Source organism: Acinetobacter silvestris, from assembly GCF_002135235.1.
GTDB classification, from domain to species: domain Bacteria; phylum Pseudomonadota; class Gammaproteobacteria; order Pseudomonadales; family Moraxellaceae; genus Acinetobacter; species Acinetobacter silvestris.
Window position 1 is genome coordinate 115,343 of record NZ_NEGB01000002.1, and the last position, 230,686, is coordinate 346,028.

Annotated in this window: 188 protein-coding genes, 3 tRNA genes and 8 pseudogenes (2 of these 199 cut by a window edge); 87 read left to right on the plus strand and 112 right to left on the minus strand. The window is 37.0% G+C overall.

Going from position 1 to position 230,686, the window contains the following annotated elements:
* The 4 genes in view from B9T28_RS03950 to B9T28_RS03965 are tightly spaced (at most 60 nt apart) and all read right to left on the minus strand, a layout consistent with a single transcriptional unit that may run on beyond the window.
* A protein-coding gene (locus B9T28_RS03950; RefSeq protein WP_086202662.1) for a type I restriction endonuclease subunit R crosses the window boundary here: on the minus strand, positions 1-2,538 show its 5' portion. It extends 753 nt beyond the left edge of the window; only the first 2,538 of its 3,291 coding nucleotides appear in the window; the start codon lies at positions 2,536-2,538; its stop codon lies off the left edge, out of view.
* Positions 2,539-2,583: 45 nt separating this feature from the next.
* Positions 2,584-3,792, minus strand: coding sequence for a restriction endonuclease subunit S (locus B9T28_RS03955; protein ID WP_086202663.1), 1,209 nt, complete (start codon positions 3,790-3,792; stop codon positions 2,584-2,586).
* Entirely contained in the window at positions 3,785-6,022 is a 2,238-nt protein-coding gene (locus B9T28_RS03960; RefSeq protein WP_086202664.1) for a type I restriction-modification system subunit M, read from the minus strand. The genes B9T28_RS03955 and B9T28_RS03960 overlap by 8 nt, the downstream gene beginning before the upstream one ends.
* Before the next feature lie 60 nt (positions 6,023-6,082).
* Positions 6,083-6,409, minus strand: coding sequence for a helix-turn-helix domain-containing protein (locus B9T28_RS03965; protein WP_086202665.1), 327 nt, complete (start codon positions 6,407-6,409; stop codon positions 6,083-6,085).
* A 300-nt stretch (positions 6,410-6,709) separates the two neighbouring features.
* Between B9T28_RS03965 and B9T28_RS03970 the strand changes: the two genes are divergently transcribed.
* Positions 6,710-7,015: a hypothetical protein gene (locus tag B9T28_RS03970; protein WP_086202666.1), complete on the plus strand. Its 306-nt coding sequence runs from the start codon at positions 6,710-6,712 to the stop codon at positions 7,013-7,015.
* A 172-nt stretch (positions 7,016-7,187) separates the two neighbouring features.
* On the opposite strand, the gene B9T28_RS03975 is transcribed toward B9T28_RS03970, so the two are convergent.
* Positions 7,188-9,215, minus strand: coding sequence for a DUF3987 domain-containing protein (locus tag B9T28_RS03975; protein WP_171263451.1), 2,028 nt, complete (start codon positions 9,213-9,215; stop codon positions 7,188-7,190).
* 160 nt (positions 9,216-9,375) lie between these two features.
* Complete coding sequence (locus tag B9T28_RS03980) at positions 9,376-9,555, minus strand: helix-turn-helix domain-containing protein (protein ID WP_086202668.1); 180 nt, start codon at positions 9,553-9,555, stop codon at positions 9,376-9,378.
* 135 nt (positions 9,556-9,690) lie between these two features.
* On the opposite strand from B9T28_RS03980, the gene B9T28_RS03985 reads away from it, so the two are divergent.
* Positions 9,691-10,527, plus strand: coding sequence for a hypothetical protein (locus tag B9T28_RS03985; RefSeq protein ID WP_086202669.1), 837 nt, complete (start codon positions 9,691-9,693; stop codon positions 10,525-10,527).
* Positions 10,528-10,736: 209 nt separating this feature from the next.
* Here the strand turns inward: B9T28_RS03985 and B9T28_RS03990 are convergent.
* Positions 10,737-10,813: transfer RNA gene (locus B9T28_RS03990), tRNA-Ile, on the minus strand.
* A gap of 1,031 nt (positions 10,814-11,844) precedes the next feature.
* Positions 11,845-12,516, minus strand: a pseudogene (locus tag B9T28_RS04000) (alpha/beta fold hydrolase).
* A gap of 186 nt (positions 12,517-12,702) precedes the next feature.
* Here B9T28_RS04000 and B9T28_RS14795 point away from each other — a divergent pair.
* Positions 12,703-12,909, plus strand: a pseudogene (locus B9T28_RS14795) (transposase); the annotation flags it as partial.
* 255 nt (positions 12,910-13,164) lie between these two features.
* Here B9T28_RS14795 and B9T28_RS04010 read toward each other — a convergent pair.
* A complete protein-coding gene (locus B9T28_RS04010; protein ID WP_086202671.1) occupies positions 13,165-13,524 on the minus strand; it encodes a hypothetical protein in 360 nt (119 codons plus the stop codon).
* A 356-nt stretch (positions 13,525-13,880) separates the two neighbouring features.
* On the opposite strand from B9T28_RS04010, the gene B9T28_RS04015 reads away from it, so the two are divergent.
* The 3 genes from B9T28_RS04015 (at position 13,881) to B9T28_RS04025 (ending at position 15,852) form a co-directional block, all read left to right on the plus strand.
* A complete protein-coding gene (locus tag B9T28_RS04015; protein ID WP_086202672.1) occupies positions 13,881-14,141 on the plus strand; it encodes a hypothetical protein in 261 nt (86 codons plus the stop codon).
* A gap of 288 nt (positions 14,142-14,429) precedes the next feature.
* Positions 14,430-14,993 carry a 1-acyl-sn-glycerol-3-phosphate acyltransferase gene (locus B9T28_RS04020; RefSeq protein WP_086202673.1) on the plus strand — a complete coding sequence of 188 codons (564 nt, stop codon included), beginning with the start codon at positions 14,430-14,432 and terminating at the stop codon, positions 14,991-14,993.
* 109 nt (positions 14,994-15,102) lie between these two features.
* On the plus strand, positions 15,103-15,852 hold the full coding sequence (locus tag B9T28_RS04025) for a YebC/PmpR family DNA-binding transcriptional regulator (protein ID WP_086202674.1): 750 nt from the start codon (positions 15,103-15,105) through the stop codon (positions 15,850-15,852).
* A gap of 218 nt (positions 15,853-16,070) precedes the next feature.
* Here the strand turns inward: B9T28_RS04025 and B9T28_RS04030 are convergent, their stop codons facing one another.
* Entirely contained in the window at positions 16,071-16,541 is a 471-nt protein-coding gene (locus B9T28_RS04030; protein ID WP_086202675.1) for an Lrp/AsnC family transcriptional regulator, read from the minus strand.
* Between the two features lie 444 nt (positions 16,542-16,985).
* On the minus strand, positions 16,986-17,750 hold the full coding sequence (locus tag B9T28_RS04035) for a glutathione S-transferase family protein (protein WP_086202676.1): 765 nt from the start codon (positions 17,748-17,750) through the stop codon (positions 16,986-16,988).
* Between the two features lie 427 nt (positions 17,751-18,177).
* On the opposite strand from B9T28_RS04035, the gene ychF reads away from it, so the two are divergent.
* The gene (gene ychF / locus B9T28_RS04040) at positions 18,178-19,269 is read left to right on the plus strand and encodes a redox-regulated ATPase YchF (protein WP_086202677.1); all 1,092 of its coding nucleotides are present in this window, start codon (positions 18,178-18,180) and stop codon (positions 19,267-19,269) included.
* Positions 19,270-19,333: 64 nt separating this feature from the next.
* Here the strand turns inward: ychF and B9T28_RS04045 are convergent, their stop codons facing one another.
* The gene (locus B9T28_RS04045) at positions 19,334-19,807 is read right to left on the minus strand and encodes a GNAT family N-acetyltransferase (protein ID WP_086202678.1); all 474 of its coding nucleotides are present in this window, start codon (positions 19,805-19,807) and stop codon (positions 19,334-19,336) included.
* Positions 19,808-20,101: 294 nt separating this feature from the next.
* Between B9T28_RS04045 and B9T28_RS04050 the strand changes: the two genes are divergently transcribed.
* Positions 20,102-20,467 (plus strand): hypothetical protein, encoded by a 366-nt coding sequence (locus B9T28_RS04050; protein ID WP_086202679.1) that lies wholly within the window; start codon positions 20,102-20,104, stop codon positions 20,465-20,467.
* Between the two features lie 67 nt (positions 20,468-20,534).
* Here the strand turns inward: B9T28_RS04050 and B9T28_RS04055 are convergent, their stop codons facing one another.
* Positions 20,535-21,017 carry a hypothetical protein gene (locus B9T28_RS04055; protein ID WP_086202680.1) on the minus strand — a complete coding sequence of 161 codons (483 nt, stop codon included), beginning with the start codon at positions 21,015-21,017 and terminating at the stop codon, positions 20,535-20,537.
* Between the two features lie 98 nt (positions 21,018-21,115).
* Between B9T28_RS04055 and B9T28_RS04060 the strand changes: the two genes are divergently transcribed.
* From B9T28_RS04060 to dapC, 5 genes are all read left to right on the plus strand, one after another.
* Entirely contained in the window at positions 21,116-21,883 is a 768-nt protein-coding gene (locus B9T28_RS04060) for an AzlC family ABC transporter permease (protein WP_086202681.1), read from the plus strand.
* On the plus strand, positions 21,873-22,220 hold the full coding sequence (gene ygaH / locus B9T28_RS04065) for an L-valine transporter subunit YgaH (RefSeq protein WP_086202682.1): 348 nt from the start codon (positions 21,873-21,875) through the stop codon (positions 22,218-22,220). Before B9T28_RS04060 ends, ygaH begins: the two co-directional genes overlap by 11 nt.
* A gap of 201 nt (positions 22,221-22,421) precedes the next feature.
* Positions 22,422-23,639 (plus strand): formate-dependent phosphoribosylglycinamide formyltransferase, encoded by a 1,218-nt coding sequence (gene purT / locus B9T28_RS04070; RefSeq protein ID WP_171263452.1) that lies wholly within the window; start codon positions 22,422-22,424, stop codon positions 23,637-23,639.
* A gap of 25 nt (positions 23,640-23,664) precedes the next feature.
* Positions 23,665-26,331: a [protein-PII] uridylyltransferase gene (glnD, locus tag B9T28_RS04075; protein WP_086202684.1), complete on the plus strand. Its 2,667-nt coding sequence runs from the start codon at positions 23,665-23,667 to the stop codon at positions 26,329-26,331.
* Between the two features lie 42 nt (positions 26,332-26,373).
* Positions 26,374-27,543, plus strand: coding sequence for a succinyldiaminopimelate transaminase (dapC, locus tag B9T28_RS04080; protein WP_086202685.1), 1,170 nt, complete (start codon positions 26,374-26,376; stop codon positions 27,541-27,543).
* Between the two features lie 49 nt (positions 27,544-27,592).
* On the opposite strand, the gene B9T28_RS04085 is transcribed toward dapC, so the two are convergent.
* The 4 genes from B9T28_RS04085 to msrB form a co-directional block, all read right to left on the minus strand.
* Positions 27,593-28,210: a LysE family translocator gene (locus B9T28_RS04085; protein ID WP_086202686.1), complete on the minus strand. Its 618-nt coding sequence runs from the start codon at positions 28,208-28,210 to the stop codon at positions 27,593-27,595.
* An 81-nt stretch (positions 28,211-28,291) separates the two neighbouring features.
* Entirely contained in the window at positions 28,292-29,128 is an 837-nt protein-coding gene (locus B9T28_RS04090; RefSeq protein WP_086202687.1) for an AraC family transcriptional regulator, read from the minus strand.
* 33 nt (positions 29,129-29,161) lie between these two features.
* Positions 29,162-29,644, minus strand: coding sequence for a glutathione peroxidase (locus B9T28_RS04095; protein WP_086202688.1), 483 nt, complete (start codon positions 29,642-29,644; stop codon positions 29,162-29,164).
* The gene (gene msrB, locus B9T28_RS04100; RefSeq protein ID WP_086203035.1) at positions 29,641-30,060 is read right to left on the minus strand and encodes a peptide-methionine (R)-S-oxide reductase MsrB; all 420 of its coding nucleotides are present in this window, start codon (positions 30,058-30,060) and stop codon (positions 29,641-29,643) included. The genes B9T28_RS04095 and msrB overlap by 4 nt, the downstream gene beginning before the upstream one ends.
* Positions 30,061-30,211: 151 nt before the next feature.
* Here msrB and B9T28_RS04105 point away from each other — a divergent pair, with 151 nt between their 5' ends.
* The gene (locus tag B9T28_RS04105; RefSeq protein ID WP_086202689.1) at positions 30,212-31,447 is read left to right on the plus strand and encodes a pyridoxal phosphate-dependent aminotransferase; all 1,236 of its coding nucleotides are present in this window, start codon (positions 30,212-30,214) and stop codon (positions 31,445-31,447) included.
* A 235-nt stretch (positions 31,448-31,682) separates the two neighbouring features.
* Positions 31,683-32,741 carry a type II asparaginase gene (locus B9T28_RS04110; RefSeq protein WP_086202690.1) on the plus strand — a complete coding sequence of 353 codons (1,059 nt, stop codon included), beginning with the start codon at positions 31,683-31,685 and terminating at the stop codon, positions 32,739-32,741.
* A 60-nt stretch (positions 32,742-32,801) separates the two neighbouring features.
* Here B9T28_RS04110 and B9T28_RS04115 read toward each other — a convergent pair whose 3' ends face one another.
* Complete coding sequence (locus B9T28_RS04115) at positions 32,802-33,698, minus strand: tetratricopeptide repeat protein (RefSeq protein ID WP_086202691.1); 897 nt, start codon at positions 33,696-33,698, stop codon at positions 32,802-32,804.
* A 180-nt stretch (positions 33,699-33,878) separates the two neighbouring features.
* Between B9T28_RS04115 and dnaE the strand changes: the two genes are divergently transcribed.
* The 6 genes and pseudogenes from dnaE to B9T28_RS04145 all read left to right on the plus strand — a co-directional run bounded on the left by dnaE (position 33,879) and on the right by B9T28_RS04145 (position 44,035).
* Complete coding sequence (gene dnaE / locus B9T28_RS04120; RefSeq protein WP_086202692.1) at positions 33,879-37,445, plus strand: DNA polymerase III subunit alpha; 3,567 nt, start codon at positions 33,879-33,881, stop codon at positions 37,443-37,445.
* A gap of 15 nt (positions 37,446-37,460) precedes the next feature.
* Positions 37,461-38,297: an RNA methyltransferase gene (locus tag B9T28_RS04125; protein WP_086202693.1), complete on the plus strand. Its 837-nt coding sequence runs from the start codon at positions 37,461-37,463 to the stop codon at positions 38,295-38,297.
* Entirely contained in the window at positions 38,297-39,115 is an 819-nt protein-coding gene (cysE, locus tag B9T28_RS04130; RefSeq protein WP_086202694.1) for a serine O-acetyltransferase, read from the plus strand. Before B9T28_RS04125 ends, cysE begins: the two co-directional genes overlap by 1 nt.
* A 110-nt stretch (positions 39,116-39,225) precedes the next feature.
* Positions 39,226-40,152 (plus strand): ABUW_2363 family tetratricopeptide repeat lipoprotein, encoded by a 927-nt coding sequence (locus B9T28_RS04135; protein ID WP_086202695.1) that lies wholly within the window; start codon positions 39,226-39,228, stop codon positions 40,150-40,152.
* 80 nt (positions 40,153-40,232) lie between these two features.
* The gene (locus B9T28_RS04140) at positions 40,233-42,239 is read left to right on the plus strand and encodes a lipase family alpha/beta hydrolase (protein WP_086202696.1); all 2,007 of its coding nucleotides are present in this window, start codon (positions 40,233-40,235) and stop codon (positions 42,237-42,239) included.
* A gap of 528 nt (positions 42,240-42,767) precedes the next feature.
* A pseudogene (locus tag B9T28_RS04145) lies at positions 42,768-44,035 on the plus strand (tyrosine-type recombinase/integrase).
* 243 nt (positions 44,036-44,278) lie between these two features.
* On the opposite strand, the gene B9T28_RS15125 reads toward B9T28_RS04145, so the two are convergent.
* The 5 genes from B9T28_RS15125 to B9T28_RS04170 form a co-directional block, all read right to left on the minus strand.
* Positions 44,279-44,404 (minus strand): acyclic terpene utilization AtuA family protein, encoded by a 126-nt coding sequence (locus tag B9T28_RS15125; RefSeq protein ID WP_086202697.1) that lies wholly within the window; start codon positions 44,402-44,404, stop codon positions 44,279-44,281.
* A gap of 68 nt (positions 44,405-44,472) precedes the next feature.
* Complete coding sequence (locus B9T28_RS04155) at positions 44,473-45,738, minus strand: carbohydrate porin (protein WP_086202698.1); 1,266 nt, start codon at positions 45,736-45,738, stop codon at positions 44,473-44,475.
* Positions 45,739-46,009: 271 nt separating this feature from the next.
* Positions 46,010-46,912 (minus strand): hydroxymethylglutaryl-CoA lyase, encoded by a 903-nt coding sequence (locus B9T28_RS04160; protein ID WP_086202699.1) that lies wholly within the window; start codon positions 46,910-46,912, stop codon positions 46,010-46,012.
* A gap of 2 nt (positions 46,913-46,914) precedes the next feature.
* Positions 46,915-48,201: a tripartite tricarboxylate transporter permease gene (locus tag B9T28_RS04165; RefSeq protein WP_171263453.1), complete on the minus strand. Its 1,287-nt coding sequence runs from the start codon at positions 48,199-48,201 to the stop codon at positions 46,915-46,917.
* A gap of 43 nt (positions 48,202-48,244) precedes the next feature.
* A complete protein-coding gene (locus B9T28_RS04170) occupies positions 48,245-49,522 on the minus strand; it encodes a hydroxymethylglutaryl-CoA reductase, degradative (RefSeq protein ID WP_086202700.1) in 1,278 nt (425 codons plus the stop codon).
* Between the two features lie 110 nt (positions 49,523-49,632).
* On the opposite strand from B9T28_RS04170, the gene B9T28_RS04175 reads away from it, so the two are divergent.
* On the plus strand, positions 49,633-51,015 hold the full coding sequence (locus tag B9T28_RS04175; protein WP_086202701.1) for an aminotransferase-like domain-containing protein: 1,383 nt from the start codon (positions 49,633-49,635) through the stop codon (positions 51,013-51,015).
* Between the two features lie 47 nt (positions 51,016-51,062).
* Here B9T28_RS04175 and B9T28_RS04180 read toward each other — a convergent pair.
* The 4 genes and pseudogenes from B9T28_RS04180 to B9T28_RS04195 form a co-directional block, all read right to left on the minus strand.
* Positions 51,063-51,968, minus strand: a pseudogene (locus tag B9T28_RS04180) (IS5 family transposase).
* 58 nt (positions 51,969-52,026) lie between these two features.
* Positions 52,027-52,551 (minus strand): hypothetical protein, encoded by a 525-nt coding sequence (locus B9T28_RS04185; RefSeq protein ID WP_086202702.1) that lies wholly within the window; start codon positions 52,549-52,551, stop codon positions 52,027-52,029.
* Positions 52,538-64,522 (minus strand): hemagglutinin repeat-containing protein, encoded by an 11,985-nt coding sequence (locus B9T28_RS04190; RefSeq protein WP_086202703.1) that lies wholly within the window; start codon positions 64,520-64,522, stop codon positions 52,538-52,540. Before B9T28_RS04190 ends, B9T28_RS04185 begins: the two co-directional genes overlap by 14 nt.
* Positions 64,523-64,591: 69 nt before the next feature.
* Positions 64,592-66,328 (minus strand): ShlB/FhaC/HecB family hemolysin secretion/activation protein, encoded by a 1,737-nt coding sequence (locus tag B9T28_RS04195; protein WP_086202704.1) that lies wholly within the window; start codon positions 66,326-66,328, stop codon positions 64,592-64,594.
* 269 nt (positions 66,329-66,597) lie between these two features.
* Between B9T28_RS04195 and B9T28_RS04200 the strand changes: the two are divergent.
* A pseudogene (locus B9T28_RS04200) lies at positions 66,598-67,201 on the plus strand (tyrosine-type recombinase/integrase); the annotation flags it as partial.
* Positions 67,202-67,328: 127 nt separating this feature from the next.
* Here the strand turns inward: B9T28_RS04200 and B9T28_RS04205 are convergent.
* From B9T28_RS04205 to B9T28_RS04215, 3 genes and pseudogenes are all read right to left on the minus strand, one after another.
* The gene (locus tag B9T28_RS04205) at positions 67,329-67,790 is read right to left on the minus strand and encodes a hypothetical protein (protein ID WP_086202705.1); all 462 of its coding nucleotides are present in this window, start codon (positions 67,788-67,790) and stop codon (positions 67,329-67,331) included.
* Between the two features lie 113 nt (positions 67,791-67,903).
* Positions 67,904-68,576, minus strand: a pseudogene (locus B9T28_RS04210) (IS3 family transposase); the annotation flags it as partial.
* 300 nt (positions 68,577-68,876) lie between these two features.
* Entirely contained in the window at positions 68,877-70,223 is a 1,347-nt protein-coding gene (locus tag B9T28_RS04215; RefSeq protein WP_086202706.1) for a tyrosine-type recombinase/integrase, read from the minus strand.
* Positions 70,224-70,452: 229 nt separating this feature from the next.
* Between B9T28_RS04215 and mutS the strand changes: the two genes are divergently transcribed.
* The 4 genes from mutS to B9T28_RS04235 all read left to right on the plus strand — a co-directional run bounded on the left by mutS (position 70,453) and on the right by B9T28_RS04235 (position 75,313).
* Entirely contained in the window at positions 70,453-73,095 is a 2,643-nt protein-coding gene (gene mutS / locus B9T28_RS04220; RefSeq protein ID WP_086202707.1) for a DNA mismatch repair protein MutS, read from the plus strand.
* 216 nt (positions 73,096-73,311) lie between these two features.
* Positions 73,312-73,635, plus strand: coding sequence for a ferredoxin FdxA (fdxA, locus tag B9T28_RS04225; RefSeq protein ID WP_086202708.1), 324 nt, complete (start codon positions 73,312-73,314; stop codon positions 73,633-73,635).
* Positions 73,636-73,770: 135 nt separating this feature from the next.
* Positions 73,771-74,490, plus strand: a complete 720-nt coding sequence (locus B9T28_RS04230) for a D-Ala-D-Ala carboxypeptidase family metallohydrolase (RefSeq protein WP_086202709.1) — start codon at positions 73,771-73,773, stop codon at positions 74,488-74,490.
* Between the two features lie 157 nt (positions 74,491-74,647).
* Positions 74,648-75,313 carry an O-methyltransferase gene (locus tag B9T28_RS04235; RefSeq protein WP_086202710.1) on the plus strand — a complete coding sequence of 222 codons (666 nt, stop codon included), beginning with the start codon at positions 74,648-74,650 and terminating at the stop codon, positions 75,311-75,313.
* Positions 75,314-75,672: 359 nt separating this feature from the next.
* Here the strand turns inward: B9T28_RS04235 and B9T28_RS04240 are convergent, their stop codons facing one another.
* The 9 genes from B9T28_RS04240 to B9T28_RS04280 form a co-directional block, all read right to left on the minus strand.
* Positions 75,673-76,515 (minus strand): universal stress protein, encoded by an 843-nt coding sequence (locus B9T28_RS04240; protein WP_086202711.1) that lies wholly within the window; start codon positions 76,513-76,515, stop codon positions 75,673-75,675.
* 130 nt (positions 76,516-76,645) lie between these two features.
* Positions 76,646-77,263 (minus strand): acyltransferase, encoded by a 618-nt coding sequence (locus B9T28_RS04245; RefSeq protein WP_086202712.1) that lies wholly within the window; start codon positions 77,261-77,263, stop codon positions 76,646-76,648.
* The gene (locus tag B9T28_RS04250) at positions 77,256-77,852 is read right to left on the minus strand and encodes an IMPACT family protein (RefSeq protein ID WP_086202713.1); all 597 of its coding nucleotides are present in this window, start codon (positions 77,850-77,852) and stop codon (positions 77,256-77,258) included. The genes B9T28_RS04245 and B9T28_RS04250 overlap by 8 nt, the downstream gene beginning before the upstream one ends.
* Before the next feature lie 122 nt (positions 77,853-77,974).
* Positions 77,975-81,289: a SwmB domain-containing protein gene (locus B9T28_RS04255; protein WP_086202714.1), complete on the minus strand. Its 3,315-nt coding sequence runs from the start codon at positions 81,287-81,289 to the stop codon at positions 77,975-77,977.
* Between the two features lie 799 nt (positions 81,290-82,088).
* On the minus strand, positions 82,089-82,835 hold the full coding sequence (gene lptB, locus B9T28_RS04260; protein WP_086202715.1) for an LPS export ABC transporter ATP-binding protein: 747 nt from the start codon (positions 82,833-82,835) through the stop codon (positions 82,089-82,091).
* Positions 82,835-83,347, minus strand: coding sequence for a lipopolysaccharide transport periplasmic protein LptA (lptA, locus tag B9T28_RS04265; protein WP_252053506.1), 513 nt, complete (start codon positions 83,345-83,347; stop codon positions 82,835-82,837). Before lptA ends, lptB begins: the two co-directional genes overlap by 1 nt.
* 40 nt (positions 83,348-83,387) lie before the next feature.
* Positions 83,388-83,933 (minus strand): LPS export ABC transporter periplasmic protein LptC, encoded by a 546-nt coding sequence (lptC, locus tag B9T28_RS04270; protein WP_086202717.1) that lies wholly within the window; start codon positions 83,931-83,933, stop codon positions 83,388-83,390.
* A gap of 42 nt (positions 83,934-83,975) precedes the next feature.
* Positions 83,976-84,515, minus strand: coding sequence for a KdsC family phosphatase (locus B9T28_RS04275; RefSeq protein WP_086202718.1), 540 nt, complete (start codon positions 84,513-84,515; stop codon positions 83,976-83,978).
* Between the two features lie 3 nt (positions 84,516-84,518).
* Positions 84,519-85,496: a KpsF/GutQ family sugar-phosphate isomerase gene (locus tag B9T28_RS04280; protein WP_086202719.1), complete on the minus strand. Its 978-nt coding sequence runs from the start codon at positions 85,494-85,496 to the stop codon at positions 84,519-84,521.
* A 446-nt stretch (positions 85,497-85,942) separates the two neighbouring features.
* On the opposite strand from B9T28_RS04280, the gene cysS reads away from it, so the two are divergent.
* Positions 85,943-87,364, plus strand: a complete 1,422-nt coding sequence (gene cysS / locus B9T28_RS04285) for a cysteine--tRNA ligase (RefSeq protein WP_086203036.1) — start codon at positions 85,943-85,945, stop codon at positions 87,362-87,364.
* A 64-nt stretch (positions 87,365-87,428) separates the two neighbouring features.
* Positions 87,429-87,504: transfer RNA gene (locus B9T28_RS04290), tRNA-Gly, on the plus strand.
* Positions 87,505-87,604: 100 nt separating this feature from the next.
* Here B9T28_RS04290 and B9T28_RS04295 read toward each other — a convergent pair.
* Complete coding sequence (locus B9T28_RS04295; RefSeq protein WP_171263454.1) at positions 87,605-88,585, minus strand: AraC family transcriptional regulator; 981 nt, start codon at positions 88,583-88,585, stop codon at positions 87,605-87,607.
* Positions 88,586-88,862: 277 nt separating this feature from the next.
* On the opposite strand from B9T28_RS04295, the gene antA reads away from it, so the two are divergent.
* The 3 genes from antA to B9T28_RS04310 all read left to right on the plus strand — a co-directional run bounded on the left by antA (position 88,863) and on the right by B9T28_RS04310 (position 92,254).
* A complete protein-coding gene (gene antA / locus B9T28_RS04300) occupies positions 88,863-90,239 on the plus strand; it encodes an anthranilate 1,2-dioxygenase large subunit (protein ID WP_252053509.1) in 1,377 nt (458 codons plus the stop codon).
* Positions 90,240-90,242: 3 nt separating this feature from the next.
* Positions 90,243-90,740: an aromatic-ring-hydroxylating dioxygenase subunit beta gene (locus B9T28_RS04305; protein ID WP_086202722.1), complete on the plus strand. Its 498-nt coding sequence runs from the start codon at positions 90,243-90,245 to the stop codon at positions 90,738-90,740.
* Positions 90,741-90,871: 131 nt separating this feature from the next.
* Entirely contained in the window at positions 90,872-92,254 is a 1,383-nt protein-coding gene (locus tag B9T28_RS04310; RefSeq protein WP_086202723.1) for an MFS transporter, read from the plus strand.
* A 723-nt stretch (positions 92,255-92,977) separates the two neighbouring features.
* On the opposite strand, the gene B9T28_RS04315 is transcribed toward B9T28_RS04310, so the two are convergent.
* The 3 genes from B9T28_RS04315 to B9T28_RS04325 all read right to left on the minus strand — a co-directional run bounded on the left by B9T28_RS04315 (position 92,978) and on the right by B9T28_RS04325 (position 97,060).
* The gene (locus tag B9T28_RS04315; RefSeq protein WP_086202724.1) at positions 92,978-94,267 is read right to left on the minus strand and encodes a DcaP family trimeric outer membrane transporter; all 1,290 of its coding nucleotides are present in this window, start codon (positions 94,265-94,267) and stop codon (positions 92,978-92,980) included.
* A 92-nt stretch (positions 94,268-94,359) separates the two neighbouring features.
* Entirely contained in the window at positions 94,360-95,739 is a 1,380-nt protein-coding gene (locus B9T28_RS04320) for an MFS transporter (RefSeq protein WP_086202725.1), read from the minus strand.
* 406 nt (positions 95,740-96,145) lie between these two features.
* Complete coding sequence (locus B9T28_RS04325) at positions 96,146-97,060, minus strand: LysR family transcriptional regulator (protein WP_086203037.1); 915 nt, start codon at positions 97,058-97,060, stop codon at positions 96,146-96,148.
* Between the two features lie 114 nt (positions 97,061-97,174).
* Here B9T28_RS04325 and B9T28_RS04330 point away from each other — a divergent pair, with 114 nt between their 5' ends.
* The 13 genes from B9T28_RS04330 to B9T28_RS04395 all read left to right on the plus strand — a co-directional run bounded on the left by B9T28_RS04330 (position 97,175) and on the right by B9T28_RS04395 (position 109,461).
* Positions 97,175-98,281 (plus strand): muconate/chloromuconate family cycloisomerase, encoded by a 1,107-nt coding sequence (locus tag B9T28_RS04330; RefSeq protein ID WP_086202726.1) that lies wholly within the window; start codon positions 97,175-97,177, stop codon positions 98,279-98,281.
* A gap of 34 nt (positions 98,282-98,315) precedes the next feature.
* Positions 98,316-98,606 carry a muconolactone Delta-isomerase gene (gene catC, locus B9T28_RS04335; protein WP_086202727.1) on the plus strand — a complete coding sequence of 97 codons (291 nt, stop codon included), beginning with the start codon at positions 98,316-98,318 and terminating at the stop codon, positions 98,604-98,606.
* A 152-nt stretch (positions 98,607-98,758) separates the two neighbouring features.
* Positions 98,759-99,679, plus strand: coding sequence for a catechol 1,2-dioxygenase (gene catA / locus B9T28_RS04340; protein ID WP_086202728.1), 921 nt, complete (start codon positions 98,759-98,761; stop codon positions 99,677-99,679).
* 82 nt (positions 99,680-99,761) lie between these two features.
* On the plus strand, positions 99,762-101,147 hold the full coding sequence (gene benA, locus B9T28_RS04345) for a benzoate 1,2-dioxygenase large subunit (RefSeq protein ID WP_086202729.1): 1,386 nt from the start codon (positions 99,762-99,764) through the stop codon (positions 101,145-101,147).
* On the plus strand, positions 101,144-101,653 hold the full coding sequence (benB, locus tag B9T28_RS04350) for a benzoate 1,2-dioxygenase small subunit (protein WP_086202730.1): 510 nt from the start codon (positions 101,144-101,146) through the stop codon (positions 101,651-101,653). The genes benA and benB overlap by 4 nt, the downstream gene beginning before the upstream one ends.
* A gap of 70 nt (positions 101,654-101,723) precedes the next feature.
* Positions 101,724-102,740 carry a benzoate 1,2-dioxygenase electron transfer component BenC gene (gene benC / locus B9T28_RS04355; RefSeq protein WP_086202731.1) on the plus strand — a complete coding sequence of 339 codons (1,017 nt, stop codon included), beginning with the start codon at positions 101,724-101,726 and terminating at the stop codon, positions 102,738-102,740.
* Positions 102,741-102,753: 13 nt separating this feature from the next.
* On the plus strand, positions 102,754-103,539 hold the full coding sequence (gene benD, locus B9T28_RS04360; RefSeq protein ID WP_086202732.1) for a benzoate diol dehydrogenase BenD: 786 nt from the start codon (positions 102,754-102,756) through the stop codon (positions 103,537-103,539).
* A gap of 52 nt (positions 103,540-103,591) precedes the next feature.
* Positions 103,592-104,815 carry a benzoate/H(+) symporter BenE gene (gene benE, locus B9T28_RS04365; RefSeq protein WP_086202733.1) on the plus strand — a complete coding sequence of 408 codons (1,224 nt, stop codon included), beginning with the start codon at positions 103,592-103,594 and terminating at the stop codon, positions 104,813-104,815.
* 30 nt (positions 104,816-104,845) lie between these two features.
* The gene (locus B9T28_RS04370) at positions 104,846-105,532 is read left to right on the plus strand and encodes a 3-oxoacid CoA-transferase subunit A (RefSeq protein WP_086202734.1); all 687 of its coding nucleotides are present in this window, start codon (positions 104,846-104,848) and stop codon (positions 105,530-105,532) included.
* A gap of 18 nt (positions 105,533-105,550) precedes the next feature.
* A complete protein-coding gene (locus B9T28_RS04375; protein WP_086202735.1) occupies positions 105,551-106,201 on the plus strand; it encodes a 3-oxoacid CoA-transferase subunit B in 651 nt (216 codons plus the stop codon).
* 138 nt (positions 106,202-106,339) lie between these two features.
* A complete protein-coding gene (gene pcaF / locus B9T28_RS04380; RefSeq protein ID WP_086202736.1) occupies positions 106,340-107,542 on the plus strand; it encodes a 3-oxoadipyl-CoA thiolase in 1,203 nt (400 codons plus the stop codon).
* A 72-nt stretch (positions 107,543-107,614) separates the two neighbouring features.
* Positions 107,615-108,391, plus strand: a complete 777-nt coding sequence (pcaD, locus tag B9T28_RS04385) for a 3-oxoadipate enol-lactonase (RefSeq protein WP_086202737.1) — start codon at positions 107,615-107,617, stop codon at positions 108,389-108,391.
* Positions 108,392-108,843: 452 nt separating this feature from the next.
* The gene (locus tag B9T28_RS04395; protein ID WP_086202739.1) at positions 108,844-109,461 is read left to right on the plus strand and encodes a TetR/AcrR family transcriptional regulator; all 618 of its coding nucleotides are present in this window, start codon (positions 108,844-108,846) and stop codon (positions 109,459-109,461) included.
* Between the two features lie 20 nt (positions 109,462-109,481).
* On the opposite strand, the gene B9T28_RS04400 is transcribed toward B9T28_RS04395, so the two are convergent.
* The 4 genes from B9T28_RS04400 to B9T28_RS04415 all read right to left on the minus strand — a co-directional run bounded on the left by B9T28_RS04400 (position 109,482) and on the right by B9T28_RS04415 (position 114,220).
* Complete coding sequence (locus B9T28_RS04400; RefSeq protein WP_086202740.1) at positions 109,482-110,411, minus strand: LysR family transcriptional regulator; 930 nt, start codon at positions 110,409-110,411, stop codon at positions 109,482-109,484.
* A gap of 209 nt (positions 110,412-110,620) precedes the next feature.
* Positions 110,621-111,448, minus strand: coding sequence for an SDR family oxidoreductase (locus B9T28_RS04405; protein ID WP_086203038.1), 828 nt, complete (start codon positions 111,446-111,448; stop codon positions 110,621-110,623).
* Positions 111,449-111,844: 396 nt separating this feature from the next.
* A complete protein-coding gene (locus B9T28_RS04410) occupies positions 111,845-112,681 on the minus strand; it encodes an SDR family oxidoreductase (protein WP_086202741.1) in 837 nt (278 codons plus the stop codon).
* Between the two features lie 30 nt (positions 112,682-112,711).
* On the minus strand, positions 112,712-114,220 hold the full coding sequence (locus B9T28_RS04415; protein ID WP_086202742.1) for a flavin-containing monooxygenase: 1,509 nt from the start codon (positions 114,218-114,220) through the stop codon (positions 112,712-112,714).
* 109 nt (positions 114,221-114,329) lie between these two features.
* On the opposite strand from B9T28_RS04415, the gene B9T28_RS04420 reads away from it, so the two are divergent.
* Positions 114,330-114,959 (plus strand): TetR/AcrR family transcriptional regulator, encoded by a 630-nt coding sequence (locus B9T28_RS04420; RefSeq protein WP_086202743.1) that lies wholly within the window; start codon positions 114,330-114,332, stop codon positions 114,957-114,959.
* Between the two features lie 45 nt (positions 114,960-115,004).
* Here B9T28_RS04420 and blp2 read toward each other — a convergent pair whose 3' ends face one another.
* The 5 genes from blp2 to hrpA all read right to left on the minus strand — a co-directional run bounded on the left by blp2 (position 115,005) and on the right by hrpA (position 123,842).
* A complete protein-coding gene (gene blp2, locus B9T28_RS04425) occupies positions 115,005-117,278 on the minus strand; it encodes an Ig-like repeat protein Blp2 (RefSeq protein ID WP_086202744.1) in 2,274 nt (757 codons plus the stop codon).
* A 313-nt stretch (positions 117,279-117,591) separates the two neighbouring features.
* Complete coding sequence (locus B9T28_RS04430) at positions 117,592-117,990, minus strand: GFA family protein (protein ID WP_086202745.1); 399 nt, start codon at positions 117,988-117,990, stop codon at positions 117,592-117,594.
* A gap of 19 nt (positions 117,991-118,009) precedes the next feature.
* Positions 118,010-118,798 carry a lysophospholipid acyltransferase family protein gene (locus B9T28_RS04435; protein ID WP_086202746.1) on the minus strand — a complete coding sequence of 263 codons (789 nt, stop codon included), beginning with the start codon at positions 118,796-118,798 and terminating at the stop codon, positions 118,010-118,012.
* 27 nt (positions 118,799-118,825) lie between these two features.
* On the minus strand, positions 118,826-119,941 hold the full coding sequence (locus B9T28_RS04440) for a beta-ketoacyl-ACP synthase III (protein ID WP_086202747.1): 1,116 nt from the start codon (positions 119,939-119,941) through the stop codon (positions 118,826-118,828).
* A 46-nt stretch (positions 119,942-119,987) separates the two neighbouring features.
* Positions 119,988-123,842 carry an ATP-dependent RNA helicase HrpA gene (gene hrpA / locus B9T28_RS04445; protein WP_086202748.1) on the minus strand — a complete coding sequence of 1,285 codons (3,855 nt, stop codon included), beginning with the start codon at positions 123,840-123,842 and terminating at the stop codon, positions 119,988-119,990.
* 375 nt (positions 123,843-124,217) lie between these two features.
* Between hrpA and ahpC the strand changes: the two genes are divergently transcribed.
* The gene (gene ahpC / locus B9T28_RS04450) at positions 124,218-124,781 is read left to right on the plus strand and encodes an alkyl hydroperoxide reductase subunit C (protein ID WP_086202749.1); all 564 of its coding nucleotides are present in this window, start codon (positions 124,218-124,220) and stop codon (positions 124,779-124,781) included.
* Between the two features lie 90 nt (positions 124,782-124,871).
* Here ahpC and B9T28_RS04455 read toward each other — a convergent pair whose 3' ends face one another.
* The gene (locus B9T28_RS04455; protein WP_213032969.1) at positions 124,872-125,642 is read right to left on the minus strand and encodes a glucose 1-dehydrogenase; all 771 of its coding nucleotides are present in this window, start codon (positions 125,640-125,642) and stop codon (positions 124,872-124,874) included.
* Positions 125,643-126,076: 434 nt separating this feature from the next.
* Here B9T28_RS04455 and B9T28_RS04460 point away from each other — a divergent pair, with 434 nt between their 5' ends.
* The gene (locus B9T28_RS04460) at positions 126,077-126,283 is read left to right on the plus strand and encodes a KTSC domain-containing protein (protein WP_086202751.1); all 207 of its coding nucleotides are present in this window, start codon (positions 126,077-126,079) and stop codon (positions 126,281-126,283) included.
* Between the two features lie 37 nt (positions 126,284-126,320).
* On the opposite strand, the gene B9T28_RS04465 is transcribed toward B9T28_RS04460, so the two are convergent.
* From B9T28_RS04465 to dusB, 5 genes are all read right to left on the minus strand, one after another.
* Entirely contained in the window at positions 126,321-126,914 is a 594-nt protein-coding gene (locus B9T28_RS04465) for an O-methyltransferase (protein ID WP_086202752.1), read from the minus strand.
* A 76-nt stretch (positions 126,915-126,990) separates the two neighbouring features.
* Entirely contained in the window at positions 126,991-127,209 is a 219-nt protein-coding gene (locus B9T28_RS04470) for a DUF1653 domain-containing protein (RefSeq protein ID WP_086202753.1), read from the minus strand.
* Positions 127,210-127,316: 107 nt separating this feature from the next.
* Positions 127,317-127,673, minus strand: a complete 357-nt coding sequence (locus B9T28_RS04475) for a roadblock/LC7 domain-containing protein (protein WP_086202754.1) — start codon at positions 127,671-127,673, stop codon at positions 127,317-127,319.
* Between the two features lie 400 nt (positions 127,674-128,073).
* On the minus strand, positions 128,074-128,481 hold the full coding sequence (locus tag B9T28_RS04480; RefSeq protein ID WP_086202755.1) for a roadblock/LC7 domain-containing protein: 408 nt from the start codon (positions 128,479-128,481) through the stop codon (positions 128,074-128,076).
* Positions 128,482-128,830: 349 nt separating this feature from the next.
* A complete protein-coding gene (gene dusB, locus B9T28_RS04485; protein WP_286086810.1) occupies positions 128,831-129,850 on the minus strand; it encodes a tRNA dihydrouridine synthase DusB in 1,020 nt (339 codons plus the stop codon).
* A gap of 115 nt (positions 129,851-129,965) precedes the next feature.
* Between dusB and B9T28_RS15180 the strand changes: the two are divergent.
* Positions 129,966-130,310, plus strand: a pseudogene (locus B9T28_RS15180) (tyrosine-type recombinase/integrase); the annotation flags it as partial.
* A 285-nt stretch (positions 130,311-130,595) separates the two neighbouring features.
* Here the strand turns inward: B9T28_RS15180 and B9T28_RS04495 are convergent.
* Positions 130,596-131,615, minus strand: coding sequence for a hypothetical protein (locus B9T28_RS04495; RefSeq protein WP_086202757.1), 1,020 nt, complete (start codon positions 131,613-131,615; stop codon positions 130,596-130,598).
* Between the two features lie 797 nt (positions 131,616-132,412).
* Between B9T28_RS04495 and B9T28_RS04500 the strand changes: the two genes are divergently transcribed.
* Both B9T28_RS04500 and B9T28_RS04505 read left to right on the plus strand, forming a co-directional pair.
* On the plus strand, positions 132,413-133,711 hold the full coding sequence (locus tag B9T28_RS04500; protein WP_252053482.1) for a hypothetical protein: 1,299 nt from the start codon (positions 132,413-132,415) through the stop codon (positions 133,709-133,711).
* 395 nt (positions 133,712-134,106) lie between these two features.
* Positions 134,107-134,570: pseudogene (locus tag B9T28_RS04505) on the plus strand (hypothetical protein).
* 187 nt (positions 134,571-134,757) lie between these two features.
* Here the strand turns inward: B9T28_RS04505 and B9T28_RS04510 are convergent.
* Positions 134,758-135,909 carry an OmpW/AlkL family protein gene (locus tag B9T28_RS04510; protein WP_086202758.1) on the minus strand — a complete coding sequence of 384 codons (1,152 nt, stop codon included), beginning with the start codon at positions 135,907-135,909 and terminating at the stop codon, positions 134,758-134,760.
* 703 nt (positions 135,910-136,612) lie between these two features.
* On the opposite strand from B9T28_RS04510, the gene B9T28_RS04515 reads away from it, so the two are divergent.
* Both B9T28_RS04515 and B9T28_RS04520 read left to right on the plus strand, forming a co-directional pair.
* Positions 136,613-137,818 carry a DUF1615 family protein gene (locus B9T28_RS04515; RefSeq protein WP_086202759.1) on the plus strand — a complete coding sequence of 402 codons (1,206 nt, stop codon included), beginning with the start codon at positions 136,613-136,615 and terminating at the stop codon, positions 137,816-137,818.
* Positions 137,785-138,432 carry an HAD-IB family phosphatase gene (locus B9T28_RS04520; protein WP_086202760.1) on the plus strand — a complete coding sequence of 216 codons (648 nt, stop codon included), beginning with the start codon at positions 137,785-137,787 and terminating at the stop codon, positions 138,430-138,432. The genes B9T28_RS04515 and B9T28_RS04520 overlap by 34 nt, the downstream gene beginning before the upstream one ends.
* A gap of 29 nt (positions 138,433-138,461) precedes the next feature.
* Here B9T28_RS04520 and proB read toward each other — a convergent pair whose 3' ends face one another.
* From proB to B9T28_RS04535, 3 genes are all read right to left on the minus strand, one after another.
* A complete protein-coding gene (gene proB, locus B9T28_RS04525) occupies positions 138,462-139,595 on the minus strand; it encodes a glutamate 5-kinase (RefSeq protein ID WP_086202761.1) in 1,134 nt (377 codons plus the stop codon).
* Between the two features lie 41 nt (positions 139,596-139,636).
* Positions 139,637-140,851 (minus strand): Obg family GTPase CgtA, encoded by a 1,215-nt coding sequence (cgtA, locus tag B9T28_RS04530; protein WP_086202762.1) that lies wholly within the window; start codon positions 140,849-140,851, stop codon positions 139,637-139,639.
* Positions 140,852-141,168: 317 nt separating this feature from the next.
* Entirely contained in the window at positions 141,169-141,543 is a 375-nt protein-coding gene (locus tag B9T28_RS04535) for a winged helix-turn-helix transcriptional regulator (RefSeq protein WP_086202763.1), read from the minus strand.
* A 116-nt stretch (positions 141,544-141,659) separates the two neighbouring features.
* On the opposite strand from B9T28_RS04535, the gene B9T28_RS04540 reads away from it, so the two are divergent.
* Positions 141,660-142,517: an SDR family oxidoreductase gene (locus B9T28_RS04540; protein ID WP_086202764.1), complete on the plus strand. Its 858-nt coding sequence runs from the start codon at positions 141,660-141,662 to the stop codon at positions 142,515-142,517.
* A gap of 88 nt (positions 142,518-142,605) precedes the next feature.
* Here B9T28_RS04540 and B9T28_RS04545 read toward each other — a convergent pair whose 3' ends face one another.
* The 4 genes from B9T28_RS04545 to uvrB form a co-directional block, all read right to left on the minus strand.
* On the minus strand, positions 142,606-144,063 hold the full coding sequence (locus tag B9T28_RS04545; RefSeq protein ID WP_086202765.1) for a glyceraldehyde-3-phosphate dehydrogenase: 1,458 nt from the start codon (positions 144,061-144,063) through the stop codon (positions 142,606-142,608).
* Positions 144,064-144,296: 233 nt separating this feature from the next.
* The gene (rarD, locus tag B9T28_RS04550) at positions 144,297-145,223 is read right to left on the minus strand and encodes an EamA family transporter RarD (protein WP_086202766.1); all 927 of its coding nucleotides are present in this window, start codon (positions 145,221-145,223) and stop codon (positions 144,297-144,299) included.
* Between the two features lie 306 nt (positions 145,224-145,529).
* Positions 145,530-146,117 carry a lipocalin family protein gene (locus B9T28_RS04555; RefSeq protein WP_086202767.1) on the minus strand — a complete coding sequence of 196 codons (588 nt, stop codon included), beginning with the start codon at positions 146,115-146,117 and terminating at the stop codon, positions 145,530-145,532.
* A 107-nt stretch (positions 146,118-146,224) separates the two neighbouring features.
* On the minus strand, positions 146,225-148,246 hold the full coding sequence (uvrB, locus tag B9T28_RS04560; RefSeq protein ID WP_086202768.1) for an excinuclease ABC subunit UvrB: 2,022 nt from the start codon (positions 148,244-148,246) through the stop codon (positions 146,225-146,227).
* A 265-nt stretch (positions 148,247-148,511) separates the two neighbouring features.
* On the opposite strand from uvrB, the gene B9T28_RS04565 reads away from it, so the two are divergent.
* Positions 148,512-149,291: an A1S_2505 family phage non-structural protein gene (locus B9T28_RS04565; protein WP_086202769.1), complete on the plus strand. Its 780-nt coding sequence runs from the start codon at positions 148,512-148,514 to the stop codon at positions 149,289-149,291.
* Positions 149,292-149,415: 124 nt separating this feature from the next.
* Here B9T28_RS04565 and B9T28_RS04570 read toward each other — a convergent pair whose 3' ends face one another.
* A complete protein-coding gene (locus B9T28_RS04570; RefSeq protein WP_086202770.1) occupies positions 149,416-149,598 on the minus strand; it encodes a hypothetical protein in 183 nt (60 codons plus the stop codon).
* A 218-nt stretch (positions 149,599-149,816) separates the two neighbouring features.
* Here B9T28_RS04570 and B9T28_RS04575 point away from each other — a divergent pair, with 218 nt between their 5' ends.
* On the plus strand, positions 149,817-151,043 hold the full coding sequence (locus B9T28_RS04575; RefSeq protein WP_086202771.1) for a pyridoxal phosphate-dependent aminotransferase: 1,227 nt from the start codon (positions 149,817-149,819) through the stop codon (positions 151,041-151,043).
* Positions 151,044-151,121: 78 nt separating this feature from the next.
* Here B9T28_RS04575 and B9T28_RS04580 read toward each other — a convergent pair whose 3' ends face one another.
* Together B9T28_RS04580 and B9T28_RS04585 are read right to left on the minus strand one after the other, a co-directional pair.
* On the minus strand, positions 151,122-151,964 hold the full coding sequence (locus tag B9T28_RS04580) for a DMT family transporter (protein ID WP_086202772.1): 843 nt from the start codon (positions 151,962-151,964) through the stop codon (positions 151,122-151,124).
* Between the two features lie 62 nt (positions 151,965-152,026).
* Positions 152,027-152,458, minus strand: a complete 432-nt coding sequence (locus B9T28_RS04585) for a GFA family protein (RefSeq protein WP_086202773.1) — start codon at positions 152,456-152,458, stop codon at positions 152,027-152,029.
* 216 nt (positions 152,459-152,674) lie between these two features.
* On the opposite strand from B9T28_RS04585, the gene B9T28_RS04590 reads away from it, so the two are divergent.
* Positions 152,675-152,941: a hypothetical protein gene (locus B9T28_RS04590; protein ID WP_086202774.1), complete on the plus strand. Its 267-nt coding sequence runs from the start codon at positions 152,675-152,677 to the stop codon at positions 152,939-152,941.
* Positions 152,942-153,003: 62 nt separating this feature from the next.
* Complete coding sequence (locus B9T28_RS04595; RefSeq protein WP_086202775.1) at positions 153,004-153,441, plus strand: PaaI family thioesterase; 438 nt, start codon at positions 153,004-153,006, stop codon at positions 153,439-153,441.
* Between the two features lie 96 nt (positions 153,442-153,537).
* Here B9T28_RS04595 and B9T28_RS04600 read toward each other — a convergent pair whose 3' ends face one another.
* Positions 153,538-153,996, minus strand: coding sequence for a hypothetical protein (locus tag B9T28_RS04600; protein WP_086202776.1), 459 nt, complete (start codon positions 153,994-153,996; stop codon positions 153,538-153,540).
* 249 nt (positions 153,997-154,245) lie between these two features.
* On the opposite strand from B9T28_RS04600, the gene B9T28_RS04605 reads away from it, so the two are divergent.
* Positions 154,246-154,321, plus strand: a tRNA-Asn gene (locus tag B9T28_RS04605).
* A 127-nt stretch (positions 154,322-154,448) separates the two neighbouring features.
* Here the strand turns inward: B9T28_RS04605 and B9T28_RS04610 are convergent.
* The 11 genes from B9T28_RS04610 to B9T28_RS04660 all read right to left on the minus strand — a co-directional run bounded on the left by B9T28_RS04610 (position 154,449) and on the right by B9T28_RS04660 (position 163,919).
* The gene (locus B9T28_RS04610; protein WP_086202777.1) at positions 154,449-155,102 is read right to left on the minus strand and encodes a MiaE family protein; all 654 of its coding nucleotides are present in this window, start codon (positions 155,100-155,102) and stop codon (positions 154,449-154,451) included.
* Positions 155,103-155,145: 43 nt separating this feature from the next.
* The gene (pdxJ, locus tag B9T28_RS04615) at positions 155,146-155,871 is read right to left on the minus strand and encodes a pyridoxine 5'-phosphate synthase (protein ID WP_086202778.1); all 726 of its coding nucleotides are present in this window, start codon (positions 155,869-155,871) and stop codon (positions 155,146-155,148) included.
* A 32-nt stretch (positions 155,872-155,903) separates the two neighbouring features.
* Entirely contained in the window at positions 155,904-156,623 is a 720-nt protein-coding gene (gene recO, locus B9T28_RS04620) for a DNA repair protein RecO (protein ID WP_086202779.1), read from the minus strand.
* Positions 156,624-156,634: 11 nt separating this feature from the next.
* A complete protein-coding gene (locus B9T28_RS04625) occupies positions 156,635-156,829 on the minus strand; it encodes an NF038104 family lipoprotein (protein ID WP_086202780.1) in 195 nt (64 codons plus the stop codon).
* A gap of 27 nt (positions 156,830-156,856) precedes the next feature.
* Positions 156,857-157,858 (minus strand): GTPase Era, encoded by a 1,002-nt coding sequence (gene era / locus B9T28_RS04630; protein ID WP_434057119.1) that lies wholly within the window; start codon positions 157,856-157,858, stop codon positions 156,857-156,859.
* A 32-nt stretch (positions 157,859-157,890) separates the two neighbouring features.
* Positions 157,891-158,583 (minus strand): ribonuclease III, encoded by a 693-nt coding sequence (gene rnc, locus B9T28_RS04635; RefSeq protein ID WP_086202782.1) that lies wholly within the window; start codon positions 158,581-158,583, stop codon positions 157,891-157,893.
* Positions 158,555-158,929 (minus strand): DUF4845 domain-containing protein, encoded by a 375-nt coding sequence (locus B9T28_RS04640; protein ID WP_086202783.1) that lies wholly within the window; start codon positions 158,927-158,929, stop codon positions 158,555-158,557. Before B9T28_RS04640 ends, rnc begins: the two co-directional genes overlap by 29 nt.
* A 24-nt stretch (positions 158,930-158,953) precedes the next feature.
* Positions 158,954-159,808 (minus strand): signal peptidase I, encoded by an 855-nt coding sequence (gene lepB, locus B9T28_RS04645; protein ID WP_086202784.1) that lies wholly within the window; start codon positions 159,806-159,808, stop codon positions 158,954-158,956.
* A gap of 22 nt (positions 159,809-159,830) precedes the next feature.
* Positions 159,831-161,648 carry a translation elongation factor 4 gene (gene lepA / locus B9T28_RS04650; RefSeq protein ID WP_086202785.1) on the minus strand — a complete coding sequence of 606 codons (1,818 nt, stop codon included), beginning with the start codon at positions 161,646-161,648 and terminating at the stop codon, positions 159,831-159,833.
* A 297-nt stretch (positions 161,649-161,945) separates the two neighbouring features.
* Positions 161,946-162,392, minus strand: coding sequence for an acyl-CoA thioesterase (locus B9T28_RS04655; RefSeq protein WP_086202786.1), 447 nt, complete (start codon positions 162,390-162,392; stop codon positions 161,946-161,948).
* 135 nt (positions 162,393-162,527) lie between these two features.
* Entirely contained in the window at positions 162,528-163,919 is a 1,392-nt protein-coding gene (locus B9T28_RS04660) for a Do family serine endopeptidase (protein WP_086202787.1), read from the minus strand.
* Between the two features lie 225 nt (positions 163,920-164,144).
* On the opposite strand from B9T28_RS04660, the gene nadB reads away from it, so the two are divergent.
* Positions 164,145-165,788, plus strand: a complete 1,644-nt coding sequence (nadB, locus tag B9T28_RS04665; protein ID WP_086202788.1) for an L-aspartate oxidase — start codon at positions 164,145-164,147, stop codon at positions 165,786-165,788.
* A 68-nt stretch (positions 165,789-165,856) separates the two neighbouring features.
* Here nadB and B9T28_RS04670 read toward each other — a convergent pair whose 3' ends face one another.
* From B9T28_RS04670 to pabC, 4 genes are all read right to left on the minus strand, one after another.
* A complete protein-coding gene (locus B9T28_RS04670; RefSeq protein WP_086202789.1) occupies positions 165,857-166,276 on the minus strand; it encodes a PaaI family thioesterase in 420 nt (139 codons plus the stop codon).
* Between the two features lie 88 nt (positions 166,277-166,364).
* On the minus strand, positions 166,365-166,964 hold the full coding sequence (tmk, locus tag B9T28_RS04675) for a dTMP kinase (RefSeq protein WP_086202790.1): 600 nt from the start codon (positions 166,962-166,964) through the stop codon (positions 166,365-166,367).
* Between the two features lie 9 nt (positions 166,965-166,973).
* The gene (gene mltG / locus B9T28_RS04680; protein WP_086202791.1) at positions 166,974-168,029 is read right to left on the minus strand and encodes an endolytic transglycosylase MltG; all 1,056 of its coding nucleotides are present in this window, start codon (positions 168,027-168,029) and stop codon (positions 166,974-166,976) included.
* Positions 168,022-168,843, minus strand: a complete 822-nt coding sequence (gene pabC / locus B9T28_RS04685) for an aminodeoxychorismate lyase (RefSeq protein WP_086202792.1) — start codon at positions 168,841-168,843, stop codon at positions 168,022-168,024. The genes mltG and pabC overlap by 8 nt, the downstream gene beginning before the upstream one ends.
* Positions 168,844-169,009: 166 nt before the next feature.
* On the opposite strand from pabC, the gene B9T28_RS04690 reads away from it, so the two are divergent.
* The 7 genes from B9T28_RS04690 (at position 169,010) to B9T28_RS04720 (ending at position 175,907) form a co-directional block, all read left to right on the plus strand.
* On the plus strand, positions 169,010-170,017 hold the full coding sequence (locus B9T28_RS04690; protein ID WP_086202793.1) for a sulfate ABC transporter substrate-binding protein: 1,008 nt from the start codon (positions 169,010-169,012) through the stop codon (positions 170,015-170,017).
* A gap of 23 nt (positions 170,018-170,040) precedes the next feature.
* The gene (locus tag B9T28_RS04695) at positions 170,041-170,646 is read left to right on the plus strand and encodes an RBBP9/YdeN family alpha/beta hydrolase (protein ID WP_086202794.1); all 606 of its coding nucleotides are present in this window, start codon (positions 170,041-170,043) and stop codon (positions 170,644-170,646) included.
* Between the two features lie 81 nt (positions 170,647-170,727).
* A complete protein-coding gene (gene cysT, locus B9T28_RS04700) occupies positions 170,728-171,561 on the plus strand; it encodes a sulfate ABC transporter permease subunit CysT (protein WP_086202795.1) in 834 nt (277 codons plus the stop codon).
* The gene (gene cysW, locus B9T28_RS04705) at positions 171,558-172,448 is read left to right on the plus strand and encodes a sulfate ABC transporter permease subunit CysW (RefSeq protein WP_086202796.1); all 891 of its coding nucleotides are present in this window, start codon (positions 171,558-171,560) and stop codon (positions 172,446-172,448) included. The genes cysT and cysW overlap by 4 nt, the downstream gene beginning before the upstream one ends.
* A gap of 11 nt (positions 172,449-172,459) precedes the next feature.
* Complete coding sequence (locus B9T28_RS04710; RefSeq protein WP_086202797.1) at positions 172,460-173,521, plus strand: sulfate/molybdate ABC transporter ATP-binding protein; 1,062 nt, start codon at positions 172,460-172,462, stop codon at positions 173,519-173,521.
* A gap of 54 nt (positions 173,522-173,575) precedes the next feature.
* Positions 173,576-174,505 carry a CysB family HTH-type transcriptional regulator gene (locus B9T28_RS04715; protein WP_086202798.1) on the plus strand — a complete coding sequence of 310 codons (930 nt, stop codon included), beginning with the start codon at positions 173,576-173,578 and terminating at the stop codon, positions 174,503-174,505.
* A gap of 184 nt (positions 174,506-174,689) precedes the next feature.
* Entirely contained in the window at positions 174,690-175,907 is a 1,218-nt protein-coding gene (locus B9T28_RS04720; RefSeq protein ID WP_086202799.1) for an outer membrane protein transport protein, read from the plus strand.
* 56 nt (positions 175,908-175,963) lie between these two features.
* Here the strand turns inward: B9T28_RS04720 and carO are convergent, their stop codons facing one another.
* Entirely contained in the window at positions 175,964-176,713 is a 750-nt protein-coding gene (carO, locus tag B9T28_RS04725) for an ornithine uptake porin CarO (protein WP_086202800.1), read from the minus strand.
* A 302-nt stretch (positions 176,714-177,015) separates the two neighbouring features.
* On the opposite strand from carO, the gene dapD reads away from it, so the two are divergent.
* The 6 genes from dapD (at position 177,016) to B9T28_RS04755 (ending at position 180,984) form a co-directional block, all read left to right on the plus strand.
* Positions 177,016-177,837, plus strand: coding sequence for a 2,3,4,5-tetrahydropyridine-2,6-dicarboxylate N-succinyltransferase (gene dapD / locus B9T28_RS04730; RefSeq protein ID WP_086202801.1), 822 nt, complete (start codon positions 177,016-177,018; stop codon positions 177,835-177,837).
* 78 nt (positions 177,838-177,915) lie between these two features.
* A complete protein-coding gene (gene queE, locus B9T28_RS04735; RefSeq protein WP_086202802.1) occupies positions 177,916-178,626 on the plus strand; it encodes a 7-carboxy-7-deazaguanine synthase QueE in 711 nt (236 codons plus the stop codon).
* A 32-nt stretch (positions 178,627-178,658) separates the two neighbouring features.
* Complete coding sequence (gene queC, locus B9T28_RS04740; protein ID WP_086202803.1) at positions 178,659-179,330, plus strand: 7-cyano-7-deazaguanine synthase QueC; 672 nt, start codon at positions 178,659-178,661, stop codon at positions 179,328-179,330.
* A 12-nt stretch (positions 179,331-179,342) separates the two neighbouring features.
* A complete protein-coding gene (locus B9T28_RS04745; RefSeq protein WP_086202804.1) occupies positions 179,343-179,753 on the plus strand; it encodes a hypothetical protein in 411 nt (136 codons plus the stop codon).
* Positions 179,754-179,815: 62 nt separating this feature from the next.
* On the plus strand, positions 179,816-180,508 hold the full coding sequence (locus tag B9T28_RS04750; protein ID WP_086202805.1) for a Dph6-related ATP pyrophosphatase: 693 nt from the start codon (positions 179,816-179,818) through the stop codon (positions 180,506-180,508).
* Positions 180,509-180,522: 14 nt separating this feature from the next.
* Positions 180,523-180,984 carry a peroxiredoxin gene (locus tag B9T28_RS04755; protein ID WP_086202806.1) on the plus strand — a complete coding sequence of 154 codons (462 nt, stop codon included), beginning with the start codon at positions 180,523-180,525 and terminating at the stop codon, positions 180,982-180,984.
* Positions 180,985-181,038: 54 nt separating this feature from the next.
* On the opposite strand, the gene B9T28_RS04760 is transcribed toward B9T28_RS04755, so the two are convergent.
* The gene (locus B9T28_RS04760) at positions 181,039-181,638 is read right to left on the minus strand and encodes a LysE/ArgO family amino acid transporter (RefSeq protein ID WP_086202807.1); all 600 of its coding nucleotides are present in this window, start codon (positions 181,636-181,638) and stop codon (positions 181,039-181,041) included.
* A gap of 138 nt (positions 181,639-181,776) precedes the next feature.
* Between B9T28_RS04760 and B9T28_RS04765 the strand changes: the two genes are divergently transcribed.
* Positions 181,777-182,667 (plus strand): LysR family transcriptional regulator ArgP, encoded by an 891-nt coding sequence (locus tag B9T28_RS04765; protein ID WP_086202808.1) that lies wholly within the window; start codon positions 181,777-181,779, stop codon positions 182,665-182,667.
* On the opposite strand, the gene B9T28_RS04770 is transcribed toward B9T28_RS04765, so the two are convergent.
* Positions 182,664-183,230, minus strand: coding sequence for a nicotinate-nicotinamide nucleotide adenylyltransferase (locus tag B9T28_RS04770; protein ID WP_086202809.1), 567 nt, complete (start codon positions 183,228-183,230; stop codon positions 182,664-182,666). The two genes, B9T28_RS04765 and B9T28_RS04770, sit on opposite strands and share 4 nt — an antisense overlap.
* Positions 183,231-183,329: 99 nt before the next feature.
* Between B9T28_RS04770 and B9T28_RS04775 the strand changes: the two genes are divergently transcribed.
* Together B9T28_RS04775 and B9T28_RS04780 are read left to right on the plus strand one after the other, a co-directional pair.
* Complete coding sequence (locus B9T28_RS04775; RefSeq protein WP_086202810.1) at positions 183,330-184,130, plus strand: enoyl-CoA hydratase-related protein; 801 nt, start codon at positions 183,330-183,332, stop codon at positions 184,128-184,130.
* A 106-nt stretch (positions 184,131-184,236) separates the two neighbouring features.
* Positions 184,237-184,995, plus strand: a complete 759-nt coding sequence (locus tag B9T28_RS04780; protein WP_086202811.1) for a nitroreductase family protein — start codon at positions 184,237-184,239, stop codon at positions 184,993-184,995.
* A gap of 16 nt (positions 184,996-185,011) precedes the next feature.
* Here the strand turns inward: B9T28_RS04780 and B9T28_RS04785 are convergent, their stop codons facing one another.
* Positions 185,012-185,326 (minus strand): YqfO family protein, encoded by a 315-nt coding sequence (locus B9T28_RS04785; RefSeq protein ID WP_086202812.1) that lies wholly within the window; start codon positions 185,324-185,326, stop codon positions 185,012-185,014.
* Between the two features lie 77 nt (positions 185,327-185,403).
* On the opposite strand from B9T28_RS04785, the gene B9T28_RS04790 reads away from it, so the two are divergent.
* A complete protein-coding gene (locus tag B9T28_RS04790; protein WP_086202813.1) occupies positions 185,404-186,216 on the plus strand; it encodes a hypothetical protein in 813 nt (270 codons plus the stop codon).
* A 327-nt stretch (positions 186,217-186,543) separates the two neighbouring features.
* Here B9T28_RS04790 and purL read toward each other — a convergent pair whose 3' ends face one another.
* Together purL and B9T28_RS04805 are read right to left on the minus strand one after the other, a co-directional pair.
* A complete protein-coding gene (purL, locus tag B9T28_RS04795; protein WP_086202814.1) occupies positions 186,544-190,374 on the minus strand; it encodes a phosphoribosylformylglycinamidine synthase in 3,831 nt (1,276 codons plus the stop codon).
* Positions 190,375-190,767: 393 nt separating this feature from the next.
* A complete protein-coding gene (locus B9T28_RS04805; protein ID WP_086202816.1) occupies positions 190,768-191,154 on the minus strand; it encodes an Mpo1-like protein in 387 nt (128 codons plus the stop codon).
* Positions 191,155-191,418: 264 nt separating this feature from the next.
* Here B9T28_RS04805 and B9T28_RS04810 point away from each other — a divergent pair, with 264 nt between their 5' ends.
* Positions 191,419-192,906: a CYTH domain-containing protein gene (locus B9T28_RS04810; RefSeq protein WP_086202817.1), complete on the plus strand. Its 1,488-nt coding sequence runs from the start codon at positions 191,419-191,421 to the stop codon at positions 192,904-192,906.
* 167 nt (positions 192,907-193,073) lie between these two features.
* Entirely contained in the window at positions 193,074-194,543 is a 1,470-nt protein-coding gene (locus tag B9T28_RS04815) for a CYTH and CHAD domain-containing protein (RefSeq protein ID WP_086202818.1), read from the plus strand.
* Between the two features lie 27 nt (positions 194,544-194,570).
* Here the strand turns inward: B9T28_RS04815 and B9T28_RS04820 are convergent, their stop codons facing one another.
* A complete protein-coding gene (locus tag B9T28_RS04820; RefSeq protein ID WP_086202819.1) occupies positions 194,571-195,203 on the minus strand; it encodes a hypothetical protein in 633 nt (210 codons plus the stop codon).
* 108 nt (positions 195,204-195,311) lie between these two features.
* Here B9T28_RS04820 and B9T28_RS04825 point away from each other — a divergent pair, with 108 nt between their 5' ends.
* A complete protein-coding gene (locus B9T28_RS04825) occupies positions 195,312-195,713 on the plus strand; it encodes a DUF3144 domain-containing protein (RefSeq protein WP_086202820.1) in 402 nt (133 codons plus the stop codon).
* Positions 195,714-195,849: 136 nt separating this feature from the next.
* On the opposite strand, the gene B9T28_RS04830 is transcribed toward B9T28_RS04825, so the two are convergent.
* The 3 genes from B9T28_RS04830 to B9T28_RS04840 form a co-directional block, all read right to left on the minus strand.
* Positions 195,850-198,633, minus strand: coding sequence for a M16 family metallopeptidase (locus tag B9T28_RS04830; RefSeq protein WP_086202821.1), 2,784 nt, complete (start codon positions 198,631-198,633; stop codon positions 195,850-195,852).
* 164 nt (positions 198,634-198,797) lie between these two features.
* Positions 198,798-199,628, minus strand: a complete 831-nt coding sequence (locus B9T28_RS04835; protein ID WP_086202822.1) for a PhzF family phenazine biosynthesis protein — start codon at positions 199,626-199,628, stop codon at positions 198,798-198,800.
* 139 nt (positions 199,629-199,767) lie between these two features.
* Positions 199,768-201,159 (minus strand): L-cystine transporter, encoded by a 1,392-nt coding sequence (locus tag B9T28_RS04840; protein WP_086202823.1) that lies wholly within the window; start codon positions 201,157-201,159, stop codon positions 199,768-199,770.
* Positions 201,160-201,648: 489 nt separating this feature from the next.
* Here B9T28_RS04840 and B9T28_RS04845 point away from each other — a divergent pair, with 489 nt between their 5' ends.
* Entirely contained in the window at positions 201,649-202,833 is a 1,185-nt protein-coding gene (locus tag B9T28_RS04845; RefSeq protein ID WP_086202824.1) for a YbfB/YjiJ family MFS transporter, read from the plus strand.
* A 292-nt stretch (positions 202,834-203,125) separates the two neighbouring features.
* Here the strand turns inward: B9T28_RS04845 and B9T28_RS04850 are convergent, their stop codons facing one another.
* From B9T28_RS04850 to B9T28_RS04875, 7 genes are all read right to left on the minus strand, one after another.
* The gene (locus B9T28_RS04850; protein WP_086202825.1) at positions 203,126-203,446 is read right to left on the minus strand and encodes a DUF4124 domain-containing protein; all 321 of its coding nucleotides are present in this window, start codon (positions 203,444-203,446) and stop codon (positions 203,126-203,128) included.
* A 271-nt stretch (positions 203,447-203,717) separates the two neighbouring features.
* Entirely contained in the window at positions 203,718-204,974 is a 1,257-nt protein-coding gene (icd, locus tag B9T28_RS04855) for an NADP-dependent isocitrate dehydrogenase (protein ID WP_086202826.1), read from the minus strand.
* A gap of 516 nt (positions 204,975-205,490) precedes the next feature.
* On the minus strand, positions 205,491-207,668 hold the full coding sequence (locus B9T28_RS04860; RefSeq protein ID WP_171263464.1) for a TonB-dependent receptor: 2,178 nt from the start codon (positions 207,666-207,668) through the stop codon (positions 205,491-205,493).
* Between the two features lie 684 nt (positions 207,669-208,352).
* On the minus strand, positions 208,353-208,586 hold the full coding sequence (locus B9T28_RS04865; protein WP_086202828.1) for a hypothetical protein: 234 nt from the start codon (positions 208,584-208,586) through the stop codon (positions 208,353-208,355).
* A 336-nt stretch (positions 208,587-208,922) separates the two neighbouring features.
* Positions 208,923-209,222 (minus strand): hypothetical protein, encoded by a 300-nt coding sequence (locus B9T28_RS04870; protein WP_086202829.1) that lies wholly within the window; start codon positions 209,220-209,222, stop codon positions 208,923-208,925.
* 238 nt (positions 209,223-209,460) lie between these two features.
* Complete coding sequence (locus B9T28_RS14850) at positions 209,461-209,610, minus strand: hypothetical protein (RefSeq protein WP_171263457.1); 150 nt, start codon at positions 209,608-209,610, stop codon at positions 209,461-209,463.
* Between the two features lie 353 nt (positions 209,611-209,963).
* Positions 209,964-210,350 carry a GNAT family N-acetyltransferase gene (locus B9T28_RS04875; protein WP_252053485.1) on the minus strand — a complete coding sequence of 129 codons (387 nt, stop codon included), beginning with the start codon at positions 210,348-210,350 and terminating at the stop codon, positions 209,964-209,966.
* Positions 210,351-210,686: 336 nt separating this feature from the next.
* Here B9T28_RS04875 and B9T28_RS04885 point away from each other — a divergent pair, with 336 nt between their 5' ends.
* On the plus strand, positions 210,687-211,508 hold the full coding sequence (locus B9T28_RS04885; protein WP_086202831.1) for an rRNA large subunit pseudouridine synthase E: 822 nt from the start codon (positions 210,687-210,689) through the stop codon (positions 211,506-211,508).
* A gap of 34 nt (positions 211,509-211,542) precedes the next feature.
* Here B9T28_RS04885 and B9T28_RS04890 read toward each other — a convergent pair whose 3' ends face one another.
* From B9T28_RS04890 to B9T28_RS04900, 3 genes are all read right to left on the minus strand, one after another.
* Positions 211,543-213,171: an LA2681 family HEPN domain-containing protein gene (locus tag B9T28_RS04890; protein WP_086202832.1), complete on the minus strand. Its 1,629-nt coding sequence runs from the start codon at positions 213,169-213,171 to the stop codon at positions 211,543-211,545.
* A gap of 178 nt (positions 213,172-213,349) precedes the next feature.
* Positions 213,350-215,581: an NADP-dependent isocitrate dehydrogenase gene (locus B9T28_RS04895; RefSeq protein ID WP_086202833.1), complete on the minus strand. Its 2,232-nt coding sequence runs from the start codon at positions 215,579-215,581 to the stop codon at positions 213,350-213,352.
* 675 nt (positions 215,582-216,256) lie between these two features.
* Positions 216,257-217,960 (minus strand): M61 family metallopeptidase, encoded by a 1,704-nt coding sequence (locus B9T28_RS04900; RefSeq protein WP_086202834.1) that lies wholly within the window; start codon positions 217,958-217,960, stop codon positions 216,257-216,259.
* A 183-nt stretch (positions 217,961-218,143) separates the two neighbouring features.
* On the opposite strand from B9T28_RS04900, the gene B9T28_RS04905 reads away from it, so the two are divergent.
* The 4 genes from B9T28_RS04905 to B9T28_RS04920 all read left to right on the plus strand — a co-directional run bounded on the left by B9T28_RS04905 (position 218,144) and on the right by B9T28_RS04920 (position 223,000).
* On the plus strand, positions 218,144-219,412 hold the full coding sequence (locus B9T28_RS04905; protein WP_252053515.1) for a D-alanyl-D-alanine carboxypeptidase PBP6B: 1,269 nt from the start codon (positions 218,144-218,146) through the stop codon (positions 219,410-219,412).
* 137 nt (positions 219,413-219,549) lie between these two features.
* Positions 219,550-220,836 carry an NAD(P)/FAD-dependent oxidoreductase gene (locus tag B9T28_RS04910; RefSeq protein WP_086202836.1) on the plus strand — a complete coding sequence of 429 codons (1,287 nt, stop codon included), beginning with the start codon at positions 219,550-219,552 and terminating at the stop codon, positions 220,834-220,836.
* Positions 220,837-220,973: 137 nt separating this feature from the next.
* Positions 220,974-221,456 (plus strand): FKBP-type peptidyl-prolyl cis-trans isomerase, encoded by a 483-nt coding sequence (locus B9T28_RS04915; RefSeq protein ID WP_086192000.1) that lies wholly within the window; start codon positions 220,974-220,976, stop codon positions 221,454-221,456.
* 104 nt (positions 221,457-221,560) lie between these two features.
* A complete protein-coding gene (locus B9T28_RS04920) occupies positions 221,561-223,000 on the plus strand; it encodes a cryptochrome/photolyase family protein (protein WP_086202837.1) in 1,440 nt (479 codons plus the stop codon).
* Between the two features lie 159 nt (positions 223,001-223,159).
* Here the strand turns inward: B9T28_RS04920 and B9T28_RS04925 are convergent, their stop codons facing one another.
* Together B9T28_RS04925 and yaaA are read right to left on the minus strand one after the other, a co-directional pair.
* A complete protein-coding gene (locus B9T28_RS04925) occupies positions 223,160-223,810 on the minus strand; it encodes an HD domain-containing protein (RefSeq protein WP_086202838.1) in 651 nt (216 codons plus the stop codon).
* A gap of 27 nt (positions 223,811-223,837) precedes the next feature.
* Positions 223,838-224,617: a peroxide stress protein YaaA gene (gene yaaA, locus B9T28_RS04930; protein ID WP_086202839.1), complete on the minus strand. Its 780-nt coding sequence runs from the start codon at positions 224,615-224,617 to the stop codon at positions 223,838-223,840.
* 124 nt (positions 224,618-224,741) lie between these two features.
* Between yaaA and B9T28_RS04935 the strand changes: the two genes are divergently transcribed.
* A complete protein-coding gene (locus tag B9T28_RS04935; RefSeq protein ID WP_086202840.1) occupies positions 224,742-225,374 on the plus strand; it encodes an alpha/beta hydrolase in 633 nt (210 codons plus the stop codon).
* Positions 225,375-225,499: 125 nt separating this feature from the next.
* On the opposite strand, the gene B9T28_RS04940 is transcribed toward B9T28_RS04935, so the two are convergent.
* From B9T28_RS04940 to B9T28_RS04960, 4 genes are all read right to left on the minus strand, one after another.
* On the minus strand, positions 225,500-225,871 hold the full coding sequence (locus B9T28_RS04940) for a hypothetical protein (RefSeq protein ID WP_086202841.1): 372 nt from the start codon (positions 225,869-225,871) through the stop codon (positions 225,500-225,502).
* Positions 225,872-225,981: 110 nt separating this feature from the next.
* On the minus strand, positions 225,982-228,228 hold the full coding sequence (locus B9T28_RS04945; RefSeq protein ID WP_086202842.1) for a bifunctional prephenate dehydrogenase/3-phosphoshikimate 1-carboxyvinyltransferase: 2,247 nt from the start codon (positions 228,226-228,228) through the stop codon (positions 225,982-225,984).
* 21 nt (positions 228,229-228,249) lie between these two features.
* Entirely contained in the window at positions 228,250-229,359 is a 1,110-nt protein-coding gene (gene pheA / locus B9T28_RS04950) for a prephenate dehydratase (RefSeq protein ID WP_086202843.1), read from the minus strand.
* Between the two features lie 491 nt (positions 229,360-229,850).
* Positions 229,851-230,686, minus strand: partial view of an acyl-CoA dehydrogenase family protein gene (locus tag B9T28_RS04960; protein WP_086202844.1) — the 3' portion only. The gene runs 307 nt beyond the window's last position; only the last 836 of its 1,143 coding nucleotides appear in the window; the start codon falls outside the window, past its right edge; it ends in the stop codon at positions 229,851-229,853.

Here is a 230,686-nt window from a genome sequence, read left to right on the forward strand (position 1 = left end):
CACTGACACAATTGGTCTAGGTTTTACCAATATATTCGGTTTACATGCCTCATATAAAGCTGCGACTGTATTAAAATGAACATTAAAGGTTTTACGATACTCGTCTTTTTCTAATAATTGATCTGCATATTGCTCAAATAAAGCATTCTCTTTAAACGTACCGCCGGTCTCATTACGAGTTTCTAGGATTTGATTCAGATCAATGTCTTTAGACTCGCAATATTCTAGAGTCTTAGTAATCGCTTCATCCAACATTTGGAAAAGCACTGTTTTATCTTGTACTGGAGCATCTATTTCACCATCTTCTCCGGTGCCTTGACCATAATCTTTTAAGGCTGTTTTTAGATTCCTGAATACGTTGTAATAATCAATGACTTCACCATTTCTTTTCTCTACAAGTTCACCCTCTGTATTCTTAATGCGGTAGGAAGTCACTCGGTTGGCACGAGCAATCGTTTGCATCAACGTATGGCCTTTCATAGGCTTATCTAAATACAGGGTTGAAACAGTTGGCGCATCAAAGCCTGTAAGCCACATTGCACACACGAAGACAAGTTGTAATGGATGCTCTGGATTTTTAAAATTATCCTCAATATCAGCCCCATTGACATCGAGTTTACTGAGACGATCAATATGTGGCTGGATGTCTAGACCCTGTTTATCAAAGCGCTCTTTTTCCGAACTTGGATCACTAATCACTACCGCCATTTGTACGGTACTCATATATTTTTGGCGCTGTTTCAAACGGTGTTTTTCAATATCATTTTTAGAGTTATGAATTCGAGTTTGTAGGTTTTTTTGTTCTTCCTTCCAAAGTTTTGAAACCTTGTCGAACATACGTACTGCTGTGAATTGATCCACCGCAACCATCATACCTTTACCCAAATACCCACGGCGTGGGAAATGGTAAACAATATCTTCAGCGATACGATCTAGACGATCATCTCGCTTAATGACTTCTAGCTCAGTTGAAAACTTACGCTCTAGCTTTTCTTTTTGAGCATCATTTAACTCTTCATCTTCTAATATTTCAGCGAGCTCTTCATTGAGATCGTCATTTTGCAATAACACCTCAGGTACTCGCTTTTCATAGAAAAGCGGTAATGTTGCCTTATCTTCAATGGCCTGTTGGAAGGTATATTCAGAAACGTATTCACCAAACCACTGCTTGGTCTTCTTTTGTTTTAGAATGGGTGTACCTGTAAAAGCAAGAAAATGAGCGCCGTCTAAGCCTTTACGCATATTCTCTGCTAATGATTCATATTGGGTACGATGCGCCTCATCAACAATAACAATGACTTCACGTTCAGAAGGATCGAATAGCTGTGGATACTCTTGACCTTTTTCGTATCTAAATTTTTGAATTAAGGTAAATACAATCTTGGTATTTTGACTCAGCAAGGTTCGAAGATGAGTACTATTTTTCGGTTGAGCAGCCTCAACCTCTGTGACGGCTTGTGTATAAATGAAATTTTTATAAATCTGATTATCTAGATCTTCTCGGTCGGTAATCACGACAAAACTAAAATTACCCGTGACTTTACGATAAATCTTTCTGACGTAAAAAATCATTGAGAAACTTTTACCCGAACCTTGTGTATGCCAAAACACCCCAAGGCGACCTTTCAACTCATCACGTTTCAAGAAGTTTTGGAAGGCATGATTTACCCCTAAAAACTGATGGTTTTGGGCAATAATTTTATGTTTTTCATTTTGGAATAAAATAAAATTTTCGACATAATCCAATAATCTTTCAGGACGACATAGACCACGAAGCAAGTATTCAATACTTATGCCTCGTTCTTCGATATCTTCTTTATTGACCTTTTCCTTTTCCTGGTCCACACGTAACCAGTTAAAGAAATGTTCCCACTCAGCCGTAAAACTTCCGAGCTTTGTGTCTGTCGCATTTGAAAGTACGCAGAAGGCATTGGTTAAAAAAAGTTGAGGAATATCATTCTTATAATTTTTTAGATTGTCATCAAAAGCATTCTTGAGCTTCACATTTGAATTTTTAAGCTCTATGAATACCAGTGGTAGACCATTTATATACAGGATTAAATCAGGACGGCGATAGGCACAATACGGTGTGCGTCCTGTAGATTGAATCCATAATTGTGAAACCACTAAAAACTCATTGTTTTCTGGATTTTTAAAATCAATCAATTTTAAAAATTCATTTTCATGTTTTTCGCCGTGGACATCTTCATAAGTAATCGAAGCACCATTACGAATATCAGCATAAAGCTCCATATTGGCTTTAATAGCCGACATAGACCCACGGCGCTCCATTAGTTTTAATACAGCAGTCTCTATAACATCTAAAGAGACTTGGGGATTCAATTGCACACATTTAGCAATCACACGGTCTTTTAAGATAACTTCTTTTTTGTCTTTACGACCTGAACCATCATTTAAGTCACTTGAATCTGTGGTATAGCAATTGAGATGCTGATAATCAAACTCTGTGCTTAAAATCTTAATGGTTGCTTGTTCAATGTCATCTTCACTAATAAAGTTACGTGTTACTTTTGTCACAATTGATCCCCTATATCCCTCTAAATACGTCTATTTTTTTATAATTTACTGTTCTTGCATTGATGATGGAAACTGAATATCTAAGTTTTCCACTGATAGTTTTCCTGAAATTAACCTAGGTAATAGGTTATTTCTCATTATTTCCAATTTCACATTACTTTCTTCCAAAATATTTAACTCAGAATAAATTGGAACAGCTATAGCTTCAAAGCTATCAACTAATTGTTTAGGTGGAATCAGTATTTTTTGCTTGCCAATTTGATTAGGGCTTAAATGTAAAACATTCGCACCATTTGCAAATTCTTTTATATATTCTGAAAATCCAGAATATTTAAAATAACAATAAGTAAAAGTAGATGAATAGATTTTGGGTACTAATTTCACACAATCTAAAGAAATAATCGCAAACTCAAAGTTTAACTTTGGTACTCTAGCAACACGTCCAACTACAGCTCTGTCTTGAGTCATATCCGTTACAGCCATGACGATATCATCTTGATAAGTTTTTTGATTATTCGCATATTTACCATTGTAAAATTTCAATCCATTGCGGCGATAACCGCCACCACGATTAAAGTTTTTCAGATTGACAAAAGGTAGGCTCTCATCAACAAACTCATCATGAATTTCAGGACTTGTATAAGACTTACCTTTTACAACATCAATAAACTCACCAGAATTGATAGTACGCCAATCTTTCGGAATCCCTTTCTCAAACTCTGTATTTTCCCAATTTGGAAAACGAAAACGTACAAACCATTCTTTATATAGCTCTTCAGCCATACTTTCTAAAATATGGATACGCTTTTTATTGTTTTCGATTAAGTCATCATAAGTAGACAGGATGGCAGAGATTTTTTTCTGAATTTCAAATTGAGGAATTTTTATCTTCAATTTTTGAAGATGATTCTGATTCAGTGTAGGTACACCAGCCCCGGCATTAAAATTCTCAAGATGCATTTCCTTCAAATAGTAATAAACATATTTCGGCAAATTATCTCTAAAACTAATAGAGTATAATGTTGTATTTAAAGGCCAAGATTTTTCAGTAATATACTGTACTTCACCTAATGTGCCAGATCGCCCTGTAACAACAATTGGAGGGGTAGCTTTAAAATCATTATGAAAATCTTTAATTCCAGAACTTGCAACAATAGGAAATTTACCATTAATGATATTTTGATTAGGTAAATCATGTCCCCGTTTTAACCTAACTAAATTATCAAAAATATCATCACGCCATAAATTACTCATTACAAACTCCCTTCATATTAGCGTTGATAATATCTTCTAAAATTTTCGCTTCTTTCGTTAAGTTATTAAATAACTCTAAAGACGTGCTCAAATAATCTCTAAACTCTTCCTCTGTACGCCCGTCCTCTTCAATCACGACACCCACATAACGACCAGCATTTAAAGAATAATCCTGCTCTTTCACCTCATCAGGGGTCGCCAACTTACAAAGACCTGTAACATCTTCATATTCAGCATTTGGGAAACGTTCTTGTAACCATGAAATATGATTAAAGAAGTACTCAGCTTCGCCACGGTCAGCTTTGATATCAGCAAGCAATGCTTTAACTTCTTTAATATCTGCTGTTAAAGCATTAAGCTCTTTAAGCTTTGCATCCTTAACTTTAAGCACATCTTTTTTATCAATTACCTTAGCTTCGGCAACTTCAGCACGAGTGAGTTTGACTAACTCATTATGAGCTTTTTCTTTTTCACGAATCGCTTTATCTAAAACTTTAGCTTCATCTGCAATAGCTTTAAAGAACGGCGTAAAACCTGCTCTTAATGTCTTTTGTGTTTTATTCAAAGTAGAAACTAAATCTTTAGTGACTACTTGAGGGAAAGCCTTCACATAAGCATCAAAGCTTTGTTTTAACGGCGTAAGAGCATGCCAATGTTCATTAAGTGCCTCTACACTTTGAACAATAGCTAAATCATCTTTTAATGCTTCTTTAAGTTTATTAAAGCTTGGCTCTACATGTGGCACAGTTGCCTCAAGTTTTGCCATACCTTGTCTAAAGTAATCATCAACCAAACTGATATATTCATGATTACGGCCCTTATGAAGCTTACTAATCATGGCAATGTTTAGTACCTGCTCATCTGTAAAGTCACGGTGCGCACGGTCGATCTGTCTAAAGATGTTACGCGCATCAATAAACAAAATTTTGTCGTCTGTTTTATTTTTATCAAAGAACCATAGCGTTGCAGGAAGCGTTACCGTATAGAACATATTTGATGGCAATGTCAGCATGCCATAAATCAAGTTATTCTCGATCAACGTTTGGCGAACATCTGCTTCTGAGTTACGAGCATCTGAAGCTGAGTTCGGCATAACCAAAGCAGCACGACCACTATTAGATAACTGAGCTTGCTGTGCATTTTTTAATGATGAGGCAAACAAGTTAATCCAAAGATAGTTTGCATTTGGAACAGTTTCTGTCTTGGCTGCATTATCATCAGTTTTTTTCGCTTTAGTTTTATTGCGCGGTAAACCATAGCTATTAAAACGAGGATCTTTTTCAACTGTTGCAAGTGCTACATCATCCACGTTAAATGGCGGGTTAGCCATGATATAGTCAAACTTCTCAAAGCCTTTAAATGGGTCTTCTGCATAGGAGTTTGCTTGCTGAATTTCGCCTTTAAGCCCATTCACGAACAAGTTCATTTTGGCAAGTTTGACCGTATCTAAGGTCTTTTCCTGACCATATACAAACAAACTATTGGTATCTCCGGCTTCACCAAACTTTTTACTTAATTCTTTACGGCGCTCTACAAATTGTAAGGACTGCACAAACATACCGCCTGAACCACAGGCTGGATCATAAACAGAGCCATTATACGGTTCTATCATTTCAACCATTAAACGCACAACAGAAGTTGGTGTAAAGAATTCACCGCCTTTTTGACCTTCAGAAAGTGCAAACTTGCCCAGGAAGTACTCATAGATTTTACCGAATACATCACCAGAAGCATCCGCAGGGATATTTGAAAAGCTGCGTACTAAGCCATGTAATGCCTGTTTACTCTGGGGTAACCGGTTAAAGGCTTGATAATCATCTTTAGGTAATACTCCTTTAAGATTTGTTTTAGTATCATCTTGATGTTCTTCAATAGCCTGCATAGCTTCTTTAATTTTTTTTGCCAAGTCTTCTGTTTCAGGCAATTCTAATAAATACTTATAACGAGCATTATCAGGTAGGTAAAAACCAACCTTACTAATTGCTATTGATTTAATCATGTCCTGAGTTGGGGCTTGGGGAGCACCACTGCGTCCAGACCCGATAGGTTGTTGTATTTCTTTTAAGATTTTTTCTTCTGCTGCACTATATTTATTGTCTGCAAATTTTAAGAAAATGAGGCCAAGCACAGGAGTCGAATACTCATTGGGTTTCAAGTCTGTATTTGCACGTAAGCTGTCTGCTGCAGACCAAAGTTGATCTTCCAACTGTTTTAATTCAATGAGGTTCATAATTTTTCCAAATCAATTTATAAATTAATCTGCTCAATATCTTGAGCAATATTTTTGAAGTTATGCTTTTTGCAACGACGAGATAAACTTTTGAATCATTTCCCTTTCAGACTCTGGTAGACATTGAATTGAGTTTGCGATGGGGTCAGTACCTAAATCTGAATATTGATCAGTGCGTCCAAGTAAGTAATCGGCAGATACATTCAGCACTACAGCAAGTTTAAAAAAGTTCTCTAAAGACGGCTTTCGAGCACCAGCTTCGATATGTGAAATTGACGTTGATGGGATACCTGTTTTGTCAGCTATATCTTGCTGCGTCATTTTTCGTTGTGTTCTTATTTCTTTGAGCCTTGTACAAAACAGCGCAGAATCCATCTCAATCAACATAAAACACCATAAATCGACAATTAAAACTTGACTAAATCGACAAGTTTTCATATATATATTGATAGTATTTTATTGTCTATTTCGACAAAAAGACATCTTTAAAAGAAATTTAAGGAGGAAAATTATATGAATAATATTGTATGTGCATGAGTGCATTATCTCGACAATCCTGTACTCATGCTTTCCATTCCAAATGACTGAAATGAAAGATTGTAAAATTTCGACGTTTTACCTTTGCATTCTTTCATAACAGACGATTTAAGTAAATTTAAAGCACTAATTTAACTTAAGGATTCTCTTATGAGTAACTCACCAAATCAGATCCCTGTTTTTATCCATCCAACGATTAAAAATCTGAATGTACGTCAAATTTCTAAAATTATTGCAACGAAGATTATTGAAGCCACGGCGCTGCAATTACATTTCAATTCATCATTTTGTAACCAGCTTTCTGTATCCAACCATCTTAATACTTATAAGGCAATTACTTACTTTGTTGATAATCAGTTTTTTGAAAAGTTTGGCTTTGGTCAATTTGAGCTAATTAATGTAAGTACCATTTATGATGACTTGTTCAATGATTTTCAAAACATTATTTGGTATTAAAAAAGTTATCTAACTATCTAAATAAAACTATCATATTGAATTATAAAGTTTTTAAAATAGATAAACATTATTTAAGATATCTAGATCATCTAACTTAGATGATCTAGATAATTAGAAAAACAACTTATCTAAATCACCTTAACTATATTTCAATAAGTTACCTTGATTTAGATTAATTAGATAAATTTTCTACAAGTTTAGGATGTAAAACTACATAGTCACTATTATTTAGTATTTCGATTCGAACATGATAGGTCTCAATTAAATATTGCAAAGCAGCATCTCGTAGCTTAGCTGACTTAAATTTTGCATGCTTTTGATTGATACTCGATTTTAAAACCTTTTTATTACCTTTCCGATACTGAGCTTTTAGCCATTCCAGCAAAATTTCACTGTCAGATTTATTATCTTTACCATAATAATCAATCCACTGCTCTAAAGAATACCTACAGATACTTATAGCACCTTTCATCGTTTCAGATGTAATCACACTCTCTTGCTTAAAAAATGCGAAAATTGCGGCGACTCTTAAAACATATTGAACAGTGCGCCGTGCATACGAGTGTATGAAAGCATATCGTCCATTTTTTTCAACTTCACGCAATACAAAGTTTTCATATTCAATATGCAGATCATCCGCCTCTTCAGTTTTCAAAATAACAGTATAAGTATTTGCACAGTCTAAGACTTTTGGAACATCCGATAAGATTTGCTCACATAAACTCCTATATGCTTTCAAATCTGTATCTTGATCCGGCCTTATAAATCGATCCTGTTTCGTGATTTGGACATTCTTCAAAGGTTCTGCAAAAACAATTAAAGCACGCGCTAAAAAACCTTGCTCTCGCAATAGCTCATTTTGCAAAGCTGGGGATGCAATCACATCTTGCACACCAATATTTATTGAAAAACGAATACCATCAACATATTCAATACTACTGCCTTTTAAAACATTACTAATAGATTCACCATCAAGCAAATTATTAATCACACTGAGTGCTTCGCCTACCGTATCACTTTTCATGGTATATCCAGAAAATAGATATGCCCCTTCACCAGTTGTCCATGTAAAACTTTTTTGATCGCTTTTTTTTACTAATGAAATCAATCCTTGTATTGTAAGTTTTGTAAATCTAGCCAAAGGAATTTTTGGCTCAGTTGATTCACCTTTTGATCTAATCCATTCATCGTACTCTTTCTCATATAATGCCATATTGCTTTTTTCCATAGATTTAGAAACATAACAGGCATCATTAATACAATTATCTTTGCCGGCACCACTTGGGAAGATCGTAATGGTAAAAAGGCTACAAGGTTGACCCTTAATCGTTTTATCACTAGGAGCATTGATATGTCTTTGCGACAAAAAAGCCATTTCTCCTAAGTAAGTTTGTCCTGCAACTGAAATTGGGACTTTATGAATATATGCTGTTTTTTTAATTGCATTTGCGATTAATGCTGGAAAAGCCCAAAGCGGATAATTTTGCGGTGAATTGTGATTAACTGCACTTAAAGTTGATAATGCAGGCCAAGCGCTTGATGACTGGACTTTTGACTCACTTTCTACATCTTCATGTTTTAGTGAATCAATATATGAGGCATAAATGGAGTCAATCCGCTCTTGAACATCTGCATACGATAGCCTAGATAAATTTTCTCGGCTGAACTTTATGTGAGGTTGAGAGTCTTCATCATAATTAGCTGTCATGATCAAAACAGATTCAGGTAGCAGGCTTTCTACTTCTTGCAACCCAAATATAAGATCTGGCAAGTAAATTACATATGATTTTGTAAAACAAATTTTAAAAAAAACATCAAATTCATTCGTCAAAACCACTCGTGATAATTTCGTTTTACTCAGCAACCGATTGACTAATAAACCATCACCAATTTGAAGTGCTGCTTTCCGCCGTTCTATGACTTTATAAGGTTCACAAGATATATCATATTCATAACCCATCCCAACAATCAAATAACCAGTCACAAAATTCAGATTAGAATTATTCACAAGTTTAAAAACGTTGCAGCCACCACAATCCAAATCTGGGTAGTGTGGATGTATGTAACTTTCAATTGAAATTTGATCGCCTTTTATAAAGTTTAAGGAAAACTCTTCAAAGGTAGATGAAGAAGTAACTTGCCCAGTTAAAGGATGTGTACTTAATATAGGATGTTCTTCATCTAATTTTATTTTCAACATATTAATTCTTACCATTTTTCAAAATTTCAAGCAAAACTTTACTTATCCACTTAATGAATTTAAGTAGAGGCTTTACGTACTGTATTAGAAAAGTTAGATTTAAATTACTGAGTGTATTTCGAGCTGAACCCAGCAAAAATGCTGGGTTCATAAAGAAAATTTACTTAATCTCACCTGCAAATTTCAAAATTTCATTCCGATTCCAACGTAACAGGCGACCATGACGCTTTGGAACAACTGGACCATTTTCATAAATTGCCCATTTACGGAGTGTTTGTGGTTGAAATCCAAGAAGCTTTGCAGCTTCTGCTGTAGTAATTAATAAACTTTCTTGCTTCATCTTGAAGCGTCCCTTCTTAATTAAATTGTGTTATTTTTTAGTTGATTTTTACTTGTTTGGGGAGGTTCTTATAATTACTATATTTTCTTACCCCCCCAAACAAATTATACTTTTTGATTGCTATTGGAACATTTTATGTCAGGACGTCCAAAAACTGGATTTGTTACAAAATTGAAAACCATTATTTGGTATGAACACGTTGCAGAACGTGTTCTCAATGAAAACACTCAAAATAATGTGCGTCCGCATCAAACGGAGTTAGACTCGCGCTTAGCAAGTAAAAATAAACTAGATAATTTTTTTGGTGAAAATGGCAGTAAAATTTGGACAAAATTTTCTATAGGGCAAGTATCTCCAGTAACAAAAATAAAAATTGTTGAAAAAAAACTTCCAAATTCTTCAATTTATTTTGTCCATCCTATTTGGGAAATATTAAGTAAAACTTACGTTAGTGAAGCAGATTTATATAAATTTTATGAAAATTTGAACAGCTCCACTCAAAAAATTATACGTAAAAAAAATATTGAAGAAGTTGTAATCGACTTTGATGCTAATTTTGAAAAAGAATTTGAAAATATTTTAGATCTGTATAGTTTTTTGCTATTTATTACCTATCAAAGTAAATTCAACCTTCACATTCAAAATCTTGAATATAGCTACTTAGCTTTATTGCAATATAGCTCATTAATTATTGATTTAATTGGTAGCACGGGATATTACTTAATTAAACTAATAGAATTGCATTTTCAATTAGAACCCAATTCTCGTTTGAACAAAATGGGAGCTGATTTTGACTTCCATCTAAAACAAATTAATTTATATAATATAGTTCAAAATGCCTTTAAAACTAATCCTCAACGATATACTTTACTAAAAAACTACTTTGATGATTTCAGAAATGAGTTCTATAAGTATCAATTAAAGTTAGCGTCTATTGAAGACTTCTATACAAAAAATAGTGAGAAGATTTGATTCCACACGTTACCGATCTAAAATTGGTAAAGTTAGAGATGCACTGAGCGTATTCGATTTTAGAACAAAGTCGTTAAAACCTATGCTCATTGATTGATGCTAGACTAGAAGACAGGTTTAAGTTGCTTTATTTTGCTTACCATTCGCTTACTAAAACCCAAAAAACAAAAAACCACTTACGATTAATGCACGTAAGTGGTTGTTTTATATGGTGGGCCCAGACAGACTTGAACTGTCGACCAACGGATTATGAGTCCGCTGCTCTAACCAACTGAGCTACAGGCCCTTCATCAAGTTATTAAATATTTATCAACAACTTGGAATGACGGCAATACTATCCAAATTTTTTAATTATATCAAGTTTTTTTTCGAGTAGACGCATAGTAGGCCCTAAAAAACTTTGTGATATATTATTGTTAGATATTGCAATAGACAAGATTATTACAATCACAATGCGTACAAAAATCAAGATTTTTTACTGGCCATATTAATTACTGGATTTAGACCTGAAGAAACAGAATGTCTTGAATTGGTCACATATTGATTTTAAATATAATACGATCAGCTCAGTAGCCCCAAAATAGTGAATCATTAATACTTCCGATGGGTGATATGCTGCATTTCATTATGGAATGCAGATTTGAACGCTCAGGCGGTAAACCTTACGTTTTTCAAGCTCGTCAAGGGATAGTCATATTACAAATAGAAGTAAAGCACGAGGAAAAATTGCAGCAGTTAGCGGTATTTCTTTTACTTATCATGATCTCAGGCGTACATTCTCTAGTATTTCCAATAGCTTAAATATTACCTCATTTACTTTAAACGGCTGATCAACCATACTCTTGATGGATCTGACATTACGGATGGCTACATTCAAGTGTCATTTAATGATTTAAAAGATGCGATGAATAAAATTTCATATTTTTTAATGAAGCAAAATAACTAATCAAAGATCGTCAATACAAAGTAGTAACTCGACACTTGGATTATCTTGCAAAAACTATGGCCAATAAAATAGATAATCCGGCATCAGCTACTTTTCTAAAATTGATCAATTAAAGGCCGCGATGAATAAAGAAGCAAAGCATAAACAGATAGATTAACCCCCATCAATGGATCGGGTTTTCTTATTTGAGGGACAATACCTTTTCACTTGCTTTATTTTATGTCGTAAAGAATAGCCTAAAACCTTTTTATCGATGTAATATTATAAGATATACCCAAGCCAAAATCAGATAATAATATTGTTTATAGTGCAAACTCCATCAAATGAAAACAAGGGTCGTTATACAAAAAAGCTCTCATAGGCTGTTGAGTTCATATTAAAAAATGAAGCAGCTTGATTATAAAGTCAGCTATTTCATCAGGTCTTGAAGCAAGAGAAACATGGCTAGCATCAAGTTCAATTACCTCCTTGGTATTCAATCTTTCGGCCATTTTTCTTTGATTTTCAGCTGTAATCATACGATCCTGATTTGAAATTTGATACCAAAACGGTTTCATCTTCCATGGAGGTAAAAGGTACTGGCAAGAGGAGCCTTTCTGGGCAATAGCCATTGCGATAGATTCTGAAGGATTTAAGTCCTGACAGAAACTCTTATGGTATTTTTCTGCATTCACCCATAAATAACCATCACTATCTGGATAAAGGTCAACAGCAGCTTCAGGTGGATGCTGTTGAGTTATCAGATCGGGGCTTTCGGAACGATCTGGCGCAAATGCGGCGATGTATACCAACCCCACCACTTTTTCATTATTACCTGCTTCAGTAATAACTACACCACCATAGCAATGACCAACCAACAAGACTGGGCCATCTATCTGATTAATCATCTTGATAGCCCTTTCAACATCATCAGCTAAGGATGTTAAAGGAATTTCTACAGCTATTACTTGGAAATTTTTCTTAACTAATAAAGGAATGACATGTTGCCAATGGAGAGCGTTTCCCTAGAATCCATGAACCAGAACAATTGTAGATAGTTTCATATTTCTCCTATTCTTCTGATGAAATTCAATTTTAAAGAATATATGATTTTTTACTGAAATATTAATTTTTTGTATTTCTGAAAGAACTATTATTACCACGTATCTAACATAGTCAGCCTTATAACATATCCCCTACCTACAGTGTTTTCACATTACCCTACATTCAATTTGATGCTACTTGAGTGAGCTTTAATTAATCGAGGAAATCTAAAAATTTGGTTTAATCCTCATACTGAATAGTATGTTGAATCAAAAGGTGAATAAGTTAGAAATCAAATTGACTCTGACACAGCTATTCAATCTTGCCTGATAATTAAATCTCTTTTTCAATTAACACTGTGTATGGTTACAGGCTTTGTGCAAAGTCTCATTCAACTAGAAACTGGATTGAACAGCTCCTAATACCAGCGATTATCAGTACACAACACTTTAGAAAAATGATCTAGTTATCATCATCAAAGTTTGATAGAAACCATAATGCACTGTATTAAATTATTCCGTGAAAATAAAAATATTTTTAAAATTAGATCAATGAGATACACTTCACAACTCCAATTTCTGCAACTTAATAACTGGCCGAACAAATAAGCTTTTTTTACAAAAGAGCCTTTATAGTTTTTAAACTAAACGCTTTTGTTATGAATAAATTTAAGAATTAGATGCACAATCGATATTTAACTTCTTTGAGTAACCACTCATAATGTTGTTTAAATCAGCTAAATATTTAGCCTCAGATTCTGCATTTCCTGTCGCATTACCGTATTTTAAACTTTTCGGTATGTATTCTTCTTTATATAATTTTCGAAAATCACTACACAATAAATTCTTTTTCCCTTCCTGCGATATTCTATTGTCATCTAAATTAAGAAGAATTTGCGTAATCTGTAAATCAATCGCATCCAAATCTTTACTGATAGAGATCAACTCCATTTCATTTACTTTTTCTTTATTAGGGTTTGAACAGGCTACAAAAAGTAATACAAAGCTAATTGTTAGAATTTTTTTCATACCAGTCTTCTTTTTATATAAAAAATTTATTCTATTAAAAATAGACAACCAAGTCCACACTAAATTAAAAATTGTGAATTAATTTGCATTTTAATAGGTTTTCATTACTATCTGCTTTAAGTCAAAAAATTAGTTAAAAGACCTAATAAAAAAACCGACCACACTTCTTCGATCATATCTGCAAAACATCTTTAAATTTATACTAAAAACTATTATTATTTATTCTAATAAAAAAATGTCCAAATACCCAGAAATAAGTATTCTTTTTATTCGTAAAAAGTATTAATTTAAATAGGGATTTAAATTAGTTTAAATCAGACCTATCTCTAGGATGTAATATTTTATAAGGAGATACCATGAGCATTAAAATAACTAACAATTCCGAGTTGGCTATTAAAGCATGCATCAACAAATGGGGCGATGAAGGCGATACAGTATGGTTTATTATTCAATCTGGGACATCTGAGACATGGGCCAGAGAAACAGATAAACCACTGATCATGCTTATTGAAAAAGATAAGCAAATTACTGGTTATTGCATTTATTCCGAGAGTAAAATCATTATAACTGATACAAAAGTAACTGACCGTGGACTGGAAAAAAACAGTCTGTATTGAACATAATAAAAGGCCCTATTGGGCTTTTTATTCATAAAATTCAAAAACATAATGCTGAAAATACACTATTTAAATGCTGATATGTACGATAAGTAGTAGAGAAAGATATTTTTAAAATTAATTTAATTATAAATCCAAGAGTTAAAAGCAACGTAACTTTATTTTGCTCTTCAATTTATTGCATAAAAATTACAAACAACTTCTAAAATTAGCATTCCAATCATTGTTTTTTAAAATTTAAACTCGCAAAATTCTCATTTAAATTTTCATGCATAACAAAGGGCTAAAATGAAAAAGCAACTTGGCAAACTCACTTTTAAACTCGCAGGTTGGAAGTATCATGTTGAGCCTAATGTACTTGAAAATAAACAAGTGATTATCGGCTTTGAACATACATCAATGATGGATGCCATATTATCACTGGCAATTTTTCAAATATATGATTTAAAAATTCATACCCTGATCAAAAAAGAACTATTCAAAGGCCCAATGAAGCCTATTTTAGAAGCACTTGGGGGAATAGCTGTTGACCGAAAATCTAATCAAGATATCGTGACACAGATGGTTGAACTGTTTAACAACAATGAACAATTTAATTTAGTCATTGCACCAGAAGCAACACGTGCCAGAAATAGTCAAAGTCGTAAGCCAATACGAACAGGGTTTTGGCATATCGCTAAAGCTGCCAATGTTCCAATTGTTTTAATGTTTGCAAATTCAAAAACCAAACAAGGTGGAATATTTGGAAAAATCTATCCGAGCGATTTAGATCATGACCTTGCCGAGATCAAACGTCTGTACAAAGAAAATACGGGATTAGATATTCTGATTCCTGAAGCTAAAAAATCTTAATAATTGACGATATTCTAGTACTTAAGCACTTTCTCACAAAAAACAGCTTATGGTAGAATTTAGCACATTCGATTAGGCATAAAGCCGATCTACAAGGAGCATATTTCGCATGGCGGGTCATTCCAAGTGGGCTAATATTAAGCATCGCAAAGCAAAACAAGATGCTAGCCGTGGTAAACTTTTTACCAAATACATTCGTGAATTAACCACAGCTGCAAAACTCGGTGGCCCAGATGCGGGAAGTAACCCTCGTCTACGTGCTGTGGTTGAAAAAGCATTATCTGTAAACATGACACGTGATGTAATTAACCGTGCCATTCAACGTGGTGCTGGTGATGAAGATAACGACGATTTAAAAGAAGTTACCTACGAAGGTTATGGCGTTGGTGGTGTTGCCGTATTGGTTGAAACCATGACTGACAACTTAAACCGTACTGTGCCTGATGTTCGCCACTGTTTCTCTAAAACCAACGGTAATTTAGGTACAGCGGGTTCAGTTGCCTATCTCTTTACTAAACGTGGTGAAATTACTTTTGAAGATGTTTCTTTAGAAGATAAAATCATGGACGTGGCTTTAGAAGCTGGCGCTGAAGATATTGAAGTCGGTGAAGATGAAATTTTAGTCATCACGACACCTGAATCTTTTGGTGATGTTCAAGATGCCTTAACTGCTGCAGGATTAAAATCTGATAATGCTGAAGTGGTAATGAGTCCATCAACTAAAGCTGAAATCACGGATATCGACCAAGCTAAACTCATTTTAAAAATGATTGATATGTTTGAAGATCTTGATGATGTTCAAAACGTTTATACCAACGTTGAATTCACAGACGATGTTCTTGCTCAACTTGACGAATAATCAATTTAAGTTAAAAACGCACATTTTTGTGCGTTTTTATTAACATATTTCAATAACTTATAAACAACACATTAACATTGTACTAGATCTAAAAAAATAATATTTAAAAAAAACAATTAAAGTAAATAGGCATAACCACTTCAATCCTGATCTCGTCTCATTTATGGTCGGCTATCACAAACTATAAACGTTTAAACGGCATGAACCTTGTTTAAAAATCAAACTCGACTCAACAATCCATTACAGTTAAATACTTTATATTGCTTAATTACAAAACTCGAATGCAATGCAACAACATGCTCAATTTTACCAATCCGCTTTAATAAAATTTCACTATAGTTTTCCATATCTTTGGCAATTACTTCTACTAAGAAATCAGCTGATTGTCCTGTCACTAAAAAAGCATTAATCACTTCAGGAATATTTTCAAGTTCTTCTAAAAATTTTGCAAAGGTATCCGTATCATGTTTACTCAGCGATACCTGTAATATGACATGTAATTTAAAGCCTAATTTTTCATAATTAATATCACGCTTCAAATTAGTCATGAGATTAGTTTCTATGAGATGCTTAATACGACGATGCACTGAACTCACAGAAAGGCTGATCCGCTCAGACAACTCATTAAGATTAATATCTTCATGGGTTAATATCTCGAGAATTTGTTTATCATAACGATCAAGTTCCATCATTGGCTCCAATGTTATTTATTATTTAGGGATGATGAACTCATCATGCTGTTTCCACCTAAAAAATGCTAAAAATTCAATCAAAAAAACTCAGATTAAAAATCATTTGTTTATCACTCAATTACCGCTACCTTTAAAATTTCATGCTATAGCAGACGTAACCAAATTCATATTTTTAATGAATTTTCTAAAATTTCGTTCACATTCCCCTGTTTTACCCAATCTCAGCTAAACGCATACGTTAGCTTTATCCGTACAGGATTATTTGCCTAAAATTTATTAATTTCTAGCAGTTTTTAAGAAATATTTTCATTAAATTGCATAAATATGTATTTTTTCCCGATTGATATACAAATAACGGTAAATTTATCCAAGTTTTATGCAAATTTTGATAATTGTTATTTCTATCATGTCAGAAGTCCTTCTGTCCGTTCTAAAAAGAACTTAGACTCCTCGCCAATCTACGCGCGCATTTCTTTCTGTCATATAAATCCGTTGAACATATTGCCCTAAAGGTAAGTTCAACAATTCATTTTTATAATGAAGAAACTCATCTGACTGAACTTCATGATTTTCATTTTCCCACGGCGTACCCTCTAGCTCCAACAATGGAGCCAACATTGAGCACACTGCAATATCTGCTAGTCCCAAACGATCCCCAACTAAATATCTGCAATGATTTTCAATTAAAGTTTGGTTTAATTCGGCAATAATTGCATCCATTGTATTTTTGGATGTTGCCACTTTTTCAGCATCTAACTGATAATTCTTGATAATTAATGTTTTTAAAATGGGTTTAGAAATTTTTTCAAATCTACGTAAATAGCCTTTTTCACCAATCATAATCTCAATAGGTTCATCACTAATTGGTAAAGTGAGTGCTAAACCCCAACGGCGTACGTGTAATCCAAGCTCATTCGCGAGTAGATTAATTTCCAGTGTTTTTTCACGAAGGTTTTGATCTGAACGCAATAAAGCATGCTCTGGATAAATCTCATCTAAATACAAAGCAATTTGGGTCGAGTCAGCAATCCAGCGCTCCCCGTCTTTTAAAATAGGTAAAGTATTTTGCCCAGTTTTTAATTGTGAAAATGCACGATGTACACCTGGCATTAAATTATGCGCAATAAAATCCAACTCTTTATGATCAAGCAACCAACGTGCTTTTTCACAATAATGCGAAAGTGGAAATTGGTAAAGCGTGCGCATAAATTCTCCAAATTATTTTTTTAATCAAATCTTTAATCAAGATTCATCCTAATAAAGCGTTACTTTAATCATTCAATGAACGAAATACAATGAACATTCTGTTTATACGTTTTATCATTCCATTCAAAGCATTAAAAAATCTTATGAGTCCTTCCTCGCTCAAAATATCTTTCCTATAAATTATGCTATATCAACTTATTAATCATATTCAGTTCTGTATTTTTCAAATGAAGATCACAATAATAATATTCTGAATGCCTCTCTAACTTTCGTAACGCATTTATGCTTTACCTAATTGATTCATTTTTATGATGATGGTCGCACAAAACTGTTCAACGCTTTAAATCTTATGACTGAGACCTGACTTTGTCATGGCTTTCATGTAAAATCATCGACAATTTTTATATAATACTTTGTGAGTCATTTCATGGGTTTTAATTGCGGTATTGTCGGCTTGCCGAATGTTGGTAAATCTACACTTTTCAATGCATTAACTAAAGCTGCTATTGCTGCTGAAAACTTCCCATTTTGTACGATTGAGCCAAACACAGGGATTGTTCCTGTACCTGACCCACGTTTAGACAAATTGACTGCGATTGTAAAACCACAACGTGTTATTCCAACCACCATGGAATTTGTGGATATTGCCGGTCTTGTTGCTGGAGCATCTAAAGGCGAAGGTTTGGGCAACCAATTCCTTGCGAACATTCGTGAAACTGATGCCATTGCTCATGTAGTACGTTGTTTTGAAGATGAAAATGTCATTCACGTTAATGGTAAAATTGATCCATTAGATGATATTGCAACCATCAATACTGAGCTTGCACTGGCAGACTTAGAAACTGTTGCTAAAGCAATTACTCGTTTAACAAAGTCTGCAAAAAGTGGGGATAAAGACGCTATCGCAACTAAAGCAGTGTTAGAAAAAATCCAACCTGTATTAGATGAAGGTAAACCTGCTCGCGCGACTGATCTTGATGATGATGAGCGTAAATTAGTTCGTGGTTTTGGTCTAATGACATTAAAACCAACCATGTATATTGCTAACGTTGCAGAAGATGGTTTTGAAAACAACCCACACTTAGAAGCTGTGAAAAAGTTAGCTGCTGAAGAAAATGCAATTGTAGTTCCACTTTGCAACCAAATTGAAGCTGAAATTTCTTTACTTGAAGATGAAGATCGCGCTGAATTCCTAGAAGCGATGGGCATGGAAGAACCAGGTTTGAACGTGGTCATTCGTGCAGGTTATTCACTCCTTGGCTTACAAACTTACTTTACAGCGGGTGTACAAGAAGTACGTGCATGGACCGTTAAAGTCGGTGCTACTGCCCCTCAAGCCGCGGGTGTAATTCACACTGATTTTGAAAAAGGCTTTATTCGAGCTGAATGTGTTGCATACGATGATTTTGTGCAATACAACGGTGAAGCTGGTGCTAAAGAAGCTGGTAAATGGCGCCTTGAAGGTAAAACCTATATCGTACAAGATGGCGATGTTTTACATTTCCGTTTTAATGTATAAATTTTAAAATCTAAAAAAGCCTCAGTCTATCTGAGGCTTTTTTATTTTAGGACATCAAACATGATTAAACCGTATGACTTTGAAAGATTTGATACTGCATTGGAACAAACTGCATTCCATTAAACACCTGAACAGCTTGCTCTAGTCGATGAAAACCTAAACGTTCATACACAGTCACTGAATTTAAGCTCGCATTGACGGTCACGTGTGCAATTTCACTGGAATTAGCAAAATACTGTCCCATTAAATAGTTCCAAAGCAATCGTGAATACCCTTGCTTTTGAAACTTTTCAGCAATAAATAAATGATACAAATGACTTAGCTTTTTTAAAGCGATGACACCAATGAGTTCTTTGTCATTTTGCGCAAGCAAATATTCAAATTCTTCATTTTGAATCAATTCAGCAATTTTGTAACATTTAAAATGTTCGAGCGTATCAAAATTATAATTATCTAAAAATAAGGGTGCAAGTTGCTTGATCAATTGATAAATTTGTTCTGCATCAGCGTATTTGGCTTTTCGGATTATAAAACTCATACAATATCAACGTTGAATATTCTTATAATACTTTTATCAAAAATTAAAAATAAATCCATTTTTTATTCACAATTATTCAAAAATATAAAAAATAACTTATTTAAAATGAGTATTTTAAATAATAAAACTATTCATTCTCATCTGTAAAACTTAAATATAAATTAAAAATTCCACTGCACTGCAATAAGACTATAAATGTTTGCTTTAATTAACAACTTTACGCTTTTCAAAAAGGTTTTGTCATATTACATTTTAGCTTAGGTACTAACGCCTCATCATATAAAGATAAAGACAATGAAAAAAATCACAACAGTTTTAACAGTAGCTTTATTCTCCATGTTAAGTGCGACCGCATTTGCATGCCCTAAAGGAACGACTCTAGTCGGTGGAACTGGTCCAAATCACAAAGGTGGAACCTGTGTTGTTGCTTCAGGTACAAATAAAGCTGCGGCAAATACCAAAAACACAGCAATGAAAGCTAAAAATGATACGACTAAAGTCAAGGATCAAGCGACCCATACCGCTAAAAGCACAACCGATCTAGCCTCAACAACCAATGTAAAACATGATGCAACTCATACAACAAAAATGAGAGCTGACAAAGCTCATACTATGAAAGATGCAACTCCTAAAGTTAAAACAGATACTACAAAACATTAATTCTTAAAATAGAAAAGCGAGATTTAAAACCTCGCTTTTCTATACTTCATTTTAAATTTGTGCATGATTAGAAGATATTACTATTGGCCTTGGTATTACCTAATGCTGGATTATCAATAGCATCCTTACATTGTGCTTTATCACGCTCATAAGCCTGTTGTTTTGGCAGAAGATTGTCACCTTTTTCCAAATTTGCTCTTGCCCAAGTATCTAAACTGGTCAATGCTTTACGGCATAAAGCATATTTCCCTTCAGTGACTGAGTCTGTCATTTTGACATTAATGCGCCAATCCGTACTAAGTTTACGAATCGGTTTCCGAACTTTATCTTCAATTAAATTCAATTGTTTACGATACACATATGGCTCAACCTGATTCATCAATATCCATGCTTTTTGAGCGTATGCCGTTGCGTCATTGGTTAGTTTAGGTGCAGCTTTGATTTCAACCTTCCCTTTCGATTCAGAAGATGGATTCCCACACGCTTGCAAACCTAAAATACTGAAAAATACAGCCATCATTAGGAAAAATCGAGGCTTGACCGCAAACATAGTGAATACCTAAACAAACAATTAACTACTATGCTAGTGAATTCGGGTACAATACTCAACTTCAATTTACCTTTTGATTTACTCTTTCAAGGTGTGTCGTGTCTGAGCACAAATCTTCCCCAGTCAAACCAGCTGGTTTTTGGCAAGGTGCTAAAGATAGTCAAGCTATTATCTTTACTTATTTACCCGTTTCTTTTGCCTTTGGCGTGTCTGCAACACAATTTGGTTTCAGCGCATGGGAAGCATTATTTCTTTCGTGCTCGATGTATGCTGGTGCCAGTCAATTTTTAGTAGTCGCCCTGTTAGGTAGTGGTACATCTATTTGGATGACTGCTTTAACAGTCATCGCCCTCGATATTCGTCATGTCCTCTATGGCCCAGCTTTACAAAATTTAATCCAAGATCGTTTAAATCTTAAAAAAACCGCAATTTGGTCTTGGGGCTTAACCGATGAGGTTTTTGCCAGCGGCATGATTAAACTTTCACAACGGCGCCAAGAATGGTCAGAATCTTGGATGTTGGGGCTAAGTTTATTTAGTTGGATGTCTTGGGCACTCGGTTCATTATTAGGTGGATTATTTGCAGATCAAGTCAGCAACCTACCACAATTTTTACAAGCAGCTTTAGACTTCTTGCTGCCTGCTTTATTTCTAAGTTTCTTACTTGCTGCATTTGAAAAGAAACATACATTGGTCGTTGCAGTATCTTTACTTATTTCCGCACTGGCTTGTTATTTTATTAATTTATCTGCCGCAATCTTTATCGGAATTCTATCTGGTATCGGTGCTGGACTGTTTAAATATTATATTTTAAAACAACATGATGACTTAAACCCTGAAACTTCGGGAGTACAGCATGAATCTTGAAATCATTTTAGTGGGTATTGTGGTTGGTATCGCCAATTTTGCATCTCGTTTTGGCCCTTTATTTTTTATTCAGAAACAGCATAAAAATAACCCCAAACGTGGTGCTATCTGGTTAAAAATTGCTTTAGGCAGTATTGGTATTGCTGCAATCAGTTCAATGCTCATTGTTGCAACGCTTCCACCTTTAATTGAAACGCCTGATAAAAGCTTTGCTATGCTTATTGGTTTTATTGTTTTGAGTACTTTATATTTTAAATTTAAGAAAATTGTACTCGCGACTTTAACCGCGGCATTGGCCTATGGATTGGTATACACCTATCTACCTCTCCATTTTTAAAGAATAATAAATTAAAATCACTTGGAATTCGAATTAAAATCGCGGAATTAACAGACTGCCCAACACAGAATAAAAATGCACCGACTCAAATTTCCAAGTGATTACAACTATTGTCCAACAAAAATTATTATTTTATGCAAATCAAGACTTAACACGGGTATCAGTTCTGCTATGCTTAAAAGCCCAAAATCATAAGCATGGATGGTTCACATGAGCATAACTCTTGGCACCCCACTTCAATCTTCTGCTTTCAAAGTACTCTTACTTGGCTCAGGGGAACTTGGCAAAGAAGTGGTCATTTCACTACAAAGATTAGGTGTGGAAGTACATGTCGCTGACCGTTATGACCATGCGCCTGCAATGCAAGTTGCGCATTATTCTTATACTTTAAACATGGCAGATCCTCTCGAACTTAAAACACTCATCGAACAAATAAAACCTCATTTAATCGTTCCTGAAATTGAAGCGATTGCAACCGAGGTATTAATCGAGATTGAAAACAATAACATAGCAACTGTCATTCCCTCTGCCAAAGCAGTGAACTTAACCATGAACCGTGAAGGTATTCGCCGACTAGCTGCCGAAGAACTAGGCTTACCTACATCTGCGTATCGCTTTGCCAAGACATTAGAAAGTTTCCGTGCAGCTTGCGATGATATTGGTTATCCAAACTTTGTAAAACCTGTCATGTCATCTTCAGGTAAGGGACAATCACGAGTTAAAGAATTTTCAGAAGTTGATGCAGCTTGGGAATATGCGCAAACAGGTGGTCGTGTTAACCAAGGTACCGTCATTATCGAATCACAGATTGATTTCGATTTTGAAATTACGCTTCTTACGGTACGTGCTAAAAATGCTGAAACAGGCGAAATTGAAACACATTACTGTGATGCAATTGGACACCGTCAAGATGCAGGTGATTATGTCGAAAGTTGGCAGCCTCAAGCCATGACTACTGCTGCATTAGAAGAAGCAAAACGTATTGCAAATAAAGTGACTGTGGCTTTAGGTGGCTGTGGCATTTTTGGCGTAGAACTATTTGTCAAAGGTGACAAAGTATGGTTTAGTGAGGTTTCACCACGTCCACATGATACAGGTTTAGTCACTTTAGCATCACAGTTTCAAAGTGAGTTTGAGCTACATGCACGTGCTATTTTAGGTCTACCCGTAAATACTGCTCGACATAGTATTGCAGCCAGTGCCGTGATCTACGCAGGTGTAGATGCGAAGAATTTAGCATATTCTGGCTTAAATCTTGCTTTAGAAAACCCAAATACAGACTTACGCCTTTTTGGTAAACCAGAAGGTTTTAAACGCCGTCGTATGGGAGTTGCCACTGCTCGTGCCGAAAATACCGATTTAGCGCGTCAATTGGCACAAGAAACAGCCTCAAAAGTTACGGTCAATCAAACTCAATAGTTTAAAAGTTGCGGACATATAAGACATGATCAACACAACGCCTCTGCTCTCTTACGTTTCAAGTAATCATGATATCCAAGCGATTAATCAATGGCGCACAGATATCGAAAAGCAGCTTCAGGAAAGTTTTGATTTAGGTCATCCAGTTCGTGAAATTGTCTGCACACGTTCAGATGCGATTGATGAAGCCTTAATTTTCCTATGGAATCATGTTGGATTAAATCAAAGTAATCTCAGCCTTTTTGCAGTCGGTGGCTACGGTCGCCGCGAAATGTTGCCTTATTCTGATGTCGACATCATGATTTTATCAGAAGACGAATTGACTCAAGAGCAAGAAGCTATTGTGTCTTCATTCATTTCCTCACTCTGGGATGTCGGCAATTTCAAACCAGGTATTAGTGTACGTACCATCCGAAGTTGCTTTGAGCAAGCCACCAGTGACTTAACCGTTGCGACTGCGCTGATTGAAGCCCGAATCATTACTGGCAATCAGCACCTTGCTAAATGGCCACGTCGTATTGTTTCACAAACATGGACCGACAAAACCTTCTTTGATGCAAAAATGGATGAACAAGCTCGTCGTTATGCTCAACATAATCATACTGAAAGTAATTTAGAACCTGACATTAAAAATGCACCAGGTGGTATTCGTGATATCAACCAAATAGGTTGGATTGCAAAACGTCATTTCCGTGTCAATCGAATCTATGATTTGGTTCATTTAGGCTTTATTTCTGAATTTGAGCTTGGTGTGCTCGAAGAAGCAGAAAATTTCCTCTGGGAAATTCGCCACCATTTACATCGTCTCACCAAACGCGATGAAAACCGATTATTATTTGATTATCAACGTGAAATCGCTGCAAAATTTGGCTATACCCGTGAAGATGATCATCATCCTAACTACCCAATTGAACAATTCATGAAGCGGTATTATCGTACAGCTCAACAGGTTTCAACCCTGAATGAAATGTTACTCGCTTATTTCAATGAGTCCGTTATTACCCCACGCTTACCCAATTACGAACGTAAAATTGAAAGTATTAATGACAATTTCAAATTGGTTGATGGCAAACTGGCAGTTCAACATCATAAAATATTTGCAGAAAAACCCAGTGCTATTTTAGAAATATTCTATTTATTGGCCAATCGTCCTGAAATTGAAGGTATACGTGCTCGTACATTGCGTCTACTCATTCTTGCAGCAAAACGCATCGATACCAATTATCGAAATAATCCTGCTCATCAAGCATTATTTATGTCGATTATTCGTTCGCCCTATCGTTTATATGAAACTTTGGTGGCAATGAAGCGATATGGCGTATTGGGTAATTATATCCCTGCATTTGGGCAAATTTTAGGTCTTATGCAATATGACTTATTCCATATTTATACTGTAGATGCACATACGCTGTTGTTGATACGCAATTTAAATCGTTTTAAAGAACCTGAATTTGCGAAAGATTACCCCGTCGTTAGTTCAGTTTTCCAGCGTCTACGTCGCCGTGACATTGTATTGCTCGCAGCACTATTCCATGACATTGCCAAAGGTCGTGGTGGTGATCACAGTGAATTAGGTGCGGCAGATGCGATTGAGTTTTGTCGGGCACATGGCTTCACTGAACGTGAATGCAACCTTGTCGCTTGGCTCATTCAAAACCACTTATTCATGTCGATGACTGCACAGAAAAAAGATATTTCAGATCCAGATATCGTTAAAGGTTTTGCTGAAAAACTGGGAGATATGGAACATCTCGATTATTTGTACACCTTGACTGTAGCAGATATCAATGCGACCAATCCAAAACTTTGGAACACTTGGCGTGCATCCCTCATGCGCCAGCTCTATACACATGCGCGTGATGTCATTCGCTCAGGTTTAGATCGTCCAGTTGATTATCAAATGTTAATTGAAGATACTAAATTTACTGCCAGTGAAAACTTAGTGAATGATTTTTCTTTAGACGATGTCGAAAAAGTATGGCAAGAGCTAGGAGATGAATATTTCATTAAAGAGTCAGCAGATGAAATTGTCTGGCATACTCGCGCTATTTTGCAGCATGGTGACAATCCTGCACCCTTAGTACTCATGCGAGCGCACCGTAAAGCAGCACAAGATGCCGTACAGATTTTTATTTATACCCAAGATCAGCCTAATTTATTTGCCACTACCGTAGCGGTACTCGATAAAATGAATCTGGATGTCCAAGATGCACGTATTATTACTGCAACCAAAGCATTCAGTTTAGATACGTATGTGGTTTTAGATCGTTTTGGAACACTATTAACCGATCCAGAGCGAGCACTCACTGTTAAAGAAGCCTTGGTCAAAGCATTGACTCATTCCGATATTTATCCTGGTTTAATGCAACGTCGCATTCCACGTCAGTTAAGACACTTTGAAATTGAAAATACTGTAGACGTTACTTTAAACGAAGCCTTACAACAAAATATGGTTGAAATTTCAACACTAGATCAACCTGGTTTACTTGCAAAAGTTGGGGGCATCTTTATGATGCAAGGTTTAGACATTCACTCTGCTAGAATTGCAACGCTTGGTGAAAAAGCAGAAGATATCTTCTTTGTCACCAAAACGGGTGGGCAACCATTAAATGAACATGAGGCACAAATATTTGCTGAGCAGTTAAAATCAGCACTTGATGAAGCTTCTAATCAGGTTTTTAGTCAGCATTAATCTTAAATCTTATTCTTTATTTTTTAATCCGGTAATTGTTTCATGAACTCAAGTTTGTCCCTATTACATCCTTATCCATTTGAAAAGTTAAATGCACTTTTTCAGGATGTGCAACCCGCAGCTCTACCTTTGATCCCACTTTCAATTGGTGAACCAAAGCATCCTGCTCCAGAGTTTGTGAAGCAAGCCATTATTGATAATTTTCAGCATCTTTCAACCTATCCAAACAGTAAAGGCATCGCTGAATTACGCCAAAGTATTGCAAATTGGTTGACTCGCCGTTTTAAGCTTAATTCAATCAGTGCTGAAGATCAGATCATTCCAGTCACAGGCACTCGTGAAGGTATTTTCTCATTTGTACAAGCCTTAATTAATCGTGATGAAGCACCTTATGTCGTCATGCCCAATCCCTTTTACCAAATCTATGAAGGCGCAACACTTTTAGCAGGTGCAAAGCCCTATTTCATTAACTGCACTGAAGAAAATCATTATCTGGGTGATTTTGATGCTGTACCCGCAGCAGTCTGGGAAAAAACGGCCTTATTATTTGTATGTACCCCAGGTAATCCAACAGGTGCAGTACTCTCCAAGGAACAATTTAAAAAATTAATTGCCCTTTCAGACCAATATAATTTTGTCATTGCTTCTGATGAATGCTATTCAGAATTGTGGTTTGACCAAGCGCCCACAGGTCTTTTAGAAGTCTGTGCTGAAATCGGCCGTGATGACTATAAAAATTGCATCGTATTTCATTCGCTGTCTAAACGTTCGAATTTACCAGGGATGCGTTCGGGCTTTGTTGCAGGCGATGCAAACTTGCTTAAACCTTATTTAAAATTCCGTACTTATCACGGCGCAGCAATGCCTGTACAACATCAGCTGGCTTCTATTGCAGCATGGAATGATGAAACCCATGTTGAAGAAAACCGTAAGCTCTATCGTGCAAAATTTGATTTATTTCAAATTGAATTGGGTACCTTATTGCCATTACAAAAACCAGATGCAGGATTCTACTATTGGCTAAAAGTAGATCACGATGAAAATTTTGCCAAGATGTTGATGGAAAAAGCCCATATTAAAGTACTGCCAGGTCGTTATTTATCTCGTGATACTCCGCAAGGTAATCCGGGTGAAAATCATGTTCGTTTAGCTTTAGTCGCGGATATTGCTCAGTGTGAAGAAGTGGTTAAACGCCTAAAAGCGATTTTATAATTTTAAAAGTGCAAAGCCTTCAATTAGGCTTTGCACGATCTCAACCTAATTAAGCAAAAATCAATATCATAGCGAAAAAAAGAAAACAGCCACTCGAAATATAATAAAGCCACTGCGATTTAGCCTTTAACCAATTCATCCATTTTTTATGACTGATTAATTTTAATACCAACAAATTCCAAATCAGAACAATACTAATCATCCAAGTACTCAATAATACTTTTTGAACTGTATTAAAATCCTGATCAATCAAAATGATTAAACTACTATAGAACATTATATTTTTTGGGTTAAGTAAGCTGGATTGTAGACCCATTCGAATATTGCTAAAAACTAAATGAGATTGCTGCACGTTCTGAACGGACTTGATATCAAATTCAATGGGCGTTTTAGCATACATAAAACACAGATAGGCTAAATAAATCAGATAAATTGCACCACCAATTTGAATATATTTAAGTAGATCAACATTGATTTTTTCCAATAAAAATAAGCTACTCAATATAGCGATCAGGATAAGTGCATTTCCTAGTGCGATCCCAATGCACACCCAATGCGCAGATTTTTTACCTTTGCGTAGAAGTGTCGTAATAATCAGAAAAAAATCAGGCCCCGGTGAAAGTAAAGCCATAAAGTGAGTTAATGCAATAATCAAAAACAGTTCCATATCTATCTTCAAAAAATTTTAGATAGTTTAAAAAAATCGAAACTTAGACTCTTGTATAAAATTGCGCACTTATCTATATCATTAATTTCGTTGATATTGCTTTGGGGTTACACCTGTATGTGCCTTAAAGACTCGATGAAAATGACTTTGATCTGTAAAGCCTAAATCATGTGCAACATTGATAATCGGCTCACCATGGTTTAATAACTCACGAGCTTGATTAATTTTTTTATTCAGTTGATAAGCGTGTGGAGTTAAACCTAAATTATTTTTAAATAACCGAATGATGGCATAACGACTCAGACCCATTGCATGTGATAAATTTTCTAAAGAAATAAATTCATTCTCAACATTCAAATAATTGATGAGTTCGTCTAAGTTTTTTTGATGATACTTGGGTAAATCAAGATATTTCCATGTGAAACTTGGCAGTAAAATACCCGTTAATACCTCTATTAAATGTTGTTCTTTATCTAATATCGAAATATTTGAATCAAATAAATTAAGATTCAACTGAGAGAAAGCTTGGTAAATATCAGCAGTTTTTATAATCTGAGATTTTAACCAAGGAAAATTACCCGACTGAATCGGAGAGTAAGCATCTATATGTAACTCTTCCAGTAATTTTTCTACCCAATCTGCATTCAAATGCATCATTTGATAGGTCCAAGCTTGATCAGGCAATGGATTACATGAGTGCTCAATATGCGCTGGAATAACGACTAAGGAACCTGATTCAATTTGCTGTGCTGAACTAAAATAACTAGAAAATTGGCTTTGACCAATATCTACTGCACCAATTGAAAAGGTTGAATGACTGTGGGATTTATAACAAATACGACTTTGACATGCCCTACGTATTTCCACATAAGGCATTTTAGGATGACTCCAAAACTCTACTGATTGTTCTATAGACATCATCGGCTCAATATAAATTTTGGAGCATGCATCTTATCCAGCTAATGCTTTCTCAATATCTTCTTCTAAAGTTTCAGGTTTGGTGGTTGGCGCATAACGGTTAATCACATCACCTTTCTTATTAATTAGAAACTTCGTGAAATTCCATTTAATGCCACTCCCTAAAATTCCTTTACTATTATTGGTTAAATAACGGAAAAGTACATGTGCCTCAGGTCCTTTTACATCCACCTTCGCAAACATTGGAAATGAAACGCCATAATTTTTTTGACAATATTCTCCAATTTGCTCGTTAGAACCAGGATCTTGTCCACCAAACTGATTACATGGAAAACCTAAAACCTCAAAACCTTGATCTTTATACTTTTCGTATAATTTTTCTAATCCTGCAAACTGCGGGGTAAAACCACATTTACTGGCCGTATTCACAATCAATAAAACTTTGTCTTGATACTCAGAAAAAGCTTTATTTTCTCCCTCTAGTAATTCAGCCTCAAACTGATAAATATTAGTCATGGGTATGTTTCCTCGTCACTTTTTTCTTGTGTTTTTAATTCTAATGAAGCTGAATTGACGCAATAACGCAATCCAGTCGGTTGTGGGCCATCTTCAAAAACATGCCCTAAATGTGCATCACAATGATGACATACTATTTCTGTTCTCGCCATTCCATGTGAACTGTCATCTGATTCATCAATCGCCATACTATTTACAGGTTTATAGAAGCTTGGCCAGCCACTACCGCTGTCATATTTTGTATCAGAAGAAAATAGTTCAGTCCCACAGCAACGACAAACATAGATGCCATGTTGCTTCGTATTCCAATATTTTCCAGTGAAAGCAGGCTCCGTCCCTTTTTGTCGAGTAATTTTAAATTCCTCGGGTGATAACTCTCTTTGCCATTCTCGGTCTGTTTTATTGAGTTTTCCCATCATTAACTCCTTTAAATCTTTGACATTCAATGTCATGCTTCAGTACTTCCATATTTACGCTAGAGCTTGCAAAATTTCTAGCTAAATTTCAACATAGATTGTGATATTTCAGTAATCTATTTTTATAAACTCAAAATAATTGGATGGAATTATGTCCGTTTTAGGTAACACTTCTCCACGCGAAATCAAGAAATCGTCAAAGCTCGAGCATGTTTGCTACGACATTCGTGGACCTGTGTTACGAGCCGCCAATGAAATGGAAGAAGCTGGACATAAAATTATCAAACTGAATATTGGCAATCCAGCCCCATTTGGTTTTGAAGCACCACAAGAAATTATTAATGATGTGGCTTTAAACCTACCAAATGCCGTGGGATATACCGATTCAAAAGGTATTTTCCCTGCCCGTAAAGCCATTTGTCAGTACTATCAGCAAAAAGGCATCTTAGATATGCACGTCAATGACGTATATATCGGCAATGGTGTATCTGAACTGATTGTAATGGCAATGCAAGGTTTGCTCGATGATGGCGATGAAATGCTGGTGCCAATGCCAGATTATCCTCTGTGGACTGCTGCGGTAAACCTTTCAGGTGGTACGGCTATTCATTATAAGTGTGATGAAGAAAATTTTTGGTATCCTGACATTGCGGATATGGAAAGTAAAATCACCCCCAATACTCGCGGTATTGTAATTATCAATCCAAATAATCCAACGGGTTCAGTTTATCCACGTCATATCTTGGAACAAATTGTTGCACTCGCAAAAAAATATGATTTGATTTTGTTTGCTGATGAAATTTATGACAAAGTGATTTATGACGGGATTGAGCATGTTGCAGTTGCAGCCTTAGCTGGCGATCAATTGTGTATTTCTTTTAATGGTTTATCTAAAGCTTATCGTATTGCTGGATATCGTTCAGGTTGGATGGCTATTACAGGTGATAAATCACGAGCAGCAGATTATATTGAAGGCTTAGACATGCTTGCCTCAATGCGCTTATGTGCCAATCATCAAGCACAATATGCAATTCAAACGGCGCTCGGGGGCTATCAATCGATTAATGACTTGATCCGTCCAGGTGGTCGTTTATATGAACAACGTAATATTGCATGGGAAATGTTAAATAACATTCCTGGTGTAAGCTGTGTGAAACCCGAAGGTGCAATGTACTGTTTCCCTCGTCTTGATCCAAAGATCTACCCAATTGGAGATGATGAAAAACTCATGCTTGACTTCTTAAAAGCTGAAAAAGTATTACTAGTACAAGGAACGGGTTTTAACTGGCCTACTCCTGATCATTTCCGTGTCGTATTTTTACCAGCTGAAAATGAATTACGTGAAGCGATGACACGTTTAAGCCGTTTCTTGGCAAAAATGCGTTAAGGCTTTTCTGTAATCTATAAATAATTTTACTAAAAGAGCTTAAATTTAAGCTCTTTTTTATTTTCTAACTACTTCACTCGAATCTGACCGCTTCACTATAAATTTACTTGATAGTTTCTAAAATAACATTTTAATAAAACTATATCTTTCCAGCTCTTTTTTATATTAATTTGAGCACTCAATAAAATTTACAGTTCAAAAGCATAAATAAGCTCAATACAAGCAAGGATATTTTATGAAAAAGACGGTTACAGCACTTACACTCGCTTTAGGGATGCTTATTCCTTTTACTACATTTGCCAAGAATAACGTCGTTGTTGTGGCAACTGGAGGCACCATTGCTGGTGCAGGCGCTAGCTCGACCAATAGTGCAACCTATACCGCAGCCAAAGTTCCTGTGGATGCATTACTCAATGCAGTACCACAAATTCAAAACCTCGCAAATGTCACTGGCGTACAAGCCATGCAAGTGGCTTCAGAAAGTATAACAGATAAAGAACTACTTTCACTTGCTCGCCAAGTTAATGATTTATTGAAAAAACCAGATGTAAATGGTGTCGTAATTACCCACGGTACAGATACTTTAGAAGAAACAGCCTTCTTTTTAAATTTAGTGGTTCACTCTGACAAACCTATTGTCGTGGTTGGGTCAATGCGACCTGGAACTGCACTCTCTGCCGATGGTCCATTGAACCTTTATAGTGCAGTCGCACTCGCTGCTGATGACAGCGCAAAAGGTAAAGGGACTTTTGTGCTGATGAATGATGATATTTTTTCCGCTCGTGACGTGACCAAAGCTATCAACATTCATACCAATGCATTTGCCAGCCAATGGGGAGCTTTAGGTTCGCTGATCGAGGGGAAAACCTACTGGTTTAGAAATACAAGTAAACGCCACAATAAAAATTCAGAATTTAATATTGAAAATATTCAAGGTGATAGCCTTCCATTAGTACAAATTGTTTATGGCTCAGGCAATATGCTACCAGATGCTTATACTGCATATGCTAAAGCAGGAGCAAAAGCGATTATTCATGCTGGGACAGGAAATGGATCAGTTGCGAATTATATTGTGCCAACATTAAATCAATTACAGCAGCAAGGTGTCCAAATTATTCGTTCTTCGCGTGTACCGCAAGGTTTCGTACTGCGTAATGCAGAACAACCTGATGATAAATATGGCTGGGTGGTTGCACATGATTTAAACCCGCAGAAAGCTAAACTTCTGGCTGCACTTGCTCTAACTAAAACCAAAGATGCGAAAGAAATACAACGAATATTTTGGGACTATTAATTTACTTAAACTGATAAAAAGCGCCAATACTGGCGCTTTTTATTCAAGTAAAAATCAATTTTATTGAGCAGCATCTTGTTCTGCATCACTAGATTCAAATGCCTTTTGATATTCTTTGGCTTTACGAATATCCTTCTTTAAACCAAAACCACCAGTCTCATAAAGATTGGCTAAATATTTCAGAGAATTGATATCCCCAAGTTCATATGCCATGTCATAGTACTTAGCAGCCGTCACGTAGTTTTGTTTTACACCTTCGCCATTTTCATACAATATCCCAATATTCGAAGTCGCCAAATCATGCCCCTGATCAGCCGCCAAGGTATATAAACGTAGCGCTTCATCAAAATTTTGACCTACACCTTTACCTTCTTGATAAAGTACTCCAAGGTTATTTTGTGCATCTGCATTACCTTGTGCAATCGCCAGTTGGTAATACTTAATTGCTTTATTTAAATCTGGAGTAACATTTGTTCCCATTTCATAGTTGTAGCCCAAATGATATTGCGCTGCTGCCAAGCCAGAATTTGCCGCTTTAGCGATCCATTCTATAGATTTTTTAGGATTCGGCTCAATACCCTCCTCACCATCTTCTAGTTTAAAGCCATAATTATATTGTGAGAGTAAATGGCCTTTTTGAGCAGCTTGTAAATACCATTTCATCGCTTCTACATTATTTTCCTCTACAAACTCGCCATGATCATACATATAACCTAATGCATAAATAGCATCTAAATTTCCTTTTTCAGCTGATTTTTGATACCAATTAAATGCATTTTCATCATCCTGTTCAGTGTTATATCCCTGATAATAAGCTTCAGCTAAATCATATTGAGCCTGAGCATCACCTTTTTGGGCCTGTTCTACTAAACGTTGGCTATATTCAACTTCAGCATAAAGACTACTCGAAAATGAACAAACTAAGGCCAATGATAAAATCAAGTTTTTAATTTTCATAAACTTCCAATTATTTCATATTAAAATTATTCTAAAGCGAACACATTATAAACACATAACCCGTAAAGAGAAATTTTAAGTCTTCAACTTATAACCAGATAAAACTGTTTTTTACGTTTCAAGCGCACGTTTCCTGCTGAGCATGTTAAAATATGCGCTTGCTTAGCGAAGGATTCATTTATGCAGTTTGTACATCTTGGTATTCATACCGAATTTTCGATCACAGAATCGATCGTACGGATACCTGATCTCATTAAAGCTGCTGCATCTGATGAAATGCCTGCACTGGCAATCACTGATCTTTCAAATTTACACGCCGCTGTAAAATTTTATAAAAAATGCTTAGATAAAGGCATAAAACCCATTTTCGGTAGTGTTCTTCGTCTTAATGATGCTGAACATCGCGTTACGGTACTGGCCATGACCAATTCCGGTTGGCGTGGATTGACTGAAGTCGTTTCGCGTGGCTTTATTGAAGGTCAACAACTCAGTATTCCATGTATTCAAAAAGACTGGATCTTAGAACAATCTCAAGATCTGATGGTTCTTTTGGGATTACACAGTGATGTGGGTAAAATGCTGTGTTCATCCTATCCGGAAAAAGCAGAACCTTTACTCGAAGAATGGATCGCAAAATTTGGCAATCGCGTCTATCTGGCTTTAACTCGAACCAATCGCCCACAAGAAGAACTTTTTATTCAGGAAGCCATTAAGCTTGCTACAAAATATAATATAGGTGTCGTGGCACATAATGATGTGCACTTTGTTCGACCTGAAGATTTTGAAGCCCATGAAGCCCGTGTTTGTATTGCAGATGGTTATGTTCTGGGTGATGATCGTCGTCCAAAGCATTACTCAACGGAACAATATTTCAAAACTGCTGAAGAAATGGTTGAACTCTTTTCTGACATCCCGAGTGCCATTGAAAATACCATCCAAATTGCCAAACGCTGTACCGTATCATTACGTCTCGGTTTCAATGACCTTCCTGACTACCCAGTTCCAGAAGGTCATACCATTGACACCTTCTTTGCATATGTTTCGCAGCAAGGCTTAGAAGAACGTTTAAACTTCCTTTATCCAGTTGAAAAACGTGATGAAGATTGGCCTGAAATTCGCAAAGTTTATGATGATCGCCTCGCCTATGAGATTGGTACGATCTTAGATATGGGTTTCCCAGGCTACTTCCTTATTGTAATGGATTTTATTCAATGGTCTAAAAGCAATGGAGTTCCCGTGGGCCCAGGACGTGGTTCAGGTGCAGGCTCACTGGTTGCGTATAGTTTAAAAATTACTGATCTAGATCCACTACGTTATGACCTACTGTTCGAACGTTTCTTGAATCCAGAACGGGTTTCTATGCCCGACTTTGATATCGATTTTTGTATCGCAGGTCGTGATAAGGTCATTGACTATGTTGCGCGACATTATGGCCGTGATGCAGTTTCTCAGATTGCCACTTTCGGAACCATGGCAGCTAAAGGAGCAATTCGTGACGTTGCCCGTGTCTTAGGTAAATCTTATGGTTTAGCTGACCGCATTTCAAAAATGATCCCTACTAAACCCTTAGGTGTAGACCTAATGGGTGCGATTGAAATTGAACCGCAACTTAAGGATATCGTCACCAATCCATCCAATCCCGATCATGATGATGCTGCTGAAATTTGGGAAATGGCACTCAAACTCGAAGGTATTACCCGAAATACAGGAAAACATGCGGGTGGCGTTGTTATTGCCCCGACTAAAATCACCGACTATTCTGCTGTAATGTGTGATGCCGATGGTAGTAACCGCGTTGCACAATTTGATAAAGATGATGTTGAATCAGCTGGCTTGGTCAAGTTCGACTTTTTGGGTTTGCGTAACTTAACAGTTATTGAAGATGCCGTTCAAAATATTAATAAACGAATAAAGTCTGAAATACCACTCGATATTGCTCATATTATTTTAGACGATCCAAAAGCTTATCAAATTTTTGCTGCGGCCAATACTACAGCGGTATTCCAGTTTGAATCCGTCGGCATGAAAAAAATGCTGAAAGAAGCTCGTCCAAGTAAATTTGAAGAAATTATTGCCTTTGTATCGTTATATCGTCCTGGCCCGATGGATCTTATTCCAGACTTTATTCACCGTATGCATGGTGGCGATTTTGAATATCTACACCCCTTGCTTGAAGGTGTGCTTGAACCTACGTATGGCATCATGGTGTATCAGGAACAAGTGATGCAAGCTGCACAGTATTGTGCAGGCTATACGCTCGGTGGTGCAGACATGCTACGCCGTGCGATGGGTAAGAAAAAACCAGAAGAAATGGTTAAACAGCGCCAAATTTTTATTGAAGGTGCAGCAAAAAAAGATATTGATGAAGCAACAGCCAATCATATTTTCGATTATATGGAAAAATTTGCTGGTTATGGTTTTAACAAATCGCATGCAGCAGCTTACGCACTGGTTGCCTATCAAACAGCATGGTTAAAAGCTTATTACCCAGCTGAGTTCCTTTCTGCGGTGCTGTCTTCAGAGATGCAAAATACCGATAACGTCGTATTTTTAATTGATGACTGCCGTACCAATGGTTTAGAAGTCCTGCCACCTTCAGTGAATATGTCTCTATATCAATTCCATGCCAGTGATGAAACCACAATTGTGTATGGCTTGGGTGCAATTAAAGGTGTGGGTGAGCAAGCCATGCAATCGGTGATTGATTCACGCGAGCAAGCTGGCCCGTTTAAAGATCTTTTCGATTTCTGCCATCGTGTCGATTTAAAGAAAATTAATAAACGTACTTTAGAAGCGCTGATTCGTTCCGGTGCTTTTGATTGCCTTGGAATTGACCGTGCAAGCTTAATGCTGCAACTCCCTGAAGCTGTGCAAGCTGCGGATCAAGCTCGTTCCAACCGTGAATCGGGCATTATGGATTTATTTGGCGAAGTTGAAGAAGTACAGCGGAAGCCAATTAAACCAGTCAAACCATGGGCAGATGAAATTCGACTTAAAGGTGAAAAAGATACACTCGGCTTATATCTCACGGGTCATCCTATTGATGTCTATCGCCCTGAATTAAAGTCATTTGTTCCAGTCCGAATTAATGAACTCACCCCTACTCGTCGTGGTGTAACCACCGTTTTTGCGGGCTTGGTTGTTGATATTGCCAATTTTCCCAATCGCATGATGGTCACATTGGATGATGGTACAGCTCGAATTGAAGTCAGTTGTAATCATGAGCGCTTCCAACGCTATAAAGATGTGGTCAAAATTGAACAAGTCGTGGTCATTGAAGGTGAAATCTATGAACGTGAAGGCTTTGATCGTCCAATGGGTCGACTCACGAAAGCATTTACGTTAAATGAAATTCGCCAAAAACGTGCCAATAACCTGCGTATTAATTTAAAAGCTGAAAGTATCAGTAAAACCTTAGCATCTGATCTGCAAAAAATTATACTTCCATATTGTAATGTTGATATGTGTCAGCATATTCCGATGCAAATTCAACTTGATTATGCATATGCAACAGCTGAACTTCATTTTGGACAACAATGGAAAGTTGTACCTCTAGATGAACTGCTTGCCAAACTGCGTGATTATTTTGGTAAAGAATCTATACATGTTGAATATCAGGTTAAATCTAAAGCGGCTAAAACAGTAAATCATGCCCAACCAACTCAATCACTTGCACCTCCCCCAAGCGATATGAGTATGGATGATGCTATGGATCTTTATAATACTGAAGCCAGTCAATTCTCATAAGCTCTGGAAATAATTATGGATATTATTGACAATGCAGCGGTAGCGCAGCATTTAAGTCATGTGCGTATTGTTATGGTCAATACCACTCTCCCTGCCAATATTGGTAGCGCATTACGTGCCATGAAAACCATGGGGCTCGTTAAATTAGTTTTAGTTGCACCAAAAACCTATCCGCATCCCGACATTGATGCCCTTGCTGCAGGTGCAACGGATTTAATTGAACAAATTGAAATTGTAGAAACGCTTGAAGATGCCATTAAAGATTGTCATTTGGTATTCGGCACTAGTGCTCGTAGCCGTACGATCCCTTGGCCATTATTAGATGCACGCCCTGCTGCACAAAAATCGATGCAATCTGTCATACATAGCCAGCAGGAAATTGCCGTAGTATTTGGTCGTGAAGATCGTGGTTTAACCAATGAAGAATTAGCCCTTGCTAATTATCATGTCACTATTCCAGTCAATACCGACTATGGTGTGTTAAATGTCGCCCAAGCCATTCAAGTTATTTGTTACGAAATGCGTATGGCAACATTGGAGCTTATTGACAAGACGACTGACGTAGAAGCACTCATGCCAGTGACGGATTCTGAGGCTATGCACTGGGATGAACCCTTAGTGACCCATGAACAAATGGAACAGTTCTACCCACATATTGAAAAAATGTTGGCAGAAATTGAATTTCTTGACCCTAAAAATCCAAGATTATTACCATTACGCTTGCGTCGTTTATTTGGACGTATACAATTAGATAAAATGGAATATCATTTATTGCGTGGCATATTTAGCCGCGTACAAGCCTTAAATAATGGTACATGGAAAAAAACAAATGCAGATGAGGATCATAAATAATGCTCAAACAGCTTAAAGAAGATATTCAGGCTGTATTCGCGCGCGATCCTGCTGCACGTAATACTTTTGAAGTTCTGACCACCTACCCTGGGATACATGCATTAATTATGCATCGTGTTGCTCATGAACTGTGGATCAAAGACTGTAAAACTTCAGCACGCCTTTTATCCTCTTTTAGCCGTTTCACTACTGGCATTGAAATTCATCCTGGCGCAAAAATTGGTAAACGTTTTTTTATTGATCATGGCATGGGTGTGGTCATTGGCGAAACTGCCGAAATTGGTGATGATGTCACCTTATATCATGGCGTCACTTTAGGTGGCACAACATGGCATAAAGGCAAACGCCATCCAACACTTGAAGATGGTGTTGTTGTTGGTGCAGGTGCCAAAATTTTAGGTCCGTTTATCGTCGGAAAAAATGCAAAAGTTGGTTCAAATGCCGTTGTGACCAAAGCTGTTCCCGAAGGCATCACCGCTGTAGGTAATCCAGCTCGCTTTATTTCTAAAGATAAAAATAAAGCGATTGATAATGAACAAGAATCTCGTCGTCGTGATTATGCTGAGAGTATTGGTTTCCAAGCTTATGCTGCAACACAAGAACAGACAGATCCAATACTAGACGGTATGCGAGTCTTACTTGACCGTATTCAAAATAATGAAAAGCGTATGAACAGTTTATGTCAGCGCTTGTCTTTGCTTGATCCAACCTTCAAAAACCAGTTACAGACTGAACAACCCTTTAGTGATGAAGAACTTAAAATTATTGAAGAAGTTAGGCGTGAATGTGAGGCGCAAAGCACGCAATCTAAAGCTTAATGTATTATTTTTAATATAGTTCTGCATTTCAAGTTGCATGTTCCAAAATCTTTTCTTAGACTGAGGAATATGCACACTTTTACTTTTTACAAAATCATCGGAAGAAATATATGACGATTAAGCCATTGGCCTACGCATTAATTGCAGCCTCATTACTCACTGCATGTAGTACAACATCAATAAAGTCAAATAAATCAGCATCCAATAATGATCCAATCGTTTACACCGAACCAGAATTATCACCTCCATTTTATGCATTAAATCCATTTAATTATAACCAACCACCTGTATTTGAGTTAGAACTCAAAAAAGCGGCGGCTCAACCTGTAACCAAGTTAGAAGTCACCGATCCAAACAACCCAAATCAAAAATTAATTTTAGATACTAACAAATTAATTATTCCAACCATCAATAGTAACAACCGCACCATGAAATATGCAGTACTTGCGGGTGAAAATGAAATTGATATCACCAGTATTGATGATTTCTTGCAAATGGTGGAAGGTAAAGCACGTCATTACCCACCACAATTTACAGATCGTCAAGAACGTAAAGGTTTGGAAAGCAAATTAAAAGAAGTTTCAACTCAATTGGATGGTCTTGCAAGCAAAGATAATGCATCATTTGATATTTTAATTCGTGCATTTAAAGCCAGCATCTTAGGTCGTAATTTAGATTTAGGTTCAGCTTATACAACCAAATCACTCACTTATGCTCAACGCATTCTAAAGATCAACAAAGAAGATCCTGAAGCAAATCTTTGGTTTGGTTTTTCTTTATCTGAAGGTGGTGGTCAAAAAGAAGCTCTTCCTTATTTAGATAAAGCAATGAAAGCAGGCGTGCAAGAAGCATATTTATCATCTGCCAATAACTTCATCGGTATGGAACAAAAAAAGAATGCGATCCAAACTTTAAAAAACTATAAAGTGAAGTATCCTGAAGAAACCGAAGTTGTTAATCGACTGATCAATGAAATTGAAACACAAAGCCGTTATAACGTGTGGCAGGTCATGAAAAATCCAGCTTTATCTAAATAATATTTTTTTAAATAGACTGAATTTTCAGTCTATTTTTTTGCTCAAATATCGTATGATTTCCTGTAGGTTTTCACAAGTTCATGAATATGCAGTATACAAAGAATAACATTCTGCTTGTATTGATAACAATCAGCACCTTAACGCTAAGCGGCTGTCAAGTTGTCAGTGTTAAAAATCAAAAAGTGAATATAACTATCACCAATGAGCGTGATAGTATCCTGACTCGCTCAAAAATGAGTGAAGCCAGTTTAAATGTCCTCTCTATGACAGGACGTGAAGCAAAAACATGTGCCGAAGATCCTGAAACATGTGTACAAGATCTGATTGCAATTCCTCAAATTCAAGATGAACAGCTCCTGTCTACAGCCAGTGAAGTCTATTTAACCAAAGCAATTGCATTAGATGCTTCATCTGAATGTAAAATTAGTATCTTTAACAAACATCAATCCGAAGAAAAACAAAAAATACAGCAAATCAAACATGATGAATGTTTAGATCAGCAACTCAATATGTTGGATAAAAGCATCCGTTATAGTTATGCCTATTTATTTAAGACAGAACGCCATCCTCAAGATCGTATTTTTAACAATAGACAAGTGCAAATTCGAGATTTTTATAATCAAGCACTTGCCAAATTAATCACCACTTATAGTTTAAGACACAAAAATCAAAAAATTGCTAAACAAATTAAAATCGGGAAAAGTATTTATACGATTGATTATCAAGATTATCCAAAACTTGCAAATACCGAATTTGAAAACCTATTATCCAGTTATAATCTCAATTTTTCAGGGTTACGCTCTATTAACCGCCGAGATGGTTTTGGTGCCGAATTTGTTGCTATTCTTCCCGAATCAAAGGCAGCAGAAGAAAATAAATACATCATTGATCCTGTGCATTATCATTATAAAAACGGAATGAATCCAAATATTCATCCTCCACGTTATTTATCAGTCAGTATTACCGCGCAACCCTTTTCTTCAACTTCAGTTCAAGACATTATTAACAATCCTAATTTTAAAATTAAAGTATACGATCCCTATAGTGTCGAAAAAATTAAAATTGCTGGAAATGAATATCCTTTGGCCGCTAATTTTTCAGCTCCTTATGGATTATGGCTTGCACAAAATAATTTAGGTATTGCGGCTTATTTAAGTTTAATTGACCGCGATCAGCGTTTAACCATGCCGCATTTATACATGCTTGAACCGTACAATCCGAATAAAAAAGTCATTGTATTAGTACATGGACTGGCTAGTAGCCCTGAAGCATGGATTCGATTGACCAATGACATTATGGGTGATTATGTATTACGTGAAAATTATCAAGTTTGGCAAATTTTTTATTCGACCAACATGCCTATTTTAGAAAGTCGTTATCAAATCAATGCCATTATTAATCAAGGTTTTAAAATGATTGATCAAAAATCTGCCTCTGCTAAAGATGCTGTATTAATTGGTCATAGTATGGGTGGAATCATTTCTCGTCTTTTGGTCAGTGATGCCAACTTGACTCAACCTGCCTTGAAAATGCTCAATAATCGAAAAGTGAATCAATTTAAAAATGATGATATTTTTAAAGCACGCTTAACCATCAATTCAATTCCAAATTTTGATCGTGCTATTTTTATTTCTGCGCCCCATCGAGGAACTGCATTCGCGGATCGTTGGTTTACCCTTGCAGCACGCCGAGTAATCAAACTTCCAGGCGCATTTTTAGGTGCTTTGGCTGACTCAATTGATGAACGTGATTTAAATGCTAAAAATTTTCTTAAAGATGTTGGACATGGTGTTATTCAAAATGGTCCCAGTGATTTAAGTCACAATTCTAAATTCACCCAATTAACCGAGAATGTTCTACCTAAAAAAAGCATGATTTATCATTCAATTATGGGGAATATTACCGATAGTAATGATCCTAATATCATGACTGATGGGATCGTACCGTATAGAAGTTCACATTTAGACGATGCTGCATCTGAAAAAATTATAAAAGGTGGACATTCGATTCAAGAAACGCCTGAAGCTGTCTTGGAATTACGACGCATTTTAAGACTACATCTCACCCAGTTAGGTTTATATAAATAATTCTTTCAAACTTTAAATAAGTACATTGAGATTTTTTATCAATAATCCCATTATTTAATGCCCTTTATTCCTGCTATGATTTATTTCCAAACGCTTTAACACTGTAATCAAGCGTGATATACGCTAAAATCTAGAATTGATCGTGTTCTTCACGCTTTTTTTGTTTTACACCTAATAATTTAAGGTTTTTTATGAGTAATCATGTAATAGCTGATCTCTCCACACTTACTCCGATGATGCATTAGTCTTTCATATCTGTTTTTTAAAGAAAAAATCATTAAAAATTTAAAAAAGGATACTAAAAGGTATACTTAATAAAAATCCATGTAAATTTCTTGCTGCTAATTGTTAGCATTTATCCAGTTCGATTGTAGCGGTTTCCGCATAACAGCAGTCCTATACAATCCAAATAAATATTATAAAAATATATTATTCAATTAGATACAATTAAATCAATCCAACACCGTCTTGACCAATCCAGCCAATTCCAGTACTTTATGTGGGGTAGGTTGTGTGGTAAATAATAGTATATCGAAGAAGTCTAAAGAGCTATCTGCACTCAGGGTAGCAAAAATTAAAGTAACTGGTCGATATTCCGTTGGTGGTGTGGATGGATTATGTCTAAATGTCGAGGGTGGTTCTCGTGTCTGGATTTTGCGTGCTATCGTAGGTAAGCGTTTAGACAAAGATGGAAAATAAAACCTCATCGCCGTGATATCGGTCTTGGCCCCTATCCTGAAGTTTCTTTAGCTGAAGCTCGTGTTAAAGCAACTGAACTCAGATCACAGATTCGAAACGGCATTGATCCAATTGCTCATAAACAAGCACAACTTGAAAAGCTACATATTCAGAAACTTCGGGATAGATCATTCCGTGAATGTGCAGAAGTGGTTATAGCAAATAAAACCCGTGAACTGAAGAATCAAAAACATATTGGTCAATGGACAACAACACTAGAAACTTATATTTTCCCTATTTTAGGAGATAGAGTTATCAGCTCAATCACCAAAGTAGATATTGCTAAGATTTTAGAGCCAATTTGGACTACAAAAAATGAGACGGCTAAACGACTTCGTGGCCGTATTGAAACCATTTTCGATTACGCCAAAGCGATGGAGTATTTTGAAGGGGATAACCCTGCAGAATGGAAAGGTAATCTTGAACCTATTCTAGGGAATTTAAAACAGATATCACGCCCTCACCCTTCTCTGCCTTATGACCAAGTAGCAGAATTTGTTCAACACCTTCATCAGAAAGATGGTATTTCTCCTAAAGCGCTTGAATTTTCAATTTTAACAGCCTGTCGTTCTGGTGAGATTTTTGGTGCAACATGGCAAGAAATCGATATTGAATCTAAGGTATGGATTATTCCAAAAGAACGGATGAAAGCTGAAAAAGAACATCGCGTTCCACTTTCAGAACTAGCAATTGAATTATTGAAATCAATTCAGATTAATACAGAATCACAAGGCTACATTTTTCCTGCACCTCGTGGTGGTGGCATGCTTTCAGATATGTCTTTAACAGCTTTGATTAAGCGGATGCATGAACAAAAGGTTAAAGAAAATGGCTTAGGCTATATTGATCCTAAACAAAATCGTGTTGTAACTACACATGGATTTCGATCTACGTTCCGTGACTGGTCAGCCGATAAAACGGATTATCCACGCGAAGTCTGTGAGCATGTGCTTGCTCATAAACTGCCAGATGAAGTTGAAGCTGCGTATTTACGTGGTGCTTATCTTGAAAAACGTAAAGCATTAATGGCTGACCGGACTGACTTTTGTATTACATAAAAAATAAAGGGCATAAAACCCATGCTTCTGCCTTAAATGGCAGAAGCAACAATCTTATTAACAATCAAAACATATAAAAATAGGTGGTGTTCTAAATTGGGCTAAGTATTGTTATCAGATAGATAATTAATCTAATTTCCATCTGAATCTTTCTTTAATTTAGAGTAGCAATGGTTGCTATATTTTTATGAATAATGAACCAATAAGCCCCAGAAACCAAAACATGATTTTTCAACTTCCAGTCTAAAGTCGACTGAAGAAAAATCTGCAATGATATTGGGGATATGTATATTCATGTGGATTATGCAACTCATAAATTAACTGTTGTTTACGGGTGGTAGGTGTAATAAAACCACCTGATCCATCCATCTTAGTAATGATGGCTCCACCCGCACGATATGCACTAATCAGATTTGAATCAACTCAAGATCAGTTAATTAAAACGTCAATCTACTTGTTAACCCTAAAACCAAAGCATTATCTACATAGCTTGTGGCACCGGGATTAATCACATATTGAATATTAGGACGGAGCATTGCCCATTTCGTTGGGTAGTAGGAATAATTTAATTCAATATTATATTCTGCTTCTTTATTTATTCTACTGCTATGTTCACGATAACGGTCGCTCACATGAATACGATTTAGGCCAAACCCTAAAATATCATTCTCACGATTTTCCAATAACCCGATATATTTCAAGCCAACTTGCTGCATATTATCAATTTTATTGGTGCTTTCATCATGAAAACTTAAATTCATAAATCCATGTAAACCTTGTTTACCTGATCCACGGCTGGTTAGCTGTTGTTCTGCGATAAACCACGCTCCAGAAGTATGATCTTTAGCCTCTCCTGTCACAATATCTTTTTGATTTTCAATGTTATCTGCGGTGTTATACATCATCCCTACACGGTAACTACCAGCCAAATCATTCACAGCATGTTTCGGTTGCCAAACCAATTCAACTGGTACAGTTACTCCATCTGCATTTGATATACTTAAGTTCCAACCCTCATTCTCTTTAATATTGGTGGGATTAAATTCAAAAACAGCAACTTGAGTATAGAGCTCAGGATTAATTTGATATTTCAACATACCTGCCCATTGACTCACAGGAATGTTGTACCAGGAACTTCCCTGCCATTTGCCCATTTGCGCTGTACAGAAAGATGTATTTTGGAAGTCACAAGACATCACATTAAAATAGGTTCCCATACCGAACCGACCTAAACGGACACTTACTCCATTATCTTTAAATTGTTTTTCTATGGAAAATTCACTTAAACGACTACCACGATTTCCTCGTCCATAGCTTGCCTGAACATTGCCCATCTGTGGTGCAAGCGGATCGGAAAGTTGTTCAACTGAAACACTTTGACCTTGTCGTGCGGTCACAATCGTACGTACCGAAACACCATCCCAACCCAGTAGTTTTTCTAAGTCCCAATGACTCCCTAACCATAATTGGCTGGTATACGTTGGATCTTGCTGATCGTTATATCCGCCATCTACTAAGTAGGCGGTATCTACGGTAATATTTGCATCAAACTTAATTCCTTGTTCTGCTAGACTACTTCGAGTTCCATTCCAATCTCCCAATAAGTAATTACCTTTTGGGTCTAAAACAGTTGCAGCATGACTCTGTGCAAGGGTAAAAATAAGTCCTGCACTGCTGAATAACATCTTTGTTGTTAATTTCATTCCTTGATCCTTTTCACTTTTTAGGCATGCAAAAATCCTATTCATATCATTAGAATGATATAAATCATGTTGGCTATGCCTTGGTTCTTAATTAAATTTAAACGTTTTGCTTGAGTGAAATTACACTGCTATCTGTAATTTCACTCCTTCCTTTTTCTATAGTTTTTAAAGCTTTTTCCTTTTGCTAATTCTTTAGCTAACATCCCTTCATCAATCACATTTTTACAACTAAACCAGTAACACGCTATTTTTGATCGCTATACAGCAATTTTTAATCCAATAGTTTTGCTGTATAGGCTTTTACAAAATGTGATTGATTCTCTCGTTGAAGCACGGAAGTAATATAGTGACCCGCCTTTAACATTGCAGAAATATCAATGCCTGTTTTAAAACCCGATTGTTCTAATAAATACACCACATCTTCTGTCGCTACATTTCCTGAAGCACCTTTGGCATAAGGGCAGCCACCTAATCCCGCAATCGAAGAATCAAAAATTCTAAGACCCCAATTTAATGATTCAGCAATATTGGCAATAGCCATACCATATGTGTCATGAAAGTGCCCTGCTACCCTTTCAACAGGGAGAACGTCTAGACAATGCTGCAACATCGTACGAACTCGTATTGGGCTAGCTGTACCAATCGTTTCACCTAATGAAATTTCATAACAGCCCAAATCAAAAAGTTGCTTTGCAACACTCGCTACTTTTTCAGGAGCAATTGCCCCTTCATAAGGACAATCCACAACACAAGATACATAACCACGCACTTGAATTTCATGCTGTTTGGCGACTTCAAACATGGGTTTAAAACGTTCAAAGCTTTCCTCAATAGAACAATTAATATTTTTTTGCGCAAATGATTCAGATGCTGCTGTAAAAATGGCGACCTCTTTACATCCAGCCCCTATCGCAGCTTCTAATCCTTTCATATTCGGAACCAATAAACTGGAGTTTACCTGTTCAGGTTTTTCAAGCGCTGTATATAACGCTGTACTTTTATCCATTTGTGGAACCCAGCGTGGTGAAACACAAGATCCTACTTCAATTGATTTAAAACCACTGCGTACAAGTAGATTCAGAAATTCCAATCGTTGGTTAAACTCAATGACAGATTTTTCATTCTGTAATCCATCACGGGCGCCAACTTCTACAATTTTCACAAAGTCATTCATGCTTAGCCCACCAAACCGATCAAAGCTGGAACAGACAGAATCGCCATGTAATACCCCATGAACTGACAGCCTGTATTAAAGCCAAAATGCTTAGATAATAAGCCACCGACTAGACCAACAGTGATAATAACCAATACACCAAGAAGCGCCCCTTCCCATAAACTAATCACTAAAATAAGACCCACAAATGTTGCAATAATGGCCTCATGACTAATGTATTTGGTTACGAATAAGGCTGCACGACGGGCATAATTCATTGCAAATGGATAAGACACGATTGAAGCAATGAAAACCGCGAGCAAACCATAGCCCAAGAACTCCCATTGACTTAAAAGGTGATGTAAATTATGCCCTTGTGCTCCATCTTCACCAACGGTAAATACCGGTGGTGCATTGAATAATGGTGCAGCAGGGCCAGCAGCTACAGGACTTAAGGGCAGACCGAAAGCAATCAACGGAATTAAAGCTTCTGCAATATAAGTAGACTCTGTAATACCATTCTTCGCGGTAAGTGTAGTCGTTAAGCGCTGATACACCTGTTTAAATCGTGAAGAGACAAACTCCCCTAAGGCAACTGTCATTGCAACTGGACTAAAAACAAAAGTAGCACTTGAAACAACAGACGTAGCAACCGTCCATTTTACTTGTTCTTTATCTAGTACTTTAAATGGATTGGGGAAATAGCCTGACCAACTTTTTACTTCAGGTGCGATAGATAGCTGATTGACCGATTGGCGCTGCATTTTTTTACGCCCTAATGGAGAACTCACCATTAATAAATCTGCAATTAATGGCCCAATAGCAATACCCAGAAAATAGCTAATCGATAATTTAGTATCGAAAGTTGCCGTAAAACTTTGCAATGCAATAATCAGCACGACAAATGGAATCAACAACAAAGTGGATGCTAATTTACCCGGCGAAAAATAGGTAATGATGATTGCCGCTAAAGCAAAAATCCAAGGTGCAAATGCTTTAATCGCATCACCAAACGGAGCTAATAAGGATGCAAATAAAACAGCACATGGCACAGCAATAAATGCAGAAATAATTGCACCAGAAATCATCTTACGTAAAGCAATATGTGGTGCACCAAGTTTTCGCATCGCTTCACATTCAGCCATTAACGGTGTGGCTAACGTATCACCAGGGATAACCAAAGCTGGAAAGCTGACCGTATCTCCCCATACTTCTACAAGCTCATCATTATTCTCACTTGATACATCTTTTTGAGAACATTGATTGTGATGAGCTGCATTTTTTTTATCTTGCTGCATCGCATTATCCATTGCTACTAACTCCAAGTGCTTCTAGTTTTTAAAAGCAAACTCATTAACTGCGTAATTCTACCAGTAGCTCCAATGCCCTATCATTTCTGACATCATGTTCTGCAACCATTTTTGCCACAATTAAATCAACTTCATCTGGATTAGCTCCTGCTACAACCGCAATATTGCGTGCATGTAATGCCATGTGACCACGTTGAATCCCTTCTGTTGCCAATGCACGTATCGCTGCCATATTTTGTGCTAAACCAACAGCTGCAATAACCTCTCCGAGTTCACTTGCAGATTCAATATTCAGCATCTGAATAGACAATTTCGCTAAAGGATGGGTTTTCGTTGCCCCACCGACTAAGCCTACAGCCATAGGTAATTCTATACGACCAACCAAATTACCTTGCGCATCTTTTTCCCAAGTCGTAAGCGATGTGTACTGTCCGTTTTTGACTGCATAAACATGTGCACCTGCTTCAATTGCACGCCAGTCATTCCCTGTAGCAACAATCACAGGGTCAATCCCATTCATAATGCCTTTGTTATGCGTTGCCGCACGATATGGATCAATTACAGCAAACTCATATGCTTCTAGCATACGATCAATAACTTCTTCACCAGACAATGACTCTTGTTTCAATTGATCGGGACGTACAGTCAATTCCGCTCGGACTAAGCGCAAATCTGCGAGATTGGATAAAATACGTAAACGAACTTGACCGCCGGTTAGTTTTTCAACCAATGGTGTCACCGTCTCTGCCATGGTATTCACTGTATTTGCACCCATTGCATCACATACATTTACAATCAGGTGCATAACAGCCATCGGGCCAACTTTAGTTGACTCAAACAAATGCACTTCGATGTCTTTACAACCCCCACCTAAACTGATGAGGAATTTATCTTTGCTATTTGCAAGCTGAATAATTTCTTGTTTATTTGCCAACAAAATTTCTTTCGCTTTTTCTGCAGATTCAATACCCAAAATTTGAACTTGTGCACGCATTAGAGGTTCTGTACTTGAGGTTCTAAAGCCACCATTTTCACGCACTATTTTCGCCATATATGATGCTGCGGCAACAACAGATGGCTCTTCAACCACCATTGGAATTAAATGATCTTTACCATTAATTTGAAAATTTGCAGCAACACCAAATGGAAGTTCAAATTTTCCAATAACATTTTCAATCATACCGTTTGCTAAATCACAAGCTAACGCACCATCATTTTCCAATAATTGCTGTTGTTGAGCATTTAAACCTGCTATTTTTGAAACTTCCTTGAGGCGTTCTGAAACTGTTAATTTACGAAAATTAGGTAATTTAGAATTCATGTTGGCTATCCTATGCTCATTATGTTCATAGAAACAATTTAAGTGTTTGCCTGATTTCTCTCAAGGTACAGTTTTTACGGACAGTTTTTTTAGGACAGTTTAAATAAATTATGGACTCCAATTCAGTACACCTTGTTGATCAAATTTTTCAGATTTTAAAACATCAAATAAAATCGCAACTATATAAAAAAAATGAAAAAATTCCATCTATTCGGAAGCTATGTAGTCAATATAATGTGTCTAAAAACACTGTCATTTATGCCTTAGAACAATTAATAGACGAAGGTCTAATCTATTCAAAGCCCGCATCCGGTTTTTTTGTCATGGAACAAAAAAACCTTCCCCGATTTCAACAAGCCAATATTGAAATGCAAGATATAGATGAGCTATGGCTAATGCGTCGTCAATTAGAAACATTTAATGGTGTAATTAATGTTGGAGATGGTTTCCCCGATTCTTCTTGGTTTGACCTATTACCCTTAAATAAACTTCTGCAAAAATCACTTCAAGAGAATAATACAAAGCTATTACGTTACGGCTCTAAATATGGTTATGAAGCATTAAGAGAAACGCTATCCTTACGTTTAAGCCAAATCAATATTAAAGTTATTCCTGATAATATTTTACTGACCAATGGTGTGAATGATGCAATAGATTTGATTATTCGATATTTCGTTGAATCGGATACTATTGTTTTAGTAGATTCACCTATTTATTATCCACTACTAAAAAAACTACAACTTACAAAATGTAAAATAATTGAGGTTCCACGATTGGTCGATGGGCCAGATTGTCAAATTCTCGCAGAATATTTAAAGACGATAAAACCTAAACTTTTTTTTACCCAAAGTATTTCACACAATCCGACTGGCACACATATCAGTCTAGATAAAATTAAGATAATTAACAGCTTGTGCAAGGAACATAATTGCTTAATTATTGAAAATGATGTGTTTTCTGAATATACAGATATTAAACACAGATTAAGCTCGTATAGTGATTTTTCACATCATCTTTATATTAGCGGATTCTCTAAGATTATCAGTCCATCAATTCGTGTTGGGTTTATTGTTGGTGAATATCATTTGATTGATAAACTTGCTGATTTTAAAGCCATTTTACATGTAAATAGTTCAGAGTATGCAGAACAATTTATTTGTACTATTTTACAAAGTAAAGTTTATGAACAGCATCTCCAATTTTTCAAAGAAAGTTTAAAAATAAATAGTCAACATGCACTAGATAATATTAAAAAATTAGGTGGCAAAGTTTTTTATGAAGCTCAAGATTCTTTATATTATTGGACTACTTTTGAAAATCTAGATTTGTCCCACGACATGATGAAGAAGTCAGTTGAAAATAAGCTTGTTCTCGCACCTGGTTATATTTTTAGCTTGGATGGACAGAAATATAATCAATGGACTCGCCTTAATGTTAGCGTTGCCTCTAAGCAAAATTTTTATGAAGAATTTAGTTCCTTTTTGAATATATAAAAGCTTTGTTGCATAAACATTCAAAAGCTGAACTTTTCCCAAACCATTTAAATTACAATTTGGGTATAAGGTTTGCCCAATTCTGTAAATTTATTTAGGATGGCAATTCTCGTATGTACTTTATTAACCTGACTTGAAAAATGCTTTGATGACAATTTATCATCTAATAATTTAATGCAGTGCATCTTAATTTCCACCAAACTTCAGCGATGGTAACCCGACCTTTTTCCATATGGTTCGACCTAAACATTTAAATGTTCGAAGCAACTCATTTCTTTCTAACAAACTGCTCCTTATATCTTTCCAAGGCTTCGCATTTTTTCTTAGCGGAATCACTGCATGTACTTATCTATCTGAAATCATCTGTCCGCGATATTTTGTGTCATAAGCGCCATCTATATAGACCGAGTCAATCTGTTCAGATTCTGGGATTTGATTCAGTCAATCACCAAGTACCTGAGAATCACTGACATTGTTTGTAGTGTTCCCGCATCTATACCAAGGTGGAATTTACGCCATTATCGACGATATTTAGGCTGATATTTCTTCCGTTTTCATTCTCTTTCACCCAGAAATTTTAATCCTGTACTGTCAATTAATAAATGCAATCCATCACAGCTTTTTTGATAGCTAATTGCAATATCAATATGCTTTTGTCTTCTGCAAATGGTCGAATAATCTCGCGCTATCCAGTTTAAACCACAAAGTTTAAGCAGGCTTTGAACAAAGCCTGTGACCATACGTAAAGACAATCGAAATAGAGATTTAATCATGAGGCAGCACTGAATGGTCGTATCAGAATAAGTTTGATTTTTTCCTTGTTTGCCTTTTGGCTGAGCATACCATTGAGTGCTAGGATCAAACCAGATTGTGATATTTCCTCGATTGATCAAAGCTGGATTGTAAAAAGACCAATTCGTTGTACGATAAATTTTAGGTGTAGGCTTATTCATTTTTAAATTATATTACTGAATAAGCCATTAAGGATAGGTTTGTGCAACAAAGCCATTTTTATTTCAAACATCCTCCTCGTTCAGTTAAAAAATTTACAACTTCATCCTGCATATTTTCAGCATAAGGTATTATATATTGTTTACCATCTTGATCTTCAACACCAACATAATTAATATATTTTCTGCTAAAACCTTCTAAATTACTCCATCTCACAAAGCGATTACTTGGCAATAATATTATTGAAAAATTTTTTATTTCCCTTTGGAATCCAAGATTATTAAAAATGATTTTATTTTCATCAACCGATAAATCAATTACTACTTTTCTATAGATTTTAATAAACTTATAGAATAAAAATAAAAAACCTGTAACAGCAATACAAAAAGGAATAATATAACGATAGGAAATATTTAAACCTAAAATTTTATGCATATTAATATCTGAAGTTAAGACGGCATTTAATAGAATAAATAAACAAATTAAAAAGAATATCATAATGTATATTTCCCCATACATTGACTTCAAACCATCTTTATTAAAAAAATAAGAATAATTTATTGATTTTAATTTATTTTCTTTCATTTTTTGCTTTATCCATTTTTTCAATTGACTTGTCTGTAATTGTAGTCGCAGCTACTGATGTCGGGTATGTCATTATAAACTGACATGCTGTACCACATCCAAGTGATCCCAATTTTCCTCCTAACACTCCAAAACCTCCAGAAATTATAGCAGATGATAAATTTGCTTTACCTTCGGCTACATACTGTGTTGCATAAGCTCCTGCTGCTCCAGATCCCAATATTAATAATGGATTTTTCGTTACACCTGCAGCTACACCTGTCACAGCACCTCCACCGGTATAAATTGTAAGTTTTTTATAACTAAATTCATTTTTAGGTGTTGTATTTGCATAAGTTAATGCACTCGTACCACCACCTATCACACCACCACCCAATGCAGATAAACCCATTATTTCGGGAGCAGCCACCCCCATACCTAGTGCAGCAGATCCATAAACTAATGCTTTAGTGTATTGTTCACCCTGAAAATCTCTTCCTCTACTTTCTTTTGCAACAGCTTCTTTAATTTGCTTATTATTCCATCCATTTTTATTTCCATATTCAACAATGGACTGAAGACCTTGTCCACGTTCAGTGTTAACAGGAAATGGCAGGCTCATTTCATTATTTTCAGCAGCATTCTGCCCAACCACACCTGCCAGTTGTGCACTAAATGCAGAATCGCCTACAGTTCCGCCCGCTACAGCTCCTATTGCAGTGATCAAATCACGAATCTGCGTTTTCACATCTTCAGGTAATAAATTCGGAATGAACTCACCCTTTTCATTCTGGTAACGTTTATCATCTTTATACTGATTCGTAAAGTATGTAGCTGCTGCTTCACTCGCAACCGCAGCCGAACCACCTGCAGCAAGATTACCACCATTCACATAAGCAAGTGTTGCACCCAATATCGCATGGCTCACCAGTTGTGCGGTGGTGTTCTTGTCTTCTCCATGACCAAATTCTTTTCCTATTTTATAAGCTGCATATGGTGCTAATGTATTAGCTACCACTTGAATATCTGTTTGACCACCCAATGCTCCTGTAATGGCCATAGTGACTGCATTGATCGCACGACTCTTATCTCCACCCATGCCCCAATCTTGATTGGATTGACTTGCTTTGGCATAGTCAGGTGAATATTGGCTTAAATATTCCTCTTGTTTTGCAGGGTCGAGACTTTGATAGTAATTGAGCGCATCACTATTTTGATTGAGTTGTTCAAGTACATTTTGCTTAGCAGTTTGTTTTTCTGCTTCCGCTTTTTTTTGCTGATTCTGACTATATGTTCTTGTCGCAGCAGCAATCGTAGAAGTCGCATCTGCTACCGTTTTTTGCTTATCTAATATCTCTTGCAAATTCGGCAAGATTTCAACTGGTCTATTTGCTGTGGAGGCATCACTATGAATACCCAACGCTTCAACTGTTGTTGATTTACCGCCTATCTTAATATTGCCTTCACTTAAAGTGGCATATGTAGTACTGCTGTCTTTATCTGCTTCATGTTGAGGTAGACTCGGACTAAAACTTGTACTATTACGCCAGTTGTCATTATTGGTTGGGTTAGACGCCTTATCATTTTTAGAACTTGTTCCACCAGCCAAACTCACAGAAGTTGCATTATGAGCACTGTTATTTTCAATATTATTGAATGTTAAACTATTCGCTGTTAGATCATTTTTGTCTTTAACTGCTGTTGAAACAATTGCACCACCCTTCAAATCAACACTATCCGCTTTAACATGATAACCACCATCGCCTGCAAACAAACCTGATTGTTGGTTTACACTACTTGATGAACCTTTTGCATTACTGTTGCTATAGTTACCAGAAGCTTGCCATGCAGTACCTAGGGATACTTGAACGCGTGCACCTACACCAGTCTGTTCTATAGCCTGATTCATTGTATCTTGCGTACTAATAATACTGAGCTTCCCGCCAACATCTGCATCTATACGATTTGCTGTTGCCTGTACACCGTTTAAAGTTGTATCCCCTTTACTTTTTAGGCTCAGTTTGTCTGACTCCAATGTCGTCTGCGTATGGCTATTATTGTCGGTATGGTTACTCCCTTTACCATAACCAGCTTCAGCGTATACATAAACACCAGTTTGTGCACCAACTGAGGCACCTACACCATAACTTACGCCTGCATTGCTGTTCTTTCCATCGATTTTTTGATGACTTTGCCCAGACTCTAAAAGAATATCTTTTGCAGAATCTAAACTAATATTCTCTTTAGCTTTTACCTGAGTATTCTGCAAATGAATATTACCTTCAGTACTGGTTAAATTGACATTGCCACCTGCGTTTAAATTATTCTGCTGTGAAGTTGTATATTGATTACTTTGTTGATTTTGGCTGGTTTTAAAACCAATGCCTGCTTCAGCTTTAGCAAATGAAGCACCTTGAATATCACTATACGTTTGATAGCCTTGTGCTGCCGCTGCCAACCCTTGTAAAGCTTTAGTACGGTCATCCGCTTTACTATTTGTTGCCCCTTCTATTGCATTCACCAAATCAATGAGTGGAGAACTTACGCGGCTAAATACTCCAATTTTTAAGTCTTTTGAAGACTGCTCCGACTTTCCTTTATTTTTATCTTCCAATATTGCAATATCTTTGGCTGTAATATTAATATCTTTTTTTGCAATAATATCAGCAACCTGCTGGGTGTATTGATTGCCTGCCCGAATATTAATGTTACCGCCCAAACTACCAATCTGGCTACGCTGTTGTTCAATACTGTCACTATTTTTCAAACTGCTACTACTCATATAGCCATCAAATCTCTCAGTATCTGAAATTTGTGCACTCCCCCAACCTTTACTCAGTTGAGAGTCATGTTGACTCTGACTGCTTTGTGCCGATTTAATCGTGACATTCCGAGCAGCATTAATAATGTTATCACCCTGTGAAACTACAGAACTGCCAATAATATTAATATCACCTTGTTCTGTTTGCAGAGTAGATTTTCCTCCCACAGAAATTTGTGTTCCTGTAGTTTTAACAACCTGTCCATCACCCTTATTTTTATCATTATAAACACCAATAGGGGCAAGGTGATCGCGGTTATCTATGCTGAATCCGCTACGTTTACTATCCGCCTTCTCTGTATGCGTATTTTGAACAACCCCTAAATTAATATTGTCTTTAGCATGGAGCAAGGCATCACCTTCAGCCGAAATTTTAGCACCTTGACTATTGATGCTACCGTCATTCGCAATGATCTTTACATTGCCTTTTGCTGCAACTTCCGTCACTACAGCTTGGGTGGATAATCTATTTGAAGTTTGTTGTGTTTTCTGACTACCAGCCGTTATGACAACAGGTGTAGCAGCAGCCATAGTTGCTTTACGAGCTGCTTCAGCTCTCGACATAACTTTGCCTACAGTACTGTCAGAGAACTGTCCATTTTCGGCACTTTTATCATAGGCAGATTTGCCTGCAGTTCCAGCAGAATAAGTTACACCCACTGAAAGCCCTGAGTTTTTACTTTGGACTTTGGAATGTTCAGTGCTGACTTGATAACCTGCATTTAAATTAACATTCTGACCAATGATATTCAGATCTTTCCCTGACTGAATAAGTGCAGCCTCCACAGTTAGATTTTTACCTGCAATAATATTCGTATCACCATTTTTACTGCTAATCTGACTTTGCGTTAATATCGATGATTGATTGTCCTGTTGTGCCTTTAAGTTGGATTTACCATATCCCAAACTTGCAACACCATTAGAGAAACTAGAGGTAAATCCAGATTTTTTCGTGCTGTGCTCTGACACATTTAAATATTGGTTCTGTGCCGCCGTAATATTGATATTTTCCTTGGCCTGAATTTGCGTTAATTCATCAGAAACAATATCACTGCCTTGTATCTTAATATTTTTAGCATCAAGAACTACCTCCTTACCATCAATCGTACTGCCAATACTTTCATTCGACATATCCTTTCTATAATTCTTTGTAGTTTTACTGCTCAAGAAGCCTTTTTTCGTTACTTCATCCGCATGTTCAACTGTGCTACGAGCACGTCCCTCTTGAATATCCAATCGCTCTTCAGCACTCAGAGTGGTGCGTCCCTGCTCACTACTGATTTGAGAACCTGTAATGTCAATATTTTTCCCAGTGATAGTTACATCACCTTTTGAAATAATTTGATTACCGACATCTGTTTGTGTTGTACTAAAGTCATAATTTTTCTTATTTTTATAACTATTATTAACTCGCTCCGTTTGCAATGTCTCTAAGTTCACATCCCCCTGAGTTTGCAGGATGGTTGAACCATTCGCATTTAAAATTTCTGCACCTTTCAATGTGGTATTACCACCCACTTTGATATTTAGTGTCATTTTTAAATTATCAGTATCGTCTAAGGTAGTCTGGTTATTACCAACATAGATGCCTGCCTTACGATCTATCTCAGTAAAACCATAAGTACTACGACCTGTTTGCTTATAATTACTGGTCAATGTACTACTTACATTCAAATTTCCGCCAATGTCAAAGGATGCTGCTTCTTTTGCGACAATCTGACCTCCGATATTATTTAAATCATTTTGCGTTTTAATCCCAATACGATTAGCTTCCATTCGCCCAGCCAATTGATTGACATTATTTGCGCTGATTATAAGAGCATCTCGTCCAAAAATCGTCGCTTGATTAAGAACATCACCTTTCATATCCAATTGCACTTGATTCGCACTAATCAAAGTACCATCACCTTTTAAATCACTAGATCTTGCCCGAACATAGACTTGTGGAACTAATGCTTTGGTGGTTGTCCCATCTGCCAACGTAATCGTTTTTTCTTCTAACCACACGATATCACTGGTAAGTTGCGAAATCTGAGCTGCTGTTAAAGCAATTCCGGGACGTAAATTGTAACTTTGAGCAAAGTTTAGACCATTGTTCATCAAAGCTTTGTACTGTTCTTCATCACTACCATAGCCAGATAAAAAACGATGCCCTGTCAACTGCGCAATTTGATCTTGAACCAAGCGCTGCTCATAAAAGCCATCACCTAGACGTTTTTGTTGATTAGCTGGATCTCGACCAAGTACGCCCAGCATATAATCTGATGATAACCAATTTTTATATTGGCTAAATGCTGGATCAGTTTCAACTAAATATTGGGCTTGGCTATCTTTCGTTGTGCTATATAGCGCATTGCTAGGTAAGGTGATTGTCTTTTGCTCTACACTACGGACTTCGTAGTTAGATGCCTCATCCACGCCTGATAAATTCTTTTCTAAACTATCTAACTGTTGCGCTGAATCTACTTTTTTATTTTCAGTTGGCTGGGCTTGTTGTTGCGATCCATTCGGGCCAAGTTCACCAAATTGCTGTGTCTGCTCATTTTCTGATTGTTTAACATTCGTCTGCTGTCCAGCGTCTACCTCAACTTGTTGTTTTTTAGCCTGTTGTTTTTCATATTCAATCGCTTGAGCTTGTTTGGAACCTGTTACATCAACTTGCACACTGTCATTGGTCTTATCTTTAATCTCTGCTGCTGGGATACCAATAACTTTATTTCCACCATGAAGTCCACTTAATGTATACGGTTTTGTTTCATCTGCTGGGGCATAGGCCATCGAGCTCTTTCGACCAGAATCGTAGAACCATTTTTTTGGATTTTTATATTGGATTAATTTATCAGCTAAATATTCTTTATTATCAATATTGGTTCCTTCTACCTTTAATGTACCAGCTGCAAGTATTTGACTCTGATCATTCACGACATGATCAGATTGAATCAACATATCCCCCCCACTCAATATTTGCCCAGGTGTACTGGTTAATACTTCTGGAACATAGGTTTCTTTATTATATTCAAAAATATTATATGTCTGTAAACGTCGTCCATCGCTTAAAACAAGCCAGTCAAACCCATCACCTTTTTCCAATCCAACAATCAAGTCTGTAACATCAACGCCAGGAGCACGATTATCCTCATAACTGTGTACAAATTTGGATGATTCTAAAACTGAGTGTACTGAAAAATTATCATTTAAATTTTGAATTTCTTTTGCACTGAGTCGCATGTTTCCTTGAGACTCAATAGTTGCACTACGATTATTAATCAGTTGTGCCTGACCTTGTGCTTGATAATTACTATCCAGTGAACCTCCAATATTTAATTGCCCCATACTCAATATCCAAGCATTGTCTTTTGAATCACTATTAATCAAACCACCCGCTTGGTTATTTAAAATATTAATCCCTAAATCAATATCTCCACGTGATGCAATGACTGCACCTATACGGTCTTGATTACTTTTGTTATTTAACGTTTGTGCTTGTATGGCAATATGATCACCATAAATTTTAGCACCGTCATTCCAAACAAAATTTGCTTGAAGATGGGTTAATTCTCCATTAATTAAACCTTGATTATGTATGACATCATTGGCAATTAAATGGGTTGCAATGCTACTAATACTCGCCCCAGTTTGATTTGAAATATTCTGTGCATTGACTGTGAGACCTTGGCCTGCACTTAGTGTAGATTGATTGATAAAATCATGTTCGCTATTGATATTAAGCAAACCATTTACACTCAGTTCATCACCTTGTTTATGAATAAAATTTTGTTTTAGTGATATTTCAGCATCAGCGAGGCTAATCATTTTACCTTGGTTAATTAAGTCATTAGCACCTATGGAAAGTCCATTTTTCGCAATTAATTCGCCACCACTATTGTTAATATTTAACGTTTTTTGGCTACCACCAATGGATAATTTTCCTAAACTTGTCACACTACCTTGTTGGTTATTAAAGTTTTGTTGGATTAAAAGTGTTGCATCTTTGCTTGCTCTAATTCCACCTGATTGGTTATTTAACTCACCTGCATCTAATTGAATATTTTGAGCATCTAAACCACCCAAAATCGTATCATCTAAATTTTGTCGATTGTCTATCACTTGTGCTTGGATTGATAAATCTCCACCTGCAACAATATGACTACCTTGCCCACTGTTGTTCAGTTGATCTAAATGGATTTGAATATTTTTTAATGCTTGAATCTGACCTTGGTTATTCAGCAACCCACCTGATTGTTGTTGAGCAATCGTTAAATTACCCTGACTATTTATTTGGCCTTTTTGATTCGATAATTGCTGTGCACTGATATGAACATCATCTGCTGAAGCAAGAATACCGTTATCATTTAACAATTGTTGAACATTCGTTAAATTGAGTTTTCCTTGACTGAGTATTCCACCATCAGCACCAGAATTTTGATTGAGCAAATTATAATGTTGGGTATCGATCGCTAATTCGGTATTCGATTGGATTAAACCCGAATTATTATTGAGCAAACCTGTTTTTAGCAAGATTTGATCTGCTAGAATTTTTCCAGATTCATTATTCAATGTTTGTAATTGGCTATCTAAATTCAATTTTTCTAGTGATGAGATTTGTCCTAGACGATTGTCAACTCCTTGAGCGATAAGGTCTAAACCCTTACCAGAAAACAACTTGCCCTGATGATTATTAAATATACCTTGTACGAATAGGTCTGCTCGCCCCTGTTCAGATTGAATAACGCCTTGATCATTATTTAAATCTGCACTTTTTATCTGAAGATCTTTTTGTGCAGCGATTGTACCTTGCTGATTTTGAATTACTGACTGTGCCAGTAATTGTAATTGATCTTGTGTATAGATTGTTCCAGATTGATTATCTAAGGTGTTTGTTTCAATCTTCGTTTTTAAAATACTTTGTATTTTCCCATTTTGGTTACTAATGTGCTGTGCTTTTAAATTCGCTTCTTTTTCCGCAAATATTTCACCAGATAGATTACTTAATTCATTGTTTACGGATAAGTTTAAAGAACCTTGCTCTGCTCTAATTTTACCTAAATCATTGAGCAATGACTGTGATGTTAAATCAATTTGTTTAGATGCAATGACTCCAGCAGTATTATTTATCTGACCAGTTGCTTCAATCTTGGTATGATTTTCTGCATAAATCATACCAAGACGATTGTCTAATGTAGAGGTGTTCACTTGTAATGTTTGACCTGCTACAGCCTTACCTTCAGCATTATTCCAACGACCACTATTTATTGCTAAATCTTGAGCTGCTGAAATTTCACCTTTGATATTACTTAATTCTTTTACAATATGGAGTTGCATCCCAGATTGCTGTGCAATTAATTTTCCACCATTATTCGACAATGAACTTGCATTTAAATTAAATGCTTGATTAGCAGCGATAATACCATCTTGATTATTAATGTGTTCTGAAGCATTTAGTTCTAATTGATCTTCTGCATAGAGTGTACCAGCAGTATTATCCAATGATTTAACATCTAAATTAGCATGTTGGCCTGCCTGAATTTGTCCATTTTGAGAAGAGACATCTTGTGCAGTGATCGCAACATTTTTTGCTGCTAGAAGAATGCCTGAATTATTGTTTATGTTTTGCTGAGTAATAATATTTAGTTGTTCTTTTTCAGACCGTATTTGCCCCGAAGTGTTGTCTAATGACTGAGCATTAATCAAAATATTGTTATTGGCAGCGATTGTACCTGACTGATTTTCAATCGTGCCCTCTATCTCTAATTTTAATGCTTGATTAGAAAAAACTGTGCCTGAGACATTGTTTAAACTTAGACTTTGAATGTTTAAATCTTGATTAGACAGTAATTTTCCTCGTTGATTGTTTAATGATCCACCGATATTTAAATCAAGTTTTGACTGCTCTGATTGAAGAGCACCATCTGTATTATTTAATGATTGTGCATTCACATATACTGCATGCTTTGCTGCCAAGACACCTTGCTGATTATTGATACCATGTTTTGCTACGATATTAAGTGATTGGTCTGTATACACTGTGCCTTGCATGTTTGTAATATCATTTGCATTGATACCCAATTGCCCATCTGCAAGAAGTTTACCTGAACTATTATTAAGTTGACTAACATTGAGTTGGGCTTGTCCAGCAGCACTAATTACACCTGACGTATTATTCAATGTTTGTGCAACATTGATATTCAATTGCCCATTGGCATCACTTTGAATGAGTTGCCCGTGTTGATGGCTCAATTCCGTTGCAGTTAGATTTATATTTTGTGCAGTGGTGGTCGCATTGTCTAAATTGGCTGTTCCAAGATCAAGTTGCAAATTGCTATTGCTTTGGATTTTACCTTGTTGTCCTTGTAGATTTTGTGCAGTGATCTGTAACTGTTGATCACCTGCATGCAAGATTGCTCCCTCTACAGAATTTAGAGTGTTGGTTTTGATTACTGTACGTTGGGCATTACTGACAATTTGACCTTTATTATTATCAATACGATCTACGATATCCAGAACAAAGTCAGCTTGGCCTGTATGCTGAATTAAGCCTTGATCATTGTTTAAATGCACTGTATTTAAATTAATTTGGCCAGCACTGTATTGACCTTTTTGGTTATTAATATTTTGCGTTGCATGTATGTCTAGCTGTTGATCCGCAATAATTTTAGCATTGGCTGTTGTTAATTGTGCTGTATTAATCTTGATGTTTTTGGCTTGATTTTCACTGTGACTCAGATCTGCAATCTGATCCGCATTAATCTGAATTTCTGCACCTGCAAGCACTTTACCTGCAATTTGCACCTGTTGAGTATTAATATTCAGCCGGGCATCTGCATTGCTGAGCTTGCCATCCAAATCTAAACCAGCAACCCAAACCGCATTTTGATTGCTGACAATATTTTCAGATTGAACCTTGACTTGATTCAGTGCTGCCAATTGACCATGTTGTTGTAATTGATTAACTGTTAAATTAGCCGTATGACCTGCATAGATTTGACCTGTACTCAGCAATTGCTGTGCATTTAATTTTAGATTTTGTGCAGCAATCAAATGACCTGCTGAATCTTCAGCAGTACCATTATCAATCTGATCTACATCGATATTTAAATTTCCAGTTTTAGACTGAATCGTCCCTTGCTGGTTGGTCAGGGTTTTTCCAGTCAGCTGAATATTCTTAGCTGAAATTTCACCTTTGCTGTTATCTAAGATCTTGATGGTCAACTGCGCATCGGCATAGACTGAACCAATCAAACCTTGGCTATTGTTGGTGTTTTCAGAATTAAGCGTTAAAGCATCCGTAGCAAGGATTTGCCCTTGGCTATTATCAATCTGGGTTGAGGTTAAATTGAGTGCCTTCGCACTTTGTAAACGCCCTAGGTTGTTATTTAACTGTTGCGCAGTTAAATCAAAGCTTTCCGTAGCATCAATCAAGCCTTTTTGGTTGTTCACATGCTCTGCGGTGATATTCACCACTTTGGCAGTGAGCTTTCCTTGCTGGTTTTCAAAGTTTAGCCCTTTGAATTGCAGTTCAGGCAGCTGAATTTCCCCAGCATTATTTTTAATACTGTCCAGTACTTGAAGGCTTATATCTTGATTGTTGACGATTGTACCAGCGATATTACTCATCTCTTGAGCAATCTGAATTTTACCTGCTGCAAAGGTTTTTGGGATTGAATCCTGAGGTTCCGCGATTTCAACCGTACTTGAATCTTGTGCTGAAGAATAATCCTGTGGATCCTTTACCGTTGGTGGGGTTGTTGTACCACCGGGTTGCTGTCCATTACCAGAGCCTAGGTTATCTTTCGAAGCTTGCCCAAGCAAACCTTGGCTATTGTCTAAAGCCTTGGCACTTATCTGTAATTGTTGTTGTCCAGTTTGTTCGATCTTACCTTTGTCATTACTCAGGTTTTGTGCAGTAAAATCAAGTCGTCCTGCATTGATCACGCCCCCATTATTATTAATCTTAGCTTGGGCATTCAATTGTAGCTCATCATTCGTGGCGATCAAACCGTTATTCTGAATATCCGTTGCATTAATCTTAATCTGATGTTGGGTACTGCTGATGTTGCCACTATTTTTTACATTTTGCGCTTGAATTGCAATCTGGTCTTTGTTCGCAATCACATTACCTGTATTGCTAAGATCACCATTCACACTCAGTGTCAGTTGGCCTGCTGTGGTATTGATCGAACCCATATTACGAACACCCAGTCCATGTTCAGTCCCGACAAGGAGAATCTTGCCAGCATACATTCCACCCAATTGTCCAACGTCTAAGGCGTAACTAGGCGGAGTTTTTGAATTCGTCTGCCCTGTGGTCGCTGTAACTTGTGGTGAAGTTTGGTCTTTGACCTTAATATCATTTTGACCCAATACCACATCAAGATGATTGGCATACAAGCCGGCATTCACATTTAAAGCACGAGTATAAATATCAGTATATGGCGTTAAACTGCCATTCAGACCTTTCCCCTCAATCGTAATTTGGCCTTCCCGAACACGGAATGATTCCAAATACCCCTGATTCATCTCTACCTGACCGGTGGTTAAGCTAAAGCGATCTGCATTAATCACACCACAGCCATCACAAATCAATCCCGATGGATTAGCAATCACAACTTGCGCTTGTTTCCCTGCAACCTCTAAATAACCTTTCAATTGACTTGGATTGCTGCTATTCACTTCATTCAAAATCACTTTGGCTTCGCCTTTGGCTAACCAAGGATTGCCTTGTACCCATCCACCGATTTGCGTTTGAGTACTATTGCGCGAGTTATTAAGAATGGCGCCTTCTTGCCCTACATCAAATTGAGTATAAGTATTACGGGATACTCCACCTGAACTCGGTGTTTGGATATTGACTTGCGTTAATCCATTACCACTATTTAAGATTGTGGCTTGCTGTGAGTTTGGTGCTGATTTATCTGCTGTAATTTGGCTATTCGCAATACTGGTCAGAGGCAACGTATAAATTGCCGCACCCAAGATACTGATCACCGAAAAATTGAGCGGATTTAATTTTTTATAGGTAATTGATGCTGCATCAATTGTATCTTCTAATTCAAGCGTTCCAACCCCATTGGATTGACCTGCTGTTTTTGTACGGCTTTTAACAATCTCTGCAACAGCAATAAACATCCCACGTGCTTGGCTAAAAATAACTCTATAACGATTCTTATTCATAATAATTTACCTAATTTCTTTATATTTTTTAAAGTGATGTATTCACAATTTATAAATGTAAATATTGTTTTAATACATCCAATTGAGACTAAAACCTGTAGTGACATGATCGGCAACAAAATGCTCTGGTTTTTTTAAGGGAGTCCCTACAAAAACGTCATAGCTTACAGCTTTCAATACCTGACCACGTAAACCCACCACGGCACCAAGTAAACTGGTACCGACCAATGGAAAGGGTTCACGTGCAGTTTTTCCACCGACTTCGCCATAATCAATCCCGGCATACCACATATGCGGTTGATTCATAATTGACCCACTCAGTTCGTTCCGAACCAAGAAACCATTGTCAGCCATTAAGGTTTGTTCTCCATCAAAGCCACGAACGGTATAGCGATTTCCAATTGAAAAACGATCTTGTGCTGTGAGGGGTTTTTTACTGTATTGGGTACGCCATTCGGCTAAATATTGTAAGTTTTGCTGACCAACTTTAAATGGAACTTGTAAACTGGCATTGGCTTGTAAAATACCAACATGGGTATACGCTTCACCAAACTCTTCTTCTGGTGCACGCATGGCATCAAATGCACTCGTACCACGCTTGTATGTGATGTTGCCGCTCATTGTGGCATTCGATAAATATTCGGTATGATCTAAACTGGTTTTCCAACCGGCTGTTTGACGACGCTGGACTTCAACTTCTACATCATTAATATAGTTTTGAGATTTACGATACCAACCACCAACACTGGCGGTTGTTTTACGATGCGCGTCTCGATACAGTACGCGAGATAAATCAGCATTGATCAATTTACTCGCGCCACTATATACATAACTCTGACTGGCACCCGCAACGCTTTGGTTATAATCAGAACGACTATAACTGGTGCTTAATAACCAGTATTTGAATGGAATGCTATAACTTAAGTAATAGCCATCCGTACCACGCTCACCTTGGTCACCACCACCCAAGTCATGGTTATAGCTGCCGTAAAATAAGTCATTTACGGTCAATAAATTGTCTAAAGATAGGGTTGCAGTCCCTTGGTATTTACCAGTGGAATCTGCACCGGCATCATCTAAACCTAAATGAATTCGATAAGGTTTAACTTGTTGCCACGCCAAGACTAAATCACTATAACCCGGTTCAGCTTTTTTGACTGAGGGTTCAATTTTAAAATCGGCTTCTACCGTGGGTACACGTTTAAAGTTTTCTAGACCTTGCTCAACGTCTCTAATATTAAGGATATCTCCTGATTTAACTGGCAAGGCATTGAACTTATGTGCTCTTTTAGAGGTACCTTCAGCAAACTTAATTTGATCAACTCGCCCGGGAATCACACGTAACTCAATGGTTCCAGATGCAATATTTTGCTGTGGGAGAAGCATGCGTGTGGTGACATAACCATGCGCGATAATACTATTTTGTACGAGGTCAAGTGCTTGATTTAAACCTTGAACCCCAATACATCGCCCAATAATATTATGTTCACCTTGCGTAACTGATCTTAATGCAAAGGTAAATTGTCTAGCAGCATCGCCTTGTAGTTTGAATTTTTTAATCTCAAAACAAACCGCTTCACTGTGGGATTTTAAATACTGAAGCTGCGGCTGACTTTGTAATTGTTTTTCTAAGCCCAAATTTACGGCTACTTCTGGCTGTAATTGTTTTTCTAGCGCTTGATCTCGTTGCTGTTGACGTATGATTGCATCGGCTTCTAATTCAGGTCGCTGTTGTAGATCTGCTGCAAAGCTGTTTTTCCCCAATAAAGCGATACATATCGCAATAGTTTTTATTTTAAATTGCATTGTGTTAAATTTGTGATGAAATATACATTTATTATTATCAATTTACTTACTTTTGTAAATATTTTTTATACAGATCTGTCTACCTCTTGTGTTTAAAAGATATATTATTCACCTCGAATAACAAAAAATCACTATCAACCATCTGTTTTATAATAAGCCACTCTCTTATTTAGACGAAAACCATTGATCGTTAAACAATGAGTCTAATGAATAAGACAAAAAAATATCAATTTTTACAAGGAGAATCCTCAGATTCTCCTTCAATTAATTCACGTCCTCACCCATCCTTACCATATGAAAAAGTCGCTGCACTTATTCAGAAGTTAAGACAAAAAAAGGGATTTCCCCTAAAGCATTAGAATTTGCTATTTTAACGGCCTGTCGTTCTGGTGAAATTTTTGGTGCTAAATGGCAAAAAATTGACTTTAAAAATAAAGTTTGGATTATTCCTAAAGAACGGATGAAAGCGGACAAGGAACACCGTGGCCTTTGTCTCAAGAGGCAATTGCGTTACTTGAATCAATTAAACCATATACTCAACTACAAGATTTCATTTTTCCTGCGCTTCGTAGTGGTGGCATGCTTTCTGATATGTCATTAACTACTTTGATTAAGCGGATGCATGAGCAAAAGTTTAAAGAGAATGACTTAGGCTATGTTGACGTAAAACAAAATCGTGTGATTACAACACATGGTTTTAGATCAAATTTCCGTGACTGGTCAGCGGACAAAACAGATTACCCTCGTGAGGTCTGTGAACATGTGCTTGCCCATAAATTCCCTGATGAAGTTGAAGCTGCATACTTACGTGGGGCTTATCTTGCAAAACGTAAAGGCTTAATGACTGATTGGGCTAACTTTTGCAATATCTAATAAATAGCATATATCCAATGCTTCTGCCATTTAAGGCAGAAGCAACGATCTACTTATTAACAATCAAAAATATATATAAAATGAACTTACATAAAATAATTTAAAGGCTCAATCTAGTGCAGTTCCTTTATTTATAAAGTTGGTTTAATATTCCACCTTTATATAAATTACACATACTTGATTTTTGATCGAACTCAATTAAGACTTCATTATTTAAATAATACACAATATCTTGACATCTAATATCTTTAATTTTATAAACTTCATTATCCTTCTTAAATAGTTCAAGATCATTGATAACTATATTTTTTTGCACAGTTTCAAAAAAATAATCTGTTTCATCATGCCAAAAAAAACAGTACATTAAAAAACTATCAATATTCTCATAATATGAATTTCCAGATTTCTCTTGAAAAGCATATACGAAAATTTCCCCCGTATTATTGTCAATACATAAAAATTCATCATTAAAATCATGCCCAAAATACGTAGTATTTAAAGGAAGTTTTTCTTCATCATTAATCTCATCGAATGGAAATTGAGCTGAATAATACTGCTCAAATCTTTCGAAAGTGCAATCAGCAAACATACTTGTCAGCAAGGAACTACTATTTCCATAATTGATAAAAAAATCTCTATGTTCATTACGTAATTCAATATTGATGTGTGCTGAATTAACAGGATACTTCCACTTGGGAGATTCTATGCAGCCGACTTGTAAAAGTCCTCTGCCACTTGATTCGGTGTCTTAAAATTCAATCTTTTCTGAATTCTCTGCTGATTATAAAATAGCTCTATGTATTTTGTAATATCTGCTTTAGCTTCATCTCTTGTTTTATAACTATGCTGGTGAACCAATTCATTCTTGAGTATGCCCCAAAAGCTCTCAATCGGTGCATTGTCGAAACAGTCTCTTTTTTTACTCATCGAACCCTGAAATCCATATTTTTCAAGCATATTACGATATTCATGAGTGCAATATTGACTCCCCCTATCAGAGTGAACAATTAATCCTTGCGGTGGTTGGTGATTACCAATAGCCATACTGAGTGCATTGCAAACCAGCTGTGTGGTCATTCGTTCATTTAAACTATAACCAACGACTTGTTTAGTACAAAGGTCTTTTAAAGCAGCCAGATACAGCCATCCTTCGCCTGTCCACACATACGTAATGTCACTTACCCATACCAGATTCGGGGATTGCATCGAGAATTTTTGTTCTAACAAATTTTCGTAGACGGATCGATTGTGATCAATATTCGTTGTTCTTTTAAAAAGGCTTATGACGTTTACAATACAACTGATGGTATTTTTTAATACACCGAACTGCATACTGACTTATTTTGATACCTTGTGACTGTAAATGCTTGGTTACCTAAAGCATTTCAATAACAGTTCCTCGTAGCCTCAGCGATAATAAACAAAAAAGTCCGTCACCCATCAATGAATCAATTACAGATCAAAATAACCTCAATAAAAACAAGATCAAGAATCAAGTGTGCAGTACAGTTTAATTCAATATCTAGCGGAAGCTGTGTCTTTAAACATTTAGCTAGTTCAATAACCATACTTTTGATTTTTGCCTCGCCCATGTGAAGTAGCTCTTATAATTATCCATAGAAGGATAAATGAAAATTAAGTACTTACACTAAATTTAAAACCACCCCCTAAAAATTCAGCACAAATACTCAAGATAGTCAGCCCATTTTTGCAACCATTCAGCACACTCATTTTCATAAGTGTGTAAATTATAAGTTCCTTCAATCCCTTTTTTTGAATGTCCTAATACTGCTTCTCCTACATCTGTCGGGCATCCCAACCTAGATAGGCCCGTTCTCACCGTTCTTCTTAAATCATGAGGATTCCAATCTTCCATATCTTTCGGCCATAACTGTCGAGGTTGAAAATTACAATTTTTGATCCTATCCTCACCTTTTAAAATCCATTTTGTTTCTGTTAATGTTTTTTGTGCAATTGGTTTCCCAGTACGAAATGAAGGAAATAAATAAGAACTATTAATACTTGGTAGCTCTTTTAAGTGCTTTATACATTGTATTGAAAGCTGTACATATCGCTCACTACCATTTTTAGTTCCTTTTAAGTGCCATGTTGCTTTTTCTAAATCAATATCTTTCCACTCCGCTGCACAGATTTCACCTGTACGACAACCTGTCCAAAGAGTAATAAGTAAAATACTTTTATGATGCTTAGAAAACCCTGATTCAGGAAGCCAAAAAAGTACATGTTTTAATTCCGAATCCGAAAGTATACGAGTGCGCTTAGTAGAGGTAAGCTTTATCTTAGTTTGCTTTAAACTTGATTTAGCGAGCAACGCTGGATTAGCAAAACTATCAGAAAAATAATCTAAACCAATTGCATAATCATAAGCTGCTATTAGCTCAGATAAAACCCTGCCTGCTTGTACTTGCGCTCCACGATCAACAATACCTTTAATAAATTCTACAATCTCTTTCCTAATAACACTATCTGCTTGTCGAAGACCCAAGACAGCAACCACATCGACATAAAGTGTCCGCCTTGTTTCAATTTGTCCTTTTAGCTTACGCGAACCTTCAATCTTTTTTTTTGCACCTGTCCGCTGATCAATTACAACCCTATCTTCAATCACCTCTGTTAAATATAAATCAACTATATCTTTGACAGTTAATGACTTTATTACAATTGTCGACTCTTGCTTTTTTTGTTTATTTACAATTTTCTCTTCTTTTCGTTCAGTTGCAGGACATATTCCCTGTGATCTTAAGAATTTTAAACGTTGAAGTTCTATACGTGCTTCCGCTAATGACATATTGGGATAATTACCCAAAGTAATTTTCTTAAGAGAATTATCTACAGGGCTTCTATATCTATAAACAAAACTTTTCAGACCTGTTTTACCACAGACAACACGCAAACCAATATATTCAGCAATATCACTTTTATCTGGATCGCCAATTTTCATCTTATCTATTGCACGAGCTGAAAGTGCAACTTTCTTTTTGCTGTTTATTTCCTCATTCATATTAGGATTCCTTTTTGTTAATCAGTCTCAATTTGTTAAGATAGCAACCGAGAAGAATCAACTCGATCTCACACACTGTTGATAAAATTCTAACATAAAAAAGGTATACTAAAAGGTATACTTTTTCTCTAGATTAAATCAGATTTACACAGAAGCTATTAGAATTGGTTAGACAGCCAAGCTTTCAAATTAATTTTATTTATTATTTAAATTTAAGGATTTAACATACATGAATAGCACAGAAACAATGGCTGACCTATCTACACTCACCCCTATGATGCAGCAGTATTTAACGATAAAAATGCAACATCCGCATTCGTTAATGTTCTATCGAATGGGTGATTTTTATGAGCTATTTTTTGATGATGCACATAAGGCTGCAAAACTATTAGGAATTACCCTGACCCATCGTGGAAAAGCCAATGGTGAACCTATTCCAATGGCTGGCGTTCCCTACCATGCAGCTGAAGGATATTTAGCTCGATTGGTTAAAAAGGGCGAAACGGTGGTCATCTGTGAGCAAGTCGGCGAAGTGACTGGAAAAGCACCTGTAGAACGTGCCGTAGTCCGTATTATTACCCCAGGAACACTAACGGATGATGCCTTACTTACAGCACAACAAAGCTCAAACTTAGTTGCCCTCTGCTTTCAACAAAATCAAATTGGTATTGCACTTTTAGATTTAAGTGCTGGTATATTCAAAGTTCAACAACAAGACTTTAAATCTGAAAATTTACCCATTGAATTAGCTCGTTTAATGCCAAGCGAGATTTTGGTTGATGAGGATATTGTCGATCCGAATATCATTGAGCATATTAAAAAACAAATTGATTGCCCAATTACCAAACGTCCAAATGTTGATTTTAATCTCAATAATGCACAAAAAACGCTATGTGATCAGTTTGCAGTGTCTACCCTTTCAGGTTTTGGTATCGATCATTTACCCTTGGCTAAAGCCGCAGCAGCGGCATTAATTCATTATGCCAAAGAAACCCAAAAAACAGCTTTACCACATATTCGTTCCATCAAACTAGAACAAAGTAGTGATTTTATTGCACTCGATCCTGTCACACGTCGTAATTTAGAAATTATTGATCCATTGTTTGATCATGGTACTTCATTATTTACCTTGCTGAATGACTGCCAAACTGCGATGGGTGGACGTTTACTCAGTCGAACCCTCATGCAACCCATTCGTGATACTGCCATTCTCGATATTCGTTTAGATGCCATTGATACCTTACTCAAAGGCTACCATGAATCGCCTATTCGTTTAGTCCTTAAAGATATTAGTGATATTGAACGTGTGCTCAGTCGTGTCGCATTAGGCAGTGCGCGCCCGCGTGACATTGTCCAGCTACGTCAAGCCTGTGCACAAATTCCTTTTTTACGACACGCCATCCAACCCATTCTGAATGCACAACAATCTCAACTCATTACTCAATTGAATGAAGAATTGGGAGATTTTAATGGCTTACATCAGCGTTTGATGTCTGCGATTGTTGAACACCCCCCCATGTTACTACGCGATGGTAATGTAATTGCTGAAGGTTTTGATGCTGAATTAGATGAATTACGCAAAATTCGAGATCATGCGGGTCAATTCCTGATTGATCTTGAAATTCAAGAACGTGAACGTACTGGAATTAATACCCTTAAAATCGGCTATAACCGTGTTAGTGGTTATTATTTGGAATTAACACGTGCTCAAGCTGAACAGGCACCTGAGCATTATATTCGTCGTCAGACCTTAAAAAATGCAGAACGCTATATCACGCCTGAACTAAAATCATTTGAAGATAAAGTACTTTCGAGTGAATCACGCGCACTTGCTCGTGAAAAAATGCTATTTGAAATGTTACTTGAAGAATTACGTGCAGATATCGCTAATTTACAAATGATGAGCAGTGCAATCGCGCAAATTGATTTACTAACTAATTTCGCGCATCAAGCCCGTTTAAAAAATTGGTCACGTCCCGAATATAGCCCTGAAATTGGCATTCAGATTACTGCTGGTCGACATCCAGTGGTTGAAGCCTTAATTAAAACCCCATATACCCCAAATGATACTCAGCTTGATTTTAATCATCGTATGGCGATTATTACTGGGCCAAATATGGGGGGTAAATCAACCTTTATGCGTCAAACTGCATTAATTAGTTTATTGGCATATTGTGGCAGTTTTATTCCGGCAAAATCGGCCAAACTCGGCCCTATTGATCGTATTTTCACGCGTATTGGTTCAGCTGATGATTTGTCGTCAGGAAAATCAACTTTTATGGTTGAAATGACTGAAACATCTCAAATTTTGCATCATGCCACCAATCAGTCTTTAGTCCTCATGGATGAAGTCGGTCGAGGAACCAGTACTTATGATGGTTTATCGTTAGCTTGGGCATGTGTCATCGACTTAACCAAACGTATTAAGTGTTTGTGTTTATTTGCAACCCATTATTTTGAATTGACTGAACTAGGTAAAGAAACTGCGATTGATAACCATCATGTTACGGCAAAAGAACTCAATGGTAATTTAATTTTATTACATAAAGTGCAATCAGGACCCGCTAGCCAAAGTCATGGCTTACAAGTAGCGAAACTTGCCGGTATTCCCGCTGGTGTGATTAAAGAAGCTCAAAAACGCTTAAAAATTCTAGAAAAACAACAACAGCAACAATTACAATCTGTAGTACAAAATGATTTATTTGCCGAAGTCAGCCTTGAATCTGAAATTACCACAACTGTCATTGAAATCGAAAAATCATCTGCAGTGCTAGATGCTTTAGCTGAACTAGATATCGATGATTTAACCCCACGTGATGCGTTAGCAAAACTTTATGCTTTAAAAGAACAGTTAAACCAAGAATTAGTTTAAATATATTTTAAGCTCATCCATGTTCTCTTATAAAAACTCTCCTATAAATGGGGAGTTTTTTAAGTTTTGAGTGTAAAATAAGCAGGTTATTCAGTTTTTATAAAATTAGTAGCTCAACGTATAACAAATATCAATAAAAGCAATTGTTACTTGGTACTGTTTTTGCCTAAAATAGACCATTATTCATTACAACCATATTTTTAGGTAGCAGACGCCATGACCTTCGTTGTCACTGAAAATTGTATTAAGTGTAAATATCAAGACTGCGTAGAAGTATGCCCAGTAGACTGCTTTTATGAAGGTCCAAACTTTCTCGTCATCAACCCAGATGAATGTATTGACTGTGCGCTGTGTGAACCAGAGTGTCCTGCAAATGCAATTTTCTCAGAAGATGAATTACCAGAAGGTCAGGAAGTCTTTATCGAACTTAATACTGAACTTTCTCAAAAATGGCCTAACATTACACAAATTGGTGACCAACCTGCTGATCGTGAAGAATGGAATGGTAAGCCAGATAAGTTAAAGCTTTTAGAAAAATAAGATTTAAAAGATCAGCATATGCTGATCTTTTTCATTGTTCACACCCAAATCGTACATTTGTTTGCAAATTATGCAAAATGTATCTTCAAAAATAGACTAGAATAATTCGTTATTTAAATTCAGCATAGATTTAAAATGAAAGATATTTTGAAGGGCTTGCTCTCTGTCAGTGCAATTTCATTATTGATGATCGGATGTACCTCTCCCCCTCAAAAAGGTCAAACCATCTCAACCCCGAATGGTCATCGTATTTTTATTCCACAAGAAAAAATTACCTTTGAACGAGCAATTCCAGTCAAAGTTATGCCTGCATCTTATCGCAATTGGTTAGTGACTAGTGATCATCAATCCAATGCTCGCGACTATGAACGTTTTTTAGAACAAAATAATGTCGGGAATATTATTCCGAGTTTCGAATTATTCAAAACGGCTCGTGATTGGCAAAAATGTGGTAAGTCTGAGTATATGATTCCAAATCGTGAAATTTGGCACAATCAAATTGCAACCCTCAAGGTTTTTAAATATTTAGTCGCATCAAAAGTTTTAACTGATTTTGAAGTCACGTCCGTTTATCGTGATTTACCGCTGAACCAATGTGCGGGAGGCGCTGGCTCTTCTCGTCATTTATTTAATTCGGCTATCGATTTTCGTATTGGGCCTGTAAATCCTCAAGCCGAAGATTACGCATTTATTGAAAATACTAAATTTAAACTGTGTCAATTTTGGGCGCAGTATGGCCAAAGTTTAAATATGGGCTTAGGCCTGTATGCTTCTGGTCAAATTCATATTGATACTCAAGGCTATCGCACTTGGGGTGCAGATTTATCACGCAATAGTTCAATGTGCAATTTCTAAAATGCAAAGCTATTCAAGAGATCTTAGGATCTCTTTTTTAATTCCCACTCGAAAAGCAGAATAAATTTAACTAAAATGAGTTCTAGAATTGCACTCTAAACTGAAAAGTTTACAATGCATCTATCGCAACTCAGGTGACATTAGTCAGGTAAATCATATGCAACAACAGTGGTCAGATATCGATACTTATATCGAATCTTATTTAACACCAGTAGACCCTATTCTCACACAAACATTAAAGAATACCGATGATAAAGGGTTTCCTGACCATTTAGCTGTTGCACCGAATCAAGGCATGTTATTACAAATGCTGATTCAAATGAATAAATGTAAGCGTGTACTGGAACTCGGAACATTTGCAGCTTACAGTACCCTATGGCTTGCACGTGCCTTACCTGAAGATGGCTATATTTTAACGATTGAAGGTCGAGATACGCATGCAGCATTAGGACAAGAAAATATTGATAATGCGAAACTGCCTCAAACCATTGAGCTAAAAGTCGGTCGAGCAGCCGATATTTTAAAAGCCCTACCTGAAGATTTTGAACCATTCGATTTTATTTTTATTGATGCAGATAAGCAAAGTTATCCTGAATATTTAGAACTTAGTCTAAATTTTTCTCACTCTGGCAGTATCATTGTTCTAGACAATGTCATTCGTGGAGGAGATATCCTCGATCCTAAAAATCAAAAACCGAGTATCGAAGGTATTCGAAAAATGTATCAACTTATGCAAAATCATCCGCGTCTTTTATCCAGTACTGCCTTACAGACTGTCGGTAGTAAAGGACATGATGGTTTTGCGATTGCGATTGTGAAATAGCCCGTTCAGAATTAAGATTTTTAGCCTCTATCTTTATAGGGGCTTTTTCATGGCTCTTTTCTATCATTGGTTTATTGTTCTTCCACTCATTTTAAAAATTAAAATCAAAAGCATTTGAATAGAGTTATCCCCTAAACCTGTTTGTATGATTGTGGATAACTCCATTATTACCAACTAATATCATGAAATTTAACTATTTTTCTAAAAAGATTACAAATTAATCATCCATTTCCAAATTAACAAAAAAGGTACTTGTATTGAAAAAAGCAAGATTCTTTTAAATATTTTATACATTTTTTTAAGCAAAAGCCCACTAAAAAATAACAAGCCTAACTATTAAATTTTCAATCTTTAATTGACTATTTTACCACCAACAATGGAACAGTCGCATGGCGAAAAATGCTTGTTGTAACACTACCCAAGAAGAATTGGTGAATTTTACTATGACTAAATGCACCTAAAACAATCAATTGGATTTCATGCTGATTTTGGTAATCTAAAATATTTTCTGCAACATCACCATAACGATATTCAACCACCACATCTAATCCAGCATTTCTTAACAATTGCGCTGGTTGATTTAAAATTTCTGGATATTCTCCAACATAAACCAAATGGCATTGTAAAAGTCTGAGTAAATCACTTTTAGCCACTCGCTCTAACATTGCCTTACAATTTGGAGAATCATCATAAGCAAAAATAAAACGTGAAGGTGGCTTAAAGTTTTCCCCTACAGTAAGCACCGTGCATTTAGCACCACGAATAAAATTTTCAACATTACTACCTATATGCTTATTTTTTTCAGCAGATCGCGCACCTTGACGACCGATGATAGCAATATCATTTTCTCGTAAAATATTAAAACTTTGTTCTAAAAAATCGCCCTTTTCTTGAATCTGACTGGGTGTAATTCCATATTTATTTTGAATATCTTCAGAAATATGCTTGAGCAAATTATTGCTATATTCCAAAGCCAATTCGCTTTGTTTTTGTTCTAATTCAGCAAGTTCTTTAAGTAACATGGCATTACTTTCAAAACCAATAACCCCACTAATTTCACCTAAATGGTAACTCGCAGGATAATAATCCAGTACTTGCAAGAGTACTAATTCTCTCTGCGTTTTTTTTGCGATCCATGCGGCTGCTTCAGCCAATGCATTTACACAAGGTGACGAATCAATACAAGCCATTACTCGGTTCATTGTTGCCTCGCTTAGGCAGTTTCGCCTTAGTTGCATTCTTGTTTTAACTTAGCATAAGTTTTTTATAGATTAAGCGACTTTTATGTATAAAATCTCAAAAAAAAATAAAGAAATTGTAAAAATTATACCGTTAATCTCGATACCGAATAAATTGTGCTGGGTTTCCTGCAACAATTTCACGCGTGGCAATATCTTTAGTGACCATACTATTCATTCCAACCACGGCTTGTGCCGCTATTTTAATACCATCCTTAATACCTACATGTGCACCTAACCAAACATCTTTTCCAATTTCAATCCCTTTGGACGTTACAGCTTGTTGATAAATAGGCTGTGCTAAATCCATACCATGATCAAAGGCATATAAATGACAATATGCGGCTATACGGACTTGATCATGCAGTTTAATCCCAGCTCGCCCACCATCTAAAATACAATGATGATTAATTGCAACTTCACAACCAACGTCTAATGGTCCATGCAAAGTGCAATCCGCTGCAATAAATGTATTATCACCAATTATAATTTTCCGTCCTGGTTCAGCAAAAATATGGGCTAAAGGTGAAATAAAACAGTTCTTACCAATTTCAACAGTCTCCATACTCATGAGATAGTCTTGATATTCTTGTTGCCAAGCATCAGCCCAGACCCGATTTTTCGGTTTAAGCGAATAATAGAGCCATGGCATATAATTTAATCGGTGCTTATGTTGCTCACGGTATTGCAATAATGAATCTTGCTCAGACATTGGTTTCATCCATAATCTTTAATTGTTCACGACCTCGTGTCACATCTTGAATTTTCAACGCAAATGGTTCAATTTGATCGAGTTGTAATCTTGCTTGTATTGCTACCCCATCTGCCGTATATTCTTCTATATACTCAATATTTTGTTGATTTAGCTCATATTGGAAGATTGCCCATTCATTAAATTGGCAAGTAAAATAAATCTCTTTTTTTTCAATAAGCTCAATTTTTTCAGCTAAAAGCAAACATTGTCCGGCACAACCACCATAAGCACGAACCAAGCCACCTGTGCCCAATTTAATACCACCATACCAACGGTTCACCAAAACAATCGTATTGGTTAAATCATTGCCATCTATCGTGGCTAGAATTGGTCGACCTGCCGTGCCAGATGGTTCACCATCATCATTAAATCGGACATGATGACCAATTTTCCAAGCCCAGCATTGGTGAGTTGTAGATAAATCTAAATGCTGTTCTAAAAAGTTTTTAACCTGTTGTTCATTTTCTACAGGCGCAGCAATGGCTTGAAATCGACTTTTTTTGATCTCTTCTTCATAGCTGGTTTCTGTGGTAAGCGTAAATGGCATAAACGAGGCAAGATATTAAAAACACATAGAGTTTTTATATTATAGCTTGGATTTAATATTATTAAATAAATAAAAAACCCCAAGTAAACTTAGGGTTTTTTATTTATTTTTAATAAATGGGTTTAGAATAGGATTTGTTGATTATGAATTAATTCATCAATACTTACAGACTGATTTTGATTGGTTAAAATTAACAATTCTGTTGAATGATATACATTTTTACTACCATCACGATCTATAGAAATAACAGCTTCATGTTTTATAGCATCATATGTTAATGAAAGATATTGCTGAATATTCCCTATATTAGCATCACTGTCTAATAACCCTCTAATATCAATTTTATCAGCCTCCGTATCAGTCTTTACATTACCCATATGAAAATCAGTCCACGTATCAGTTCCATTACCACCTGTTGCATCATTTGATACCAATAAACGATACACTGCTGTATCAGAACCACTTCCTCCAGTTAAAATATCATCTCCTTTACCACCATCCAATAAATCATTACCCTCATTACCAAACAACTTATCTATACCATCACCACCACGTAAAACATCATTTTTATGTCCTCCTTTTATTATGTCATTATCAGTCGAACCATAAATCCGAACACTAGCATTATTCTGACTTTGATCATAAAAATTGACATTATCATAATAGGTTGCAGCTGAAGCACTTAATAATTTAATATCCACAAGACTAGTCACTTTAGCTTCAGAATAACCGACCCCATTCTCTACTGATAAATCAGCTCGGCTATCCCATGCTTTAATTGAAGTAGTTGTGCCAACTCCAACACCTAAAATACTGGTATTAGAAACGGTTGCAAGGAATTCCATAATGACTTGATTACTCATTGTTCCGCCATCTATGGCAGTAATTGTAATTTCCGAGCCACCTAGAATGAATCCTTTTTGTACTATTTTCAGCCCCAAAATTTTCGCCAAATTATCAGAAGCAGTCCAAGCACCTAAATTTATTAATGTTGAGACACTAATGACTACTTTTTTCAAATCATTATTTGCATCTAAAGCAACAAGAGGTTGATTATCTAATTTCAATAAACCTAAAGCATCTGCTTCAATCAATCCTAGCAATGCACCTTGTTTCAATATAACAAGAGGATTTGAGTCTGCACTTGGTGCATAGACTTCTAAATTAAAATTATTACTTAGCCCACTTACATTCCCTGCTGCATCTTTTGCCGTTGCAGTAATAATATGGTTAGTATATGTCAATGTAGGTTCATAGCTCCATTTTCCTAAATTATCTGCATTCGTCGTCCCAACCTTCACACCATCAACATAAATGGTAATTATGCTGCCTTTTTCTGCCGTGCCATACAACGTCGGTGTTGAGTCATCTGTTTTCGCTCCAGAATAAAGATTCTCTGAGACACCTACATTATCTTCCGCACCTAAGATAATTGGTGCATCGGGTGCAGTGCTATCTACCATCGAGTGGTTATCAGCTGGAGGTAAGTTCGTGACTGGAATACTGGCAGCATCATTGCCCGCAATATCTTGAATCGCATTCGCATCATTACCTGCAGTCGGATCAGTATATTTAAAGGTGACTGTTTTACCCGCTTCGATTGCTGGGAAGAAACTTAAAATTACATCCGAACCGGAGATAGTCACAGAATTCGGCACGACAGTTTGACCATTCACGGTAATCGTAAAAGCACTTACATTGGGTTTATTAACCCCATCCAAAGCCTCGTTATAATGTAATAGTAATTGACCAGCAGTATTTACTTCAGCGCTTTGGAATACCGGTGCAGTACTATCTATTGTTGAGTGGTTATCACTTGGCGCTAAGCTGGTTTCTGGAATACTGGCAGCATCATTGCCCGCAATATCTTGAATCGCATCGGTGTCATTCGCTGCACTTGGATCGCTGTACTTAAAGGTAACAGCTTGATCTCTTTCAATCGGGGGTACAAAGCTTAATGTCACATCTGTACCAGAGACCAAAACTGAATTAGGAACAACCAGTTTGCCATCCACGGTAATGCTAAAGTCACTCACTTTCGGTGGATGGCCATCATCTAAGTTTTCATTGTAATGCAACACTAAATGGCCAGTACTATCCACCTCGGCACTTTGGAATACCGGTGCAGTACTATCTATTGTTGAGTGGTTATCACTTGGCGCTAAGCTGGTTTCTGGAATACTGGCAGCATCATTGCCTGCAGTATCTTGAATCGCATCGGTGTCATTCGCTGCACTTGGATCGCTGTACTTAAAGGTAACAGCTTGATCAATCCCGATCGGGGGTACAAAGCTTAATGTCACATCTGTACCAGAGACCGTAACCGAATTAGGAACAACCAGTTTACCATCCACGGTAATGCTAAAGTCACTCACTTTCGGTGGATGGCCATCATCTAAGTTTTCATTGTAATGCAACACTAAATGGCCAGTACTATCCACCTCGGCGCTTTGGAATATTGGTGCGGTGGCATCCGCTGGGCTAGGAGGATTAATATCAACAATAACATCTTTTACAGTTTCATTATTAGCATCATCAGTAACAATAACTTTAATATTATCCCCATCATTTACTGGGTTTTTTAATATTATTTCAACTTTACCATCTGGCCCAATCTGGCCCTCTCCAATAATATTTCCTGCTTTATCCTTTATTTGAACTTTACTACCTGGTTCATTCGATGTGATTAAAATAGAATCATTATCAATGATGTCAACATTTACCGTAGGTGCCGTGACATCTCCTGCTGTAATAGAAAGTTCAGTTTTGTTACCAGATTTATCCGTTGCAGTAATAAAAATAGTTTCACCATCATGTAACGGACGAGTTAACGTAACATTCAATTCACCCATTTGAGTCAAATTACCTGAACCTATTTGTTTACCATCTTTATCTCTTATAATGATATTACTAGCTTCATTTGAATTAATACTTACATGTAAGGCATCTTTGATATTCGCATTAATTACAGGCCCTACAGTATCTCCATGCGAATTATTATTTCCTGAAGAACCTCCACCACCTCCGCCACCTGCAGCAGCCAATGCTATAATTCCAGCACCACCTGCAACCCACGCCCATACCGGTGCAACTACTGACGTTGGATCATCCGTGATATATTCTTGAAAATTACTAATGCCAACATAATCAATTTTTGTAGCAACACCTTCACTATTAAATTCATTAAATTTTAATAAAAAATATTCACTTTTCGAATTCTCAATCACCAATTCATGTGGCTTATTTCCTACAAAAAAATCCTCGATAACAATTTTCTCACCGTTATTGAGTGTTATTTCTAAATTATTATTAAGGCGAATAATTTTAGAGATATTTTCTCTATCTACATTCACTTTATAAACTGCATGGAAATTAGAGGCCGTCTCTGGACTTAAAATTTTTGCAGTCCCTTTTTCGTAAATATTTATATTATTCATCTTTCTACCCTTTCCGGTTTTTAAATTATAAATTTAAAGATAATTAAATGAGAGGATTTGCACAAGTAATGAATTTTTAACAAACAAAACCAAGTTTTTTTTAAAAATTTTCTTATAATCAATCTTAACTATTTTAGTTGGTTTTATCCAATAAGTGATAAGCAGTTACCACTATTACACAATAATGATAACTAAAATAAACATCAGCACCTCCAACAAACCTCATTGTTTAATTTTTATACATTATATCATTTTTCAAATAACCAACTAAATCATCAATCAATTAAACTTAATAATATAGTTAAATTTAATAATTATCATATAATAATTTATTAAACTTAAGGTTCTATGAAAATAACTCATTAAAATTAATCATTTTTATTTTAAATAATAGTTAGTTCATAAAAACTAACTTAAATATATATATTAAAAATTATTAATAAAAAAATATAACTACAATCGTATTTAAATTACCAACATACAAAATACAAACAAAATAATCATTGTCTTACAACCTTACTCTTAATATTAGTTAAATTAAAATCATAATCACGCTTTTCTAAACACTTAAAATCTCATAGAATCCTATTAATCTAGACCATTACAAGCTTTCAAGCCCCCCTTTATTACCGACTCGGTTCTGGAGTTAAAATTTAATCTAAAAAGTAAAAAGCATTAAATCAGCACAAAGCTGATTTAATATAAAACACCAAGGACTTTAGAAGTTAATCTAATATAGATAAAAACTTATCTTATCAAGATAATATAAGTGCTACTGATCATGTGAAGTTGTAGCCTATTAAACAGTAAAATCATCACCTAAATACACTTCTCGTACCGTTTCATTCGCTAATACTTCTTCAGGTGTTCCTTCAGCAATCACTGCACCTTCACTGACAATATAAGCATGCTCACAAATAGTTAAGGTCTCACGAACATTATGATCGGTAATAAGTACACCAATACCACGATCTTTCAATTGAAGAATAATCTCTTTAATATCACCGACTGATATTGGATCTACCCCTGCAAACGGTTCATCAAGCAGCATAAATTTAGGATCTGCAGCTAAAGCACGTGCAATTTCCGCACGACGACGCTCACCACCAGAAACACTCATCCCCAATGAATCTTTAATATGAGAGATTTTAAAATCTTCCAGTAATTCTTTTAAGCGCTGCTTACGCTGCTCTTTGTTTAAATCTTTACGCGTTTCCAAAATTGCCATAATATTTTCAGCAATCGTGAGCTTCCTAAAAATAGATGCTTCCTGTGGTAAATAACCAATACCTTTACGTGCCCGTTCATGCATAGCCAAATTAGAAATATCTAGATCATCTAAATGGATCTCACCTTTATCCATCCGCACCAAACCAACGACCATATAAAAGCTGGTCGTTTTCCCTGCACCATTGGGACCAAGTAAACCAACTATCTGACCGCTCTGCATAGTAAAAGAAACATCTTTGACCACCCAACGCTTACTATAGTTTTTGGCTAAATGCTTAATGCATAAAACTTGTGATTGATCTGATACTGCCTGCATTAATCACGCGCTCCAGGAAAGGTTTTAGTCGCTGAAGGCGGAATAATAATTTGTACTCGACCTTTCGACGATCCAGCATCACTTGAACCACCCGATGCCTCTACATCCCCTTTGTTCATGCTGTATTTCAAGGTACTACTACGAATACTTGCACCATTTTGATACAGATACGCATTACCGATCAGATTGAGAATACCTGTTTCTGCATTATAGATAATTTTTGAAGCCTCACCCCGAGCTACACCACGATTACTATCAACCTGTTGCTGAAATTTCGCAGGTGAACCTGTTGCAGTAATGGTACTAATTTGTTTGTTCTTATTCAGCTGGGCAACAATTGAAGCCGCTTGCAACTTCATTGATCCTTGTTCAATCACAACATTACCTGAATAGGTAGTAACACCTGTTTTATCGTTATAAGTTGCATGATCTGCAATTAATGAAATTTGTTGACTGCGATCTGATGGCAATGCAAATGTTACAGTCGAAACAACACACAAACTTGTAACCATAATGATGTGTTGAAAGATTTTTTTTGAAAGGGAGATTGGTTTATTGTGGTGCATACTTTCCTCGAATATGAAAGAATTCGTATTGACCTGCATTTAAATCTGCTTTTAAGCCTTGACTGACAAATTGAGCACTCGGTGTATTTACATTAACGAGTTTCTTTGTTTCCAACATATGTAATTTCGGATAACCCGTCAACTCATCTGTTACAAACACCAATTTGCCTTGTTCACCTAATTTAGTGGCCTGAACCTGTCCAGTTAAAACAACTTTTTCATTGTCATTATAACTGCGTGCTTCTTTGGCAAAGAAGGTCGAATCAACTTGATTATTGCGATACATTGAAGCATTTAAATTCACAAGTTTCGAAGTTTTAACCCTCAAGTCTTGCTCTAAATGATCGACTTGGGCAATCACATATAACTGCCCTTTTTCATTGGTTTGAAGCAAATGAATCCCATCAGCGGAATAGGTCATATTGCGTGCAGAATCTGCATCCAACTTTTTACCTTTTCCACTGTAATAATAATATCCACCGCTAATTGCCGCTATAACAACCGCAGTAATGTATAGAGCTTTAGTATCCATAAATAATGATCAATAAACTCAATGCCAAAGCAAGATTAAATATTAATGTGGGACAGCAATAAATTTTTCAAGAAGTTCCTGATAGACACCTTTTGACATAAGTAACATATCACAAACTTCACGAACCGCACCACGCCCACCTACCGCTTGAGTCACCAGATCCGCACGACGACGCACTTCAACATGACCATTTGGTACGGTTACTTTCATACCCGCAAGTGCAAAAGCAGACAAATCAGGCCAATCATCACCCATATATAAGCAATCTTCAGGTGCAATCTTCAATTGTGCACATGCTTCACGCAGTGCAACACCCTTGTCTTCACGCCCTTGAAAAACTAAATCTACACCTAAGTCAGACATACGTTTTTCAACGATATTACTTTTACGACCCGTGATAATAATCACCTTTATACCCGCTTGCTGGACAAGTTTCATTCCCAAGCCATCACGGATATCAAAGGATTTAATTTCATCACCAGTATTGGTTAAGGTCACAAAACCATTACTTAAAATCCCATCTACATCCAAAACCAATGCTTCAATATGACGCGCTTGTTCCAGTAAAACATAAGAAGCCATTGATTAATTTACTCCAGCTTGAATCAGATCATGCATACTAATCACGCCAATCACTTTATTGGCATCATCTACAACGATAAATTGATTAATTTTCTTTTCATTCATTTTTTCAAGTGCTTCAACTGCACGCGCTTGTTGTGAAATGGTTGACGGATGTTCAATCATCACTGTAGACACGGGTAAATTCACATCAAAACCTTGTTGTTTATCAATTAAGCGACGTAAATCACCATCGGTAAAGATACCTAATAACTTATCATCTTCATCCACAATAGTGGTTAAACCTAGACGCTTGTTCGAAATTTCATATAAAACCTTATTCATCGGCGTATCTGGACGAACTTTAGGTAATTCATCACCAGTATGCATTAAATGCTTAACATGTAAGAGTAAACGTTTACCTAAAGCACCTGCTGGATGTGACATAGCAAAATCATCTGCGGTAAATCCACGTGCATCTAACAAAGCAACCGCCAAAGCATCACCTAAGACTAACGTAGCTGTAGTACTCGATGTTGGTGCTAAACCCAATGGACACGCTTCTTGAATATTACCTAAAGTTAATGCCACATCAGCACTTTGTGGCATCGGCCCACGATCATCTCCACTGATGGTAATTAAAGGGACTTCTAAATGTTTAACCAGCGGCATCAGCATCATAATTTCATCACTCTTGCCTGAGTTTGAAATTGCAATCAGTACATCACCACGCACCAACATGCCTAAATCACCATGCCCAGCTTCACCTGGGTGCATAAAGAATGAAGGCGTACCTGTAGAGGCAAAAGTTGCCGCCATTTTACGACCAATATGCCCAGATTTACCCATACCTGTGATGACTAAACGGCCTTTACACTGCAAAATAATTTCACAAGCTTGGCTAAAACGTTCATCAATTTGTGTGGCTAACACTTGTAGTGCTTGCTCTTCAATACGCAAAGTTTCTAATGCAATTTTTTGAAAATCAATTTGATTTGGCATATTTTTTGGGTTCAACGTGGATTTACCTTAACTTTGTGAGAGATACACTCTCATACATACAAGTAATAAATAATTTTCATAATTTTATCATATCTGCGTAAATAGTACGTTTCTAAATGTAGAAGTTTTTTATGTTCAGGACATCCTGCATACAACCTTTTCTAGTTCAACTTTACATAAACTTATATTCGTTTAAAAATTCTCACTACCTTACTGTGCGCATCGTACTTTTTTATTCTTTAAATGCACACCAAGCTTTACAGGTTGTAATTTTTAAATGAATCCAATCCATCGCCCTCATTTTGATGACACATTGGCTCAAATAACTTTCACTTTATAGAGATCTACATCCAAAAAACATACGCTGCAATACGGATAAAACTTTATGAAATAAGATGCATACGTTATGATGTTAAATGATTTTTGTCGAGCGTTTGAAAACCCTTATGCAACCTTTTGTTCTATATAACTCTGAGCAACGTAAAAAAGTTGAATTTGTACCTCGCGTTGAAGGTCATATTGATATGTATGTGTGTGGTATGACTGTATACGATTACTGTCATATTGGACATGCTCGAGTCATGGTTGCATTTGACTACATTATTCGCTTCCTGCGTAGTCAGGGTTGGAGCGTTAAATACGTTCGCAATATTACTGATATTGATGACAAAATTATTAAGCGCGCCAATGAAAATGGCGAAAGTATTACGACTTTGACTGACCGTTTTATTCAGGCAATGAATGATGATGCAGCAGACTTAGGCTGCTTAGCACCAGATCAAGCGCCACGTGCCACTGACTATATTGATCATATGCAAAATATGATTAGTAATTTAGTCAATAAAGGTACGGCTTACCCTTCAAATAATGGTGATGTCTATTTCCAAGTTGAAAAATTTGCAAAATACGGGCGTCTATCTGGTCGTAAACTTGAAGATATGCAAGCAGGTGCGTCAGAACGTGTCGATGTCGAAGTTGAAAAGAAACATCCTTTTGACTTTGTACTTTGGAAACATGCAAAAGAAAATGAACCATCTTGGGCTTCACCGTGGGGCAATGGTCGTCCAGGTTGGCATATTGAATGTTCTGCAATGTCGACCTGCTGCCTAGGCAATCATTTCGATATCCATGGTGGTGGTTCAGACTTAATGTTCCCACATCATGAAAATGAAATTGCGCAAAGTGAAGCCTCTACAGATGAGCAATATGTCAACTATTGGATGCATGTTGGCTTTATTAATGTTGATGGCGAAAAAATGTCGAAGTCTTTAGGTAACTTCTTCACCATTCGTGATGTGATGGAAAAATTCCATCCTGAAGTGATTCGTTACTTTATTGTGTCATCTCACTACCGTAGTCCTGTAAATTTTTCAGATGCCGCATTAAAAGAAGCTAAAAACACTCTTTCTCGTTTTTATCATTCATTCAAGGCATACCAACAAAGCTACGGTGAAAAAATCACTGAAGCTTTAGACGAAACTTTGGTTGAACGCTTTAATACAGCCATGCGTGATGACTTCAATACATCCGAAGCGATTGCTATATTGTTTGAGATCAATAAAGAACTCAACCGTGCAGTAAAAGATGAAAATCAAGAACTGGCGACTGTCTATTATTCTACTTTACGTCATCTCACCAATATTCTTGGATTAGTTCAATCGAATGTAGATGATTTTTTAAAGTCAGACATTGGTCAAGAGGTTTTAGGTTTATCTGAAGAGCAAATTGCCGACTTTATTCAACAACGTGTAGACGCTAAAAAAGCCAAAGAATTTGCCAAAGCCGATACAATTCGTCAGTCTTTGCTAGATCAAGGCATTGTTTTGGAAGATACCCGTCAAGGTACAATTTGGCGTCGTGCTGATTAATTGACCAGTTAAAACAATAGAGAATTGACAGCACCATAAAATTCTCTATAATTCACTGCATAAAGCGGGAATAGCTCAGTTGGTAGAGCATAACCTTGCCAAGGTTGGGGTCGAGAGTTCGAGTCTCTTTTCCCGCTCCAAAATACGAAAAAGCCCTTATCATTGATAAGGGCTTTTTTTCATAGAAAATATTTTTCTACACCTCTTAAAAGCATCATCCCTGTGCAAAAACAAAAAAATTTAATTCATCAAAAGACGTTTGATCGTTTGACTCGGTTTTTCGTTAAATAACAATTTATAGTCTCGCGAAAAATGCCCAAGATGATTAAACCCATGTTCCAGTGCAATGTCTGCAATATTATTTTGAGGATTTTGTGTTAGCTCTTGGAATACGTTCTTTAAACGAATTTGCTTTAAATATTGAATCGGTGAAATTTGAAAATGCTTATTAAATAAAAGATTTAATTTCGTTGCTGAACTATGTGAAAAATCACAAATATCTTGCAACCCAATCGGAAGTTTTGAATTTTGTTGAATAAATTGCAGTGCAAATTGTAATTCTCTAGGTAAGTTTTGACCCAAATTATTTTTGAGTTGTGCACTATAATTATGCGGTTGGATAAACAGCAATTTTTTAATCAGTAAACTTTCCATTTCTTGATAAAAATAATGTAAATGACCCGCACCAGACAGATTAATATCATCTAAAAAGAAACGGATTTGCTGCCACCATTGTGAAATTTGTAATGTATCCATCTGCATTTGAGGATCAAAAACAATATCTTGCTTTAAATCTTGGCCGATCAGCCCCTTTAAAACCTGCTCAAGTTTTTCTTTCGGAATCGCAATATGTAATTTCTTACAATCCCCTGCAATATTCAATTGTAATTCTTCTTGAGGATTAATAATCAGTCCTGTGTTGCTGTTCGACAGAATATTATTGCTGTGCGTTAATTGCAATTCCTGCTCGCCAGCCAATGGCAGGCTTAAACTATAACAGCGTAATGTTTTTGCATTAACAATACCGACATCCGTTCCATATTCAATATAACCTAAAGAAAGCGCATTGTGATTGGTCGACAAACGCACATATTGATGCTGAAAATTCAGTTTATGCTGCCGCGGAACAATCAACTCATGATTCCCACAAATCGTGTTCATCCAATCCCGTGCATCTGATACAACCAGTTGTGTTGATAGCGATAATTGTTGATTCTGCATGCTGATCATCCTTACTCATATTGATCCCAAGCAGCCATTTAGCATAGGGAAATAATTACGCTTCTTTTTTATTTTTATACATTTTAGTCTACCAAATTTTAAGAAAAACAATAAATATCGAAAAGGTATATCAACATACCACAAGCAATCATGCGAATTTTTAAATCGCGTTAAATTTGGATAAAAATCAAATAAAAATGGATAGATCCAAATTGCTCTAAGCCTTAACTTAAATCAAAAGCTTTAAGGAAAAGAAAGGATGCAAAATACTCAAGTCATGGATCGTGATTGGAAAGCATTTGTAAATGAAAATATTGATTTCCGTGAAGATGAAGGTGTTTTTCGTGTAGGACGCGAAATTTTTACAGCACCTGAATTGTTCGATTTAGAAATGGAATATATTTTCGAAAAAACATGGATCTATGCCTGTCACGAAAGTGAAATTCCGAAAGTGAATGATTTTATTACAGTTCAAATTGGTCGTTACCCGATGATTATTAGCCGTGATAAAGAAAACAACTTACACGCCCTCTCCAACAGTTGTTCACATCGTGGCACCACGTTGACTCGAATGTACAAAGGCAATCAAGCCAATTTCGTCTGCCCATTCCATGCTTGGTGCTATAAAAATGACGGAAAATTATTAAAAGTTAAAGCCCCAACTGAATATTGCGAACAAACCTTTGATAAATCTAAGCTCGGCTTAAAAAAAGCTTTAGTTACCAGCTATCGCGGCTTTGTTTTTGTCAATCTGGACGTTCAGTCACAAACTAGTCTAGAAGACTTTTTAGGTGATACTAAAAAATTCCTTGACATGATGATTGCTCAATCGCCAACAGGTGAATTGGAAATGATTGAAGGTCGTTCCAAATATGAGTTTGATGCTAACTGGAAACTACAAAATGAAAATGGTTTAGATGGCTATCACGTGAGTACCGTACATTACAATTATGTTGCTACTGTACAACAACGCAAAACCATTGAAGCTGAAAAAGGCATTACATCTAAAACTTTGGACTACAGTAAATTAGGCGCTGGCGACACACAAACCGATGATGGTTGGTTCACTTTTAAGAATGGTCATGGTGTTTTATTTAGCGATATGCCTAATCCTGATGTACGCCCAGGCTACCAAAGTGTAATGCCCCGCTTGGTCGATGAATATGGACAAGAAACCGCTGAATGGATGATGCATCGTCTGCGTAATTTAAACCTGTATCCAAGTCTATTTTTTATGGATCAAATCAGCTCTCAATTACGAATTATTCGACCTGTGGCTTGGAATAAAACTGAAATTATTAGCCAATGTCTTGGTGTTAAAGGTGAATCTGACGAAGATCGTGAAAATCGTATTCGCCAGTTTGAAGATTTCTTTAATGTCTCTGGTCTAGGAACACCTGACGATTTAGTGGAATTTAAAGAAGCTCAACGTGGATTCGAAGCTCGAAATTCTAAATGGAATGATATTTCACGTGGTTATCAGCACTGGAATTATGGTGAAAGCAAAAACAGTAAAATCTTAGGTATTCAACCTGTCATTACAGGCACTGAAATTACCCATGAAGGTCTGTATGTCAATCAACACAGAACATGGCAGAACCTGATGTTAAAAGGTTTGGCACATCGTAAAATCAATTTGGTTGAGGAGGCATAAGTCATGGAAAATAATGCTGAATTACAATATCAGATTGAACAATTTTTATATCGTAATGCCAGTCACTGCGACCATAAAAACTGGAAAGCATATCTTGAAGATTTTTGTGAAGAAATGACCTTTCATGTGCCACAGTGGAAATCGGAGTTTGAATATACCACCAATCCAAAACGTGAAATGTCTCTGATTTACTATGCTAACCGTGGTGGTTTAGAAGACCGTATATTCCGTGTGGAAACCGAAAAATCATCCTCGGCTTATCCATTGCCACGAACCCTGCATCAACTCAGTAATATTCGTATTGTTAAAGTTGAAAATGATGAAATTTATATTGAAGCGGGTTGGGACACGTCTTATGTGCGTATGGAAGTGGTGAGACGCTTTTTCGGTTTAGTCCATTATCGTATTAAAAAACAAGACCAAAGCTTCAAAATCACGTATAAACAAGTGATTCTTATGAATGACAAAATTAATGCGGTTTTAGATTTTTATCATATCTAAAATTGCGAACACATACCGTTATAGGTAACCCTTTGTGTGAGATCGAGTTTTGCATGTCCAGCATCGATCTCACACTTTTATTTTTAAAATAAAATTATTTAATAAAAATAGCGATGTTCCAGGAGGGAACTATGCGTGAAATCAATGTAAATCAAATGATTAATGAATCAAAACTTACCCCGTTTCACTGGCGAGTGATTCTTCTTAGTACACTCATTATTATTTTTGATGGCTACGATCTGGTCATTTATGGCGTTTCGCTACCATTACTCATGAAAGAGTGGGCAATTGACCCAGTCACTGCTGGTCTTATCGGTAGTGTGGCACTCTTTGGAATGATGTTTGGTGCGCTAATTTTCGGTACGATTTCTGACAAACTTGAACATCTTGGGGTGAGTCGAAAACGTGTCATTGCGACCTGTATTCTTTTATTTAGCTTATTTACCGTGTTATGTGGCTTTGCCTCAACACCAGTAGAATTCTCCATTTATCGCTTCATTGCTGGGGTCGGTATTGGCGGAGTAATGCCCAATGTCATTGCATTAGTGAGTGAATATGCACCTAAAAAATTCAAAAGCTTTTTCGTCACACTCATGTTCAGTGGCTACGCGATTGGTGGTATGGCAGCAGCATTTTTAGGTTCAATTTTAGTTCCAATGTATGGTTGGAAAATCATGTTCCTGATCGCGGGTATTCCATTAATTTTAATTCTACCGTTAATGAAAGTCTTGCCAGAATCCATCGATTATTTAGTCCGTCGTAAACAAAATCAGAAAGTTCAACATTTTTTAAGCCAAATAGTGCCTGAATACAAACATCAAAGCAGTGATGTTTTTGTCTTAGATTCAAGTAATCAAAATGCTGAAAATGCGCCGATTAAAATGATTTTTGCTGATGGTCGTGCATTTAGCACAGTCATGTTCTGGTGTTCTATTTTCATGACCTTAATTATGGTCTATGCACTGGGTAATTGGTTGCCTAAACTGATGATTGAAGCGGGATATAATCTATCGAAGAGCCTTATTTTCTTATTCTCTTTAAATGTTGGCGGAATGATTGGTTCAATTTTAGGCGGTTATTTAGCGGATCGTTACAACTTAAAATATGTTCTGATGGTTATGTTACTCATTGGCGCTGTTTCATTATCCTTATTATCATTCAAATTCGATAGTACCGTTTTATACTTTCTAATTGCTTGTGCAGGTGCAGCATCCATTGGTTCACAGATTATGCTCTTGGCATATATGGCAAAATTCTACCCTGCCAACATTCGTACTACCGGTATTGGTTGGGGACTGGGCATGGGACGTATTGGTGCAATTTTAGGTCCAATCTTAACGGGTTGGTTATTGGCACTACAGCTTCCTTATGTTTACAACTTCTTGGCATTAAGTATTCCTGCCATTTTAGGCATCATTACTGTTTTTCTAATTCAGGATAAACTGATTAAAAGTGATACAGTAACGGTGTCCGAAAATATATCTACATCACACATGAGTCGAGCCACAGACTAAAACAAAAAAAGACCAGAATATTAATTCTGGTCTTTTTTTCCGTTAATTTTAGAAATATTTTTATATTGCTACTTATGTACCCACTTTCCTAATCAAAAATAGCGATTTTTTAATTTCATTCCCAAATAAAAAATCAAGTTACCACCCTATATAATAATACTCAGTGATGGATAGATCGCAACTGATTCCACAACTCAGTGAGTTAATTCTTTAGCTTTAACAAAATTCAATTTATCCTTATATAGCATTTCTTGATGAGATCAATATGATATATCGGTGAAATGCTTGAGTTGATATTTAAATCAAACAAATACCATACCCAAACCACTCGATCAAATACCGCTCAATGATTCAAAACCAAAAGAACAAGCACAATAGCAAGCAGTTCAAAAACATTCCCAATCTGGGTACTTAACGTTTTAATAGTCAGAACTACTCTAGCTACTTCTATTTGATTAAATTGATTAGACTACTCAATAGTACGCTTAACTAAAATCTATAAAACCACGTTCTGAATTTAAGCTACCCTCGTCTCATACTCAAAAATAAAAGCCCTTATCATGAATAAGGGCTTTTATAATACCAATGATCTTATCTCAATATTTTACACGTGAGACAGAAGATTTTTTTCTTACTATTACTAAGATAATCTGCTTTCTAATCAATTAGCTTGACCTAAACCTGAAATCAATACACATCTAATTTAGGCTCAAACAACTTTAATTAGAAATTATAAATCGCAACCGCACTTACACGATTATCCTCACCCGTTTTACTACCATTCGGCGCAGCGACAAATGCCTCACGTTCACCATAAACATACTCCAAACCTAAACTAATGGGTTTAGTTGGGCTATAAAATAGGTTACCCCATGCTTGCCATAAATTTTTATTGGCTTTGTCTTTAAGCGTATCAATATATTTTTGATCATCATCTGCTTTCATATAGCCATAGCCCAATGTTCCGCGCCATTGTGAATTAAACTGTTGAGTAACCCCAACCGTGATTGAGTCAAATTCATTGGTTCCAACAATATTTTTATTCGTATCTACAGCAAAACCAGGATTGCTCCATGCCACAAAACTCGAATCACCCTTTACATGATAATAATCTGCTTTAAGAGTCGTCTTTGGTGTCAAATCATATTTTGCACCTAAACCCATGCCCCATGCGGTGTCTTTATCCTCTGTGGTTTTCTTTTCATTGACCATACCACGTAAACTAACGACACCCGTTTCTGCAAATTTATGATTTAAACGTGCAGATAATGCAGGCAAACGCATATTTGAGCTGGCATCTTTAGGATCTTCCAAGGCCATCACTAAATTGGTATTGGCATCAAATTTAGTCGTATAACGAACCTGAGGATTCCGCTTCACTGAACCACCGACATAGCCTAAAGCATCAATAGTTTCAGGCATATAATCTGGCACTGCAAAGTTTGACCAAGTTTGACCAATCAACCAATTACCATAAGTTAAGTATGCATGACGAATTCTTAAAGCATCATTTGCACCTAAAAAGTCAACTTCGAGTTTTCCACCGACATCGCCGGCTTGAGTTGCTGTTTTAAAATCCAAACCCAAACGAGTCGCAGCAAGTGTCGTTTTTAAGCGGTCATTGCTGTCTTTACTACCACCTAAAGGTACGGTATTAATTTGATTATATAAGCGGGCATCACTGCCACCTTTCGCTTGATAAGATGCATCGGCACGAACATTACCGTATATGGAGAATTCCGCACCACCTTTGGTAAATACCAAGCCCTTTTTATCAGTACTTAATTTACTGTCTTGTTTTACCGCCTGCACTTGAACTTGAGTCGCTTGCAATTCAATAGTTTGCTTTTGCTGTTGTTGGCTATATTGCTCTAATAGACTTTTGAGTTCCTGCACTTCTTGACGTAATTGCGCTACTTCATTGCTAGATTGAGCTTGGGCAACACTTGCCATTGATAAACCTAGAGCAAGTACTAAAGTTTTCACTTTAAAATTCATTTTTTGAGTATTCATCCTGACCTCAATTAAACTATATTAAGTTATTCATTTACATTGTTTTAATAATACAGAGCGGCTTAACCTCTTGGTCAAACCGCTTGTTTAAATTAATTTGTTAGATTATTTACAAGATTGTTTTTTTCGGTGTGAACTTGTTCTTTAACCGCATTCACACCATCAACAGATGCTCTCAGACTCACCATATAAATTGCAATCGCTGCAATAATTCCCGGAATCGCGATCACCAAAAAGTTCATTTGATGTGGTAAATGCAGGGTTAACAATGCACCTGTTAATACTGGACCAACAATTGCTCCGATACGCCCAATCCCAGACGCCCACCCCATACCTGTAGAACGAACAGCAGTTGGGTAGAACTGTGCAACAAAGGTATACAATAAAATTTGTGAACCAATGGTTGCTGCACCAGCAATTGCGATTAAAGTATAAAGTACCGCTTGTGGACTATTAAACCCGAGTAAGATTAGGGCAATAGCACCAACAGCAAACATGGTGGTTAACACAGGTTTAAGATGGAAACGGTCAGATAACACACCACCACCAATTGCGCCGACCATACCGCCAATATTAAGTGCGAATAAGAACAGCATACTTGCGCCTAAAGAATAGCCTGCTTGAATCATGAGTTTTGGTAACCAACTACCCAATGCATAGACCATTAATAAGCACATGAAGAAGGCGACCCAAAACATGATCGTACTTAAGGTACGACCTTGTTGGAATAATGCACGCAATGGTGCTTCATCACCGACTGTCACTTCATTCAATACAAATTTTGTTTCTGAAGCAATTTTTTGCTCAGGTGCAATTTTTTGTACAATTTTATGAACTTGTTCTGCTTCACCTTTCTTGGTTAAGAACATGAGAGATTCAGGCAGAAACTTCCAAAGTAAAGGCAATGCAAGAAATGGAATACATGCAATGTAGAACATGATTTTCCAACCATAATCAACAACCAACCATGCTCCTAAGAGTGCCGAAGTCATACCACCAATCGCATAACCACTAAACATCAATGCCACTAAAGTGCTACGAATACGTTTAGGTGCATATTCAGTCATCAGCGCAACTACGTTTGGCATAACCCCACCAATACCCAAACCAGCTAAGAAGCGCAAAATACCAAATTCCACTGGTGTTGTTGCAAACCCACCACAGAATGTAAAACCACTAAAAATGGCCACACAAATCATAATGGTTTTTTTACGGCCAATCTTATCGGATAAAGTCCCGAAACTCATCGCACCAAACATCATACCGAATAGTGCGGTACTTGCTAGCAACCCAGCTTGAACAGCCGATAATCCCCATTCTTGCATAAGCAATGGTAAAGCCACGCCATAAATGACCAGATCATAACCATCAAAAATAATAATCAGCAAACACCAAATCAATACCCCCCAATGAAATGAAGTAAATTTGGCATTGTCTACGACTGTATTGATATTTAATTTATTGCTATCCATGCTAAAAGCCTCCTGCTTCTGTAGCATTCCTAAAATATGCAGCAACAATGAAGCATCGGCCTTTTAATGTCCAAAACCGATTACATCTATATTTATACCTTTAAGGTTTTTTATTTTTTTTATTTTTACTAAGTAAAACAATCAATTAAAACATGACTTTTCATGTGTTTTAAAATTAAATTATTACATCAACCTATTAAACAATTAAAAATAATCACATGATGAGATTGAGTAAAATAAAGGCTAAAAAATTAGAGTGTAACAATGTACTATTGAGTAACAGTTAAAATGATTTTGTTTTAAGAATACATCTCAATATATAAATTTAGGTGAATATTATAACAATAAATGATCCAAAGCAGGATTCAGGTATAGACTTAAGTCTACACCTTGTTAAACATTCACCTTAAATCATTGTTCGATCATATTTGATCGCTTCTAAGTCATAGACCTGATAAACACAATCAAAGAGAGAGCGAATATCATCGCCTTCATCCATATTTCGAATCGTCATGAAAATTGGGCTAACTGCACACTCATCCAATAAAGGAATGTAGTTTAGATGTGCTAACTGAATAGAGCGGGCACTTTCAGGTACAATGCAAATACCTTCGCCCGCAGCAACGAAGCCCAAAGCCAACTGTATTTCACGAACTATTCGAATATTTTGTGGATCTAAATTAGATTCAGAAAACAAGCTTTGCATTTGTGTCGCAAAACTAGGTTGGGTATGGCTTGGGTATAAAAACACACTTTCATCGACAATATCAGAAAGGTATACACCCTCTTTATTGGCTAATAAAGGATGGCTCGCGTGTAAGGCAACCATGAGTGGTTCTTCACGTAATAAAACGCGTCTTACTGCCGGATCTGAAATACGCAGTCTTCCAAAACCAACATCTATACGCCCTTCCTTTAGCGCTTTAATTTGTTGCATGGTGGTCATTTCCACCAGTTCAATTTTTAAATGTGGCTGTTGCTGTCGATATAAATAAACAATTTTTGATAGTAAACCATATAATAATGAGCCTACAAAGCCCATGGTTATTGTTCTTTCGACCATACCAATACGCTTGGTCATTGACTTAATTTCTTCTGCATTAGACAAAAGTTTAACGGCATGTAAATAAAAAAATTGACCTGCTTCTGTGGTTTTAAGCGGCCTACTTCCACGTTCAAAAAGCTGAATTCCAAGCTCTGCCTCCAAATTTTGGATTTGTCGACTTAAAGGGGGTTGAGCAATAAATAGTTTTTCTGCGGCCTTGGTAAAACTTTGCTCTTCCACCACAGCAACAAAATAACGTAAATGTCTAAGTTCCATGGTCTGTATACCTTTTAAATATATTAAAATGCAAATTTGATCTTCGACAGGCAATATCCATTCCTTTAAGGTATATCATAAGAACAGCACAAAGCAAGATTGCAAAGAGTAAAGATGTATAAATCAATAGAAACATTGCTGGTGGAAATTCCAACAATCCGTCCCCACAAGATGGCTGTTGCGACTATGCAGACTCAAACACTGGTGCTGATTAAAATCACAACTGAAGATGGTTTTATCGGTTGGGGCGAAGCAACCACCATCGGTGGCTTAGGCTATGGTGAAGAAAGCCCTGAAAGTGTCAAAATCAATATCGAAACTTATTTCGCACCCTTATTAAAATCCCTCAAAGGTTTAAATGTTGCGCAAACCTTTCAAGTCATTAAAAAGAATATTAATGGTAACCGTTTTGCCAAATGTGCCATTCAAACTGCTTTATTAGATATTCAAGCACAACGTTTAAGCTTGCCTTTAAGTGAAGTACTGGGTGGCCGTATTCGTAATAGTGTACCTGTACTTTGGGTTTTAGCTTCAGGCGACACGACTAAAGATATTGCTGAAGCACAGCAAATGATCGCTACAAAACGTCATAATATTTTCAAACTCAAGATCGGCTCTCGCCCTGTTCAAGAAGATGTTGAACATGTGCTTGCGATTAAAAAAGCCTTGGGTGCTGATATTTCAATTCGTGTCGATGTGAATCGTGCATGGTCTGAACTTGAAGCGATTAAAGGCATTCAAGCGTTACAAGACGGTGGTGTCGATTTAATTGAACAGCCTTGTGCGATTGAAAATATTGATGCTATGCAACGCTTAACGCATCGGTTTGATATTGCCATTATGGCAGATGAATCTTTGATGGGTCCAGATAGTGCTTATCGTTTGGCCAAGCGTAATGCAGCCTCTGTCTTTGCCGTGAAAGTGGCACAGTCTGGTGGATTAGTTGAAGCCTCTGAAGTTGGCAAAATTGCTAAATTGGCTGGGATTGATCTGTATGGTGGCACCATGCTGGAAGGCCCAGTAGGAACCATGGCATCGGCACAAGTGTTTTCGACATTCCACAATCTCGCATATGGCACTGAGTTATTTGGTCCATTGCTATTGACCAAAGATATTCTTAAAACGCCATTACAATATCAAGACTTTGAGTTGGTTCTGCCAACAGCACCGGGTTTAGGTATTGAGTTAGATTTAGACAAAATCGAAAACTTACGTCGTTAATAGATCGTTATATACATTAGAGTAGGAGCTGAATATGCTTTTCCAAGTACGTATGGATGTCAATATCCCTCGTGATATGCCAGCTGAACAAGTCAATGAAATTAAGGCTGTTGAAAAGGCATATTCACAAGACTTACAGCAGCAAGGCAAATGGCGTCATATCTGGCGCATCACTGGTCAATATTCAAATATCAGTATTTTTGATGTTGAAAGCAATGAAGAGCTACACAATATTTTGCAAGGTCTGCCTCTTTATCCGTATATGAATATTGAAGTGATGGCACTCAATCGTCACCCATCTTCAGTGCGTAGTGATGACAGTTAATTGAAAAATTAAAAGGGGTGAAATGATTCGCCCTCTTTAGAAATAGATCCAAACTAGTATTAAACAAGGAAATGTGGCGAGTAACAAAGCTAGCAAGATGCCAGCATCGCAAGCCACGTACAAAAAACTTATCATACTTAAGGAGCATTAGTATGAACCGTCAAGAAATCGATAAATTAGTAAAACAAATGAATGTGGATACGGCAACAGGATCTGTTGATACGCGCGTTCAACAAATTGTGATTCGTTTAGTGGGTGACTTATTCCAAGCGATTGAAGATTTGGATATTTCTCAAACTGAATTATGGAAAGGTTTGGAATACTTCACTGATGCAGGTCAAGCTAATGAATTGGGTCTTCTTGCAGCGGGTCTAGGTCTTGAACATTACCTTGATCTACGTGCCGACGAAGCTGATGCTAAAGCTGGCATCACAGGTGGTACACCGCGTACCATCGAAGGTCCTTTATATGTTGCTGGTGCGCCTGAATCGGTTGGCTTTGCACGTATGGATGATGGTTCAGAAGCGGGTAAAATTGATACTTTAATTATTGAAGGTACAGTGACTGATACTGAAGGTAATGTTATTCCAAATGCTAAAGTTGAAATTTGGCATGCGAACAGCTTAGGTAACTACTCTTTCTTTGATAAATCACAGTCTGAATTCAACCTTCGTCGTACTATTTTAGCCGATGCTGATGGTCAATATACTGCTTTAACCACGATGCCTGTTGGTTATGGTTGCCCACCTGAAGGAACGACTCAGTTTGTTCTGAACAAATTAGGTCGTCACGGTAACCGCCCTTCTCATGTGCATTATTTCGTTTCTGCACCGGGTTACCGCAAATTAACAACTCAGTTCAACATCGAAGGTGACAAATACCTTTGGGACGACTTTGCTTTCGCTACACGTGATGGTCTTGTTGCTACCGCTGAAGATGTTACTGATGCAGCTGAAATTGCACGTCGTAATTTAGACAAAGCATTTAAACACATTCAGTTTAATGTTGAACTGGTAAAAGATGCTGCAACTGCACCTTCTACTGAAGTAGACCGTCGTCGCGTTAGCGCTTAATACCCTTATGATAGATAACCCAGATGTCAATTTAATGACATCTGGTTGACTGTCCCAAAATTTGGAAAGTCGGAGAACGGACATGCCTCGTATTCCTGTAATTAATACTAGCCACCTTGATCGCATTGATGAACTTTTAATTGATGATTTCGAGACTGGTGAATTTAAACTTCATCGTTCAGTCTTTACTGATCAAGCCCTGTTTGACTTAGAGATGAAATACATCTTCGAAGGTAATTGGGTTTACTTGGCACATGAAAGCCAGATTCCGAATAATAACGATTTTTACACCACACACATTGGTCGCCAACCGATTATTATTGCGCGTAACCGCACTGGCGAACTCAATGCCATGATTAATGCGTGTTCACACCGTGGCGCACAGCTTTGTCGTCATAAACGTGGCAATAAAGCAACTTATACTTGCCCATTCCATGGTTGGACATTCAACAATTCAGGTAAATTGCTTAAAGTAAAAGATCCAGTAGATGCAGGATACTCAGATTGCTTTAACCAAGAAGGTTCACACGACCTTAAAAAAGTTGCACGTTTTGAAAGCTATAAAGGTTTCTTGTTTGGTAGCTTAAATTCTGACGTACCAACACTTGCAGAATTCTTGGGTGAAACGACAAAAATCATTGATATGATTGTCGATCAGTCAGAACAAGGCTTAGAAATTTTACGTGGTGCATCGACCTATACTTACGATGGCAACTGGAAACTCACTGCTGAAAATGGTGCAGATGGTTATCACGTTTCTGCCGTGCATTGGAACTATGCAGCAACTACTCAACAGCGTAAAGAAAAAGAAGCTGCTGACAATGTCCGTGCAATGAGCGCAGGTTCATGGGGCAAACAAGGTGGTGGTTCTTACGGTTTTGACAATGGTCACATGTTGCTTTGGACACAATGGGCAAACCCAGAAGACCGTCCAAACTTCCCGAAAGCTGAAGAATATACCGCAAAATTCGGTGCTCCAATGTCAAAATGGATGATCGAACGCTCACGTAATTTGTGCTTGTATCCAAACGTTTATTTTATGGATCAGTTCGGTTCACAAATTCGTGTCCTGCGCCCTATCTCAGTCGACAAAACTGAAGTCACCATTTACTGTATCGCCCCAATTGGGGAAGATAAAGAATCGCGTACGCGTCGTATTCGTCAATATGAAGATTTCTTCAATGCCTCAGGTATGGCAACGCCAGACGATTTAGAAGAATTCCGTGCATGCCAAGCAGGTTATGCAGGTATTGAGCTTGAATGGAATGACATGAGTCGTGGTGCAAAACACTGGGTTCAAGGTCCAGATGAAGCAGCAGATGAAATTGGTTTAAAACCATTACTTTCAGGGATTAAAACTGAAGATGAAGGTCTATACCTAGCTCAACATCAATACTGGCTCAAAACCATGAAACATGCGATTACATCTGAAAAGGAATTGGCTGTAACTGAAGGAGAAAGCGCATGAATACAGCAGTGACTTTAGATAAGACATCTTTAGAAAATATTGCGCAATTTCTCTATAAAGAAGCACGTTTTTTAGATGATGAACAATGGGATGACTGGTTACAGTGCTATGCACCTTGCGCACAATTCTGGATGCCAGCTTGGGATGATAATGACACCCTAGTAGAAGATCCTGAAACTGAAATTTCGTTAATTTACTATCCAAATCGTCAAGGTTTAGAAGACCGCGTATTCCGTATTAAAACAGAACGCTCTTCTGCAACCATGCCCGATACACGCACTAGCCACAATATTTCCAATGTTGAAGTTTTAGAGCGTAATGGCGATCGAGTAACGGTGCGCTTTAATTGGCACACCTTAAGTTTCCGTTACAAAACCAGCTATAGCTATTTTGGTATGTCACGTTACGTTATCGATTTCTCGGGTGAACAACCAAAAATCGTAGATAAATACGTCGTTTTGAAAAATGATTATATCAACCAAGTCATCGATATTTATCACCTCTAATTCGACTATTCTCTCAGTAGAAAATTTCTGCTGAGAGATTCAAAAAATTAATTTTGAAAGGATTTCTCCCATGTCTAGTCATAACATTGCATTACAATTTGAAGATGGCGTTACTCGTTTTATTTCTGTTGCTCAAAACGAAACTTTATCTGATGCCGCTTACCGTCAAAAAATTAATATTCCGCTAGATTGCCGTGATGGCGCATGTGGAACTTGTCGTGCATTTTGTGAATCTGGTACCTACGACATGCCAGAAGAAACCTATATTGAAGATGCATTAACCCCAGAAGAGGCAGCGGAAGGTTATATTTTGGCATGCCAATGTAAACCAACCTCTGATGCTGTATTTAAAATTCAAGCGTCTTCTGAAGTATGTAAAACTGAAATTCATCAGTTCCAAGGTACATTATCACGTGTTGAAAATTTATCTGAATCAACCATTACCTTTGATATTCAATTAAATGATGGTCAGCCAGATATTCACTTCCTTGCCGGTCAATACGTCAATGTTGCGATTCCAGGAACAACTGAAACACGCTCTTACTCTTTCAGCTCTAAACCGGGCAATCGCTTAACAGGTTTTGTGGTTCGTAACGTTCCAAATGGCAAAATGAGTGAATTTTTAAGCAAAACTGTCCAAGCTGGCGATCAGATGAGCTTTACTGGCCCATTTGGTAGCTTCTATTTACGTAATGTTGTTCGCCCTGTGGTTATGCTTGCAGGCGGTACAGGGATTGCGCCATTTATGTCAATGTTACAAGTCCTTGAAGAAAAAGGTTCAGAGCAACCTATCCGTTTGGTTTTCGGTGTGACCAATGACTTTGACTTGGTTGCAATTGAAAAATTAAATGAACTTCAAGCGAAATTCCCTTGGTTCGAATACCGTACAGTGGTTGCAAGCCCAGATTCTGCACATGAACGTAAAGGTTACGTCACAGGTCATATTGACAATTCATGGCTCAATGCTGGCGATGTCGATGTTTACTTATGTGGTCCAGTACCAATGGTCGATGCAGTCCGCGGTTGGTTAGATAGCGAAGGCGTGAAACCAGCAAACTTCCTATTTGAAAAATTCTCTGCAAACTAAGTCGGAGACAAACATGTCAGATCGTCAAAGATTTCAAAATAAAGTCGTCATTGTGACTGGTGCTGCTCAAGGCATCGGTCGCGGTGTTGCCTTACAAGTTGCAGCTGAAGGTGGTTTAGTCGTCATGGCAGACCACTCAGACTTTGTTCAAGATGTGCTTGCCGAAATTCAAGCTCAAAATGGTCAAGCCATTGTGGTTCAGGCTGATCTTGAAACATTTGCAGGTGCAGAAGCTGTAGTCGAAGCAGCGATACAACATTATGGTCGTGTAGATATCTTAATCAATAATGTCGGTGGTGCAATATGGATGAAACCTTTCCATGAATTCACCCCTGCTGAAATTGAAAAAGAAGTCAGTCGTTCATTATTCCCAACACTTTGGTGCTGCCGAGCAGTATTGCCTGAAATGATTAAAAATCAATCTGGCGTGATTGTGAACGTATCTTCTATTGCAACCTGTGGTATCAACCGTATTCCTTATTCAGCATCGAAAGGTGGGGTCAATGCCCTCACTCGCTCTTTAGCTTTTGCACATGCCAAAGATGGAATTCGCGTCAATGCTGTGGCAACGGGCGGTACAGAAGCCCCACCACGTAAAATCCCACGTAACAGTAAGCCCCTGACTGAACAAGATCAGACATGGATGCAAGAAGTGGTTGATCAAACGATCGATAGTACATTTTTAGGTCGCTATGGCACCATCCAAGAACAAGTGAATGCCATTGTGTTCCTTGCTTCAGATGAGTCGTCATATATGACAGGTACGGTTGTTCCTGTCGGAGGTGGAGATCAAGGTTAAACCTTGATCTTTTTTTATCATATAACAGGATCATTGCGCATGGAGGCCTTCAATGGCACACCTGTTTAAAACATTAAAACAAGATTGGTCAATTTCAGCGACGGTTGCAGGATTTTTAGCCGTGCTGATTTCTTATGCTGGCCCAATGATTATCTTTTTCCAAGCCGCACAACAAGCCGATGTTTCTTCAAGCATGATGGCGTCATGGATTTGGGGCAGTTCAATTGGTGCTGCAATCACGGGTATTTTCTTATCCATCAAATTTAAAGTCCCGATTATTACCGCGTGGTCTGCACCCGGTACAGCCTTATTGGTCGCATTATTTCCGAACATTTCACTGAATGAAGTGGTTGCTGCTTATATCACCTCTGCGGTGATTATTTTGTTCATTGGCATGACAGGTTCTTTCGATAAGTTACTGAAATGGATACCTCAAGGCATTGCCGCGGGCATGATGGCAGGCATTCTATTCCAGTTTGGTGTCGGACTCTTTAAAGCCACAGACAGTATGCCTTATGTGGTCTTTGGCATGTTGGCCTGTTTCTTATTGGCAAAACGCTTTTCACCACGTTATGCCATTATTTGGGTACTTATTTCTGGCATTACACTAAGTTTAATTTTTGGCAAAATGAATCCTGTTGCAATGAGTTTTTCTTTAGCAATTCCAGAGTTTATTACACCTGAATGGTCATGGTCTTCTACCCTTAACTTTGCAATTCCTTTGACTATTGTCAGTCTGACTGGGCAATTTTTACCGGGTATGGCGATTATAAAATTAAGTGGTTACGACACCTCAGCCAAACCCATTTTAAGTGTTGCCAGTATCGTATCGCTTGCTGTTGCTTTTGTCGGCGGTATCACCATTGTTTTGGCTGCCATTACTGCTGCGCTATGTACAGGAAAAGACTCACACGAATTAAAAGAAAAGCGTTATATCGCCGGTATTGCTAACGGTATTTTCTACATTTTAGGTGGTTTATTTGCTGGCAGTATTGTCATGCTCTTTAGTCTATTGCCTAAAGAATTGGTTGCAGCCTTGGCTGGTCTTGCATTGCTAGGTGCAATTGCAACCAACATAAGTGCAGCCATGAAAGATGAATCTCAACGAGATGCAGCTCTGATTACATTTCTTGCCACAGTTTCTGGCATGCATTTTTTAGGGCTCAGCTCAGTATTTTGGGGTATTTGTATCGGAATGATTGCGCATTTGGTTTTAACCAAGCGTCAACCGACTACAGCTACTCAGCCTTCAACCCAAAGTCCTACTCAGGGTTAGTTTAGGCAAAACGTTTGATGAGGAAACACTATGATTGATAAAAGCACATCATCTTTAACAGAAGCACTTTCCCAAATTAAGGATGGCTCTACCATCATGATTGGTGGCTTCGGAACGGCTGGCCAGCCCGCTGAACTCATTGACGGGTTAATTGAATTAGGCGTCAAAGACTTAGTCATCATTAACAATAACGCCGGTAATGGCGATTATGGTTTGGCCAAGCTGCTTAAAACGGGTGCAGTACGTAAAATCATTTGCTCTTTCCCACGTCAATCCGACTCTTGGGTTTTTGATGAATTGTTCCGTGCCGGCAAAATTGAATTGGAATTAGTTCCACAAGGCAACTTGGCTTGTCGTATTCAAGCTGCTGGCATGGGTTTAGGTCCTATTTATACTCCAACTGGTTTTGGGACTTTACTGGCTGAAGGTAAGCCAACCTTAAACTACGACGGCAAAGACTTTGTTTTAGAAAACCCAATCAAAGCAGACTTTGCTCTCATTAAAGCCCATCAAGGCGACCGTTGGGGTAACTTGGTTTATAACAAATCTGCACGTAACTTTGGCCCCATTATGGCCATGGCTGCAGAGGTCACCATTGCGCAAGTGTCTGAAGTGGTTGAACTCGGTGCTTTAGATCCTGAGCACATCATCACTGCGGGTATTTTTGTCCAGCACGTGGTTGCTATTGGCAAAAAACAACTTGAACAATCGGCCTAAGACCTGAGGATTTAAACCATGAGCTATAGCAAACTCTCCCGCGATCAAATTGCAGAACGTGTGGCACAAGATATTCCAGATGGTGCTTATGTCAATTTAGGCATTGGTTTACCGACCAAGATTTCAAACTATTTACCTTCCGACAAAGACGTTTTCTTACATTCTGAAAATGGTTTATTGGCTTTTGGCCCACCACCTGCCAAAGGTGAAGAAGACCCTGAGCTGATTAATGCCGGTAAAGAATTTGTGACTTTACTTGAAGGCGGTGCTTATTTTCATCATGGTGACTCTTTTGCCATGATGCGTGGCGGTCACCTTGATATTGCGGTGTTGGGTGCGTTCCAAGTGGCTGAAAATGGTGACTTGGCCAACTGGCATACCGGTGCACCCGATGCGATTCCTGCAGTCGGCGGTGCCATGGATTTAGCGGTCGGTGCGAAGAAAGTCTTTATCACCACCGATCATGTGACTAAAAAAGGCGAACCAAAGATTGTCGCTGAACTGTCTTATCCAGCGACAGGTTTAAAATGTGTCGATCGTATTTATACCGACCTGTGTGTGATTGATGTTACGGCTGAAGGCATGAAAGTCATTGAGAAAGTGGAAGGTCTAACCTTTGCTGAATTACAGGCAATGACGGGTGCAAAACTGATTGATGCAACTGTATAAAACAAAAATACATGCTTCTATTAAATAATTGAAGTTCCTTCTCCCTGAGGGAGAAGGTTAGGATGAGGGATATTTATAAAGCATCCTCTCCCTAACCCTCTCCTTCAAAGGAGAGAGAACCAATGAGATAAATTCAATATGAAAAACGCTTATATTATCGATGCGATTCGTACCCCATTTGGTCGTTATGCAGGTGGCTTAGCCCCTGTCCGTACCGATGATTTGGGTGCAATCCCAATTCAAGCCTTGATGCAACGCAATCCATCGGTGAATTGGGCATTGGTTGATGACGTGATCTATGGCTGTGCTAATCAAGCCGGTGAAGACAACCGTAACGTTGGTCGTATGTCAGCACTCCTTGCGGGTGTGCCTTATCAAGTCCCAGCGACTACCGTGAATCGTCTATGCGGTTCATCACTGGATGCAATCGCCATGGCAGCACGTGCCATTAAAGCTGGTGAAGCAGATTTAATTATTGCTGGTGGTGTAGAAAGCATGAGCCGTGCGCCTTTGGTGATGGGTAAATCTGAAACTGCTTTTGGTCGTGCTCAAAAGCTAGAAGACACCACCATGGGTTGGCGTTTTATCAATCCTAAATTGAAAGAGCTGTATGGTGTCGAGACCATGCCGCAAACTGCTGAAAATGTGGCCACACAGTTCAATATTAACCGTGCCGATCAAGATCAGTTTGCATTGACCAGCCAACAACGTACCGCAGATGCCCAAGCACGTGGTTTTTTCGAGCAAGAAATTGTACCTGTGAGCATTCCACAGCGTAAAGGTGAACCTGTAATCATCTCTCAAGATGAACATCCTCGTGCCACCACCATTGAAGCCTTAACTAAGCTGAAACCTGTAGTCAAAGCTGAAGGTTCGGTAACGGCAGGCAATGCTTCAGGGATTAATGATGGCGCAGCAGCGTTGTTAATTGCATCGGATGATGCCATTGCACAATACGGTTTGAAAGCCCGTGCCAAAATTATTGGCGCAACCACTGTGGGTGTTGAACCCCGCATTATGGGTTTTGCTCCTGCACCTGCAATTAAAAAATTATTGGCTCAAACGGGTTTAACTTTAGAGCAAATGGACGTGATTGAACTGAATGAAGCCTTTGCAGCGCAAGCTTTAGCAGTGACACGTGACCTTGGTTTGGCGGATGGCGCTGAACATGTCAATCCAAATGGTGGTGCGATTGCCTTGGGTCATCCACTGGGTGCTTCGGGTGCGCGTTTGGTCACGACGGCCTTGAATCAGTTGGAAGCCACAGGTGGAACCTATGCCCTATGTTCAATGTGTATTGGCGTGGGTCAAGGGATCGCGCTGATTATTCAACGGGTTTAATCATCAGTTTCTTTATTAAAAAATCCCTCCCCACCTCCCTTTAACAAAGAGAGGAGATTTAAGGAATGAGCAATGCCAACATTTATTTCAAATGATGCAAGCATCAATTACGCAACATTTGGTGATGCGAGTCAACCTGCGATTATTTTTTCAAATTCGCTTGGGACTAATTACGAGATGTGGCAACAGCAATTTAATCACTTTAAAAATGATTACTTTGTCATTTGCTATGACACCCGTGGTCACGGTGCATCAAGTGCACCTCAAGGGCCTTATAGCATCGAGCAATTAGGTCAAGATGTAGTAAATTTACTTGATCATTTAAAGATTGAAAAAGCGACTTTTTGTGGTATTTCAATGGGTGGTTTAACAGGTCAATGGCTTGCTATTCATCATCCACAACGTTTTAACCATGTGATTGTCTGTAACACTGCTGCAAAAATTGGTCAAGAACAAGCTTGGCTAGATCGTGCAGCATTGGTTCGTGAGCAAGGTCTAGCACCTATTGCTTCTACAGCAGCATCACGTTGGTTTACCCTTCCCTTTATCCAAAGCCAAGCAACAATTGTGGAAACGCTGAGTAACGACCTCGCAGCTAGCAGCGCAGAAGGTTATGCAAATTGTTGTGAAGCTTTGGCTAAAGCGGACCTCCGTGAACAACTCAAAGACATCACTGTTCCAGTCTTGATTGTTGCCGGTCTGCAAGATCCTGTCACTACGGTGACAGATGCTCAATTTATGTTAGATCGAATTCCAAATGCTCAAATATTTGAAATCAATGCCTCGCATATTTCAAATATTGAATCTCCAAGTGAATTTAATACCGCATTAACAGACTTTATAAATTAAAATCGCATAGCAACTCAAAGGGAACTTTTCGGAGTTCCTTTTTTATTAGCATCATTACTGATGATAAAATTATAATCATCTAGATAATTATAAGTATTAAAATTTTCACATACACCCTTTAGGCAATTCATTTCTATGAAGATAAACAGCTTATTAAATTTATTTACAAATACAATCAATAGGTTATGTAAATCACATTTTATACTAAACCATTCAATAATTTCATTCTGCAAAATAAATTTTTTGCTCAAAATGTCTGAGAGAACACTGAGCTTCACATTTCTGAATATGTATCAAATCTACTTAGATTTAAAAGATTTATCATGTGAATGACATTATATCTTTAAGCCCCTATTTATTCCCCCAAATGACTGATGTTTTATTCATTTTACTGATACGATACCTGATATAATTCAGATGTTCTTTTATCGATATCTTTTGGAACTTATAAAATGATTTCAGTACGCCAACAAAATTTTCTTTTACGCAAAGAGAAGATTTTAGCGATGGCAGAAACACTATTGCTTGATAACAACCAAGATATAACCTTAGGCGAACTCGCACAAGAATTAGACATCGCCAAGGGAACGATTTATAAACATTTTAAAAGTAAAAATCAGCTGTATTTAGAACTTATTATTCTGAATGAACAACGCTTATTGGACCTTTCAAAAAAATATCATGACGATATTAAAACCTATGTTTCCCAATATATGCTCTATAATATGCTTAATTCTAATCGCACCATTTTACTGCATGTTATTGAAGAAAAACTAACCAATAATGAAAGAAAACTCAAAGACTTGTTTGAAGAACTCTATCGAATTCGTGAAGCACGAATTATGGAGCTCAAAGATATGTTTGGCGAACATCTAAAAGCACTAAACAGCATAATGTCAATCCGAGATTATTTGTCCTACATCTGGACGATTACTTACGGCGCATCACTACTTTTAAATTCAACGCATTATCAGAAATCGATTGGTTCTAGAGAGCGTTTGATTAAACTTTATGTAAATCAGGCGCTCATGACCCCAGATAAATTGTCTGAACCTGAAAAGCACATTTAACTATTCCTATTTTCTGCTTTTTAAGCAGTAGGTGGATCCATTAAAATAGGTGCATTCACTTGACTGAAAATTTCATAAAACATGTGCCTTAACCATTGATGGCTGGTTTTATGATGACAAGACATGTGCCAATACTGCTTAACGGCATAGGTTGGGAAAGCAATTGGCGCATCAAAAATTTGTAAATTACCTCGCGATAATAAAACCTCACTTAAGTAATAAGGTACTGTAGCAATCGCATCCGTTTCCTGTACTACTAAGCCCACGCCCAAGTAACTTGGAATACGCATTAAAATATTGCGTTGCAATTCTAAATTTAACAACTCATTTTCAATATGGTAATGCCCAAAGCCTGCATCAATATCAATATGTGATTCATTTAAATACTGTTCAATCGTTAAATTATTACTTTGTAATCGAGGATGGTTTTTCGATGCAATCACCACATAGTACTGCTCAAACAATTTTTGTTGATAAAAGCCATTTTCTAATTGGGGTAAAAAACCAATCGCTAAATCAATTTCACCATTTGCCATTTGATAACTTGTTTCAGAAGTAATCGCCCGAATATTCAATTTAATGTGCGGAGCATGTTTTTTTAAATACTGCGAAACTTTAGGTAAGAGTACCAAATGTGAAACATCAGTCATGGCAACTGTGAACTGTTGATGTGATGCCATTTCATCAAAATTAATCGTAAAATTATTGATAATTTCAACTTTGTTGAGTGCTTCACTCACCAAAGGGAATAACTGTTTAGACAGTTCTGTAGGAACCATCTCATTACCAATTCTTAAAAATAAGGGGTCATTATAGTGCTGTCTAATTTTATTTAAGATGTTACTAACGGTTGGCTGGCTCATTGCTAAATGATCAGCTGCCATAGAAACACTTTTAAACTTATAAATATAATAAAATATACTGAGTAGTTTACAGTCCAATTCAAACACGAATAAATGTCTCGCTTACTTTTAGGGATGATCAATACAATATCATCTACCCTTTTCTTATTTTTTCCAATGCTAAAGTAAGCAAAGTGTTTAAAATTAAAACAAAATCTACATTAAATAAATATCTATTGCAGATAAATTTACAACTAACTTTAAAAACAAGTAGATAAGCCAACCTTATCTACTTGTGAATATCTCATTAAAATATTTTATGCATCAACAAATAGATCGATCATCAGGTCTTCTTCAGAAGATCCTTCACGATATTGCTCAAAGTCTGTAACACCAACTTCTCTTAAAATTTCTTCATCAATTAATAATCGACCAGAAATCTTACGCTTTTCACTGGTTAAAATGCTATATGCAGCATCTGCCATAATACTTGGTTTTCTGGCACGGCTCAGCAACTCTCGCCCACCCAGTGAGAATTCAATCGCAGCAGTCGCAATAATTGTTTTTGGCCAAAGTGAATTTACACTAATTTTATAATGTTCAAATTCTTGACTCATGCCAATAGTCAGCATACTCATTCCATATTTACTAATGGTATACGGCGCATAAGAAGCAAACCATTTTTCATTTAAATTTAAAGGCGGTGATAAACTTAAAATATGTGGATTTTCACTCTTTTTCAAATACGGTAATGCTGCTTGACTGCACACTAAAACGGCACGCGTATTCACCTGATACATTAAATCAAAACGTTGTGGATCCAGTGTTTCTACGCCAGATAACTTAATCGCACCCGCATTATTGATGAGGATATCGATACCACCAAATTGATCTGCAGCTTGTTTCATTGCAGCCTGTACAGCCTGTTCATCTCTCACATCGAGTTGAATTGCTAAAGCCTGTCCACCTGCTGCTTCAATTTCTTTCGCAACTGAAAAGATTGTGCCTTCTAGTTTTGAATGTTCAACAGCTGTTTTTGCTGCAATCACAACATTCGCACCATCTTGCGCTGCTTTCAGCGCAATTTCACGTCCAATCCCGCGACTTGCACCAGTAATGAAGAGTGTTTTACCTTTTAGTGACATAATATCCTCTTTGTTTTTATCTGCACTGTAACTCATTCTGAAAAATCAAAAGCGTTGAGTTCAATATTCCGAGTAACATCTTTAATTACGATATTCCTGAATTACCTACTTAATTTATATTTAAGTATGCATTTGAGTGTAGTGGACTTATCAGTTTATTGATAATACTGGCGAGTCAGCCGTTTTATATTAAAAGGTAGTCTAATCTCGGCAGAATCAAGCTAAGCTAAAAAATTTGTTTTTAATTAAATTTGATTTAACATCATCATCTAAAAATTGTAAATACAGTAAGACACTGTTATACATGACATATATAACTTTTAAACTAGACTGTAAATCCTAAATAGCCCACAGATCTTTCCATGAGCTCACATATTTTAAATATTATAGTATGGCTTATTTAGCCAACTCATTAATTCTATTTGCATAGCCTGAATGTGCTTGATGATCCAGTTTCGTTAAAATACCATCATCCCCTAGCATCCGTCGTGCACCTCTTTGTGCCCATTGTGGTAAAAGCCCATAAGCACGATGTACCGATTGTAAATAATCAGGTACTGCAATAAATAGCTGAGGTTTAAGTAAAGCACTCACAACTGCATGAGCAACCTGTTGCGGCGTTACAGAAGGAATGGTCTTACTCGCTTGATCTGTACCTGTAGTCAATTCCGTCAAGACTTTACTGGGCATAATTGCGGTAAATTGAATCTTAGAGTTTCGGTATTCGCCTGCTACCGCTTCTGTTAATCCAACCACAGCAAACTTGGTGCCAGAGTAAACAGCTGAACCTGGTAATGCAAAACGCCCTGCTAATGATGCAATATTCACGATATGACCTACGCCATTTTTCAATAATTCAGGTAGTGCCAATTGCATACCATAAATCACACCACGAAAATTAATATCAATTTGTGCATCTGCCAATGCAGGTTCTTCATCTAAAAATGCACCCATCGGCATAATACCGGCATTATTGATCAGTGAATATAAACTGCCATAGTACTGAATCGTGTTATGGATAAATTGTGAAAAAGAATTTCGATCACGGACATCAACGTAGAAAGCCTGTGCCCCGATACGCTGTGCTTCCCTCTGCGCAAGTTCTAAGTCAATATCGCCAATACTGACTTGTGCACCTTGTTGAATGAGTGCTTCAGCTGTAGCCAAGCCTATACCACGCGCAGCGCCTGTAATCGCAATGACTTTTCCTTTTAATTTTTGTTTTTTATACATTTAATTCTCCTTCGTGTCTTTACTTATTGATTAAGCTGTATCTTTAGACTTTGCCTCTACATGCTCATCGATCAGGTACTCTTTTAAATTAAAATACTTCATCTTTTCACGCAGTTTAAATGTCGTCCACGGCCAAACGGTACTATTTCGCCCATTACGATCGATAAAATAACTCTGACAGCCCCCTTTATTCCATACGGTCGTCTGTAATGCTGCCTGCACTTTTGTATTAAATTTTTGTGTAATTTCAGGATTGGGTTCAATCGTTTGAATTCCTAATTCAATCGCTTGTTTCAGTGCATCAATAATATATTTCAACTGTGCTTCAATAATAATAAAAGCAGATGAACTCACTGCAACATTGGGTCCAAACATCAAGAATCCATTCGGACAATTTTCAACCATTGTTCCCATATATCCTTCTGGGCTACCCTGCCAAACATCTGACATTTTTTGCCCAAAACGGTTATAGACACGTTGTGCGATAGGCGGTTCTGCAATTTCAAAACCTGTCCCTAAAATAATGACATCAACATCACAACTTTCTCCATTCGCCGCGATCAGTGTATTACCTTTAATTTCAGCTAAGCCACTTGCAATCACATCAACATTCGACTGAGCCAAAGCTGGATACCAATTGTTGGATTGGAGAATACGTTTACATCCAATAATGAAATTTGGCGTCAACTTCTCACGTAAAACAGAATCTTTAATCTGAAAATTCAAATGCCATCTCGCGAGCTTTTGGAACTGTTTCATCGCTGCTGGACTTTGAATCCCGCCATTAATGGTTTCAAAAATACCGTACACTGAACCACGCATTAGCTGCTGAGTCAGTGGTAAAAGTTTAAACATGGCACGAACAGGCGCAAGTAATGGCATATCTGACTTTGGTAAAATCCATTGTGCCGTCCGTTGGAACACTGTCAATTGCATTACTTTGGGTTGAATTTGTGGAATAAACTGAATTGCTGATGCACCTGTTCCTATCACAGCAACACGTTTTCCTGTTAAATCAATATCATGTCGCCATTGTGATGAATGAAAAATCTCTCCCTTAAATTTTTCAATTCCTTTTACTTTAGGCAATACAGGTTCATGCATTGGGCCACAAGCTAAAATTGCGAACTGAGAACGTAATTCACCATGCAGTGTATTAATAATCCAACACCCCTCTGCATCAGACCATTTTGCATCTAAAGCTTCATGGTTAAGTCTGACATGCGGCATAACTTTGTATTTATCGACAACATCCAACAGATATTGTTTAATTTCTGCCTGTTGTGCAAAGACTCTTGACCATGACGGATTTTGTTCAAAAGAATAGGAATATAAAGCCGATGGAACATCACAAGCACAACCTGGATAAGTATTTTCACGCCATACTCCACCCATTTCAGCTGCTTTTTCTAATAAGATAAAATCTTCAATGCCTGCTTCTTTCAGTTTAATCGCTGCACCTAAACCAGCAAAACCACCTCCAACAATAATGACACGATGATAATTTTGAGTATTTGAATATTTTTTTTGTTGTTCCATTTTAAAAATCGCTTAGACTATGTACGATAGGAATACATTGTCAAAATCGGAATGAGTTGTCAATTTTCTTGTAGGACACTTTTTATAATCATTTTGGTGTTTTTTGCTGATGAATGAGCAAGTAAGTTTAAGCCGTGCTGAACGGCAGCGGATACAGTTGCAAATCGACATCTTAGAAGCTGCATTTAGTGAATTTTCTGAGCGAGGTTATCACCAGACTGCTATTTCAGATATTGCCAAACGTGTCGGCATTGGACATGGTACTTTTTATCGCTACTTTGAAAACAAACGTGATATTTTGCAACATGTCATTTCTGATACTATGAATAAAATCATGGTGTTACTGACAGGAGATAATGCTCCTCAGGCCGTGAATAATATCGATGAATATCGTCAACAATGTGAGCGGATCTCTGAACGTCTGCAAATTTTTGCACAACAAAATCCTCTAACGCTAAAACTATTACTTTTAGAAGCAACTTCAATTGATCCTGAAATGACCCAGTATGTGCAAAACCTCCTTCAAATGGCAGGTTTACTCACAGCAAACTACTTACAACATGGCGTAGATTTAGGTTTTTTCCGTGAAAATCTAGATTGTGAAAATACGGGCCATAATATTATTGGCATGATTGGCAACGGCGCTTTACGTTTTTTAGCCAATCCTCATGATCTTGATGGGCTTCAAAAATACAGCGTATCAATTATTGATTTAATTATTTTAGGTATGAAAAAATAGGCAAATAAAAAGCACCCGCAGGTGCTTAAAACAGAATTTCCAAACTTACATAATCATAGAATTCAAATGTAGTGAATCTAACAAATCATCTCTTTGAGTTACGACCATCAAGTACGACAATATATTGCTATCAGACCTTGTAATAGCTTGGGCATTAATTTCATTCGATTGATCAAACTTATTTTCAACATTGTCTAAATCGGCATTAGTGTTATATATAACGTGATCAATAAGGGGGTCTAAATTTTGCGCATGGTTAATTTGATGATTACCCATCATCTCTGTTATTTGAAAAATTTCTGAATGATCAGACTGAATAGTTGAGTCATCTACACCATACAAATCCGAAGTGTCTAGAATATTTTCCAACGCATACATAGACGCAGGATTTGCAAAAGCATGCATCAATTCTGCGGTAGGATCAACCATAGGTGGTTCAGGCGCTACTACTGTAAAAAGGAATGGATCACTCACTAAACTGGTGTTGCCTGCTTTATCTGTTTGAATAATGGTAATGCTATGACTGCCAAGTCCTAAATCAAAATTAGGCGTAAATGACCAATCAACATTAGGCGTTGTACCACTTTTTACCGTGATTACCCCTAGTAATTTACCATTATCATAAATCGTTAATGTGGCATCTGGCTCTGCTGTGCCTGAAAGCAGCGGTTTCACATCATCTGTTGTTCCACCTGATTTAATTTCAACTAACTGATTCTCTAAATTATTAAAATCATCGGTCACTTTTGTAATGGTTGGCTTAGCTGGTGCTGTTACATCTTTAGTTCCCATTACAGTCGTTAAATCAGATTGATTACCCGCTGCATCAGTTGTATACACCTTTCCAAGTTGTTTTTCAGTTAATGCTTTCGACAACGTAATTGAGTACTTACCATCCGCATCAGCCGTTGCAGTACCTAATAAATTGTTATCTTTATCATATACAGTCACTTTAGCATGAGCCTCTGCCGTCCCTGTCACTAAATTACCCGCAGCATTTAATTCCGCAATCGCTTTCTCTGGTGCCAAAGTATCTAATCCAGCTTTAATTTCGAGAGGATTAGATTTATTACCAGCAGCATCTTCAGCCGTCAGTTTTCCAATTTGATCTGATGCTAGTGCAGGAGAAATTGTAATCGTAAACTGACCATTTTCATCCACGCTCCCTGAACCAATCAATTTACCAGCAGCATCGTGAATTTCAATTTTTGCATTGGCTTCTGCTGTTCCTTTAACTGAAGTTCCCGCTTTATTAATCTCAACCCTCGGAACTTCAGGCGCAATCGTGTCTTTACCTGCGATAATTTCATGTGGTTTGGATTTATTTCCAGCACTATCTTCTGAAACTACAGTTCCAATCTTGCCTTCTGTTAAGGCTGGAGAAACTAAAATGGAAAATATACCTTCATCATTGGCTTTTGCCATACCAATTAATTTTCCATCAGCATCATACACATGAATAACAGAGTTAGTCTCAGCCCTTCCTGAAACGACTGTGCCATCATCACTCAATTGAGCTTGCGGTTCTTCTGGTGCAATGGTGTCTTTATTGCCAGTGACAGCGGTAAATTTAGAAGTATTTCCTGCACTATCTTTGGCATTCACATAAACTTTATGACCATCTGTTAAAGCAGGGAATAATTCGATTGTGTAATGACCCGATTGATCAACCTTCGTGGTTGCTAAGACATTTTTATTGCCGTCTACCACATAAATGGTCACCCCGACTTCCCCAGTTCCAGTGATCATGGTTCCTGTATCATCTAGCTTCGCAGTCGGTGCATCGGGAGCCATAAAATCTAATTTTGGTGGTGAAGAGCTGCTTTGACCATTATCATCTAACAACAATAAGCCCAAGCCCACCGCGGAGATCACGCCTAATCCAGCTTTCACACTATTTGAAGACCATAAATTTGCCAAAGAAAAGTTGGCTTCGGGTTGTGATTGATAGGCTTCTAATTGATTCGCTGAATCGGCTATTGGGTTAGGATTAGACAATGTTTCTAACTGAGCTAAGCCTGAATAATTGGTAAAAGTTCCGTGATTATCAAAATGTGTTAGGGCAAAACTGCCATCTTTTTCAGGAAAAGTTAAAGAATGCTCAGTCAAAGCTGTTGTTTGAAAGAAGCTCTCTAAAACTATTTTTTCACCATTTTTTAAAGTAATAACAACATTATTGCCTTCTTTAATGATTGATAAAACCTCATCTTTCGTAACACCCACTTGAATAATAGAAGGTTGCGATAATATGACTGCTTTTGACTGAGTATCTTGTAAAAGTGTTTTATCTATTTTTGCAGCAACTATTATTCTTGGCATATTTCCCTCTATTCAAGTTTAAATTTTTACAAATTATGTGACTATATTACCCTTAACAAATCCATCACACATAGTGCTTAATTTTTAAATTAATTTTTAAAATCATAATTATATATACTTTTAATCTAAAAAATTTAATTTTGTATCAAAAATATGTACATCCCACACGTTCAATTTCAAGTCCTTTAAATTACTGTGCAAAATCTTCATCACAACTTGATCACTTCTAATTACATAGGGAACTGAGGATATTTTTTATAACATCAATGATTGTATTCCTAACCTAGCATCACCTAATTTCCCTCACTAGAAATTAGCTTTGTCCTTCAGAGAACTGAGTAGGATGATCAACTATTCCCAACCATGCTGCCTTATAAGTGGTATAAGCATGTGCACCAATTTTTGCATTTAATGGTTCATTTATAATGCCTACGCGTAAACGAATCACATCAGGTAAATCTAAGCGAGCACTAAACAATGGTGAAGCACAGTTTTTACAAAAGACCCGCTTCTTATTTTCTGTTGAAAAATATTCACCAAATGAATCCTGCCCTTTTATAATTTTCAAATCTTTAGTTTGAATAACAGCAATAGCCGCAAAGGCAGAACCTTGTGCTTTTTGACATTGCTGACAATGACACACAAAAACCTCTGAAATTTCAGTATTAATCTTAAATTGAACAGCACCGCAAAGACATGAAGCTGTATACATAAAGCCCTCTTATAATTTTTTAATTGGTTTGGTCAAGTTTTAAATGATCCGCTCGATATTGTTTTAGCCATTCAATTTCTGCATAAATCTGCTGTTGTAATTGCTCTCTAAATTCAATCATCTCATCCATAGACTGAATATGCTTCAGACTTAAACGGGGCAAAAATTTAAAATAGAATGGAATTCTTCTTGGAATGATACTTTTAGGAATGGATGGGATCATTTCCCCATGCCTTAATAATTTATCAATTTGAGGATAACTCAATAATTTTTGAAACCATTTTTGTTTGAGTAAGCTATTTGCATCCAAAGCTAAGTCAAAAACCTCATCACCACCTAAAGCGATAAAAGGGGCAATATCATAATCAAACTCTTGTGCAAGCTTTAAGAAACCATAACGTTGTTTCCAAATGAGCTGATACTCCTCGCCTTTACGTTTAACCACCTCACGCCCACCACCAGGAAACACTAGAATAGAATAGCCTTGCTGCATGGCTTCACGTGCATAAGCCTGTACACCATCAATAGCACCTACTCTTTTAACCATGTCTCGCCACAGTGGAATATGAAAATGCACATGATCCGCAAGGCTGACTACTGCAATTTTATGTTCATGGAATAAATAATCAATCAGCATAGGTGAGTCTAATACGCCATATATCGTATGATTTCCAACATACATGGCTGGTTGATTGAGTACAAGATTCTCCGCACCTAAATAGGTTGGCGAAAAATAAAAGCGCTGCAAACCACTGATTAGCCTAATGAGTTTAGGACTATGCATAATTTGCAACGCTTTTTGTTTCATCTTCTTTAGCCCAACGCAATAAAGAATTTAAACCACATATTTTTGTACTAAAATTGAACCCACTGAATATCCTGCACCAAATGAACACAATACGCCGTATTCACCATCATTAACTTGATCCGCAGTACGATGCAAAGCAATAATGACCCCTGCAGAAGAAGTATTGGCAAATTCATTTAAAATGATTGGTACCAATGCAGGATCTGCTTCAGCAATCTGCTTACCTACGACTAATTTTAGAATTAATTCATTCATACTCGCATTAGCTTGATGTAACCAAAAACGCTTCACGTTACTTGGTTGGATGCCATTCTTTTCTAACTGAGTGGTAATGATTTTTGCAACTAAAGGACAAACTTCCTTAAAGACTTTACGGCCATCTTGACGAAATAATTTATCATCTATAATTGCATCTTCACTCCGGTTTAAGAAACCAAAGTTATTGCGAATATTATTTGAAAATTGCGTGAATAAATGAGTATCTACAATTTCAAAACCAGTTTTACTATCAGTTTCTTCAATAATTGAAGCTGTAGCCACATCGCCAAAAATAAAGTGACAGTCACGTGAACGATAGTCTGTATGACCTGATGTAATCTCAACATTGACCAGTAGTACACGACGTGCACCAGTTTTCACCGCATCATATGCTTGCTTTAAACCAAATGTTGCCGCTGAACATGCAACATTCATGTCATAAGCATAACCTTGAATACCCAAAGCTGTTTGGATTTCGATCGCGACTGCTGGATAAGCACGTTGCATATTTGAACATGCCAAAATCACGACATCGATATCTTCAGCAGTTACACCCGCATTTTCCATCGCTTGTTTCGCAGCGATAACACCCCATTCTGCTTGAATAGAAAGCTCATCATTACTACGTTCTTTCAAATAAGGGCGCAAACGTTCAGGATTTAATACACCTGACTTTTCAATAACATAACGCTGCTGCACACCCGATGCTTTCTCAATAAATTCAGCACTTGAACCACGGCGAGCCGTTAACTCACCCGCTTCAATTTTTTCAGCATTTTCACTATTAAATAGTTCCACATAAGCATTTAAACTTTCAACCAACTCTTCATTGGTAATGACTTCTTGGGGATGAAACAAGCCAGTACCAGTAATACGGATGCCCATGTAAAACTCCTTTTCCTAATCTATTCAAACTTCAATTCAGCGTATTTTAACTGATTCCGAGACAATCCCATACTTTTTGTAATCTAGTTGGAGAAATTGGCATCTTTGTTTTCATAGGCTGAGAAAAAATGGAAATGCGAAACTCTTCAACCATGAAGTACAATTCTTTCAATCGAACATCATTTTTATACTTAAATAATTTATCCATCCACGGATCAATCTGTTTAATTGCATCATTATCTCTAGTTAGATTATGTGGCAAACGTTCTAAACGCAACAGCAAAGCTTTTAAATAGCGTGGAAACTCCTGCCAAACATCCGAAGATTTACTGTAAACAAAATTAGATAAGCTCATTAAATCCAGTTGATCTTCAATATCATCTATATTTTTTTCAAATATACCTTGATCTAACTGTAATAATTTTTGGCGAATTTCTTGCCATTGTATATATATTTCACTCATTATTTTCAAAGCATCTTGACCATGACGTAAGAAATTCTGTTTAACTTCGATTAATAACGTCTGAAATTCAGCCTCGTCAATCGGTAAATTACGAATAGACATTTGTAAGGTTGCATACACCAACATCTGCTCCAGTTGTGCTTTATCACCTAATGGCGAATAGGCTAAAGCCAATGGCTTAGAAATCTGTTTTTTCAATTGACGGATTAAATCCCCCAACTGCATATGAACCAACCGAAGTACGCCTTCACGATGTTGTTTAATCGCTTCTTTTTGATCATTAAAGGTTTGAATCACAATACCAGATTCATCTTTCGCATCGAGTTGGGCAAAGGCTTTTGTTGGAACCAATGCCTGATATTGCTTAACGATGACACCCGTCACTTTTTGTGATGCTTCAAATACGAACTTTTCAGGGAAAGCTTTGAACTCTCCTTTTAGCTGCTTCACAGGACTATGTGTTTCAGTTCGACAACGTGCTTTTAACTCTGCAAGATCGCGACCTTTTTCAATGATACGACCTTTTTCATCAATTACATGAATCAGTGGCATTAAGTATTGTTCAATTCGATCGACTGAAAAGTCTTTCTCGGTAATTTGATCACCACGAAGTTGAAATGCTAAATATTTGAATATATGTTCATGCAAATTGTTTTCATTGATCCCTTGCATTAATTTACGCGCAGTATCAGGAATCGGTACCAAATTTCGACGCTTATCTTTTGGCAATGCTTTAAGTAACGCTTCAATTAAATCTTTTCGCCAACCTGGAATGCCCCATGACCAAATGTTTTCATCAACTTGAGGCAGTGCTTGCACAGGAATTTTAACAGTTGCACCATCTTCATCATGACTTGGATCAAAACGATAGCTTGCTGCTAAACGTAATTGACCATTATGTAAATAATCTGGGAATTGTTGCGTTGTCGGGCGATCATTCATCCACAATGCATCATCATCTACAAATAAATAATGTGGATTTTCCGTTTCAATGGTTGCGCGCCAATCTTCAAAGCTACGGCGACTGGCAATCTCTGCGGGTACTTTAGCAGCATAGAATTGATAGATCGTTTCTTCATCGACGACTAAGTCACGACGACGTAATTTATCTTCAACCCGTTCCACTTCTTCTAGTTTCAGTAGGTTATGTTTAAGAAATGGTGGCGTAACACCTAAATTACCCGTAGTTAATGCATCACGCAGGAAAATTTCATGCGCAGCTTCAGCATCAACTTTTTCATAATTAATGGATTTTTTCGGTTCAATAATTAAACCAAATAATGAGATTTGGTCATAAGCATTGACAATCCCCGGTTTTTTCGCCCAATGCGGTTCAAAATAATGATGCTTGAGTAAATTGGGTGCCGCTAACAAAATCCATTCTGGTTCAATTTTTGCTAAATTACGTAAATAGACTTGCGAGGTTTCAACCATCTCAAATGCCATCACCCAAGAGGCACTGGTTTTATGTAAAGTTGAGGCTGGAAAAATTCGTGCCTTTTGTTGACGCACGGCCATAAATACATTGCGTTCATCGGTCTTATTGGCAATAAAAGACAACAATCCTGTCAGTAAGGCTCGATGTAAGTTTTCATAATTTGCTGGCTTATCATTCAAGGAAAGCTTTAAGCCTTTGGCTAAATCTAGCAATTGTTCATGGGTTTTTTGCCATTCACGTAGACGTAGCCAACTTAAAAAATGCTGACGTGCAAAATTACGGCGCTTACTCTCATTTAAAGTTTTACGATTTTCTTCTAATGTTTCCCAAAGCTTGGTGTAGAACAAAAAGTCTGAATCACCTTCTTTAAACAATGCATGCTTCTGATCAGCTTGAGTTTGTTTCTCCGCTGGGCGCTCTCTTGGATCTTGTACTGCCAGTGCAGCAACAATAATTAAAACTTCATTGAGTACGCCAAAATGGGCTCCACCTAAAATCATTCGAGCCAAACGTGGGTCAATCGGCATTTTTGCCATTTGCGCGCCAATTTTAGTCAGCTCATCTTTGTTTTCACTGTATGCACCCAGTTCAATTAAAAGTTTACGACCATCATTCACTAAACGATGATCTGGCGGTTCAATAAAATCAAAAGATTCAACGGCTCCAAAACCGAGGCTTTGCATTTGTAAAATAACTGAAGCCAAATTGGTTCGTTTAATTTCTGGTTCAGTAAACTCAGGACGTCCTTGAAAATCTTCCTCACTAAACAGTCGGATACAGACACCCGGCGCAATACGACCACAACGTCCTTTACGTTGATTAGCCGCTGCTTGTGAAATAGCTTCAATAGGCAGGCGTTGTACGCGAGAACGATAATTATAACGCGAAAGTCGAGCGAAACCACTGTCAATGACATAGCGAATATTTGGCACAGTCAGTGCCGTTTCTGCAACATTCGTTGCAATAATAATACGACGCCCACCACCACTTGGATTAAAAATTTTCTGTTGTTCTGAAATGGCTAAGCGTGCATAGAGGGGTAAAATTTGTGTATGACGTGGACCAAACTTCTGTAATGTTTCTTGTAATTCTCGAATTTCCTGCTCTGTACTGGAAAAAATAAGAATGTCTGCATGTTCAGGATGTCCTTTTGCTTCGGCATCTTTAAAACACTCTTCTACGGCTTGGACGACAGCACGCGGTAGATTTTCCTCAAAATCGTCAAATTCATCATCATCGCTGCCGCCAACACTCATTTCTGAGATTGGACGGTAACGCACCTCTACTGGAAAACTACGTCCTTCAACTTCAAATATGGGAGCATTATAGAAATATTGACTAAAACGGTTGACGTCTAAAGTTGCTGAAGTAATGATGATTTTTAAATCTGGGCGTTTTTTTACCAACTGCTTCAGATAGCCCATAATGAAATCGATATTCAATGAACGCTCATGCGCTTCATCAATAATAATCGTGTCATATTTATTTAAATAACGGTCATTGGTCAATTCTGCAAGTAAAATACCATCTGTCATTAAACGAACGATTGAGTCTTGCGAACCTTGTTCATTAAAACGAATTTTAAAACCAATCGATTCACCGAGTGGTTCACCCACCTCTTCTGCAATACGTTGTGATACGGTGCGTGCTGCCAAACGACGTGGTTGAGTATGACCAATCATCCCCGTTAAACCACGCCCCGCAAGCATCGCAATTTGAGGTAATTGTGTAGTTTTACCAGAACCGGTTTCACCTGCCACAATAATAATTTGATGTTTTTGGATAGCTGCAATCAATTTATCGGCATATTGCGTTACAGGCAAATCTTGATTCAGTCCAATATTTGGCAAACGATTGAAACGATCTCGAACTTTTAAATTTGATTTTTCAAACAATTCATCATATTGCTTTTGATCGGCGTCACCACCTTTACGAAGTCGATTTAAACGATGGCGATCGCGAACCATCACCATTTGATCGATATTTAAATGACTTAACACAGATGATGTATCCCAAAAGCAAAAGAAATTGAACTGCGCATTTTACGCTGTAATGACATGAAGAAAAAGGGATAGTGTTTTTATAAATTTTCTATTTTTTTAAAATTTACCCTTGAAATATAAGCATAGAGGCTTCATGTTGTATAGCGAGTTAAATAAAAGATTGTTTTGTCATTTAAACATCATATTTTTCATTCATTACTATATGGAAAGGTATCAGATGGACAGAATAATCAGAATTGATGGAATAGTGACTGGAGTCATACTAAATTCAATTTTCCGATTTTAGCGATGAAAAAATACTATTTCACCAATAACAAAAAATTCTTTATGCTACTTATATATTAGAAACACACCTCAATCATGGAGATAATGATGAGCTTAATTAATACTGAAGTTAAACCATTCAAAACCCAAGCATTCCATAACGGTCAATTCATTGAAGTGACTGAAGCTGATCTTAAAGGCAAATGGTCTGTTGTATTCTTCTATCCTGCTGACTTTACTTTTGTTTGCCCAACAGAACTTGGCGATCTTGCTGACAACTATGCTGAATTCAAAAAATTGGGCGTTGAAATCTACTCAGTTTCTACTGATACGCATTTCACACACAAAGCTTGGCACGATTCTTCTGAAGAAATTAAAAAAATTGAATACGTAATGGTTGGTGATCCGACTTGGACACTGGCTAAAAACTTCGAAGTATTAATCGAATCTGCTGGTCTTGCTGATCGTGGTACTTTCGTTATCGATCCAGAAGGTAAAATCCAAATCGTTGAAATCAACGCTGGTGGTATTGGCCGTGATGCTCAAGAACTTCTTCGTAAAGTTAAAGCAGCTCAATACGTTCATGCTCACCCAGGTGAAGTTTGTCCTGCTAAATGGAAAGAAGGCGATGCAACTTTAGCTCCTTCAATTGATTTAGTTGGTAAAATCTAATTCTAGATTAGATTTTACTGAAATAAAAAAACCACGCTTAAAGCGTGGTTTTTTTATTGCTAAGATTTTTATTTACAGACGAAAATAATATCAATCTAAGGTCTGAACCCCACCACCATTTACAAAAATCGTTTGCCCACTGACCCACGCTGAAATCGGTGATGCGAGATATAACATTGCACCAGCAATATCTTCAGCAGTTCCCAGTCGCTTAATTGGCGTATGCTCCAACATTTTTGCTTCAATTTCAGGTGTTAAGACACTTGCTAAAGCAGCTGTTCGTGTCGCGCCTGGGCCTACAGCATTAATTCGAACTTCCGGCCCAAAATCAAAAGCCAGGTTCGCCACCATATGGTTTACAGAAGCTTTAGACCCTGCATAACCACTCATATTTGGGGAGGTGTTTTTACTCGACATGGAAGATGTGATTACAATTGAACCATAACCTGATTTTTTCATATACGGTACACACAATTGACTGAGACGCCATGCGCTAAATACGTTTAACTCATAATCTCGTTTAATATCTTCAAGGGTAATTTGAAAAGGATTTTCACGTCCTCCCCCACCACCCCCTGCATTATTGATGAGAATATTCACTGTACCAAATTTTTTGATAGTTAAATCGACCAAATCCACCAGACTTTGATCATTTAAAATATTACATTCAACCGCCAGTGCTTTTGGACCTATTCTTTCAATTTCTTCTACAACCCTTTGGGCTTTGTCTAAATTTAAATCTGCAATGACCACATCTGCACCAGCCTCTGCTAGTAATAATGCCGTAGCTTTACCAATTCCATCTGCCCCACCTGTAACAATCGCAACCTTATCCTTTAAATTAAAAAGCGTATTTATAATCACGTTGCCCACCTTTTTAGTTTATAAATATATTTAAAATTAGATGATCTAAATAATCATATGTTTTTATATCCATTTATTTTAATGAGATAACAAATGAACAGCTATAAATTACACTTTATAATCAAAACTAAGATTTGAGTTGAACCATTCAATCATTTAGCATTCTCATTATTTAAATGACAAACACCCTCCATCATATTTTTTATTAATAAATTTAGATAGTTAAGCAAATATTTCACATTAAGTAGCGAGAAGAAAAAATTACATCAAATATCTACCTCATAGCTAATTCTTGGGATTTATTGCACCACAAAAAGGAGAATAAAATTTTACAAATATGCTATATATTCCCCTCTATATTTCAATTAATTTCAAATGAAGCAGAGGTATAAATTTCCTGCGAAATAATACATAAAATTAAGGGGTTACTTATGGGAACAGTGCTTGCCGTGACTTCTTGGAAGTACAATGCTTCCTCACGATATTTAAAAATTTTTTATAATAATGGCTCAGGTGAGCTTTACCATCCTGTACCAGAATTTATTTATAATAATTTACTTCGATGTAGTGATAAAACCGCTTTCGTACATAAGTACTTAGAATATGACCTACACTTTACCCGTATCTCAATTATTTAAATCCACTAGATCAGAATAACATTCTGATCTTTTTAGTTTAGCCCTTGTATACCACCATAAATAAGCCAGCGCCGAATGCTAATGTTGTTGTCATAAACCGAACATCCTGCTTGACTAAATCTATAAAATTTTTCACCTCTGCAGCATGCGAAATCACATTATCAACAATCAGTACGCCACCCTGAGGGTGAATCATATTTTGTAAATAGTGCCAATAATCTAAATAAGCATTCCGTTCAGCATCTAAAAGAATAAAGTCATATTGTTGATTTGATGTAGCTAAAAAATCTTTCGCATCTCCCACCCAAAAATTAATTGCCTCATCGACAGCGAGCTCTTGAGCATATTGCTTGGCTTGCTGTGTCCTTTGCAGATCAATTTCTAAAGTGGTAAGTTGTGCTCCAGTATTTTGCGCAGCTTCAGCAAGCCATAATGTTGAATATCCTGTTGATGTACCAATTTCTAGAATATTTTTCGATTGCTGAATTCGGATTTGCATGGCTAAATACTGTGCAGACTCTGGTTCAATATTTCGATAACGATTCAATCGGTCGCATTGAGTCGCATCAAACTTTATAAAGCTTTGATAAAGCTCATTAACACGATGTAGAAATTGGGGACTTAAACTCATCTCTTCGCCTCCATAAACCATTTATATATTTCTATTATGTTGAATGAATAGATCACGAGTGATCATTTTTTTATTTTTAATCCGTTTCTTGTAATAATTGAAATCTTGAGACAACTTCTCCACTCTCCAGTTGAACTTTCTCTAAAAACATCTCTAAAGGTCGAGTCCACATCGAGTAATCTGCGTATAAACATTGATATACAACTAATTTTTCTCTCGTTTCGCTATGTGTCACCACATAAAAGACTTGATACAAATTTCCTTTATAATGTTGATATATTCCACGTTTCAGCATATTCATAACATCGATTAATAAATTCTCTGATATTAAAACATGCGTTTAAAAAGAAAACTATAGATATAAAAAACTCGCCCTTGAGCGAGTTTTTTATATGCTTTTAATTAAGAAAAATCTAATTCTTTTTCAAATGCTTTTAACTCATGACGAGACATCGCTAAATTAGATTTAGAACGATCTAATACAAGGTAAAGGAAAAGATTATCATTAGAATCTAAAGGACGAATTAAATGATATTGTTTACCTAAAGTAATCAAAATATCTTCAATTTCATCATCTAACTTTAATGCTTTAGCAACTTTACGCTTTGCACGAATCACTTCTGTGTTACCAGCAGCAGCCAATTCCAAGTCAAGACCTGAACCCGCAGTAGCAAGTGATAAACCACTTTCACTATCTACTAATGCAGCACAAACAAAACCGTCAATATCAGTTAATTGATCTAGAGTAATACGAGCCATGAAGTTCCCCGATTTCTGTTAAAAATTATTGTTAAGTTCTAGCTAAACAAATTATTTTGTTGACTAGAACTGTGATACTCACTTAGTCATAATCATAATTCACATTAATCCTATGACCTTCTTCTAAAAAACTCAAAGTTCAGTTTTATCAAAAAAATTTCTAATACCGTCCGTTGATTTTTTCTAGTTTTGTTCAGTCAATCTTAATTAACATGAACGATATAGATGATTCAATAGCTAAATATTCTATATTTTATGAATAGGTTATCTAAACTAATATTTTCTAAAAAATGACATATTTCCCTGTTATATTCAATCTACAATTCAACTATTTTTACATTTATTTTTGGTGTTTTGAACACAGGTATATAATACCTCACCATTGTTTAGAATAATTAAATTAATACTTAATCAAAGCTTCTGCCGTTGCCTTAGTTTCATACAACATCCGTCCTAACAAAATATCTTTCGAGGTTAAAGCGACCATAACCAACGGATATTTATGATTTGGAATAGACGTTAAAATTGCTTTACCATTTTCTGCATCTAATGTAATGGTTTGGCAGCCGATTAAATTAATTTCTGAAATAAATGCTGTCACCATTGCAAGAATAGAACTACTTACTGCCGCAATTTTCCCCGAATTATTAATATTTTTTTTACTGACTAATGCAATTTCAAAACCATCAGACGAACAAAGCATCACAAATTCCACACCTGAAACAGCATTTAATAATTTTCTAATTTGATTTTCACCAAATTCAGCATAATCACTAGGAATTTTTCTGGTGAAATTGATATCTAGCATGGATGATCCTACCTACACTTTAATTCTAATTTGTTTGAAATTTAAAAAGAGAATTAAACCAAATACCCCTCCAAAACACCCAAACAAAAATACGATTTTAATCAAGATTAATAGCAAATTTCTACTTATATTTTTAGAAATATCAGTTAAATACATATATTAATAAGATACTATCATTTTATACCTTAATTTCCATTTATACCACCTTCTGAATTTTTAAAATTTTAAATAGGCTTCATACAACGTATAATTATGAACAGAACATAGCACCTAAAAATGAGTACGAATTAAAGCAAATTCAAATGAGCTTAATCATTTTATCCAAGATCAAAATATATTGACTTCTGACCTATTTAATTTCAAGTAAATTCACCGTTTCAACCTGTACATCACTCATGATTTTGCCTTGTGCTAAAAGTTCATCAAAATAGGCTTCAACCACTTTATACTGATCTGCAGTATTTTCTACTTTATACATATTTTGGCGAAATTCATTGCTAGAACGTAAGCCTTTGGTATACCAAGCAATATGTTTTCGTGAAATACGGCAACCAGAATATTCACCATAGAATTCGTAAAGTTCAGATAAGTGCCCTAAAAGTACATCCTTAACTTCTTGAATATCTGGTGCAGCTAAATGCTGACCTGTTGTTAAATAATGAGAAATTTCCCGAAAAATCCAAGGACGACCTTGTGCAGCACGTCCAATCATAATGGCATCGGCACCAGTATAATCGAGTACATATTTTGCTTTTTCAGGACTGTCGATATCTCCATTGGCAATCACTGGAATTGATATCATCTGTTTAACTTCTTTAATTAAGCTATAGCGTGCTGTATTTAAATACATGTCTTCACGTGTACGGCCATGCAAAGCTAAAGCTGCTATTCCCGCTTGTTCAGCACGTTGAGCAACGCGAAGAATATTTTCTTTACCATTTAAAAAACCTAGGCGGGTTTTTAGTGTTACAGGAACATCTACTGCGGCTACCACAGTATCTAAAATACGGGCAACTAAATCTTCATCTTTGAGCAAAGCTGAACCAGCTAATTTATTACATACTTTTTTAGCAGGACAACCCATATTGATATCAACAATTTGTGCACCATTCGCTACTTGAAAGCGTGCTGCTTCTGCAAGATCAAATGGATCTGAACCTGCTATCTGTGCCGAAATAGGAGCAAGCTCACCATCAAAATTGGCACGATATAAACTTTTTTTACTCATACGCAAGGTCTGGTCTGATGTCATCATTTCACTGACTGCATGCCCAGCACCAAAATATTTACACAACGTACGAAACGGTCGATCCGTGACACCTGCCATAGGAGCGACCCAAAGTTTATTACCTATTGGTTTATCAAACAATTCTTCAATTACATTGTTTTGACTCAATTTCTTTAACCTCATTTAACTTCTTTGAATCGCCTCTTATTGACTTCTAGCACCCTCTTTGCACCGCAAAAAGTAGGATGTAAATTATATAGATACGATTACCAAACACCAATAAAAGATGGAACTATACGTTATCGTGCTCAGGTGCGTGTTCAACAAGATGGTTATCCTGATTTCAAGGTCTCAAAAACTTTCAGCACAAAAATCGTTTGCAGACGAATGGATAAAACGAACTGAAGCTGGGATGGAATTAAATTCTGAAAAAATGCTTAACCCCAAAACTGAGTTAAAACATAGAACCTTAGCTGGATTCATCAAATAAGATTTAGACACAGCGGATAGTTTCACAAGAACAAAGAATAGTGCAATTCATTTCATTGCTAGTTTAGAGATATCAGAGAAAAATATCCATTCATTAACGCGACAAAATTTTTAAATCATACTAAATTCTGAAATAAGGGAATCTATCAAAAGGAATGAATTTTTTATCCCTAATCACATTCAAAGATATGCGTCATCTCAATGCAGCTTTATACATACGGATACGTTTAGGCGAGTTTTAATAAATAGGATAAAAGTAAGCATTTTATATAAGAAACGAAAGCCTAAAACTCTCGCTTCTAGTTCGTTTTATGTGGATTGTAAGAAAATTTCAAAACATAAATAGTCATTTTTGAATTTGACTTACTCACTATTTATACAAAAATATCAATACACTTTAGTTTTTAGGTAAACTTTGTATAGCTCTACTTAAGGTATTAGTCGCAGATTCATTGTAAATATTACATATGCCAGCATTAAAGTCCTTATATCCGTACTCATCCTTATAATCAAATGTTCTTAAAGGATCATATGTTCCATTATGTAATTTCCCATTCATTTCAATAACGACGGGATCTCTATATCTCATTCCCTTATAGAGATTTCTTTCTTGATTATTAGTTATATAAGCAACTCTAAATCCTGCCCAAGTTTCCTGAACAACAGTATAGTTTTGATTTTTTTGTTCAACCACCCATTCGTCTAAAGTTTCATTGCTATTACCAGACAACTCATCAAAAATGATATTTGGTTGATTATATTGTTGTGTTAAATATTGATGACAGATTGCCCCTTTTTCAAAAGTATTTGAAAGTTGAGTAAATCGATTTTTCATTTTGATATAGTTAGAATCATTTTCATTAACCCGATCAAGGGAGCTAAGTAAGTCAATTGTAACTTTTGAAGAATGCACACTTTCATTAGAAAGATCAATATTTTTGAATTTAACTGTTTTTGTTAAGCCACTACCATCAACATCATAACCAAGCACTAGTGTTGAATCAGTATTTTTTAGGATATACATCGGATGTTGACTTTTTTCTGAATAATACAATTTGTCTTTGGTTAATATATATTCTTGCCACCCATTCCATACTGGCTTATGTTGATCATTTTGTTGAAAAAGTGTGCTGATATCTTCTGATAAAAGCGTGTTTATTTGAGTTTTACGATTTTCTAAAATAGAATAAAATTTTGCTGTTGTACCCATATCTACAACATGTATTTTATACTCACCGACAGGCAAGGTTAAAACATTTTGAGTAACTGTTGTAGGTGGCTTTCCTGATATATTTAAATCTGTATTTGTTGATGTATTTGCTTGGTTATCATTAGAATTACTACCACCTCCGCATGCAGATAGTGTTAAACCTGTAAGCATCACCAAACTAATATAGTTAATAGATTTTTTTTTCATTATGCTATATATCCAAAAAATAGGATTAAGAAAGTTTTAAAATATATTCTAAAAAAATGAATATTTTTGTAAGCCTACATATTTTATAATCTTTAATCTATGATGACTACAAATAAATTGTGTAATACGCCCACTAAAGCTAAATTAATCTAAATTTAAAATTAGGTGACAATTAATCATAAAGCCTCATACAAAACACTTTTTTATGATGCATGGCCTTATTTAAATACAATATGCCTACATCCTTAACCAAAATATTATCTCGGCTAAGCACATAAAATTCTTATGATTTTCTATTCATCTTTAAACTTTCAGTTGTACATTTCTCTCTAATTTTTATTTGTCTTGTACTCTAACAACTATTAGTAATCTCAATTCTATTTCTAAAAATATAATATGCTTTTTAACAAGGATCAACTTATAGGAATAGCCCCACATTAAAGTGTAAAAAGATGGTCATCTACTCAACTCATCGTGATAAAAACCACTATTGTGTAGACATAGAAACTTTAAAAATGAATCCTAACAACTAAATCTCGTACAAGCCCTCACTGCCTTCAAATGGATAAAAAAATATAAAAACAGGTAGATCATTATACTTATCTATTTTTATACAAAAAGTACTTAATTGAACACTTATTACACATAACAAACAGTGCATTAAGTCGTAATATTTGAATGATCAGTGTAGCTATAATGTTTACATAAAAATTAAAGCTGCAATCTATCTATATACAACCAACTCACTCTTCATTTTTTATACAACACCTCCTAAAATAGCAACTAGGCCTTATACAATGACTAAAATTAAAGTTAGTAGTTTCAATGAATTAAAGGCAGCCATAGACTATGGCGCACAATATATTACTGTTACCCGAAGTTTTCTAAGCTTGCAGAGCATCACGCTTCCCCCATCAGTTCAACTGATTGGCCAAGCACAAGAAAATGGAACACTCCCTAGCATATCATTCTCTCATAGTGATGGATTTGCGATCACATGTAACAATCAAATTCATAATTTAGTCATTCAAGCACCTAGCGAACATCGTGCTATTTATAACGTCACCGCTGATGATCACTTAGGGACATTCGAATTCAGTAATCTCACGTTAAATGGACAATTTTCATTTATTGCTCGTAGCGGTGTAAAAAATGCACGTATTAATGTGAGTAACTTAGACATTATTGCTGCCAATACCTGCCATTATCTTGAGCAACCACAAAAATATGGTGTAAACGTATTGCAAGGTGCATTCACCGTATACAACTTCAATAGTGACCCTGATAGCTTGATTGAATTAAACATAGAAGGCCTCACGATTGGTCGTGAAAATGCACCAGTCATCGGTTCTGGGATGTTTATATCTGGTTTCGGTGATCAAGGGGGGCGTGTATTGTCAAATAAAATCACCACTCAAGCGGTTTACAGTAATGGGAAAATTCCATACGGCGTCGCTAACATCATTAGCGCTGCAATATTTGTAGTTTATGGTGCAGAGGTGAAAGAGTTAGTACACGAAGGAGATATCGTGACCTATGGTGTCAACGATATGGTACTCGACACTTGGGGCAGTGTTGAAAATTGGCTGATTAAGCGCAATGTGATTTCTTATGGTCCTAGCGGTGTTGGCTTCGTTAATTTTGGTTATGTGAAAAATTTTATTGTAGAAGGCGCTGTAGAAACTTATGGTTTGGGCGCTCGCGGCTATAACCAATATGATGGCACAGTGGATCATATTGAATTTCAATCGATCACAACCTATGGTGATGGCTCAGTAGGAATCCAAATTAGTAAAAAAATTGGGAAATTGACGGTCCACGGTAATGTCCATACGCACGGAGGAATTGGCAATTCATTAGTCAAAGGTCTAAACGTGACTCTGCCTGCCATTCCGTTAAGCATTAAAGAAGGAGGAGATGTCGAAGAAATCAATATCGGCGGTAACATTGAAAGCAATGGGGATGATATTGTTAGTTATCAGGTTGATACTGGAATAGTACGAGCATTCAATCTCAAAGGAAAAGTTATTGCTACCGGAAAAAATAGTCAGACTGTAGTTATTCTCAATGGTGGTCAAACCCCGAAAATCATATGATTGTTAACGTTTTAAGTGAATACTCCATATACTAAAAGCGTGAATTTTACGCCCACGCTTCGCAATAACAATATTGTATAAATTATAGAAAATTTAGAAATTTTTTCGGTATAACAAAAAAGTAAAACTTTGAATATCCAAGTACTCGATCTATTTAATTCATTATCGCTTAGATACATCATCAGATCTGGATAAATTAATCGGAAAATTTTCCAAAAAACAGCTACAAACTGTACTTCTATTCATCAGTCACGCTATATTTAGCTTTGTTATTTATAACATTTAAAAAATAATCACTATTAACCTACATTATATACTTTTGACATTTCGGGGGGGGCGCTCTCACTACGGAACTTCACAGCAACCTATACTTTAGACACGCTAACCAAGAAATCATGCATAAATTAGATGCTCTTTTCAAAGAACATCAAGGTGATGCTGAAATATTTAAACAACTCGTGATCACAATTAATCCAACTGATGGTGCGGAACTGGCACAAGACCTCATTGATCTTGTAGATCAAGTTGAATATGACTTAGGTTCAGAATCACTTCACCGTTCTGAAGGATATTCAATTGCCCATTTTGTACATGGTTCATCTGGTGATGAGTTCATGCAAGCCATTTTAGACTTTCTAAAAAATTTAGTTCCAGATATTCATACCCAAGCTTGGGGTTACGGAGACGATGACCCTTGGGAGTTTTGGTTTAAATTCGAAGGTATGAACTTATTCGTAAAGATGATGAACCGTTCAATGACCTAGATAATGATTAACATATTCAATCTTCAATATATGAATGGTGGCACAAAGACATGCCTAGAGGAATCAAAGAAGGCTTTTTAAATGATTTAAATTAAAGCCTATCGACATTTGTAATGCAAAAGACCCTCAATTGAGAGTCTTTTTAACAATTATTTTCAGAATTTTGCGCTAAATTAATTTCAACTTAGTTTAAATACGCTCATGCATTCAATTCAAAGCGAAGACAAAACACCATGTCAAATGAGTTGATCCTATTAGAATCTCCTCGTAACAACATCACTGTTAGAAGCGATAACCCACACCAACAAATGTGATTAAAGGATCAATATCAACTTTTGTTGAGCCACGAATTAGACGATTTCCAGTTTTAGAATCTATTACATCTATTGTCGTCTTATTATTTAGTTTCGCATAAGACACTGATGCCACTCCATACCAATTTTCATTAATATCATACGTTGCTCCGAGACTGACAATTGGTGCAAATGAATCCTCTGCTTTTACTTTTACATAAGGATTTGCCGATGATTTTTTACCATCTAATGCTGCCCCAGCCTGATTATCTAAAATATTTTGAACCATATGACCTGCAGCGACTAAATCTCTATTCACTTGTGAATCTAATTCAATGCCAGTAAAGCGTGCATACATTACCCCAGCACCAATATATGGTCTGAATTTGTTAACACCTGCTTTACCAAATTGATATTGAGCTTCAAGTGCTGGTGTCCATGCACGCACAGTCGCAGCTTTAGATTTATTACCTAAATCAGTAATTGGAATATCTTGAGCGATATCTAAGCCATTAGGAAATAAAGGTGCAAGCATATCACCAGGCGTTGCTAGACCTGTCATATTTGCAACAATTTCCCCCTTGCCTTTAATATCAACTTTAGGTGGTATGCCTCCCATTAATTGCAATGACACATTATCATTGATGTAATAATTAAGCATTAAACCAAAAGTATCGACATTGTCAGCTTCTAAGCCTGTACCTTGTGCTGTCCATTGCTCAATCCCATTAAGCTGTGCATCACCAGTTATTGCACCAGATACATCTGAATCTACATCATCATTATCAACCAAGAATCCCAATGCCTGCGCCATGCTGCCGCCCATCGAATTTGGCTTAAATATCTCAGTTAAAAATGGTTTAGCTGGCATCATATTTCCAATACCCTGACCATCATCCATTACAGCAGTATCAGGAATTGAATTAAGGAACCCTGCTTGAGAAATATCGCCAATACCATACTGCTTTTTAGAATCCACTGCGGTATTGATATTAAAAGGATTGGCTTTCCCTTGCGGCATAACATGCATCCAGCCTGCGGAAACCGAGAACCGTTTAAATTCTGCTGCATAACTCATATTTGCTATAACGAGGAATGAAGTGGCTATGGTTAATTTTTTTAATACGTGATTTTTAGTCATTATTCTATCCTTAATCAAAAAACACTTGGTCATTCATGACCATACCCACACTGTACAAAAAACAAGCAAAAATAAAAATAAAAATCCGATAAAGAGCATGTGACTTTTAAATCATAAAAATTAATAACTTAATACGATACAATCGTTAAAATTTTCTTAACAATAGATCAAACAGTAAAAAACAAGTGAATAAAACCAATGATTTTCATTTAAATTTTAAAAATAATAAATCAAATAAAGTCGAAATTCTTCTGATCTAAAAACTCAAACTATATATAGGTAAATATTCACTTATGTTTATGCTGTTATTTAAATGCGTAACCTTAATCATCTACATTCAACTTCCAATGACTAGAATTCATAGACAATTACTTATAAGCGAATAAATCTATATCATCTGAATTGCATTAGTGCCTATGATAAGAATAAATACGTAGTGTGATTCTATGGATATTACCGTTATAAGAAGTGATCTATCTAAAAATTAAAATATACTGAATTATGTTTGAAAAATTAAGATATCAAAGTAGCTAAAAAGCCTAAACAATAAAATTTTTATCAAACCGTAGATCAGATCAACGTTTAAATAATTTGACAGTTGATACCGACCCATATACATATATATTCATACATTTGACGATGATCATAGTATACTACATCGGCTTATTTTGACCCCTCCATTTCTAAATGTGTTTTCATCAATATGAAAAAATCGGTTCATCATCGTGTTCTTCACTCTTCTTGTCTGCTCGTATTGGTCTTAGGATTAACGGCTTGTGGTAATGGTTCATGGTGGTCAAATGACAATGACCCTCAACTGGAAAGTGAACAAATTCGTCAACTGATTCCTAGTCGTGTCAATAATCGTAAAGCATGGGCACAAGATATTTTTGATATCTCAGAAGAATTAAAAATCCCACGTAGCAAAGATAATATTTGCACTATCATTGCCGTAGTAGATCAAGAATCTAACTTTGTCGCCAACCCCAATGTTCCTGGTCTAGGCGCAAAAGCTGTCCATGAAGTTAGTACTCGCCTCAAAGAAAAATTTGAAGATAAATTAGGCGTTACTCTTGGTGGCCCAATTGCTGACTATTTTGAGCAAGTTTTGAAAAACCAGCCCTCGCCTGCAGATAATTATCTAAAACAGATGAGCCGTGTTAAAAATGAAAAAGAACTAGATGTACTGTATCGTGAAATTTTCGACTACATGTCAAAACATTATCATGTTAGTGCTCTCACGGGTGCGGCCAAACTGGTTGGACAGGATTTTGCTGAAAAATTAAATCCAATTACCACATTAGGCTCTATGCAAGTACATATTAACTACGCCAAAGAAAATAAGCGCAGTAGTATGAATACCAATGAATTACGTGATGATTTATATACAGAATATGGCGGACTCTATTATGGAATCCATCGTTTAATGATGTATCCCGCTGACTATAATAAACCTATTTATCGTTTTGCAGATTATAACTCGGGTATGTATTCGAGTCGTAATTCTGCATTCCAAAAAATGGTGAATAAAGTAGCTGAAATCGATTTAACCTTGGATGGTGATTTATTATCCTATGATAAAAATGGTGACGTTCGCCCAGCAACTACAGATACAGAAAAAGCACTAATGGCGTTATTTTCCAAAAATAATGTATTGGTTACACCAAGGCAATTACGTAATGATTTAAAAAAAGAAAAAGAAAAATCTTTTGAAAAAACTCAAACCTATATTGCTGTCTCTAAAATTTATAAAGAAAAAACGGGTAAAGATCCAATCTATGCCATCATGCCTGAAGTGGTCATCTCTGGCCCTAAACTCAGCCGTGATTACAATACAAACTGGTATGCAAGCCGCGTAAACGGACGATATGAAACATGCATGCAACGCGCAAAACGAATAAAAACTTAGCCTTATTTGACTTCGATGGAACGCTGTGTAAAAAAGACAGTTTCACAGGGTTTATTTTTTATGCTTTGTCTAAACGACATATCGTTAAACAAGGTGTAAAGCTTCTACCATGGATTCAAGCTTATTATTTAAATATCTATCCTGCTCATGCAATGCGTTCAAAATTATTCAATGCGATGTTTTCCAATGCGAATGCAGATGAAATTTTAGAATTAGCAGCAGAATATGCACCCAAATTGCTATCACAATTAGATCAGGATATTTATCAGCAATTTTTAAAACATAAACATAATGATGATGATATTGTCATTGTTTCAGCTTCTATTGATTTATATTTAGACCAAGTCTGCCAACTCTTAGATGTTGATTTAATTTGTACCAAAACTGAAATCAAAGATAAAAAGTTCACAGGCCATTATACTTCTCCTGATTGTAGTTGCGATCAAAAACGACTGCGTGTTTTAGAAAAATATGATTTAAATCAATACCAAAATATTTATGCTTACGGCAATAGCAAAGAAGATTTAGCAATGCTAAGTTTAGCGAGCCATGCATATATGGTCGGTGAAAATCAAACCTTCCCACTGTTAGAATATGAAAAAAAACTCGCTTAAATTAAGCGAGTTTTTTATACATATAAAACTTAATAAATTGCCATGTGATTACGATGGATCATTTCCAAAGAACGTGCTTCACCTAAAACCTGATGTACTTTATCCGATGATAAACCTTTCACGATTTCAGCAGAACGTGAACCAAAATTCACTCGCCCAACCGCAATACGTTGACCTTGCGTATCGACACATTCCACCACATCACCACGATCAAAATGCCCTTCAACAGCTTTCACCCCTACAGGTAATAAGCTACGATGATTTTCTTTAATGGCTTTAACAGCGCCATCATCTAAAACCAAACGTCCAGCAGTTTGCAAATGTGCAGCTAACCACTGTTGATGTGCCGTCATGCGGTCATTGTCTGTAATGAATAAAGTCCCTAGCATCTCACCACGCATTAAACGAGCAAGCACTTGGTCACTTTCACCACTGGCGATCAACGTTGGACAACCTGATTTTGCAGCCAAGCGTGCAGCACGAACTTTGGTCAACATGCCGCCACGACCAAACTTGCCACCACTACCCGCCATATCAAATAAGCTTTCATCCAATGCACGCACAGTAGAGAACAATTTTGCATTCGGATTCGAACGTGGATCTGAATCAAACATACCTTGTTGATCTGTTAAGATAATGAGCAAATCAGCATGCACTTGACCAGCAACCATCGCCGCCAAAGTATCGTTATCACCAAAGCGAATTTCATCCGTGGATACGGTATCATTTTCATTAATGACAGGAATCACCTTCCAATCAATTAAGTTCTGCAATGCATCACACGAGTTGAGGTAACGACGGCGGTCTGCTAAGTCATCATGGGTCAATAAAACTTGCGCCGTTTGAATAGTATGCTTTTCTAGCACACTCGACCAAGTGTGAATAAGCCCCATTTGACCAATGGCAGCACATGCCTGAAGACTGGGTAGATCGGTGGGTCGGCTATCAAGTTTCATACGCACCATCCCTTCAGCCACAGCACCAGAGGACACTAGAATAATCTCATGTCCCGCATTGTGTAGATCTGCAATTTGTTCCACCCAATGCGAAATAGCATGTATATCTAAACCTTGCCCATTTGCTGTGAGTAAAGATGATCCGATTTTAACAACGATTCGTTTGCAATCCTTGAGCTGACGTTGCCCATCCACCACTTCTATCATCCTGTCCTCAGTTACGTTTCTAGCTACTTATCTATCAGAAATTAACGTACGTAAAACACTTCCATATCGCCATCTTCACCATCGTCTTCATCTTCATCATCGCCCAATATTCCTGCAAGACGTTGTTGACGACGCATTTCACGATATGCTTCTTTGGCAGCAAGAGTTTGTTCACGTGTTTCAGCTTCAAGTTGATCACGGAATGCTTTCATTTTCGCAGCATATTCAGGATCTTCAGCTTCCAACTCACGTTGTTGTTCAATTTGATCCATTAAATAATAAACAACCGGTTTTGTCCCTTCTTCAAGTAAACCTGAAGTTTTAAATACCGGACCATCCCATTGTAATTCTTGAAGAATATGATTACACCATTCTTCCTGCGTATCATCATCCAACTGATCAAGTTTATTCAAAACTAAAACAATAGGTAATTGCGCCAACGTTGGAGAGAATTTTTTCAATTCATCCATGATCGCTTTAGCATTGTATGCAGGATCTGAACCATCAATCGGTTGCACATCCACAATGTGAAGCAAAATTCGGGTACGTGCTAGATGTTTAAGGAAACGAATACCTAAACCAGCACCTTCAGAAGCCCCTTCGATCAATCCTGGAATATCTGCCATAACAAACGAACGATGACGATCTGCATCAACCACACCCAGGTTTGGAACCATCGTGGTAAATGGATAATCTGCAACTTTTGGTTTTGCTGCTGATACCGCACGAATAAAGGTCGATTTACCCGCATTTGGCATACCCAGTAAACCAACATCCGCAAGAACTTTAAGCTCTAAACGAATTTCACGGTATTCACCTTTAATACCATGTGTACATTTACGTGGTGAACGGTTGGTTGAGGTTTTAAAATGGGTATTACCCAAACCGCCATCACCACCCAATGCAACCAATACTTTTTGACCGTCTGCGACTAAGTCACCAATAATATCGCCTGATTCTGTATCAACAATAGTCGTTCCCACTGGAACTTTCAGAGTGATCGTTTCTCCACCGCGACCAGCACAGTTCGCACCACGCCCATTTTTCCCGCGCTCTGCACGATATTTACGCGTATAACGATAATCTACAAGTGTACTGGTATCATCATCGGCTTGAACATAAACCATCCCACCACGACCACCATCACCACCATCTGGACCACCAAATGGTACGAATTTTTCACGGCGAAAACTGGCTACGCCATTGCCACCGTCGCCAGCCTCTACGGTAATGACTGCTTCATCAACAAAGCGCATGCTGCCAATCCTCTAAATACTTTAAAACCGCATATTCTGCCATATTTTAAAGAATTTCTCGAATAGTATTATTCAGCATTACATGAATTTTGCTATCGACACCCAATTTTGTCGCTTAAAGTATGTTTTATGCATAAAATTACAGTTCTGTTTTACTGTAATGTCCAATATTAAAAGACACCTCAGCCTATCTAGCATGAGTATCAAAAGAAATAGACTTCTAGGTTTAGCATCACTATCTGCATAATCAAAAAAATCATCCCATCAAATAGTCTTTGGATTAGCGCTAAAATAGTTAAGTTGATAACCAGTTAAAACTATTTTGATAACCGATTTTTATTTTCTAAAATTTCAGGTAAATTCCGTTCAATCCAACCAATCAAATAATTCATTTTTTCAGCTGCTTGTGCGCCTAAAATTGTGAGCTGATATTCTACTTTAGGTGGAACTTCAGGATAAACAGTGCGCAAGATAAAACCATCTTGCTCCAATATTTTTAAGGTTTGTGACAGCATTTTTTCACTTACGCCCTCTATACGCTTTCTTAATTCACTAAAACGTTGCACCCCTTCACTTAGACAGCGCAAAACCAATACTGACCACTTACTGGTTAAATGCTCCAATATTTCTCGTGATGGGCAATCATTGGATAAAACCTGACCAATCATTTTACTTGTTACATAAGCACTCATTAAATCTCTCCAAAGAGTAATAGGCTTACTTTTAGGTACGTACTTACATTTAGTAAGTTTAATATTTATGATAATAGCACTAAGTCTAAAAAATACACAACTGAAATGGTGGGAATATGAAAATTGCAATCACTGGTGCGACTGGTCAACTCGCTCACTTTGTTATTCAAGCATTATTAAAAGACATTCCAGCACAGAATATTGTTGCTTTAGTTCGCAACAAGGCTAAAGCTGAAAGTTTAACAGCACTTGGCATTGAATTACGTCATTTTGATTATGATCAGGCTGAAACATTAGTACCAGCATTAATCGGGATCGACAAGCTACTTCTCATTTCAGCCAATGAAATTGGACGTCGCACACCACAACATAAAGCAGTTATTGAAGCAGCCCAAATGGCTAAAGTTCCTTATATTGCCTATACCAGTTTAATTCATGCAGATCATAGTCCATTGGGTTTAGCTCAAGAGCACCGTGAAACTGAAGCCCTAATTAAACAAAGTGGTTTAGCATACACCTTGTTACGTAATAACTGGTATAACGAAAATTATTTGGCTAATGTTCAACATACCGTAGAACAAGGCATCCTCTATGGTAGTGCACAAGATGGGAAAATCAGTTCTGCTTCACGCCAAGATTATGCTGAAGCTGCAGCTAAAGTTTTAACAGCTGAAGGTCATGGCAATAAAATTTATGAATTGGCTGGTTCTACCAGTTTCACACTTACTGATTTGGCACACTATATTGCGGATGTATCAGGAAAGACCGTGTATTATCAAAACATCAGCCCTGAGGACTATACTACAGCACTCACTCAAGCAGGCTTACCAAAAGAATTAGTAGACGTCATTGTGGATGCTGATGTGCAAACAGCAAAAGATGCAATGTTCAGTGACAGCAAAGATTTAGAACAGCTTCTAGGTCGTAAAACCACTTTAATTCAAGATCAGATCAAGGTGTTGTACCACGCATAATGAGATCACCTAATACCACTCTAATTTAGAAATTTTTAGTTATAAAAAAACCCGATATAAAATCGGGTTTTTTTTATGCTTCTACAAATTATGCATTTGTTTCAGCAGGAACTTTTGGATAATTTACGCCACACATTTGTTCAGCAATACGTAATACTTGACAACTATAACCGACTTCGTTGTCGTACCACACATAAGCAGTTAAACGTGTACCAGAAGTAATTGTTGCCTGAGCATCAAATACACCTGCTGTACGTGAACCAATAAAGTCAGAAGATACAACTTCAGTCGAATTCGTATAACCAATCTGACCTTGAAGGTTTGAATTAATTGAAATTTGACGAATATATTCGTTTACTGCTTCACGATCTACTTCTTTCTCAAGGGTTAAATTAAGAATTGCAAGCGATACGTTTGGTGTAGGAACACGTACTGAGTTCCCTGTCAATTTACCTTGTAACTGTGGTAAAGCTTTAGCAACAGCTTTAGCAGCACCAGTTTCAGTAATCACCATATTTAACGTTGCAGCACGACCGCGACGATCTGCTTTATGGTAGTTATCAATTAAGTTTTGGTCATTCGTGAACGAGTGAACTGTTTCAACATGACCATTAATTACATGATACTTATCATTCAACACTTTAAGTACAGGTGTAATGGCATTGGTGGTACAGCTTGCCGCAGAGATGATTTTATCTTCATCTAAAATATCAGTATGATTTACACCATAAACAACATTTTTCATTTCGCCTTTACTTGGAGCAGTCAAGACTACACGAGCCACGCCTGGGCATTTTAAATGTTCAGCAAGACCTACCGCATCACGCCATTTACCGGTGTTATCAATCACTAATGCATTATTAATACCAAATGCAGTGTAATCAACTTCAGCAGGGCTAGATGCATAAATTACTTTAATGAAGTTACCATTGGCAATGATGGCTTCATTGGCTTCATCTACAGAAATTGTCCCTGCAAATGGACCATGAATTGAGTCACGACGCAATAAAGATGCACGTTTTTCTAAATCACCATCAGATGATTTACGAACTACGATTGCTTTTAGGTTTAAACCACGACCCAAACCAGATTGACCAATAATCAAACGTGCAAGGATACGACCGATACGACCAAAACCATAAAGAACAACATCTTTCGGTTCAACCGCAGCAGGATTACCTTCTAGTGATTTTACTGCTTTAGCAACAAATGCATCAACATCGCCGCCTTGCTCTTTGTATTCAACTGCAAGTTTACCTAAATCAACTTCAGCAGAACCAATGTTTTCTAATTTTGCTAGAGCTTCAAGGATAGGGAATGTATGAACAACAGAAAGTTCAACATCCATCATACGCGTACGACGGTGTGCTTTCAAAATTTGAATAACTGAACGGTTGACTAAAGAACGACCGTAAACAGAAGTGACAATGTTTTTCTCACGGTATAATTGACCGATGACCGCAATCATACGTTCCGCAATTTCTTCACGGTTTTTCCAGCGACCTTGGTGCTCTGCATGTAGGGCGGTGATAGTCTCTTTGCTCACAGATACGTCCTCTATTTATGTATATCTAAACTAAATTTCAAAACCCGACAATTGTAAAGGAATTCTCAAAAAGAATGAATCAAAAGCTGATACAGTGACGTACTTTTTCCGATATATTCACTATAAACTGACAAAATAGTCATAATTATTATCTTGATTGCTATTTTTATAATTAAAAAGCATCAGATCCTCCTCATACATTCAGAGTTATTCACTCTTTCAATCGCTCATTATCACAATTTTTTATCTAATTGAGTAATATTTTTGGTTAAATTTTGAGTTCTTATTCGTTGCTTATACAAATGTAGAATCCCTTCCAAAACCAGTAATGCAACAGCAAACCAAATCGGAATGTAAGTCAACCATTCATCCGTACCAATACTCTCACCTAAAGCTAATGAGACTAGCGCAAGTAGTACAGGTTCCAAATAACTGAGTAATCCGAAAAGTGTCATCGGCAAAAATCGACTTGCCAAAATATAGCTACCTAATCCAATTGCACTTAACACACCTAAACCAGCTACTACTAAAAACAAACTCGGCACTTCAAAAAATTTCAAATAAGGCATAAGCCCTATTTGGGTAAAATATATTGCAATTGGCATACAAATAACGATATCCCACCAAAAACCGCCTAAATTATCAGTATGAAGTTTTTTACGGATAAGAAAATAGAGTGAATATCCTACGGCAACAGATAACGTTTCCCATGCAATTGTTTCCAAGCGCCAAAACTCATGGGCTACACCAAAAAAAGCAAAAACTACGGCAAACATCTGGAATTTAGATAATTTTTCTTTATAAACCAAGCTTCCAACCAAAACCAGTACTAAGGGTAAAAGAAAATAGCCCAAAGAAACCTGTAAGCCCCGACCATTCATTGGCCCCCACAAAAAAAGCCACAATTGAAAACAACTGAGAAGCGAAGTGGTTATTAAAGCTAATAACAATATTGGTTTTTGAATAACTCTATGCAAAATGGTTTTTACATGAACCATATCGCCACTAAACAACATAAATAAAGTCAGAAATGGTAAAGTTGAAATAATTCGCCAGCCAAAAGTTTGCTGACTATCAAAATCACCTAATAATTGCGTATAAAAATATAAAACACCAAAAGTGGCAGATGCCAGCACAGACAATGCAATCCCTTTAAACATCGCGAATTTAGCCCATCATCTGAAAAAATTTATTATACAGAAAGACGTTATCTTAATAGTAAAAATCAACCATTTTTTAATCTTAAATAGTGTGAATAATATCTAACGGACTATTTATAATTTCAGTTTTAGCATTTGAATTTAATGGAGCTATGCAGTAGATCAATCTTGGATTTATAACTTTTACGGTAAAAATGACAGTTTTAATGATTATTTCTATAATCCTGAATCATTGAATATATTCTCTATTTAAATTATTTTTAATTCCATAATTTCGCACCTCCCAAGTCGTTTATTGACAACTCATTAGGGCTCAGTTTGTTCAGTTCGAATAATATCTTTTAAATCAAAACCAAGTGTTTGTGCATAGTGTAAATACTCATTCACAATTAGCTTATCGGGATGAGGTACGCGTGATAATAACCATAAATATTTCCGTCTAGGCTCTCCCACTAAAGCCATTTGATAATTTTCATCCAATTTTAGAATCCAATAATCCCCTCTAATAATTGGAACCCAGCGAATCGCCTCAGGTAAAAATCCAACTTTTAATTTACTATTAAAAGGCTCATTCACAACAAAAGCCTCCCCTAAAGCTTGCTGTAATACGCCACGCTCATCATAACAACGGTTATCAATTGCAATATTCCCATTCACATTTACAGTGTATCGAGCAGTGACATCACGGGCACACTGATTCTGAAAATACATCGGTTTCCGTGCAATTTCATACCAAACGCCCAAATATTTATCTAGCTCTACTCTTTCCACAGTAGGTAATGTCTGATTCTCAGCATAAGCCAATTGCATACACATAAAAGATGATATCAATACAGTACAACTGATGATTTTTATGCCTATTTCAGTAGTATAAGTCATTAAATTATTATTCATAATACGCTACACATACCTCTATCTTTTTATTCTTGCTTTATGAAAGATAGAGGTATTTTTAAGTGTGTATTGTATTGAAATGTACCTTAAAACTAAAAGTAACCTGATTATTTCAACATATGTGTTTTCAATCTTACAATTTCATCACGCAAACGGGCTGCTTGTTCAAACTGCAACTCTTTCGATGCCTTTAACATCTCTTTTTCTAACTTCGCCATGTGTTTGGTAAATAACTTCATATCAGACAAAATATGACGTTCATCCGCCGTTAATACTTTAGCTTGACCAATAATTGGATCTTCGAATTGATCATCTTCAAGTACTTCACCCGTATCAATTTCTCGAATTGCTTGGCGCACAGTACTACGTGGAGTAATGCCATGTTCTTTATTAAATTCAATCTGTTTTTCACGACGGCGTTCCGTTTCCTTGATCGCTTTACGCATAGATTCAGTAATGCGGTCAGCATACAAAATCGCTTTACCCTTAACATTACGTGCAGCTCGTCCAATGGTTTGAATCAATGCGCGTTCTGAACGTAAGAATCCCTCTTTATCAGCATCTAAAATAGCCACTAAAGATACTTCAGGCATATCCAACCCTTCACGCAATAGGTTAATTCCGATCAATACATCATGTACGCCTGTACGTAATTCATGAATGATCTTAACTCGTTCTACCGTATCAATATCGGAGTGTAAATACGCGACTTTCACCCCATATTCTTTTAAGTAAGAGGTTAAATCTTCTGCCATACGCTTGGTCAAAGTAGTAATTAAAACTCGCTCATTCAATGCTGCACGAATGTTAATCTCAGATAAAACGTCATCTACTTGTGTAAGCACTGGACGTACTTCAATTTCAGGATCGAGCAATCCCGTTGGACGCACCACCTGTTCTGCAATTTGTTCAGATTTTTCTAATTCGTATTTCGCTGGTGTAGCACTGACATAGATAGTCGTTGGAACAATGCGCTCCCACTCTTCAAATTGCATTGGGCGATTGTCTAAGGCACTGGGTAAGCGAAATCCATAATTCACTAAATTTTCTTTACGTGAACGGTCACCTTTATACATAGCGCCAATTTGTGGCACCGTCACATGCGATTCATCAATAATGAGTAATGCATCATCTGGCAAATAATCAAATAAGGTCGGGGGTGCTTCACCAGATGGCCGGCCAGATAAATGCCGTGAATAGTTTTCAATACCATTGGTATAACCCAGCTGCTGCATCATCTCTAAGTCATAACGGGTGCGTTGTTCAATCCGCTGTGCTTCGAGTAATTTATCGTGTTCTTTAAAGAAAATTAAGCGCTCTGCTAATTCTTCACGAATGGTACCAATCGCACGAGTTAAATTATCTTTTGGCGTAACGTAATGGCTTTTAGGATAAATGGTGACACGTGGTGCTTTACGCACCAATTTCCCATTAATTGGATCAAACCAACGAATGGAATCCACTTCATCATCAAATAATTCAATCCTAATCGCGTGTTGATCGGACTCGGCAGGGAAAATATCAATAATTTCACCGCGAATTCGATAAGTACCACGTAAAAACTCCAATTCATTCCGCGTATATTGCATCTCAACCAAACGACGAATAATGTCATCGCGGCTGATACGATCACCCTGCACAATATGCAATAACATGCTCATATAAGCATTTGGATCGCCCAAACCATAAATAGCCGATACGGATGCCACAATAATCGCATCACGACGCTCTAATAATGAACGCGTTGCCGAAAGACGCATCTGATCGATATGATCATTAATCGCAGAATCTTTTTCGATAAATGTATCTGAAGATGGTACATAAGCCTCAGGCTGATAATAATCGTAATAACTCACGAAATATTCGACAGCATTGTTGGGGAAAAATGATTTGAACTCCCCATACAACTGCGCAGCCAAAGTCTTGTTATGCGCCATAACAATCGTCGGTCGCTGTAACTGTGAAATGACATTGGCCATGGTATAGGTTTTACCCGAACCTGTGACGCCAAGTAATAATTGATCGTGATAACCTTTACCCACCCCTTGCACAAGCTTTTCAATCGCCTGCGGTTGATCTCCGGCAGGCTTATATGATGTTACCAGTTCAAAAGGCTGATGATCATTCACAGATAAACTCTCTCTATGTTTTATGGATGCTATAGCTTATCAGATGCAAATAAACATACCTGTATAAACCATAGAGCATGCTTTAAATTTTGCTCTTTAAAATAAAAATCAGAAATGCCTGATCTCAAACGATAATAGCAAGAAAATTGTTAAGTATTTGAGCTTTTAATAATGGGGATATATTCTTTATATTCAAGTAAATTCACTTGACCTGCCCTGTATTCAACTGCAACATGGAAATACGCTGATAAAAATGTGAAATGCCATGACCTATCAATATCATGATGAAAGTATTATTAAGCACTTACCCGAAGATACTGTTTTTGTTTTTGGGAGCAATATGGCGGGTACACATCAAGGTGGAGCAGCAAAAATAGCACTACAAAATTTTGGTGCAATGAAAGGTGTCGGTCGTGGCTGGTCAGGACAAAGTTATGCCATTCCCACGATGAATGAGCATTTACAACAAATGCCCCTTTCCCAAATTCAACACTATATTGATGACTTTAAAATCTATACCAAAAATCATCCTAAAACCAAATATTTCATTACTGCGGTTGGATGTGGTGTTGCTGGCTATAAAGTCGAAGAAATTGCACCGATGTTTAAAGGCATTTCACATAATGTGATTTTTCCAATTTCTTTTAGAGCTTTTGTGGAAAAAACACTGCCTAAATTAAATCAACATTTAGTCCAAAGCTTTATTGATGATGACATCATTTTTAATGATAATTTAGACCAAGCCATTGCCCAACTCAAGCTAACGGATGCTGAAAAAAGTTTAGCCACGATTGTGATTAATACCCCTATGTATCCAATTGATAGTAATGGTCGGGATCGTAGTTTTGAAATTAACGATATTTTAAACACCTTACGAAATAAAATCTCTCAGTTTGAAAATAATGCTCAAAATTCTGAAATTTTTGGTGGTGTTATCTTAGCTTTATTAGAATTATATAATATCAATGAAAAGGATTTTGTCGATGTATGGAATGGTGAGCGAGAAATATCACCGCCACGCGCAGCGAATAAAGCTAAAAAATAAATGATAAATATTCAAAAATTAGGCAATACATCATGCTATAAAAATGAAAAAATGTGCTTTTTAAAATGATCGTTCTAACCAAAAAATAGGTGCAAATGCACCTATTTTTTATGAACGCTAAATATTAGCGTTTACCGAATGAACGACGCGTACCACGCGGCGGCATCCATGTTCGATCAGCATATGGCTGTGGTTTTGGACGTAGATCTTCAACTTCTTCATCCGCACTTTTGGCATCATTTGCTTGCTTAATCGGAAAAGGTAAATTAACCAAAGGTTTTTTCTTGGGAGAATTTTGGGTGCTCATGTGATTCACTCAATTTAATCTGCACATATTGTACGAAAAAAATAGAAGCTGTGCGAGTAAAGATCCTTTCATTTTCGTAATTCAATCTTTTGATACACTAAAATTTAAAACTTTTATCACTTTTTATGAATTTACACAGATACTGGGCAACGAATCTTCTATTTTTAAGCTAAGATAGTCTGCTTTTATTTTTTATCCCTATTAAGAAGGAATATGCCGTGGACGTACGTCTCTCTGATCGTGTAAATGCTATCAAACCGTCTCCAACGCTTGCTGTTACCAACAAAGCTGCTGAACTTAAAGCTGCTGGTAAAAACGTGATTGGTTTGGGTGCAGGTGAACCTGATTTCGACACCCCACAACACATCAAAGATGCAGCAATTGCAGCGATTAATAATGGTTTTACTAAATATACAGCTGTTGATGGTACGCCTGGCCTTAAAAAAGCAATTATTGCAAAATTTAAACGTGATAACAATTTAGACTATGCAGCAAACCAAATTTTGGTTTCTTGTGGTGGTAAACAATCATTCTTTAACTTAGCTTTGGCTTTGTTAAACAAAGGTGATGAAGTGATCATCCCTGCACCTTACTGGGTAAGCTATCCAGATATGGTGATTATCGCTGAAGGTGTTCCAGTTGTAGTGAAATGTGGTGAAGAACAACGTTTCAAAATCACCCCTGCACAATTGGAAGCTGCAATCACTGACAAAACACGTTTAGTGGTACTTAACAGCCCATCTAACCCAACAGGTATGATTTACACTAAAGCTGAATTAGAAGCTTTGGCTGAAGTCCTGCGTAAATACCCAGAAGTTTATATCGCTTCTGATGATATGTACGAACCAATCCGTTGGGATGATGAGTTCTACAACATCGTAACTGTTGCTCCAGACCTTTATGACCGTACAATCGTGCTAAACGGTGTATCTAAAGCCTATGCAATGACTGGCTGGCGTATTGGTTATGCAGCGGGTCCTGCAAAATTGATTGGTGCAATGAAAAAAATCCAATCTCAATCAACTTCAAATCCAACTTCAATTTCGCAAATTGCTGCTGAAGCTGCATTGAATGGTTCTCAAGAAGTTCTTGAGCCAATGATTGAAGCATTCAAACGTCGTCATGACTTAGTGGTAAAAGGCTTAAATGACATCAATGGTATCACTTGCTTACCTGCTGATGGTGCGTTCTATGCTTACGCGAATATCAAACCGTTAATTCGTGCGAAAGGTTTAAAATCTTGCACAGAATTCTCTGAATGGTTATTGGAAGAAACGGGGGTTGCAGTGGTTCCTGGTGATGCATTCGGCTTAGGCGGTTTCATGCGTATTTCATATGCAACTGCTGACGACGTTCTTGTTGATGCACTTGCACGCCTTAAAAAAGCTGCTGATTCAATTGAAGGCGTAGACGCTGCGATTGCTTCTATTGCTGCTGAAAAATAAGAAAAAACTTTAGAATAAAAAACCCGCATTCGTTGCGGGTTTTTTATTTACAATCATTTTTTATTCTTAGTTTCGGTTCTATTTAGTAGATGCTATATTTTTTCTGGATGCAAAAATAACCACAGTTATTCCACATAAAACCACGACTGCCGACAAAATAACTCTTAGACTGACCTCTTCTCCAATAAATAAAGAACCACCTAAAATGGCAAAGCATGGCACGCTTAATTGAACTGTACTTGCTGTTATGCGGTCAATATTTTTAACTATGGAATACCACAATACATAAGCAATACTTGACGTTAAACCGCCAGAAATCATTGCCAGCACAACCCCTTTTGTATTCATAAAAATATCTTGTTTCAGTACAAAACTAACAATAAGTACAATCGGTACAGCTACAATAAAATTAGCCAAACTACTGGATAACGGATTCAGCATACGTTTACCTGAAATACTATATGCAGCCCAAGCCAAACCTGAAATTCCCATCATTAAACTATAAAACAAACTCGGTGCACTGACTCCTGGCAGCAATAAAACAATAATCCCTGCTAAAGCAATCAGTAATCCAAATCCCTTTTGTAAATTTAGTATTTCACCATGAAAAATACCATAAAACACCATGGTCAATTGCACTGTTCCAAAAAGTAACAATGCACCTACACCTGCATCAATTTTAACGTAGGCATATGTAAATGCTAAAATATAGGTTGCAAGAAACATTCCATTTTTAAAATTCCATTCTATTTTTGATCGTGCTGCACTTAACCACCAGATCACGAAAAGTACGACTGCTCCACTAACAATTCGAATGGAACTAAAACTCATAGGATCAATTTGCTGACCCGCTAAAGCCAAACGGCATAACACTGAATTTGCAGCAAACGCGATCATTGCCAAAGTTATTTTAAATAGCATTCTTGAGCATCCATATTCAACGACATAGCAGCTCAACCTTTAGATTCAAAGTATCCCAAACCCTAATTATGAGATGATTCTTGATTTGACCCATTAAACAAGGCAACAACATCTGATTCTGTCAGTTTTTGAGTTTCATTTTTAAAACTATAAAATTCAGGTTTATTATCAATATAAATTTCCATATCAAAATTAAGGTCTTTAGGTTGCTCATCTAATGCAAAAACATTTACATTACAATAACTTTGATCTTTAGTACGCCAAAACAAAATGGTAGCACATTGATTACAAAATCCACGCTCGCCCCATTCTGAAGACTCATATATAGACAGATAATCTTGCTTAATAAATTGCAAACTGCCTTGCTTAATATCGATGGTCATAATCACACCGCTGGTTTGCCTGCGACATATAAAACAGTGACAAACGTGTACATCATGATTTTTTAGTTGAACATTAAAAGTGGTTTGACCACATACACATTGCCCCTTCATTCAAATTCTCCATTATTTTTTTGATCTTTTCCTAAAACTCAATGATTTATAAATAAAAAATAATTAATCCAATTTTACGATAGCTCTGCATTTTTACAGAATTCTATATCCATATTTATGCCATAAAAAAAAGCATTTGAAACAAAAATAAAATAGTAAAATCAAATAAATAATTTTAAACTTCAATTAGACAATACATTCAGTATTCTGATATTTATGCGCTATAAAATTATTGATGCCTATCCTCAACACAATGTAAAAAGATATATTGCGAAATGTTTAAAACAGCAGTCACCTCAATTTATTATTATAGAAAGTGCACGCACTTTATGTAAAGAACTCGATATTATTGATGTTAATCATCAATCCGCACAAGCAACCTGGGCAACAGGTGAAAAAATTGCTCTGAATATTTTAGAAAGCTCAGATAGCCTTGATAAAATTTATGACTTAGATGCCCAATTCATTTATTGCAATCGTTAACATTTATCATTAATTTATCAATCAAGTTTCTTTTTAGAACTGAATAATTTTAAGGATAAGACATGAAACAACCGAAAGAAATGACTGGTCTCGAATTCTTACAAGCCATGATCGATGGAGATATTCCACAAGCCAGTATCAGTGAAACAATTCCCATGGATTTACATAATATTTCAGCTGGAACAGCCAGTTTTAATGTCCAAGCCACTCAACGTCACTTAAATCCACTTGGCGGTGTACATGGTGGTTTTGCTGCAACCGTATTAGACTCAGTAACAGGCTGTGCAGTCCATAGTATGCTAGAAGCGGGTGTAGGCTATGGCACAATAGATCTTAATATTAAAATGTGTCGCCCAATTCCTCTAGATAAAAAATTACTCGCGATTGGACAAATCATTAATATGAGCAAAAATCTAGGTATTTCTGAAGGAAAAATTATTGACGAAAATGGTAAGCTTTATGCCCATGCAACCGCAACATGTATGATTATTCGAGCTTAATCGAACCATATCATTATTCATTAGAAAGATAAAAATTAAATTTATGACTGGAAAACCATGCTGCTTAACCAGTCATAAAAAAATTATAGCTATCCACTAAACTGCCTTTTTTAACACCTTAAGCACTTGTTGTTGATCTAATTCAGGACGTTCAGTCCCTCTATAGATACAGAAATACTTAAACACGCTATCTAGCAATAATGATAATTGCGTGCTTTCAGAAACAGACCAAACTTTTGAATTATTAATTCCTGATAATGCACTGCCATTCAATTGATACAGATATAAATCGTGATCACGTTGAATCGATTGTTTACGACCTCGATAGTCATTTTCCAACAACAAGTGGCAAGGAGAGTTGATTAACCATTTTTCACTAAACCAAAGCTGTAATAAATCACCAAGAGATAATGCTATCTTGCCAACAGGCCAGATATCGATAAAAGCATCTTCGACATATGTCTGATATTGCTCAGTGTTTGATAGGATAGATAAATAATTTTCTTTATAAAAATCAATATTTGTAAAAATTTCGGGAATGGTCAGCGTATTCATTCGCTATCTCCTGTTTAGCCATTTTAGTGCTGGCAAGTTGGTTCAAATCCACACTGTTTAAGCTCATGCTTAAACGCTCTGTTATGCATTCAATCTAACAAGTCATTTTCATTTATGCAACCCACGAATCATTATTTTCATGAGACTTATGCTTTTTGCTTAAATATAAAGCATACAAGCTAAAATTAAAGAAAACATGACAGTTAATGCTTGACCACTCTAAAAATCTCCTTATAATCGCATGCAGATTCTCCAATAGCTCAGTCGGTAGAGCGACGGACTGTTAATCCGCAGGTCCCTGGTTCGAGCCCAGGTTGGAGAGCCAGATTCTAAAAATCCCACTATAATCATAGTGGGATTTTTTATTGCAAACATCATCATCTTAAATAACAAATATTACGATAATCAATCAAAAAAAATCCCCTATAAATTAGAGGATTTGATCTTGTGAATTAAGCAACCTGAACAGGTATACCACTATGGAAGCGAAAGGTATCATCTTCCGATAAAATTAGATTCTTTTCTATTTCGCGAATACAATCAATTCTCTGCTGAATATCTTCTTCGGGATTTTTCATTTTCGAAGTCTTTGCAATTTCAGTTGCTAATGCTAAATAATCTTCAAAATGACGTGATTCAGACTTAAGTAAATAACGATAATATCGCCCTAATTCTTCATCAACAAATGGAGCAAGCGCATAGAAACGCTCGCATGAACGTGCTTCAACAAAAGCACCGATGACCAATACATCAATCAGAGCTTCTGGTTCATAGGTACGGATTTCTTTACGCAAAACACCTGCATAACGCCCCGCACTTACCGCTTTCCATTCTTGACCACGTTTCGCCATTAACTCTAGGACTTGCTCATAATGCAGCATTTCCTCACGAACCAATTGAGCAAGTTTGATCTGTAAATCTGCAAAAAAGCTATAGCGGAACATTAAATTCATCGCTGTTCCGGCTGCTTTTTTCTCACAATTGGCATGATCTTGCATCAATAATGGGAGATTATTCAGTGCCTCATCCAGCCAAGCTTTTGGGGTTTCACAACCTAAAAATGCAATTATAGGTTGCATCAGTTCATCATATTTAATATTTGACATGATTAATATTCAATAACAGCCGACTTAAAAATAAAGAGTAAAATTAACGTGCAGCTTGAATAGCCGCTTTCATATCTTGTACAGCTTGCGGTAAACCAACAAAAACACTGTCAGCAATAATGGCGTGCCCAATATTCAATTCGTTAATTTGTGGAATCGCCGCAATAGCCGTCACATTTTCTAGATTTAAGCCATGTCCAGCATTTACCAGCAAGCCTTTCGCTGCTGCATATTCAGTGCCTTTGATAATACGCTGCAATTCTAATTGCTGAGCCTGTTCCGTTTCAGCATTAGCATAAGCTCCCGTATGCAATTCGATTGTCGAAGCACCACAAGCAAGTGCAGCATCAATTTGTGCAAAATCGGCATCAATAAATAAAGAAACTTCACTACCTACAGACATTAACGCTTGAGTTGCAGCTTTGACATCAGCAAAATGCCCCACTACATCCAGCCCACCTTCTGTCGTCACTTCCTCGCGTTTTTCAGGAACAAAACAAACAAAATGTGGCTTAATTTCTTGCGCAAATTTCACCATTTCATCAGTAACAGCAAGCTCAAGATTCATTCGAGTGGTTAAAACTGGTCGCATACGACGCACATCATCATCTTGAATATGACGACGATCTTCACGAAGATGCAAGGTAATCCCCTCAGCGCCTGCCTGTTCACAAATGAGAGCTGCCTTTACAGGATCAGGATAAGTCGTACCACGCGCTTGTCGTAGCGTTGCAACATGATCAATGTTTACACCAAGCAATGCAGCCATAACTTTTTCCTTACTAGATTTTAATTTAAAATTTATCGAATAGATTTTTTGGATTGTGCGCTCTGAATCCACAGTTGACGACTTTTTAGCGGCCGATCACCCAGTAAAGACGTAATCATCTGACGGTAAAGCTTTGTCAGCAATTGTAACTGCTCTACCGTAAAATCCCTACCTTTTTCATAGTTCAACATACTGAGAATTTGCTCACCAGTCAGTGTTGCAGAAGAAGTATGTGAGATGGGAATAAAGCCCTCTGACAATTGAAATTGGTAACGAGACAAAGGAAGAATAATCTGCTGTTGCGCATCACACTCATAATCCAATGGATAACCAAGCTCTTCCAACAAAGCATGTTCAAATTGACGCAGAATTTGTCTTAAAAAGGTATCCGCTTCTGGGTGAGTCGATATTTTTTGTAAATGATCTAAAGTCAGATGATATTGTACAAAAGTTTCAGGCATCGCAACTTCTAAAGGACAAAGTCGCAATAAAAGCTCATTTAAGTAAAAGCCTGAAAAGAAAGCATCACCATAAAAAAAAACAGGCTGGTTTAAAATTTCAATTTTAGAAAAATTTTTAAGCTCACCTTTCCCTGATGCTTGTACAGTAATCGGCTGATATTGTGGCGGTGGCGTATGCCTTAAGATTCCATCAATTCGACCATGTTCTTGGGTAAATAAATGTACGATATGACTGCGTTCACGATATTTTCGATGATGAATTAAATAGCCATGTAGGACTTCATTACGCATCGTAAGATCGCTTAATCATCCTTATCTTTTTTCTTATCTTGATCTTCATCATCACCATTTGGAATGACAGCACCAACCACAGCTGCCGTGCCTTTTACCACACCCTTCGTGGTTTTATAGGCGACTTTAACAGGAACCGTAACAATCTTAGTAATACAGCCTTGTAACATAAAGATACAGGTAAAAATTACAAATACTTTAATCATTACAGTTCACTCTCAAAAATTATTTAATTAAATATCGCTATAACCCAAACTTTTGAGTGCACGCTCATCATCTGACCAACCACCTTTAACTTTAACCCAAAGTGTAAGCATGATTTTTTGTTCGAACATTTTTTCCATATCCGCACGCGCATCCATACCAATTTTTTTCAGCTTCGAGCCTTTATCACCAATTACGATGGCTTTTTGACCTTGGCGATCGACAAAAATAGTCGCATCAATATAAGTACAAGCTGCTTTAGGACGGCCTGTTTTCTCACTAATTGTTGCTTCTTCGGTCTTGAATGACTCAATTTGCACCGTTAAATCGTATGGTAATTCCTCACCCAACTGACGCATGATTTTTTCACGAATAATTTCACTCGCCAGAAAACGCTCTGAACGATCTGTAACTTGATCCAATGAATAAAGCGGTGCTTGGAAAGGTAAATATTGTTCAATTACATTACGTAAATGATCCAAATTTGAACCTTGCAATGCCGAAACAGGAACAATTTCAGCAAAATTCATTAATTTGGCACGCTCTTGAATTAAAGGTAGAGCTGCATTTTTATTGTCAAGCGTGTCTAATTTATTAATCACCAAAATAACAGGCATTTCAGCATTTTTGAGTTTTTCCAAAACGAGCTCATCGTTTTGAGTCCACTTCTGCGCATCTACCACAAATAAAACCAAGTTGACATCACGTAAAGCAGAAGATGCAGCACGATTCATCATTTTATTAATGGCACGAACTTCTTTTTTATGCATCCCTGGTGTATCGACAAATACTGCTTGTGATTTTTCACGGCTATCGATACCCACAATTTTATGCCGAGTTGTTTGTGGCTTACGTGAAGTAATCGAAAGCTTTTGACCCAATAAGTGATTCATTAATGTAGATTTACCTACATTCGGGCGTCCAACAATTGCAACAAATCCACTTTTATAATCTGCAGGAATCACTGTGCCTTGTGAACTAAAGAACTGATCTAATAAATCATTACTTTCTGTTTTCGCAGGCTGATCCATTTCATTCTGATCATTTTGAATCGACATGAAGGTTATTGCTCCAATAGCTTTAAAAATTCTGCCGCAACTGCTTGTTCAGCAAAACGACGACTCGATCCCTCACCGACCAGATTGGATAAGCCCTCCACCACACATTCTACTTTAAAATGTTGGTTGGGTGCATCACCCTGAATATCTACAACCTCGTAAACTGGGAGAGGTTTTTTACGTGCTTGTAGATATTCCTGTAAGCGCGATTTAGGATCTTTAAGTTGATCTGTAGGTTCAATATATTCTAAATATGGTTCATACCACTTTAAAACAATAGGTTCTAAAATAGTTAAATCTGAACAGTCAATGTAAATTGCACCGATGATCGACTCCACAGTATCTGCGAGAATAGATTCACGATGATGACCACCTGATTTTAATTCACCCGTACTTAATATTAAACTATGACTCAATTTTAGATCATTGGCAATTTTACCTAAAGCTTCTTGGCGAACCAAAGTCGCTCTCATACGTGTTAAGCGTCCTTCATTTTCATGAGGATAGGTACGATATAAATAATTTGCAATGATCATCCCCAACAATGAATCGCCTAGAAATTCTAGGCGTTCATAATTATGTTTATGACTAACCGATCGATGCGTCAATGCAAGTTGCAATAACTCAGTTTTTTTAAACTGATAACCAATACGACTAGGTAAGCGTGGATCACTTACTTTGAACTGACCTTTGATCAAAACTCTTCTCGAATGTTAGGACTAAATCGATATTCAGTATGAAGGGCTTTCTTACTTCATATTTTTTAGTCACTGCCAAACCATCTTGTGTTGAAACAGTCGCAATATCATTAAACTTAATATCACGAATATTATTCATATCAAAACGTTGGCTCATTTTGTTTGCAAATGCCGAAGGTGTAATAGTTGAAGGACTTGCTATAATCTGTTCTTCAATTTGTTTATCTATCACACGATCATCCCAGTAACTTGGCCATATTGCAATTATTATTTTCACAATAAATGCAAATGCCATCACCCCAAATAAAATCCCAATATACGATGTACCTTGTTGACTCTTACGCATTGTTATTATCCAACATCTTCATTTTTAATTAATTGAACCATTGCGACTAAAAGAAGGCAAATGTAATCCAGGCTCTTTATGCATCCAAATATAAACTGCATGCCCTGTTAAATTTTCTTCTGGCACAAAGCCCCAAAAACGACTATCAGCACTTTGGTCACGATTATCACCCATTGCAAAATAATGACCTTTTGGCACAGTCACTTCCCAACTCTGACCATTGGATTTTACAAAACGGTCATTTGCAGTCGCGACATAAGGTAAGTCTTTCTTTGCTTGAGCATAGTTAAATGCAGAAACCAAAGTATTCTGCCCTTCAAGCAACCGGACTAAATGCTGATGTGTTCCCATCGATTCAGTATAATAAATTGATTTCGGCGTATCTAAAATATCTTTTTCACGGCTAAATTCAGTCGGTACTTGCTTAACTTTTTGACCATTAATAATCAATTGGCCATGATCAAACTCAATATGATCGCCAGGTAAACCAATAATACGTTTGATATAGCTAATTTTTGGATTTTCAGGATACTTAAAAACAGCAACATCACCACGTTGTGGCTCACCAATATCAATCACTTTAGTATTGACGATTGGTAAGCGCACACCATACTGAAATTTATTCACCAAAATATAATCACCCGTTTCTAAAGTTGGTACCATAGAATCTGATGGAATATTAAAAGGTTCAAAGAAAAAAGAACGCAATACCAGCACTACAGCAAGTACTGGCCAGAAGTCATATGCCCAAGTAATAACAAAATTTTCATTCCCTTTACCTTTCGTCGCACGCTGTTTCAATACGAACTTATCAAGCAACCACAACCCAAAAAAGATTAAGGTGGCAGGAACAAGAATTAAATTAAAATCAAAATCCATGAGCTATATGACCTCTGTCTTTTTATCGTTCTACTTTCAATACAGCTAAGAATGCTTCTTGGGGGATTTCAACACTACCCACTTGTTTCATGCGCTTCTTACCTTCTTTTTGTTTAGATAACAATTTCTTCTTACGAGAAACGTCACCACCATAACATTTTGCCAATACATTTTTACGCATCGCCTTAACCGTTGATCGGGCAATAATTTGTGCACCAATCGCCGCCTGAATAGCAACATCAAACATTTGACGTGGAATCAAATCTTTCATCTTATCCACTAATGCAATGCCACGATGTCGTGCATCGTTACGATGACAAATCATCGCCAAAGCGTCAACTTTCTCACCATTAATGAGTACATCAACTTTCACCAAAGACGAACTTTCGAAACGCACAAAGCTATAGTCAAGCGATGCAAAACCACGTGAGCATGACTTCAAGCGGTCAAAGAAATCCATCACGACTTCAGCCATAGGAATTTCAAAAGTTACTGATACTTGGTTACCCAAGAACTTCATATCTTTTTGTACACCACGGCGCTCAATACACAGGGTCATGACATTACCCAAGTATTCTTGAGGCACTAAAATATGACATTCTGCAATCGGTTCACGTAAGTCTTCAACAGTTGAACCATCAGGCATTTTTGATGGACTGTCGATATAGATTGTTTCACCGGTTTTCATCAATGATTCATAAATCACTGTTGGTGCAGAAGTGATGATATCTAAATCATACTCACGTTCTAAACGCTCTTGTACGATTTCCATATGTAGCATTCCCAAGAAGCCACAACGGAAACCAAAGCCAAGTGCATCTGAACTTTCAGGTTCAAAAAACAATGATGAATCATTAATTTGTAATTTATGCAATGCTTCACGGAAAGGTTCAAAATCACTGGCATCAATTGGGAATAAACCTGCATAGACCTGTGGTTTAACCTTTTTAAAACCGGGTAGCGTTTGAACTTCAGGTGTCGTAGACAACGTAATGGTGTCACCTACTGGTGCACCAAAAATGTCTTTAATCCCTGCAATAATGAAACCAACTTCACCAGCTTCTAACATACCCGTTTCAGTATGTTTTGGATTAAAGATACCCACTGAGGTAATAATATGCGTTTGACCTGTTGACTTAATCAACATTTTATCGCCTTTACGCACACGACCATGTTTAATACGTACTAAAGACACTACGCCTAAGTAGTTATCAAACCACGAATCAACAATAAGCGCTTGTAATGGCGCGTCTCGATCACCTTCAGGTGCTGGAATCACTTCTACCAAAGTTTCAAGCACACCTGCAACACCTAGCCCTGTTTTTGCAGAACACGTTGGTGCATCAGTCGCTTCAATCCCAATAATTTCTTCAATTTCATGAATAACACGCTCAGGTTCAGCCTGAGGTAAATCAATTTTATTGAGAACAGGAAGAACTTCTAGACCTTGCTCAATGGCAGTATAGCAATTCGCAACCGACTGGGCTTCTACACCTTGTGCAGCATCAACAACCAATAATGCACCCTCACAAGCAGCCAAAGAACGCGATACTTCATAAGAAAAATCGACATGTCCTGGGGTATCAATAAAGTTGAGCTGATACTCTTGGCCATTAGGATGAGTGTAATACAAAGTCACTGAAGTGGCTTTAATCGTAATTCCACGCTCGCGCTCCAACTCCATTGAGTCCAAAACTTGTGCTTGCATCTCTCGATCTTGCAAGCCACCACAAGTTTGAATAAAACGGTCAGCCAAAGTCGACTTCCCATGATCAATATGCGCAATGATGGAAAAATTTCGTATATTCTTGATATCAACAGACTTTTTAGCTACTGCCATAAACTACTCTAAAAATATGTACACAGTCATGTACTCAATATCAAAAGTACTTATGACGTGCAAAAAACTAAACACCCAATTTGTTGCACAGTATAAGCAGATCACGGTGAAAAATATAGTGAAACACCAATAAAAACCAAGCCTTCACTGGAGTATCTCACTCAATCTTTGCCTCAGTGACAATTTAAACTAACCAATAGCTATATTTAGTCACAATATCTCTATTCAATTCCACTTTATCTTTCTATTTACCAGGTATCGGATCCAACTCAACAACCTAATTGATATAATTAGCTCTTAATCAAGATTACCAAAATCAAAAGGATTAATTTCTTCACTGAGTGGTTGATATGCCTGTATGAATGTTGGTGACATACGTTTAGACCGTCCTGAGGCCATTTCGATACAGGCCCATTTGGTACTTCCAGTAAACAGCAAACTTTTGTCTTTGGCCCGATAAAATGCATACTGTCGGAAAGAATATAACGTATTGATATCATGCAACCATGTCCGCAAAACAATTTCATCACCGAGTAGTGCTGCTTTGCGATACTGCACATGATGTTCTACTGCAACCATGGCATGTTTCAATTCTAAATATTGCGCAAGCCCAAGCCCCAACGCTTCAATGTGTGCAGAAGCAACGTCTTGCATCCATTGTACATACACCACATTATTAACATGTTTTAAAATATCAATATGTTCAGCTTGAACCGTCAATTTTAGATCAAAAAAAGTACTCACAAAATATAACCTTCAATCTAAGCTATTTATTTAAGCCTTGTAATTTAACAAATCCATAGCAACTATAAAATCAAATGCATAAAAAACCACTCCAATACAGAGTGGTTGTTACACTTCAACCTACTTAATGCCGCGCTATTGAATTCTTAACCCAAGCATTGCATATTGACCATCGCGCACAATTGCAACCCGTGCAACTGTATTTTGCTGCAGATCCGAAACAACCTCAACAAAGTCATTCGGATTATGAATTTTTTTACCATTCACTTGGGTAATGATATCCCCAGGAATAATTCGAGATTGAGCCGCCAAACCACCACGTGTCACATCCTGAATGAGCACGCCACCCTTTAACTCTAATTTAGATTTTTCGGCTTCTGTTAGTCCACGAATCGCCACACCTAAAACAGGACCTTTTTGCACCTTAGTCGCAACACTTGCTTCAACTTTAGCAGGAGTATCATCTGGTGCAGTGGTTAATACTGCAGAAATCAATTTTGCTTTATCATCTCGCAACACTTCAAGTTGTACGGTTTGATTTGGTGTTGTGCGATTTAAGTAATTCAGTAATTCTGAGGTTCTCGAAATAGGCGAACCATTGTATTTCATAATGACATCACCCGACCTAAAACCAGCTTTCGCTGCTGGCGATTCTGGTGCAACCTGTGTAATCAAAGATCCTTCAGGCTTTGGTAATTTATAGGCTTCCGCAAGATTACGATCAATATCCTGCAACATCACACCTAAATATGAACGTGTGACTTTACCATTCTTTTTCAACTGATCCACAACATCCATAGCCACATCAATTGGAATTGAGAATGACAGGCCCATGTAGCCGCCCGTACCACTAAAAATACGTGAATTCACCCCCACCACTTGACCTTGTTGGTTAAACAACGGGCCACCTGAGTTCCCAGGATTTAAAGCCACATCTGTTTGAATAAAGGGTACTGAAGTTTCACCCATCATGTTACGCGATTTAGCACTTACAATACCGGCTGACGCAGAGTAATCAAAACCGAATGGTGAACCAATCGCTAATACTGGCTGACCCACTTTAAGTTGATCCACGTTACCCGTTGCTAATGCAGGGAAATTATTACCATTTACTTTGAGTAATGCGACATCAGTACGTTCATCACTTCCGACCACAGTAGCATCAATTTCACGGCGATCATTCAACATAATCGTGACTTTAGATGCATCCTCAATCACATGATGATTAGTCAATAGGTAGCCATCCTTACTAATAAAGAATGCACTCCCATAGGCCGTTTTTTCTTGTGGTACTTGTTGCTTTGGAATAATAATTTGATTACCAAAGAAACGTTTTAAAATTTCTGGAACTTGTTGTTGTAGCAATTCTTCCTGCGTCATTTTTTTGACAACACTAACACTTACAACCGCAGGACTCACCTGTTCCACTAAATTTGAAAAATCTACTGGTGCTGCTGCCTGTGTTTGCGCCGCGGCTACAGTAAATACTGCAGCGTAGATTCCTTTTTGTATACCGCGATTATTCATAAGACATGCACCCACTAATGATTATTGTGCCGAAAACCATGTTTGTAACATACAAAATCTGATTTTTACGTTAAATTATGTTTCTATAGTTTTATAAAACAATACTTTACTTAACGCTATATTAAAAAACACAGATTTGTTCTTTTGAGCAAAATATGAAACCTAAAAGGCTTGTAATTTATGACAAAAAAGAGTGTTATTAACAAACTTTTTTCAAATTAGCGGATGGACATGTCTAATTTAAACACAACATATCGATTTGATGTGATTATTGTGGGAAGTGGCGGTGCAGGTTTAAGTTTAGCCTTATCGTTACCCGATCATTTCAATATCGCTGTTTTAGCTAAATCACATTTAACCGATGCCAGCACCTTTTATGCACAAGGTGGTATCGCTGCTGTTTTAGATGAAACTGACTCTGTTCAGCAGCATATAGATGACACCATGATTGCGGGTGCACATTTATGTGAAATTGATGCCGTTAAACATACTGTAGAAGGTGGTCGCCCATCCGTTGATTTTCTACTCAATCATGGTGTTCAGTTTACTTTAGATGAAGATGAACAACTCCATTTAACTCGTGAAGGCGGTCATTCTCAACGTCGTATTATCCATGCAGCAGATGCAACAGGTCGCGCGATTTCAACCACTTTGGTTGAACGTGCTCAGGCTAAAAAAAATATTAGCATTTTCGAAAATTTCATCGCCATCGACCTGATTACCACACAAAAGCTAGGACAAAAAGATCTCAGCAATCGTGCCATTGGTTTATATGCACTCGATGAAAAAAATGAACATGTACATACCTTTCTCGCCCCATTTACCGCACTGGCCTGTGGTGGTGCGATGAAAGCCTATTTATATACATCGAATCCTGATATTGCGACTGGTGATGGAATTGCCATGGCCTACCGTGCTGGTTGTCGGGTCGCAAACATGGAGTTTAATCAATTTCATCCAACCTGTTTATACCACCCTCAAGCACGTTCTTTTTTAATTACCGAAGCCATGCGCGGTGAAGGCGCTTATTTACGTCTGCCAGATGGTGAACGTTTTATGCTACGCTTTGATGAACGCGCAGAACTCGCCCCACGTGACATTGTCGCACGGGCTATAGACTATGAAATCAAACGTTTAGGTATTCGTCATGTTTGGTTAGACATCACACATAAGTCACCCGAGTTTGTAAAAGAGCACTTTCCAACCCTATATGCGCGCTTGTTAGAACTGGGCATCGACATTACCAAAGATATGATTCCAGTCGTACCAGCCGCGCACTACACTTGCGGTGGTGTGGTGGTCAATGAAAATAGCCAAACTGATATTGCTGGTTTATATGCAATTGGTGAAACCTCCTATACAGGTTTGCATGGTGCTAACCGTATGGCAAGTAACTCTCTTTTAGAATGTTTTGTATATGGCATGAGTGCTGCTAAAGATATTGAAAGCAAATTTAATCCATCTTTTGATGTTCCAGCAGTACCTGATTGGGATGCAACACAAGCCGTACATCCTGATGAAGAAGTGGTGATTTTACAAAATTGGGATGAGCTAAGAGCCACCATGTGGAATTATGTGGGCATTGTTAGAACCACAAAACGTTTGGAACGAGCATTACATCGTATTGAAATGCTGAAAGGTGAAATTACGGAGTATTATCAAGATTATCATGTAAGTAAAAATCTGATTGAATTACGTAATCTACTATTAGTCTCTGAAATGATTGTCCGCTGTGCAATGCAACGTAAAGAATCCCGCGGTTTGCATTACACGCTAGATTATCCAGAACTCTCTCCTGAATTACGTAAAACTGTGTTAACACCGCCGACCTTTGAAGTCGAAACCCCTTTGGTAAATGCTGAAGCTTAATCAGGCAAGTAAATCCTTCAAAATAAAAAGCGCCAGACACTGGCGCTTTTTATTACATCAAAAGTATATTAGCTTTTTTGTGGAGGAATCGAATACGTTCCAGTCACATGCGCTACAGGTTCATCCGAATCAACTGAATAAATCCAAACCTCACCTACAATTAAAGCTTTACCCACTTTCATAAGCTTACACACACCTCGAAGATCTGTTCCACCTGTAGGTTTACGCAAAAAATTGATGTGCATATTGGTTGTCACTGCCAGACCAACAATCCCGATTTCACCTAAAATAGCAACATACAAAGCAAAGTCAGCAAGGGTCATCATGGTTGGGCCTGAAATTGTCCCACCTGGCCGAATATCAGCACCACTGACACGCCACAATAAAGTTGCCCCTTTCTCAACAACCTCTTCAATTTCACATTTTTCTAAACTGGGTGGAAAATGTTTTTCTAAGAAGTGAATAATTTCTAGTTTGGTGCTTTTCATTCAATGAAGCCTTTATATTCTTATATACAATTATAATATAAAGACTTTTATGATTTTTACCAGTAACCCTAGCGTTCACTATTTAGTACTATTTTAAATAGGTTAATGCATCTGCAAAAACTTTTTCAGGTGCTTGCGTGGCATCAAGACGCTTCATTCGTTGCGATTCACGTTGCTGAATTTCAACAAACCCAGAACGGACTTTTTCAAAAAAACTGACTTTCTCTTGTTCAAAACGATCCAAAGCACCACGTTCACGGGCACGTGACATTCCAGTTTCAATCGGTGCATCCAACCAAAATGTCACATCTGGCATTTTGACGACAAAATTTTCATTCAACAACGCTAACTTTTCTCGGCTCAAACCCCGCCCTGCACACTGATACGCAAAACTTGAATCTGTGAATCGATCACAGAGGACAATTTTCCCTTGTGCCAAAGCAGGTAGAATGACTTGTTCAAGATGTTGTGCACGTGCTGCGTACATCAACAGTAATTCAGTATCACTGCTCATCTGCTCATCATGATTAACAGATAACAATAAACCCCGAATCTGTTCAGCCAATGGTGTTCCACCCGGCTCACGCGTTAAAATAACATCTTTACCTTGTTGCTGAAAATATTCATACAATGTGCGAATGAGCGTGGTTTTTCCTACACCTTCAGTGCCTTCAAAACTTATAAACATACTCATTCCTTAATTTTTAGATCGCATAACTGAAATATAATCTTGCACCGCACGATTATGCTCTTGTAAATTGCTGGTAAATTTATGCCCACCGTTACCTGTCGCCACAAAATAAATACTGTCTGAATCATCTGGATGCATAGCAGCTTCAATTGCTTTTTTACTCGGCAAAGCAATGGGTGTTGGCGGCAAACCATTGATGGTATAGGTATTATAAGCGGTCGGTGTGCGTAAATCTTGCTTAGAAATTTTACCTTGATATCGATCACCCATCCCATAAATCACGGTTGGATCGGTTTGTAAACGCATTCCTAATTTTAGACGGCGAACAAAAACACCCGAAACTTGACCTAACTCACGATCTACACTGGTTTCTTTTTCAATAATAGAGGCCATAATCAAGGCTTCATATTTATTTTGATACGGCAAATTAGGATCACGCTTTTCCCAAGCCTCGTTCAAAATTTTCATTTGACGTTGATACAAATCAGTCAGAATTTTTTTGTCTGACTCTCCCTTATCAAAAAAGTAAGTATCAGGAGCAAATAATCCTTCTGGATGATCGTATGGAATATTGAGTTCTTTTAACAACTCAGCAGTCGGTAGATTCACTACTGTCTTATGGATCAAGCTATCTTTGCGCAGTGTTTGAAAGAGTTGCTTTGCAGTCGTACCTTCAATCACCAACAGCCTGCTCATTTGAGCATTATCCGCATTGGAAACCATATCCAAAACCTGACGTACACTCATACCTTGCGTCACTTCATAAACGCCTGCTTTCAAGGTGTCATGAATAAAAATTTTACGATATAACTTAAGTACCAGTGGGAAACTCACTTTTTTATCTTCAGCCAACTGATCAATAAAACCGGTATAGGTTTCACCATTGGTAATGGAAAGCTTTTGCTTTTTACCTTCAACAGGATAGGTTTTAAAAATACTCATTTTTAAAACCAATATGATCAGCAATAAAAATGTAATCAATACGATCATGACCCCTTGATAGATTTTTCGGGGTGCAGAAGATGGTGTTTTCTTTTGGGGCTGAGCTTGGGTCTTAGGCATAATGATTAAACTGATTCAATTGCAACGTCTCAAATAGCTCAACACACGGTTGAACCTCTAACAAACATGTTTGAAAATTTTGTACAACTTTCATTGGGCTCAGTGCATTACAAAAGAATAAACTCTGAATATTTTGAATTTCATCACGCCCAATATAGCGTTGCACACAAGGGATTCCCTGCTGTTGCATGCGATTTAAAATTTCTGCGCGCATCACACCATGCACACCATTATAGCGAAGTTCAGGAGTAACCCACGTATCATTTATCCGAATGAAACAATTACTGCTCACTCCTTCAACAACTCCACCTTGTACATCCATAGCTAAGGCTTCAAGCCAGCCATACTGTTGAGCTTCTTTTTTTAACAATACTTGTTCTAAGCGATTCAGTGATTTTATGCCTACCAAATTAGGCATGGTTAAACCCATTACTTGTTCAAGCACCCCACTGTCAATTACTTCCAGCTGAAAATCTTGTGTTTCATGCGGATAGAAAAACACATACAGATCTGCGGCATGATCTGGCAAGGTATAACCACGATTTCCCTCACCACGACTCAAGATCACCTTTAATGTCCCATTTAAAGATGCGATGTGCTGTCGTAATTGTTCAAAAGTTGCATCTAATAGATCAAAATTAATATTTAACCCAAGTCGCTCAGTTGAAAGTTTTAAGCGTTCTCGATGCCTTGCTTCTAACTCCAATACATTGTGATGAAAGCGTGCTGTAGTAAAACAACCATCCCCATAATGAAATGCCCTATCTAAAATCGGTATCACTTCAACTCTTTGAGCATTTTTAAAACATATCATGCTGATTTTCAACCTTCCAATTTCATAAAAATGTCTAACCAAATCTGTAAAAACTATTTCGTTTTTATTCATATAAAATTCATTTTTTATTATTTTTTATGGATAAATACTAGCGTTATGCTGCAACCATATTAACGAAATTCAAAATATTTGGGGAACAATCACCATGCACTTTTCAAAAATAAAACTGAGTGTTGTTGCAGCATTCATTTCAGTTTCAAGCGTTTCATTTGCTGCAAAAGACTTTCTCAATGTTTCTTATGATCCAACGCGTGAACTCTACGAAGATTTTAACAAACAATTTGGTGCATATTGGAAAAAAAGTACTGGGCAAGATGTTAATTTTAAACAATCCCATGGCGGCTCTGGTAAACAAGCACGTGCTGTCATTGATGGTTTAAGCGCTGATGTCGTTACCCTTGCTTTAGCCGCTGATATTGATGCCATTGCTGAAAAAACAGACCTACTTCCTAAAGATTGGCAAAAGAAATTCCCACAAAACTCGACTCCTTATACTTCAACCATTGTATTTCTCGTACGCAAAGATAATCCAAAACAGATCAAAGATTGGAATGATTTAGTCAAGTCAGGCGTTGAAATTGTCACACCAAACCCAAAAACTTCAGGTGGTGCACGCTGGAACTACTTAGCAGCATGGGCTTGGGCAAAACATAAATATGGTTCAGATGCAAAAGCTCAAGATTTCGTTCGTCAAATTTATAAGCAAACCAAAGTATTAGATTCAGGCGCACGTGGTGCCACTACCACATTTGCAGAACGTGGTATTGGTGATGTTCTCCTCGCTTGGGAAAATGAAGCTTATTTAGCCGTCCGTGAGCAACCGGGAAAATTTGAAATTATTACCCCATCGCTTTCAGTTTTAGCTGAACCGCCTGTGGCCATTGTTGAGAAAAATGTACAGAAAGATGGCAATGCCAACCTCGCTAAAGCCTATTTAAACTTTTTATACTCACCTTTAGGTCAAGATATTGCAGCAAAAAATTACTATCGTCCGCGTAATACCGCAGTTTTGAAAAAATACAGTACCGTATTTAAACCATTAAAATTAGTCACCATTGATAAAGAATTTGGTGGCTGGTCTAAGGTTCAAAAGCAGCATTTTGAAAATAATGGCATTTTCGATCAAATCGTAAAAGCAAATAATGTGAAGTAAAGTCAATTCATAGGAGCATAGACATGACACATACCATAATTGTTCCAGGCTTAGGTGGTAGTGATTATGATCATTGGCAGTCTTGGTTACAGCGTCAACTCATGTCTTGCTCTCGTGTACAACAACAGGATTGGAACCAGCCTATTTTGAGCCAGTGGATTGCAAATTTTGTCGACACAATCTCAAAAGTAGAAACACCCATGCAAATTGTTGCGCACAGCTTTGGTTGTTTAACCACTGTTGCTGCGTTAAATCAATATCCAGAAATGGCATCAAAAATCAAAAAACTGATTTTAGTTGCCCCTGCAAATCCTAGCCGATTTGGTGAAAATGGTTTTGCACGTGACAGCATTAAAAATTATGCTGAATACTTCCATCAGTTAAAAATTAATGTACCGACTGAAATGCTGATTTCTGAAAATGACCCTTGGTTGAACTTTGAAGATGCACAAACTTTGGCAAAATCTTGGAAAATTAAACCCAGCAACTTAGGTCGTGTCGGACATATTAATGTAGATTCTGGTTTTGGTGCTTTCCCTGAAATTTATGATTATTTAGTTTCAGAAAAAAATAGCCCTTATATCAACAAAATTGATGATGACAAGTTGTTTTTTAAATTTGCTATTTAACTGATGCATTTTATGCTTGGCGCAATCTGTAATTTATTTACTTACTGATTTCAGTAAGTATTCTCATTTTGAGGAGTTGTCATGTCGCAGCGATCCCGAGTGCTGCCAGGATTTGGTCTTTCTCTAGGCTTCACCCTAGCGTATTTGTCTTTTATTGTTCTTATTCCATTATCTGCAGTATTTATTAAATCATTAGGTATTGGCTGGGATGGCTTCTGGGAAATTGTTAGCTCTGAACGTATCCAAAAATCATTACAACTCAGTTTTAGTGCTGCCATTATTGCAGCACTCATTAATGTCGTGTTTGGATTATTGTTAGCTTGGTGCTTAGTGCGTTATACCTTCCCAGGGAAACGCATTGTCGATGCTTTAGTCGATCTTCCTTTCGCCTTACCAACTGCTGTTGCAGGTATTGCCTTAACATCGCTTTATGCACCGACAGGCTGGATTGGACAATATTTAGAACCGCTTGGAATTAAAGTTGCTTATACACCTATCGGGATTACCTTAGCATTAATCTTTATTGGCATTCCATTTGTGGTCCGTACGGTGCAACCCGTACTGAGTGATTTAGAAACAGAGCTTGAAGAAGCCGCCTCCGCATTAGGGGCAAATCGTTTGCAAATTGTAGCTAAAATTATTTTACCTATTTTGTTCCCAGCCTTACTCACTGGTTTTGCTTTGGCATTTGCACGGGGTGTAGGTGAATATGGTTCAGTCATTTTTATTGCAGGAAATCAGCCTTTTAAAACTGAAATTGCACCGCTTATGATCATTTCTCGCCTAGAAGAATATGATTATGCAGGCGCAACGACTATTGCTGTGGTGATGTTGGTTCTTTCATTTTTTATTTTATTCTTGATTAACCTTGTACAAGCATGGGCAAGTCGCCGTACTGGGAGAACTGCTCGATGAGCTTAACCACCAATAGCAATGCACTTGCTGCCAAATTACAATCACGAGATGCCACACGTGAACCAACTTGGGTACGCTATACACTCATCGTCATCGCATTAATTTTCTTTATTAGCTGCTTAATCTTACCGTTAATTTTGGTTTTTGTTGAAGCCTTTAAACAAGGTGTACAGGTTTATTTTCAAGCATTGATAAATCCAGATACATTATCTGCGGTAAAATTGACCTTACTGACTGCTGCAATTGCCGTACCACTCAATGTAGTCTTTGGGGTAGCTGCGGCATGGTGTGTAGCCAAGTTTAATTTCCGTGGTAAAGCGATTCTCACCACAATTATTGATACACCTTTTTCTGTTTCACCTGTTATTGCTGGTTTAATGTTGGTTCTAATTTTTGGTTCTCAAGGTTGGTTTGGCGGCTGGCTTATGGATCATGACATCAAAATCTTATATGCGACGCCTGCAATTGTTTTGGCCACCATCTTTATTACCGTTCCCTTCGTCGCACGCGAACTGATTCCATTAATGGAAGCACAAGGTACCGAAGAAGAAGAAGCTGCAATTGTTTTAGGTGCCTCAGGATGGCAGACTTTTTGGAAAGTCACCCTTCCTAATATTAAATGGGGTTTAATTTACGGCATTATCCTCTGTAATGCTCGAGCAATGGGTGAGTTTGGTGCAGTGTCAGTGGTATCTGGACACATTCGTGGTGAAACCAATACTCTACCTTTACATGTCGAAATTTTATATAACGAATATACCTTTAGTGCCGCATTTGCAGTGTCTTCACTGTTGGCTTTATTGGCAATTGTCACTCTTATTCTTAAAACATGGGTGGAAATACGCCAAGAAAAGCAAGATCGCCGTAATGAAGATTCAGCAACTTAAGGAATAAACTTATGAGTATTCAAGTTAAAAATATTGAAAAAAACTTTGGCGCTTTCCACGCATTAAATAATATCTCTCTAGACTTCCCAGAAGGTCAATTGGTTGCACTCTTAGGTCCTTCTGGCTGTGGCAAAACTACCCTACTACGTATTATTGCGGGTCTAGAATCTGCTGATCAAGGCCAAGTATTGCTTGAAGGTAATGATGCAACTAAAACTCATGTGCGTGAACGCCAAGTCGGTTTTGTATTCCAACATTATGCTTTATTCCGCCATATGACCGTATTTGAAAATATCGCCTTTGGTCTGCGTGTACGTCCACGTGCAACTCGCCCAAATGAAGCTGAAATTAAAAAACGAGTGACTCGTCTACTCGATTTAGTCCAACTTGGCTTTTTAGCAGATCGTTATCCTGCACAATTATCTGGTGGTCAACGTCAACGTATTGCATTGGCACGTGCATTAGCAGTCGAACCACGCGTCTTATTATTAGATGAACCTTTTGGTGCACTTGATGCTAAAGTTCGTAAAGAATTGCGCCGTTGGTTAAGAACGTTGCATGATGAGCTACATATCACCTCTATTTTCGTAACACATGACCAAGAAGAAGCACTCGAAGTCGCCGATCAAATTGTCGTGATGAATAAAGGTAACATTGAACAAATTGGTTCACCGCGTGAAGTCTATGAAAAACCAGCAACACCGTTTGTATTTGACTTTTTAGGTCAAGCCAATCGTTTTGAAGGTGAAAGTCATCAAGGCATTATTCAAATTGGTCAGGATCGAATCCAACTACCCAATTTGCAGAATACTCCAAATGGAAAAGTCATTGCATTTGCTCGCCCAAATGAGTTAACAATACATGCTCAACCGACAGATAATGCCATTCAAGCTACTTTTTTACGCGAAATTTGGATTGCAGGAAAAGTCATGGCGGAATTACAAGATCGTACAGGTCATTTAATTGAAATATCATTAAATCCTGAAGAAGCAAGACTGCATCAATTTAGACCAAATCAAACTGTTTGGATCAGTGCTTCAGCATTGCATCTCTTTGCAAATCACGTTGCTTAAGTGGCGTTAGGATGAGTGCCTGAGCACTCATTCCCTTTTAAGGTGTGGAACAAAATGAATTTTCAACAATTACGAATTATTCGAGAAACAGTTCGTCAAAACTATAATTTAACCGAAGCCTCTGCTGCACTTTACACCTCACAATCAGGTGTGAGCAAACATATTAAAGACTTAGAAGATGAGTTAGGTGTCCAACTGTTTGTGCGTAAAGGTAAGCGCTTATTAGGTTTAACTGAACCTGGACTAGCCTTATTAAGTATTGTGGAACGCATGCTCATTGATGCTGATAATATTAAACGTCTGGCAGATGACTTTAATAAAGTGGATGAGGGAACCTTAACGATTGCGACTACACATACACAAGCGCGTTATGTGTTGCCGCCTATTGTGAATTTATTTAAAAAAGCCTTCCCTAAAGTTCATTTAATTTTGCAACAAGCCAGCCCAGTTGAAATTGCCGAAATGCTGCTGCTTGGGGTTGCTGATATTGGTATTGCCACTGAATCATTAACCACACAAGATAATTTGGCGAGTGTGCCCTTCTATAATTGGAAGCACAGTATTATCACCCCTCAAGGTCACCCTTTAACCCAATTAGATCCGAAAGATATTAGTCTAGAAAAAATGGCTGAATATCCAATTATCACCTACCATGGTGGTTTTACAGGTCGCTCTAAAATTGATAAAGCGTTTGAAGATGCTCATTTAGATGTTGATATTGTCATGTCAGCTTTGGATGCAGATGTCATTAAAACCTACGTAGAACTCGGCATGGGGGTCGGCATTGTCAATGATGTTGCTTATGATACAGAACGTGATCATCGCTTAAAACAAATTGATACTGATATTTTTGGCTTAAATACCACTTGGATTGCTGTCCGCAAAGGTCATTTATTACGTGGCTATGGTTATGAATTTATTGCGCTCTGCTCACCACAAGCAGATATTAAAGCCTTAAAGAAAATTGCCTATCCAGAAGATTAAATCAAAAAAGTATAAAAAAGAGGATATCTATCCTCTTTTTTATACTTTGAACTTCACTGAATTTAAAATACACCACTCAGATCACCTAACCCACTAATTTTTATTTTCTTATTGAAAAACAAATGAACTTAAAATACTATGAGAGCATAAAAATAAACCATAATTCCACCCTCAAGGGAATGACATGAAAGCGTCTTCAATCGGAATTACGATTCTCATATTGTCACCGACTCAGCTTTATTGCGCTGCCATGGAAAGGTCCGATCAATCAATTTCTGCATTTTTAGAAAAAAATAATTATGTTGAACTATCCATCGCCAAATTGGATGCTCAAGTGTCTGGTCAGATTCCCAAACATACTCAATTGACTCAACTTCAAATCAATGACTTTTCAACAGGCAATTTGGTCAATGATTATCTGTTTACCAATATCGCTATTAAGCTACAACCACATCCCAAATACTCAATTGGCCTCATTTACGACCAACCATTAGGTGTGGATATTGCTTATGACTATAGTCCAGACTCGCCACTTGGTAAAAAAACCTTAGAATCAGCAAAATTAAAATTTGAAAGCCAAAATTTAACACTATTAACCGGTTTTCAACCTAATCAAAATTGGAATATCTATACAGGATTAAGCCACCAAACCTTCAAAGGTGACATTAAACTATATGGCCTGTCATATTCTTTCCTCAGTGGTTATCGCGCTGAGATTGAAGAAGATGCGGCTTTAGGTTGGTTAGCAGGCGTCAGTTATCAAATTCCAGAAATTGCCTTCAAAACATCTCTAACCTATCGCTCTGCAATTCATTATGACACTCAAGTTAATGAAACATTATCCAATCACACCATCACATTTACACCCAATGCAACCACAAAGATTCAAACGCCTCAATCGGTCAATCTTGATTTAAACATCGCTTTAAACCAGAACAATTTAGCTTATAGCTCGATGAGATGGGTCAATTGGAAAAATTATCAAATTCAACCTACTCAATTTGCTGCAATCATTAATGAAGCGGCAACACAATATCCCGATTTAATTAAAAAATTTAACTTAATTGATTATCAAAATAATCAAATTTCTGGAAAATTAGGGATTGCACATCGTCTTACAGAGCAATGGATTTCTACCAGTGATATCTCTTGGGATTCGGGTAGTGGTAATCTTGCAACAACATTAAATCCGTCAAATGGCTTTTGGGGATTTGGACTGGGTGCATTATATAAATTTAAAACAGATAGCTATATTGCATTTGGCTTAAAATATTTTAAGTTTAATCAAGCTAAAGTTAATAATTCCGAACAATCGATTCCAGAAAATCAAATTTCGCCTCTCACTGAGATTCAGAAAAATCATGCTATTGCCTATGGTCTACGCATTGCCAATCACTTCTAAAATGTAAGCTCAATAAAAAAACGAGCCGAAGCTCGTTTTTTTATAAATTTAAGAACTTACCAATGATAACTTACACCAATCTTAGCAACTGGCATCCAAGCATATTTACTCTCATTTTCAATTTTATGAGCTTCACGATCTACGGCATCCTGTGCGCCTGTTGGATTACCAGCGACAGGCGCTAAATTATATTGGCTAAGATCAACATCCGGATTGCCCGTATAATAAGCACCTATTTCAGTAAATGCACCCCAGTTTTTAGTAAATTTAGGTGCAAAACCTAAACCTACATAAGGTGCAATTTTATTATCGTAACTCATTTGACCACGCACACCACCTTCGCGACCAGCAGTTTCTAATTGATAATTTTTACCATCAATAGATAAAGTTTTACCATTACCTATGCGTTTTGCTAAATCGTAATCATTATCTAAATACGCCACACCTGCAGCCACATATAAACCTTGTGCCCACATGTTTTGACTTGTGCCCCAAGGACGGATTTCTGCATTTAAATAAGTATTATTATTCTTCATATCTAGGTCGTATTTCGTACCATTTATAGATACATCATCACGCCAAGAAATATCACCACCATTATAACCGAGTGCCAAACCGACATAAGGATTTGCTGTCCACAGCAAAGCACCACCGTAACCCGTTGTACCAACTTCAGCACGTACACCCGTTGGAATTAATTGATTGGCTTCAAAGGTATTCCCGCTATGAATGACTTGACTATCAGCCATCGCTAAACCAGAAACAGATAAAGCCGCAGTCACTGCAAGTATTTTTAACACTTTCATTTTTATCTCCTCAAAAAGAATTTATTCTTTAATCATTCGTGTGTTTATTGAACTCAAATGGATCTTAATTAAATTTACCTTGAGGAAGAACAGTAAAATTGATTGCTTTTTGTTATTTTTTGATACAAATACAATTTATTTATATTGTTTTTAGCTTTACATTTCATATTATTTGGATTTTATGTCTTAATTAAAAAAAGACAATGAGCTCTTGATTCTAATTTTCTATAAAAAACGGTTTTTTTATCTAATTTATGTCTATTTTGGTGTAGAATCTTTAAAATTTTTTGGGAAGGAAGATCATGTCTCAGCTTTCAACGACTATTGAACAAGCGTTCGAAAACCGTGCTAATTTTACTGCAATGGATTGCCCTGCAGAAATTCGTCAAGCAGTACAAGAAGCTATTGCTGGCCTAGATAACGGTACACTTCGTGTAGCAGAAAAAATTGATGGTGAATGGATTGTTCATCAATGGTTAAAGAAAGCCGTATTGTTGTCTTTTAAATTAAATGACAACAAACCAATTGAGTCAGGCGATCTTCGTTTCTATGACAAAGTAGATACTAAATTTGCTGGCTGGACTGAAGCGCAATTTAAAGCAGCTAGTGTACGTGTAGTACCACCTGCTGTTGCTCGTAAAGGTAGCTTCCAAGCGAAAAATGTTGTATTGATGCCATCTTATGTAAACATTGGTGCTTACGTTGATGAAGGCACTATGGTTGACACATGGGCAACTGTAGGTTCATGTGCACAAATTGGTAAAAATGTTCATCTTTCTGGCGGTGTAGGTATTGGTGGCGTTTTAGAACCATTACAAGCAAACCCAACCATTATTGAAGATAACTGCTTTATCGGCGCGCGTTCTGAAATTGTTGAAGGCGTGATTGTTGAAGAAGGCTCTGTAATCTCAATGGGCGTATTTATTGGTCAATCGACTAAAATTTATGACCGTGCCACTGGTGAAATTCACTATGGTCGCGTTCCAGCGGGTTCTGTAGTTGTTGCTGGTAGCCTACCATCTAAATGTGGTACATACAGCTTATATGCTGCAATTATTGTGAAAAAAGTAGATGCTCAAACACGTTCAAAAACAAGCTTGAACGATTTGTTACGCGAAGACTAAAACACTAAATTTATTTGAGGTCTCTACGATCAGCCATGATCGTAGAGATTTTGTTTTTATACACTGTGGTATTTTGCTATGAATTCTCTGCGCTCAAGTGCAATCCCTGTTTCTGATCCGGCTGCTGGTTTACGTATCACGGAAATTTTTTATTCTTTGCAAGGAGAGGCAAATGCGGCAGGCTTACCGACTGTTTTTATCCGTTTAACGGGTTGCCCATTACGCTGTACTTATTGCGATACGACCTATTCTTTTGAAGGTGGCGAACGTCAGTCTTTAGAACAGATCATTCAAACAGCCAAAAGTTTTAATACGCCTTATATTTGTGTAACTGGGGGTGAACCTCTTGCACAACCGAATTGCCTACCATTATTACAACAATTATGCGATTTAGGCTGTGATGTATCTCTTGAAACCAGTGGCGCTTTAGATGTTTCTAAAGTAGACCCTCGTGTTTCCAAAATTTTAGATTTAAAAACACCGACTTCAGGTGAAGAAAAACGCAACCTATTAAGCAACTTAGATCACTTAACAACACATGATCAGATTAAATTTGTAATCTGTAATCGTGAAGATTATGAATGGTCTAAACGTCAGCTTGAAATGTACCAGCTACACACCAAAGTTAGTACCGTATGGTTTTCCCCTGCCTTTGCAGTCGAAAAAAATATAGCACGACTTCCCGCTTTAGCGCGTGATTTAGCGCAATGGATTTTAGACGACCAACTCCCTGTTCGTTTCCAACTACAATTACATAAATTGCTTTGGAATGATGAAACAGGTCGTTAATCCTATAATCAAATTAATTTGGAGATATTGATATGCGCACTCGCGCCATAGTTTTATTGTCAGGTGGATTAGATTCAACAACTTGCTTAGCTTGGGCTCAAGCACGTTATGAATGTATCGCGATTAGCTTCATGTATGGTCAACGTTCAAGTACTGAACTTGATGCAGCCAGAGCGCTCACCCAACGAGCTGGTGTCGAACATCGTGTAATTAATATTGACTTGGGTAATTTAGGTGGATCTGCACTTACAGATCTGAATATAGATATTCCTGAACAAGAACAGGAAGGAATTCCTGTTACTTATGTACCAGCACGTAACACCATCTTCTTATCCTACGCTCTTGCAGCGGCTGAGGTTTTTGGTGCTGAAGCAATCGTTATTGGCATTAATGCTGTTGATTACTCTGGATATCCAGATTGTCGCCCAGAATTCATTGATGCATTTGCCACGATGGCACGTTTAGCCACCAAAGTTGGTGTTGAAGGAAAACCGCTTAAATTTGAGACCCCTCTGTTACATTTATCCAAAGCGAATATAATACGCTTAGGCATAGAACATGGCGTAGACTATAGCCAAACAGTTTCATGCTATCAAGCAGATGACCAAGGACGTGCATGTGGTAAATGTGATAGCTGTCGTCTTCGTAAACAAGGTTTTCTAGATGCAGGTGTTGCAGATCCAACGCGCTACATACCTCAATAATTAGGTACAGTTATGAAAAATTTAAAATCAGGCATTATTCTTTCTACATTATTTTCTGTTGCTGCCTTATTTGGAACAGCGACTCAAGCTGCTGAATCAAATGTGATTCAAGAAGCATACAAAAGTACCAATGTTAAAGCTGCTTTAATTAATGTCTGCAAAACAGAAACAGCAAAAGGTGGCAAATTAACTGCTGCTGAAGTCAGCAAGTATTGTACTTGTGCAGTTGAGTCTGATGGCAAACTCACCAATGCACAAAAATGGGAAATTCAAAGTGCTATAAACCAAAAGAAAAGCCCAGCAACTTTAACTTTCGTACAACAACAAAACAAAGCACTTCAAGCATGTTTTGGCCCACAGTTAACCAGCAAATTACAGACTTTAACTGAAGCTGCAATCAAAGCTGCTCAAGCGAAGAAATAATTTTTTGTGTTACAAAAAGCCTGCTTACGCAGGCTTTTTGTCTATCTATAAGTTGAAAAGCAATGCAACATCAATGGAAAACTAACGCCAACCACCGTAAACTTTTTGTTTCATATAGTGGTGGCAAAGACAGCACCCTTGCTTTGTATCACGCCTTACAAGCTGGTGAAGTTCTGGGTTTACTAGTTATGCTTGAGGAACAAGGGGAACGCTCTCGCTCCCATGCTATGTCACTTGAAATTATTCATGCGCAAGCAAATGCTATAGGCTTGCCAATTTTAATGGCACCTTCAAGTTGGAGTAATTACGAAACTCAATTCTTAGATTTATTGGCTCAAGCAAAAGATCAAGGTGCTGAAGTTTTAGTCACAGGCGATTTGGATATACCTGAGCATGGATGTTGGCATGATAAAGTCACAACACAAGCTGGACTTAAACTCAGTATGCCGCTTTGGCAGCGACCACACCGTGACGTAATTGATGAATTTGTTCAATTAGGATTCATGACCATGATCGTCACTGTGAATCTAAATTTAGGTATGAAAGTTGAAGATTTAGGTAAAATATTAACCCTTGAATACATTCAAGAATTAGAGCTTCGCGGCATAGATCCTTGCGGTGAAGGCGGTGAATTTCATACCACTGTGATTAATGGCCCAATATTTAAAGCTGCTATTGCAGTCAATAAAGGTGATATTCTGTATCACGAAAATTATGCCTTTTTACCACTCAAATTAGAAAAGCAATCACTTTAATTAAGGACGAAAGCATGACTGAACACATCACACTTCCGCAGCAAATTTTCCTAAGCACTACGGGTGAAATAAATCTATCGGAAGTTTCTACCGATTGGCTCATTGTTTATTTTTACCCTAAAGACTCCACGCCCGGTTGCACTACACAAGCTGTGGCTTTTTCATGTTTGAAAGATCAATTTGATGCACTAAATACCACAATTATAGGTGTATCACGCGATTCGGTGAAAGCTCATCAAAATTTTACTGAAAAACAGTCACTCACGATTAATTTAATTAGTGATAAAGACGAAGTCTTGTGTCAACATTTTGATGTCATTAAAGAAAAAAATATGTATGGCAAAATAGTGATGGGTATACAACGCTCTACTTTTATCTTCCACAAAGGTCAATTGGTGAAAGAATATCGTAAAGTGAAAGCAGCTGGTCACGCTGAGCAAGTGCTTGAAGATTTAAAAGCTTTACAAGCAAGCTAAGCTTCTAAATTTCATATTCATAGCGACTTTCATCATATTGTAGAGTCGCTATTTTTATTTCAATAACGACAGAGCGATCACCCACATAATGATACCAATGATAAAATCTAATATTTTCCAAGACTTTGCTTGATTAAATAAGGGTAAAAGTAAACGTGCGCCATAACCCAAACTATAAAAAAACACCCAAGAAGATGTAATTGCACCAAGTGCAAAATAAATTTCATAGCCAATGAATTGTGTTGATATGGAACCCAGTAGAACCACCGTATCTAAATACACATGTGGATTCAACCATGTTAAAACCAGACAAATTGAAAGCATTTTCCAAAGATTAGATTCCTCTGACTCACGCGGAATAAGTCCTTGCTGTACTGTAAAAGCTTGATAGAAGTGTTGAGCACCATAAATGAATAAAAAAGCTGCACCAAAATATTGTGCAATACTCACTATCTCAGGATAACTCTGAATAATCTTAGAAAATCCAAACACGCCTAATAAAATAAGAATTGAATCAGAAAATGCACATACCAAACAAATCCAAAAGACATGCTGCTTATTCAGTCCTTGTTTTAGCACAAAGGCATTTTGTGCGCCTATTGCCAGAATAAGACTAAACCCAACTAGAAGGCCTTGTAAATATGGATTAAACATAACAACAGATCTAAGAAAAATTATTGCTGCAATTATCCATGCTCTCGCCCCAGAATAAGTATAATTAAGTAAATATCAGTATAACTAAGTTAATTTTAGTTTTAATATTTTGGCAAATTTATTAAGAGTATTTCTACAATGCTACAGAGTAAACAAAGTGAAGCTTTTCTGGCTGTCGCTGAAATGGGAAGTTTTGAACTTGCAGCAGAGAAACTCTGTATCACCGCATCAGCAGTAACTTTACGTGTACAAAGCTTAGAAAAATCATTAGGTCATATTTTAATTATTCGCGAACGCCCCTGTCGTGTCACTCATACAGGACAAGAATTACTGCAATACCTTCAACACAGCCGATTAATGCAACAAAGTTTAATGCAGCATTTAATGGGGAAAACAGCCACATCCGAATTTTATAAAGTGACTATCGCCAGTAATGCCGACTCTCTGGCAACATGGCTGTTACCAGCATTGCAAGAAATACTATTACAACAACGGATTGCACTAGAGTTAAAAATCGAAGATCAGACTCAAACCCATACTCTACTTGAAGCGGGTTTAGTCAATGCGTGTATTTCAACGGAAAACCAAGCAATGAAAGGCTGTTTGGCTCAGCCTTTGGGAAAAATGATCTATCGAATGGTCGCAACACCTGAATTTTGTCGAACATGGTTTCAACAAGGCATCAATCGAGCAAGTTTAAAAGTTGCTCCTGCTGTTATTTTTAATCATAAAGATCATATTCATACTGAAATCATGCAAAAACACTTTGGTCTAAAGCCAAACACCTATCCATGCCATTATATTCCATCATCGACTGCTTTTGTTGAAGCCATTCAACTCGGCTTAGGTTTTGGAATGCTGCCCGAATTCCAAATTGGGAATCACCTAGTCACAGGAGAGTTAATCGAAATTATTCCTGAAGCATCCACCGAAATCATCTTATATTGGCATCATTGGAAGCGGCAATCTGCTCAATTAGAACAATTAACTTGCCATATTCTTCAAAAAGCTCAGCAAACTTTAAATTAAAGATTAGATTTATCTTGAGTTTGATATTTATGCTGCAACTGTTTAAATATCTCTGTGGTTTGAAATTGATGTAAAAAATCACTGGTTCCTAACGGAAAAGCTGACTCCACAATTTCACCACGGTAATAGGCCTCACGCAGAGGTGTTGCAGAAATCGAATCTTTTAAACTGTCTAATTCCAACATTTCCCACTCAGGGAATAGTTGTAAATAATACGAAGATGCATCTTTAAAATGCCCAATTAAACCCACTTTATCCTCAAGTTGAACGCGCTCTGCGACCTGATTTTTAACGAGTCTGATCCACTTCACATCATTATAAACATCAATAATATGAACAAACTGAATCCGTTTTTGCTCATTTTCCGAAAAATTCGACAAAATCATCTGTTCACGCTCTAAAGCGCTAAATGGATTTTTAATATTACGCTCATTCTGAGCAGAGCCTAATGCCAAAATGATCTTATCACTTTGTTCTAATGCAATTTTTATCGTTTGCATATGTGCCAAATGAAAAGGCTGAAAACGACCAATATAGATAAGATAATCGAAGTTATGTTTCATAAAATCCATTTTTTATGAACTCACCAGTTGCAACATAAAATTAAATATGCGACATAATAAGGTCATAAACAGTATTCGGTTTAAAGCAAGGATAGTACGATGACACTCAGTTGTATTCAACAACCACATCAACATTTAGATGCAAAATTAGAAGATGGCGTACTAACTTTAGCCATTCAGCGTGCTGAAGCAAAGAATGCATTGTATGGTGAACTTTATTTATGGATTGCTCAAGCTTTAGATGAAGCTGATCAACATAAAGATGTTCGTGTCACCATTTTACGTGGTGCTGATGCAGATTTCACCGCAGGCAATGACATGAAAGATTTTATGGCATTCATTCACACGCCACAACAAGGTAAATCTGGCGATGCACCACCCTTTGTTCTACTCAAAGCTGCTGCACGCTTCTCTAAACCATTAATCTGTGCTGTCCGTGGTGTTGCTATTGGTATTGGCGTAACTATATTGCTACATGCAGATTTGGTTTATAGTGATAATACCGCCCTATTCCAAATTCCTTTTGTCAGCCTAGGTCTTTCGCCTGAAGGTGCTGCGAGCAAGTTACTCATCCAACAAGCGGGCTATCATAAAGCCGCTGAGCTTCTATTAACTGCACAAAAATTTAACAGTGAAAAAGCGTTAAATGCTGGTTTAGTCAATAGTATTGAAGATGATGTATATGCACATGCTTTAAAACAAGCACAAACGATGGCAGCTTTACCACTAGCATCCTTAAAACAAACCAAAGCACTCATGAAACATAATCTTCAAGAAATTGTGGATTGTATTGATGATGAAGCTGAAATCTTTATGCAACGAGTAAAATCACCTGAAATGGCAGAAGCAGTGGCTGCATTTATGCAAAAGCGTAAAGCTGACTTTGCGCAATTTAACTAATTTCAGCACTTAAAAATTAAAAGCCACTTAGTGATTTAGATTGCTAAGTGGTTTTATACTTTCAATCATTCTACTTTCTTAAATATATTCATATTAGGCGAACATTATGTCTCAGAATAACGCTGAAAAAAAACGCTATTACGAACCTGCACCGCAGGATATTGATGTCGAAAACTTTAAGAAGGTCGTTACAAGTCGCCGTTCGGTACGTAAATTTACTGATAAAGCTATTCCTGCTGAGGTTTTAGATTCGTGTTTAGATCTTGCATTATTAGCACCGAATTCATCTAACTTACAGCCTTGGACTTTTTATGTGGTGCAATCTACAGGTAAGAAGAAACAACTAATCAAAGCGTGTTTGAGTCAATTGGCCGCAAAAACAGCTTCAGAATTAATTGTTTGTGTAGCTCGTACCGACCGTATTAATGAAATGGCGAAAAAGAATATCAGTGAGTTTCCATTTCCTGAAGCACCAGCAACCGTGCAAAAATATTACCGTTTTATTCCTTATAACTATAAAACAGGTTACTTGAATGCACTTGGTCACTTTAAGAAAGTGGCTTTTAAAGTTGCACGTCAGCTTGATAAACAGCTTCCTGTTACTGCATTCAATCCAGCAGATGCCAAATTGTGGGCTAGTAAAACCACAGCTTTAGCTTGTGAAAATCTCGTCCTTGCCTTACGTGCTTATGGCTTTGATAGCTGTATGATGGAAGGGTTTGACGAACCACTCGTACGTAAAATTTTAACTTTAGGTCATCAAGAATACCCTGTGATGGTCATTGCTGCGGGTGAACGTGCTAAAGATGGTGTATTCTTTCCACAATATCGTTTTGACCGTGATTTATTTATTCAAAAGGTATAAAACCAAATCAAAACAATTATTCAATTTGAATCATTTGTATAAATTCAAAGGCAGGCTCTTCGTAAGGATGGCTTGCCTTTAATGCTTTTTGCACTTGTGAAGCTTTCTCTTCAGGCAGAATAGTTTCAACTCGCCATTCTGGGATTTGCTCCAACGTATCCAAGGCACCAACAAATGGATTTGCACCTTTTACAGGTTTAAATTGCCCTATTCCCAATACTTGCCAAGCACAATGTTCATAGTTCCCTACACCACCTGCACCTGCTTCAAAGATTGCAAGTTTAGTGGGTTCGATGTGAGATTCGGGGACATAGTAAATAAGTTTAAGCATCTTCTAATCCAAACATTTCTAGCGTATAAATATTAATTATAGCCTTTTACTTTTATTATCAAGATTCTAACCATTTTATGTCTAACAAATTACTTACTAAAAAATTAATGAATAGTGCTATTTTCTTAGTTCTACTTATTATTATCTTATTTGTGGGAATTCAAGGAAGTTTCAATCCATCTTCTCAAGACAAACCTACTATCTTAATTTCCTTACTTTCTTTTGCTGCAACATTATATGCACCTATTGCGGCCTTTATCTTTTATGACAGTTGGAAATCTCAGACAAAATTTAATCGAGTCACAAATAATATTATTGAATTACAAAAAGTTTTACATGATTATGTTTCATCGTTAAAGTCACTTAGACAACGAATCATATCCCCCCACTTAAGAAGTAAATTTGAAAAAGAAGATGATTATACTAATAATCTTAAAAAACTTTTTGATCAAAAAATATGTGAAATTCACTCTGTAGAAACAGTGAGATACGAGGCCTGTAAATTACTTAGTATTCTTAGAACAGATACATATGAAACTTCCGACTCCCTTAGTAATAATTTTCAAGAATTAGACCTCATCATTGATGAAATTAGTAAAGAAGTGGATCATTTCAAAAACTACTATATGATCTTTATAAACAACTATTACAAAAATGAATCTGAACTTAAAGATTTTCTCAAATCTGAAGATTATAAGGAGCTCACCTACAAACTTTCAGCACAACGAGAATTAAGTAATACAATTAAAACTAATCTCAAAGCTGCTTTAACCTTAAGCGCAGATTCAATTAATCCAGAAAAAACTCTAAAAATTAATGATTTCATAAAAAATATTGATAAAGTTTCGACTGAAGCTCTCAAAAACTATGAAATAAATTTTAAAAATTAAATATTATCTTACGCTGCCTTCTAAATTAAATATTCAGCATACGACCAAACATTAAAAATAACACTTGGAATTCAATAGCCACACCAAAAAACCCAGCCTTTTGGGTATAATAACACTTTATCAATGCTTACATATTTTTCAGTTCTTATTATTTTTCACCTCACTCTTTGACTTAATATTAAACATATTATAAGCAAAAAATTTATCCTTATTTACACAATTTAACTGATGCAAAAAATAAACCAAATTTTCAACTGTAACTATTTATTCTCAAAATACAGACTAAGAAAAAGCCCCTTACGGAGCTTTTTCAGATCAGTCTTTCAATTAACCAATAAATTTACGTGCATTACGGAACATACGTAACCATGCACCATCTTCAGTCCATTCTTCAGGTTTCCAAGAATGTTGAAGTGCACGGAAGTTACGCTCAGGATGCGGCATCATAATCGTTGCACGACCATCGGTAGACGTCACCCCTGAAATTGCATCTGGCGAACCATTCGGGTTCATTGGGTATTGTTGTGTTGCATTACCAAAGCTATCCACATAACGTAAAATCACTTGGTTGCCCGCATTCAATGCAGCAAGGTTCGCTTCTGGTGCAACCACACGACCTTCACCATGCGCAACAGCGATTGGTAAAATCGAACCATCCATATCTTGTAATAACACAGAATTAGATTTTTCTACACGCACATTCACTGCACGCGCTTCAAACATTTCTGAAGTATTACGATGGAAACGTGGCCAAGCATCAGCACCCGGAATAAGTGGTGCAAGTTGCGACAACATTTGGCAACCGTTACAAATACCTAAAGAGAAGGTTTCATCACGGTTAAAGAATTTTTCAAATTGATCACGCAGTTTCGGATTGAACAGAACTGATTTTGCCCAACCACCTCCTGCGCCCATGACGTCACCGTAAGAGAAACCACCACAAGCGACAAGACCTTCAAAGTCGTCTAAATCGATACGACCTGCAAGTAAATCACTCATGTGCACATCGACTGTAGTAAAGCCTACTTTATCAAATGCAGCTGCCATTTCAACATGACCATTGACACCTTGTTCACGTAAAATCACCATGTTCGGGCGACGTGAATTGATATATGGCGCTTCAATCTCTTCATTCAAATTAAAGGTCGGTTGTGCGATTAAACCTTTATGTTCTTTGTTAGCAATTAGGCTATATTCTTGATCTGCAGTTTCAACATTATCACGTAAACGTTGGATTTGATGTGACACTTCAGTCCAAGCTTGCTGCAATTCAGCACGCTCTAAACTTAAACCATTAACAGTTAAAGCATCAGATGTATTGACTGTACCAACAACTACAATGGCATCTTTCAATGCAGAAGCTGCAACTTCAGTTTGAAGCTCAGCCCAATCAGATACACTAATTTGTAATACTGCACCAATTTCTTCAGCAAATAAGCTTGCAATGGATTGATCTTCAAGTGCTACACCCAAACGTGAAGCAAACATCATTTCAGCAACCGTTGCCAACAAACCACCATCACCAATGTCATGGTAAGCTTTGATCAAGCCACGATTGTTCCAATCTTGAACCAATGCGAAGAATGCTTTGAAGTCATCAAAACTATCAACATCTGGTGTGATTGAACCAATTGCCTTATACACTTGTGCAAGGATCGAACCACCTAAACGGAATTGACCTTTAGATAAATCGATACGAACCAAGACTGAATCAAGATTTTTCAATTCAGGTGTCATGGTTTGACGAACATCAAGTACTGGTGCAAATGCAGTAATCACACCTGTCATTGGTGACGTTACAGCTTTATCTTCGCCTTCGTCGTTCCAAGTGGTACGCATAGAAAGTGAATCTTTACCGACTGGAATCGCAATACCCAATGCAGGACACATTTCCATACCAATCGCTTTAACACCTTCAAACAAGGCTTGATCTTCACCCTGTTGACCTGCTGCTGCCATCCAGTTTGCAGATAATTTAATGTCGCTAATCTGGTCGATGCGAGAACACATAATGTTTGAAATTGACTCAGCCACTGCTAAACGAGCAGAGGCAGCAGGATTTAACAATGCAACTGGTGGACGTTCACCCATTGCCATTGCTTCACCTGTGAAGCCTTGTAAACTTGTGGTGGTTACTGCTGCATCTGCAACAGGAACCTGCCAAGGACCGACCATTTGGTCACGTGCAACCATACCGGTAATTGAACGGTCACCAATGGTGATTAAGAATGATTTAGATGCAACTGTTGGGTTCTTAAGAACACGGTAAATTGCATCTTTCAGTTCAACTTTTGAACCGTCAAAATCATCACCTTGACGTTCAATTGTTTCATATGAACGACTCATGCGTGGTGTACCACCCAGCATGACTTGCATTGGCATATCAACCGCTTTGTTACCAAACAATGGATCTTCAACGGTTAAATGGCGTGCTTCAGTTGCTTCACCCAATACTGCAAACGGACAGCGTTCACGTGCACAGATTGATTCAAATAATTCTAAAGAACTTGGACGAATTGCCAATACATAACGTTCTTGCGCTTCGTTTGACCAGATTTCCATTGGAGACATTCCTGGCTCTAATGAAGGAATCTTACGAAGATCAAGCACAGCACCGAGTTCGTGATCATTTACCAGTTCAGGCATTGCATTTGAAACACCACCCGCACCGACATCATGTACAGATACGATTGGGTTAAAATCTTCCATGCGCCAGCAGGTATCAATCACTTCTTGGCAACGGCGTTCCATTTCTGGGTTTTCACGTTGTACCGAAGCAAAGTCTAAGTTTTCGCCGAGTTTACCGCTATCTACAGAAGATGCAGCACCACCACCTAAACCGATCAGCATTGCAGGGCCACCCAAAACAATGAGTAAATCACCTGGTTGAATCGCATCTTTTTCGACATGATCAGGACGAATATTACCGTAACCACCCGCGATCATAATTGGTTTATGGAAACCTTTAACTTCGCCATTCACGTTTTGTTCGAACGTACGGAAGTAACCATTTAAAGCAGGACGACCAAATTCATTATTAAATGCAGCACCACCTAAAGGACCATCAATCATGATCTGAAGTGCCGATGCCATACGCGATGGTTTGCCGTAATTATCTTCCCAAGGTTGTTCAAACCCAGGAATATTTAAGTTTGAAACAGTAAACGCAGTTAAACCTGCTTTAGGTTTACCACCACGACCTGTTGCACCCTCATCACGAATTTCACCACCTGAACCCGTAGCAGCACCAGCAAATGGTGCAATTGCGGTTGGATGGTTATGTGTTTCCACTTTCATTAAGATATGAGCAGCTTGACTCTTATATTTATAAACGTGACGACCATTTTCATCTGCTTTTGGATAAAAACGTTGCGTATCAAAACCGACAATCACTGAGGCATTGTCTTTATAAGCTGACAATACATCTGTTGGTGATTCTTTATAGGTGTTTTTAATCATTTGGAACAATGATAAAGGTTGTTTTTCACCATCAATGGTCCATTCAGAACCAAAAATTTTATGACGGCAATGCTCAGAGTTTGCTTGCGCAAACATCATCAACTCGATGTCATTCGGGTTACGACCCATTTTTATAAAGGCTTCAGTCAGGTAATCAATTTCTTCCATTGATAACGCAAAACCAAATTCATTATTGGCTTTAACTAAAGCCTCTTTACCTTGACCCAAAATATCAATTGAGTTCAAAGGTTTTGGTGCTGTTTCTAAAAACAATGCCGCAGCATCATCAATATGATTGAAAACGCTTTCTGTCATACGATCGTGTAAAACTTGTTTTACTTCATTGGTGATTTCAGAAACACCTTTTAAAGTAAACAAAACACCGCGTTCTAGGCGGTGGATCGGCGTATTACAGTTGGCAAAAATATCAGTCGCTTTTGATGACCACGGAGAAATTGTTCCCAAACGCGGTGTTACTAAAATTTGGACTTCATCACTTGCTACTTGGCGCAATTCAAATGATGCACCATCATTTAAAAGCTGTAATGCTGATTGCTGTTGTTGCTCGTTGAGCGCTTGGTCAAACAGATAAACCCATTGGCTATCGCAAGATTGAACCGAACTAATTGACGATAAACGTGATAATAGTTGAGTTTTCTTAAAGGTAGAATGTGCTGATGCACCGGCCACGATAAACATGCTGATTTTGGCTCCACGGGCAGGTCTAGACAACCATACCGCAATGTGACTTGAAGAGAGCGCATATTCTACTGCTAAAGCATATTTTCAGCTAGTCATATCCACTTTAAAAAAATGAATTTTATCGCTTGAAGCCTTTCTATTTACATCAAATATCGTGTTTTTGAAGTATTTGTTAACAAATATTTTATTTAAATGAAAAAATTGACGTATCTCTCCGTCGATTTTGTTTAAGCTGAACACATCATAGATGTTGATCTTTCTATGAATAGAGATAACTCCACAAAACATCAACAGGATATTTTCAAAATTGATGTTTATAGATGCAGAGTATTACTCCTACTATCTTTATTATTAACTGCCGTCACTTACAGCATTAGACAGCGTTTTAAATTAGCTCTCAATTTTATCAAACTTACGGTCTTTTAAACTCAGATTGCCTCGCACAATATCCGAGAGCATTCGCCAATCCGAAATAAAACTATATAAAGGTTGTTTAAAACTGGCAGGTTTATTCTTTTCGAAGACAAAATGCCCTACCCACGCACAAGCATAGCCTGAAACCAGTCCATAAATAAAATATTTAGGCTGGCGTTGGCGAATAGCTTTACTAAAAAAATAAATACCGACACTACTTCCAACTGCATGTAATCGTCGGCTCATAATATGGCGATGTTCTGTAAGGTAAAAACGGTAAAACTCTGAATAATTTTTAATAGGTAATTGAAATTGTTGTTCTGTTGGCACTAACACTTGTTTTGGCTCGACCTGCGCATTCATAATGCTCTTCCTGATGCTTTTATATTGCTTAAGATTACAATAATGTAGTTTGCGGTTAAATAAAAGCCAAATCAAAGATACTCATCTTAAAAAGTTAACAAAGTTTAAGCAAATTCCATACTGCTCATATGCCGTTGCTCCCGTGAATTGCGTTACAATATAAAACTTCATTAATAATACTGAGATAAAAAACCACATTTTATCCCTTTGTTATTCTTCATTATAAATTCTCATAAGCTGAATATAAATTTTTAGGACTTAGTCATGGTTGAAGTTGAATTAAAATTTCAGATTCCCGAAGCACGACGCAATGCAATACTTAAAGCAATAGATCCGAAAAAATCTGAAATTATTCAATTACAAGCTAAATATTATGACACTGAAGATCGTCAGCTTGCCCAGCACGGTGTCGCTTTACGCCAGCGCTTAGAAGGTACGCAATGGGTTCAAACACTGAAAACTGCAGGTAAAAGCCACTTACATCGTTTTGAAGATAATCATGTGCTCACTCCTATACAAAATAATATAGATGAAGATACAACTGCATGGTCGCCCGTACTTAATCTTGAGATTTATCATCATAATCCCGAAGCACAAGCTATTCTGAAAAATGCTTTAGGTGAGACTCAATACCCACTTCAACAACAGTTTGAAACTGACATTCAACGTACCTGTCGCGTGATTCAATTTGAAGATGCTGAAATTGAAATTAGTCTGGATATTGGAGAAGTTCGTACAGATTCAGCACGCCAAGAAATTCACGAAGTTGAATTTGAACTGAAAACAGGTTCTGTGCAGTCTTTATTAGCGTTTAGTTTTGAATGGGTCAAGAAATATCAACTCTGGTTAGATGTTCGCAGTAAAGCTGAATTTGGAAATTTACTGGTCACTCATCAAACAGTCAGCCCTGCAAAACTTGTGAAAGAAATCCAACTGAATAAAAAAGACTCTGCCGATCAGAATCTTAGACTACTTATTGCCAACCAACTGCAACATTTATTACCAAATATTGCAGCCATCTCTGCTCAAGTTGCAACAGCAGAACATATTCAACAAGCACAGACGGCTTTACATCATCTACATTTAAGTTTGTCTTTATTTAAAGATTGGACGGATACCAAAACAGATAAATGGGCACATCAACTTTCCGCATTTAAAAGTCATTTCGAAAACTTACAGCATTTTGAGCATATGCAACGCACTTTAGGCGCTTTATTACAAAACCCTAAAACTGCCGAAAGTTTAAATAAAGATATTTTATATGCACAAGAAAAACTGAATAACTTGGTGAAATCGACGCAGAATGTACAACATTATTTAGAATTGTTAATGTTCAGTTTAGGTACTTCGGAAAAAACTCAAACTCACGATTTAAAATGGTTCGCGCAAAATGCATTACAAACGCAATATAAACAGCTGCAAGATAGTCTAACTAAAGCGGATCTTAACGATTTTGAAAGCTTAGATGAGCTTGCTACACGCTTAAATGAATTAAAATTTAGTTTCCCCATCCTTACCAATATTTATGATGTCAAAAATTTGCAAAAATATAGTAAGTCACTCAATGATGCTCAACAGGCCTCTGAACAATATCAAGTTTTAACTTCATCCTCTTCTTATTTACAACAAACTGATCTAGAGGCAAGCGATTGGTTTGCTTTAGGATGGCTTACAGCAAAGCAAGAAGCGTATGCTGAAAAGCTACTAGAAACAACAGAACAATTTTTAGTCAGCCGTAAATTCTTGAAATAAATAATCTATCAGATCATTTTCAGCTGCGGTATAAACTAAAAATGATCTGATGTTTCTATGACAACAAGAACAAAAAACACTCAAAATTACATTTAAAGAAGACTTGTATTTAATATCGACGGAATAACAATAAGAGTCGAGTGATAACAAAGTTAGGACATGTCACGATGTCAAAAATAGAATTAAAGTTTCAAATTCCTAAGGATCAAACCGAATTACTCATCAAAGCATTACAAAGAAAGAATGCTCAAAAAATGCAGCTACATACAAACTATTATGATAGTGATGATTTTAAATTATCTCAGCACGCTGTTTCTTTAAGACAACGACTTCAAGATCAAAACTGCGTTCAAAGCTTAAATATTCAGACACAAAATCAGAGCAAGCATTCCGAGTTCAATATCAATTTTGAGCAACAAACCAATCCAGCTTTAAACTTACAAGCTTATAAGTACAACAAACACATTGATAAAAATATAATAAAATTACTCAATTCACTGCAAAACAACTTAAGACTTCAATTTGAGATACAAGTCGAACGATGGGTTACCATCTCTAGTTTCCAAAATAGTAAAATCCAAGTCCAGCTAGATCAAGGTCAAATTTCACACAACCATCAAGTTAAAGATCTTATTGAAATTAAATTCCAACTTCAACAAGGAACGATTCAAGACTTCATTTCTTTTATTTTTCCATACATTAAACGTTATCATCTCTGCTTGAATGGATATACTAAACTGCAACAATGCTATTTACTGGCACAAGGATTAACGGAATATCCAACCCAAAATCAGTCCACATTACAATTAAAGCATCATGATTCAAAAGCCGTTGCTTTAAAAAAAATGATTCAGAATTGTTTAGAGCATCTCCTACCCAATAGTACAGCCATTGCATCAGGATACTTTAATAGTCAACATGTGCATCAAGCTCGAGTCGCCATTCGGCGTTTACGCAGCGCATTCAGTATGTTTAGCAACTGGAGTCAACACGTTGATCCAATTTGGACCAAACAATTGGCTATTATTTTTAGACAATTAGGTACTACACGTGATTTAGATGTAATTGCAGAAGAAATTGTTCCAAAGTTGTTAAAAGCTGGTGCACCAGAGTTAAAGCTCCCTCTATCAACACAGCAAACCTCTATTTCCCTTCAGCAACTGTTTCAATCTTTGGATTTTAACAATCTAATCCTGTCTTTATTCCAATTTATACATCAACCCAACATAGATTCATCGGAAAAAAATAATCAAAAAATATCGATTAAAAAGATCATCCAACTGCATCAACATATCCAAAGAGATGTTCAAAATTTATTAGAGCAAGATATCACCACACTTCATCGCATACGAAAACGCCTAAAACGATTACGTTATAGCATTGATTTTATTTCATCTTTATATAAAAGTTCCGAAGTTAAACGCTATTTGCAAACTTTAAAACCAGCCCAAGATATGCTCGGTCAATATAATGATCTCATCCTTGCAGAAACGTTTTTCCGCAACAATATCAAGAATGATCCCAATGCTTGGTTTGCTTTGGGTTGGATTGCTGCAAACCAACAACATCAATTACAACAAGCTGCACATTATCTTCAAATTTTTGCCAATATACGTCCCTTTTGGCATTCGGCATAATCTTATGAGATACCCAAAATTGTCATTTTAGCGATTCTTCCCATAGACTTTCCATGTGCCATTATCTGCCAATGGATCACTATAACTATCATTACGTTGTTTACGTGGCTTATCACGTGCGTCAACCAGTTCAAAATGTTGTTCTGTACTTAACACAATACCATTCACATAAAATCGCGTTCGCGTATATTCACTTTGCCCATGTTGAAAAACATAGGTCCTTAAGTCAATAAACTCACGATGTGCAACCAATGCAGCAGTATCATCACTCTCTAACCATGCAGACATTTCTGCAATTTGATCGGGCTCAAACTGACCACATTTATCCAGTAAACTCGCAATTCCTCTAAATGTTTTAGATTCTTTAGCTCGCGTTTTATTAATATGAATACGATCCACATGAAAGAAAAATAACGGTAAATTCAAATGACTCGGTAAATGAATGGCATCTAAAGCTTCATCCTCCATAAAGGATTGGAATAACGCCTGTGCCCGTTCGATTAGAGCTGTCCACTGTTGGTAATATTCAGCAACTAATTGTTTCGAACCATAATAAATGGGTAAACCTTCGACATTTTGCAAATCTACAGCCGGCCAAATATTTTGACGAAGCAAGGCTATATCACTTTTTAAACTTTGCACCGCAATTGCATCTTGCATTCGATTTCCATATTTAATTGTACTTAGGCTATTTTAGAGTAAGACAATGGTTCAGTTTCTGCAAGGCTTTGCCTATAATGTAGAGGTATTTTATTAGTGGAAAAAGTCATGTCTCAAAAAATTGATGCAACCGATGTCACCGAAGAAGAAGCTTTGAATGCTGTTTTTTTTGAGCGTGCTGATGAATTTATTAAACAAGCCAATGATTTTTGTCGCCCACCCAAAGGAAAAAAAACAGATCCTGCTGAGTTACGTGGACAAGTAAGTGCTGCAATGCTGTTTGGTACAGCACGCTTCAATACATGGGTTGCGGCAAATACTTTTCAAACAGCTGAAGAAATGCGTGAAGCTAAACAGCAAGTGACTTCTTATGTCTTACAACAATTTCAAATGATGTTGGAAGACAATTACGATGAATATTGTGAACAATTTGAAAACTATCTACGTTTCCGCAAAAACGAAGATTTTCATGCGCATAAACATGACAAAAAAGATGGTCATAAGCATTAATATGATTGAATAATAAAAAAGCCCTTTTGGGCTTTTTTATTATTCAAAACGTCAAATAAATTTTGTGACACCTATCTATTTATGCCCTTCAAAGAAAAATGACACTATTGGGCAGTTTTCCCAGCAATGATATTGCTTATTGGATAACAACATTTGATGACTTTATTGGTTGACCATATTGGTCTGCCATGACTTCCACTAAGTGATCAAGCTTAATATATTTTTTAATCACCGCATCAACATCCGCTTTTGTTAATTTTGCAAAATCTTGACTCCGCTTTTTCCATGTTGAAAAATCTCGATTTCGCTCTAACTGAGGGACGAGCATCCGATGAATAGCTCGCTCATCTTCTAGTGCGGTTACACGCTTTTTCATAATATCTGCTTTAGCGGCTTCCAATTCCTGCTCGGTAATACCTTGTTCCAATAAATCCAATAAGACTTTATGTACAGTCTGTGAAACTTGCGCAGATTTTCCAGCCGTATAATTGGCCTCTATACTAATCGCGCCCGATTCAGCCCAATCATCTAACTGTACTTGGCTACCAAAACCATAAACTAATGCATTTTTTTCACGTAACTCTTGACCTAAACGAGAAGATAGTTGTGAATCTCCAAGTATGTTATCAAGCACAATTAAAGCAGGTGCATCTGCATGATAAGCCCCAACTGGAATGGTCAATATACTTTGATAACTACCAAATTCTCGCTGTTCAGATAAAGCATGTACTTTTTGAGCTTGATACTGTTCATAGGTTGAGGAGAGTCGTTGGAATTTTTCCTGACCATTCCATTGAGCAAATTCAGCATTTAATAGTTTTTGCATCGCCTTAGCATCATACTGTCCGGTAATAGCAATTTGTGCATGATTCATTGCAAAGAATTTTTGATATAAATCTTTAACGCGTTGGTTCGTCGCCGCTTGAATTTGTTTCTTCGCCAATTCAGGTTCAAAGTGATAACGTAAATCACCTGGTGCGTAAACTTCTATAAGTCGTGCAATGGTCAAAGCCGAAACTGTTTCTGGTTCAGTGTAAGGACGATCCAAACTGGCAAGACTTTGTAACTTAATTAAATCAAACTGTGACTGTTCAAATTTAGGATTTTTCATTACTTCTAAAATGTATTTAAAGAAGTCATCAAATTTTTCCTTTTTCGCCGAAATCTGAATCGTCATGCCATTGCCAGCAGCTGAAGCCATTGCCATACCGCCCGACTCAATGGATTTATCTGCAATGTCTTGCAAACTATACTGATCAGAAGCACGTAATAATAAATAAGCCGTGAAATCTAAAATTTCGCCTTGATTAAATAATGATTCTGCCGTTCCAAAGTCAACATTAATGGTGGCATAGGTTTTATCATCACGGGTGGATGTTGGGAATAAGGCATATTGCATCCCATTTTTGAACTTTCCTCGCTGTATTTTCTTTTCTGTTTTTGCAACATATTGCTGGGACTTCTTTAAATATTGAGCAACTTCTGTTTTATAAACACTAATATCTTTTAAAGGTTCAGATTTAGGTGTTTGCTGATCTATAGTTTTCGGGTTATCTGAATTTTTCTGTTCCAATGCTTTTTTCTGTTCTTCAGGTGTCGGTTGAATATCCCCAGAAATACGATGCTGCGGGATTAAAAAAGCATTCAAAGTGGAATTGGTTTGTGCAACACTTAAATTTTGGATCGCTTGCTGATCTTTAAAATACTGTGACCAATCACCATGTGAAGACACCACATAGTCACTTAACATTGAACCGACAGAAACTGCATTTGCTAACAATGTTTCTTGACCATTTTTAACTAAATTTTTAACACGATTCAGCTCGGTTAAATCAAAATTTTGATCTTTTTCAGTATTAGCAATCAGCGCAGTTTCAATTTTTTTCGCATCATGATTCGGTGCATAAATCGCTCCAAGAAAGACGATATTGAAATCTTGATCAGACCATGTCGTTGACTGCACATTATTCGCAATCCCCGTTTCAACCATGTCTTTATACAAATGCCCACTCGGTTGCATGGTGTAAAGATATGGAGTAAGCGCTAAAGCCGGACGAATTTGTGGATTTTTCCCATTCATATAAATATTGAATTTAGCTAAATCACTGCCTTTTTTTACCACAAAATTACGGTCTTTGATCTTGGCAGAATCAAGGAGTGGGACTTGGGTCTGTGTTGGAATTTGACGTGCTGCAATCGGACTAAAATTTTTATCAATTTGTTTGAGAACTTCAGCTTTATCAAATTTACCTGAAACGACCATCACTGCATTATTGGGTGCATACCATGCGCGGTAAAATTGATTTAATTCATCCATTTTAATTGACTGTAATTCGGGTAAATCTCCAATCGGTAAACGTCCTAAATATTGATTACCATAAGCAGATTTCCACATCTGATCCATCAATACTGCAAACGGTTGGTCCATACGAACTTCACGTTCACGCATGACAATATTAATTTCAGAAGGTACAAACTTTTCTTGAAGCACTAATTTATCCATACGCTCAGCTTCAAGATAAATGACTTCATTTAGAGCATTCTTTTCAGGACGTACGATATTCGTATATTTAGTCGAGTAATAATCGGTACTGGCATTGGCCATTAACGTATATTGATCTAAGCGGCGTTGAAACTCTTCATCTTTTACATTTTGTGTACCCTTAAAAGCCAAATGCTCGAGTAAATGTGCCAGCCCACCTTTCCCTTTTGGATCATTCAATGATCCCGTCAAATACACTGTATTGACAAAAACTTTGCTCTCTTTATTATTCGGAGCAAGTAATATTCTAAAACCATTCTCTAATTTATATTCTTCAATATTTTGTTCAGATTTCACCAAAATGGTTTGTGCCATTGATGAAGCACTAAAACCTATTAAACAAACCGAAAGCGTAAGTTTTTTCAAGCGCATCAACATAGAGTTTCCAGAGTCTTCTAAGAAATTTTAAATTTTATAAGCGGTTTATCTTAGGGAATATGCATTAGATTAAATAGTAGAGTTTTGAAAAAAGCCGCTTATTACAACGGCTATTGTCACTGTTTTGCAAATAAAATGATTGAAATGATGCCTACATTTAGCCATTAAATCTTAATTTCTGCTTGCATATACAATTGTGCATAACCTGATATTTCAATCCGTTCAGCTGACTTAATTTCACAAAACAATTCACCTCCACGTGCCGAAGCTTGATAAGCGATTAAATTATTTTTGTCTAACTTTTCAGCCCACAATGGTGCCAATCCAGTATGCATAGAACCCGTTACAGGATCTTCATTAATACCTTTCTGTGGTGCAAAGTAACGCGCGACATAGTCATATTTTTCAGAATGAGCTGTAATTGCGAGATCTAAATTTTTATATTCAGCCGTAATCGCTGTGCTTACGCCATGCACATCAGCAATGGCTTTTATATTGATAAGATTCGGTTGTGCAGAGATGACATCTTGTTCTGATTCACATACTAAAATAAAGGCTTGCTGATTTAAATAAACAGCTTTAATCGGTTTATCAATAACTTCATTTAATAATTTTGGATATTCCAATATTTGAGATGCCCGACGAATGGGAAAATTCATTTTAATTTTCCCATCTTCAGCCTGATGAATGATAAAGATGCCTAAATTTTTAACATGAAACTGGATTTTCTTTGCTGAGGTGTAATCTTTAAATAAAACAAATGCTGAAGCTAAAGTCGCATGTCCACAAAAGTCCACTTCAAGCAAAGGAGTAAACCAACGTATTTCATAATTTTCAGCATCGATACATTTCACAAATGCTGTTTCAGCAAGATTATTTTCTAAGGCGATATTTTGCATTAACTCATCATTGAGCCACTCATTCAAAACCAATACTGCCGCTGGATTGCCTTTAAATAATACTTGAGTAAAAGCATCAACTTGATACATTTTCATGATGAATATTCCTTCAGTTTTAAGTATTTTATCGCATCATAAAAATGAATACAGATACAATTGATTTAAATAAATAGATACAGATAATAAAAAGGCATCTCCGAAAAAAATGCCTTTTTAAATCGTATTCTATAAATGCTTAGCTATGCTTTAAATCTTCCAAGTCATCTGATTGCATAATTACTTGATCTGTCTGCCCCATCAATTGACTGGTCACCATGCCTGCAGTCATTGAACCATCAACATTTAATGCCGTACGCCCCATATCAATTAATGGTTCAATAGAAATCAATAATGCAACTAACGTGACAGGTAAACCCATAATCGGCAATACAATCAACGCAGCAAAAGTTGCTCCACCACCTACACCGGCAACACCAATCGAACTGAGTGTCACCACACACACCAAGGTCAAGATCCAAATCGGATCTAAAGGATTAATACCTACAGTCGGTGCAACCATGACCGCTAACATCGCTGGATACAAACCAGCACATCCATTTTGCCCGATTGTGGTACCAAATGATGCTGAAAAACTTGCAATAGATTCTGGAATTCCTAAACGGCGTGTTTGTGCTTCAATACTGAGCGGAATACTTGCCGCACTCGAACGACTAGTAAATGCAAAAGCTAAAACAGGCAGCACTTTTTTAAAGAACCGAATCGGATTCACACCGGTTAGTAGTAATACTAAGGCATGCACGACAAACATAATGGCTAAACCAATATAGGATGCCACGAGAAAACCACCTAAATTCACAATATCCGCAGCTTTTGAACTTGCAACGACTTTGGTAATTAAGGCAAATACACCATAAGGCGTAAGTGTCATTACCAAACGAACCAGTTTCATCACCCATGCTTGTAAAGTATCTACAGCTGCAACGATTCGATGCCCTTTTTCAACATTGTCTTTAATTAAGTTAATGCCAGCAATGCCCAAGAAGGTCGCAAATATCACCACGCTAATAATTGATGTGGGATGTGCCCCAGTCAGTTCAGCAAATGGATTACTCGGAATAAATGATAAAACCAAATCAGGTACACTTAAATCAGTGACTTTCCCCATATAATCGGTTTGAATTGCATCTAAACGTGCAGTTTCTTGTGTACCTTGAACCAAACCTGCGGCAGTTAATCCAAATAAATTGGTAACAAATACCCCAACCAAAGCGGCAATAAAGGTGGTAATTAGTAAAGTACCAATACTGAAAAAACTAATTCTTCCTAGAGATGAAGCATTATGTAATTTAATCACGGCACTTAAAATCGAAACAAACACCAATGGCATGACCACCATTTGTAAAAGTTTCACATAACCATTCCCAACCACATTAAACCATTGAATCGATTCATCTATAACAGCAGTATTTGATCCATAAATCAGATGTAAGCCCAAACCAAAAACCACACCCAAACTCAAACCAGCAAATACTTTTTTCGCAAGACTCCAATCTGTCTTACGCGTTTGCATGAGCAATACGATTAGAGCTATGAATATCACGATATTCAGGATTAATGGGTAGTTCATTGGTATTCCATAAGTTCAGTTATGCAAATTATAAGGTAATCTCGATGAGCTAAACAGCCTTTATCATTTTTGTAGATATTGTTGCTCATTTTTCAGCACCTTGTATCTATTTAAAAAACAAAGTCATATCGACTTAATGCATAAATCAGCTAAACTTTTTCTTAAAAATGCTAAAGCATTTGGCTTACACATTATTCCAAAGATTTGAATCAATACAGATAGTCACCCCATTCCATTGAAATATTCTTTCCTTTATTTAGCCATACCTCATCAATTTCACATCCTTAAATGAATCAAAATCCATTTTCAGTCTTCTCAATCACATAACGGTTTCAATATAGACGAACTTATATAAATAGAATCTGCAATACCCTATATTTCACTTTAATCATATCTTAAGTCTAAGTAATTTGGTCTTGTTTTCTTCTAGAGTTAGATTTATCGTTTATTCAATATTTAACCAAATAGTAAATAATCAAAAGGAACAGGATGTTCTCGAATAAAGTAAAACTGTGTCTTTTTCTTTGCTTAAGCATGTGTTTAGGTATCGGAATTTTACGTTTTTCCTATACGGCCTTACTCCCTAGCACGCGTGAAGCATTTGGATGGTCAACTCAATTTGCCAGTATTTTGGGTAGTGCAAATTTATTCGGTTATTTAATCGGTGCTTTTTGGGCGATGCGGATCCCTCAAAACAAAAATATGCCGCTATATATTCAAGCGGCTGCAATTGTAGGGACAATCAGTTTACTCAGTTGTTCTTTTTCTAATTTTGCTGAAATTTGGTACGTGTTGTGGCGCATCATTTCTGGCATTAGCGGCGGTTTACTGATGATTTTATCACCGAGTATCGTCGCTCAGTGTTGTGAGTTAAAAGACCGTTTCACCATTCATTTTATCGGATTTAGTGGTATTGGAGTGGGTATATTACTTGCGACGTTATTCCTTCCTTATCTTGATCAAATTTCCACTCAAACAGCATGGAGCATTTTATTTGGATTTTCACTTAGTATTACTATTTTTATCAGTATTTTACTCGCAACATTTAAACAGCAACTTGTGACCCCATTAGATCAAGCTCCGCAAGTCATACCAATGACTGGTTTATATTTAAGTTTAATTGTTGCCTATGCATGCAGTGCATTTTCTTATGTCCCTCACTCACTTTTTTGGATTGACTACCTCAGTAACACATTGCATCTAAATTTATTGTGGATGAATATTAATTGGATTTTATACGGCGTTGGTAGTGCTTTCGGTGCATTTACAGCATATTTACTTGCTAAAAAGTTTGGTAATTTCACTGCACTAAAAATTTTGTATAGCATGTATATCTTCGCGATCTTTATCGCCACCATCAGTCACACGTCTATTTTAACTTTTACATCTTCATTTCTGACAGGAATGCTGAATCCTGCTGTCGTATTTCTAACGTCTTATACCATTTTACAGCTATATGGTATGGCTTATAAAAAACTTTGGAGTATTGCCACTCTCAGTTTTGCAATGACACAATTAATCGGTGGTTTAACCTTTAGTACACTTCAGCATTTGGGTATTTCGTATCATCAACAGTTTACCCTTGCTTCTGCAGTTTTATTTTTAGGAACGCTACAATTTTTTGTATATTCTCAAATCCATAGATCTCCTCATAAATTAATTAAGCGCAACTGAACTTACATTACTGATTAAGCCATCTAATTGAGTCGGTGGTTTAGTAAAATAAGACAAACCCTTGCGAAAATGATGCTCTGCATAAGCTTCTATTGTACAAGCAACCCCATTTAAAGCTGTGGCAAATATAATTGAATACTTTTAATCACCTACCCTTGGATAAAAACACCCTCGCCCCCACCCTGAAAAATGCATATACAAGAAAACATAATAAAATAATGTAATTACAATAATTATTACTGCGATTCCTTTATATATAGCATGGGTTTCAGTGAATCTGATAAGAAATATATTAACGATTTTTAGTCATTCGATAAGCTTCTTGCGCTATTGCTAGACTTTTCTTTTTGCCTGCTTCCGTATCTGCTATTTCATTGGATGTTCCATTACTCGAGCTATGCTGAAGATGTTTTTGTTGAGAATAATGCTCAGCTTCAAACTGATTTTGCTTTTTTTCTTGAATTTGCTTGTGTAGATTTGGCTTGATTATAGCACTTGGACATGGTCGAGATTGATACGTTATAGTCCCTTTATTTTCACATTTGTATACGCTATCTGCTTGTGCAATTGTTGAAACCCCAAGAAATAAAAAAATCATCAAACTCATTTTCATTATTACATTCCTTATAAGTACATATAAAATTAATCTTTAAACTAGCGAGTTATATTGCAATCATATTTAAGCTAAAATTTAATGAATTGTATTTAGAACTAACATCAAGCATTTGATTATATTAAGTTTTATATCCATCAACGTCTGTGTGTCTTGATCAATACCAATTTAAAAAAATATAGAATATCTTGTTGTTCTAAATGAAGCATTGTCTATGTTCTAAAAAAAACCTGCAACCAGTGCAAGTTTTTTAATAATCCTAACTAATCAATTATTTATCCATATTTTTAATGATTGCTTGACCAAATTCAGAACAACGTAGAAGTGTTGCATCTGGCATTAAACGCTCGAAGTCATACGTTACAGTTTTTGCAGCAATCGCTCCAGAAATACCTTGAATAATTAAATCAGCAGCTTCAACCCACCCCATATCACGAAGCATCATTTCAGCAGAAAGGATGATTGAACCTGGGTTTACTTTATCCTGACCTGCATATTTCGGTGCAGTACCATGCGTTGCTTCATAAACCTGAATTGCACCACCAATGTTTGCACCCGGTGCAATACCAATACCGCCCACTTCTGCTGCCAGCGCATCCGAAATATAATCACCGTTAAGGTTAAGTGTTGCAATCACTGAATAATCGGCAGGTCGCATTAAAATTTGTTGTAAGAACGCATCAGCAATGACATCTTTAATGATGATCTCTTTGCCAGTTTTAGGATTTTTAATGCCTACCCATGGACCACCATCAAGCAGCTCACCACCAAAACGTTCAAGTGCGACTTCGTAGCCCCATTCTTTAAACGCACCTTCGGTATATTTCATGATGTTGCCTTTGTGAACTAAAGTCACGCTTGGCTTATCATTATCGATTGCAAATTGAATTGCTTTACGAACTAAACGCTGACTACCTTCTTTAGATACAGGTTTAATACCAATACCACAGTTTTCTTCAAAACGAATTTTAGTAACGCCCATTTCTTCTTTTAAAAATTTTATAACTTTTTTAGCTTCTGGAGAACCCGCTTTCCACTCAATACCGGCATAGATATCTTCTGAATTTTCACGGAAAATAACCATATCAGTTAATTCAGGATTATGAACAGGTGTCGGAACCCCTTTAAACCAACGTACTGGACGTACACATACATAAAGGTCTAGTTCTTGACGTAATGCGACGTTTAAAGAACGAATACCACCGCCTACTGGAGTCGTTAAAGGGCCTTTAATAGAAACAACGAATTCCCGAAGCGCTTCGAAAGTTTCTTCAGGCATATATGTTCCATAAATTTTATCTGCTTTTTCGCCACAGTAAACTTCCATCCATTCAATCGAACGTTTACTCCCGTATGCTTTTTGAACCGCAGCGTCTACTACAGCTTTCATTGCAGGTGTAATATCCACACCAATACCATCACCTTCAATGAAAGGAATGATTGGATAATTTGGAACATACAGTGACAAGTCTGCATTTACAGTAATTTTACTACCATCCACAGGCACGACGATTTTTTGATAACCCATTGTACAATTTCTCCCTTTGTAACAGCGAATCTAAAAAATAATTGCCAATTAGCAATGCTTTCATCTGTTGTTAATGCATATAATCCTAATCTAGATTCAATATTTTTGAGATTTATATGAGAAATAACAATATTTCTTGATTAAATAACACTCAATTGTTTTCAACAGTATGTAATTACAAAAATGACTCCCTATGAAAATTTTCATTCTTAATCATTCTAAATACATGAGTTTGAATTGATCTATTTTATGACAGTTACCCGTTGTTCTCCGACGCTAAAGTTAAGACCTAAGATGAACGTACTAGACTTTTATAAAAGTACGAGAAAATCACTTTAAGCGTAAAAATAGAAAATTATCATGGAAGAACAAGTACTGTAAAAAGTCATCCTTAATCACTCTATCTCAGGATAGTGAAGCCCGACAGGCATCATACCGAGTACAATAAATACGAAAAAGCCCGACAAAATATCGGGCTTTTTTATTCATTTAAACAATATAGACTTTAAAACTATATTAGAAAAAATAATTAACTCTCAATAAATAATTCCGAGGAGTTCCAGGCATAGAACTAGAGCGCCAGTATTCTTTATTCGTTAAGTTATTTACTGCAATAGTTACGCCCCACGTATCATCCTTATAACCAATCGCGGTATCTAAACGAGTAAAATCTGGCATTTTTGTAGTATTTTTATCTGAAGTATAATAAGAACCAACATAGGTTGCTCCCATTTCTCCATACCAATTTTGTGTAGGTAAATATCGGACAAATAAATTTCCTGTATTTTCTGATATTCCAGATAATTTTTTACCTTTTAAACGATCCGCTTCAATTACAGTTGAACGGCTATCCTTTTTCCATTCAGCATCGGTATAACCATAGCCCCCACGCACATACAGATTTTCTAGTACTCTACCAATAAAACTAAACTCCACACCTTTTGATTGTTGCTTTTGCCCGACTTCCCAATCATTAGGTCTGTTTATAGAATCTGGCTGATAGCGTATATTATTTTTAGTAATATCATATACAGAAAGCTGAGTATTCAAGCCCCCACCTAGCCAATCACTTTTTACACCAATTTCATATTGTTCATTAAATTGAGGCTCAGCATCGTATAAACTTGGATCTATTGATGTGCTCACGCCTAATAGCCCTCGACCGCCATAAGGTGCAAAACTTTTACTATAAGATGCATAAAAATTTTGCCTTTCAATTGGTTGCCAAACAAAACCAATATTTGGACTTAAACTATCGTCACGATAAGATTTTTTACTATGATTACGAATATCATTGGTTGCGAAATCATAGCTATCGTATCGAAGACCTAACATCATTTTATATTTTTCGTTGAATGAGATTAAGTCTTGAAGAAAGAAGCTTAAAGAGTTGGCATCTGTTTCACTATGTGATGTTTCAGGAGGACGCGTACCATTCAGCGTTGACCAGCCAGATGATAGTGAGCTATCTGACGGATTAAATGGATTGACGTAACGATAATAAAGCCCTGCACTGTTGCCACTCGAATAGTTCCCAAGTATGGGTTCTCTTTTTTCATTGGACCAATCACTACCCAACATAATTTTATGATCTAAAATGCCGGTTTTAAATTGTCCCGTAATATCAAAGGTATTCATTAAAGTTTTATTTGTGGTTTGTTGCCAAGCATAACTTTGACGTATTTTTCCTTGCCAGTTGCATGCTTTACCATCAATTTGTAACCCTGCTTCTGAACACCAAGTTCCACCAAAGAAATTATCAAAATCTTGGAAAGATTCACGATAACTTAAAGCCCAGTGAAATTTCCAATCAGGTGCAAATTCATATTTAACATCCGTTCTAAGTGATTTGGTTTCATCAACAATATTGTCAGTATCTCCAGAAAAACCAGTTTTAATCGAAACACCTGAAGGTAAGTTATCGTAACTCGGCCCTCTATCTGGGGTTCTATTTAAACTGTCGTAAGTAAATTCTGTTGTCCACGTTAAACGTTCATCATCACTACGATAAGTCACACTTGGCGAAAGCATTTCTTGATTAAATCCAATACCTGAACGAAAGCTATTCGCATCTGACTTTTCACCAACCAAACGTATTGCCCAGTTATCATTTAAAACTTTATTAATATCGACAGTTCCACCAACATTATCATAAGAACCGACATATGCTCCAACTGAACTTTTAGAGTCAAAGTTAGCAACTTTTGTCACCATATTAATGACCCCACCACCTGCACTGCGACCATAAAGTACAGAAGCTGGACCTTTTAGAATTTCTATACGTTCAACATTAGCAGTACTGCGTCGATATTGCCCACTTTCACGTACACCATCACGGTAAATATCATTGGTATCTGCATTAAACCCGCGAATGGATATACCATCATTTCGCGCATCATAGCTCGTAGAAATACCAGGTGTCCCTTGTAACATGACACTTAAATCATTAGCACCGTAAAGCTTATATTTAGAAACATCTATGGTATCAATCGTTTGTGGAATATCTTTTTTATCTAGTCCATTTCTAGTGACATTTGCTTGTTTGTAATCTACATATGTTTTAATTGGATCCCCTTCATCCATCGCTTCAATTACAATTGTAGAAAAAGTTGTCGTCGTATTGGCTTTCTCTTCTGGAATGTTTGAGTCAGCAAATGCTGAAGAAACAAAAAGAAACCCAGTTGATAACATCATAAGCGTTAAATTATTTTTAGGGAAAAACACGGCCACACCAAATATAAATGATAATCATTAGCATTATAGTGCTTATTAACAACATTATGTAACAATTTTTTCAAAATTTCTCTTTAAAAAGATCTAATTACTACATGAAATTTGAATGAATTTTAAAAATGCAGTTATACCTAACCTTTTTTATTGATGATTCCTCAATTCTTTAGACATTGCGTCACGAAGAATTCTGTTCATCCATATTTAATCACCTTTACTTTGAGCTTTAAGTCATTGCATGACATCTGATCAATCCCATTATTATCCTGTACCGTCTGAGCAATCAGTAAAAAAACTTCCCCACGACTAGATCTATCGCTTGCCACCGATATTCCTCCTTTTCCAAAGCGATCCTGCTTTATATTTTATTTTCATGGATTTCCACCATTTAAGTAAACATCCACTTGCAGCAAGCAATAAAAACCATCTTGAAAGGTGGTTTAAAACTTCCTCACTCATTTGAATCAAAACACTATTCTTTCTATAGAGAGTAATTTAAATCAATTGATGAACAGGAACAAAAGCTGAAAGAATCATGATTAAATTAAAAAGACTGCATCCTATACCGCACAGAATACAGTCCTTAAAAGTCTCTTAACATCTGGTCCAATTTTGGGGAGTCAAATCATGAGCATGAGGAGGATTAAATTAGTTCATTTTCCATGTAAATGGTGTGTCATTACCATTTGAAATTCCAACTTCATATCCTAAAAACTTCATATCCACCATACCTGTATCCATTGGGATCGTTTTAATAAAATCACTTTGGTCACTCAGTAAACTTTTATGAGTGTCAGAGCTGACTAATAGGTAATTTGGTACTGAATGGTTTTGATCTATGTAGTCAAAAAATGCTTGTTTTATTTGATCTGGCAAAGTCATTTTATACCTCGACAAATAATCTGATTAAAATGCAGAAAACCCGCGGGTTGATGATCTGTTTTTAGAGGTTCTTCTACTCGCTTAATAATTGTACACCAATTATTCAAAACCATCATAATTTTACTATCCTAATTTCTTCCTATTAGCCCTCCAAGAAATTGACATTTTGATTTTCATATCATAAAAAAAGATTAAAGATTGGACCGATATTGCTGGGGAAATGGGATTTCATTATATTCGTTTTAAACTTGATCAAATTGAATCAAGTTCTATTATTCGATGCATATTAAATGACTTCGGTAGAAAATTGTACATGGCGTATGGTGAGATCTTTGCTTAGTCAAAGTCATAACCAATGGTGTCTGATTTATCCCAGCAACTATATAAATGCTCTAAAATATCGTCTTTACTCATACCCTCCAATACATAAAAAATCTTAAACTCTTTATTTATTTTCATAACCATTAAATTATAAGTTTCTATAACGTCATAATTACCCAAAGGGATTCCATGACTAAGTCTGTATTCCATTAAGACTTGCATTTTTCGGGTATTTTCACGTTCAACCTGCCACATAGGTTCTTTGGATTGTTCAACATCTCCAGATGTGCCACCACCAATAAATGCAACTCTCATAAAAACAACTATACAATTAAAGTAATTTATCTATATCAAATTACTGAACCCAACACCACTTCAAATCATTAAGCACATTTTAATGAATATCTCATCTCGTCTCAGCCGTATGGCTTTCATAATATCTTCATAAGTGTCAGTCGAAAAATACGACTTTTTATATGTCTTTCTTCTACTAAAAAGCCACCTATTACGGTGGCTTTTATAAATACTAAATCACATAAATATTGAATTAAAATCACTCTTTAGGAGAGTCATCATTTCCCTTGCTTGATTTTCCACTTTTATCTAAATTTTTATCTTTAGACTTTTGAGGATCCCTTTTATAGAACTGATAACAACGACCAATCGCTATTCCTGTTCCTAATAGTGCTACAGTTTTTAACATGTCATACCTCACACTTATTAAAAATAAAGCCAACTATTATTAGCAATTCTAATTGTTACATTCCAACCCAATTTATAGTTAGTTTTGTTATTTTTATATGATGTGCCTAAATATGAATGTAAATTTTTAATCTGTACTTACAATCGAATCATCACACTTTCTATTGCAATCACTTTACTATGCCTTAATCTAAACGGCTTAAATTTTGATAATTCGTAAGTTCACCCCCAATAGCACTACAATTTTTGCATACATTAAGCCCATTAAAAAATACCCAAAGGTGATTTTATCCGACAATTTATACAAAATAATGACCTATCTAATTTGAAACTTATATAACTTTACATGATATTTTAAATGATTCGCGCATCCAAAAATACTAAGCCTTCTCGATTAGCTTTTAAATAAACCTCTGGCGCACTATATAAATCAGAGATAATTGCAACTTCTTGAGCATTGAATAAATCTTCATAGATTTTTTTCGCAAAATTATTCCCCCCAGTTGTTACTAACACACTTTTTATCTTTTGATTTTTCGCTAATAATTCATTTTCAACGTCTTTAAGAGACTCTACGATTAGTGCTTTACTTAGTCCCAACCCTTGAAAATCGGGATGAATAGCTATTTGATCTAGCTCCAACACCACTTGATATCTTTTAAATTTCCCCCTTGATTGCTTGGCTTTATTTTTCATCTCTAAAATTGTGCTTAAACTACGATTCTTACCCTTATGCTTCACTAAAAACATCAATGCAAATTTAGCTGTGTAATCGACAAAATCAAATTTAAAAGTACTCCGCAACAATCCCAGCGAAAGAATTTATATTGCTACTCACTATCAGTAAAGATAAATTTTATATCCTAGTAAACACTGCAAATATTAAGCAGCCTATTCAACTTTGTGAAGAAAATCTGTTTTGGTATCCATCCTATGTAAAGAATAAAGTTGAAGAACACAAACCGGAATCTGATATAGTAGCCCACATATAGTGGGCTTTCTTTTTACCCCACCCTTCACAAAACGGGTAACACCAAAGCCACACATCAATTTATTTAGTTTAATTAATAGGTTACAATGAAAATCGTCATTCTTAATAAACCTTATGACGTTCTCTCCCAGTTCCGTGCAGATGAGAAACATCAAACTATCTCAGACTTTATTCAAGATCCTGACTTGCGTATTGCAGGTCGTCTTGATTTAGATTCAGAAGGTCTGATGTTTTTAACGGATCACGGTGGTTTGAACCAATTCATCACCAATCCAGCCAATAAAAAGTTTAAAACCTATCTTGTACAAGTTGATGGTGATATTACCGAGGAAGCACTTGAGCAGCTTCGTAAAGGTGTAGAACTTAAAGATGGTATTACACTGCCTGCAACTGCAAAAAAAGTTGATGAACCTGATTGGCTGTGGGAGCGCGTTCCACCTGTTCGTTTCCGTGCATCTGTGCCAACGTCTTGGGTCGAAATTTCAATTTGTGAAGGTCGTAACCGTCAAGTACGTCGTATGACTTCTGCCGTTGGCTTCCCAACTTTACGTTTGATTCGTACTCAAATTGGTACAATCAGCCTAGAAAAATTGGGTTTAAAACCGGGTGAACAAATCGAAATTGAGCCGTTATTGTACCCTGACTTTAAAGATGTGCCTGCGGACAAGCCGTATGAAGGTCGTTCTTTTGCAAAAAAGACCACCACGAAGAAACAACATTTCTCGGTTGCTAAAGATAAAGCGCGTGAAGAACGTGGCGAAGCACCATTTAAAGGTAAGAAAAAAGCTGGTGGTGGTACAACCCGTATTTGGCAAATGGACGATGCTGATAAGCCACGTCGTAAAACCAATGGTACGACACGTCCCAATACGAAAGCGCCTCGTGGTCGTGGACGTAATGCTCGTTAAAATTTGATTTTATTAAAGCTCACGTAAGTGAGCTTTATTTTTTCAAAGGCACTACTCTATTAAATACTAATTTATCTTCCTTACCTTTTCGTTTATTTTCCTCAAAATGAACTGCCAAGCTCAAATACAATAGTGCATTTCTAACTAGTTTAACTAAGACCATTAAAGATTCATAAAACTCAGATAGAGGCATTTCTAAGATATATTTAGCTTTCTTTTCTTTATCCAGAATACTTGCTTCAATATCCTTATACTCTTTAGTATTTTGGGAGTTTGATTGATCTAATGCCTTCTTTCTGCTTATTAACTCTTTATATTTAACAACATTATAAAAATCTAATTCCGAATTAACTCGATAAAAAAAATCATCTACAATCCTAAATGATCTATGTTCTAAATGATTTCTAATTTTAGCTAATCTAAGTTTTTCATGATTTATAAAAAATTCTTGCGAATTAGAATCACGCTCAATCTCCTTTAAAATATAAAATAAGGCATGTAAAAAATAATTATTAGACTCAGTCAATTCTGCTCTTGGCTTAAAAATACCATTCTTATTAGAACCAAAAATTTTATTAAAACTTATATCATGATCACCTATTGGCAGATCTAAATATTTAACAACAAAATAAGAAATCTTATCGAAAATTGAATATAAAATTCTAAAAGCCGACTTCATATGTGAAGTTTTTAAGTTATCTATCGCATGCAATGTGTCATCTGTATGAGAATACGTCATATTATAAAAGTGGCTTGATTCCTCTTTAATTTCCGAAGCTTGAAAAATTAAATAACGTGCATAAGCATACTCATTACGCAACTCATCAAAACTTGAATGGAATACCAATGTTTCTTTAAAGCTTAAACTTGTGTTAATTTTTTGCAATATTGAAGGTAAGCCAATAACATCTTGAAATACGATTTCTTCAATACAAACATCATTTAAGTCATTTATGAATAGCTTATTTTCAGCAGTCCAGCTTAGATAACGACCTTCTGTCTTCGTTTTAAATTTTTGTTTATATTCTTCAACAAATTTAAAATCATCATTCTGATAATTCTGTTCGAACCATTTATTAAATACATATAATTCACCATTTTCCTGTAATGGTATTTTCTGTTCTAACTCAAGCTTATCAAGATTTTTCATAGCCTCTCTAGCTAATTTATTAGCAAAAAAATAATGAATTCGAGTATGGGAATCATCGTATAGATAATTTCCTATAAAAAGTAAGCTTTGTGCTTTGGCAATAATAGCAACAGGATTTTCATCAATTTCTATTGCCTGATCCCAATAGTACTGTGCACAAAAACATCGACCTTGTGATGAAAGAAAATTTCCAAGATTAGTTAATCCAGATGAAAGTAGATTTCTTTCAGTATTCGATTTCTTTAAATAATAAACAGATTTTTGATATAAATTAACTGTATTTATTAAATCCTGTGAATACCAATTTTCATTCTGATACTTATAAAGTTCTGAACTACAATTCCCTAAAATGTAGTAAAAATAGCCCTTACACAAATCATTTTCAAAAGTAAATTGAGTTTCGCTATGCACTTTAAAAAACTCTATTAATTCATGCTTTCTATTTCCATCTAATAACAATACATCTGCCAACTCTGCTAATGCATTTAATTGCTGTACACCTAGTTCAATCATATTTCTCAAACATAGAGTTAATATATAAGCATATGTTTTACATTAGTTTTATATCACTTACAAATGAATTAATTTTGTAAATCTCCACTATACAAACCACATCCATAAAAAAGCCGGTGCATATACACCGGCTTTTTTACATCACCAACGAAGTTGTCAGTTTTGTATTACATTATGCTTAAACAAATGCAAGTGCAGCATTTAAAGTCGCACTTGGACGCATTACAGCATTCACTTTCTCTTGATCAATCGCATAGTAACCACCGATATCAGCTGGTTTACCTTGCACTTGAGCAAGTTCAGTAACAATCTTCTCTTCATTTGCATTCAGTTCTGCTGCAAGTGCAGTGAATTTCGCTTTTAACTCAGTATCTTGATCTTGTGCAGCAAGTTCTTCAGCCCAATACTTTGCTAAATAGAAGTGACTGCCACGGTTATCAAGCTCACCAGTACGACGTGATGGAGACTTGTCGTTATCCAACAATTTACCCGTTGCTTGGTCTAATGTCTTCGCAAGCAACTTAGCACGTGCATTGTCTTCTTTGATGCCCATCTCTTCTAAAGAAACAGCAAGTGCCATGAACTCACCTAGTGAATCCCAACGTAAATGGTTTTCTTCAACTAACTGTTGTACGTGCTTCGGTGCTGAACCGCCTGCACCCGTTTCGTACATGCCACCACCAGCCATTAACGGCACGATAGACAACATTTTAGCTGAAGTACCCAATTCCATAATCGGGAACAAGTCAGTCAGGTAATCACGTAAAATATTACCAGTCACTGAAATAGTATCAAGACCACGAGCTACACGTTCAAGTGTGTAACGCATTGCACGTACTTGAGACATAATTTGGATATCAAGACCAGTCGTATCATGATCTTTCAAGTATTTTTCTACTTTCTTGATCAATTCATTTTCATGCGGACGGTACGGGTCAAGCCAGAAAATTGCAGGCATACCTGAGTTACGCGCACGTGTTACTGCAAGTTTTACCCAATCACGAATCGGTGCATCTTTCACCTGACACATACGCCAAATGTCGCCTTCTTCAACATTCTGTGACATCAACACTTCACCTGTTTCAAGGTCAGTGATGTTAGCAATACCAGCTTCAGGCACTTCAAATGTCTTGTCGTGTGAACCGTACTCTTCCGCTTTTTGAGCCATCAAACCAACATTAGGTACAGTACCCATAGTTTTTGGATCAAAATTACCATTCCATTTACAGAAATTAATCATTTCTTGGTAAATACGCGCAAATGTAGATTCAGGCATTACAGCTTTACAATCGTAAGGTTTACCGTCAGCACCCCACATTTTACCGCCACCACGAATCATTGCAGGCATAGATGCATCTACAATCACGTCGTTTGGTGAATGGAAGTTAGTAATACCTTTTGCAGAATCTACCATTGCAAGTGCAGGACGGTGCTCTTGACATGCATGAAGATCTTCGATGATTTCTTCACGAAGAGAAGTAGGTAGAGTTGCGATTTTTTCGTAAAGACCAGACATACCGTTGTTTACGTTAATGCCTAATTCATCGAATAATTTACCATGCTTTTCGAATGCATTTTTATAGTAAATTTTCACACAGTGACCGAATACGATCGGATGTGAAACTTTCATCATAGTTGCTTTCACGTGTAAAGAGAACAAGATGCCTGCTTCACGGCAATCTTCGAGTTCCTTTTCATAGAAGTCACAGAGTGCTTTTTTACTCATGAACATCGAATCAATGATTTCACCATCCTTTAATGCCACTTTTGGCTTAAGAACGATTGTTTCACCACTTTTCGTGATCAATTCCATTTTCACATCACGTGCACGGTCAAGTGTCATTGACTTTTCACCGTGGTAGAAGTCGCCTTCTTCCATGTGTGACACATGCGTCTGTGACCACTGCTTCCACTCGCTCATTGAATGTGGGTGCTTCTTAACGTAATTTTTTACTGCAGCTGGTGCACGACGATCAGAGTTCCCTTCGCGCAGTACAGGGTTCACAGCTGAACCTAGACACTTGCTGTAACGCGCTTTGATCGCCTTTTCTTCTTCAGTCACTGGATTTTCTGGATAATCAGGAATTGCATAGCCCTTCGACTGTAGTTCCTTAATACACGCCATCAATTGGCCAACAGAAGCACTGATATTTGGTAGTTTGATGATATTCGTGTCTGGATCTTGCGTAAGATGGCCTAGCTCAGTGAGGGTATCTGGAACCTTTTGCTCGTCACTAAGATAATCTGCAAATTCTGCAAGCACACGTGATGCTACAGAAATGTCAGTTTTGACGATCTCGATGCCAGCCGGTTTAGTAAAGGTCTCAATGATCGGCAGCAGTGAGTAGGTCGCCAATAGTGGCGCCTCATCGGTCAATGTGTAAATGATTGTTGACTTTCCACCAGCCATATATAGCCCCTTGCATTGAATTGAGTTTTTTAGGACTAAGCTTTTGACTCAGCCCTGCGAACCGATTTACTTAAATGAAACATTTAAAGCATTGGTGCTCATTGCACCTCAGTCAAAGTAATCTCTTTGCAGATTGCTTTGACTGAAAATTTATACACATCAGTGTTGTTCACCAATGTTGATATTCTACTTGAAATTTCATCTTTTTTCGAATATAGGTAGGTGCAACAGGTTCCTTCGACCGTACCCACGCAGTTAATCACTTGAATGAGGATTTGAATACTCAACAAATAATTAGTAATAATTATCAATATGTTATTGTGATTTTACTCTTTAATATTGATTAAAGCCCCAATCATTCTTTTTACTAATTTATAAACCAATTACTTGGAACATGTTGGGTATCATGGAAATAAATTATCCTAAGCGAATACAGTTCAAAGTTTTTTGCTAATCAGCGAAAAACTTTGTTGTTGAGTAGTATATACGCTTCACTATTATATTAGGCTCACTTTTAAAAGTTTTCGAACTGTAATCACTACATAGCAACAATCTTTTTAAAAAGTATCTCAGGCTTTTACGCCGAATTAATATTTATAAATTTACTTCTCTACTTCCTACAAAAAAACCGATGCCTAAACATCGGTTTCACATGGCTTTAAAATAGTAATCAAGTTAAGCATTTAACCATTTTTCAGCTTTAGCTTGATCTTCAATCGTCAGCTCAACCGTGGTTAAATGAATTTCACTGCCTTGAACTTCAAATTGCATAAACTCATCTCGACGGAATGCATACACAATGTAATTACCTTCCTGCTTAGCATATTTGGCTAACAATTTTTCAGTCGCTTTTAGACCATCAATGGCAACAATCACATCATTGGCAGAAAGCCCTGCTTTTGCTCCTACCCCATTACGACGGGCTTGTTGAATTACAACACCTTCCGCTTTATCTGCCACTTTTAAACCAAAGGGTAATGCTTTTTCATTTTTTAATGTATAGCGTAAACCAAACTCAGGTAACAACTGATCCAATGGCAATTCATCAGTGGTATTAATTAAATGATGAATCTGCTCTGACCAGTCTTGCCCCGTCAGTTCTTTACACAAATCAAAGATGGTACGTTCATTAACCTGAATACCTTTTTGGCTATTTTCATACAGACGGCGCATTAATGCATCTAAGCTTGAGCCACGCAGGCGCAACCCAAGATCCAAACTCAATGCAACCAAACAACCTTTATTATAATAACTGGTTCCCGCATTATTCGAATTTTCATCCTGACGATAAAACTTAACCCACGCATCAAAACTAGATTCTGCCACTGTTTGAATTTCACGACCCGGATTCTGTAAATAACGATCAATCTGTGCCTTGATCAATTTCAAATATGAATCCTGTGAAATCACGCCACTACGGTGCAAAATCAGATCATCATAATAAGATGTGAAGCCTTCAAAAATCCACAATAAAGAGGTGTAACTTTCCTGATGTAAATCATAATTGGTAAAATTTTCAGGACGAATGAATTTCACCAACCACGAATGAAAATACTCATGACTACAAAGACCGAGGAAACGCTGATAATCTTCTGATGGTTCAACAGGCTCATCGGTTTTAGGTAAGTCATCACGCGGCGTAATTAAACTTGTACTATTCGGATGTTCCAGACCACCATAACTATTACCTGTTGCCATGGTCATAAAGGTATAGTTTTCAAAAGGTGCTGAACCGAACATCGAAATTTCTGTACGACAAATTTTTTCAATGTCTTGCTGCATACGTTCAGCATTCATGGTGTGTTTGCCTGACACCACAAACTCATGCGGAATACCATTCGCTTCAAAACTAAAACGGGTTTGATCTGCCAACTCAAAAGGACTATCGATCAACTGCATATAGTTTTTGGCTTTTAAGGTATGACGACCTCTCACTAAGCTCTTATTTTCTAGACCCGTCGCCAATTGAAAATGCTTCAATTCATTGGGTAAAAACACTTCAACTTCGATGGGTGCATCATCCTGATCTTGCAGACCTAAACAGAGACATGCTGGATTGACATATAAACGAGTTTGATCAACGTATGCCCCTCGCACCGAAAGATCATAAGCATAGGCATCATACTCCACCGTAATCAATTCATGATCAGTGTTATATAAGCGCCATTTATTTTTCTCAAATTTACTGATTTTCAGCAAACGCCCATCTTCATCGTAGGCTTTGACCGATTCAAGATGCTTCGAGAATTCGCGTAAAAGATAACTACCAGGTATCCAATTAGGTAACCATAAAATCTGTGTCGGGTTTGCTAAAAAGCGCAAAGTGACATGCACAAGATGTTGACGATAGTCGTCAAATTCGATCTGATAATGCAACATAGTTCGTATTCAAAAATGCTAGAGAGATAAATTATCAATTAGATTAGCATTTTTTTACAAAGTCATGCGATCTTCGTCGCAATTGTCTACAAATCTGACTAGCTATGATAAAAAAAAAGGCATAGCATGCGCACTGTTTTGTGCGTACATCGCCACCGGATCGGCTTTAAAGGTATTCCCCTGTTGAAAATTTCTACTTATCTCTTCGTCATACTGAGCTGTTTCTGCTCTACATTCGTTAATGCTGCTTTACTCAATATTAATCCTGCCACGGTTGAAGCCGAAGCTTGGACTATTTTAGATGTGCAATCGGGTCAAACCATTGCAGAGTTTAATAGTCATGTGCAACGTGCACCAGCTTCTATGACTAAGATGATGGTGGCCTACATTACCTTACAGGAAATCAAAGCAGGTCATTTGCGTAAAGATGAAATATTAACAGCAACACCCGTGGTACAAATGGTGCAATGGGATGAATCTCAAATGTACCTCAAACAAGGTGAACAGATTTCAATTGACCAATTATTGGCAGGACTAATTGTCATGTCGGCCAATGATGCAGCAGTAACTTTGGCAGAACGCATTTCTGGTAGTGTGCCAGCTTTCGTGGCACGTATGAATCAGCAAGCACAAGCCTTAGGGATGAAGGACACTCACTTTACCAATCCTGCTGGTATAACGATGCCTGATCATGTTTCATCTGCGCATGATATGGCACTTTTAGGCCAAGCTGTAACTATACACACGCCTGAATATTTACATTATTCAGTCATGCCGAGTTTTAGCTATAAACAACGCTTCCATCGTGCGACCAATCTTGTTTTAAAGTCAGACCCAACAGTTGATGGTTTAAAAACAGGTTTTACCAAAGCAGCTGGTTTTAACTTAGCACTCACCGCGCACCGAGCTACAGGTATTACAGACATGCCAGACCGTCGTTTAATCGTAGTCGTCATGGGTGCAAAAAGTGGGATTAAACGTGCTGAGGTGGCGCATAAATTATTAAATCTCGGCTACGCTTATACCCGTGACGAAGTCATTATTAAAGATAAACAATTAATTGCTGAACTTCCTGTGATCCAATCAACCCTCAAAATGTTTAAGGTTGAAGCCAAGAAACCACAAATTGTGACCACATCTTTATATAACGATGCTGTACCTATTGATCTGATGACTTTTGATAATATCAATCAAAAAGTGACTACTGTAAATGCGAATGGCTTAATCTCGACGATAGAACCACTACAAGAAACCCAAACTCATTTAAATGTTGAATTAAATGAATCTTTACTTACAGCACCTTTAGCCAAAATGATGCATTTAGCCAAAGTGAATGTGTATCAGAACAATCAACTTATACAAACATTTGATATTGCAGATGAAGTTCATATTGAGCAAGCAAGTTGGTTAGAACGCTTGATGATGTGGTTAAAAATGCGCTTAGGTCTTTAAAAGAGATGAAAGTACATCTTTACCTTTATTTAGTATAAATATGTAACTTGTATAACAAAAAAACGGCGAATCAAAAAATGGGATGACATATTTAATGTCATCCCATTTTATTAATAACAATATATAGGTCTATAACAATGTCAGAACTTCATCATATCGTGGTGGTTGGCGGTGGCGCAGGTGGTTTAGAACTTGTGACGCAACTTGGTGATACTTTAGGAAAATCTAAAAAAGCCAAAATCACTTTGGTTGATCAAAAACTCACACATATTTGGAAACCGCTATTGCATGAGATCGCTGCAGGCACAATGAATCCGAATGATGAAGAAACCAATTACTACGCACATGCTGCCAAGCATCATTATGAGTTTATTCTCGGTCGTTTTGAAAAGCTCGACAAAGATCTAAAACAGATTTCAATCGCTAAAATCCAAGCGTCTAAGTATGAAGCATTTCCTGAACAACATACGCTAACTTACGATACACTTATTTTAGCAGTAGGTTCAGTATCAAATGACTTTCATACTCAAGGTGTTGCAGAGTTTTGTCACTATCTCGATAGCCGCCAACAAGCTGAAATTTTTCAACAAGATCTACTGCATCTATATCTAGATGCGCAAAATAAAAATATCAATCGAGATTTACACATTGCGATTATCGGTGCTGGTGCAACGGGCGTAGAACTTGCAGCTGAATTATCAGAAGCCAAGCAAAATTTTTATAAATATGGTTTAAACAAGATTAATCCTAATCTCGTTAAAATTTCATTGATTGAAGGTGCTCAACGTATTTTACCTGCACTTTCAGACAAAATTGCCGAACATGCTACTCAACAATTACAACGTATGAAAATTGATATCCTTACCGAAAAGCGTGTGGAAAAAGTAGATGCTGAAAAAATCTATTTTAATGATGGCACCAGTATCAATGCCGAACTTAAAGTTTGGGTGGCTGGCATTAAAACACCCACCGTAATTGAAAAACTTCAAGGCTTTAAAAAAGACCGAATGGGTCGGCTTGATGTTTATGCAACTTTGCAAACTCAATCAGATCCCAATATTTTTGCCTTTGGAGATTGTGCACATTGTATTTTAGATGCACGCGAACCTGCATTAGGCCCCCGTGCGCAAGTTGCCAGTCAACAAGCCACTTTCCTTGTAGATGCGATGCAGGCTCGATTGAATGGTAAACAGCAACCAATGTTCCAATTTTCAGATAAAGGCTCTTTAGTCTCACTGAGTAAGAATAAAGCCGTTGGTGAACTACTCGGACAAGTCAATGTTCAAGGTTTTGTCGCTAAATCGATGTATGTATCTTTATATCGTATGCACCAAGCCACCATTTATGGATATGCGCATGCAGGCTTATTGACTGCTAAAGATTTTGTTACACGGAAAATCACACCAAAGATAAAATTGCATTGAAATTTTTAAATATGCCCTAATAAACAATAAAACGTCGTAAAAACGTAAGAAAATGCGGTTTTTTGAATGAAATCATTCTACAAATGCTGCATTTCAATTTATGATACCCTCTTAGAAAATTTGAATGGATCAGTAACATGACTGCTATTGCACATAACTCTGTAGTTTCTTTCAACTACAAATTAACGAATGCAGAGGGTGAAACTCTCGACCAATCTCAAGGTGAGCCGCTTGCATATTTGCATGGTGCAGGTAACATCATCCCTGGTTTAGAAAAAGCATTATTAGGCAAAACTGTTGGTGAAAAATTCACTGTAAACGTTCCTGCTGCTGAAGGTTATGGTGAATATAACCCTGACTTAGTTCAAGAAGTTCCTGCGCAAATGTTCCAAGGCGTAGACAACATCGAAGCTGGTATGCAATTCCAAGCTCAAACTGATGATGGCGTTCAAATCGTAACTGTTAAAGCAATTGAAGGTGACAACATTCTTGTTGATGCTAACTTCCCACTTGCTGGTCAAGACTTAACATTTGATGTTGAAATCGTTGAAATCCGTGAAGCTTCTCCTGAAGAATTAGAACACGGTCATGTTCACGGTGCGGGTGGTCATCACCACTAAGATCATTTGATCTTATAAAAAGGCAAAGTATTTTTACTTTGCCTTTTTTATTGAGTAATTTTAATGATATTTTGACTTAGATGAGTATTTAGATAAAAAACACTATGCAACAACTTCAGCTGATTTGGTTTAGACAAGATTTACGTCTGCATGATCATGCTGCACTATGGCATGCCACAACAACAGGACAAAGTATCGCACTTGTCATTCTCTCACCAGAACAATGGCGACTGCATGATGATGCAGCGATAAAAATTGATTTTTATTTACGCCAACTACAACAACTCAAACAAGATTTAGAACTCCTCAATATTCCTTTAATTATTGAAACCATTCAACTTTGGAAAGATGTCCCTCAATTCATTCAAAAATTGTGTTTAGATTTAAATATTTCCGAAATACATGCCAATATTGAGCTTGGACAAAATGAATTAAAGCGTGATGCAAGCGCTCAACACGTACTGAATCAAAGCCATAAAGAGCTACAACTTTATCATGATCGTACTCTATTTCCTGTAGGAACAATTCGTAATAAAAGCAATCAGCCTTATCAAGTGTTTGGTGCTTTTAAAAAGCAATGTTATGAACGCTTCAGCATTTCTCTTCCACAATGCTTTCCTCAACCTAAAGCCCAAAAACAACTACAGATAAAATTAGCCAACTCTGAGATTCCAAGCATCGAAGAGTTATGTGATGTCAGCATCCCTCAAGATCAACGTGATTTATGGCAAGTTAATGAAGCATATGCCCTACAACGTTTAGATGCCTTTATAGAAGACCACGTTAGTCATTATCAAACAGAAAGAGATTTTCCTTATCTTCAAGGGACAAGCCAACTCTCGGCTTATTTAAATAGTGGAATTTTGTCCATTCGGCAATGTATCCAAGCTTTATTTCGTCATCAACAGGGTCAATTTCACATTGATCATGAAGGACAACAAACTTGGTTAGATGAATTATTGTGGCGAGAGTTTTATCAACATATTTTATTTGAATTCCCAAAAGTCTCTAAGCACCTCCCTTTTAAGGACAATACTCAAAAGATGCAATGGCGACATGCACCTGAGGATTTAGCAGCATGGCAACAGGGTCAAACAGGTATTCCAATGGTCGATGCTGGCATGCGTCAATTACTTACTACAGGCTGGATGCACAATAGAGTTCGCATGATTGTCGCTATGTTTTTATGTAAAAATCTGCTCATCGATTGGCGATTAGGCGAGCGCTGGTTCATGCAACATCTTATTGATGGAGATTTAGCAGCCAATAATGGTGGTTGGCAATGGTGTGCTTCCACTGGAACAGATGCTGCGCCCTATTTTCGAATCTTCAATCCAATTAGCCAGTCTCAAAAATTTGATGCTGCTGGTGATTATATTCGTCAATGGGTTCCTGAATTGGCACATTTAGATGCCAAGTCTATTCATGAGCCTTATGCAAAAAATCCAGAGCTAAAATTGGATTATCCAAAAGCCATTGTCGACTTAAAAATGAGTCGTATCCGAGCGATTACAGCATTTAAACCCGTTACATCTGAACATTAACCACCACAATTTAAATCGTTCAACATAAATAAAAACCATGAGACAATAATCAATAGACGTTATTGCATGATATGAGCGCTGAAAAAGCTGGACTCTTTCTAAGCATGAGTCAAATATCTCACGAAAATAAAGTTGAATAATCTGATACCGAAAGATACTTCAGTGTTTTATTTCAACATTAGAAAACTTTAAAAGAGTTGTTTCTAAATTATTTTTAGCCCTCTTTTCTAAAATATTTTGAAAATATTCAGTTTGATAAATGGGCTGCATGGCATAAAAATACTGGAGTACCTCACTCCGTTTAATGTTATATAAATCAGGTTCAACCCATGAATATTCCTGTTGAATCTGCTGTTCATATTCTTCAAATCTTTTCCGATCACTTCCCAAAATAGCTAAGTCGATATCAAGCAAATAATTCAAATCTAAATCTGATGAAGGTTGATGCTTTTTAGTTGCCATAATCCAATCAGCAACTTTTTTAATCTGAACTTGATTAAATAGCGTTGAGCAGAGATTTTGCATCAAGTCGGCACTTTGCGCCTCATTATCCGAAGCCTTGGGATCATACACAGCATCATGGAACCAAATAGCCAACTCCACAGCAATAGGATCATCCAATTGTTCTTTAATTTGATGAAAAAGCTTGAGACATTCAACAATATGCTGAACTGTATGATAGTGCCTTTGCTGCTCGATGTACGCTGCAAATAATATGGCATAAAGTGCTTGCGTTTGATCAGCATCCCCTTTAAATGAATCAGAAAATTGTTCCCAATATTTTTGAAATTGATCAATATATTTTTGCATTGGAAACAACCTCCTTAAATCCACAAATTAAGCAGCTTGCTCATCCCGCTTAAATACCAACTCACCTTTTAATGAACTTTCAGCGTCAAAATAATAACCATTGCTATTAAATGATTTTAAATCTTCAATTTTTTTCAATTGATTCTCAATGATATACCGAGCCATCAGACCACGGGCTTTTTTAGCATAAAAACTAATGACTTTATATTGACCATGTTTCTGATCGAGGAAAACGGGCTTAATGATATTGGCTTTAATTTTACTTTCTTTCACCGATTTATAATATTCATCCGAAGAAATATTCACCAACAAGGTAGAGTTTATATTCTCCAAATCATCATTAATTAAATTTGTGATCTGCTCACCCCAGAACTCATATAGATTATGCCCACGCGAGTTTTTCAACTTAGTTCCCATCTCTAAACGATAAGGCATCATCAAATCTAAAGGACGAAGGACTCCATATAATCCAGATAACATCCGCAAATGTTTTTGTGCAAATTCCATATCGGCTACAGGCAAATCATAAGCATCCAGTCCAGTATATACATCCCCTTTAAATGCATAGATTGCTTGACGTGCATTGCTAAAATTAAAGTCAGCATTCCAATCACGAAAACGATCGACATTCAAATGGGCAATTTTTTCACTCACACTCATTAAACTGGCGATTTCTGAAGCAGATAATTTACGACTTAGGTCTATAAGTTGTTGTGACTGGTCAAGTAGTCTTGGTAAAGTATGCGTATCAGTTGGAAGTGCAGATTCATAATCTAAAGTCTTAGCAGGGGAAATTAAGGCGAGCATGGTCTTCCTGATCAAAAAATAATTAATCAAACTATAACAGTAGAATTATTTTAATGCCAATTCGTGTTTTTGTTGGCCATAATCGGTAAACTATACCGTTTTCCTGCTATTCATCGTTTAAATTATGTCCGAACAACTGTTCATTCAAGGTCCTGTGGGCAAAATTGAAGTTTTTGTCGATTACCCTCAGGGTGAAGTAAAAGGATTTGCTGTCGTTTCTCACCCTCACCCACTTCAAGGTGGAACACCTCAACATAAAGTCCCAGCTTTACTCGCACAAATTCTTGTTGAACAGGGTTGTGTAGTATATCGTCCAAGTTTCCGTGGTTCTGGTCAGAGTGAAGGCATTCATGATGAAGGTCATGGCGAAACTGATGATATTCTAGAAGTGATTAAGCATGTCCGCGCTTTATATAAAGGACTTCCATTTTATGTTGGTGGTTTCAGCTTTGGCGCACATGTCATGGCAAAAGCGTACCATGCTTTACCTGATGAAATTAAACCAAGACAAGTTATTCTTTGTGGTTTACCTACAGCAACGGTTGAAGGGTTACGCCACTATGAAACACCTGCAATTAAAGGTGATATTTTGTTTGTTCATGGTGAGGCTGATCCAACCACGCTATTATCTGATTTAATTACTTGGGCAAAACCGCAACGCCATATCATTTCGGTATTACCAGGTGCTAATCATTTCTTTACCGGCTATTTAAAACAGCTACGTATTGCGATCTCGCGCTTTTTATTAGTGCCATAATCATTGACCGATGCCCTTAAGACTGAGTTCAATACTCAGTCTTATGTTTATTGATCCTTGCCATGTTTGACGCTGCATAAATCTATCTAATTTATAAATATTATTAAATATACAACAATGCCATATCAAACTTTCCACTCGAACTGACTAAAAGCATGGTCTGCTTTCAACGTATTTTCTACTGCATTGGCTAGTTGCTTAATTACACTTTGCATTTCAATTTTTTTAAACCACGGCTGTGCTTCATCTGCACGTGCTGAAATTTCACACAACAAGAATCCATCTTCCTGATTCAAGCGACAGTTCACACCCAGTGCGACTGCTTGATTTTCTACACTTACAGCAAGGCTTTCTGTTGAATCCTTATTTGTCTCTGCTTTAAAGCCATATTGAGAAAGTTGCTTTGCTAATAAATTAGTCACGTATTCTTGGGTAACATGGCAAGCATTTAAGCCATGATGATGCTCATAGTTTGCAATAAATTGTAGTTTTCTCATGGCTGCATCCAAAGACATTATTGTTGTATGGATTGAGCATAAGCAATAAATACAAAACAGCCAAGCAAAAGCTTGGCTGTTGTCGAACAAATATACAAATCTTAGACCAATTATTCAGTCACTTGAATTGCCAGTCCTGCTTGATTTGCCAGTGCGGTAAAGCTTGGGAAACTGGTTGCAACGGTTTCAGTACCTACAATGTTAATTTTTCCTGAAGTACGTAAACCTGCCATTGAAAAACTCATGGCAATACGATGATCATGATGTGATTCTATTTCACCACCCGTGAAAATCGTAGACCAATCCCCTGATTTACCTTTACCTTGAATGATGATGCCATCATCCGTTGGCGTACAATCAATACCCATAGTCTTCAAACCATCAGCCATGACTTGAATACGGTCAGACTCTTTCACACGAAGCTCAGCAGCACCCGTTAAAATCGTTTGACCTTCTGCACATGCTGCTGCAATGAACAATGCTGGGAATTCATCAATCGCCAATGGCACTTGATCTTCTGGCATATGAATGCCTTTGAGTGTACGACTACCACGAATACGAATGTCTGCGATTGGCTCACCACCAGCAATACGTTCATTTTCTACGGATAAATCAGCACCCATTTGTTTCAAAATTTCAATCACGCCTGTACGTGTTGGATTAATCCCCACCGCTTCAAGGGTCACATCTGAGCCTTCAGTAATTGCAGCGCCCACCATAAAGAATGCCGCAGATGAAATATCAGAAGGAACTTGGATTTTTGTCGCAACGAGCTTACCGCCACCTTGCAGTGAAATACGATTACCTTCAGTTTTCACCTCATAACCAAAAGCACGTAACATACGTTCAGTATGATCACGTGTTGGTTCAGGTTCAGTTACTGAAGTTTCACCTGCAGCCCAAAGACCTGCCAATAAAATCCCTGATTTTACTTGTGCAGAAGCCATCGGTAAGTCGTAATGAATACCTTGTAAATTTTGACCACCACTAATGGATATTGGTGGTGTACCACGCTCACCCGTAGTTTGAATTTGTGCACCCATTGTACGTAATGGCTTAGCAATACGTTCCATTGGACGTTTGGATAAGGAAGCATCACCCGTCATCACAGAATCAAACTTTTGCGCAGATAAAATACCCGAAAGTAAGCGCATAGATGTGCCTGAATTGCCCATATATAAAGCACTTGCTGGTGCTTTCAAACCATTGATACCCACACCATGAATCGTCACTTCACCATTCTTAGGTCCTTCAATGCTCACCCCCATATCACGGAAAGCTTGTAAAGTTGCGAGTGCATCCTCACCTTCCAAGAAACCAGTGACATGTGTCGTACCTTCCGCAATCGCACCAAACATGATCGAGCGATGCGACACAGACTTATCCCCTGGGATGGTAAATTTACCTTTGAATGTCTGAGATCCTGGCAAAATGGTAAATTGTTGTGTCACCTTATTTTTCTCCATCAAAGGTTGATTGGCGAGCATATGATTGAAATGCTGACGTGCTGCTTGAGCATGTCCAAGCAATCCCATCAATGCTTGGGAATTTTCAGTTTCGATCAGGTTCCGTAAAGTCGCAAGTTGCGCTTCAAAACCATCCACCGCTTTTAAAATGGCTTTTTTATTGGCAAAAAAGATGTCATGCCACATATGTGGATCACTGGCAGCAATACGCGAGAAATCACGGAAACCACCTGCCGCATAGCGAAAAATATCGAAGTTATCTTCGCGATTAGCGAGCTGCTCAACTAAGTTAAACGCCATCAGATGTGGAAGATGACTGGTATGCGCCAGTACTTCATCGTGCTTATCGACATCCATACAAATGACTTCAGCTTTAGCTGCTTGCCACAATTGAATCAGTTTCTCGACTGCCCAATCTGCACTAGTCGGTAAAGGCGTCAAAATCACTTTATGATTAGCAAATAAATCAACCTTACCAGCATGCACTCCAGTATGTTCAGCCCCTGCAATCGGATGCCCCGGTACAAAACCTGCTGGTAAATTTTCACCAAACACAGCCTTAGCTGCATCCACCACATTACCCTTGGTGCTACCGACATCAGTAATGATGGTATGTTCAGATAAGTAAGGCTGAATAATTTCCAAAACTTTTTGTGTTGCACGCACCGGCAAAGCCAAGACCACTAAATCTGCACCTTTAACCGCTTCAATTGGGTCAGTAAAACCTTCTCGAATCAGACCTAATGCTTTCGCATCATCTAAGGTCTTTTGTGAGCGAGTAGATGCTACAATTTGATCTGCCAATTTTTCAGCAATAATCACACGTGCCAAACTTGAGCCAATCAGCCCAAGTCCAATGAATGCAACTTTTTTAAATAATATTTGTGACATGACGAAAACAGATTACCTTACTTACAACACAGCAATAGGATATGAACCTAGCACTCGAACTTCTTTAACCAATGGTCGGATATCTTCAATTGCAGCTTTAACATTGTCCTGTTCCACATGACCTTCTAGATCAATAAAGAACACATAAGCCCATTTTTCTGGCAATGCAGGACGCGTTTCAATACTGGTTAAACTAATATTATGCTTTGCAAAAGGTGCCAGAATTTCCAATAAAGCCCCTGCACGGTCATGTGCAGAAATCAATAAAGAGGTCTTATCATTACCACTTGGTGCTACTTTTTCACGCCCAATCACCAAGAAACGCGTGGTATTTTCAGGATTATCTTCAATATTACTATGCAAAATTTCGAGGTCATAAATACTTGCAGCCACGTCCGATGCAATGGCTGCTGAATGCCACTCGTTACGAATACGACGTGCTGCTTCTGCATTTGAACTGAGTGCTACTCGCTCCACACCAGGATAATGGGCATCAAGCCATCCACGGCATTGTGCTAAAGTTTGTTGATGTGCATAAATTTGTTTAATACTATTTTTTTGAGTATTTGCTGACACTAAAAATTGGTGATGAATACGCAATTCAACTTCACCAATCACATTAAGATGTGATGCTTTAAAACAATCTAGGGTATGGTTCACAATTCCTTCAGATGAATTTTCAACTGGAACTAAACCATAATGTGCCCCACCCGCTTCAACTTCACGGAAAACTTCATCAATTGTAGGTAATGGGCGAACCACGGCATCTTGTCCAAAATGCTTAAGCACGGCTGAATGAGTATAAGTTCCAACAGGCCCTAAGAATGCAATACTTTGTGGTGCTTCAAGCGCCAAACATGCAGACATAATTTCACGGAATAAACGTGCCATTGTAGTATCTGATAATGGCCCTTCATTACGTTCCATAACATGACGTAAAACTTGTGCCTCACGCTCAGGACGATAAAACATTGGATTCTCTTCGGAAGCAAATTTCGCTTTTGCAACTGCTTCCGCCAATTTAGCGCGACGGTTAATCAGTTGTTGAATCTGTTGATCAACAGAATCAATATCTTCACGGATTTTAGAAAGGTCTAGAGAAGTCGTGGTGTTTTGATCATCGTTGATCATTGTTATGTCGCCCTGCAAAACGGTTATGTAAACAGTATAACAATAGTTAGCTTTCAATTGTTACGCAATACGACTTTTCAGCATACCGTGTTAAAAATATACAGTTGAATAAAATTTCGGCTCAATCAATGACATCTATAGACTTCATTTGCCTGTCTCTATAAATCAAAAGCCACCGATTTCATAAACAAATACCCTAATCGAAACTAGGGTATTTCAGTAACCTTATAAAAAGCGAAGTTAGGGGATAAAAATCCCCAAAACAAACCAAATAGCTGAAATAATCCAAATGATTGAAACGTAAAACCGAATTTGCTCAACATTCCAATTCCAAGCAAACCACTCCAACATCAGTCCAGCTTTCCAGCCTTCAATTTGTTAAGCACTACCCCAATAAATAATCCATTTATAAATAAAAGACTGGCAACCAAATTGTATGATCCAAGCAAGGAGACTCATAGCATCTTCCTCAACAACTCTCTGGTTTAGTTCTAACGACCAATCAAACCGCGTGCAACGATTTCTTTCATAATTTCATTGGTTCCACCGTAAATACGCTGAATACGAGCATCCACAAAGAAACGAGAAATTGGATACTCACTCATATAGCCATAGCCACCAAATAGTTGTAATAAGTTATCTGCGACTTTCATTTGCATATCCGTACTGAAACATTTTAGTGCTGCTGCAGTTTCAACATCCAGCTTTTGTTCTTTATACAGTGCTAAATTTTGATTGTAGAATGCCGCTGTTGCTAGTTCATCAATCTTGGCTTGTGCCAAAACAAAACGTGTATTTTGAAATTGACCTATCGCCTGACCAAAAGCTTGACGCTCTTTAACATATAGCGTTGTAATATCAATTGCACCACGAATAGCACCCAAAGCTGTGGCTGCAATCGCGGTACGTTCACGCGGTAACTCTTGCATTAAATAGGCAAAACCCTGTCCTGCTTGACCTAAAATTTGATTGGCTGGAACTTTGACGTTATCAAAAAATAATTCAGAGGTATCTTGTGAGTGCAAACCAATTTTTTCTAAGTTTGTGCCTTTCTTAAAACCCTCTAAATGCGTATCCACCAATAACAGTGAAACACCTTTAGCACGAGCTTGAGGATCAGTCTTAGCTGCCAAAACTACTAAGTCCGCATGTTGCCCATTTGAAATAAAAGTCTTTGAACCATTTAGAAGATAGTGATCCCCATTTAAAATGGCTGAAGATCGCATTGCCTGTAAGTCCGAACCTGCACCAGGCTCTGTCATCCCAATCGCGCCAACCACCTCACCAGAAACCATTTTAGGTAACCAATATTGCTTTTGTTCTTCAT

Coding starts and splice junctions, on each gene's coding strand:
- B9T28_RS03955 (WP_086202663.1), bottom strand. CDS start 3,792: ATGAGTAATTTATGGCGTGATGATATTTTTGATAATTTAGTTAGGTTA.
- B9T28_RS03960 (WP_086202664.1), bottom strand. CDS start 6,022: ATGAACCTCATTGAATTAAAACAGTTGGAAGATCAACTTTGGTCTGCA.
- B9T28_RS03965 (WP_086202665.1), bottom strand. CDS start 6,409: ATGTTGATTGAGATGGATTCTGCGCTGTTTTGTACAAGGCTCAAAGAA.
- B9T28_RS03970 (WP_086202666.1), top strand. CDS start 6,710: ATGAGTAACTCACCAAATCAGATCCCTGTTTTTATCCATCCAACGATT.
- B9T28_RS03975 (WP_171263451.1), bottom strand. CDS start 9,215: ATGTTGAAAATAAAATTAGATGAAGAACATCCTATATTAAGTACACAT.
- B9T28_RS03980 (WP_086202668.1), bottom strand. CDS start 9,555: ATGAAGCAAGAAAGTTTATTAATTACTACAGCAGAAGCTGCAAAGCTT.
- B9T28_RS03985 (WP_086202669.1), top strand. CDS start 9,691: ATGTCAGGACGTCCAAAAACTGGATTTGTTACAAAATTGAAAACCATT.
- B9T28_RS04010 (WP_086202671.1), bottom strand. CDS start 13,524: ATGAAAAAAATTCTAACAATTAGCTTTGTATTACTTTTTGTAGCCTGT.
- B9T28_RS04015 (WP_086202672.1), top strand. CDS start 13,881: ATGAGCATTAAAATAACTAACAATTCCGAGTTGGCTATTAAAGCATGC.
- B9T28_RS04020 (WP_086202673.1), top strand. CDS start 14,430: ATGAAAAAGCAACTTGGCAAACTCACTTTTAAACTCGCAGGTTGGAAG.
- B9T28_RS04025 (WP_086202674.1), top strand. CDS start 15,103: ATGGCGGGTCATTCCAAGTGGGCTAATATTAAGCATCGCAAAGCAAAA.
- B9T28_RS04030 (WP_086202675.1), bottom strand. CDS start 16,541: ATGGAACTTGATCGTTATGATAAACAAATTCTCGAGATATTAACCCAT.
- B9T28_RS04035 (WP_086202676.1), bottom strand. CDS start 17,750: ATGCGCACGCTTTACCAATTTCCACTTTCGCATTATTGTGAAAAAGCA.
- ychF (WP_086202677.1), top strand. CDS start 18,178: ATGGGTTTTAATTGCGGTATTGTCGGCTTGCCGAATGTTGGTAAATCT.
- B9T28_RS04045 (WP_086202678.1), bottom strand. CDS start 19,807: ATGAGTTTTATAATCCGAAAAGCCAAATACGCTGATGCAGAACAAATT.
- B9T28_RS04050 (WP_086202679.1), top strand. CDS start 20,102: ATGAAAAAAATCACAACAGTTTTAACAGTAGCTTTATTCTCCATGTTA.
- B9T28_RS04055 (WP_086202680.1), bottom strand. CDS start 21,017: ATGTTTGCGGTCAAGCCTCGATTTTTCCTAATGATGGCTGTATTTTTC.
- ygaH (WP_086202682.1), top strand. CDS start 21,873: ATGAATCTTGAAATCATTTTAGTGGGTATTGTGGTTGGTATCGCCAAT.
- purT (WP_171263452.1), top strand. CDS start 22,422: ATGGTTCACATGAGCATAACTCTTGGCACCCCACTTCAATCTTCTGCT.
- glnD (WP_086202684.1), top strand. CDS start 23,665: ATGATCAACACAACGCCTCTGCTCTCTTACGTTTCAAGTAATCATGAT.
- dapC (WP_086202685.1), top strand. CDS start 26,374: ATGAACTCAAGTTTGTCCCTATTACATCCTTATCCATTTGAAAAGTTA.
- B9T28_RS04085 (WP_086202686.1), bottom strand. CDS start 28,210: ATGGAACTGTTTTTGATTATTGCATTAACTCACTTTATGGCTTTACTT.
- B9T28_RS04090 (WP_086202687.1), bottom strand. CDS start 29,128: ATGTCTATAGAACAATCAGTAGAGTTTTGGAGTCATCCTAAAATGCCT.
- B9T28_RS04095 (WP_086202688.1), bottom strand. CDS start 29,644: ATGACTAATATTTATCAGTTTGAGGCTGAATTACTAGAGGGAGAAAAT.
- msrB (WP_086203035.1), bottom strand. CDS start 30,060: ATGGGAAAACTCAATAAAACAGACCGAGAATGGCAAAGAGAGTTATCA.
- B9T28_RS04105 (WP_086202689.1), top strand. CDS start 30,212: ATGTCCGTTTTAGGTAACACTTCTCCACGCGAAATCAAGAAATCGTCA.
- B9T28_RS04110 (WP_086202690.1), top strand. CDS start 31,683: ATGAAAAAGACGGTTACAGCACTTACACTCGCTTTAGGGATGCTTATT.
- B9T28_RS04115 (WP_086202691.1), bottom strand. CDS start 33,698: ATGAAAATTAAAAACTTGATTTTATCATTGGCCTTAGTTTGTTCATTT.
- dnaE (WP_086202692.1), top strand. CDS start 33,879: ATGCAGTTTGTACATCTTGGTATTCATACCGAATTTTCGATCACAGAA.
- B9T28_RS04125 (WP_086202693.1), top strand. CDS start 37,461: ATGGATATTATTGACAATGCAGCGGTAGCGCAGCATTTAAGTCATGTG.
- cysE (WP_086202694.1), top strand. CDS start 38,297: ATGCTCAAACAGCTTAAAGAAGATATTCAGGCTGTATTCGCGCGCGAT.
- B9T28_RS04135 (WP_086202695.1), top strand. CDS start 39,226: ATGACGATTAAGCCATTGGCCTACGCATTAATTGCAGCCTCATTACTC.
- B9T28_RS04140 (WP_086202696.1), top strand. CDS start 40,233: ATGAATATGCAGTATACAAAGAATAACATTCTGCTTGTATTGATAACA.
- B9T28_RS15125 (WP_086202697.1), bottom strand. CDS start 44,404: ATGGATGGATCAGGTGGTTTTATTACACCTACCACCCGTAAACAACAG.
- B9T28_RS04155 (WP_086202698.1), bottom strand. CDS start 45,738: ATGAAATTAACAACAAAGATGTTATTCAGCAGTGCAGGACTTATTTTT.
- B9T28_RS04160 (WP_086202699.1), bottom strand. CDS start 46,912: ATGAATGACTTTGTGAAAATTGTAGAAGTTGGCGCCCGTGATGGATTA.
- B9T28_RS04165 (WP_171263453.1), bottom strand. CDS start 48,201: ATGGATAATGCGATGCAGCAAGATAAAAAAAATGCAGCTCATCACAAT.
- B9T28_RS04170 (WP_086202700.1), bottom strand. CDS start 49,522: ATGAATTCTAAATTACCTAATTTTCGTAAATTAACAGTTTCAGAACGC.
- B9T28_RS04175 (WP_086202701.1), top strand. CDS start 49,633: ATGGACTCCAATTCAGTACACCTTGTTGATCAAATTTTTCAGATTTTA.
- B9T28_RS04185 (WP_086202702.1), bottom strand. CDS start 52,551: ATGAAAGAAAATAAATTAAAATCAATAAATTATTCTTATTTTTTTAAT.
- B9T28_RS04190 (WP_086202703.1), bottom strand. CDS start 64,522: ATGAATAAGAATCGTTATAGAGTTATTTTTAGCCAAGCACGTGGGATG.
- B9T28_RS04195 (WP_086202704.1), bottom strand. CDS start 66,328: ATGCAATTTAAAATAAAAACTATTGCGATATGTATCGCTTTATTGGGG.
- B9T28_RS04205 (WP_086202705.1), bottom strand. CDS start 67,790: ATGTTTGCTGATTGCACTTTCGAAAGATTTGAGCAGTATTATTCAGCT.
- B9T28_RS04215 (WP_086202706.1), bottom strand. CDS start 70,223: ATGAATGAGGAAATAAACAGCAAAAAGAAAGTTGCACTTTCAGCTCGT.
- mutS (WP_086202707.1), top strand. CDS start 70,453: ATGAATAGCACAGAAACAATGGCTGACCTATCTACACTCACCCCTATG.
- fdxA (WP_086202708.1), top strand. CDS start 73,312: ATGACCTTCGTTGTCACTGAAAATTGTATTAAGTGTAAATATCAAGAC.
- B9T28_RS04230 (WP_086202709.1), top strand. CDS start 73,771: ATGAAAGATATTTTGAAGGGCTTGCTCTCTGTCAGTGCAATTTCATTA.
- B9T28_RS04235 (WP_086202710.1), top strand. CDS start 74,648: ATGCAACAACAGTGGTCAGATATCGATACTTATATCGAATCTTATTTA.
- B9T28_RS04240 (WP_086202711.1), bottom strand. CDS start 76,515: ATGAACCGAGTAATGGCTTGTATTGATTCGTCACCTTGTGTAAATGCA.
- B9T28_RS04245 (WP_086202712.1), bottom strand. CDS start 77,263: ATGTCTGAGCAAGATTCATTATTGCAATACCGTGAGCAACATAAGCAC.
- B9T28_RS04250 (WP_086202713.1), bottom strand. CDS start 77,852: ATGCCATTTACGCTTACCACAGAAACCAGCTATGAAGAAGAGATCAAA.
- B9T28_RS04255 (WP_086202714.1), bottom strand. CDS start 81,289: ATGAATAATATAAATATTTACGAAAAAGGGACTGCAAAAATTTTAAGT.
- lptB (WP_086202715.1), bottom strand. CDS start 82,835: ATGCAGGCAGTATCAGATCAATCACAAGTTTTATGCATTAAGCATTTA.
- lptA (WP_252053506.1), bottom strand. CDS start 83,347: ATGGTTACAAGTTTGTGTGTTGTTTCGACTGTAACATTTGCATTGCCA.
- lptC (WP_086202717.1), bottom strand. CDS start 83,933: ATGGATACTAAAGCTCTATACATTACTGCGGTTGTTATAGCGGCAATT.
- B9T28_RS04275 (WP_086202718.1), bottom strand. CDS start 84,515: ATGGCTTCTTATGTTTTACTGGAACAAGCGCGTCATATTGAAGCATTG.
- B9T28_RS04280 (WP_086202719.1), bottom strand. CDS start 85,496: ATGCCAAATCAAATTGATTTTCAAAAAATTGCATTAGAAACTTTGCGT.
- cysS (WP_086203036.1), top strand. CDS start 85,943: ATGCAACCTTTTGTTCTATATAACTCTGAGCAACGTAAAAAAGTTGAA.
- B9T28_RS04295 (WP_171263454.1), bottom strand. CDS start 88,585: ATGCAGAATCAACAATTATCGCTATCAACACAACTGGTTGTATCAGAT.
- antA (WP_252053509.1), top strand. CDS start 88,863: ATGGATCGTGATTGGAAAGCATTTGTAAATGAAAATATTGATTTCCGT.
- B9T28_RS04305 (WP_086202722.1), top strand. CDS start 90,243: ATGGAAAATAATGCTGAATTACAATATCAGATTGAACAATTTTTATAT.
- B9T28_RS04310 (WP_086202723.1), top strand. CDS start 90,872: ATGCGTGAAATCAATGTAAATCAAATGATTAATGAATCAAAACTTACC.
- B9T28_RS04315 (WP_086202724.1), bottom strand. CDS start 94,267: ATGAATACTCAAAAAATGAATTTTAAAGTGAAAACTTTAGTACTTGCT.
- B9T28_RS04320 (WP_086202725.1), bottom strand. CDS start 95,739: ATGGATAGCAATAAATTAAATATCAATACAGTCGTAGACAATGCCAAA.
- B9T28_RS04325 (WP_086203037.1), bottom strand. CDS start 97,060: ATGGAACTTAGACATTTACGTTATTTTGTTGCTGTGGTGGAAGAGCAA.
- B9T28_RS04330 (WP_086202726.1), top strand. CDS start 97,175: ATGTATAAATCAATAGAAACATTGCTGGTGGAAATTCCAACAATCCGT.
- catC (WP_086202727.1), top strand. CDS start 98,316: ATGCTTTTCCAAGTACGTATGGATGTCAATATCCCTCGTGATATGCCA.
- catA (WP_086202728.1), top strand. CDS start 98,759: ATGAACCGTCAAGAAATCGATAAATTAGTAAAACAAATGAATGTGGAT.
- benA (WP_086202729.1), top strand. CDS start 99,762: ATGCCTCGTATTCCTGTAATTAATACTAGCCACCTTGATCGCATTGAT.
- benB (WP_086202730.1), top strand. CDS start 101,144: ATGAATACAGCAGTGACTTTAGATAAGACATCTTTAGAAAATATTGCG.
- benC (WP_086202731.1), top strand. CDS start 101,724: ATGTCTAGTCATAACATTGCATTACAATTTGAAGATGGCGTTACTCGT.
- benD (WP_086202732.1), top strand. CDS start 102,754: ATGTCAGATCGTCAAAGATTTCAAAATAAAGTCGTCATTGTGACTGGT.
- benE (WP_086202733.1), top strand. CDS start 103,592: ATGGCACACCTGTTTAAAACATTAAAACAAGATTGGTCAATTTCAGCG.
- B9T28_RS04370 (WP_086202734.1), top strand. CDS start 104,846: ATGATTGATAAAAGCACATCATCTTTAACAGAAGCACTTTCCCAAATT.
- B9T28_RS04375 (WP_086202735.1), top strand. CDS start 105,551: ATGAGCTATAGCAAACTCTCCCGCGATCAAATTGCAGAACGTGTGGCA.
- pcaF (WP_086202736.1), top strand. CDS start 106,340: ATGAAAAACGCTTATATTATCGATGCGATTCGTACCCCATTTGGTCGT.
- pcaD (WP_086202737.1), top strand. CDS start 107,615: ATGCCAACATTTATTTCAAATGATGCAAGCATCAATTACGCAACATTT.
- B9T28_RS04395 (WP_086202739.1), top strand. CDS start 108,844: ATGATTTCAGTACGCCAACAAAATTTTCTTTTACGCAAAGAGAAGATT.
- B9T28_RS04405 (WP_086203038.1), bottom strand. CDS start 111,448: ATGTCACTAAAAGGTAAAACACTCTTCATTACTGGTGCAAGTCGCGGG.
- B9T28_RS04410 (WP_086202741.1), bottom strand. CDS start 112,681: ATGTATAAAAAACAAAAATTAAAAGGAAAAGTCATTGCGATTACAGGC.
- B9T28_RS04415 (WP_086202742.1), bottom strand. CDS start 114,220: ATGGAACAACAAAAAAAATATTCAAATACTCAAAATTATCATCGTGTC.
- B9T28_RS04420 (WP_086202743.1), top strand. CDS start 114,330: ATGAATGAGCAAGTAAGTTTAAGCCGTGCTGAACGGCAGCGGATACAG.
- blp2 (WP_086202744.1), bottom strand. CDS start 117,278: ATGCCAAGAATAATAGTTGCTGCAAAAATAGATAAAACACTTTTACAA.
- B9T28_RS04430 (WP_086202745.1), bottom strand. CDS start 117,990: ATGTATACAGCTTCATGTCTTTGCGGTGCTGTTCAATTTAAGATTAAT.
- B9T28_RS04435 (WP_086202746.1), bottom strand. CDS start 118,798: ATGAAACAAAAAGCGTTGCAAATTATGCATAGTCCTAAACTCATTAGG.
- B9T28_RS04440 (WP_086202747.1), bottom strand. CDS start 119,941: ATGGGCATCCGTATTACTGGTACTGGCTTGTTTCATCCCCAAGAAGTC.
- ahpC (WP_086202749.1), top strand. CDS start 124,218: ATGAGCTTAATTAATACTGAAGTTAAACCATTCAAAACCCAAGCATTC.
- B9T28_RS04460 (WP_086202751.1), top strand. CDS start 126,077: ATGGGAACAGTGCTTGCCGTGACTTCTTGGAAGTACAATGCTTCCTCA.
- B9T28_RS04465 (WP_086202752.1), bottom strand. CDS start 126,914: ATGAGTTTAAGTCCCCAATTTCTACATCGTGTTAATGAGCTTTATCAA.
- B9T28_RS04470 (WP_086202753.1), bottom strand. CDS start 127,209: ATGCTGAAACGTGGAATATATCAACATTATAAAGGAAATTTGTATCAA.
- B9T28_RS04475 (WP_086202754.1), bottom strand. CDS start 127,673: ATGGCTCGTATTACTCTAGATCAATTAACTGATATTGACGGTTTTGTT.
- B9T28_RS04480 (WP_086202755.1), bottom strand. CDS start 128,481: ATGCTAGATATCAATTTCACCAGAAAAATTCCTAGTGATTATGCTGAA.
- B9T28_RS04495 (WP_086202757.1), bottom strand. CDS start 131,615: ATGAAAAAAAAATCTATTAACTATATTAGTTTGGTGATGCTTACAGGT.
- B9T28_RS04500 (WP_252053482.1), top strand. CDS start 132,413: ATGACTAAAATTAAAGTTAGTAGTTTCAATGAATTAAAGGCAGCCATA.
- B9T28_RS04510 (WP_086202758.1), bottom strand. CDS start 135,909: ATGACTAAAAATCACGTATTAAAAAAATTAACCATAGCCACTTCATTC.
- B9T28_RS04515 (WP_086202759.1), top strand. CDS start 136,613: ATGAAAAAATCGGTTCATCATCGTGTTCTTCACTCTTCTTGTCTGCTC.
- B9T28_RS04520 (WP_086202760.1), top strand. CDS start 137,785: ATGCATGCAACGCGCAAAACGAATAAAAACTTAGCCTTATTTGACTTC.
- proB (WP_086202761.1), bottom strand. CDS start 139,595: ATGATAGAAGTGGTGGATGGGCAACGTCAGCTCAAGGATTGCAAACGA.
- cgtA (WP_086202762.1), bottom strand. CDS start 140,851: ATGCGCTTTGTTGATGAAGCAGTCATTACCGTAGAGGCTGGCGACGGT.
- B9T28_RS04535 (WP_086202763.1), bottom strand. CDS start 141,543: ATGAGTGCTTATGTAACAAGTAAAATGATTGGTCAGGTTTTATCCAAT.
- B9T28_RS04540 (WP_086202764.1), top strand. CDS start 141,660: ATGAAAATTGCAATCACTGGTGCGACTGGTCAACTCGCTCACTTTGTT.
- rarD (WP_086202766.1), bottom strand. CDS start 145,223: ATGTTTAAAGGGATTGCATTGTCTGTGCTGGCATCTGCCACTTTTGGT.
- B9T28_RS04555 (WP_086202767.1), bottom strand. CDS start 146,117: ATGAATAATAATTTAATGACTTATACTACTGAAATAGGCATAAAAATC.
- B9T28_RS04565 (WP_086202769.1), top strand. CDS start 148,512: ATGACCTATCAATATCATGATGAAAGTATTATTAAGCACTTACCCGAA.
- B9T28_RS04570 (WP_086202770.1), bottom strand. CDS start 149,598: ATGAGCACCCAAAATTCTCCCAAGAAAAAACCTTTGGTTAATTTACCT.
- B9T28_RS04580 (WP_086202772.1), bottom strand. CDS start 151,964: ATGCTATTTAAAATAACTTTGGCAATGATCGCGTTTGCTGCAAATTCA.
- B9T28_RS04585 (WP_086202773.1), bottom strand. CDS start 152,458: ATGAAGGGGCAATGTGTATGTGGTCAAACCACTTTTAATGTTCAACTA.
- B9T28_RS04590 (WP_086202774.1), top strand. CDS start 152,675: ATGCGCTATAAAATTATTGATGCCTATCCTCAACACAATGTAAAAAGA.
- B9T28_RS04595 (WP_086202775.1), top strand. CDS start 153,004: ATGAAACAACCGAAAGAAATGACTGGTCTCGAATTCTTACAAGCCATG.
- B9T28_RS04600 (WP_086202776.1), bottom strand. CDS start 153,996: ATGAATACGCTGACCATTCCCGAAATTTTTACAAATATTGATTTTTAT.
- B9T28_RS04610 (WP_086202777.1), bottom strand. CDS start 155,102: ATGTCAAATATTAAATATGATGAACTGATGCAACCTATAATTGCATTT.
- pdxJ (WP_086202778.1), bottom strand. CDS start 155,871: ATGGCTGCATTGCTTGGTGTAAACATTGATCATGTTGCAACGCTACGA.
- recO (WP_086202779.1), bottom strand. CDS start 156,623: ATGCGTAATGAAGTCCTACATGGCTATTTAATTCATCATCGAAAATAT.
- B9T28_RS04625 (WP_086202780.1), bottom strand. CDS start 156,829: ATGATTAAAGTATTTGTAATTTTTACCTGTATCTTTATGTTACAAGGC.
- era (WP_434057119.1), bottom strand. CDS start 157,858: ATGGATCAGCCTGCGAAAACAGAAAGTAATGATTTATTAGATCAGTTC.
- B9T28_RS04640 (WP_086202783.1), bottom strand. CDS start 158,929: ATGCGTAAGAGTCAACAAGGTACATCGTATATTGGGATTTTATTTGGG.
- lepB (WP_086202784.1), bottom strand. CDS start 159,808: ATGGATTTTGATTTTAATTTAATTCTTGTTCCTGCCACCTTAATCTTT.
- lepA (WP_086202785.1), bottom strand. CDS start 161,648: ATGGCAGTAGCTAAAAAGTCTGTTGATATCAAGAATATACGAAATTTT.
- B9T28_RS04660 (WP_086202787.1), bottom strand. CDS start 163,919: ATGAATAATCGCGGTATACAAAAAGGAATCTACGCTGCAGTATTTACT.
- nadB (WP_086202788.1), top strand. CDS start 164,145: ATGGACATGTCTAATTTAAACACAACATATCGATTTGATGTGATTATT.
- B9T28_RS04670 (WP_086202789.1), bottom strand. CDS start 166,276: ATGAAAAGCACCAAACTAGAAATTATTCACTTCTTAGAAAAACATTTT.
- tmk (WP_086202790.1), bottom strand. CDS start 166,964: ATGTTTATAAGTTTTGAAGGCACTGAAGGTGTAGGAAAAACCACGCTC.
- mltG (WP_086202791.1), bottom strand. CDS start 168,029: ATGCCTAAGACCCAAGCTCAGCCCCAAAAGAAAACACCATCTTCTGCA.
- pabC (WP_086202792.1), bottom strand. CDS start 168,843: ATGATATGTTTTAAAAATGCTCAAAGAGTTGAAGTGATACCGATTTTA.
- B9T28_RS04690 (WP_086202793.1), top strand. CDS start 169,010: ATGCACTTTTCAAAAATAAAACTGAGTGTTGTTGCAGCATTCATTTCA.
- B9T28_RS04695 (WP_086202794.1), top strand. CDS start 170,041: ATGACACATACCATAATTGTTCCAGGCTTAGGTGGTAGTGATTATGAT.
- cysT (WP_086202795.1), top strand. CDS start 170,728: ATGTCGCAGCGATCCCGAGTGCTGCCAGGATTTGGTCTTTCTCTAGGC.
- cysW (WP_086202796.1), top strand. CDS start 171,558: ATGAGCTTAACCACCAATAGCAATGCACTTGCTGCCAAATTACAATCA.
- B9T28_RS04710 (WP_086202797.1), top strand. CDS start 172,460: ATGAGTATTCAAGTTAAAAATATTGAAAAAAACTTTGGCGCTTTCCAC.
- B9T28_RS04715 (WP_086202798.1), top strand. CDS start 173,576: ATGAATTTTCAACAATTACGAATTATTCGAGAAACAGTTCGTCAAAAC.
- B9T28_RS04720 (WP_086202799.1), top strand. CDS start 174,690: ATGAAAGCGTCTTCAATCGGAATTACGATTCTCATATTGTCACCGACT.
- carO (WP_086202800.1), bottom strand. CDS start 176,713: ATGAAAGTGTTAAAAATACTTGCAGTGACTGCGGCTTTATCTGTTTCT.
- dapD (WP_086202801.1), top strand. CDS start 177,016: ATGTCTCAGCTTTCAACGACTATTGAACAAGCGTTCGAAAACCGTGCT.
- queE (WP_086202802.1), top strand. CDS start 177,916: ATGAATTCTCTGCGCTCAAGTGCAATCCCTGTTTCTGATCCGGCTGCT.
- queC (WP_086202803.1), top strand. CDS start 178,659: ATGCGCACTCGCGCCATAGTTTTATTGTCAGGTGGATTAGATTCAACA.
- B9T28_RS04745 (WP_086202804.1), top strand. CDS start 179,343: ATGAAAAATTTAAAATCAGGCATTATTCTTTCTACATTATTTTCTGTT.
- B9T28_RS04750 (WP_086202805.1), top strand. CDS start 179,816: ATGCAACATCAATGGAAAACTAACGCCAACCACCGTAAACTTTTTGTT.
- B9T28_RS04755 (WP_086202806.1), top strand. CDS start 180,523: ATGACTGAACACATCACACTTCCGCAGCAAATTTTCCTAAGCACTACG.
- B9T28_RS04760 (WP_086202807.1), bottom strand. CDS start 181,638: ATGTTTAATCCATATTTACAAGGCCTTCTAGTTGGGTTTAGTCTTATT.
- B9T28_RS04765 (WP_086202808.1), top strand. CDS start 181,777: ATGCTACAGAGTAAACAAAGTGAAGCTTTTCTGGCTGTCGCTGAAATG.
- B9T28_RS04770 (WP_086202809.1), bottom strand. CDS start 183,230: ATGAAACATAACTTCGATTATCTTATCTATATTGGTCGTTTTCAGCCT.
- B9T28_RS04775 (WP_086202810.1), top strand. CDS start 183,330: ATGACACTCAGTTGTATTCAACAACCACATCAACATTTAGATGCAAAA.
- B9T28_RS04780 (WP_086202811.1), top strand. CDS start 184,237: ATGTCTCAGAATAACGCTGAAAAAAAACGCTATTACGAACCTGCACCG.
- B9T28_RS04785 (WP_086202812.1), bottom strand. CDS start 185,326: ATGCTTAAACTTATTTACTATGTCCCCGAATCTCACATCGAACCCACT.
- B9T28_RS04790 (WP_086202813.1), top strand. CDS start 185,404: ATGTCTAACAAATTACTTACTAAAAAATTAATGAATAGTGCTATTTTC.
- purL (WP_086202814.1), bottom strand. CDS start 190,374: ATGTTTATCGTGGCCGGTGCATCAGCACATTCTACCTTTAAGAAAACT.
- B9T28_RS04805 (WP_086202816.1), bottom strand. CDS start 191,154: ATGAATGCGCAGGTCGAGCCAAAACAAGTGTTAGTGCCAACAGAACAA.
- B9T28_RS04810 (WP_086202817.1), top strand. CDS start 191,419: ATGGTTGAAGTTGAATTAAAATTTCAGATTCCCGAAGCACGACGCAAT.
- B9T28_RS04815 (WP_086202818.1), top strand. CDS start 193,074: ATGTCAAAAATAGAATTAAAGTTTCAAATTCCTAAGGATCAAACCGAA.
- B9T28_RS04820 (WP_086202819.1), bottom strand. CDS start 195,203: ATGCAAGATGCAATTGCGGTGCAAAGTTTAAAAAGTGATATAGCCTTG.
- B9T28_RS04825 (WP_086202820.1), top strand. CDS start 195,312: ATGTCTCAAAAAATTGATGCAACCGATGTCACCGAAGAAGAAGCTTTG.
- B9T28_RS04830 (WP_086202821.1), bottom strand. CDS start 198,633: ATGTTGATGCGCTTGAAAAAACTTACGCTTTCGGTTTGTTTAATAGGT.
- B9T28_RS04835 (WP_086202822.1), bottom strand. CDS start 199,628: ATGAAAATGTATCAAGTTGATGCTTTTACTCAAGTATTATTTAAAGGC.
- B9T28_RS04840 (WP_086202823.1), bottom strand. CDS start 201,159: ATGAACTACCCATTAATCCTGAATATCGTGATATTCATAGCTCTAATC.
- B9T28_RS04845 (WP_086202824.1), top strand. CDS start 201,649: ATGTTCTCGAATAAAGTAAAACTGTGTCTTTTTCTTTGCTTAAGCATG.
- B9T28_RS04850 (WP_086202825.1), bottom strand. CDS start 203,446: ATGAAAATGAGTTTGATGATTTTTTTATTTCTTGGGGTTTCAACAATT.
- icd (WP_086202826.1), bottom strand. CDS start 204,974: ATGGGTTATCAAAAAATCGTCGTGCCTGTGGATGGTAGTAAAATTACT.
- B9T28_RS04860 (WP_171263464.1), bottom strand. CDS start 207,668: ATGATGTTATCAACTGGGTTTCTTTTTGTTTCTTCAGCATTTGCTGAC.
- B9T28_RS04865 (WP_086202828.1), bottom strand. CDS start 208,586: ATGACTTTGCCAGATCAAATAAAACAAGCATTTTTTGACTACATAGAT.
- B9T28_RS04870 (WP_086202829.1), bottom strand. CDS start 209,222: ATGAGAGTTGCATTTATTGGTGGTGGCACATCTGGAGATGTTGAACAA.
- B9T28_RS14850 (WP_171263457.1), bottom strand. CDS start 209,610: ATGTTAAAAACTGTAGCACTATTAGGAACAGGAATAGCGATTGGTCGT.
- B9T28_RS04885 (WP_086202831.1), top strand. CDS start 210,687: ATGAAAATCGTCATTCTTAATAAACCTTATGACGTTCTCTCCCAGTTC.
- B9T28_RS04890 (WP_086202832.1), bottom strand. CDS start 213,171: ATGATTGAACTAGGTGTACAGCAATTAAATGCATTAGCAGAGTTGGCA.
- B9T28_RS04895 (WP_086202833.1), bottom strand. CDS start 215,581: ATGGCTGGTGGAAAGTCAACAATCATTTACACATTGACCGATGAGGCG.
- B9T28_RS04900 (WP_086202834.1), bottom strand. CDS start 217,960: ATGTTGCATTATCAGATCGAATTTGACGACTATCGTCAACATCTTGTG.
- B9T28_RS04910 (WP_086202836.1), top strand. CDS start 219,550: ATGTCAGAACTTCATCATATCGTGGTGGTTGGCGGTGGCGCAGGTGGT.
- B9T28_RS04915 (WP_086192000.1), top strand. CDS start 220,974: ATGACTGCTATTGCACATAACTCTGTAGTTTCTTTCAACTACAAATTA.
- B9T28_RS04920 (WP_086202837.1), top strand. CDS start 221,561: ATGCAACAACTTCAGCTGATTTGGTTTAGACAAGATTTACGTCTGCAT.
- B9T28_RS04925 (WP_086202838.1), bottom strand. CDS start 223,810: ATGCAAAAATATATTGATCAATTTCAAAAATATTGGGAACAATTTTCT.
- yaaA (WP_086202839.1), bottom strand. CDS start 224,617: ATGCTCGCCTTAATTTCCCCTGCTAAGACTTTAGATTATGAATCTGCA.
- B9T28_RS04935 (WP_086202840.1), top strand. CDS start 224,742: ATGTCCGAACAACTGTTCATTCAAGGTCCTGTGGGCAAAATTGAAGTT.
- B9T28_RS04940 (WP_086202841.1), bottom strand. CDS start 225,871: ATGAGAAAACTACAATTTATTGCAAACTATGAGCATCATCATGGCTTA.
- B9T28_RS04945 (WP_086202842.1), bottom strand. CDS start 228,228: ATGTCACAAATATTATTTAAAAAAGTTGCATTCATTGGACTTGGGCTG.
- pheA (WP_086202843.1), bottom strand. CDS start 229,359: ATGATCAACGATGATCAAAACACCACGACTTCTCTAGACCTTTCTAAA.